The organism is Pseudoalteromonas sp. SG44-8 (genome assembly GCF_014164125.1).
GTDB lineage: Bacteria > Pseudomonadota > Gammaproteobacteria > Enterobacterales > Alteromonadaceae > Pseudoalteromonas > Pseudoalteromonas rhizosphaerae.
The window spans coordinates 3,406-234,091 of the sequence record NZ_JACJEQ010000003.1 but is presented as its reverse complement, the minus strand read 5'-3'; the positions used below and the strand labels follow the sequence as shown (position 1 = coordinate 234,091).

The 230,686-nt window shown below is 39.9% G+C and carries 180 protein-coding genes, 5 tRNA genes, 1 other RNA gene and 1 pseudogene (1 of these 187 cut by a window edge); 106 read left to right on the top strand and 81 right to left on the bottom strand.

Features of this window, described 5'->3' with window-relative positions; genetic code table 11:
• The 7 genes from H5163_RS04560 to pdxJ form a co-directional block, all read left to right on the top strand.
• Nucleotides 1-413, top strand: partial view of a SoxR reducing system RseC family protein gene (locus H5163_RS04560; RefSeq protein WP_182731875.1) — the 3' portion only. It extends 37 nt beyond the left edge of the window; the window shows 413 of its 450 coding nt (coding positions 38-450); the start codon falls outside the window, past its left edge; the stop codon is at nucleotides 411-413.
• Between the two features lie 69 nt (nucleotides 414-482).
• Nucleotides 483-2,270, top strand: coding sequence for a translation elongation factor 4 (gene lepA, locus H5163_RS04555; RefSeq protein WP_182731876.1), 1,788 nt, complete (start codon nucleotides 483-485; stop codon nucleotides 2,268-2,270).
• A gap of 39 nt (nucleotides 2,271-2,309) precedes the next feature.
• Nucleotides 2,310-3,245 carry a signal peptidase I gene (lepB, locus tag H5163_RS04550; protein WP_145237597.1) on the top strand — a complete coding sequence of 312 codons (936 nt, stop codon included), beginning with the start codon at nucleotides 2,310-2,312 and terminating at the stop codon, nucleotides 3,243-3,245.
• Nucleotides 3,246-3,247: 2 nt separating this feature from the next.
• Nucleotides 3,248-3,925, top strand: a complete 678-nt coding sequence (gene rnc / locus H5163_RS04545) for a ribonuclease III (protein ID WP_145237595.1) — start codon at nucleotides 3,248-3,250, stop codon at nucleotides 3,923-3,925.
• Nucleotides 3,915-4,847, top strand: coding sequence for a GTPase Era (gene era, locus H5163_RS04540; RefSeq protein WP_145237593.1), 933 nt, complete (start codon nucleotides 3,915-3,917; stop codon nucleotides 4,845-4,847). Before rnc ends, era begins: the two co-directional genes overlap by 11 nt.
• 17 nt (nucleotides 4,848-4,864) lie before the next feature.
• Nucleotides 4,865-5,554, top strand: a complete 690-nt coding sequence (recO, locus tag H5163_RS04535) for a DNA repair protein RecO (RefSeq protein ID WP_182731877.1) — start codon at nucleotides 4,865-4,867, stop codon at nucleotides 5,552-5,554.
• 62 nt (nucleotides 5,555-5,616) lie between these two features.
• Entirely contained in the window at nucleotides 5,617-6,348 is a 732-nt protein-coding gene (gene pdxJ, locus H5163_RS04530) for a pyridoxine 5'-phosphate synthase (protein WP_182731878.1), read from the top strand.
• Between the two features lie 69 nt (nucleotides 6,349-6,417).
• Here the strand turns inward: pdxJ and H5163_RS04525 are convergent, their stop codons facing one another.
• Complete coding sequence (locus tag H5163_RS04525) at nucleotides 6,418-6,609, bottom strand: hypothetical protein (protein WP_149980895.1); 192 nt, start codon at nucleotides 6,607-6,609, stop codon at nucleotides 6,418-6,420.
• A 54-nt stretch (nucleotides 6,610-6,663) separates the two neighbouring features.
• Complete coding sequence (locus H5163_RS04520) at nucleotides 6,664-6,837, bottom strand: DUF1328 family protein (RefSeq protein WP_145237585.1); 174 nt, start codon at nucleotides 6,835-6,837, stop codon at nucleotides 6,664-6,666.
• Between the two features lie 519 nt (nucleotides 6,838-7,356).
• On the opposite strand from H5163_RS04520, the gene H5163_RS04515 reads away from it, so the two are divergent.
• The 4 genes from H5163_RS04515 to H5163_RS04500 all read left to right on the top strand — a co-directional run bounded on the left by H5163_RS04515 (nucleotide 7,357) and on the right by H5163_RS04500 (nucleotide 10,854).
• Nucleotides 7,357-7,602, top strand: coding sequence for an OadG family protein (locus tag H5163_RS04515; RefSeq protein WP_182731879.1), 246 nt, complete (start codon nucleotides 7,357-7,359; stop codon nucleotides 7,600-7,602).
• Between the two features lie 10 nt (nucleotides 7,603-7,612).
• Entirely contained in the window at nucleotides 7,613-9,397 is a 1,785-nt protein-coding gene (gene oadA / locus H5163_RS04510; protein WP_182731880.1) for a sodium-extruding oxaloacetate decarboxylase subunit alpha, read from the top strand.
• An 11-nt stretch (nucleotides 9,398-9,408) separates the two neighbouring features.
• Nucleotides 9,409-10,539 (top strand): sodium ion-translocating decarboxylase subunit beta, encoded by a 1,131-nt coding sequence (locus H5163_RS04505; protein ID WP_145237582.1) that lies wholly within the window; start codon nucleotides 9,409-9,411, stop codon nucleotides 10,537-10,539.
• 138 nt (nucleotides 10,540-10,677) lie between these two features.
• Nucleotides 10,678-10,854 carry a hypothetical protein gene (locus H5163_RS04500; RefSeq protein WP_167542971.1) on the top strand — a complete coding sequence of 59 codons (177 nt, stop codon included), beginning with the start codon at nucleotides 10,678-10,680 and terminating at the stop codon, nucleotides 10,852-10,854.
• A 486-nt stretch (nucleotides 10,855-11,340) separates the two neighbouring features.
• Here the strand turns inward: H5163_RS04500 and H5163_RS04495 are convergent, their stop codons facing one another.
• Together H5163_RS04495 and H5163_RS04490 are read right to left on the bottom strand one after the other, a co-directional pair.
• On the bottom strand, nucleotides 11,341-11,766 hold the full coding sequence (locus H5163_RS04495) for a hypothetical protein (RefSeq protein WP_182734484.1): 426 nt from the start codon (nucleotides 11,764-11,766) through the stop codon (nucleotides 11,341-11,343).
• Nucleotides 11,767-12,139: 373 nt separating this feature from the next.
• Entirely contained in the window at nucleotides 12,140-13,453 is a 1,314-nt protein-coding gene (locus tag H5163_RS04490; protein ID WP_145237580.1) for a peptidoglycan DD-metalloendopeptidase family protein, read from the bottom strand.
• 150 nt (nucleotides 13,454-13,603) lie between these two features.
• Here H5163_RS04490 and tyrS point away from each other — a divergent pair, with 150 nt between their 5' ends.
• The gene (gene tyrS, locus H5163_RS04485) at nucleotides 13,604-14,803 is read left to right on the top strand and encodes a tyrosine--tRNA ligase (RefSeq protein WP_145237578.1); all 1,200 of its coding nucleotides are present in this window, start codon (nucleotides 13,604-13,606) and stop codon (nucleotides 14,801-14,803) included.
• Nucleotides 14,804-14,866: 63 nt separating this feature from the next.
• Here tyrS and H5163_RS04480 read toward each other — a convergent pair whose 3' ends face one another.
• The 4 genes from H5163_RS04480 to folE2 form a co-directional block, all read right to left on the bottom strand.
• On the bottom strand, nucleotides 14,867-15,814 hold the full coding sequence (locus H5163_RS04480) for a cobalamin biosynthesis protein (RefSeq protein ID WP_145237575.1): 948 nt from the start codon (nucleotides 15,812-15,814) through the stop codon (nucleotides 14,867-14,869).
• A gap of 1 nt (nucleotide 15,815) precedes the next feature.
• Nucleotides 15,816-16,523, bottom strand: coding sequence for a 5'-methylthioadenosine/S-adenosylhomocysteine nucleosidase (gene mtnN / locus H5163_RS04475; RefSeq protein WP_182734482.1), 708 nt, complete (start codon nucleotides 16,521-16,523; stop codon nucleotides 15,816-15,818).
• Between the two features lie 102 nt (nucleotides 16,524-16,625).
• Nucleotides 16,626-17,219 carry a DUF2726 domain-containing protein gene (locus tag H5163_RS04470; protein ID WP_145237569.1) on the bottom strand — a complete coding sequence of 198 codons (594 nt, stop codon included), beginning with the start codon at nucleotides 17,217-17,219 and terminating at the stop codon, nucleotides 16,626-16,628.
• A 91-nt stretch (nucleotides 17,220-17,310) separates the two neighbouring features.
• Nucleotides 17,311-18,231, bottom strand: a complete 921-nt coding sequence (gene folE2 / locus H5163_RS04465) for a GTP cyclohydrolase FolE2 (RefSeq protein WP_182734480.1) — start codon at nucleotides 18,229-18,231, stop codon at nucleotides 17,311-17,313.
• Between the two features lie 213 nt (nucleotides 18,232-18,444).
• On the opposite strand from folE2, the gene arcB reads away from it, so the two are divergent.
• Complete coding sequence (gene arcB / locus H5163_RS04460) at nucleotides 18,445-20,769, top strand: aerobic respiration two-component sensor histidine kinase ArcB (protein ID WP_145237561.1); 2,325 nt, start codon at nucleotides 18,445-18,447, stop codon at nucleotides 20,767-20,769.
• A gap of 27 nt (nucleotides 20,770-20,796) precedes the next feature.
• On the opposite strand, the gene arcA is transcribed toward arcB, so the two are convergent.
• The 5 genes from arcA to trmB form a co-directional block, all read right to left on the bottom strand.
• The gene (arcA, locus tag H5163_RS04455) at nucleotides 20,797-21,513 is read right to left on the bottom strand and encodes a two-component system response regulator ArcA (RefSeq protein ID WP_016709833.1); all 717 of its coding nucleotides are present in this window, start codon (nucleotides 21,511-21,513) and stop codon (nucleotides 20,797-20,799) included.
• 108 nt (nucleotides 21,514-21,621) lie between these two features.
• Entirely contained in the window at nucleotides 21,622-22,146 is a 525-nt protein-coding gene (locus H5163_RS04450; protein WP_145237558.1) for a YfiR family protein, read from the bottom strand.
• Nucleotides 22,143-23,768: a sensor histidine kinase gene (locus H5163_RS04445; protein WP_145237555.1), complete on the bottom strand. Its 1,626-nt coding sequence runs from the start codon at nucleotides 23,766-23,768 to the stop codon at nucleotides 22,143-22,145. Before H5163_RS04445 ends, H5163_RS04450 begins: the two co-directional genes overlap by 4 nt.
• Before the next feature lie 147 nt (nucleotides 23,769-23,915).
• Entirely contained in the window at nucleotides 23,916-24,941 is a 1,026-nt protein-coding gene (gene rsmC / locus H5163_RS04440; RefSeq protein ID WP_182734478.1) for a 16S rRNA (guanine(1207)-N(2))-methyltransferase RsmC, read from the bottom strand.
• Nucleotides 24,942-24,974: 33 nt separating this feature from the next.
• Nucleotides 24,975-25,700: a tRNA (guanosine(46)-N7)-methyltransferase TrmB gene (gene trmB, locus H5163_RS04435; RefSeq protein ID WP_145237549.1), complete on the bottom strand. Its 726-nt coding sequence runs from the start codon at nucleotides 25,698-25,700 to the stop codon at nucleotides 24,975-24,977.
• Between the two features lie 166 nt (nucleotides 25,701-25,866).
• On the opposite strand from trmB, the gene mutY reads away from it, so the two are divergent.
• Both mutY and H5163_RS04425 read left to right on the top strand, forming a co-directional pair.
• On the top strand, nucleotides 25,867-26,934 hold the full coding sequence (gene mutY, locus H5163_RS04430) for an A/G-specific adenine glycosylase (RefSeq protein ID WP_220493125.1): 1,068 nt from the start codon (nucleotides 25,867-25,869) through the stop codon (nucleotides 26,932-26,934).
• Nucleotides 26,935-26,964: 30 nt separating this feature from the next.
• The gene (locus tag H5163_RS04425; RefSeq protein WP_145237543.1) at nucleotides 26,965-27,237 is read left to right on the top strand and encodes an oxidative damage protection protein; all 273 of its coding nucleotides are present in this window, start codon (nucleotides 26,965-26,967) and stop codon (nucleotides 27,235-27,237) included.
• 49 nt (nucleotides 27,238-27,286) lie between these two features.
• On the opposite strand, the gene H5163_RS04420 is transcribed toward H5163_RS04425, so the two are convergent.
• A complete protein-coding gene (locus H5163_RS04420; protein WP_145237540.1) occupies nucleotides 27,287-30,058 on the bottom strand; it encodes a hybrid sensor histidine kinase/response regulator in 2,772 nt (923 codons plus the stop codon).
• A gap of 513 nt (nucleotides 30,059-30,571) precedes the next feature.
• On the opposite strand from H5163_RS04420, the gene H5163_RS04415 reads away from it, so the two are divergent.
• The 17 genes from H5163_RS04415 to H5163_RS04335 all read left to right on the top strand — a co-directional run bounded on the left by H5163_RS04415 (nucleotide 30,572) and on the right by H5163_RS04335 (nucleotide 50,465).
• Nucleotides 30,572-30,647 (top strand) — tRNA-Phe (locus H5163_RS04415).
• 72 nt (nucleotides 30,648-30,719) lie between these two features.
• Nucleotides 30,720-30,795: transfer RNA gene (locus H5163_RS04410), tRNA-Thr, on the top strand.
• Between the two features lie 50 nt (nucleotides 30,796-30,845).
• Nucleotides 30,846-30,921, top strand: a tRNA-Phe gene (locus tag H5163_RS04405).
• Nucleotides 30,922-30,979: 58 nt separating this feature from the next.
• Nucleotides 30,980-31,055: transfer RNA gene (locus H5163_RS04400), tRNA-Thr, on the top strand.
• A 134-nt stretch (nucleotides 31,056-31,189) separates the two neighbouring features.
• A tRNA-Phe gene (locus tag H5163_RS04395) sits at nucleotides 31,190-31,265 on the top strand.
• Nucleotides 31,266-31,549: 284 nt separating this feature from the next.
• Nucleotides 31,550-32,344, top strand: a complete 795-nt coding sequence (locus H5163_RS04390) for a hypothetical protein (RefSeq protein ID WP_182734476.1) — start codon at nucleotides 31,550-31,552, stop codon at nucleotides 32,342-32,344.
• A 349-nt stretch (nucleotides 32,345-32,693) separates the two neighbouring features.
• The gene (locus H5163_RS04385; protein ID WP_182734474.1) at nucleotides 32,694-36,200 is read left to right on the top strand and encodes an SIR2 family protein; all 3,507 of its coding nucleotides are present in this window, start codon (nucleotides 32,694-32,696) and stop codon (nucleotides 36,198-36,200) included.
• A 591-nt stretch (nucleotides 36,201-36,791) separates the two neighbouring features.
• A complete protein-coding gene (locus H5163_RS04380) occupies nucleotides 36,792-37,676 on the top strand; it encodes a phage integrase N-terminal domain-containing protein (protein ID WP_182734472.1) in 885 nt (294 codons plus the stop codon).
• Nucleotides 37,677-37,752: 76 nt separating this feature from the next.
• A complete protein-coding gene (locus H5163_RS04375) occupies nucleotides 37,753-39,192 on the top strand; it encodes a hypothetical protein (RefSeq protein ID WP_182734470.1) in 1,440 nt (479 codons plus the stop codon).
• A gap of 460 nt (nucleotides 39,193-39,652) precedes the next feature.
• Nucleotides 39,653-39,895 (top strand): DUF4224 domain-containing protein, encoded by a 243-nt coding sequence (locus H5163_RS04370; RefSeq protein WP_182734468.1) that lies wholly within the window; start codon nucleotides 39,653-39,655, stop codon nucleotides 39,893-39,895.
• A complete protein-coding gene (locus H5163_RS04365; protein ID WP_182734467.1) occupies nucleotides 39,888-41,000 on the top strand; it encodes a tyrosine-type recombinase/integrase in 1,113 nt (370 codons plus the stop codon). Before H5163_RS04370 ends, H5163_RS04365 begins: the two co-directional genes overlap by 8 nt.
• A gap of 745 nt (nucleotides 41,001-41,745) precedes the next feature.
• Entirely contained in the window at nucleotides 41,746-43,146 is a 1,401-nt protein-coding gene (locus H5163_RS04360) for an efflux transporter outer membrane subunit (RefSeq protein ID WP_182734465.1), read from the top strand.
• Between the two features lie 2 nt (nucleotides 43,147-43,148).
• Entirely contained in the window at nucleotides 43,149-44,450 is a 1,302-nt protein-coding gene (locus H5163_RS04355) for an efflux RND transporter periplasmic adaptor subunit (protein ID WP_145237533.1), read from the top strand.
• Nucleotides 44,447-47,530: an efflux RND transporter permease subunit gene (locus H5163_RS04350; protein ID WP_182734463.1), complete on the top strand. Its 3,084-nt coding sequence runs from the start codon at nucleotides 44,447-44,449 to the stop codon at nucleotides 47,528-47,530. Before H5163_RS04355 ends, H5163_RS04350 begins: the two co-directional genes overlap by 4 nt.
• Before the next feature lie 114 nt (nucleotides 47,531-47,644).
• The gene (locus tag H5163_RS04345; RefSeq protein ID WP_182732439.1) at nucleotides 47,645-48,997 is read left to right on the top strand and encodes a magnesium transporter; all 1,353 of its coding nucleotides are present in this window, start codon (nucleotides 47,645-47,647) and stop codon (nucleotides 48,995-48,997) included.
• A 173-nt stretch (nucleotides 48,998-49,170) separates the two neighbouring features.
• Complete coding sequence (locus H5163_RS04340) at nucleotides 49,171-49,308, top strand: hypothetical protein (protein WP_182732438.1); 138 nt, start codon at nucleotides 49,171-49,173, stop codon at nucleotides 49,306-49,308.
• A gap of 239 nt (nucleotides 49,309-49,547) precedes the next feature.
• Nucleotides 49,548-50,465, top strand: a complete 918-nt coding sequence (locus H5163_RS04335; protein WP_182732437.1) for a tetratricopeptide repeat protein — start codon at nucleotides 49,548-49,550, stop codon at nucleotides 50,463-50,465.
• Between the two features lie 65 nt (nucleotides 50,466-50,530).
• Here the strand turns inward: H5163_RS04335 and H5163_RS04330 are convergent, their stop codons facing one another.
• The 4 genes from H5163_RS04330 to H5163_RS04315 form a co-directional block, all read right to left on the bottom strand.
• Nucleotides 50,531-53,080 carry a TonB-dependent receptor plug domain-containing protein gene (locus tag H5163_RS04330; protein WP_404936305.1) on the bottom strand — a complete coding sequence of 850 codons (2,550 nt, stop codon included), beginning with the start codon at nucleotides 53,078-53,080 and terminating at the stop codon, nucleotides 50,531-50,533.
• A 104-nt stretch (nucleotides 53,081-53,184) separates the two neighbouring features.
• Entirely contained in the window at nucleotides 53,185-54,177 is a 993-nt protein-coding gene (locus H5163_RS04325) for a sensor domain-containing diguanylate cyclase (protein ID WP_182734459.1), read from the bottom strand.
• A gap of 179 nt (nucleotides 54,178-54,356) precedes the next feature.
• On the bottom strand, nucleotides 54,357-54,722 hold the full coding sequence (locus H5163_RS04320; RefSeq protein WP_145237518.1) for a DP-EP family protein: 366 nt from the start codon (nucleotides 54,720-54,722) through the stop codon (nucleotides 54,357-54,359).
• Between the two features lie 22 nt (nucleotides 54,723-54,744).
• Nucleotides 54,745-57,993, bottom strand: a complete 3,249-nt coding sequence (locus tag H5163_RS04315) for a winged helix-turn-helix domain-containing protein (RefSeq protein ID WP_182734458.1) — start codon at nucleotides 57,991-57,993, stop codon at nucleotides 54,745-54,747.
• Nucleotides 57,994-58,223: 230 nt separating this feature from the next.
• Here H5163_RS04315 and H5163_RS04310 point away from each other — a divergent pair, with 230 nt between their 5' ends.
• Entirely contained in the window at nucleotides 58,224-58,658 is a 435-nt protein-coding gene (locus tag H5163_RS04310; protein WP_145237512.1) for a hypothetical protein, read from the top strand.
• A complete protein-coding gene (locus tag H5163_RS04305) occupies nucleotides 58,655-58,852 on the top strand; it encodes a helix-turn-helix transcriptional regulator (RefSeq protein WP_145237509.1) in 198 nt (65 codons plus the stop codon). Before H5163_RS04310 ends, H5163_RS04305 begins: the two co-directional genes overlap by 4 nt.
• Before the next feature lie 44 nt (nucleotides 58,853-58,896).
• On the opposite strand, the gene H5163_RS04300 is transcribed toward H5163_RS04305, so the two are convergent.
• Together H5163_RS04300 and H5163_RS04295 are read right to left on the bottom strand one after the other, a co-directional pair.
• Nucleotides 58,897-60,099: an MFS transporter gene (locus H5163_RS04300; RefSeq protein ID WP_182734456.1), complete on the bottom strand. Its 1,203-nt coding sequence runs from the start codon at nucleotides 60,097-60,099 to the stop codon at nucleotides 58,897-58,899.
• A gap of 236 nt (nucleotides 60,100-60,335) precedes the next feature.
• Nucleotides 60,336-61,223 (bottom strand): LysR family transcriptional regulator, encoded by an 888-nt coding sequence (locus H5163_RS04295; protein WP_182734455.1) that lies wholly within the window; start codon nucleotides 61,221-61,223, stop codon nucleotides 60,336-60,338.
• Between the two features lie 104 nt (nucleotides 61,224-61,327).
• Between H5163_RS04295 and H5163_RS04290 the strand changes: the two genes are divergently transcribed.
• Together H5163_RS04290 and H5163_RS04285 are read left to right on the top strand one after the other, a co-directional pair.
• Complete coding sequence (locus H5163_RS04290; RefSeq protein WP_182734454.1) at nucleotides 61,328-62,194, top strand: MBL fold metallo-hydrolase; 867 nt, start codon at nucleotides 61,328-61,330, stop codon at nucleotides 62,192-62,194.
• Between the two features lie 137 nt (nucleotides 62,195-62,331).
• Nucleotides 62,332-64,482, top strand: coding sequence for a TonB-dependent receptor (locus H5163_RS04285; protein WP_182734453.1), 2,151 nt, complete (start codon nucleotides 62,332-62,334; stop codon nucleotides 64,480-64,482).
• 42 nt (nucleotides 64,483-64,524) lie between these two features.
• On the opposite strand, the gene H5163_RS04280 is transcribed toward H5163_RS04285, so the two are convergent.
• Entirely contained in the window at nucleotides 64,525-65,403 is an 879-nt protein-coding gene (locus H5163_RS04280) for a LysR family transcriptional regulator (RefSeq protein ID WP_145237498.1), read from the bottom strand.
• A gap of 112 nt (nucleotides 65,404-65,515) precedes the next feature.
• Here H5163_RS04280 and H5163_RS04275 point away from each other — a divergent pair, with 112 nt between their 5' ends.
• Nucleotides 65,516-66,484, top strand: a complete 969-nt coding sequence (locus H5163_RS04275; RefSeq protein WP_182731060.1) for a TDT family transporter — start codon at nucleotides 65,516-65,518, stop codon at nucleotides 66,482-66,484.
• Nucleotides 66,485-66,548: 64 nt separating this feature from the next.
• Here H5163_RS04275 and H5163_RS04270 read toward each other — a convergent pair whose 3' ends face one another.
• From H5163_RS04270 to H5163_RS04260, 3 genes are all read right to left on the bottom strand, one after another.
• Nucleotides 66,549-67,406: a GyrI-like domain-containing protein gene (locus tag H5163_RS04270; RefSeq protein ID WP_182734452.1), complete on the bottom strand. Its 858-nt coding sequence runs from the start codon at nucleotides 67,404-67,406 to the stop codon at nucleotides 66,549-66,551.
• Between the two features lie 128 nt (nucleotides 67,407-67,534).
• Nucleotides 67,535-68,935 (bottom strand): pre-peptidase C-terminal domain-containing protein, encoded by a 1,401-nt coding sequence (locus H5163_RS04265; RefSeq protein WP_182734451.1) that lies wholly within the window; start codon nucleotides 68,933-68,935, stop codon nucleotides 67,535-67,537.
• A gap of 297 nt (nucleotides 68,936-69,232) precedes the next feature.
• On the bottom strand, nucleotides 69,233-69,403 hold the full coding sequence (locus tag H5163_RS04260; protein WP_145237486.1) for a DUF2986 domain-containing protein: 171 nt from the start codon (nucleotides 69,401-69,403) through the stop codon (nucleotides 69,233-69,235).
• A gap of 190 nt (nucleotides 69,404-69,593) precedes the next feature.
• Here H5163_RS04260 and H5163_RS04255 point away from each other — a divergent pair, with 190 nt between their 5' ends.
• From H5163_RS04255 to H5163_RS04235, 5 genes are all read left to right on the top strand, one after another.
• Entirely contained in the window at nucleotides 69,594-71,084 is a 1,491-nt protein-coding gene (locus H5163_RS04255) for a dipeptidase (protein WP_182734450.1), read from the top strand.
• Nucleotides 71,085-71,301: 217 nt separating this feature from the next.
• Nucleotides 71,302-71,925, top strand: coding sequence for a YqiJ family protein (locus H5163_RS04250; RefSeq protein ID WP_257325469.1), 624 nt, complete (start codon nucleotides 71,302-71,304; stop codon nucleotides 71,923-71,925).
• Between the two features lie 62 nt (nucleotides 71,926-71,987).
• Nucleotides 71,988-74,090 carry a flotillin family protein gene (locus H5163_RS04245; RefSeq protein WP_182734449.1) on the top strand — a complete coding sequence of 701 codons (2,103 nt, stop codon included), beginning with the start codon at nucleotides 71,988-71,990 and terminating at the stop codon, nucleotides 74,088-74,090.
• Nucleotides 74,091-74,171: 81 nt separating this feature from the next.
• Nucleotides 74,172-79,493 carry a DNA repair ATPase gene (locus tag H5163_RS04240; RefSeq protein WP_182734448.1) on the top strand — a complete coding sequence of 1,774 codons (5,322 nt, stop codon included), beginning with the start codon at nucleotides 74,172-74,174 and terminating at the stop codon, nucleotides 79,491-79,493.
• A gap of 28 nt (nucleotides 79,494-79,521) precedes the next feature.
• Nucleotides 79,522-79,785, top strand: a complete 264-nt coding sequence (locus tag H5163_RS04235) for a biotin/lipoyl-containing protein (protein ID WP_182731064.1) — start codon at nucleotides 79,522-79,524, stop codon at nucleotides 79,783-79,785.
• A gap of 62 nt (nucleotides 79,786-79,847) precedes the next feature.
• Here H5163_RS04235 and H5163_RS04230 read toward each other — a convergent pair whose 3' ends face one another.
• From H5163_RS04230 to H5163_RS04205, 6 genes are all read right to left on the bottom strand, one after another.
• The gene (locus H5163_RS04230; RefSeq protein WP_182731065.1) at nucleotides 79,848-80,990 is read right to left on the bottom strand and encodes a N(5)-(carboxyethyl)ornithine synthase; all 1,143 of its coding nucleotides are present in this window, start codon (nucleotides 80,988-80,990) and stop codon (nucleotides 79,848-79,850) included.
• A gap of 375 nt (nucleotides 80,991-81,365) precedes the next feature.
• Nucleotides 81,366-81,920 carry a zf-TFIIB domain-containing protein gene (locus tag H5163_RS04225; protein WP_182731066.1) on the bottom strand — a complete coding sequence of 185 codons (555 nt, stop codon included), beginning with the start codon at nucleotides 81,918-81,920 and terminating at the stop codon, nucleotides 81,366-81,368.
• A gap of 141 nt (nucleotides 81,921-82,061) precedes the next feature.
• Entirely contained in the window at nucleotides 82,062-82,214 is a 153-nt protein-coding gene (locus tag H5163_RS04220; protein WP_182731067.1) for a DUF2256 domain-containing protein, read from the bottom strand.
• On the bottom strand, nucleotides 82,204-83,718 hold the full coding sequence (locus H5163_RS04215) for a cryptochrome/deoxyribodipyrimidine photo-lyase family protein (RefSeq protein ID WP_182734447.1): 1,515 nt from the start codon (nucleotides 83,716-83,718) through the stop codon (nucleotides 82,204-82,206). Before H5163_RS04215 ends, H5163_RS04220 begins: the two co-directional genes overlap by 11 nt.
• A 169-nt stretch (nucleotides 83,719-83,887) precedes the next feature.
• Nucleotides 83,888-84,853: a carbohydrate kinase gene (locus H5163_RS04210; RefSeq protein WP_182734445.1), complete on the bottom strand. Its 966-nt coding sequence runs from the start codon at nucleotides 84,851-84,853 to the stop codon at nucleotides 83,888-83,890.
• Nucleotides 84,854-85,316: 463 nt separating this feature from the next.
• On the bottom strand, nucleotides 85,317-86,474 hold the full coding sequence (locus H5163_RS04205) for an ROK family transcriptional regulator (protein ID WP_220493207.1): 1,158 nt from the start codon (nucleotides 86,472-86,474) through the stop codon (nucleotides 85,317-85,319).
• Between the two features lie 288 nt (nucleotides 86,475-86,762).
• Between H5163_RS04205 and fucP the strand changes: the two genes are divergently transcribed.
• On the top strand, nucleotides 86,763-88,070 hold the full coding sequence (gene fucP, locus H5163_RS04200; RefSeq protein ID WP_182734443.1) for an L-fucose:H+ symporter permease: 1,308 nt from the start codon (nucleotides 86,763-86,765) through the stop codon (nucleotides 88,068-88,070).
• Between the two features lie 80 nt (nucleotides 88,071-88,150).
• Here the strand turns inward: fucP and H5163_RS04195 are convergent, their stop codons facing one another.
• Nucleotides 88,151-89,464 (bottom strand): DASH family cryptochrome, encoded by a 1,314-nt coding sequence (locus H5163_RS04195; protein ID WP_145237447.1) that lies wholly within the window; start codon nucleotides 89,462-89,464, stop codon nucleotides 88,151-88,153.
• A 94-nt stretch (nucleotides 89,465-89,558) separates the two neighbouring features.
• Here H5163_RS04195 and H5163_RS04190 point away from each other — a divergent pair, with 94 nt between their 5' ends.
• Nucleotides 89,559-90,170 (top strand): flavin reductase family protein, encoded by a 612-nt coding sequence (locus H5163_RS04190; RefSeq protein ID WP_182734507.1) that lies wholly within the window; start codon nucleotides 89,559-89,561, stop codon nucleotides 90,168-90,170.
• Between the two features lie 107 nt (nucleotides 90,171-90,277).
• Here H5163_RS04190 and H5163_RS04185 read toward each other — a convergent pair whose 3' ends face one another.
• Nucleotides 90,278-90,706, bottom strand: a complete 429-nt coding sequence (locus tag H5163_RS04185; protein ID WP_145237444.1) for an OsmC family protein — start codon at nucleotides 90,704-90,706, stop codon at nucleotides 90,278-90,280.
• Between the two features lie 219 nt (nucleotides 90,707-90,925).
• Nucleotides 90,926-91,525 carry an FMN-dependent NADH-azoreductase gene (locus tag H5163_RS04180; protein WP_182734441.1) on the bottom strand — a complete coding sequence of 200 codons (600 nt, stop codon included), beginning with the start codon at nucleotides 91,523-91,525 and terminating at the stop codon, nucleotides 90,926-90,928.
• A 361-nt stretch (nucleotides 91,526-91,886) separates the two neighbouring features.
• Between H5163_RS04180 and H5163_RS04175 the strand changes: the two genes are divergently transcribed.
• Entirely contained in the window at nucleotides 91,887-92,390 is a 504-nt protein-coding gene (locus tag H5163_RS04175) for a DUF6622 family protein (RefSeq protein ID WP_182731071.1), read from the top strand.
• Between the two features lie 44 nt (nucleotides 92,391-92,434).
• Here the strand turns inward: H5163_RS04175 and yghU are convergent, their stop codons facing one another.
• The 3 genes from yghU to H5163_RS04160 all read right to left on the bottom strand — a co-directional run bounded on the left by yghU (nucleotide 92,435) and on the right by H5163_RS04160 (nucleotide 94,893).
• A complete protein-coding gene (yghU, locus tag H5163_RS04170) occupies nucleotides 92,435-93,274 on the bottom strand; it encodes a glutathione-dependent disulfide-bond oxidoreductase (protein ID WP_182731072.1) in 840 nt (279 codons plus the stop codon).
• Between the two features lie 235 nt (nucleotides 93,275-93,509).
• Nucleotides 93,510-94,106 carry a rhomboid family intramembrane serine protease gene (locus H5163_RS04165; RefSeq protein WP_145237407.1) on the bottom strand — a complete coding sequence of 199 codons (597 nt, stop codon included), beginning with the start codon at nucleotides 94,104-94,106 and terminating at the stop codon, nucleotides 93,510-93,512.
• A 103-nt stretch (nucleotides 94,107-94,209) separates the two neighbouring features.
• Nucleotides 94,210-94,893 (bottom strand): type 1 glutamine amidotransferase domain-containing protein, encoded by a 684-nt coding sequence (locus H5163_RS04160; protein ID WP_149980845.1) that lies wholly within the window; start codon nucleotides 94,891-94,893, stop codon nucleotides 94,210-94,212.
• Between the two features lie 144 nt (nucleotides 94,894-95,037).
• Between H5163_RS04160 and H5163_RS04155 the strand changes: the two genes are divergently transcribed.
• Nucleotides 95,038-95,961: a LysR family transcriptional regulator gene (locus H5163_RS04155; protein ID WP_149980844.1), complete on the top strand. Its 924-nt coding sequence runs from the start codon at nucleotides 95,038-95,040 to the stop codon at nucleotides 95,959-95,961.
• Between the two features lie 8 nt (nucleotides 95,962-95,969).
• On the opposite strand, the gene H5163_RS04150 is transcribed toward H5163_RS04155, so the two are convergent.
• From H5163_RS04150 to H5163_RS04125, 6 genes are all read right to left on the bottom strand, one after another.
• Complete coding sequence (locus tag H5163_RS04150) at nucleotides 95,970-96,704, bottom strand: dienelactone hydrolase family protein (protein ID WP_182734439.1); 735 nt, start codon at nucleotides 96,702-96,704, stop codon at nucleotides 95,970-95,972.
• Nucleotides 96,705-96,773: 69 nt separating this feature from the next.
• Nucleotides 96,774-98,099, bottom strand: a complete 1,326-nt coding sequence (locus H5163_RS04145; RefSeq protein WP_145237395.1) for a glycerophosphodiester phosphodiesterase family protein — start codon at nucleotides 98,097-98,099, stop codon at nucleotides 96,774-96,776.
• Nucleotides 98,100-98,168: 69 nt separating this feature from the next.
• A complete protein-coding gene (locus H5163_RS04140) occupies nucleotides 98,169-99,014 on the bottom strand; it encodes a DMT family transporter (protein ID WP_145237392.1) in 846 nt (281 codons plus the stop codon).
• 91 nt (nucleotides 99,015-99,105) lie between these two features.
• Nucleotides 99,106-100,533: an amidohydrolase family protein gene (locus tag H5163_RS04135; protein WP_182734438.1), complete on the bottom strand. Its 1,428-nt coding sequence runs from the start codon at nucleotides 100,531-100,533 to the stop codon at nucleotides 99,106-99,108.
• A gap of 144 nt (nucleotides 100,534-100,677) precedes the next feature.
• Nucleotides 100,678-102,810, bottom strand: coding sequence for a M3 family metallopeptidase (locus tag H5163_RS04130; protein ID WP_182734436.1), 2,133 nt, complete (start codon nucleotides 102,808-102,810; stop codon nucleotides 100,678-100,680).
• Between the two features lie 252 nt (nucleotides 102,811-103,062).
• Entirely contained in the window at nucleotides 103,063-103,272 is a 210-nt protein-coding gene (locus H5163_RS04125; protein ID WP_145237750.1) for a hypothetical protein, read from the bottom strand.
• Nucleotides 103,273-103,452: 180 nt separating this feature from the next.
• Between H5163_RS04125 and H5163_RS04120 the strand changes: the two genes are divergently transcribed.
• On the top strand, nucleotides 103,453-104,325 hold the full coding sequence (locus H5163_RS04120) for a mechanosensitive ion channel family protein (RefSeq protein ID WP_145237382.1): 873 nt from the start codon (nucleotides 103,453-103,455) through the stop codon (nucleotides 104,323-104,325).
• A gap of 77 nt (nucleotides 104,326-104,402) precedes the next feature.
• Here H5163_RS04120 and H5163_RS04115 read toward each other — a convergent pair whose 3' ends face one another.
• Nucleotides 104,403-104,951 (bottom strand): HdeD family acid-resistance protein, encoded by a 549-nt coding sequence (locus H5163_RS04115; protein WP_145237379.1) that lies wholly within the window; start codon nucleotides 104,949-104,951, stop codon nucleotides 104,403-104,405.
• A 720-nt stretch (nucleotides 104,952-105,671) separates the two neighbouring features.
• Here H5163_RS04115 and H5163_RS04110 point away from each other — a divergent pair.
• From H5163_RS04110 to yegD, 6 genes are all read left to right on the top strand, one after another.
• Nucleotides 105,672-107,357 (top strand): mechanosensitive ion channel family protein, encoded by a 1,686-nt coding sequence (locus tag H5163_RS04110; RefSeq protein WP_182731078.1) that lies wholly within the window; start codon nucleotides 105,672-105,674, stop codon nucleotides 107,355-107,357.
• Nucleotides 107,358-107,737: 380 nt separating this feature from the next.
• Nucleotides 107,738-110,029, top strand: a complete 2,292-nt coding sequence (locus H5163_RS04105; RefSeq protein ID WP_182734434.1) for a TonB-dependent receptor — start codon at nucleotides 107,738-107,740, stop codon at nucleotides 110,027-110,029.
• Between the two features lie 121 nt (nucleotides 110,030-110,150).
• Nucleotides 110,151-110,450: a hypothetical protein gene (locus tag H5163_RS04100; protein WP_145237374.1), complete on the top strand. Its 300-nt coding sequence runs from the start codon at nucleotides 110,151-110,153 to the stop codon at nucleotides 110,448-110,450.
• Nucleotides 110,451-110,511: 61 nt separating this feature from the next.
• Nucleotides 110,512-111,168 (top strand): HAD family phosphatase, encoded by a 657-nt coding sequence (locus H5163_RS04095; RefSeq protein ID WP_182734432.1) that lies wholly within the window; start codon nucleotides 110,512-110,514, stop codon nucleotides 111,166-111,168.
• Between the two features lie 34 nt (nucleotides 111,169-111,202).
• Nucleotides 111,203-112,051 carry a DNA ligase gene (locus H5163_RS04090; protein WP_182734430.1) on the top strand — a complete coding sequence of 283 codons (849 nt, stop codon included), beginning with the start codon at nucleotides 111,203-111,205 and terminating at the stop codon, nucleotides 112,049-112,051.
• A 64-nt stretch (nucleotides 112,052-112,115) separates the two neighbouring features.
• Nucleotides 112,116-113,483: a molecular chaperone gene (gene yegD, locus H5163_RS04085; RefSeq protein WP_182731081.1), complete on the top strand. Its 1,368-nt coding sequence runs from the start codon at nucleotides 112,116-112,118 to the stop codon at nucleotides 113,481-113,483.
• Nucleotides 113,484-113,490: 7 nt separating this feature from the next.
• Here yegD and H5163_RS04080 read toward each other — a convergent pair whose 3' ends face one another.
• The 3 genes from H5163_RS04080 to H5163_RS04070 are packed head-to-tail and all read right to left on the bottom strand — an operon-like array spanning nucleotide 113,491 to nucleotide 115,807.
• Nucleotides 113,491-113,955: a methylglyoxal synthase gene (locus H5163_RS04080; protein WP_145237363.1), complete on the bottom strand. Its 465-nt coding sequence runs from the start codon at nucleotides 113,953-113,955 to the stop codon at nucleotides 113,491-113,493.
• A gap of 17 nt (nucleotides 113,956-113,972) precedes the next feature.
• The gene (locus H5163_RS04075; RefSeq protein WP_182734428.1) at nucleotides 113,973-114,608 is read right to left on the bottom strand and encodes a LysE family translocator; all 636 of its coding nucleotides are present in this window, start codon (nucleotides 114,606-114,608) and stop codon (nucleotides 113,973-113,975) included.
• 5 nt (nucleotides 114,609-114,613) lie between these two features.
• Nucleotides 114,614-115,807, bottom strand: coding sequence for a multidrug effflux MFS transporter (locus tag H5163_RS04070; RefSeq protein ID WP_145237358.1), 1,194 nt, complete (start codon nucleotides 115,805-115,807; stop codon nucleotides 114,614-114,616).
• Nucleotides 115,808-115,960: 153 nt separating this feature from the next.
• Here H5163_RS04070 and H5163_RS04065 point away from each other — a divergent pair, with 153 nt between their 5' ends.
• On the top strand, nucleotides 115,961-116,434 hold the full coding sequence (locus H5163_RS04065; protein ID WP_145237355.1) for a hotdog fold domain-containing protein: 474 nt from the start codon (nucleotides 115,961-115,963) through the stop codon (nucleotides 116,432-116,434).
• 16 nt (nucleotides 116,435-116,450) lie between these two features.
• On the opposite strand, the gene H5163_RS04060 is transcribed toward H5163_RS04065, so the two are convergent.
• The 13 genes from H5163_RS04060 to H5163_RS04000 form a co-directional block, all read right to left on the bottom strand.
• Entirely contained in the window at nucleotides 116,451-116,942 is a 492-nt protein-coding gene (locus tag H5163_RS04060; protein ID WP_145237352.1) for a polymer-forming cytoskeletal protein, read from the bottom strand.
• A complete protein-coding gene (locus tag H5163_RS04055; RefSeq protein WP_182717061.1) occupies nucleotides 116,932-118,089 on the bottom strand; it encodes a M23 family metallopeptidase in 1,158 nt (385 codons plus the stop codon). The genes H5163_RS04060 and H5163_RS04055 overlap by 11 nt, the downstream gene beginning before the upstream one ends.
• Before the next feature lie 142 nt (nucleotides 118,090-118,231).
• Nucleotides 118,232-119,545 (bottom strand): fumarylacetoacetase, encoded by a 1,314-nt coding sequence (fahA, locus tag H5163_RS04050; protein ID WP_145237348.1) that lies wholly within the window; start codon nucleotides 119,543-119,545, stop codon nucleotides 118,232-118,234.
• A 153-nt stretch (nucleotides 119,546-119,698) separates the two neighbouring features.
• The gene (gene hppD, locus H5163_RS04045) at nucleotides 119,699-120,745 is read right to left on the bottom strand and encodes a 4-hydroxyphenylpyruvate dioxygenase (protein ID WP_145237345.1); all 1,047 of its coding nucleotides are present in this window, start codon (nucleotides 120,743-120,745) and stop codon (nucleotides 119,699-119,701) included.
• Between the two features lie 624 nt (nucleotides 120,746-121,369).
• The gene (locus H5163_RS04040; RefSeq protein ID WP_145237342.1) at nucleotides 121,370-122,800 is read right to left on the bottom strand and encodes a peptide MFS transporter; all 1,431 of its coding nucleotides are present in this window, start codon (nucleotides 122,798-122,800) and stop codon (nucleotides 121,370-121,372) included.
• Between the two features lie 435 nt (nucleotides 122,801-123,235).
• Nucleotides 123,236-124,450 (bottom strand): DUF642 domain-containing protein, encoded by a 1,215-nt coding sequence (locus tag H5163_RS04035; RefSeq protein WP_182734426.1) that lies wholly within the window; start codon nucleotides 124,448-124,450, stop codon nucleotides 123,236-123,238.
• Nucleotides 124,451-124,763: 313 nt separating this feature from the next.
• The gene (locus H5163_RS04030) at nucleotides 124,764-128,876 is read right to left on the bottom strand and encodes a poly-gamma-glutamate synthase PgsB (protein ID WP_182734424.1); all 4,113 of its coding nucleotides are present in this window, start codon (nucleotides 128,874-128,876) and stop codon (nucleotides 124,764-124,766) included.
• Nucleotide 128,877: 1 nt separating this feature from the next.
• Nucleotides 128,878-133,218 carry a hypothetical protein gene (locus tag H5163_RS04025; protein WP_182734422.1) on the bottom strand — a complete coding sequence of 1,447 codons (4,341 nt, stop codon included), beginning with the start codon at nucleotides 133,216-133,218 and terminating at the stop codon, nucleotides 128,878-128,880.
• Nucleotides 133,203-133,973 carry a hypothetical protein gene (locus H5163_RS04020; RefSeq protein ID WP_145237330.1) on the bottom strand — a complete coding sequence of 257 codons (771 nt, stop codon included), beginning with the start codon at nucleotides 133,971-133,973 and terminating at the stop codon, nucleotides 133,203-133,205. Before H5163_RS04020 ends, H5163_RS04025 begins: the two co-directional genes overlap by 16 nt.
• Nucleotides 133,957-136,230, bottom strand: a complete 2,274-nt coding sequence (locus tag H5163_RS04015; RefSeq protein ID WP_182734420.1) for a hypothetical protein — start codon at nucleotides 136,228-136,230, stop codon at nucleotides 133,957-133,959. The genes H5163_RS04020 and H5163_RS04015 overlap by 17 nt, the downstream gene beginning before the upstream one ends.
• Complete coding sequence (locus tag H5163_RS04010) at nucleotides 136,217-139,333, bottom strand: poly-gamma-glutamate biosynthesis protein PgsC/CapC (RefSeq protein ID WP_182731089.1); 3,117 nt, start codon at nucleotides 139,331-139,333, stop codon at nucleotides 136,217-136,219. The genes H5163_RS04015 and H5163_RS04010 overlap by 14 nt, the downstream gene beginning before the upstream one ends.
• Entirely contained in the window at nucleotides 139,326-141,317 is a 1,992-nt protein-coding gene (locus H5163_RS04005; protein WP_182734418.1) for a hypothetical protein, read from the bottom strand. Before H5163_RS04005 ends, H5163_RS04010 begins: the two co-directional genes overlap by 8 nt.
• 25 nt (nucleotides 141,318-141,342) lie before the next feature.
• On the bottom strand, nucleotides 141,343-143,568 hold the full coding sequence (locus H5163_RS04000; protein WP_220493209.1) for a CapA family protein: 2,226 nt from the start codon (nucleotides 143,566-143,568) through the stop codon (nucleotides 141,343-141,345).
• Nucleotides 143,569-143,820: 252 nt separating this feature from the next.
• Between H5163_RS04000 and tyrR the strand changes: the two genes are divergently transcribed.
• The gene (gene tyrR, locus H5163_RS03995; RefSeq protein ID WP_145237318.1) at nucleotides 143,821-145,377 is read left to right on the top strand and encodes a transcriptional regulator TyrR; all 1,557 of its coding nucleotides are present in this window, start codon (nucleotides 143,821-143,823) and stop codon (nucleotides 145,375-145,377) included.
• A 27-nt stretch (nucleotides 145,378-145,404) separates the two neighbouring features.
• Here tyrR and H5163_RS03990 read toward each other — a convergent pair whose 3' ends face one another.
• Entirely contained in the window at nucleotides 145,405-145,893 is a 489-nt protein-coding gene (locus H5163_RS03990; protein ID WP_145237744.1) for a hypothetical protein, read from the bottom strand.
• A gap of 111 nt (nucleotides 145,894-146,004) precedes the next feature.
• Here H5163_RS03990 and H5163_RS03985 point away from each other — a divergent pair, with 111 nt between their 5' ends.
• A complete protein-coding gene (locus H5163_RS03985; protein WP_182734417.1) occupies nucleotides 146,005-146,541 on the top strand; it encodes a thioesterase family protein in 537 nt (178 codons plus the stop codon).
• A gap of 46 nt (nucleotides 146,542-146,587) precedes the next feature.
• On the opposite strand, the gene H5163_RS03980 is transcribed toward H5163_RS03985, so the two are convergent.
• Nucleotides 146,588-147,241: an OmpW family protein gene (locus H5163_RS03980; protein WP_145237312.1), complete on the bottom strand. Its 654-nt coding sequence runs from the start codon at nucleotides 147,239-147,241 to the stop codon at nucleotides 146,588-146,590.
• A 237-nt stretch (nucleotides 147,242-147,478) separates the two neighbouring features.
• Here H5163_RS03980 and H5163_RS03975 point away from each other — a divergent pair, with 237 nt between their 5' ends.
• From H5163_RS03975 to H5163_RS03965, 3 genes are all read left to right on the top strand, one after another.
• Complete coding sequence (locus tag H5163_RS03975) at nucleotides 147,479-148,897, top strand: MATE family efflux transporter (protein WP_182731091.1); 1,419 nt, start codon at nucleotides 147,479-147,481, stop codon at nucleotides 148,895-148,897.
• Between the two features lie 281 nt (nucleotides 148,898-149,178).
• Complete coding sequence (gene dapE / locus H5163_RS03970) at nucleotides 149,179-150,366, top strand: succinyl-diaminopimelate desuccinylase (RefSeq protein ID WP_182731092.1); 1,188 nt, start codon at nucleotides 149,179-149,181, stop codon at nucleotides 150,364-150,366.
• Nucleotides 150,367-150,593: 227 nt separating this feature from the next.
• Nucleotides 150,594-151,265, top strand: a complete 672-nt coding sequence (locus tag H5163_RS03965; protein WP_182717073.1) for a hypothetical protein — start codon at nucleotides 150,594-150,596, stop codon at nucleotides 151,263-151,265.
• Between the two features lie 123 nt (nucleotides 151,266-151,388).
• Here H5163_RS03965 and H5163_RS03960 read toward each other — a convergent pair whose 3' ends face one another.
• The 3 genes from H5163_RS03960 to H5163_RS03950 all read right to left on the bottom strand — a co-directional run bounded on the left by H5163_RS03960 (nucleotide 151,389) and on the right by H5163_RS03950 (nucleotide 155,857).
• Nucleotides 151,389-152,096, bottom strand: a complete 708-nt coding sequence (locus H5163_RS03960) for a response regulator transcription factor (protein WP_182717074.1) — start codon at nucleotides 152,094-152,096, stop codon at nucleotides 151,389-151,391.
• A gap of 19 nt (nucleotides 152,097-152,115) precedes the next feature.
• On the bottom strand, nucleotides 152,116-153,540 hold the full coding sequence (locus H5163_RS03955; RefSeq protein ID WP_259399781.1) for an ATP-binding protein: 1,425 nt from the start codon (nucleotides 153,538-153,540) through the stop codon (nucleotides 152,116-152,118).
• A 604-nt stretch (nucleotides 153,541-154,144) separates the two neighbouring features.
• Nucleotides 154,145-155,857 carry a lysophospholipid acyltransferase family protein gene (locus H5163_RS03950; protein ID WP_145237294.1) on the bottom strand — a complete coding sequence of 571 codons (1,713 nt, stop codon included), beginning with the start codon at nucleotides 155,855-155,857 and terminating at the stop codon, nucleotides 154,145-154,147.
• A gap of 169 nt (nucleotides 155,858-156,026) precedes the next feature.
• Here H5163_RS03950 and H5163_RS03945 point away from each other — a divergent pair, with 169 nt between their 5' ends.
• Nucleotides 156,027-156,947, top strand: a complete 921-nt coding sequence (locus tag H5163_RS03945; RefSeq protein WP_182734413.1) for a glyoxylate/hydroxypyruvate reductase A — start codon at nucleotides 156,027-156,029, stop codon at nucleotides 156,945-156,947.
• Between the two features lie 98 nt (nucleotides 156,948-157,045).
• Nucleotides 157,046-157,177, top strand: a complete 132-nt coding sequence (locus tag H5163_RS21240; protein WP_257325490.1) for a hypothetical protein — start codon at nucleotides 157,046-157,048, stop codon at nucleotides 157,175-157,177.
• A gap of 30 nt (nucleotides 157,178-157,207) precedes the next feature.
• Here the strand turns inward: H5163_RS21240 and smrA are convergent, their stop codons facing one another.
• The 3 genes from smrA to H5163_RS03935 form a co-directional block, all read right to left on the bottom strand.
• Complete coding sequence (smrA, locus tag H5163_RS03940; protein ID WP_182734410.1) at nucleotides 157,208-157,786, bottom strand: DNA endonuclease SmrA; 579 nt, start codon at nucleotides 157,784-157,786, stop codon at nucleotides 157,208-157,210.
• Between the two features lie 134 nt (nucleotides 157,787-157,920).
• The gene (locus tag H5163_RS21235; protein ID WP_145237284.1) at nucleotides 157,921-158,166 is read right to left on the bottom strand and encodes a hypothetical protein; all 246 of its coding nucleotides are present in this window, start codon (nucleotides 158,164-158,166) and stop codon (nucleotides 157,921-157,923) included.
• A gap of 99 nt (nucleotides 158,167-158,265) precedes the next feature.
• Entirely contained in the window at nucleotides 158,266-158,715 is a 450-nt protein-coding gene (locus H5163_RS03935; protein WP_145237281.1) for a hypothetical protein, read from the bottom strand.
• Between the two features lie 109 nt (nucleotides 158,716-158,824).
• Between H5163_RS03935 and H5163_RS03930 the strand changes: the two genes are divergently transcribed.
• Nucleotides 158,825-159,208 (top strand): response regulator, encoded by a 384-nt coding sequence (locus tag H5163_RS03930; RefSeq protein WP_145237278.1) that lies wholly within the window; start codon nucleotides 158,825-158,827, stop codon nucleotides 159,206-159,208.
• A gap of 92 nt (nucleotides 159,209-159,300) precedes the next feature.
• Here the strand turns inward: H5163_RS03930 and rpsT are convergent, their stop codons facing one another.
• The gene (rpsT, locus tag H5163_RS03925; RefSeq protein WP_145237275.1) at nucleotides 159,301-159,561 is read right to left on the bottom strand and encodes a 30S ribosomal protein S20; all 261 of its coding nucleotides are present in this window, start codon (nucleotides 159,559-159,561) and stop codon (nucleotides 159,301-159,303) included.
• Nucleotides 159,562-159,858: 297 nt separating this feature from the next.
• Here rpsT and murJ point away from each other — a divergent pair, with 297 nt between their 5' ends.
• The 13 genes from murJ to H5163_RS03860 all read left to right on the top strand — a co-directional run bounded on the left by murJ (nucleotide 159,859) and on the right by H5163_RS03860 (nucleotide 174,736).
• Complete coding sequence (gene murJ / locus H5163_RS03920) at nucleotides 159,859-161,397, top strand: murein biosynthesis integral membrane protein MurJ (RefSeq protein WP_392352530.1); 1,539 nt, start codon at nucleotides 159,859-159,861, stop codon at nucleotides 161,395-161,397.
• A 109-nt stretch (nucleotides 161,398-161,506) separates the two neighbouring features.
• The gene (ribF, locus tag H5163_RS03915; RefSeq protein ID WP_145237272.1) at nucleotides 161,507-162,433 is read left to right on the top strand and encodes a bifunctional riboflavin kinase/FAD synthetase; all 927 of its coding nucleotides are present in this window, start codon (nucleotides 161,507-161,509) and stop codon (nucleotides 162,431-162,433) included.
• Between the two features lie 25 nt (nucleotides 162,434-162,458).
• Complete coding sequence (gene ileS, locus H5163_RS03910) at nucleotides 162,459-165,287, top strand: isoleucine--tRNA ligase (protein WP_145237269.1); 2,829 nt, start codon at nucleotides 162,459-162,461, stop codon at nucleotides 165,285-165,287.
• Nucleotides 165,288-165,296: 9 nt separating this feature from the next.
• Nucleotides 165,297-165,797, top strand: a complete 501-nt coding sequence (lspA, locus tag H5163_RS03905) for a signal peptidase II (RefSeq protein ID WP_145237265.1) — start codon at nucleotides 165,297-165,299, stop codon at nucleotides 165,795-165,797.
• On the top strand, nucleotides 165,794-166,234 hold the full coding sequence (gene fkpB, locus H5163_RS03900; RefSeq protein ID WP_145237262.1) for an FKBP-type peptidyl-prolyl cis-trans isomerase: 441 nt from the start codon (nucleotides 165,794-165,796) through the stop codon (nucleotides 166,232-166,234). The genes lspA and fkpB overlap by 4 nt, the downstream gene beginning before the upstream one ends.
• Nucleotides 166,234-167,163, top strand: coding sequence for a 4-hydroxy-3-methylbut-2-enyl diphosphate reductase (ispH, locus tag H5163_RS03895; RefSeq protein ID WP_182734408.1), 930 nt, complete (start codon nucleotides 166,234-166,236; stop codon nucleotides 167,161-167,163). The genes fkpB and ispH overlap by 1 nt, the downstream gene beginning before the upstream one ends.
• Before the next feature lie 38 nt (nucleotides 167,164-167,201).
• On the top strand, nucleotides 167,202-168,242 hold the full coding sequence (locus tag H5163_RS03890; protein WP_182734406.1) for a sensor histidine kinase: 1,041 nt from the start codon (nucleotides 167,202-167,204) through the stop codon (nucleotides 168,240-168,242).
• Nucleotides 168,239-168,940, top strand: a complete 702-nt coding sequence (locus H5163_RS03885) for a LytTR family DNA-binding domain-containing protein (protein WP_145237253.1) — start codon at nucleotides 168,239-168,241, stop codon at nucleotides 168,938-168,940. Before H5163_RS03890 ends, H5163_RS03885 begins: the two co-directional genes overlap by 4 nt.
• Before the next feature lie 133 nt (nucleotides 168,941-169,073).
• Nucleotides 169,074-169,634, top strand: a complete 561-nt coding sequence (gene pilV / locus H5163_RS03880; protein ID WP_145237250.1) for a type IV pilus modification protein PilV — start codon at nucleotides 169,074-169,076, stop codon at nucleotides 169,632-169,634.
• Between the two features lies 1 nt (nucleotide 169,635).
• Entirely contained in the window at nucleotides 169,636-170,625 is a 990-nt protein-coding gene (locus H5163_RS03875; RefSeq protein WP_145237247.1) for a PilW family protein, read from the top strand.
• The gene (locus tag H5163_RS03870) at nucleotides 170,613-171,095 is read left to right on the top strand and encodes a pilus assembly protein PilX (RefSeq protein WP_145237244.1); all 483 of its coding nucleotides are present in this window, start codon (nucleotides 170,613-170,615) and stop codon (nucleotides 171,093-171,095) included. The genes H5163_RS03875 and H5163_RS03870 overlap by 13 nt, the downstream gene beginning before the upstream one ends.
• Before the next feature lie 10 nt (nucleotides 171,096-171,105).
• A complete protein-coding gene (locus H5163_RS03865) occupies nucleotides 171,106-174,330 on the top strand; it encodes a PilC/PilY family type IV pilus protein (RefSeq protein ID WP_182734405.1) in 3,225 nt (1,074 codons plus the stop codon).
• Complete coding sequence (locus H5163_RS03860) at nucleotides 174,314-174,736, top strand: type IV pilin protein (protein WP_259399780.1); 423 nt, start codon at nucleotides 174,314-174,316, stop codon at nucleotides 174,734-174,736. The genes H5163_RS03865 and H5163_RS03860 overlap by 17 nt, the downstream gene beginning before the upstream one ends.
• 22 nt (nucleotides 174,737-174,758) lie before the next feature.
• Here H5163_RS03860 and H5163_RS03855 read toward each other — a convergent pair whose 3' ends face one another.
• Complete coding sequence (locus tag H5163_RS03855) at nucleotides 174,759-175,250, bottom strand: GspH/FimT family pseudopilin (protein WP_182731097.1); 492 nt, start codon at nucleotides 175,248-175,250, stop codon at nucleotides 174,759-174,761.
• Nucleotides 175,251-175,366: 116 nt separating this feature from the next.
• The gene (locus H5163_RS03850) at nucleotides 175,367-175,912 is read right to left on the bottom strand and encodes a GspH/FimT family pseudopilin (RefSeq protein ID WP_149980933.1); all 546 of its coding nucleotides are present in this window, start codon (nucleotides 175,910-175,912) and stop codon (nucleotides 175,367-175,369) included.
• A gap of 195 nt (nucleotides 175,913-176,107) precedes the next feature.
• On the opposite strand from H5163_RS03850, the gene glnB reads away from it, so the two are divergent.
• Nucleotides 176,108-176,446: a nitrogen regulatory protein P-II gene (glnB, locus tag H5163_RS03845; protein WP_145237227.1), complete on the top strand. Its 339-nt coding sequence runs from the start codon at nucleotides 176,108-176,110 to the stop codon at nucleotides 176,444-176,446.
• An 82-nt stretch (nucleotides 176,447-176,528) separates the two neighbouring features.
• Here the strand turns inward: glnB and H5163_RS03840 are convergent, their stop codons facing one another.
• Nucleotides 176,529-177,290 carry an outer membrane protein assembly factor BamD gene (locus H5163_RS03840; RefSeq protein WP_145237224.1) on the bottom strand — a complete coding sequence of 254 codons (762 nt, stop codon included), beginning with the start codon at nucleotides 177,288-177,290 and terminating at the stop codon, nucleotides 176,529-176,531.
• Nucleotides 177,291-177,431: 141 nt separating this feature from the next.
• Here H5163_RS03840 and rluD point away from each other — a divergent pair, with 141 nt between their 5' ends.
• The 3 genes from rluD to clpB all read left to right on the top strand — a co-directional run bounded on the left by rluD (nucleotide 177,432) and on the right by clpB (nucleotide 181,818).
• On the top strand, nucleotides 177,432-178,409 hold the full coding sequence (gene rluD, locus H5163_RS03835; protein ID WP_182734401.1) for a 23S rRNA pseudouridine(1911/1915/1917) synthase RluD: 978 nt from the start codon (nucleotides 177,432-177,434) through the stop codon (nucleotides 178,407-178,409).
• A gap of 9 nt (nucleotides 178,410-178,418) precedes the next feature.
• On the top strand, nucleotides 178,419-179,144 hold the full coding sequence (pgeF, locus tag H5163_RS03830; protein ID WP_182734399.1) for a peptidoglycan editing factor PgeF: 726 nt from the start codon (nucleotides 178,419-178,421) through the stop codon (nucleotides 179,142-179,144).
• Nucleotides 179,145-179,241: 97 nt separating this feature from the next.
• Entirely contained in the window at nucleotides 179,242-181,818 is a 2,577-nt protein-coding gene (gene clpB, locus H5163_RS03825; protein ID WP_149980795.1) for an ATP-dependent chaperone ClpB, read from the top strand.
• A gap of 111 nt (nucleotides 181,819-181,929) precedes the next feature.
• On the opposite strand, the gene H5163_RS03820 is transcribed toward clpB, so the two are convergent.
• Nucleotides 181,930-183,477, bottom strand: coding sequence for a PAS domain-containing methyl-accepting chemotaxis protein (locus tag H5163_RS03820; RefSeq protein ID WP_182731099.1), 1,548 nt, complete (start codon nucleotides 183,475-183,477; stop codon nucleotides 181,930-181,932).
• Nucleotides 183,478-183,964: 487 nt separating this feature from the next.
• Here H5163_RS03820 and gshA point away from each other — a divergent pair, with 487 nt between their 5' ends.
• Complete coding sequence (gshA, locus tag H5163_RS03815) at nucleotides 183,965-185,542, top strand: glutamate--cysteine ligase (RefSeq protein WP_145237209.1); 1,578 nt, start codon at nucleotides 183,965-183,967, stop codon at nucleotides 185,540-185,542.
• Nucleotides 185,543-185,682: 140 nt separating this feature from the next.
• A complete protein-coding gene (locus H5163_RS03810; RefSeq protein ID WP_145237206.1) occupies nucleotides 185,683-186,291 on the top strand; it encodes a hypothetical protein in 609 nt (202 codons plus the stop codon).
• A 55-nt stretch (nucleotides 186,292-186,346) separates the two neighbouring features.
• On the opposite strand, the gene H5163_RS03805 is transcribed toward H5163_RS03810, so the two are convergent.
• The 3 genes from H5163_RS03805 to H5163_RS03795 all read right to left on the bottom strand — a co-directional run bounded on the left by H5163_RS03805 (nucleotide 186,347) and on the right by H5163_RS03795 (nucleotide 189,456).
• Complete coding sequence (locus tag H5163_RS03805) at nucleotides 186,347-187,183, bottom strand: mechanosensitive ion channel family protein (protein ID WP_145237203.1); 837 nt, start codon at nucleotides 187,181-187,183, stop codon at nucleotides 186,347-186,349.
• Nucleotides 187,184-187,319: 136 nt separating this feature from the next.
• The gene (locus tag H5163_RS03800) at nucleotides 187,320-188,588 is read right to left on the bottom strand and encodes an HlyC/CorC family transporter (RefSeq protein ID WP_145237200.1); all 1,269 of its coding nucleotides are present in this window, start codon (nucleotides 188,586-188,588) and stop codon (nucleotides 187,320-187,322) included.
• Nucleotides 188,589-188,649: 61 nt separating this feature from the next.
• Nucleotides 188,650-189,456, bottom strand: a complete 807-nt coding sequence (locus H5163_RS03795; RefSeq protein WP_182734397.1) for an inner membrane protein YpjD — start codon at nucleotides 189,454-189,456, stop codon at nucleotides 188,650-188,652.
• A gap of 273 nt (nucleotides 189,457-189,729) precedes the next feature.
• On the opposite strand from H5163_RS03795, the gene ffh reads away from it, so the two are divergent.
• From ffh to tyrA, 6 genes are all read left to right on the top strand, one after another.
• Entirely contained in the window at nucleotides 189,730-191,109 is a 1,380-nt protein-coding gene (ffh, locus tag H5163_RS03790; RefSeq protein ID WP_145237194.1) for a signal recognition particle protein, read from the top strand.
• 261 nt (nucleotides 191,110-191,370) lie between these two features.
• On the top strand, nucleotides 191,371-191,619 hold the full coding sequence (gene rpsP / locus H5163_RS03785; protein ID WP_145237191.1) for a 30S ribosomal protein S16: 249 nt from the start codon (nucleotides 191,371-191,373) through the stop codon (nucleotides 191,617-191,619).
• A gap of 17 nt (nucleotides 191,620-191,636) precedes the next feature.
• On the top strand, nucleotides 191,637-192,173 hold the full coding sequence (rimM, locus tag H5163_RS03780; RefSeq protein WP_145237188.1) for a ribosome maturation factor RimM: 537 nt from the start codon (nucleotides 191,637-191,639) through the stop codon (nucleotides 192,171-192,173).
• Complete coding sequence (trmD, locus tag H5163_RS03775) at nucleotides 192,173-192,940, top strand: tRNA (guanosine(37)-N1)-methyltransferase TrmD (protein ID WP_145237185.1); 768 nt, start codon at nucleotides 192,173-192,175, stop codon at nucleotides 192,938-192,940. The genes rimM and trmD overlap by 1 nt, the downstream gene beginning before the upstream one ends.
• 33 nt (nucleotides 192,941-192,973) lie before the next feature.
• A complete protein-coding gene (gene rplS, locus H5163_RS03770) occupies nucleotides 192,974-193,333 on the top strand; it encodes a 50S ribosomal protein L19 (RefSeq protein ID WP_002962189.1) in 360 nt (119 codons plus the stop codon).
• Nucleotides 193,334-193,743: 410 nt separating this feature from the next.
• The gene (tyrA, locus tag H5163_RS03765; RefSeq protein WP_182734395.1) at nucleotides 193,744-194,877 is read left to right on the top strand and encodes a bifunctional chorismate mutase/prephenate dehydrogenase; all 1,134 of its coding nucleotides are present in this window, start codon (nucleotides 193,744-193,746) and stop codon (nucleotides 194,875-194,877) included.
• Nucleotides 194,878-194,947: 70 nt separating this feature from the next.
• Here tyrA and H5163_RS03760 read toward each other — a convergent pair whose 3' ends face one another.
• Nucleotides 194,948-196,105 carry a chorismate mutase gene (locus H5163_RS03760; RefSeq protein ID WP_145237178.1) on the bottom strand — a complete coding sequence of 386 codons (1,158 nt, stop codon included), beginning with the start codon at nucleotides 196,103-196,105 and terminating at the stop codon, nucleotides 194,948-194,950.
• Between the two features lie 360 nt (nucleotides 196,106-196,465).
• On the opposite strand from H5163_RS03760, the gene H5163_RS03755 reads away from it, so the two are divergent.
• On the top strand, nucleotides 196,466-199,456 hold the full coding sequence (locus H5163_RS03755; protein ID WP_145237174.1) for an EAL domain-containing protein: 2,991 nt from the start codon (nucleotides 196,466-196,468) through the stop codon (nucleotides 199,454-199,456).
• Nucleotides 199,457-199,527: 71 nt separating this feature from the next.
• On the opposite strand, the gene H5163_RS03750 is transcribed toward H5163_RS03755, so the two are convergent.
• The gene (locus H5163_RS03750) at nucleotides 199,528-200,727 is read right to left on the bottom strand and encodes an aromatic amino acid transport family protein (RefSeq protein ID WP_182734393.1); all 1,200 of its coding nucleotides are present in this window, start codon (nucleotides 200,725-200,727) and stop codon (nucleotides 199,528-199,530) included.
• A 387-nt stretch (nucleotides 200,728-201,114) separates the two neighbouring features.
• Between H5163_RS03750 and H5163_RS03745 the strand changes: the two genes are divergently transcribed.
• Complete coding sequence (locus H5163_RS03745; RefSeq protein ID WP_182734391.1) at nucleotides 201,115-202,017, top strand: DMT family transporter; 903 nt, start codon at nucleotides 201,115-201,117, stop codon at nucleotides 202,015-202,017.
• A 40-nt stretch (nucleotides 202,018-202,057) separates the two neighbouring features.
• Here H5163_RS03745 and H5163_RS03740 read toward each other — a convergent pair whose 3' ends face one another.
• Nucleotides 202,058-202,936, bottom strand: a complete 879-nt coding sequence (locus H5163_RS03740) for an OmpA family protein (RefSeq protein ID WP_145237165.1) — start codon at nucleotides 202,934-202,936, stop codon at nucleotides 202,058-202,060.
• A 217-nt stretch (nucleotides 202,937-203,153) separates the two neighbouring features.
• Between H5163_RS03740 and rnt the strand changes: the two genes are divergently transcribed.
• Nucleotides 203,154-203,849, top strand: a complete 696-nt coding sequence (gene rnt / locus H5163_RS03735; RefSeq protein ID WP_145237162.1) for a ribonuclease T — start codon at nucleotides 203,154-203,156, stop codon at nucleotides 203,847-203,849.
• On the opposite strand, the gene H5163_RS03730 is transcribed toward rnt, so the two are convergent.
• On the bottom strand, nucleotides 203,833-205,458 hold the full coding sequence (locus tag H5163_RS03730) for a DUF342 domain-containing protein (protein ID WP_182734389.1): 1,626 nt from the start codon (nucleotides 205,456-205,458) through the stop codon (nucleotides 203,833-203,835). The genes rnt and H5163_RS03730 overlap by 17 nt on opposite strands.
• Before the next feature lie 300 nt (nucleotides 205,459-205,758).
• Here H5163_RS03730 and ssrA point away from each other — a divergent pair.
• From ssrA to H5163_RS03680, 10 genes and pseudogenes are all read left to right on the top strand, one after another.
• Nucleotides 205,759-206,115: a transfer-messenger RNA gene (gene ssrA / locus H5163_RS03725) on the top strand.
• A 186-nt stretch (nucleotides 206,116-206,301) separates the two neighbouring features.
• The gene (locus H5163_RS03720) at nucleotides 206,302-207,294 is read left to right on the top strand and encodes a Fic family protein (protein WP_182734387.1); all 993 of its coding nucleotides are present in this window, start codon (nucleotides 206,302-206,304) and stop codon (nucleotides 207,292-207,294) included.
• A 27-nt stretch (nucleotides 207,295-207,321) separates the two neighbouring features.
• A pseudogene (locus tag H5163_RS03715) lies at nucleotides 207,322-207,519 on the top strand (tyrosine-type recombinase/integrase); the annotation flags it as partial.
• A 552-nt stretch (nucleotides 207,520-208,071) separates the two neighbouring features.
• Complete coding sequence (locus H5163_RS03710; protein WP_182734385.1) at nucleotides 208,072-209,607, top strand: DUF2235 domain-containing protein; 1,536 nt, start codon at nucleotides 208,072-208,074, stop codon at nucleotides 209,605-209,607.
• A gap of 10 nt (nucleotides 209,608-209,617) precedes the next feature.
• On the top strand, nucleotides 209,618-210,016 hold the full coding sequence (locus H5163_RS03705) for a hypothetical protein (RefSeq protein WP_182734383.1): 399 nt from the start codon (nucleotides 209,618-209,620) through the stop codon (nucleotides 210,014-210,016).
• A gap of 567 nt (nucleotides 210,017-210,583) precedes the next feature.
• Entirely contained in the window at nucleotides 210,584-211,168 is a 585-nt protein-coding gene (locus H5163_RS03700) for a hypothetical protein (protein ID WP_182734381.1), read from the top strand.
• 5 nt (nucleotides 211,169-211,173) lie between these two features.
• A complete protein-coding gene (locus H5163_RS03695; protein WP_182734379.1) occupies nucleotides 211,174-213,951 on the top strand; it encodes a hypothetical protein in 2,778 nt (925 codons plus the stop codon).
• Nucleotides 213,944-216,457 carry an antiviral RADAR system adenosine deaminase RdrB gene (gene rdrB, locus H5163_RS03690; protein ID WP_182734377.1) on the top strand — a complete coding sequence of 838 codons (2,514 nt, stop codon included), beginning with the start codon at nucleotides 213,944-213,946 and terminating at the stop codon, nucleotides 216,455-216,457. The genes H5163_RS03695 and rdrB overlap by 8 nt, the downstream gene beginning before the upstream one ends.
• 21 nt (nucleotides 216,458-216,478) lie before the next feature.
• A complete protein-coding gene (locus H5163_RS03685) occupies nucleotides 216,479-217,297 on the top strand; it encodes a hypothetical protein (protein WP_182734376.1) in 819 nt (272 codons plus the stop codon).
• Nucleotides 217,298-217,654: 357 nt separating this feature from the next.
• Nucleotides 217,655-218,407: a sulfite exporter TauE/SafE family protein gene (locus H5163_RS03680; protein ID WP_182734375.1), complete on the top strand. Its 753-nt coding sequence runs from the start codon at nucleotides 217,655-217,657 to the stop codon at nucleotides 218,405-218,407.
• A 127-nt stretch (nucleotides 218,408-218,534) separates the two neighbouring features.
• Here H5163_RS03680 and H5163_RS03675 read toward each other — a convergent pair whose 3' ends face one another.
• The gene (locus H5163_RS03675; RefSeq protein WP_145242932.1) at nucleotides 218,535-219,332 is read right to left on the bottom strand and encodes a hypothetical protein; all 798 of its coding nucleotides are present in this window, start codon (nucleotides 219,330-219,332) and stop codon (nucleotides 218,535-218,537) included.
• 18 nt (nucleotides 219,333-219,350) lie between these two features.
• Nucleotides 219,351-219,863, bottom strand: a complete 513-nt coding sequence (locus H5163_RS03670; RefSeq protein ID WP_182734373.1) for a hypothetical protein — start codon at nucleotides 219,861-219,863, stop codon at nucleotides 219,351-219,353.
• Between the two features lie 137 nt (nucleotides 219,864-220,000).
• Between H5163_RS03670 and H5163_RS03665 the strand changes: the two genes are divergently transcribed.
• The 6 genes from H5163_RS03665 to H5163_RS03640 form a co-directional block, all read left to right on the top strand.
• Nucleotides 220,001-221,056, top strand: coding sequence for a phytanoyl-CoA dioxygenase family protein (locus H5163_RS03665; RefSeq protein WP_182734371.1), 1,056 nt, complete (start codon nucleotides 220,001-220,003; stop codon nucleotides 221,054-221,056).
• A gap of 309 nt (nucleotides 221,057-221,365) precedes the next feature.
• A complete protein-coding gene (locus H5163_RS03660) occupies nucleotides 221,366-222,604 on the top strand; it encodes a hypothetical protein (RefSeq protein WP_182734369.1) in 1,239 nt (412 codons plus the stop codon).
• 12 nt (nucleotides 222,605-222,616) lie between these two features.
• Nucleotides 222,617-223,567, top strand: a complete 951-nt coding sequence (locus tag H5163_RS03655; protein ID WP_182734368.1) for a methionyl-tRNA formyltransferase — start codon at nucleotides 222,617-222,619, stop codon at nucleotides 223,565-223,567.
• Between the two features lie 99 nt (nucleotides 223,568-223,666).
• Nucleotides 223,667-224,137 (top strand): hypothetical protein, encoded by a 471-nt coding sequence (locus tag H5163_RS03650; protein ID WP_182734366.1) that lies wholly within the window; start codon nucleotides 223,667-223,669, stop codon nucleotides 224,135-224,137.
• Nucleotides 224,138-224,226: 89 nt separating this feature from the next.
• Nucleotides 224,227-224,841 carry a phage tail protein gene (locus H5163_RS03645; protein ID WP_182734365.1) on the top strand — a complete coding sequence of 205 codons (615 nt, stop codon included), beginning with the start codon at nucleotides 224,227-224,229 and terminating at the stop codon, nucleotides 224,839-224,841.
• 404 nt (nucleotides 224,842-225,245) lie between these two features.
• Nucleotides 225,246-230,686: Ig-like domain-containing protein (locus tag H5163_RS03640; RefSeq protein WP_259399779.1), on the top strand; the 5,441-nt coding region annotated here is incomplete at its 3' end.

Sequence of the window (230,686 nt, the reverse complement as noted above, 5' to 3'; positions counted from 1 at the left end):
GCGCCACTGCGCATTTAGAAGCCCAACAAAAGCAAGCCTGTGAAGGGTGCAACGGCCGTTGTGGTTCTCAAATATTTAGTAAGTTATTTGGCACTGCTAAAAAAACCTTCCCCTATCGCTTTGAAATCCCTGTTGTGGTTGGGCAAAAAGTAACCCTAGCACTGGATGATAGCCACATGGTAAAGCATGCTTTTGCAGTGTATATGTTGCCTTTGGTATTAAGTCTGGTATTTGCGTTAGTGGCTGCTGAGGTTTTTTCTGTGCCTGAATGGTTGCAAATCATTGCCGCTATAGGTGGTGGTTTTACTGGCTTTGGCATTGCTAAAAGCCGAGTGAAAAGCCTAAAGCATGATGTTAAAGTAATAAAAATTCACCCAATTAGCCTCCCTTTAACTCAAATAGATGGTGATTGAAGCCAATTAAATGTAAAATTGCGGCTTTATACACTCAGTCCATTAAAATAGAAGTTTAGAATCCAGTTTATGAAGCATATCCGTAATTTTTCGATCATCGCCCATATTGACCACGGTAAATCGACCCTTTCAGATCGTTTGATCCAAGTTTGTGGTGGTTTAACAGACCGCGAAATGCAAAAGCAAGTATTGGATTCAATGGATATTGAGCGCGAGCGTGGTATCACCATTAAAGCGCAAAGTGTAACTCTAAATTATAAAGCCAACGACGGTGAAACTTACCAACTTAACTTTATCGACACCCCGGGACACGTTGACTTTACTTATGAAGTATCGCGCTCGCTGGCAGCGTGTGAAGGTGCATTATTAGTTGTTGATGCCGGTCAAGGTGTTGAAGCGCAAACTCTAGCGAATTGTTACACTGCCATCGAAATGAATTTAGAAGTAATTCCGGTATTAAACAAAATCGATTTACCACAAGCTGATCCACTTCGTGTAGCCGAAGAAATTGAAGATATTATTGGTATCGATGCCCTAGATGCCGTGCAATGTAGCGCTAAAACAGGTGTGGGTATTGCCGAAGTTCTTGAAATGATTGTTAAGGACGTACCGCCACCAGTGGGTGATAAAGACAAACCGCTACAGGCGCTTATCATTGACTCATGGTTTGACCCGTATCAAGGTGTTGTATCGCTGGTGCGTATTAAGCACGGTGAATTAAGAACGGGCGACAAGATAAAAATTATGTCGAACGAGCATATACACACTGCAGATCAGGTTGGTGTTTTTACACCAAAGCAAACCAACACCGGTATTTTAAGAACTGGTGAGGTAGGTTTTGTTATTGCGGGTATTAAAGAAATACATGGTGCGCCAGTAGGTGACACTATTACCCATCAAAAAAATGCAGCACCTGAGCGCTTACCGGGCTTTCAAAAAATTAAACCACAAGTTTATGCCGGTATGTTTCCAATTGCCTCGGATGAGTATGAATCTTTCCGTGATGCGCTTAATAAACTTAGCTTAAATGATGCGTCGTTATTCTTCGAACCAGAAAATTCAACAGCACTTGGCTTTGGCTTTCGCTGTGGTTTCTTGGGCATGTTGCACATGGAAATCATTCAAGAGCGTTTAGAGCGTGAATATGATATTGACTTAATTACCACCGCACCAACGGTAATTTATGAAGTTGTAACTAAAGAGGGTACGATTCAGATTGATAACCCATCTGATTTACCTGCTGTAAACGATATTTTAGAAATTCGTGAGCCCGTTGTTGAAGCTAATATTCTTGTACCACAAGAGTACTTAGGTAGCGTTATTACGCTTTGTATTGAAAAGCGTGGTATGCAAACTAAGATGAACTATCACGGTAAGCAAGTCGCTGTTACTTATGAACTGCCAATGGCAGAAGTGGTGATGGACTTTTTCGATAAGTTAAAGTCAACCAGTCGTGGTTTTGCCTCGCTGGATTATAACTTTAAGCACTTTCAAACATCAGACATGGTGCGCGTTGATATATTAATCAATGGTGAGCGCGTTGATGCGCTTGCGATTATTGTTCACAGAGACAGCGCGCAATCGCGTGGTCGTCAATTAGCTGATGCGTTGAAAGAACTTATCCCTCGTCAAATGTTTGATATAGCAATTCAAGCGGCAATTGGCGCGCATGTTATTGCTCGTACCACTGTTAAGCAATTACGTAAAAACGTAATTGCGAAGTGTTATGGTGGCGACGTGAGTCGTAAGAAAAAGCTACTTCAAAAGCAAAAAGATGGTAAAAAACGTATGAAGCAACTAGGCAATGTTGAAGTGCCTCAAGAAGCATTTTTAGCGATTCTTAAAGTTGGTAAGTAAGTTTCTTAACCAAATTACGTAAGATAAAGGATTTAATGCATGGCAGGTTATTTTTCAATATTTTTAGTTTTGTTAACTCTAGGCTCAGGCTTAATTTGGTTAATTGACCATTTTATGTTTGCACCAAAAAGGCAGCAACGCTTAGCTCTTGCGCAAAGCTCTGCTGGCGGCGAGCTTGATGAAGAAACTGCAGCATTAATTGCGCCAGAACCGACGATTACTGAAACGGCAAAATCAATTTTTCCGATGATTGCGGCTATTACGATTTTTAGATCGTTTATATTCGAGCCGTTTCAAATACCATCAGGTTCAATGATGCCGACACTATTAGTTGGCGATTTTATCTTAGTACAGAAATATTCGTATGGCGTGAAAGACCCTGTTTGGCGCACTCAATTAGTTGATGTTGCAGAGCCTGAACGTGGTGATATTGTGGTATTTAAATACCCATTAGACGAACGTATTGATTATATTAAACGTGCGATTGGTTTACCGGGTGATAAAATCGTTTACCGCGATAAGCGTTTATACATTCAGCCAAATTGCGAGCAAGGACAAACACAACAAGGTGACTTATTGTGTAATGAATTTAATAAAATTGATATGGAGATCATTAATCGCGATGAATTTAAGCAAGGCTCTATGGATTTAGTCCGGTTAGATGAAAATTTGACTACGCTAAAACATAATATTTTAATTAACCCTGAAGCGCTGGAAATGAAAGGGCGTTACTATCAACAACCGGGTACACGTTCTGATGAATGGGTAGTGCCGGCTGATCATTATTTTATGATGGGTGATAACCGCGATAACAGCCAAGATAGTCGCGTATGGGGCTTTGTGCCAAAAGAAAACTTGGTGGGTAAAGCTGTCTTTATATGGATGAGTTTTGAATTTGAGAATGGCCCAGATGACATTTTACCAGGCTGGGTTCCAACTGGTGTTCGTTTTGAACGCCTAGGTAATATTCAGTAACAATGAAAAAAAATGTAACAGAGTTATATAGCAAAATAGGGTATACCTTTATTGATCAAGTATTGCTTGAGCAGGCGATGACCCATCGCAGCCATAAAGGACAACACAATGAACGCTTAGAGTTTTTGGGCGATTCCATTTTAAGCTTTGTCATTGCCAATGCTTTATATAGTAAGTTCCCCAAAGCGCGTGAAGGCGATCTTAGCCGCATGCGTTCAACGCTTGTGCGTGGACAAACCTTAGCTGAATTTGGTTTAGAGTTTGGCCTAGGTGATTACTTACGCTTAGGGCCGGGTGAACTTAAAAGTGGTGGTTTTAGACGTGAATCAACTTTAGCTGATGCGGTTGAAGCAATTATTGGTGCGGTATTTTTAGATGCTGGCATTGATGTTTGTGGAGACTTGATTTTGGCGTGGTACGAATCTCGCCTTGATGCCATTTCGCCAGGTTTAAACCAAAAAGATCCTAAAACATTACTACAAGAATACTTACAAGCCCGCAAATTACCTTTGCCAGGCTATACTGTAGTAGATACTAAAGGTCAGGCACACAATCAAACGTTCACGGTTGAATGTATTGTTGAAGGTATGGATAGCATCATCTCAGTTGGCAGTTCTCGTCGTAAAGCTGAACAAAAAGCCGCTGAAAAAGCGTTGAAGATACTTAAAAATGAATCTTGATACATTGATCCAACCGCACACGCGTGATTTAGATACTTTTTGTGGCATGGTCGCTATTGTTGGCCGCCCAAACGTTGGTAAATCTACCTTGCTTAATGAAATTATTGAGCAGAAAGTAAGTATTACCTCGCGTAAACCGCAAACCACACGCCACCGTATTATGGGTATTCATACTGTAGGTAAGCACCAAGCCGTGTATGTTGATACACCAGGCCTGCATGTTGAAGAAAAGCGTGCCATTAACCGTTTAATGAACCGTGCTGCTTCAAGTTCATTAGGTGATGTTGAGCTAGTTATTTTTGTTGTTGAAGGTACTCATTGGAATGCTGACGATGAAATGGTGCTTAACAAAGTAAAGCAAAATGGCAAACCAGTATTACTTGTGATGAACAAAATTGATCAAGTAAAAGACCGTGACCTTGTGCTACCGCATATGAAGTGGTTAGGCGAAAAGTTTGATTTTGTTGGCATTATGCCAGTATCTGCGACTCAAGGTAAAAATATCAACCTGATCAAAGATGAAGTAACTAAGCGTTTACCACCGTGTGAATTTTACTTCCCTGAAGATTACGTAACAGATCGTTCAATGCGCTTTATGGCAGCCGAAGTGATCCGTGAAAAGTTGATGCGCTTTATGGGTGAGGAGCTTCCTTACTCAGTTACCGTTGAAATTGAGCAGTTTAAATGGCAAGAAAATGGCATTTGGCATATCAATGGCTTGATTTTAGTTGAGCGTGAAACGCAAAAACGTATGGTTATTGGTAATAAAGGCGAAAAGCTTAAAGTGATTGGCCGCGAAGCCCGTAAAGATCTCGAAGAAATGCTTGATAATAAAGTGTTTTTAGAACTTTGGGTGAAGGTTAAATCAGGTTGGGCTGACGACGAGAGAGCACTTCGCAGTTTAGGCTATGGTGAAGATTAATAGCCTAAGCGATATTTATGGATAGCGACTTCTACACGGCATATTTATTACACCGACGTCCTTTTAGTGACTCACAAGTAATGCTTGATATGTTAGTAGAAGGCGTTGGCCAGTTGCGCATGCTGGCGCGAATTAGCGGTCGCCAAGCAACAAAATACAAAGCTCAGTTACAACCCTTCCAAGCTTTACTGGTAAATTATACCGGTAAACACGACCTGAAATATATCCAACGATTTGAACTACATGGCACGCAATCCACACTAGTTGGGGATCAGCTTTATTGTGGGTTTTACCTCAATGAACTAACCAACCGCATTGTACCAATTAATGAACCAATTGATCATGCCTATCAATTGTATAAAACTCACCTACAACAGCTTAACCAGCACCCTAACTTACAAGCTGTATTACGTTCTTATGAATTTCAATTATTAGAATTATTAGGCTATGGCGTTGACTTTAGTTTTGATGCCGCAGGCGATCCAATTTCGGCAGAGCAAACGTATAGTTACTTTGCTGAATACGGCTTTGTTGCCCAAGAAAATCAAGGCAGTGGCTTTTCTGGCGCGCAGTTAAATGCAATTGCAGATCATGACTTTAGTGCGCCGGATGTGTTATATATGGCGAAACAATTAAGTCGTCATTTAATGAAGCCTTTATTAGGCAAAAAACCATTAAAAAGTCGCGAGCTGTTTATATCCAAATAGTTTGGGTATTCACCAACAATCTTAATACGGTATTTTTAACCGTTATTTTTACAGGTAAAAAAATGAAAGATATTCTTTTGGGTATAAACGTTGATCATATTGCTACCTTACGCCAAGCTCGGGGTACAAGTTACCCAGATCCAGCACATGCTGCGAGTGTTGCTGAGCATGCTGGCGCTGATGGGATCACTATTCATTTACGTGAAGACCGTCGTCACATTCAAGATCGTGACGTGTATGTGATGGCTAAAACAATCCAAACACGAATGAACCTTGAAATAGCGGTTACAGATGAAATGATTGATATTGCTTTAGATGTTAAGCCAGCTTATGTTTGCTTAGTACCAGAAAAACGTGAAGAGTTGACCACCGAAGGCGGTTTAGACGTTGTTGGTAATCTAGATAAGATTAAAGCCGCGACAGCAAAATTAACTGACGCCGGTATAAAAGTGTCGTTATTTATCGATGCAGACAAAGCACAACTAGATGCAGCTACAGCCTGTAATGCCCCATATGTTGAAATTCATACTGGCGCTTATGCGGATGCGCAAACTGATGCTGAGATACAAAAACAACTTGAGCATATTCATCAAGGTGTAAAGTATGCAGCAAGTTTGGGTTTGATAGTAAACGCCGGCCACGGACTTCATTATCATAACGTGAAACCGATTGCTGCTATGAAAGAGATTTACGAACTAAACATTGGTCACGCAATTATAGCGCGTGCAGCCATAGATGGATTAGATAAAGCAGTACGTGACATGAAGCGACTAATGCTAGAAGCGAGAGCTTAATTTTAACTTCTCTTAAAATGCAAAAAACGACTCAAAAGAGTCGTTTTTTATTATTTGTATCTAACTGGATTAACAGTTAGTTTCTTTAGCGTTAACGCCTTCTTTTACTTCTTCACAGGCGTCTTCTACTTTGTTTTGTACGTCGGTTACAGCTTCATCGATGCGTTCACCGGCCTCTTCTGCATGATTGTCTTCACAACCCATGATAAAAAAACTAGCGAATAAAGCGATCACAGCAGTTTTAATAGTTGTCGATTTCATAATGTAATTCCTTGTAAAATTAATAAATGTGTTGTTATTTAAAATAAATTGTTATCACTTAGGGACATTGCCGCGCAACGCACCTGAAACGAGTGAAATAACTAACAATACAATAAAGATAAAAAAGATAATCTTAGCAATTCCTGCTGCGGCACCTGCGATACCACCAAAACCTAACACTGCAGCAATAAGCGCAATAACTAAAAATGTAATTGTCCAGCGTAACATTGTCGTCTCCTTGGTTTGTTAATTTGTTCAGAGTAAATAATGCCAGTTACATGCCATGTGTTTAAATCCTTTATTATCAATTGGATAGTGTTTATTTTATTTATTTTCATGAATTAGGTGGGAATTATTTACAGCTTTATCTGTAACTTATACTCGGCGTCCTGGAAAATAAATATTTCAGCATGATTTTTTGGTAAGACCAATTTCATGTTGAGTGCTTTTTCATTAATTTAACAGTTGTTGAGTAGTTCGGTTGGTAAGTTATTAAGGTGCAGATTAGATTTCACTTATAAGTTATAGCTATATTCAGTATTTTTATCATCTATATCCTATTAAATTATAGTAAAAAGCAGTGTGTTAACTTTGCTGAAGATATGTTAGCTTTATATTAATTGGTTTTACCAATTTACAAAGTGTTGGACTTGGTCTGTTTCTTTGATATGATTATTGCATAAATATTTAAATAAAGTGATTTTTTACCTATCTTTCGGGTGGGTAAGAATACTCAGGGGGGGCAGAATGGATATAGGTCAATTACTTGCTACTGCAGCAAACTTAATGCTCACTGGGATGGTGGGAGTTTTCGTTTTTCTTTCGTTGTTGATTGCAGCAATTACCGCTATGTCTAAATTAGCGAGCCGCTTTGAACAGCCGGTTGTAATGCCAACGCGGACACCATCGATCAAAGCACCCGGTGTACCAAGTGAACACATCGCTGCGATAAGTGCTGCCATAGCTCAGTACAAAAATAAACAAAAACTATAAGGGATGACTTGTGGCTAAATTAAAATTAACAGAATTAGTACTTAGAGACGCGCATCAATCATTATTAGCAACGCGTATGCGTTTGGATGACATGCTACCGATTGCACAAAAATTAGATGATGCAGGTTACTGGTCGATCGAATCATGGGGTGGGGCTACTTTTGATTCATGCATTCGTTATTTGGGTGAAGATCCTTGGGAGCGTATTCGTGCTCTTAAAAAAGCTATGCCAAATACTAAACAGCAAATGTTATTACGTGGTCAAAACCTTTTAGGCTATCGTCATTATGCAGATGATGTTGTTGAAAAATTTGTAGAGCGAGCGCACAAAAATGGTGTTGATGTGTTTCGTATTTTTGATGCGATGAACGATGTTCGTAATCTTGAAACGGCTATTAAAGCTGCGATTAAAGTTGGCGCACATGCACAAGGTACAATTTCGTACACAGTAAGCCCGGTTCATACACTTGATATGTGGTTAACGCTTGCCAAGCAGCTTGAAGAGTTAGGCTGTCATTCAATTTGTATTAAAGATATGGCTGGTTTGCTTAAACCATACGATGCAGAAGAGTTAATCAAAGCGTTAAAAGAAACAGTCTCTATCCCAATTGCAATGCAGTGTCATGCCACAACAGGTTTAAGTACTGCTACTTACCAAAAAGCGATTGATGCAGGTATTGATATGCTTGATACCGCAATTTCATCAATGAGTATGACTTACGGACACAGCGCAACTGAAACGATTGTATCGATTGTTGAAGGTACTGAACGTGATACTGAGCTGGATTTAAATCAACTCGAAGAGATTGCTGCTTATTTCCGCGATGTTCGTAAAAAATATGCCGCGTTTGAAGGCAGCTTAAAAGGTGTTGATGGCCGTATTTTATTAGCGCAAGTGCCTGGTGGCATGTTAACTAATATGGAAAACCAGCTTAAAGAGCAAGGTGCTGCGGATAAATTGAATGAAGTATTACTTGAGATCCCACGTGTACGTGAAGACTTAGGTTATTTACCGTTAGTTACACCAACATCACAAATTGTTGGTACACAAGCAGTATTAAATGTATTGACGGGCGAGCGTTATAAAACTATCACCAAAGAAACTGCCGGAGTGCTAAAAGGTGAGTATGGCGTAACTCCTGCGCCGATGAATAAAGAATTACAAGAGCGCGTACTTAATGGCGCAGAAGTCATTACTTGCCGCCCAGCTGATTTATTGCAACCAGAACTAGAAATACTCCAAGCTGAGTTATTAAAAGAAGCAAAAGAGCAAGGCTTAAGCTTAGCGGATGAGCAGATTGATGACGTGTTAACGTATGCATTATTCCCACAAATTGGGTTAAAATTCATTAAAAATCGTAATAACCCAGATGCTTTCGAAGCTGTACCAAGTGCTGAATCTGCTAATAAAGAACAACCAGTTAGTAATAAAAAAAGTAACAGCAACACAGTAAAAGCAGAGCAGTACAGCGTAAAAGTAGATGGTAAAGTTTATGATGTAGTGGTTGCACAAGGCGGTGAGCTTAAAGAAGTAACACTTAAAGATAGTGAGCATATTCCACAATCGGCGTCAGTTGCTTCCGGCGAAACACTTAACGCTCCACTTGCTGGTAACATCTTTAAAATCAAGGTGAAAGCGGGTCAAACGGTAAATGAAGGCGATGTAGTGATCATCATGGAAGCGATGAAAATGGAAACTGAAATTCGTGCAACCCACACCGGTACTATTGCTGAAATTCTTGTTGCTGAAGGTGATTCAGTGGCAACGGGTGACGCTATGATAGCACTAGCTTAGGAGCGCAGAGGATGGAAGCATTATTAAACCTCTGGCAAGCAACAGGTATTGCTAATTTTACATTTCCTGCGCTTATTATGATCGCAGTAGGGTGTTTATTGTTGTATCTGGCAATTGCGCGCAACTTTGAGCCGTTATTATTATTACCAATTGGCTTTGGGGCAATATTAACAAATATCCCCGTAGCTGGCTTATCAGACCCCGGTGGTTTGCTGTATTACGTTTATCATATTGGGATTGATACCGGTGTATTCCCATTATTAATATTTATGGGTGTTGGTGCACTCACTGATTTTAGTGCCTTGATAGCTAATCCTCGTATGTTATTGCTAGGTGCTGCAGCTCAGTTTGGTATTTTTGCAACCTTGTTTGGCGCAATTTTACTAAACTATGTACCAGGTTTTGAGTTTTCTTTACAAGATGCGTCAGCAATTGCGATTATAGGTGGTGCAGATGGCCCGACGGCAATCTTCTTAGCCTCAAAACTTGCTCCTGATTTATTGGGTGCTATCGCCGTAGCTGCATACTCATATATGGCGTTGGTGCCAATTATTCAGCCGCCAATTATGCGGGCTTTAACCACACCAGAAGAACGTAAAATTCAAATGCCACAGTTACGCACCGTATCAAAAAAGGAAAAAATTATTTTTCCGTTAATGGTATTGAGTTTAACGATTTTGTTTTTACCTGCAGCAACGCCACTGGTAGGCATGTTCTGTTTAGGAAACTTGATGCGAGAGTCTGGTGTGGTTGACCGTTTAAGTAATAGTGCACAAAACGAGATCATAAATATCACCACTATTTTCCTTGGTTTAGCTGTAGGCTCTAAGCTTGCTGCAGATAAGTTTTTAACCGTAGAAACAATTGGTATTTTGGTACTCGGCGCCTTGGCTTTTGCAATTGGTACAGCTTCAGGTGTATTTATGGCAAAAGGTATGAACAAGTTCTCTAAATCACCAATCAATCCACTCATCGGCGCGGCTGGTGTATCAGCTGTGCCAATGGCTGCACGCGTAGTTAATAAAGTGGGTCTGGAGAATAATCCGCATAATTTCTTATTAATGCATGCAATGGGACCAAATGTTGCGGGAGTACTGGGTAGTGCTGTGGCTGCAGGTATCTTGTTAGCACTGGTAGGTTAAATAAATCATTAAACTATACCCAGCGAGCTGAGTATGGTGGGTAACTTTTACTTCCAACCGACTGCGCAGTATTTACTGCGCTTTTTTTTGCTTGCATATTGGGTATACTCGATAGATATTTTATTAAATAGGAATGGTATGAATATCTTCGTGATTTTAATTTCACTGTTTGTTGCATTAATCATCCTTGTGCCACTACTTGAAAAGTATCAGTCTAAAATGGGCCTAGATGGTGCGACTAAATACGCCAAATACATCTGGCCATTAGTGATGATTTCATTGGTTGTGCAATTGATTTATGTGTTGGTGAGATAGAGCGTAGCCGTCAGTTTTAAGGTTCAGGGCAGCTAGAAGCAGTAAGTTGCCCAGCGTTAAAATTGCCTGCGTAGGTTGTGGTTGAACACCCCGAAACCCAACGAAAAATATCCTGCCAGTCTGCATCAATGCACAGCATTATCGGATGTCTTAAATGCAATAACTGACGATTCATGAACCATTATGTGTGAAGTCAAACTTTTAGCTTGTACTATTTAGCCTCAACAGGTTTAAAATCATCGATAGATATTTGGATACATATTCAGCATGAGAAATAAATCGCTTCTCCGTCCTTGTTGTCCTACTTATTCAATAAATTTCATTGCTGTTGCAAGTGAGTTTGCAGATGAAGTACTTAACATGTTTTTTGACTAATAAGTCATGTAATTCTTGGTTGTCTAGTTTCATACAGAATCATTGATGGGGGCACAATGACAAAGCCAGTCAAAACTAAACGTAGCAAAAGGGTTCCGTATGACAAACTTGTTAGGCATCTGCAAGGTTATTGACACGAATAGCTCCCATGTGAAGTCCGTATACAATTGAGAGTTTACTTTTGGTGTTATGAAAAAATATCATATAGGCAGTGTTATTTGGCTCACCATACTCTTCCTTGCTGCCGTAATATTCCAAAAACCAATTAAGCTTCTCCGCCTTTTCATTCTCACTGCTATTAAACTGATCTGTGAGATAGTTTATGTATGAAACCCTATCATTCGCAAAGCCTACGTGAATACGAGTTACGTCATTTTCAACAACAAATTCAAAATCTATGTCTTTTTTACTTGAATCTTCAATCCTTTCTACTGATGAGAAAGTCGATAGCTTTCTGAATACTTTATCAGGAGTTAAATCCAACTCTATGATTGGGAATTCGGGCTCAAACTTTACCTTTTTGAAGATGTTAAACATAGGGTTGCCTAATAATTTTATCTACGACATTTGTCGTTTTATAAACCGACAAATCTCCATATTACGATGTATTTATCTTAGTCATCAAATAAACAGCTGTATATAATTAGTAACTTCGTTTCACTTTTCTAAATGCAGCAATACACCCAAATGGTAGAGAGCAGTAACATTGGACAAAATTCAAGCTGCTATTGATGTATACAGTTAGTTGCTGATTAGTTTTGTTTTACTGTAAATTAACGCGTGACTATTTTATCGGGGTCAGAACACACAATCTTATGGCTACAGATCCACAAAAAAACCGTTGCTATTGGCATAGCAACGGTTTTATATTTTCTGGCCGCTGGCCGCTGGCCGCTGGCCGCTGGCGGCTTTACTTAAGCGCTAACTGTAGCTCTCGGTTGCGCTCTAGCTGCGCTAAGAAGTTATCTGCTATTGGTTTAAACTTAGCAAGCTCGTCGCGAGGCAGAGGCTCTGACTTCGGTAACTTAACCGTTTTAGGGTTACGGTGAACGCCGTTAACTAAAAACTCGTAGTGTAAGTGCGCGCCTGTTACACGACCGGTGGAGCCGACAGTACCAATTTTTTGACCTTGCTTAACTTTTTGACCAGTTTTAACTAGTTTCTTGTTAAGGTGTAGGTATTTAGTGACGTACTGTGTGCCGTGACTAATAAATATATAGTTACCATTATACTTACTGTAACCAGCTTTAATTACTTTACCATTACCAGAGGCAACTACTGGCGTTCCAGTACGAGCTGCGTAGTCAATCCCACGGTGTGCTCTTACTTGTCCTGTTACAGGGTGTAAGCGACGCGGATTAAAGCTTGAGCTAATATATTTAAAGTTAACTGGTGCACGTAAAAATGCTTTTTTCATACTACGCCCTTCAGGCGTGTAAAAAGTACCATCGCTGTGACGAATAGCCGCATAACGTTGACCTTGGTTAATAAACTCAGCGGCAATAATTTTACCTGTGCCAATAAACTCGCCATCAACATAATGCGATTCATAGATTAAACCAAATTGATCGCCTTTACGGATATCATTGGCAAAATCCACATCCCAACCGAATATATCAGCAAAGTTCATTATTTGCCGTTCACTTAAACCAGCAGCAATACCTGAGGTCCAAAAGCTGTTAGTAATTTCTCCGCCTGTTGATTTAGTTAATGTTTCAATTTCTTTACTATCAATAGACGTATCGTAGTTACCTTCTTCATTTAATGTAACGAACAGGGTATCTGTTTTTGAAATCACATAACGTAACTGTGCCAAAGAACCATCTTCGGCGGTAGCAAAGCTTAATGTTTCACCTGGGTGAATTTTACTAAGTTTACGTGTTTCTGCATTGGTATTAAGCAGTTTATGAACGGTTTGCGCCGAGAATCCGGCGCGTTTGAAAATAAGTGCTAAATTGTCACCGTTTTTAACTTCGAAATCGATGAGATCGTATTCTGGGAGTTTTGCTGCATCTTCTTGCGAATTTAATTCAGTTAATTGCTCAACGTCATCAACTTTAATTTGTAATTCGTAGCGCTTGCCAATTTCTAACGCATCAGCGCTATTGTCTTTAGAGGCGGTGGCTTTTTCTGAAGGAATGAGTGTTAAAGCAGCAATAGCAGAAACCAAGCCTAAAATAAGCAATTTGTGTTTTTTTGGGAGAGTGTGCACAACGCGAACCATAACGTGCCTTTTCCTGCTGTCAAGATAATTAATCACTAATATTGCAGGATATACTTAATAAAGCGTTAATACCAGTGTTTTGTAGATTTAAACTGGCGCGGATTTACGCTAGAATCACCAGATTGACTGAATTTTTTGGAGTAATACATAGTGGACTTACAAACCGCTCTAGCAGAGATAAAACGCGGTGCTGAAGAAATATTAATTGAAGACGAGTTAGTCGAAAAGCTAAAGTCTGGTAAAAAGCTAAAGATCAAAGCTGGTTTTGATCCAACTGCACCTGACTTACACTTAGGTCACACTGTGCTAATTAATAAAATGAAAACCTTCCAAGACTTAGGTCATGAAGTGATTTTCTTAATTGGTGATTTCACCGGTATGATTGGTGACCCAACGGGTAAAAATGTAACTCGTAAGCCACTAACCCGTGAAGATGTATTGGCAAATGCTGAAACATATAAAGAACAAGTATTTAAAATTCTTGATCCGGCTAAAACCACGGTTGCTTTTAATTCAACTTGGATGGAGAATTTAGGCGCTGCAGGTATGATCAAGCTAGCAGCACGTCAAACGGTTGCTCGTATGCTAGAACGTGATGATTTTAAAAAGCGTTATGCTGGCGGACAATCAATTGCGATTCATGAGTTTTTGTATCCATTAGTGCAAGGTTGGGATTCAGTTGCGCTTGAAGCTGATGTTGAGCTCGGTGGTACTGATCAACGCTTTAATCTATTAATGGGTCGAGAGCTACAAAAAGACGAAGGCCAAAAGCCACAAACCGTATTAATGATGCCTTTACTTGAGGGCACCGACGGTGTGCAAAAAATGTCTAAGTCATTAGGTAACTACATTGGTATTACTGATGCCCCTAACGATATGTTTGGTAAGATCATGTCTATTAGTGATGAGCTGATGTGGCGTTATTATGATTTGCTAAGTAGCTTATCAATTGACGAAATTGCTGCGCTTAAAGAAAAGGTTGCACAAGGTACTAATCCGCGTGATATTAAAATCGATTTAGCAAAAGAAATGATTGCTCGTTTTCACAGCGATGCGGCAGCTGTTGGTGCGCATGAAGATTTTATTAAACGTTTTCAAAAAAATGCCTTACCGGATGATATCCCAGATATGACTGTAACGATTGATGAAGATACCGTATTTATTACTAACTTGCTTAAAGAAGCTGGCTTAGTTGCGAGTACATCAGAAGCTATGCGAATGATCAAACAAGGCGCAGTTAAAATCAATGGCGAAGAAAAGGTCACTGATACTAAGCTTGAAATTGCAAAAGGCAGCACAGCTATTTATCAAGTTGGTAAGCGTAAGTTTGCAAATATTACCTGTGCTTAATAGGTAAAGAATGAAAATTCAGTTTTAAAAACCAGCTTCGGCTGGTTTTTTACTCTTTGTGATCTACAACATTGTTTTAATGATTTCGATGCCAAATATAACCAGTAACCAAAAGCCACGCGCTTGATTTAGCCGATTGATCAATACAGTAATATCATCAGCCTGCGGTAAACGTTCAGTACCAATACGCATTTTATCAAATCGAGTATCTTGGTATATGGCAGGGCCACCGAGTTGCACACCAACAGAGGCCGAACAACAACTTAATAACCAGCCACTATTTATTTGATAAAAATGTCGTCCATAATGCTTGATATAATGAATGCTCAATTTACTGGCTTTACTTGCTGCAATAGTCAGCGCCAATATCCGCGTAGGTAACCACTCAAGAATATATAATAGCCAACTAAGTGATTTTAAAAATGGGCTATTAGGCATAATATCTTTGCGCCAAGCTTGGTGGATCAAAGTCAGTAAGCGATAAGCCAGTGCAGCCATAGGGCCAAATAGTAGATAAAAGAAAATAACGCTAAAGTAATGACGAGCAACTCTTAAGATCAGCGTTTCCATGATGGCTTTGCAAAGACCTGGGCCTGATAATTTATCTACCTGACGAGCAAGTAGCGGTTTTAATAACTCTCGGGCTGTAGACTTTTGATTTTGTTTAACGAGTCGTGCAATGCGCAGTGCTTTACTTTCTACACTTCGCCACTCTAGGCAGAGGTATAAAATTAACCCAGCTAATAGTTCAGGGTAATAGGCGAATTCAAGCAGTAAGACTACCAAGGTCATGATCACTAAAATGACTAAGGTGAAACATAACGAGGATGACAAATATTGGTAACTTGCAGGTTCACTCTTTCTAAAAACGCGTTTCCCAAGAGCTCTAAATACCGCAGTTAAAAATATATTTGGGTGATACCAGCTTACCAAAGGTAAAAAGCGCTCAGCAAGGAGCGCTAATATAAATACAATAAAGTCCAAATGTTGCTGAACTAAATTGAGTAACACGTTAGAGCGTTACCGTAGTCAGCTTTTCTAGTAATGCGACCACCATTTTTGATGAGTTTATTGAAGCGGTTTCTAGGTATTCTTCAAATGACTGTGGTGACTTTTTACCTGCAATATCAGACATTGAACGGATCACTACAAACGGTGTAGCTAAAGAAAAGCATACTTGTGCAATGGCAGCGCCTTCCATTTCTACAGCTAACATAGTAGGGAAGTCCGCGCGGGCTTTATCAATACGCACCGGATCACACATAAATGAATCGCCAGTACAAATTAAGCCGATCAGGGTCTTCACGTCACTGATGCTTTCAACACTTTGTTGTGCAGCCTCTATTAATTTAGGGTGAGCGGCAAAACCAGCAGGCATCTGTGGTACTTGGCCAATTTCATAACCAAAAGCGGTTACATCAACATCATGATGACGTACCTCAGATGAAATTACCACGTCGCCAACACTCAGAGATGGATCAAAACCACCGGCAGAGCCTGTGTTGATCACACAGTCTGGTTGAAAATTATCAATCAATAACGTTGTTGCAATACTAGAGGCGACTTTACCAATACCTGATTGCACTAAAGTCACAGTGTTACCAGCTAATTCACCTGTATAAAAAGTGAAACCTGCTTTAGTTAGAATTTGTGGATTTTGCATTGCTTCACGCAAAATTTTAACTTCTGGCTCCATCGCGCCAATAATACCGACATTCATAATTTTAAATTCCTCTAATTAGATGTTTAGATTATACGTGAAGTTAGCGATAAAAAACAAAAATGCGAGCTTAAAAGCTCGCATTTTATCGTTTAAGAAAACTTATATTTCAGCTAAAGCTGTGGAATGGGCTTTAGCTTGCGAAGGAGATAGTACCGCCGGCTTAGTAACACGGTTGCGTGTCGGGCGACTACTTTGTGCTGTCGGCTTGCCAAGCTTAAACATAATTGCTTCGCGTACTTCTGATGGCCGATAGCCAGATTTAACTTTCATACGGATATGTGGAATGCCAGCAGCTTCAAGTGCACCATTAACAAACCAGTCTCGTTGTGCTTTATGACCATCTTTATTGGCGTTGTTTACTAAGTCAACCGCTGCCACAATCGTCATCTTTTCTTTATCAATCAGCACATAATCCAGTTGTTTGTTTTTTGCTTTAGCGATTGCAGCACGTTTAGCTTTAGCAGATAAACCTTTTTTACAATCAATGATATCGATTAATTTTACACGGCTAACAATTTTATATTGATCGCCTACAGCACGTTCTAAAAGGTTTAAAAATGAGCTTTCAACTTGCGTAAATACACTGGTTTTACGCGTGAATGGGTAAGGGTTTCCGCCATCATCGGTAAACTTTGACGCAACAACAGATGCCCCTACGACTAATACTAAAATTGATAATAAAGCGAATTCCATACGGTAACTCCACAACAACAAATTGACACTATAAATTACTTAGCAATTTACGTGCCCAGTTGTAATGAAGTTACACTTTATAACAGCTAAGTTATGGCTGGTATCCGCCAGCAATTCCTTTTACTGCAATCGCTACAGCATCATGGGCATGCAGAGATTCATAATGGTTTATTTGTAACCAGTAATCGGCGTATTGTGCATCTTCTAACACGGCTTTGATTTTACGCGCAGCATCTTCACAAAACATCAGATTTTGACCATTTAAACGGGCGAATTCTTGCTCATCTTCACGCTTAACTGCCGCTTGTACAGGGGTTTTAAGCTCATCTTCAAGAGTATCGATCAAGCTCAAAATATCAAACTCACGGATGCTACTATCTAGTTTGACTTTTACATTGGCAATAGAGCGTTGAGAATGCGGTGTGGCGATTATGCCATCGGTACTGCCAAGCCAGTTGACCACTTCTTCATGGCTAAGAGTATGCTGCTGAAACTTTTCAACAAAGGCTTGTTGAATAAGTTGGCGAGCTAATGCCGCTGAGCATGGGCAAGTTGATGAGTAAGTTACATCAAGGCTTAATTCAAAACTAAGTACACCGCGGTCAATTTTTGCCACTATGGTCAACGGGTAGCTTTTCCAACCCGCTTTGCCGCTAAGGAGTGATTTTCTGCGCAGCGGTAGTTCAAACTTAAATTCAATTTTAGCTTGGTCGCTTAATCCAGTGTGACTAGAGATAAAGCTATCGAGCGCTTGTGCAATAGTTTGCGGGTTAACGTGTTGCTCAGTTGACAGGGTATCGAGCGCTAAAAATAACCGCGACATATGAATACCTTTTGCGTCTTCTTTGTGAAGATTAACAAAAGCACGAGCTTTAGCGGTGACATTAATAGGCGCAAGATCACGAGATTCAAATAAAAAAGGCAGTTCAATATCAGCCATACCAACCCAGTCTAATTTACCTGTTTGTAAGGCGGGAGCCGTATCTGCTATATCGGGCATGTTGCTTTGCATGGAAAATCTCGTTATTGGCAATTGTAAAGCGCAATATTTTACACGAAATAAATAAAAAATACGTGGTAGATGAAAATTTTCTGTTTTCGTCGCGGAACATGAAAATAGTTAATGCAAAAGTGCTAAAATCCTAACACTAGTCGTTTTTTTATAGCTGTGTAGTCAGCTGATTTTTTATATACTTATATGTATAGCTAAGAGACAGATTTATATATGATCGATTCCTCTTTGAGTCCATGGGCTCGAATACTTTCTAGTTTAATTACTCGATTTGGTGAATTCAAAACCGCAACTATTTGTTATGTCTTACTATTAGTACTGGCATTAATATTATCGTGTATGTTTTATTATGTTGCAGTAGGCGAGGTGATGCTTGTCGATGTGCTTGCCGTGATATTTTTTACTGCAGTAGTGTCGCCCATTATTATCAGTGTGTTAATCAATTCAATCCGCCAGTTAGATGCTTCCTATGCGTATTTAGATAGTGCCACTAAGCAAGAAAAATTATTAAATCAAACTTTAAAAGATAATATCAATCGCTTAAATGTAGAGATAGATGAACGTAAAATGGCATTTCATGCCAAGCACCGTGCAATCGAAGAACTCAGGCGAGAAATAGTTGAACGTAAAAAAACCCAGCAAGAGCTTGCTCAACAAGGCATGTTACTGCGCTCTATTGTTGATTCATCCCCTGATTTATTTTATTACCGTGATAACAATGGTGTTTTTGCCGGCTGTAATAAAATGTTTGAAGAGGTTATGGGGAAATCAAGTGACGAGTTAATAGGTAAAACTGCAGAGGAGATTTACCCAACGCAATTCTTACCGGAAGTATTACTAACTGATAACAAAGTCGAAAAAACTCACGCCGCTTTAACGCTTGATGTTGAATACCCTGTAGGCAATGAAAACCGTTGGTTTGAAATGCGCAAGCTCCCATTTATTAATGATGACGGTGATTACATTGGCTTATTAGCATTTGGGCGTGATATCACCAGCCGCAAAGAAGCAGCTCAAGCACTTGAAACCGCTTATAAAGACAAAGGGAAATTTATTGCCACCCTAAGTCATGAATTACGAACTCCACTCAATGGTATTGTGGGTTTAACCCGTATGTTACTAGACACCGACTTGGATAAGCAGCAACGTAGTTGGTGTAACACCGTATTTTCTAGTGCTGAAACATTAGGAAATATTTTTAATGATATTATAGATTTAGATAAGATAGATCGCGAACAACTCGATATTGTTACCGACTCAATAAACGTCTCTGATTTTATTAATGATGTGGTTAACTTTGCAGGATTGATCGCTGAGCAAAAAGACTTAGAGTTTGAAATTAAGCGCAAAGGTATGCTGGATATTTATGCGCAGCTAGATCCGACCCGATTACGCCAAGTGGTATGGAACTTAATAAATAATGCGGTTAAATTTACCCAAAAAGGTAAAGTTCAATTAGCGTGTGCTCGGGAAAATCGTGCGGATGGCGCGTGGTTAGTCATGAAAGTAACAGATACCGGGCAAGGTATTCCACAAGAGCAATTACATCGTATTTTTGATATGTATTATAAAGCGCCGGATTTAAATGGTACTAATGCGATAGGATCAGGTATTGGTTTAGCGGTCACCAAGGCTTTGGTTACAGCAATGAAAGGACAATTACATGTAAGCAGTACCGAAGGAGAGGGCAGCTGTTTTGTGGTTGAAATACCGCTGGCGCTTTGTATCGCTCCGGCTGAACAAAGTTATGTTGGCCGTAGTTTGAATATCTTGCTAGTTGAAGATGTGCCGCTTAATGCTGAAATCGCCACTAACTTACTTGAGCAACGTGGTCATGAAGTTATCTGGGCTGAAACCGGTGAAGATGCATTGTCGTTTGTTGAAACTGAGGATGATCTGGATTTAGTACTGCTAGATATGCAACTGCCAGATATTAATGGCGATGAAGTAGCAAGACAGATCCGTGCCGATAGCCATTTTGATAAGTTACCTATTGTCGCGCTTACGGCTAATGTGCGTAGCGCCGAAGAAGAGTTACAAGGGATCTCAATTCAAGGCGCATTAGCTAAACCTATCAATACCACGAAGCTTGATAAAATGCTGGCTGAACTATTTGATATTAAACATCTACAACAGTCTGATGAAACACGCCTGACGGTTAGCAAAGAAGCCAGTGAAAATATCAATGTAGAGTTACTTGATGTTGAAACCATTGAAGATTTTGTTAATTCGATGGGCATAGTAACATTTAAGCGCAGCAGCAGTTTATTTGAAAAGCTAAATCCACAGTATCAGCAAGAGTTAGCAACGTCATTAGCAGCTGGTGACCGTGAAGAGTATAAGTCTGTAGCACATAAGCTTAAAGGTGCTGCAGGTTCAGTTGGTTTAAATGATGTACAGTTACACGCTAAGACCATGGAACATGGTTCTATTGAAGAAAGTGATGAAGTATTAAAGACTTGGTTAGTAATATTGGCAGATAAAATAAATGAAGGGCAACATGCCCTTCATTTATTCTTACAGCAATTAGAACGTTAATGCTGTCATTACTTGGTAAAACAGATATTAACTATCAATTTTACCAATGAAACGATAACCTTCACCATGGATGGTGCTGATAAGCTCAGATGTGCTGTTATCACTTTCAAAATGCTTTCTGATACGACGGATCGTTACATCAACGGTACGGTCATTCGCACGTAACTCACGACCAGTCATATGCTTGATTAGTTGCTCACGACTGAAAATACGGCCCGGAGAGTCAAGCATTAGACGCAGTGCTCTGTATTCACCTTTAGGTAAACGTTTGGCATCACCATTTGGCGATGTTAAACAGCGACTATTTTCGTCAAGTTCCCAGCCATTGAATGTGATCACACCATTTGTTTCAAGGCTTGATTCTTCACCACCAAGGGCAGTACGAGAAAGCAAGTTACGAGCACGAATAGTTAATTCACGAGGATTGAACGGCTTAGTAATATAGTCGTCCGCGCCAATTTCTAGGCCTAAAATACGGTCTACATCATTATCACGACCGGTTAGGAAAATAAGTCCAACGTTACGCTTTTGACGTAATTCACGCGCTAGTATTAGCCCGTTTTTGCCTGGCAGGTTGATGTCCATAACTACAAGGTTCACATCATCATTATTTGTAAGCTTGTCATGCATGTCATCGCCATCAATGGCTTCAATAACTTTGTAACCTTCAGCTTCAAATAAACTAACGAGGTTTAGTCGAGTTACGTCTTCATCCTCTACAATCAGAATGACTGGCGTTTGCATTATTAATTAACCTTTTTCGGAATATTTTATTTACAATTAATTCGGTATTGTATTATAAAACCGAATACTAGTGATTATAGGAGTATATCCAATTGTTAACAAGTAAAATCAATTCGGATGAAATTTAGAAACAGCTAATAACCGAGATTGCACTTTAAAACTGCTGCGCAACAACTGCTGCTTATTGATATACAGTCGGATTTTATTCCCTTCTTGGACCAAAGAGACAACGCCTCCTTTTTCTAAAAAACTGATACTCTCACCAACTGTTAAGGTACTTAATGAAATGGTATCGATCCAAAGTGGAATTATATCATCTTCCATTGTTTCATCAATGTATGTGATATCACAAAAGCGAGAAAGTTCAGAAATTTGCTGTTTTTTATTAATTAATACGGTTTCAATCGGTATATCGTTAATTTTAAGATTCGAATTATCCTTTAATAGCTCACCAATCCCATGTTCAACGTCATAAAAACAAAAAGTCACAGCCTGTTTATTGTTAACTTTAGGGAACTCGACGAATTTTGCAATCTGAAATAGGAACGCCGATTTGACTTGTTCAGGGGATTTGGCCTGTAAAAAGGTAGGAAACAGCAGCATCAGAGCCAGTAATAAACCTGTTAATCTCATACTTTACTTGCCTCTGTTAATGGCAAGGTAATTATAAAGCGCGTACCTTCTATATTTTGATCATCAAAGTAAACACTGCCTCCTAAGGCTTGTGTGACTAAATTGTAAACTAAATGCATACCTAAACCACTGCCACCTTCGCCGCGCTTAGTGGTAACAAAGGGATCAAAAATGCGTTTTTTAACGCTTTTATCAACTCCGATACCATTATCGTAATAGTTGATGATCAAGCTACTTTCGTTACGTTCCACTGTGACTTCTATTTCGTTATTTTTATTATCTTTAAAGCCGTGGATTATCGAGTTACTTAATAATTGCTGTAATACCTGTTGTAGGGGACCCGCTTTACTTTCGATCATCAATTGTTCAGAACAATGAATAACGATTTTAGGAGCCTTGATCTCTAGTTCAGTACGCATAGAAAGCATTACGTTAGTTATAAGATCATGCATATTGATCAGCGAATTAAGCTCACCATCTTGGTTTACTGCTACTTTTTTAAAGCTGGATACCAGTTCCGCAGCACGATTTAAATTTCGATAGATAAGGTCTAAGTTTTCTATGCCATTGTCGATAAAGCGCTTCAATTGGTTTGAGGTTAAGGTTTTTTGCTCAAACCCTAGACTTATTTCTGCCAGTTTATCGCGAAGCAGGGTAGAACCAGTGATCCCTAAACCAATCGGTGTATTTACTTCATGTGCAACACCTGCAACCATCTGCCCTAAAGAGGCCATTTTTTCACTTTCAACAATTTGGTTTTGGTATTGATGCATTCGCTCAAGGGTTGTTAGCAACTCTTGATTTGCCTCTCGGAGTGCGATTGTACGTTGATTTACTTTTTCTTCTAGGCTTTGGTTTAACTGTTTAATTTCTTGCTTATCATTCTTATGACGCTCTATTTGATTTTGTGTGCGAGTTAGCATGATATTTAAACTATTCGAAAGCATATTGACTTCGGTAATATTAGTTTTCGGAGCTCGGGCGCTATAATTATGATTTTTCGAAACATCTTGCAGCAATGTACTTAATTGGTCAATGGGGTCGGCAATACGCTTTTGAATTCGTTTTGCGACAAAATAAACCAGTATTAAAACGAATAGCGTTAAAAGGATATCAATAAGAATTTTTTGGTTAATATAGGCGTTAAGGCGCTCTAAGCCACCACGAATATACACATAACCCTTAATATCACCTTCGTAAGTAATTGGTTTGATTAGCTCTATGTAGTCTTCAGTGATTCTAGGTTCTTGAAGTTGCTCAATACTATCAACTCGAAGTGGCACTGGTGGGGTTTTTCGTGCATTGAAACTGGTAAAAAATACTGCTTTATTTGATATTTCGTCGATTGCATAAATATGTATGTTTTTAATGAGTGGAATTTTTTCGAAAGATTTAAGGCGTTGCTCTTCGGTTTTCCTATCATCAAACAGTACACTTACTTGTGCATTAAAAGCGATTATTTCAGCGAGAATATTGAGCTTGTTGACGATTAATTGCTTTTGCTCTTTGACATCTAGGTAGGTTGAAATAGAAATAGATAACGATAAACACAAGGCAGTAACAAGCATGACTGCGCTTATCAGTGCTTTGCGAATACTTGTTGGCGATGTTGATTTAGACATTATTGTAATGAAGGCCAAGTTATTTAATTTTTATCTAGTTGCTGTAAGTCTAGCAAAGACCTATCAAAGTGACTAAAAAATATAATAACTTTGTTGAAAAGCTGCCATTTATATTATTTGGCAGCGTTTGTGAGGTTATAGCAGCAATTAACTGCTATACACTGAAAACTTATTGGTTTTGTGTACTACTTGATAACTACCGAACTGAGCTTCTAGAATTGGCGGGTATTTCAAGAAGCAGTTTGCAACAATGGTTAACTTGCCTTGCTTAGTCAAGTGCTGTTTAGCACCACTTAAAAACTGTTCAGCAACAGTATAATCAGTGGCAATACCGGTATGAAATGGTGGATTTGAAATAATAAGCTCAAATTTTCCAGTTACATTTGCTAACCCATCACTTAGTAAAGCGCTACCGTTAACACCGTTAAGTGCCAATGTTTGCGAGGTTGCATAAGCTGCAAGAGCACTAACATCCGTACAGGTAAAATTCAAAGCTGGATTTTTTAAACCTAAGAAGGTCGCAATAAGACCCGCGCCACAGCCAAAATCCAGTACATTGCCAGATTTAATTACAGGTGCATTCTCTAACAGTATTTTAGTACCGCCATCAAGTTCACCGTGATTAAATACACCAGGTACGCTGATGGCATTAAAACTAACGCCAGCAACATCAACATTAAATTGCTTATGGTAACGAGTAATAACAAACTCAGCTAAGGTTTTTATCTCGGTGAATAAATACAAAGCACAATGGCGGGCACTATCGATTTTATTGCTGTATTCACAGTGGCTACTAAATTGCTTTTCAATCGATTTCACACCACTTTTATTTTCACCAACCACCAGTAACTCAGCGTCTGGGTTGATAACCGCGCGAATATTGTCCAACGTCATCAATGCTTCAGGTTTTGCTTTTGGGTAATAATAAATAACGAGGTCAAAGTGTTGACCGGCTATCTCATGGCTAACACAAACATCAATACTGTTGATATTTTTAGCAAACTCACCATTAGCATGGTTGTAACTAAAAGCGCTGATCTTGCTGTTTGGATTTAACTGGCGCAGTTGTGACAAAAAGCCATCTTGCACAAAATTAACTACTAAAATAGAGTCCGCCATTAGGTTTGCACTATTGCGTAGTAAAAGTGAACTTGGATTAGTTAATGCGCTCATAAATGGCTTTGCCTTAAAGTTGTTTTGATTAATTTAGCTAATACGCTCGAACATTAAATCCCAAACGCCATGACCTAAACGATGGCCGCGTTGCTCAAATTTCGTCAAGGGACGTAAATCAGGACGTGGTACATAATCGTTAGTCTCAGATTGGTTTTTAAAATGCTCCGCTGCTTGCATTACTTCAAGCATATGTTCAGCGTAGTTTTCCCAATCTGTTGCCATATGGAATACACCACCAATTTTTAATTTGCTACGCAAGCTCTCTACAAATGCAGGTTGCACAATACGACGCTTATGGTGGCGTTTTTTATGCCATGGGTCAGGGAAGAATAGTTGCACCGTAGTAATGCTGCCCTCTGCAATACAATCAGCAAATACTTCAACAGCGTCATGCTCAAAAATACGTAAGTTTGTAATGCCTGCTTCATCAGCATCCATTAAACATGCGCCAACACCTGGGCGGTGTACTTCAATACCAATAAAGTTAAGGTGTGGTGCGCTCTTGGCCATTTCGACCAATGATTTACCCATGCCAAAACCAATTTCTAAAACAACGTCGTTGTCATTACCAAATACTTGGGCTAGATCAAGCATGCCTTGTTGATGTTCAAGCCCCATGGTTGGCCAGCATTTTTCAATTGCCGCAGCTTGTCCTTTGGTTAAACGACCTTCGCGCTTAACAAAACTGCGAATGGTACGAATATATTTACCTTCTTGCATCGCTTGCTCAAGGTTATCGTTACTTGAATCACTCATATATTTTGGCCTGATGAAAACAACATGTCTTAAAATGGTGGCGTATTATCCCTGACCACGGCGTTGATCACAAGGCCTTATCTTTTGTGTATGTTTATAACTTGATATTTTAACTCACTGCAATAGACTGAGCGCCATTAAGAGTCGGGTTTAAAAAGTAATTATTTTGAAGTTAAACAACAGTGAAGCAAGCTGGTTTTCTCAGCAAGTAGTCGATTGGTATGAATTACATGGGCGTAAAACCTTACCTTGGCAATTAAATAAAACACCTTACAAGGTGTGGGTGTCTGAGGTGATGTTGCAACAAACTCAGGTAGTCACAGTTATTCCTTACTTTGAAAAGTTTATGCAAAGTTTTCCAGATATTATCGCTTTAGCAAATGCAGATGAAGATCACGTGCTGCATCACTGGACCGGATTGGGCTATTATGCTCGAGCTCGCAATTTACATAAAACCGCAAAGATAATTCGAGATCAATACAAAGGTGAGTTTCCAACAACGTTAGACGAGGTTGTCGCTTTGCCAGGAATTGGGCGCTCGACTGCAGGAGCTGTTTTATCGCTTTCTCTTGGCCAACATCATCCTATATTAGATGGTAATGTAAAACGTGTGCTTGCCAGATTTTTTATGATTGAAGGTTGGTACGGAGTCAAAAAAGTTGAAAACCAATTATGGCAACTATCAGAGCAGTTAACTCCAGCAAAACAAGTGACTGAGTTTAACCAAGCAATGATGGATTTAGGAGCAAGCCTTTGCTCACGTAGCAAGTTTGACTGCCAACCTTGCCCGTTGCGTTCGCGTTGTGGAGCGTATAAGACTGAGCAGGTAAAACAGTTCCCTCATTCAAAACCTAAAAAAGCAGTGCCAAAGAAAGTGTGCCATCAATTAATTATTCAATGTAATGATCAAGTATTGATGGAAAAAAGGCCTAACTCAGGAATATGGGGCGGTTTATTTAGTTTTTTTGAATTTGAGCAAAAATCTCAGTTAGATACTTTTTTAGCGCAGCAAGGGCTTGCTGTTACAACTGTGCCAATTGAGCCTTTTACGCATATATTTTCGCACTTTGAATTAACTATTAATCCGCATGTACTCACTTTGCATAAAGTGCCTGATGTGGTGAATGAGCGACAACTAGTTTGGTACCCGTTGGACCAGTCAATAGAGGTTGGTTTAGCCGCCCCAACTAAAAAGCTAGTTAAACAAATTGCTACAATAGTTTACACTAACTGATATCGTTTCGAAGAGCACAAGAGAGCAATCATGGCACGTACTGTATTTTGTCAAAAGTTACAAAAAGAAGCCGAAGGGCTTGGTTTCCAACTTTACCCAGGTGAGTTGGGTGAAAGGATTTTTAATAATATTTCTAAAGAAGCATTTGCACAGTGGCAGCACAAGCAAACAATGCTGATCAATGAAAAACATTTAAATATGATGGACCCAGAGCATCGTACTTTTCTAGAAGAGCAAATGGTTGGCTTTTTGTTCGAAGATAAAGATGTAGAAATCGAAGGCTACCGTCCGCCAGAAAAATAATTTTCACATGCGAATAAAAAGGGCAATAAGCCCTTTTTTACTGCTTGAATTAAATCAGATCATCTTGCTCTTGGGCATTACTAACTTGTTCTTTTAAAAACTGCGCAACACGGGAGTACTCAATCTCTAAATTGTCACGCAGTTCAATTAGTTGATCACTGGTTAAGTCTTGTTCTTTACAGTTATCTTCAAAGTCAGCAGCTAGCTCAGCTACTTTTTCTGCGCCAATTGTTTTTGATATAGATTTAAGTTGGTGGCAAGCTGCAATTATTATTTCTTTATCACTGGTCATTACCCCTGTGTTAATGTCTTTAGCTAACGTATGGCTTTGCTCTAAGTACATTTTAAAGAATCGTAACTGCTTTGCTTCATCATTGTTTATGTATTTAGCGAGCATTTCAAAGTTAATTGGTGCTGACGGCTTATTAGGAGAAGCCGTAATCGGTCCTTGCTTGCTTTCACTCCAACTATTAAGAGTTGCCTCTAGCGTATTTAATTCAACTGGTTTAGTAATGAAATCGTTAATACCAGCATTTAAACAGCGTTCTTTTTCACCCTTTAAGGCATTTGCTGTTATTGCAATAACATAAGGCTGAGCGTTGATGTCTTCAAGTTGTGCAGCTTCGTCGCGAATTTTTTCAACCATGTCGTAACCTGACATTTTAGGCATATGTAAATCAGTTAAAATTAACGGGTAACGGCCGCTTTGCCACATTTTTAAACCTTGCTCGCCGTTATCAGCAACTTCAACGCCAAACCCAAGTAAATGTAGTTGATCGGTAAGTACTTGTTGATTCAAAACATTGTCTTCAACAAGTAGCACGAGTTTGTTTTCTTCACGTGCTTGTTCAATATTTAAATAATTATTAAGGGTTTTAACAGGTTTAACTTGTTTTGGTGTATGCAGCCCCGCAGCAACCAATAACGACATCATAAAGTTTGACTTACACAATGGCGACGCATTGAGATAGAAGATGTTTTTATGATTTATTGCGGCTTCATCTAATTTACTAAGTACGATCACCTGTTGGTTATTATCTTCAAGGGTGTACAGTAAACGGCGTAATAAGTAATTAATGCTATCCATTGAATCGATCCCATCAAGCACCCAGATAACGCCAGGGTTATCTTGAGATTGTTCAATTTCTTGCACCGTTTGCGCCGTAATTGTGTTTGCCCCCATAAATGATAAATAACGAGAAAGCGTTTGTTTTCTGCTTTGATGCTCAGTGATGAGTATTACAGAATGATCTTTCAACGCACCTTTATGGGCATACTTTATGGTGTTTTCAGTACTAAATGGCAATTCCACCACAAAGTCACTACCAATACCTATATCGCTGGTAACACTAATGGACCCTAACATTAACTCGGTTAAACTTTTACAAATAGATAAACCTAGGCCTGTGCCACCGTACTCACGGGTAATTGATCCTTCAGCTTGAATAAATGGATTGAATATTTCACGCAGTTGAGCTTGGCTCATACCTTTACCATTGTCGCTGACGCTAAAACGCAGAGTAAAATGGTCAGCAGTATTTTGTGCCACTTCTACAGCAATGCGTACCTGACCTAGACGATTTTCATCGGTGCTAGTAAATTTAATTGCATTACTACATAAGTTATAAAGTACTTGGCGAACGCGAACAGTATCACCAATTAAATTAACTGGTATATCAGGTGCTATAGCTAGCTCTAAATCAAGCTGACGTTTTTTTGCAACCGATGATAATACTCTGGCAACTTCCTCAATAGTATCCGAGACCGAAAAAGGAGTTGGGTCGATATTTAGTTTACCCGCTTCAATTTTCGAAAAATCTAAAATATCATCCAGAATCCCCAATAGTGAAAAGGCTGATTCACGAATAATTGTACTTAGGCGATGCTGAGCGCCATTGAGATCTGTTTGTCTTAGTAAATCAATGGTGCCAATAACGCCATTCATTGGGGTGCGTATTTCATGGCTCATAGTTGCTAAAAACGTGGTTTTGGCTTCGCTAGCTTGCTCAGCTCTATGGCTCGCTTTTTCAAGCGCTAAAGTGCGGTTTTGCACTTCAGTTTCCAGACTGCTTTGCAGTTTTTGCAAATCTTTTTGGGCTACGTCATTACTATTGATAGCATCTTGTACTTGCTGTAATAGTTGATTGATATTTTTAGCTACAACGCCAAGGCCGATATCTAATTGTTCGTCGATATGTGTATTGTAACTGCCAGATTTAGTGATGCTCTCTAATTCATGTGCAAGAGTGTCACTACTTTTGCGGATCCGCGTATTAAGATAAACGTTAAAAAACAGCGCTAGTAAAAATAAACTTACTCCAGCAACTCCTGCAATAGCCAATGCAAGCACGATGGAATAATTTGGCAGTAGAGGGGGGGCAGTGATTTTTTGTTTAATGATTAATTCACCAACGGGTTGATCATTTAAATTTAATTGATGATGGATAATACCTTGCTCAGCTAAATGTTGATCAAGTTTTAGCGGTGCAATTGCTGGTTTATTACTGGCAAAAACCAATTGTGTTTGAGCAGTAGGTGTATATCTATATAAGTAGTAATCAAATTGATTATTTAGCGAAGCGCTTAAATTTAGTAGTTGAGTGGCATTATCTTGTCCTGTTCGAGTCAATGCATTAACCAAAGGTGTGTCTAATTGCTCAGCTAACGTTATTAAGCTTAGTGAACTTGGTGGTGCTTTTGAGTCTTCAGTGTTACTAGGGTAAAAAGAATAAGCAACCACAGCGAGTGCTGTTACGGCTAAGTTTATTAGTATAAAAAGAGGTAACAGCCCTTTTACAGGAGAAGAAAATTTACTCTGCATTTATTATCCAACTTAATCTATTATCAACCGCAATCTAAACAGTCGCTTGTGTACTGGAAATCAATCCTACCATTTACCAGAAATAATTCACTACGTTTTTAGTGCTGTTGTTTACAAGGAGCCTAAATTAATAGACAGTTACGTTAAACTACAAACAGCTGTTGTAATAAACAGCGTTTTTTACGTTTATTAAACAGTTTGTTGAAAAACCGTGCAAACAGTTATAAAGAATAAAAAAAAAGTTGACTTGAAAGGGCAAAACCAGTTTAATACGCCGCACACGCAGATAGCTCAGTCAGTAGAGCTAAGCGGAAAGTGTATAAAAACACTTTATAATTTTTTATTAAAACTGAAATTGCCCAGATAGCTCAGTCAGTAGAGCTAAGTGGGAATTGTATTGAAAATCCTTTGTGATTTTTTATTAAAACTGAAATCGCCCAGATAGCTAAGTCAGTAGAGCTAAGTGGGAATTGCATTGAAAATCCTTTGTGATTTTTTATTAATACTGAAATTGCCCAGATAGCTCAGTCGGTAGAGCAGAGGATTGAAAATCCTCGTGTCGGTGGTTCGATTCCGCCTCTGGGCACCATTATTTAAGTAGTGGTGTTTAAATCAAATGATTAAAACATTATTACGCGTGCCTTAGCACACAGTTTAGTGTGCCGACTTAGCTCAGCTGGTAGAGCAACTGACTTGTAATCAGTAGGTCAACCGTTCGACTCGGTTAGTCGGCACCATTTATTTAGATTAAGTGTTTAATTTAACAACTAATCTGCACAGTTAATGTGCCTCGATAGCTCAGTTGGTAGAGCAGAGGATTGAAAATCCTCGTGTCCCTGGTTCGATTCCGGGTCGAGGCACCATTTATTAAAAGTTATCAATCTTTAAAATTGAAACGTGCCTTAGCACACAGTTTAGTGTGCCGACTTAGCTCAGCTGGTAGAGCAACTGACTTGTAATCAGTAGGTCAACCGTTCGACTCGGTTAGTCGGCACCATTTATTTAGATAATTTGAAAGAGCAACTGACTTGTAATCAGTAATTCGTTCAGGTTATCAGTTCGACTCGGTTAGTCGGCACCATTTATTTAGATTAAGTGTTTAATTTAACAATTAATCTGCACAGTTTATGTGCCTCGATAGCTCAGTTGGTAGAGCAGAGGATTGAAAATCCTCGTGTCCGTGGTTCGATTCCGCGTCGAGGCACCATTTATTCTAGCCTAGCGCTAATATCTGAAATGCCTTTTCCTACTAAAACATAGTTTCCCTACAAAAATACCTAGTTTTCGTCATAACAGACGGAGGCGACTTTGCGAACGCCAGAAAGCAAAAAACCGCGATAAAGAAACTCAGATTAAGTTTGGCGACTTAAGTTTCTAACGCGGCTTTCATAAACAATTGACTATGTTTATATGGCTATCTTAGCTGTAGGGTAATCCTGTGTCTAGTGGTAAGCCAAAAAATTGCTATCTAATGTTCCAGTCGAATATCAATTGACTAGAAAATTTAAAAATAATTTCTCATCAGGCCTAAATACAGTTGCAGATCAATGTGGCAAAAAGAAACAAGTATTTTTTGCGCTTGAAGTATTAGCCGTAACAAAATCCGATACTCAAACATTAGTTTTGGGACATATCGCATACCATCATGCAAAACATGGTAAATTTAATTCATCGGCATCAGCTGTGGCTAAGCATCTGGCTTATTCAATTAATGCAGTTAAAAACGCCCTTAGAAGCTTACTAGAGCCATTAAAAGATGAAAAAGAGCCACTACTGATAGAAACACCCAATAAATCGAGCTATAGCCGCACACTGCATTTAAATGTAAAGCACCCGCTTGGCTATCGTTTATTGCAAAGCTATACGCAGATGCTTAATAAACAACAATCGAGCCATACACTACGCTTATACCCAGTACAGCTGCACTTATTTGATTCAAAAAGTCGTTATGACTCACGCCATCAACATAAAATGCTTATGCTGCAAGCGTTGATCACTAGCAAAATTAAAGCAGGTAAAATCGCTAGCCGAAATAAACGCGATACTTATCAGCAAAGTATTTCACAGCTAGCCAATAAGCTAGGCTGGGCGTATATGACAGTTAAATCATTGATAGAGACTATGCTTGAGGTGGGTTTATTGTCAGTGGTTCGAGAAAAAGTACGTAAAGTAGTTAAACTTATCTTTAGTTGTATTAAACCGGTTAAAGTTAAATTATCGAGCAAGCAACAGACTCATGTATCAACCTCAGCACCGATAGAGCGTTATCGAGACCCCATAACTTAGTTCCTTTCTTTTATTATTACTGCCTTGAGTTGGTAGGATGTAAACACGTCTGCTCATCATGAAAAATTTTTTAAAGCAATTATACTTGTTTTATTTTTGTGGCTAGTACTATCAAAATAGAAGCGAAGTAAAAATCTAAAATTAAAATATAGGCTTTATCGATATTCGCTGCTTACAATTTAAATTAGTGATAGTTTTATCATTAAAAATTAAGCTAGTGAGAATTATCGTTAAATCACTTACAAATTTTTTTAATTGGTTATGCCTTTAAATAAATTATTAAATAAAAAATAAATGGTTGTTCCCTATATTTTAATTTTTACAAAATAATATCAAGGAAGTATGTAAAATGACTGAACAGAAAAAGCTTTTAGCACTCCAAGACTATACAACATTGAAAAAGTTTGCAGCCACGTTATGGCAAGAGAACGCTTCATTCCATGGAGCTGCAATTATGATTGGGGCAGGGTTTAGTCGTAGTGCTGCTGAAGCTGGCGATTTGTCGAAAAAATTACCTCTTTGGTATCATTTTACAAACGTCTTACAGGAAGAGTTAGGTGAGAGTAATACCACAGACCCACTTCGTATAGCGGAAGAATATAAAGCTTTTTTTGGGCAGCAAGCACTTACCCAATTAATACAAAAAGAAGTAAATGATTTGGCTTGGAAGCCAGGAAAATTATACCCTTCACTACTAAAGCTTCCATGGAGAGAAATTCTAACAACTAATTGGGATACATTATTAGAAAGAGCGGCTACAGATGTTCATGATATTGCTTACAATGTAGTTAATAGAGGTGAAGACTTAGCAAGAGCAAGCTCTCCGAGAATTACCAAATTGCACGGAACTATTGGAATAACGGATGAGCTAGTTTTTACTCAAGAAGAATATAGACAGTTTCCCCAGAAAAATGCTGCATTTGTAAATTTTGCGAGGCAAGTTTTTTTAGAAAATGAGCTTTGTCTTTTGGGGTTTTCTGGAGATGATCCGAACTTTCTTCAATGGGCTGGTTGGGTAAGAGATCATTTATCGACATCTGCACGTAGGATTTACCTTGTTGGAGCTTTAAATTTAAGTTCAGCGAAAAGAAAGTACTTAGAGTCCATAAATATAGCTCCAATTGACCTTTCTGTATTAGTGGATGATTATGATGATCCTGATTTAATGCATAAAGCAGCGACTAAAATATTTTTAGATGCACTTTTGAAATTAAAGCCGAAAAATAATTGGGAGTGGCGAGCATTTTACTCATTTGATGAAAAGCTAACTTTAGAAGAAAAATTAAAAGTTTTAGAAAGCGAGCGTATTTCATACCCTAATTGGATTATTTGCCCTTCAGACTTACGCAATAATATTCTAAGTAAAGTAGGTTATGAATTTTCTAGTAAAAAGTTTCTTGATGAACTCTCGCCTAATTTAAAAGCAAGAGTTGTGTATGAATTAATGTGGTGCTCTAAAATATCATTAAAAGTAGAGCCACCTTGGAAACTAGAACTTTTTTTAGCTGTGATTGAAAATGAAAGTTGTAAGTCGCTAACTAATAAACAAAAAGTTGATATTTCGATCCATGTGCTTCAGTGCTCAAAATGGTATGAAGATGAGTTTGGAGAAAGGATTGAAGAAAGGTCTTCGAGCTTTATTAAGAAAAATGTAAAGTACCATAAAGAATCTTTAGAGTTACTAAGAATACACTTCGCATACAAAGCTTTGCTTTCTTTTGATTATGAGAAGTTCTCCAATAGATTAAATGAAGTTAATGCTTACACGCCTGAATTGAAAATTAAGAAAGGAGGACTGCTTTCTCAGTTAGGTTTTTTTGAAGAAAGCAAATCTCTCCTTATTGAAGCAAAAAATAACCTCTTTGACAGTTTCAATAAAGATAACAATTCAATATACCTTCATTCGAGACTTGATTTTGTTGAAAGTTTACTCGGAGTTATTGATTTTGAGTATCAGAATAGCAATAAAGTTAGTGAGCTTTCAAAAAAGAAAAAGTGTAATTATTGGCATCAAAAAGAAATTTTTGATAGGCGTTTACAGAATAAGCTTGATGATCAGGTTGCTACTTCTAATATTAGTGTTGCATTCGATCCGGGTAGATATAAAGATAATTCAAAACAAATCAAGTTATCAAATGAAGAACACCCCTATATTTTTTTCGACTCATTAACTAGGCAGCTTGCTGTACCGATACACTGGAATGATACAAAGCATTTAGTTAGCTCGGTTAGGAAACTTGTAGAATTAAGGGATATAGATTGGACTCAGAAGTTATTTTTAGCAATTGTTTCTGTTAATACTGGTAAAGATGAGATTCTAAATAAGGTTATTTCAAGGATAACATTAGCTAGTTTATCCGATGATGAATGTAACCGATTATTGACGGCTTTTATCTCTGCATTAGAGTTCTGGCTGAAGCAAGCAGAAGTGCTGAGAAATCAAAGTTCAGGCTATAGATATTCTTTAGGTCGCTTGGATCTTTTTCTTGAAGTTATTGCTAGATTTTCAATAAGAGCTAGGCCAGATAAGGCCATAGAGCTATTTAAGTATTCAGTTGACTTGGCAGATAATAAAATTGTTCAGCATTACCAATTATTTGATTCACTAAAAAACTTAATTTATTACTCTCTTAAGAGCACTCCCAGTAGCTTTAAAAAAGAAGCTTTTAAAATATGTCTAAACTTTCCTCTAGCTGATGAGTTAAATATCACAGTCTGCCATAACGATTGGCCTAATCCAATAGTTGAACATAAGTCTTCGCGAGATGATTTTGAAGGTTTAGATCATCGAATTACAACTTTAATTAAGTTTGCAAGTAAAGAAAAGGAAAAGTCTTACCCAGCAATAATGAGGCTTATTCCATTAGCCAGAAATAAGTTTTTAAGAAACATTGAGGAAAAGCTGTTAGCTGAACTTTTATGGGATGGTTGTGATTCGAACTTCCCAGACAAAGGTTTTTTAAAATGGGCTTATCTGGTTTTACCCTGTGAAAGCTATGAATATGTCATGACTATTTTCAAACAAGATGTACTTGATTCAACAAAAGACAATTTTTATTCGCAAGACAATTTACTTGATATTTCGAACTGTATTAATGGAGGTGTAATACTCTCTGATAGTGAAGCTGTTGATTGCTTTGATGCACTAGTTAAGTGGAAGCCTTCAGAGGATGATGTCGATGAATATCGCTTACTTTTTGATGGTAATAATAATGAAATAACGGGTAAATTAATTTCAGCTGCTTTGAACACAACAGTAGTATGTTTTCTCTCTAGCAAAGACTTAAATATATCCAATTATGAAAAGTTAATTGAGTTTATTAAGTTGCCAACTTGTAAGAGAGCTTTGCAATCTTTAGCTTACTTCGCAGCCAATGAACCTGCACTAGGAGGTCGACTTGAGAGTCTAATTCGCTCTTATTTACACAGTTCCGATCATACAAATGTTAGTATTGCGGCTCATACAATTGTAAAGTGGTGCGAACTTTCAAGTTGTACAGAAAATAAAGGCTTAGTCACTGCATTGATAATGATGGTTTCGGCTAATAAAGAAGCTAGTGGTTTAAATATCTTGATTTGTTTGAATACAATAATAGAGAGAGAGCAACTTAGTAAGGAGCAGAAAACTATTTTGTCTAATATAATCCCCTCTGTATTTGGAAGTACTTTTTATCAACAAGCTTCTTTCAGAAATGAAGAGCTGGTTAATATTCCTCTAATAAGAGCTGAGCTATCAAAGCTAGCTCAGCGTCTATTAGATGAAGACGGTGGCTACAATAATGCTGAATTAAGGAAAGTAGTTTCTGAAATTCAGAATGACCCTTTACCTGAAGTGAGACTCACTCTCGATAAATAACTTGACTAATCTAAGAACCGCGTCACTCCTGCACAGCAATAGGGGAGTGACGCGGTTGGCAAACCCAACCGTACCAACAGGTCTATTACTTTTGTTGAAGTTATGGGCGGGTTATGCCATTATCAAATTACTTACTTAACGAGGCCATTGGTCATCGTATCTTTAGCACAAAGCTTTCAGCTTTGTCATTTCGAAAAGCTACAAACGTGTGTAGCTATTAGCCAATAGGCATTTAATCTTCAAAATAACTAAAAATTTATTTGGCGCTCTTTCGCCTAAAATTCGCTGTATTAGCGATTTTGTGAAGTATTAATTGCCCTTTAACGGCTTAAAAAATAGGAGACTTGTTATCACTTAACTAACCTGTGCTAAGCACATTTTGTATAGCGCTTTATCTTGTACGCCCAAGCGGGAAACAACTAAAGCGAGGCTTTTGCGGCCATTTTGAACTTTGTGCCTTTGTTCGTATTTATACGAAAATTGTACGCTCCAACGTGCAATTGGCATTTAAAACTTATCATTTGGATATCAGTTCAATTAGTTAGTTGAGTGCATAACAGATTATTTTAACTCTTCGTTAAGTAGTGACTTATGAGTAATTTAAAATACCAGTTACAAGGTTTAATCCTTCGAAACCAAGATGGCAGTTTCAGCGTTCAAGCTGGACGTAAAAAATGCTTGATTCAAATAGCCTCACAGCTAAAAGAGGGTGGCTACCGACTGCAATCGGTTAATTCGTTAAAACCTAAGCATGTAAATTACTTGGTAGAACGTTGGCAAACCGAAAAGCTTTCGCCTGGCACGATTAAAAACCGCATGGGGCATATCAGGTGGTGGGCTGAAAAAGTTGGCAAGTCTTCAATGTTACCAAAATCTAATAATGGCTCTAATCAAGCAATCACGCTCGATTTAGAAAAACGGTCATACATACCAACAGAATCGAAAGGCAAAGAGCTGGACTCGGCTAAGCTTGAAAAAATCGCTGATAACCTTGTTAAATTATCACTAAAACTTCAGCGTGAGTTTGGTTTACGCAGAGAAGAGGCTATAAAGTTTAGACCTAACTATGCAATACGTGGTGGCCAGCTAGTTTTAAAATCATCATGGACTAAAGGCGGAAGACCTAGAGCACTTGAAATAAGGACTGATGCACAAAGAGCGTTATTAGCTGAAATTCAACAAACTGTCGGCGGCGGTGCTCTGATCAGAACTGATCGAAATTACAAACAACAATTAAAAAGCTACGAATGGCAAACAAGTCGTGTTGGCCTAGATAAAAATCATGGATTACGGCACACGTACGCCCAGCAGCGTTATTTAGAATTAACAGGCTGGCAAGCCCCAATTAATGGCGGCCAAATAAGCAAAGAGCTAACACCAGAGCAAAAAATCATAGATAGAGAGGCTAGGTTAAAAATATCGAATGAGCTAGGACACAGCCGAGAGCAAATCACTGTTATTTACTTAGGTCGATAGTTTTAATTACTTTTTACTGTGGTGAATCAGCATATAATCTCCTAGTCTTATAGATTCAGATGAAATGAGTTTGATAATGAAAGATATAATTGAAAAACTAGAAATAAGTTCAACAAATAAAAAGAATATCCTTAAAGCAATTAAAGATGGTGAGATACACCATACAAAAGACATTGCTTTGGGGTTTGAACTTTTTTTAGATTATGCATTTATTACTGATAACTTTGGAATGTACTCTGATCTAGTCCTAAATGAAAATGATTTTATTAATGATATCATTCAAAGACATTTTTATTTGTCAGGTGTTATGGGTCGACTCATTAAGTTTAAAAAGCAAGGGAGTGATGTAGATAACTTAGTCGAAAAAACAGGCGCAGAGATAATTAACCTTATCAGGCCTACAAGTGAAAAGTTCGACTCTCCATTACCTAGGCATGCAGGTCTAGAGCTTTACGTAAAAGAGTTAATTGGCAAAGAAAAATATGATGACGTTAAGAGTTATTGTGATTTGGCTTTAGATTTAGGTTGGAGAGGGGAATGGCATAGCTTACGAAATAGAACAAAAGCTGATGACGCTAGAAACGCAATAATAGCAAAAGAAAGAAGAGACAGTGGTAATTTTGCAGAAGAGCTAGTTTTTAAGGACTTAAAAGGAAAAGGTTATGAGGTGTTACTTTTTGGAAAAAGTAGGGATCAAAGAAAACCAAATTTTTACTGTCATACATTGCATGATACCCAGGTTGGCTTATCTATAATCGATGTATCCAATAAGGATATCTTACAACACTATAGTAAAGAAGATGTAGAAGAATCATTTTACCCATCAAAGTTTGATTATTCGAAAAACGAACTTTTAGACTTAATAAAAATTTGTAAAAAAAAGTTTCCATGTAGATTAAGGCTTGCTGATAAGAGTAATGCACCGTGTAGATTAAAGGAGGATGTTTTTGATAAATCAAAACTAGAAAAGCTTAAACCTCAACCAATTCACAGCCCTTTTTCTGGTTGTTCTATAGTGAACCAATGTCAAAAAAGAATTGGTGAGATATCAGCTCTATATCATGGTGAAGATAGTTTTATTACTAATGGTTTCATCAAAGATAATATTAAAGTTCATTTATATATAAGGAAATTTTTATCTAAAATTCGTGTTGAAAATGACGATTTTCACGGTGTTACTAAAATGTATAAGTTAAAAGAACACCCTGGGAGATATGACTTTGCTGCCTATAAAGATGGGGAGTATTACTTAGTCGAGGTGAAGTTCGGGACTAGTAAACTTAGCTATTGGCAGAAAATCAGATTAGGCCTCATGAAAAGGCTTGGTCATAAAGTTTATATCGCGAAAGTAGTTGATTACAAAAGTGAAATACGTTACGAAACCCCTGATATTGATGTCGAGCTCCCCAGTAATGATGAGATGTTAGAAGTTCTAAGCTTTGTCCATCCAAGTGAAAAGTTAAAGAGAGGCATAAATGATGTACCTCTAACCGTTTTTTTTGATAGGAGTAAGTAAAGTGCATTTATTTTACTTTTGCCAAAGCAAAGGGTTCTTTGTTTGTTATCACTCAGAAAATGAAATAACCAATGACAATGAAATGAAAGTTTTCATGGCTTCAAGCCTCGAATTTGGTATAGGCCACACAAAAGAGAGCGCCTTAGATGATTTAAATTTCAATTTAGCAGGGACTAAGAACATAAAACTACAGGGGTAATTTAGGCTTAAAAAAGATTTGCTTTTTAAATAATGGCAAATTATAGTGAAAACAGCTGAAATATAGAGAAATCAGCTAGACCTACAATAGCGAGGCCGTTGGTCATCGTACTTTAAGTAGCCACCCATTAAGTGAGTGTGCATATCAAATAGTGAAATACCTAATCCAAACATTCGTGTGAGTTCAGTTTGGAAAATAAAATTATTTTGATTATACCAGTTGCTATAAAGCGACTGGGTTACCTTATTGTGCGAGAAACCTATGAATTTATTCCTTTCAAAAAATGAAGTTGCGGAGCTTACAGGCCGAAAACAACGCCAGAAGCAGCTTGTACAACTTACTGCCATGCGTATTACTTTCACCATCGATGCTTTTGGTTGGCCTAAAGTGTTACGTAAAGCCATTGAAGCTGAACTTGGTGCAAACCCTACATGGCAATCAACAAAAAGCCGTTCTACTCTTAAAGCCAGTGAACTGAATTTAGGAGATAAAAGCTATGGGTAGAAAGCGTTCACCTGAAAATGAAAATCTACCCAGAGGTATGATCTTCAACAAAAAAGCACAAACCTATTATTTGAGAGGTAAAGACCAAAAGGATATTCGTTTAGGTAAAAGCATTAATGAGGCTTTTAGAAATTATTACGCCTATGCTGAGATTAACTTTGAATGCCGTACAATCAGCGATTTGATTGATCGTTACTTAAAAGAAATTTCACCAACAAAAGCCGAAACCACTCATAAAAGTAATTTAAGCGCAGCTAAGCATCTGATAAAAAGATTTGGGCATATGAACCCATTAATGCTTCGCGCTCGTCATGCATACCAATACTTAGATCTCAGAGCACGTGAAGGTGCACCAATAAGAGCAAATAGAGAGTTCGCACTACTTAGCTGCATTATGACTCATGCTGTGCGTTGGGGCATAATAGATAGCGCACCATTTCACGGTATTATTCGTAACCCAGAAAAGCCGAGAGATAAGTTAGTTACAAATGAAGAGGTTGCGATTTTTTGTAAATATTGCCCACGCTGGTTGCAGCTTTATGTTGAATTAAAGCTCGCTACGGGTCTACGGCAAACAGATATGCTTAAGTTAAGTAGTAAAGATTGGAATGATAATCATGGCTTGAGAGTTCAGACATCTAAGACTAAAAATAGAATGCAGTTTGCGTATTGTGAACACCTGGCACTCATTATTGCAGAGCTTAAAGAAATTAATGGTTATCGTGGTAAAGAAAAAAGTAAAGCACCGCTTATCCACTGGTATTTTTTTGCTTCACATGCAAATGCTCGACTTGAGAAACCGTTAACGCCTGATGGACTCAGAACGGCTTGGAATAAAGCTATGTTAGAAGCAATTAGCAATGGTGAGCTAGACAAAGCGCAACGTTTTCAAGAGAGAGATTTGAGAGCAAAAGCTGCAAGTGATTGTAAAAATATAAATCAGGCGTTTGAACTGCTAGGACACTCTAATATTTCTACAACGAAAAGGATTTATAGGCGTGGGTACTCAGAAGTTGATACCTTAGCTCCGCAAACTGAAACTAAGGCTGAGGTTAAGATTAATAATGGGATTAAGGCCAAGACTAAACGTAAAACAAAGCATTGAAAAATAGCGTTAAAACGGGCATTATCGTGTTAGTACAGTTATGACCTTATTTAAATGTTTATAAGTATATAAAAGCTAAGAAGTTTTAAGTAAAGTAACGAAATAATATAAACCAGACGAAAATTATAGGAATATTTTTGTAATTTAGTTTAGGAAAAACAGTATTTTAGGTGTTTTAGCATGTGGGTTGAAAATCCTCGTGTCCCTGGTTCGATTCCGGGTCGAGGCACCATTTATATCAAAGCCCTGCATTTGCAGGGCTTTTTTGTATCTGAAATAAACTAAGCTAGCAGTTTACGAAGAAAAACAGCGTCAATTCTGACTCTTGTACAATACCATTCTTTAATTTGTAATCTTTAATCTCAAAAACTCGCGCCTTTTATAAATAACGTGCAAACTAGCGCTCTTATAATTTATACCAATCGACTTAAATATTTAACTATTCTAGCGAGCTAAACAAAGCGCTAACTGTGTTATAAATTTTTCATGCAGAACAACTAGATGTCAAAATTTATGCCTTGTTATCAAATGGTCAGTAACTTAAAACGATTGGTATTAAGGCAAGCTTGACTTTCTAAACGTAAACACCGGCTTGCATTTCCCACTAGTAAATATAAATTGGCAAACTCAACCCTCAAAAACGACTCTTTATTGTGATATTTGTAATGTTATGTAAAGTCAGTTGAGCTATCTGTGAACTGGTGCTTGAATTACACTCATAAATATAAGTAATTCAGGTTTTTATATGATTTGGCAACTTAAGCCGAGTTTAGTGGTAGTCAGTGCCTTGCTGCTCAGTGCATGCAGCAATCAGCTAAATCCAACTGAACGAGTGCAACATACAGCAAATGCTCCTGAGCAATGGCAACAAGCAAAGGCGTCAGCATTTAAGGTTGAAGATAATTGGCTTCAACAATTAGAAAACCCACAGGTATTTGCATTGGTTGAACAAGCATTAGCAAGTAACCAAGAGATTTTACAATCTGGGTATGATGTTGCAATTAAACAGCAGCAATTAATTGCGTCGGGCGCGGCTCTTTGGCCGAGTTTAGATTTATCTGCGCGAACTAATCGCAGTAAAAACAATCGTCCAGTTAGTTATAGCAATGTCAGTTCAGCAAATTTAACACTTAATTATGAAGTTGATTTATGGGGCAAGCTTTCTGATGCGCAGCGCCAGGCAAACCTTGATTTTCTAGCGCAGCAGGCAAATTTTCAACAAGCAAAACAACGCTTAGTAGGTGATGTGGTCAGTGGTTGGTTTAATGTAATAACGGCGCAAAAATTATTGGCGCTGTACCAGCAACGAGAAAAAAACGCAGAGCAGAACCTAGCAATTATTGAGTCGGGTTATCGTCAAGGTATAAATGATGCCTTAGATGTTTATTTAACGCGTAATGAGTTAAACAATGAGCGTTCACGTATTGCTGGTCAAAAAGCCACTCTTAGTCAAGCAATTCGCGCTTTAGAGCGTTTAACTGGCGACTACCCGCGCGGTGCTTTAAGTGTTGAGGCTGACTTACCTCTATTAAATAAATCTATCCCTTTAGGTTTACCGTCAGAGCTTATCACACGTAAACCAAGTTTAATGGCGAGCTGGTATCAATTATTAAGTACTGATGCTAATTTAGCTTATGCTCACAAGCAGCGTTTTCCAAGTTTAAATCTGAGCGCTACGTTAGGTGACAGTGCTGATCGTGTCAGTGATTTATTTTCACCATCAAACTTAGCATGGTCATTAGTGGGTAGTATTTCTTCGCCACTTTTTGATGCTGGTAGGCTAAGTGCTGATGAAGAAGCTGCCCGTTTAGCTGTGTTACGTCAGGAGCAAGTATATTTAGCCAGTCTATATGATGCATTTAATGAGGTGGAAACAGCTATTTCGCAAGAGCAATCTTTGCAAATTCGCTACTTAGCTACACTTAAGGCACAAGAAAATGCCATTGCAGCAGAGCAACTTTCTTTTGAGCAATATCAAAGTGGCTTAGTAACTTACACTACGGTACTCGATGCGCAAGATAGGTCCTTTGACGCACAAAGCTCTGTCATTGAAATTAAGAACCAATTAATTATTAACCGAATTAATCTCCATATTGCCCTTGGTGGCGATTTTTCACAGCCAACCAACGAGTCAACTGAGCAATAATTATGAATATTAAACAAACCAAAATTATTATCCCTGCGGCTATAATCGCAGCTACTGCCTTGTTAGTAATGTTTATTAGCTCAAACCCACCAGAAGCAAAGCGTTTTGGCTCACCACCTAAAGCGCAAATAAGTGTGGCGGTGCAAACTTTACAGCTACAGCCGTATCAAGTGATGGTTGACAGTTTTGGTACTGTAAAGCCGCGCACTCAAAGTATCTTGGTCGCTCAAGCTTCAGGACAGATCATCGCCAGCAGTGAGCAATTTAGAGAGGGGGGCTTTTTTGAAAAAGGCGATGTACTCTTACAGCTTGATGACAGAGATCACCGCGCTGAAGTGAAAGAAGCGCAAGCTAATTTACTCACTGCGCAGCAAGGCTTTCAAGAAGAACAAGCACGTAGTCGTCAGGCTATTATCGATTGGCAGCGTTTAGGTAATGGTGAGCAGGCAAGTAATTTAGTACTGCGAGAACCGCAACTAGCCGCAGCTCAAGCGCAAGTACTTTCAGCACAAGCAAAACTTGAAAAAGCGAATTTAAACTTAGAGCGCACAAAGATAACAGCCCCTTATGCAGGGCGAGTATTAAGTCGCAGTGTGGATCTTGGTCAAGTGGTGAGTAACAATACACAATTGGCAACTATTTACGCCATAGATAGTGTTGAAATACGGTTGCCAATTAAAAACAAAGACTTACCTTTTATTGATTTGCCAGAGCAATTTCGAGATGGTATGAAAAATGCCAATGGCTCAACTGTCGAATTTAGCTCTGACCTAGTTGGTATGCAAAAGTGGCAAGGACAAGTTGCCAGAACTGAAGGGGCCATCGATGAAAATGCTCAGCAGCTTTATGTTGTTGCCCAAATCAATGATCCTTACAAAGCAACTGCTCAAAACCAATACCCGATTAAGATTGGTCAATATATTAAAGCGCAGATCAGTGGCAAATTAGTCGCTGATGTCTTGGTTATTCCAAACAGTGCTATTTACCAAGGTACTTATGTATATATTGTTGATCAAGGTGTATTACAGCGTAAAAATATCCGCTTAGCGTGGCAAAATGCCACGCAAGCAATTATTGCCGATGGTTTGAACATGGGTGATAAGTTAGTGCTTACACCACTTGGTCAAGTTAGTTCAGGTACTGCTGTTAAAGTTATTGGTGAAGCTGATAAAGAGGGCAGTCAGCCTACTGGCAAAAGACCGTCACGTGAACAGTTAGCAGCGATGGCTAAAAAACAAGGGATCACTGTTGAAGAGCTGATGCAAAAGCGTAAAGCTGCTCGCTCGCAAGGAGATAAGCCATGATAGCTTGGTTTACTAAAAACCATGTTGCAGCTAATTTATTGCTGATCAGCATTGTTTTTGCGGGTTTATTTAGCCTTACCACGCAAATTCCTTTAGAAGTTTTCCCGTCTTTTGAAACCGATCGTATTAGCGTCAGTGTTTCCTTGCGAGGCTCAACTCCTGAAGATGTAGAGCAAGGGGTGACCATTCGCATTGAAGAGGCAGTACAAGATTTAGAAGGCATCAAACAAATATCGAGTCGCTCATCTGAGGGGGCAGCGTCAGTGAGTATTGAGGTCGACAGCGGTTACGATCCTCGAGAGTTATTGGCCGATATAAAAAGCCGAGTCGATGCAATTAATACCTTCCCAGCAGATGCTGAAAAGCCAGTTGTTGCCTTAGCTGAGCGTAAACGTGAGGTTATTGCGGTTACCGTTGCCAGTGACTACGGTGAAAAAGAAACCCGTGAATATGCAGAGCAAGTGCGCGACCAATTACTGCGCTTACCCAGTGTTACTCAAGTTGAACTCAGTGGTGTGCGTGATTACGAATTAGCAATTGAAGTAAGCCAAGATACATTGCGTCAATACAGTTTGAGCTTAAGTGATATTTCACGGGCGATATCAAACTCAAGTACTGATATTTCAGCGGGGAATTTAAAAACCCAAGGGGGAGATGTACTTATTCGCTCTAAAGGGCAAGCATATCGCAAAGACGAGTTTGCTCGCATTGCAGTTAAAAATCAAAGAGATGGTACTATTATTCGTCTAGGTGATATTGCTACTATCCGCGATGACTTTGAAGAAACCCCAGTGCGGACTCGGTTTAATGGTAAGCAAGCGGCCTTTATCGATGTATATCGTATTGGTCCACAAAGTGCCATAACAGTAGCCGATGAAGTAAAAGAATATATTGAAGGCCAGCAAAGTAAATTACCACAAGGGTTTGATTTAAGTTACTGGGATGATGATTCAGAGCTGGTTAAAAGTCGTATTGCCACACTCACCACCAATGCTTTACAAGGTGGTATTTTGGTACTGGCGTTATTGACGCTATTTTTACGTCCCGCCATCGCTTTTTGGGTATTTATTGGTATTCCAGTATCATTTATGGGCGCATTTTTAGCCATGCCATTGTTTGGGGTAACGCTAAATATTATGAGCTTGTTTGGCTTCATCTTAGTGCTAGGGATTGTGGTTGATGATGCAATCGTTACCGGTGAGAACGTTTATACCCATTTAAAAACCGCTGAATCTGGCGAGCAGGCAGCTATTCGTGGCACCCAAGAAGTTGCTACCCCTGTGACTTTTGGTGTTTTAACCACGGTTGCGGCATTTTTACCGTTAGCATTTATAGAAGGTAGTCGTGGCGCTCTGTTTGCACAGATCCCTGTAGTTGTGATCCCGGTATTATTATTCTCACTGATTGAATCTAAATTTGTATTACCTGCGCACCTAAAATATATAAAGTTACGCCATCAAAAAGGCGAACCATCTAAGTTTGATAAATTTCAACAGCGTTTTGCTGATGGTTTTGAGCATGCAATTTTAAAGTATTATCAACCGTTATTAAACTTGGCCTTACGCCATAAGCTAGCCACGGTAAGCTTGTTTGTGGGGATCTTTTTAATTATTTTAACTATGGTTACCAGTGGGTGGACTAAGTTTATTTTCTTCCCTCGTATTCCGAGCGAAACGGTGCGTGTTAGCTTAACATTACCGACAGGTACTCCATTTGAAGTGACTAATAAATACGTGATTGATATGTCGGATAAAGCACGTCAATTACAAGATAAGTACCGTGATGAAAATACAGGCGAAAGTGTTATTTTAAACATTTTAGCCACCACGGGTGGTCGTGGTGGTGCATCAAACTCAGGGAGTGTACGCTTTGAAATCACCCCTGCTGAAAAACGTGACTCTAATATAGGCTCGCGGGAGCTTGCCAGTGAATGGCGCGATTTAATAGGTGTGATCCCTGGCGCTGAAAGCTTAACTTTTAGGGCTGAAATCGGTCGCAGTTCAGATCCAATTGATGTCCAGCTTACAGCAACCTCGCTATCAACCTTGCAAGAAGTGGCTGAGCAGGTCAAAGCGCGTTTGGCGACTTACCCAACAGTATTTGATATTGCTGATAGCATGTCTGATGGTAAAGAAGAGCTGCAAATTGAGCTAACAGAGCAAGGCTTAGCACTGGGTTTAAATCGGGTTGATGTATCACAGCAAGTACGTAACTCGTTTTTTGGTGCTCAAGCACAGCGTATTCAACGTGGTCGTGATGACGTCAGAGTTATGGTGCGTTTACCTCTTGATGAACGTCGCTCGGTGGCTGACTTAAAAGATATCCTTATTAACACCCCAACCGGTGGCACAGTACCGTTATCACATGTAGCTAAACTAGTGCCTGGGCAAAGTCCTTCAACGATTAATCGTATCGACCGCTATCGGACTCTGAATGTTACGGCAGATATCGAAAAAGAAAACACCAATATGACAGTGCTGCAAGCCGATTTAAAAATTTACCTTGATGAGTTGGTGCAGCAATATCCTGGCGTTAGTCACTCTCTTGAAGGTGAGGCGAAAGAACAACGTGAATCGTTCGGCTCGCTTGCTTGGGCGTTGGTATTTGTATTTTTCATTATCTATGCGTTATTAGCTATTCCGTTTAAATCTTACTTACAGCCGCTGATCGTCATGAGTGTGATCCCGTTTGGTATGATAGGCGCCGTGGTAGGACACTGGATTATGGGAATGGAATTAACCATTATGAGCCTACTTGGGATGTTGGCCCTGATCGGTGTAGTGGTTAATGACTCGCTAGTATTAGTTGATTTTATAAATAAAAAACGCAGTGAAGGCGGCGAATTACTGGAAGCGGTAAAACTGGCTGGCGCGTCACGTTTTCGCCCTGTAATGTTAACCAGTTTAACCACCTTTATAGGCTTAATGCCGTTGTTGTTTGAAAAAGCTACTCAAGCGCAATTTTTAATCCCAATGGCTGTAAGTTTAGGCTTTGGGATTATTTTTGCGACCTTTATTACCTTGTTGCTAGTACCAGTTAATTACTTGCTGATGGAGCGAGCACAAAGCTGGTTTAAGTAAATAATAAATACCCGCAGCTTTTTGAGCTGTGGGTATTGTTACGAAAATTTCTCAAACTATTTTTTCAAGCTGAGGTAAACTAAACACAAAGTAGTTAAATTCAAAGGCTTCAACATGATTGAATACCCGATTGATCAACTCCCACAGCTTATTGATGAGCTTTTACAATGTGATACCACAGAGCGTAAAAATAAGCTGTTAGCTGACGCCAAAGAAATACTTTCGACAGAACATTTATCGTTATTATTTGAAGCCTTACCAAAAGATCAGCGTATAGATATTTGGCAGTTATTAGATGAAGACACCCAGCATGAAATATTCATTAATTTAGGCGCCGATAGCTGTCGTTGGTTATTACAAACACTCGATGAAGATGACGGTTTTAAATTACTTGATGAAGTAAGCGTTGCTGAGTTACTTGAACTTGAAGAAGTGATCCCTGAGCGCTTTGTTGAATACGCTCGCCGTCAACTTGATGAAGTACAAACCAAGCAATATGAATTAGCGCAGCAGTATCTGCCAGAGCAACTTGGTCACTGGCTTGATTTTGATTCACTTAAGGTTTCAGACAAACTAACGGTCGGTGGCGCACGAAAAATCCTGCAAAAAGGCTTACCGCAATATACCGAGGTTATTTATTTAGTGAGCCGCAAAGGCACGCTAATTGGTGAGGTATCGGTTAACACGTTATTTAAAGCTAAGGACTCAGACACTTTATTAAGTTTTGCTGATCACGATATAACTTCACTGCATGCCGACGATGATTTATACGAAGCAGCTGAAGTGGTGATCCACAGTGAAAAAATGGCAATGCCCGTTGTCAATGTCGATAATAAGTTACTGGGGCGATTAAAAGTTACCTCAGCTTACGAATTACGCCAAGAGGTCACCGATGAAGCAGCGGCAAAAGCGGGTGGTTTACGTGAAGACGAAGATCTATTTGCCAGCGTACGAAAAAGTGCGAAGAACCGTGGTATTTGGTTAGGCATTAATTTAGCAACCGCATTTTTAGCATCCTGGTTTATTGGCTTATTTGGCGCAACCATTGAGCAAGTGGTTGCATTGGCAGTATTAATGCCGGTAGTTGCGTCAATGGGCGGTATAGCAGGGAGCCAAACGTTAACCGTAATCGTGCGCGGTTTAGCGCTTGGTCAGGTGACTGACTCAAACCGTAAGGCGCTACTTAAAAAAGAGCTTAGGGTAGGTGCCGTAAATGGCTGTGTGTGGGCTATGGTAATTGGTGTGCTCACCTATTTTTGGTTTAGTGATGTAATGCTCAGTATTACCATTACAGTGGCTATTTTGCTTAATTTAATTGCAGCCTCTTTGTCTGGCGTGGTGATCCCTTCTATTTTAGATAAAATGAAAATCGATCCCGCACTGTCAGGTTCAGTAATCTTGACAACAGTGACCGATATCGTTGGCTTTGTCACTTTCTTAGGGTTAGGTAGTTTATTACTACTTTAGTATTTTAGTGTAGGAAGTATGATAGCTTTTACAGGCATTTGATTAATTTCAGTTTTATTTCTGTTGTATGAATTTTTAGTGAAGAACTGGTTGGCGCGTATCATCTGGTTCTTTTTTATCATAAAGTACAGCTCTCGCAATAGCGAGTTACATAATTAAAAAGGAAATACTCAATGTCAAAGAAACCAGCTAAAGCAATCAGTAAAGAAGTAAAATCGATTAAAAAAGAAATCAGCGCTCGTAAAGATAAAGTCGCAAAACAAAAATCCAAAATAGGTAAGCTTAAAAAAGCGCTTAAAAAAGCAGCTTAATTTAGCATACGAAAATATTGCTGTGTGATCAGTTATTCTGCACTATCAGTAAAGGTTATAATTATACTTTTCAAATGCTTAGGCAATTATAAAATACTTTTGTAATTGCCAAGCCAGTTTTTTACCTCCACTCCTAGCACGCCATGATCTGCTAGCGCACAATATTTGTTAATAATTTTATGCAAATATGTTTTAATCTATGTATATACTTTACAGCATTAAGCGTTTGCTTAAACTTTATGATAAAAAATCACTTAATAATCGCTATTTTTATCTGTATTTTTTCTACGCTAACTAATGCGTCTGAACACTTTAGTGATCACGAACAATTCTGCTTACAACAGCCAGAGAAAGACTGCTTAGTTTATATTAATGAACGTATAGAGCAATCAGAGCTACATTCAACTCGGTGGTATAAAGCCAAGTCTTACTTATTTGATTATTACTACGATAAAAATGATTATGAAACCTTAAAAATCATTGTTGAACCATTCGCAGAACGAGATGATTTACCTGAAGTATTTAAAGTCCAAGCTTATTTTTACTATGCCAAAGCTTTGCATTTTTATCACGATGATGAGCGTGCAAAAATCTATGCAAATAAGGCATTTACAGATATAAAGTTGATGTACGATGCGTTTGCAGATCCAATGCGAATGCTCGAGTTAGCTAATTTGCAGTATGTTTTTGGTAATAAGGAATCCGCTTTTCAGATGCTGCTCAAAACCGAACGAAAGTTTGGCAAGAGTAAAGATCCAATTTTTAATTTTGAGTTACAGTCTAATAAAGCAAATATTTATCACGCTTATGGCGATTTAGAAAATGCCAGAGAGAGCAGAAAAAAAGCGCTTGATTGGATACTACCAACCCAGCATCAAGGCAAAATTATTGTGGCACAGGGGAATTTAGCGCGCACATATCAATTGCTCGGACAGTATGACCTTGCTATTAAGTACTATGTAGATTCGTTGAGTTATATGGTAGAAGGTAGTGATGATATTGCAAAAGCTGCGCATACATTAAGGTTGGCAGAAATATGCTGGCAAGCAAAAGATAATCAGCAGGCTACTAAGTGGTTTAAAACAGTTAAAGAGAGTGATTTAAATCGTAACCATAAAATAGTCTATAAGCAATTAGCTACAGCCTTAACTTTGTAGCGATTGTAACTATACATCCCCGATAAGACGGCCCATATTTATATGGGCCGTAGTTACTTGTTTAATTAAAAGTTAAACGTTACATTCGCATAAACAAAGCGGCCATCTAAACTATATGGCGTGAACCCGCTGTAAGTGAAAATTTGGTTGAAATCACTATAACCAATATTACTTAACGTATCTTGCGGGTACTGATCAAATAGATTGTTAGCACCTAAAGCAAGTTTCCATTGCTCGGTTGGGCGATACGCCACTTCAATATCAGTGAGCCATTTCGCCTTAAGAAGCTCATCGCCCTCAGCACTACTTGAGGTATCAACTACTTCACCATAGCGAGTTGCACGAAGCGTGGCCTGTATATTTTCATAATCCCATGTTGCAGACAGGTTCCATTTATCTGCTGGTGTGCCTTTTTCGAATCGAGAAATTTCACGTCGTGCAAAGTATTGATATCCATCACCTAACGCTTCGAGTTCTGGTGGATTGTCTTTCACATGAGTAACTTCTGTATCGTTAAAGTTTACAGCGGCACTTAAGCGTAAGTCACCATAATCAGCTAAACCGAGTAAATAGGTGGCAACAATATCAACCCCTTGAGTACGCGAATCGATAGCGTTGGTAAAGTAGCGCACACTTTGGGTATTAAGCTCAGCGGCTTGTTGTAAAATAGCTTCAACAGCAGGGCCTTCTAAGTTTTCAGAAAGCACAATGCGATCATCAATATCGATACGATAAGCATCAAGCGTGAAGCTAAAATTACCTTCTGTGAAGATAAAACCAGCGGTCATATTGACAGACTCTTCAGCGTCTAAATCTTTTGCGCCAAGCGCTTTGGCAGCAGCCTCACTACTTGGAAATAATCCGACTTCTCTAGGTACGCCATTTTCAAATACAGTGCTGACTGATTTATAAGATGTTTGTGCAAGAGACGGTGCTCTAAAACCACTACTGATAGCACCACGTAACGATAATGAAGGAGTAATGCTATAGTGGCTGGCAAGTTTCGCTGTAAAAGTACTGCCAAAATCACTATAGTCTTCAAATCGACCTGCTAGCACAGCATTCCAATTTTCAGTGAGGTAGGTATCAAATTCAGCAAATAGGGCAATGTTATGGCGGCTTTTATCAGTTGCACTATCGGGTGAAAAACCTGATAAAACTTGTGCACCACCGGCGGCAACAGGTACGCCTTGTGCATCAAGTACCGTTAAATACGAAGCTTGTTCACCGGCTTTGATTTGGTAGTTTTCATGGCGATATTCAGTACCAATGGTAACAAACACGTCATCAGGCAAGCCTAAGTCAAAGCTATTGCTGGCATCCATGTTAACAAGGAATTGTTCATACACTAATGCGCCATTATCAAACTCTGTCGGACTGTTAGCACCCATAGAGGTATTGATACTATTGCTAACACCTAATGCAAAATCATTGCGACCATAATTAGTGCTGATATCCCATGTCCAATCATTACTAACCCCATTTAAACCGATAGCAAATGAATAGTCGTCAACATCAGTGTCAATGTTTGGTAAAAACCCATCAGGATAAACGCTTGGCACATTACGGTTGTCTTTGGCACGGCGATAGAAACCGCCTGAGTTACCTTTACGATTTGAATAGCTGGCAAAAGAGTAAAGTGATAAGTCATCACTAAAGTCGTAGCCAAGATTATAAAATAGCGCGATATCTTCAACATCGGCTTTACCAAAGCGGTGGTTATAACGGTCAAACGTCAGCTCTTTTGGATCAAGCGCGCCGTTTTCATTACGATTATATTGTTCTCGCTCATCAATACCTGAGCGGTTAGTTGGCTCGTTGTTACGGGTTTCAATTGAGATATTGATAAAGCCATTCTCGGTAAGTGAAAAGCCCGCATTGGCACTTGCAGTTCGGGTAATACCATCGTTAACGCGGCGGTCATCACCTTTAACAAAACCAAGCTTACCTTGCGAGTCGATGATTGTTTCTTTTAACTGTGCAGAGCCTGCCATTTGCGAATCATATTGACCATAAGTGTAGCTTACACTACCGCCTTCATCGGCATCTTTGAGTACAATATTGATCACACCGGCGATGGCATCTGAGCCATATTGCGCAGCTGCACCATCACGCAGTACTTCAACGCGTTTAATCGCAGAGGTTGGAATATTATTTAAATCAACAGCCGTAGAGCCACGGCCAACTGTGCCACCTAAATTTAATAAAGCACCAGAGTGACGGCGTTTACCATTGACAAGTACTAAGGTGTGATCAGGAGCTAGGCCTCGTAATACTGCTGGTTTTGCATGGTCTGTACCATCAGCGAGGGTTGCACTTGGGTAGTTAAAGCTGGGTAGTTGCGCAGCAAGCACTTGGCTTATTTCAAGCTGGCCTGTGGTTGCCAGATCACGACTGGTTAGCAAGTCTACAGGAACTGTACTTTCCGACAGGCTGCGTAAACTACGACGTGTGCCGGTAACCGAAATAACTTCAATATCTTGTGCTGTTGTGTCAGCTGTTTGCTCAACAGCGATTGCAGTCGCTGAGGTTGCCAATGTACTTGCAATAGCAAGTTGTAAAGGTAACTTGTTAAATAGTTTCATTGTTGATCCCGAGTTGTTGTCATACGCCATCTAGTTTATATAGCGTATTGGGAACAAACAAATAACATTAAAATATAGTATATGTGTAACTAATGCATTTCGTTAAAATAAATCAAATCTTGTTAATGTTGTGTTTATGAGCTGATGCTGATTTTATTTCTGCCGTCAGATTTTGCTCTATATAAAGCAGTATCAGCAGCACATATTAGTGCTTCGCAGGTACGGTATTGATTATCAAGTTCACAGGCTATACCTTGGCTCACACTTACTTTAACTTCTGGCGGCAGGCCTATATCAGTAAACGTCATCGCATTTATTTGTTGTTGAATATGTCTGGCAACAACAGCGGCGCTATCGCGGTTGCAGCGTGGCAGAATAACAGCAAATTCTTCACCGCCATAGCGAGCGGCTAAACAATCTCTTGATGGTATACATTGCAAAATAATCTTGGCTATTTTTTGTAAGCACTTATCGCCTTTAATATGGCCATAGGTATCGTTGAATCTCTTAAAATGATCGACATCAATTAATATACTAGTTAATGGCTGGTGGCTTTGAATACTTTCTTGCCAGTATTGTTTTAATGATTCATCGAGCGTGAAGCGATTAGCAAGCCCAGTTAAATGATCTATTGAAGCTTGTACTTTTAATTTGTTATATATTGCTTTGTGAATACTTAAATCATGTAATATGCACACATAAAGTTTTTGCGCTGACGCAATGCTCGAAGGCATATTAGAAATAGATAAGTCGGCCTCAATTATATTGCCATCCGTTTTGTTTATTTTTACTTCATTAGGACCAAAGTTAAGGCGAGTATCTTTTATATCTAACCAGTTTAGTAACGTATACATGTATTTATCGCGGTCAGTTTCATGTAAAAACTGTAGTAGGCTTTGACCAATCAATGATTGCTGGGAGTCGCCTAAAAACTGTGCCGCCATTGGGTTTGCAAACTCAAACGTACCTTGCTCATCGATGATAAAAATACCTTCACTGATGCCGTTGAATAATTCAATTAAAGAACCAAACTGTAAGTGAGAAAGACAGGCTGAAAGGGTTTTGCCAATAGTAGCTGATTGCTTATTTGCGTTAAGTGTTTGGTTATTATTTGTTTGGTTAGACACGTTTAATCCTTTACGTTTTGCTATACGTTTTTGGTGTCTATAAATTTACTTAAAAAAGTGCAAATAAACCTTCTGGTAACCTTCTGGTTTTAAGTTTTTGATTTTTAATAATAAAATTAAAATACGCAGGTGAGGTAACGCCTGCGAAGCAAGAGAAAGAAAGGGATAGGTTGCAGTAATTAAATTTCTTCTTTGTTTATAACCTGAGGGTCGCTACTGCTGTAAGAGGTGCCATTACATTCCACATTAAAAATGATTGATGCTGTACCGCTGGTTTCATCGGTATCTGTAATGGTAATAGACTTACCGTTATTATTAACTACGTAAAGGAAGTCATCAGCACAGTTGCCAGTGATTGTTGCGCTGCTAAATAAGAAGCCTTTATTAAATGTGTCTTGTTTTAAAGTGTAAATAGCAGCAGTTTTGGTTCTTACCTCACCTCCACCTGAGACTTGGTCATCTCCTATATAGTATGTAAAATTTGCTTTGTTATCTACAAGCTCGATTTCTACTGAAAAGTTAACAACTTGTTGGTTGTTATTCATGTTATTTCCTCTATCATTTTTGTTATAGGCTAAAGTCATCAATACCTAACTGTATTAGGTTTTCTTTTAATTCTTTCGCTTCATTTTTTCTATTTGAGCAGCTATATGCTTGAACCAAAGGGTACGTTGTTTTTATACTTTTATTTTCTCGGAATGAAATTATTTTAATTGCTTTTTCACAAAATAAGCTTCGGTCATCATTATTTGTTGCAAGTTTAGCTTTAATTAAATATATCCTTGCTAAAACTAAGGAGTTTGCTGTTTGCCATAGTTTTCCTATTTGTACTTTGTAATCATTGTTGTTTTCAAGTTTAATTAGTAGTTCATTTGCTTTGGAATTTATACCTATGTTGATGTAGTAATGAATAATACTGATAAATATATTAATAGTTTCAGTATCATTTAAATCCTGCTCTGTTAAAAAGTTTAATATTTCTTTTATGTTATCGTTAAGATCTTGCTCGTTCGATAACATCAATTTATAAGATAAAGAACGGTAATATATTTTCTGGAATTTATTATTATTTTGATCTTGAAGAAGAGCATTACTTATACTGTCATTTGCTAGCTTAGCTTTTTCATAAGAGCGCTGCTTATCCGAGAAATAACTTAGTAGGAAACTTTGTTGCATATAAATATAAGTAAGATTGCTTAATACGCTGGCATCATTGGGATATTGTGCCAAAATATTATTCAACTCATTAGATGCATTTTCTAACATTGTTAATGCCGTATTAAAATTACCCAAATTTTCTTCTGTACTGGCAAGCCAGCTAATTGTATCTGTTTTATCACGTAATAAGTTTTTATTGTTGGGTTTAAGCTCGAGTGCTTTGTTTTTAAGATTTAGCGACTCTGTGAAGCTTTGTTTTGCAGCAGCATAGTTAAATTGTTTTAAATATAACGAGCCGAGAGAGTTATGTGAATAAGACAACTCCATAATGGAGTTAAAATCATTGGGTGCTAGGGAGTACATTGTTTCACTATAGGCTTGGTATTTTTTAAACATTGGCTCTGTGGCAGCGTAATCACTTTTATCATAATGAAGTTGCCCTAACCAAAAGGCATTGGCACCCGCAAGCGTAAGTAACTCTAAGTTGCTAGGTTGGGTTTTTAATAATCCCTCAAGTCGGGTGCGGGCGCTCTCAAACGCGGTAAATGCTTCGTCGGTTTTACCGCGGGAATAGGCCACTTCCCCCATTGCCTCAAGGGTTTGTGCATATTGAAAGCGGTTGTTAAATTCGGTTTTTTGGTCTGTAAAGCGAAAGAGAGAGTTGTCCTCATCAGCTTGATTAGTAAAATACTCCAGCGCTTTATTGCTAATGCCATCGAGCAAATCCATACGTTTAACGCTACGCAGTTTATCGGCAAATTCACCCACCATAAAACCAAGTAGGCTTTCGGCTTCTAAGCGTTTTTGCTGCGCGACTTGCTCGGCGTGGTAGCTGCGTACGCTCATAAAGGTGGCTATAAAACTGAGTAAAATAAGTGCAACCGCGGTGGCTTGTAACACTCTTTTTTTACGTTTTGCCCTGCGGTTTGATGCTTTAATTAAACTCAGTTCAGCAGCACTGAGGCTAAACATCGGGTTATTTATAAGGCTTTGTGCTTCTTGTAACGGCTTGCCCTGCGCTAATAAAAAGTCGGCATGTTTTTGCTCGTTTAACCAACGCTCGGTGGCGATTTGTAAGCGACTTTTAATGGCTAAGCTTTGTTGGTGTTGGTTTATCCAGTCTATGGCGCGTTGCCACTGACGTAGTAGTGCTTCGTGTGCCAAACTAAAACAGGCTTGCTCGTTTTTAAGGTGCGACACAAATAAGCGGCTATCGACCATCGCTTGTGCAAGTTGTGTTTGTGCAGGGGTGGTGAGTTCATCCCAACGGGCTGCGCGGCTGGTGAGGGTTTCGCCATCAGCGTGCAGGGTAATTAGTTTTGATAATACCAAGCTCAGCTGGGCTTGTTGTTGCTTGGGCAGTTGTGTAAAAACGTGCTCAGCTTTTTGGCCAATCGCGCCTTCAATACCGCCCAATGCTTGGTATTCAGAGACTAATAGCTCATCGTTTTCGCTGCGCTGTAAGTACAGTTGTTGCAAAGTGTATTGCAGCATTGGCAGGGCGTCGGGGTTATTGGCGGTGTCGTTACAGAGCATTTCATCCAGTGGTGTTTGGTGCTCAGGGTCAAGCTGCCAACTAAGCCCTGCGGCTAAAGCTGGCAGGCGGATCATCTGTTTTAATTCAGAACGCGTTGGCGGTAGCAAGTCAAAATGCGCGCCATTGGCTTTACCAGCCATTAAACTGGGTTGATTAACCACTTGGGGGTAAAAGTCATTTCGACAGGCGCTAAATATAATAATGCAGTTACTGGTGGCCAGTAACTCTATAATTGTTAAAAACTGGCTGCGCTCTTGCTCGCTAAATACTGGCGACGACAGCAATACTTCAAGGCGGTCGATAAATAAAAATAAATACGGTTTTATATGGGTTGTTTGCCCTTGCTTTAAAGCCATTTGGCAACGCTCAATAACTTGCTCAGGCGTTGAGAGTAATAACTCACTGAGGGAGTCGGCACTGATATTTGTTAAAACTGGCGCATCGTTGATTTCTAAATCAAGTAAAGTAGAGGCTAGATCGAGAAATAGCCGACCTTTACTTACGTCTGCAAAGTCGAGCAAGCAGTATGACTCAATTCGAAAGCCATCAAAGCCTGCTTCACTCATTAGTGCTGGTAATACACCTGCATTGACCAGTGATGACTTACCTGAGCCACTTGAGCCGAGCAATAAGCAAAATGCGCGGCCATAATTAATTTGCGCAGATACCCGCTGTAATAGTGTGTTTATTTGCTTGCTGCGGCCAAAAAACACCGCGGCTTCATTGGGGGTGAACGCGCTTAACCCAACAAATGGCGAATCACCTTGCCACTTACTATGGCTGGCTTTTTGCTCATCATCAAGAGGGAGCTCTATTTTGGCGATAACGCGATAGCCGCGCTTGCGGATTGTCTCTATGTATTGCGGATCACTGGCTTTATCGTCAAATGCTTTACGCAATTGCGTGATGACTTTATGCAGGGGATTATCGCCCACTGCAACTGTGCGCCAACAGTGGTTAAGGATCTCTTCACTGCTAACTAACTCTCCTTGTTTTTCGCATAATAACAATAAAACATCCATCGCTTTGGGCTCAAGTTGTTTGATTTGCGCGCCTCGTATTAAACTATTGGTGGTAGCTGTTACTTGCCATTCGCCGACAAAGAAAACGGATTTACTCATGCAGGGCTCATCATTGTTATTGTTAAAATTGAGGTTACTTCAACAGGTTTTTTTATCCTACTGCAAGCAATAAGTTAATACAATATTCTGAGTCAAACGTTAAGAATCTTAATTAAACAGTTATAGTATAGGTTATGTCTAATCTACATTACTTTATGTAAAGCTTGCTTGACTTAAATGTATTCTTCAATAATACTTAGTCAAGTTTACTTGACTAAAAAGGTGAGAACATGAAACAACAAACAGGATTAACATTCAAACAACGTAACAAACTAAACACAGTTTATTTAGCAAAGTGGACTCTGGCGTGGGTTTTAACTTTGGCGCTTGCGTCATTCGGGCCATTGTTGCTGTGGGGCGAGCAGAACACGCTACTTAGTATAGTGGCAATTATGGTCAATGTTTTCGCAGGTATTATGATGATTATGGCGAATAAACGCCATTTAGCTGGCTTAGATGAATTGCAGCAACGGTTACATTTAAATGCGATGGCGATTACCTTAGGAGGGAGTTTAGTATTTGGTTTAGCATACTCGGTATTACAAACGAGCGGGGTAATTTCGTTTCGACAAGGGATTTCCCATTTAGTGATGTTTATGGGGATAACTTATTTAGTGTCTGTCGTAGTGATGAATAAACAACTTGGCGCTGAGGACGAAGAATGAAAAACCGCCTTAAAGTATTGCGCGCGGAGCATGACCTTACTCAGGCAAAATTAGCAGAGCTACTTGATGTATCAAGGCAAACGGTGAATGCTATCGAAAAAGGCAAGTTCGATCCTAGTTTACCATTAGCGTTTAAAGCAGCTCGTTTATTTAAATTAAAAATTGAAGATATCTTTCAAGATGAAGAGGTATAAATTCTACACTCTGCGTGCTTAAAGTACGCAGAGTGTAGTGCTGTTTATGGGGCAACTAGTTGCGGTTTTTGTTTACCCATTTGCAATGCACTCAGTAACCACATAATAAATCCACCAGCAAATAACACTGCGGCGACATAGCCGGTTTGATTAGGTTGCGCGCCTTGTGCAATTGCTAAGCCGCCAACCCAAGGACCAATTGCATTTGCAGTATTGAATGCGCATTGTACAAGTGCGCCAATCATTGCGTGCCCATGCGGAGATACATCCATCAACATAGTTTGAATAACTGTGCCAAGTCCGACACTAAAACCAATAAAAAATATAACCGCATAAAGTAACCAAATGTTATGGCTTGCCATTACATAAGTTGTAGCAAAAATGATTGCGCCAACAAGTGCTATACCGGTGGTTTTAAGGGGCGAATGATCAGCTGCCTTACCTAAAATATAGTTGCCCAGCGTACAACCAATACCGAACATAACCATCGCAATTGATATAGTGTAGGCTGGTGTGTGGGTGACCACTAAAATTGTATCGGCAATATAAGTATAAATGCAAAACACCCCGCCAAAGCCAACAATAATGATCCCTAAAATTGACCAAACCAGCTTATTTTTCAGTACGCTCAACTCGCTTAATAACGACGAAGGGGCTGAATTTTTTGTGTTTGGTATGAACTTTACAATTAGAATAAACGCAACAAGTGCCAGCACTGCGGTGCCCGCTAAACAATAACGCCAACTAAAATTTTGACCGACTAAAGTAACCATAGGCACGCCAACAATCGTTGCTATGGTAAGGCCCATAAATACTTTAGACATAAAGCTGGCGCGTTTATTGGCAGGTGCTATATCTGCGGCTAATAAAATGGCAACAGCAAAATAAGCTCCGTGGGGTAAACCACTTAAAAAGCGAAATAATATAAGCTGCTCTAACGAATTAGCAAATGCGCTTAAGCCGTTAAATATAAACATCATCGACACAAATAATAGCAAAGCATTACGCTTGCGCATATTTGCTGTGGTGATCATAAAAAACGGTGCACCGATCACTACGCCAATCGCATAGGCGCTAATGGTATAACCGCTTTGTGCTGGTGTTGAGGCAAATGTTTCGCTGAACAATGGCAGCATTGGCATCATCGAAAATTCCGATAATCCTAAAATAAAAGTACCCAGTGCAAGTACTAACAAAATAGCGGTAGTGCTTAGCGTATTGTTCACGACGCTAGGTTCAGGTGACATAGATAACCCTTGTAAAAAGACTGACGAAAAAATATGAATGATTTATTTAATAAAAAGCAGGAAACTGCAATTTTGAAGAACCAATTAAACCGCGATTGTATGATAAAAATAAGTCAGCGTATTACACGAAAAATGGCGTACTTAGATTTTTAAATATAACGTTAGATTCAAGCGTTCTTACTTTAATAGGAACGTTCCAGTTTTAATGGGTAGATTTTACATTTAAGCTGCCAGTATTACCAGTGTTCTGTTTTAAAGTACGTGCATAAATGATCGATGAGTGCCCGAATAGCTGGAGATAAATGCTTACGGGAACTATACAAAGCATAAATGTTTAGTGCATCAGGATGCCAATCAGGCAAAATGTGCACAAGCTCGTTACGTGCTATATAGTCATTAGCTAAATAGGTTGGCAACACCGCAATACCTAAGCCATTAATCGCGGCACTTAATAAGGTGGTTGCTTCATTAGCGCAAAGGCGACTGGTTACGTTAATAGAAGCAAGTTGCTGGGGCATTTTTAAATGCAAGACATGATTGGCAAAATGTTTATGTGCCAAATAGGTATGCTCAGATAAGTCACTAGGTTGAGTTATTTGCGCGTGCTTAGCAAGGTAGTCAGCTGATGCAACAATCGCAGAGTGACAAATACCAATAGGTTTGCCGATCAATGATGGGTCTGGGTTTGCAGCAATTCTAATTGCTAAGTCTATTTGTTTTTGCGCCAAATTGGTTGCTGAGTCATTTAATTCTAGTTCAATATTCACTAATGGGTGTTGTTGTAAAAATGGTTTTAATGCGGGCATTAATTGTGACTGACTAAACGACATACTCGTGGCAATGCGAATACTGCCAGTCAGCGCTGCATCAGGAGTTGCGTGTAAAACTAGTTGTTCACTTTGCTGATACCAGTTTTCAATATTTTCAAGACATGCTTTACCAGCACTAGTTAAGGCAACTTTACGGGTAGTGCGATGCAGTAGCCTTGTTTGTAGCCAGTTTTCCATTGTTTCGATGCTGCGACTTACCATTGCTCGTGACATGTTTAGGCGCTCAGCGGATGCTGTAAAACTACCTGAGTGAGCAACATCCAAAAATACTTTTGCGGCAGTGACTCTATCCATTAATTAGATCGTTTTTTGAAATAATGATGTTTATTGTTGTGCGTTTATTTGAGTTAATCAATTCTTTATTATTCACCTAACAGTATTTATTTTAGGTATCTTAAATGAAGGTTTTAGTAAAGTCGCTATCTGTTTCATTGTTAATGCTGGCTGCAAGTACGCAGGCTAAGTCGCAATTAACGGTGGATGTTTATAACGCTGATAGTAATAGTTTTACGGTTAACTCAAGTATCGTCTACGGTGATAAGCAAGCTATTGTGGTCGATAGTGGCTTTACGAATGCGGATGCACTGCGAATTGCAGCTAAAGTGTATGATTCAGGAAAAGAGTTAACCACCATTTTTATTAGCCAAGCAGATCCTGATTATTACTTTGGTGCGCAGTTGTTACAGCAACTATTCCCCAATGCAAAGTTAATAACTCCCGAGGCTGTGGCGCAAGTAATTGCAAAAAATCGTCTTAATAAAATCGCATTTTGGGGGCCTAAAATGGGCAGCAATGCGCCAGCAAACCCCATTGTTCCAACAAGTTACTCACTACAAACATTGCAGCTTGAAGGGCATGAAATTCAGATCAGAATGCAAGCTGGGGTGTTAGCGCATCGTCCTTATTTATGGATCCCTGCAAATAAAACAATTTTAGGTAATGTAGCCGTTTCAGCTGGGCACCATGTATGGATGGCTGATACGCAAAGTCAGCAAAGTATTGATGCGTGGCTAAAACAGCTCAATGAAATGAAAGCGCTTGAACCAGCAATGGTGATCCCTGGGCATATGGAAGCAGGCTCTGCATTAGATGCTAGCGCCATTGATTTTACCTTTAACTATATAACTGCGTTTGTGAAAGCAAAACAGCACAGTCACAATAGCCAAGAGTTAATCGCCAAAATGGTTACGCTTTATCCCGAATTTACTGATACCAGTAGTTTAGAATTAGGCGCTAAAGTGCATATGGGTGAAATGATCTGGTAAGGTGTTTACTTATCTAGTTACGATATTCTCAGCACTGAGTTTATAGCATTATAGGTGCGACAATTTGTCACGTGTTCAGGCAACGTCGCACACTATATACTTTGTTCATCTTAAACCTGCTGTAATTAAAGAATAAAATGAGCAACCACAATCCACTTATCAATTCACGTTATGCACTTTCTCCGTTAGCACTTTGCATAGCGAGTTTAGTTTCTCCTTACGTTCTTGCTGATGATTCAATTGAAGTGATTGAGGTACAAGGCCAAAACGTTAACAGCCATGCAAATTTAGGTTCTGCAGAACAGCTTTTAACTGAGTTGGGGGTGGATTTCTCTGCGGCAGGTGGCGTTTCTAGTTTACCTATATTAAATGGCATGATGGGCGATAGAGTTAAAGTACTGGTCGATGGCGCAGATATTACTGCGGCCTGTGGCAATCAGATGAACCCACCATTATCTTATATTTCGGCTAATCAGCTATCGTCTTATCAAGTGATTGCAGGTATTTCGCCAGTAAGCGCTGGTGGCGATAACATTGCCGGCGTTATTGTAGTAAACACCATTGCTGCGCAATATGGTGAGAGTGATACGTTAGCGTGGCATTCAGGTTATGTGTCGGCGCAGTATCGCAGTGTAAATAATGCGCAAGCGGTAGGTGTTGGCGCACGACTTGCCAGTGGCAGCTTGAGTTTAAATTATCAAGGTGCCTTTGAAGACGCTGATAGTTATGACGATGGTAATGGTGATTTAGTATTAGATACTCTATATCGTGTGCAAAATCATGTATTAACTGCAGCGCTGCGAGATGAAAAACAACAGCTAGTGGTTAAATTAACGCATCAAAAAATACCCTTTCAGGGCTTTGCTAATCAATATATGGATATGACGGATAACACCAGTTATGGCATAGTCACTCAGTATAAACGCCAGCTTGAAAGTGGTGAGTTTCGAGCGCAAATAAACTTTAATGATATAAAGCACGAAATGGGTTTTTTCAGCGCTGAAAAAACCGGCATGATGCCGATGAATACCGACGCGCAAGATATCAGTTATCAACTTAATTGGCGTTTAGACTTTGATGCTGACACTGTATTACTGCTCGGCCAAGAATACTATGGTTACCGCATTGATGATTGGTGGCCTGCGATTGAAGGCTCAATGATGATGGGGCCTAACGACTATGTAAATATTAATGACGGTGAACGCGACCGCTACACCGGTTTTGCTGAGCTGCAAAAGCAGCTAAATAACAAGTGGTGGGTCTCTGCTGGTACGCGTATTGAATATGTGCAAACGGATACCGGTGAAGTGCAGCCATATTCAGACATGGGTGATGGCATGAATGGAATGTCAGGTATGGGAAGTATGCCAGCAATGAATATGGCAGATCCAAATAAAGATGCTGCAAAAGAGTTTAATGCCATGGATCGCGCGCGCAGTGACACGCTTGTGGATGCCAGCCTATTATTACGCTACCAAATTACTAATGAAGATGAACTACAATTTGGCTTAGCACGTAAAAATCGTGCGCCTAATTTATATGAACGTTATAGCTGGGGTGTCAGCACAATGTCGACCAGTATGATTGGTTGGTTTGGTGATGGTAATGGTTATATTGGTAACCCAGACTTAGTAGCCGAAACCGCGCATACCATCAGCACCAGTTACACTAAATCGGCAAAAGATGGACAGTGGCAAATAACAGCTAACGCTTGGTATACCCAAGTAAATGATTATATTGATGTTACTGTTGTTGGCAGTACTAACCGCACAGATAAGGTATTAACTGAGCGTAATACCCTGCAATTTACCAATTTAGACGCCACACTTTATGGCACTAAGCTTGAAGGTATTATCCGTGTTGTTGATAGTAAAAATGCAGGCACATGGGATTTAACCGCCGCGCTTACTAGCACCCATGGCGAGCGTGATGACAGTGATGAGCCGTTATATCAAATAATGCCACTGCATAGCAAAATAGCCCTTGAGCAACAACTCGGTAAATGGCAAAACTCATTAAGCTGGCAGTGGGTAGATAGTAAAACGCGTGTAGATCCGCGTCGTATTGAAAATCTAACAGCCAACTATAGCTTAGTGAATTTAGCAACCAAGGCGAGATGGGATAAGCTAACAGTTAAGTTAGCAATTACTAATTTACTTGATCAGTATTATCAACAGCCGTTAGGCGGAGTCAGTATTGCTGATTTTAAAACAGATATGAGCGAAGGCTTCAGCCAATTAGCAGGACAAGGTCGCTCGGTTAATGCCGGTATCAGCTACGCATTTTAAGTAAATTACCTAAATGTAGCCATGATGTTTAGCATGGCTAAATTACAGCTGATCACAAAAATCTATAAACTGCGTTAACAACGGATTTTTGTATTTGTCTTTATGCATCACCAACCAAAACTGCCTTTGCATGGGGTGGTTTAAGTTAAGCTGCGTAACGCGGCCATCTTGTAAAGCGTACTGTGCCGCGAGTGACGATAAACACCCCAGCCCTAACCCTTCAGCAACGCTGTTGATCAGTGCCTCTGTCGTGTTGAGTTCAAAACTTTGGCTCCAATTATCGATATGCGTAGCGAGGTTTTGTAAAAAGAATGAGCGTGAACCAGAGCCAGCTTCCCTTAATACCCATTCGCTGTTTGTTAAATCATTAAAACTAAGCTGTAATTTTGCAGCTAAAGGGTGGGATAGCGGTGCAATAATACACATAGAGTCTTGGCTAAACACGGTTGAGACTAAGTCGCTTTGCTGGGCTTGGCCTTCTATTAGTGCAATGTCGAGCTCAAAATCGCGCAGTTTTTGGCAAATAAGCTCAGAATTTGAAATAAAAACTTGCTGTGAATAATGCTGCTGTTGTTGGCGAAATCCACTGAGTATAAAGGGCAACACATGATTACCAATGGTATCGCTGGCACCTATTCTTAAGGTGCCGCTGGCTTTTGCTTGGGGCGAAAAAAGCGTATTAATATCATTTGCTCTGTGCAGTAATTCATCGGCCAAGGGCAGTAATTTTTGCCCTTCTTGATTTAAAATTAAGCGATGATTTACTCGGTCAAACAGTGGGTGACCTAACTGCTTTTCAAGCTCGCTAAGCGCCATACTGACTGCCGCTTTAGATAGATAAAGCCGCTCTGAGGCTGCGGTAAGTGTTGCATGCTGAGTAATACCTACAAACACTTTAAGTTGTTTAAGAGAAATATTCATGAGTTTTATTGTTTAGTTTTTATGAACATGTGTTCTATATAATTAGATTTAACTAAACAAAATGCAAGGTTAAACTTCTGTATAAGATAAACAATGAGTGTGGAGTATAAACATGTTTAATTATATAAAAGCCAAAGTAATAACCGCACCTACCCCAATGGGTGGATTAGCATTAGGCATAGCCAGCCTTGGTTGGGCTTGGGAAAACATGTTTAATGCAAATGGCGCAGCGCAATACACTGGGGCGGCAATTGCGAGCGTATTATTATTAATACTTGGCTTAAAATTTTTACTGCACCCGCAATTACTAAAAGCCGATTTAGCGCACCCTGTTGTAGGTAGCGTTGTGCCTACTTTTGCTATGGCAACGTTGGTGGTATCTAATTCGTTAGGGCACGTTAATCCATTAGCAGGGGATGTGCTTTGGGTAGGCGCATTTTTATTGCACTTAGGATTTTTATTGAGCTTTGTTATTCATCGTGTTCGTGAATTTAAAATTGAACACATGGTGCCAAGTTGGTTTGTACCACCTGTGGGTATTATTGTTGCCGATGTAGCGTTCTCGGGTAACCCAGCACTGTTGTTTTTAGCACAAGCAGCACTTTATTTTGGCATGTTAATGTACGCAGTTATGTTGCCGTTAATGATTTACCGGATAATATTTGCTGAGCAAATTCCTGATGCTGCACAGCCCACATTAGCTATATTAGCGGCGCCGGCAAGCTTATCGTTGGCGGGGTATTTCACTGTAGTGACCCAGCCGTCGCCAGTGATAATTGGGGGGTTATTTGGTATTGCCATACTAATGACATTAATTATTTATACGGCATTTTTTAAATTACTACGCCGCAGGTTTTGCCCTGGGTTTGCTGCATTTACCTTTCCCATGGTCATTGGTGCTACGGCGTTATTTAAACTCGCGGATTGGATGCTAACTATGAATGTTGATGTACAGTTTATAAACCAAATACATCATTTAGCGGTAGTTGAATTGCTAGTAGCAAGCGCTGTGGTTGGCTATGTAGCGATCCGTTATACGCATTATTTTAGTTCCTTGGCTTTAAACGGCTTGAGGGTGTGAAATTGTAATAGTTTGAATACAGAACGAAGAGGCAATAATGAGGTTTTGCCTCTGCGGTTAATTATTATTTTAGCGGCAAGTAAATATCAGTTATTAAATCACACTCATCTACTTCATGAATGAGATTTAAGTAATGAAAGAAGCACGGAAAATCTCTAACTTCTTCAGTACTGTTTGGTAACCATTGACGATATAGATAATAAACAGTGTCGCTGATAGTGTCATGACTGCCAAAGTGCCTGACTAAAGCGCAGCGACCTGCCGGGATCTCACCATTTTTTACGCCGTATTGATTATCGCTAATTGGTTGCTTGACGCTGCCAGCGAAGTCAAAGCGAAAATCGTTGTCGTCAGTCACCGCAGGATCGCTATAAGGGATGCCATAAGTATCACTGGTTTTTACCGGTGATAAGCCTGACTCTTTTCGCCATTTAATAAACTGTGCGGCTGTTTCCATAAGCTTAGTGGCCGAACCGTTGTGGGTAAGCAACGCAACAGCTTGCGGTGCAAAGTGAACAATTTCTACTTTCATATTACTAACCTTTAATTCAGGTATTTTAAAGTCAAACTGCGCATGCCAATGTGGCCAGTTTGGTGTGCTTCTGAACTGAGTTGGGGATTGAGCAAAAACACGTTTGAAAGCACGACTAAAAGCTTCAGGACTTTCAAAACTTGCCTCTAATGCAATATCAATAATGCGTTTGTGATGCTCAAAAGCAAGCCGATAAGAGGCGCGCTTTAAGCGAGCAAATTGCGTGTACTTAGTAACGCTTACCCCCATTATTGAGATAAATAAACGATGAAAATGAAATTTAGAACAACAGGCAACGGCACTTAAACTATCTAATGTAAGTGGCTCATCAATATGGTGGTTTATATAATCACAGACATGATGGATGCGCTGTAGGTGCGTGTTTTTCATAGTTACTCGTTATACTTTTATTCAGAAGTGGCGTCAGTGTGACAAAGTAAGAGAATGCCTGCCTGATTGAAATTGCTCAAGTTGCTTTTTTAATAAAAAAGAGCCCAAAGGGCTCTTAACTGGGGGAATTAATAAGGATTGATAGGGGAGTAGAAGTTGTTGTTATTACCATTAATGCTCACGTCTAGTTGCATACCATTATGAGCGTGGCTAACCACATTGTAATTATCACCAGGTAGTAGCTTTACTCTATTAATATTTTGATAGTTTACTGGGCTCCCACATTGCAATGTCACTCTTTGCGTATTAGCCGTTTCTTTAAAGATGTAAACTTCATTGCTGCCGTCAACAACACCTGTACCAGAGGCATCGATGAACAGTGAGGTTGCCTCACTGGCTGCAATAGAAAAATACTGATTGCTGTGATGGCCTAAAGACACGATGGCACGCCCCATTCTGTCACGTTCTTGGAAGTGTGTATCGGTTAAGCTGTTGTTTAATACAGGCACATCAATAAATCGACTGCTGAAGTTAAGTGTTTCGTGGCAAAAGTCAGTGACTACTTCATCTGATACTGCGCCAGCAACGCCATCTGGGTCGTACACGCTGTTTGCCATTAATGCCATGCCTGCAGACGTTCCGCCAACGACACCGCCCTTATCAAAAACGTGTTGCACAGCGGTTTGTACTTTTGTACCTTGCCATTGATTAAGATAATCAGATTGGTCACCGCCTGCAATCCATACAAATTCGGCACTGCGGATAGCCCAGTCAACATAGTCATCATTCGCTTTGTTGCGAGTATCAATGATCAGTGTTTCTACTGAGTCGGCATTCATTAAGTTCAGTAAATAATCGTTATAAGCGTCAGTACCAGAGGTTCTAAGCACAACAACATCGGCACCGCTGCCAACATGGTTAGCAACGCGATTACTAAATGCTTGATCAACATCGCTGCCACCGCCCATAAGTAATACAGCACCTTGATCAGCTGTTAATGTGTTGCATGAATCAGCACTGCCACCTTGTAAATATGCTTGTAATGAACCTGGCTTTGCAGGGCGAGAGCTATAGCCACAATCACCGCTGCCACTTCCGCCACCGGTGTTACTACCTTCACCAAAATTGACCGTTAAATCGTACCAACCTGTACCGGAGTAACGCGTTACTTTTACATAATAAGTACCCGTTGATTGTGCACTATAACTGCCTGTTTCTGGTACATTGCTAGTTGCCCCTTCGGCAACAGCAGATCCTGTTTCTTGGTATAATGCCCAGTCAAAATCATCGTTAGTGTTGTGCTCAAGGCTGACCTCAATAGGCCCGACTTGAGTTACTTCAAAGCTAAACCAATCAGTATCATTGCGGCTCAACGAGCCTGCAACGGTGGTATTACTACAAAGTTGGGTATTTGCATTGCTTTCAGTGTCGTTTGATTCAACTTCGTTTGTTAAGCAAGCATTGCTTGCAAACGAAAAAAACATGCACGCGGCTAGTGATCCATTAAGAATTGAGAGTTTTCTTTTCATTATTGTTACCTGAATTTTAATTACATAGAAGCCTTCCTACTGCGAGGCATTATTGCTTTTAAATTATTCAGGTTTTTTTATTCGTCGAACCATTCACTTAAATGATAGTTGACAGAACATTCTTGAGGAGCACTAGGAGCGATAATAAATAATTTGTTCATTTATGCCTCCTAAGTGATTATTGGTGTGTTTCAGCATTGTTGCTGAATATTCAATATTACAGTTGGGTGTGCAATTTGCAACTATTTATTAACTTTTATTTTACTTAAATCTCAAGTTTATGTTTTTATTGGTTTATCAATTCGCTTCATCATTTACTAAAGCAACTGGTTGTTCCTCAACAAGTAAAGCCAATCTTTCACGTTCAGCTTTAGAAACGTAAGCAGGCTTATTACTTTTGTGTAATTTAGCGTTAGCGCGCTTATCTCTTTGATTAAATTTAGTAACGATCTTTTTTCTGCGGTTCATGGTTTATCTTCACGCGCTTAAAATTGGTGGCATAGTATACAGCCTTATTGCAGCCATTAGCTATTTAAATATTTTGCTCTGAATCTTGCTGTGATAGGTACAGTGCTGGCTTAATAAAGGTTAACAACGTTACAGTTGCAGAGTCGTTTGGTTTATCCAATTCTCGGTCTTTTAAAAATAGGAATTTGTTTTGAAACAGTTTATTTTAGCCAGTTTGGCACTTTTGGCCGCCAATGCACATGCTAACCTTGATACGCGCAGCGATGCTGCGGCGCAATATGCGGTCAATATATATCAAAGTGCACAAATTCATACCTTAGCTAATTTAGTATCATTCCCGACGGTTAATAAAGACGGCATCAATACTCCTGATAATCCCGACTTTATTGGCTTTAAAGCTTTGTTAAAAATGAAAGCTGCTGAACTTGGTTTTGATTACCAAGATTTAGGTTACATAGTCTTAATTGGTATGGGTCAACAAACAGATAAAGTAACCATAGTAACCCATGGCGATGTGCAACCTGCCAACGCAAGTAAGTGGAAAAAAAGCCCGTTTGAAATAGATAGTACCTCAGAGCCAGGTAAATTAATTGCGCGTGGAACAGAAGATGATAAAGGTGCTATCGCAACCGCTTTATATGCAATGAAAGCTATAAAAGATCAACAGATCACACTTAATAATCGTATTGAGTTGATGATTTACTTAGCTGAAGAATCTGATTGGGGTCCGCTTGAAGAGTTTATGAAAAGCTATCAGCAGCCTAAATATGCGGTTACTATTGATGCGTCATACCCGGTGGTTGTCGCGGAAAAAGGTTGGAGCTTAATTGCACCAACGTTTAATGCTACCTCAGCACAAACAGGAGTGTATGTAAGTGAACTTACTGGCGGCGCTTTTAAAAGCCAAATACCAGAAGATGCGAGTGTGGTGTTACATAACGCCGATACTGCGTTAGTCAGCAAACTTAAACATGCAGCGAGTGCGCTTAACGCTGTGGAATTTAACTTTAGCGAGCAAGCTGATAGTGTTGTTATCAGCGTAAAAGGGTTGTCTGCTCATTCATCAGAGCCAGAATCTGGGGTTAACGCCATTGCTTACTTAGCAGAAGTTTTTAAAGGTGTTGAGCTTGAGAATAACAGTGATGGCCAAGTAATTGCGTTTATTAATCAGCTAATTGGTCTTGATATACATGGCAAACAGTTTGGTGATATTGCTTATAAACATGACTTTATGGGACCTATGACAGTAGCACCAACGCTTATTGAACGTAATGGTAATGAACTCACACTCGCTGTGAATTTACGTCGCCCAATGGGTAAAGATGAAGCGGTATTGCGTACGCAAATTGATACCGCACTGAGTAATTGGCAAGTGAGAAATAACGTAAAGTTATCTGGTGTTGATGTGGTGATTGGCACGCCAATGTTGCTCGACAGCGCACCTCATGCACAAGCATTGTTAGATATTTTTAAACATTTTACCGGTGATCAAGAGGCTGGGTTTGTATCTATTGGTGGTGGCACCAATGCCAAGTTATTTGATAATGCGGTATCGTTTGGGCCATCAATGCCAGGCAAGCGCTACACCGGTCACTCAGAGCATGAGTTTATTACAGTTGAACAACTTAAGCTCAATCTTAAAATGTATACAGCAATGATGATAAAGCTGGGTAATATGTAACTTAGGTTGTCATACACACAAAGTAAAACGCCGCTAAATTGCGGCGTTTTTTTACTTCTAAGTCGTTAATTAAGCTAAGTTAACGTTTCAAAGTAGTCGTTCATTTACAATTTTTTATATTAGCAACGTTGATTTTCCATAAAACACTTAACATTTACGCGACTAAATGATAAAAAGTTTTATCGCCTACTGCGTTTAAAATAAATGGATAGTTGTAATGATGGAATTTTTAAACTTAGCGCTTACTTTCCCCACCGTTATTTTTTCAGCCCTGTTGTTAGTTGTGATGTTGTTTTGGCTAATAACACTTATTGGCTTTGCTGATATTGACATGTTTGAATCAGATCTAGAAATTGAAGCCGATGCGTCGCAAAGCTCAGGCTTGAGTTCATGGTTTAGCATGGGGTTTGGTGGCATCCCAATTACTGTATCTATTAGTCTCGTAGTGATGAGTAGCTGGTTGATCAGCATCTATGCCCATAAGTTTTTTGCCTACCTGTTAGGCGATGGTATGTGGTTTTATATTTTTGGCGTGCTAATGCTGGGCGTTTGTTTGCTGATTGCTATGCCAATTGCGGCCATTATTTCTCGGCCATTACAGCGCTTTTTTAGCAGCGCACAAACCTCGCAAAGTTCAGATTTACTGGGTTTAGAATGTGTTGTTGTTACTGGCAAAGTAACTAATACATTTGGCCAAGCACGGGTTAAATTTCAAGGTACTGAGCAGTTACTTGAAGTTAGAGCTGAAAATGACGAGCAATTTACATCAGGTGACACAGCGGTGTTGCTTGAACACCTCAAAGAGCAACACTGTTACATTATTACCGCCAAACCTTGGTAATACCCTAGTTTATTTAGGGGTAAGTAACACATAATAAATCGATAATCACGTTAGGACATAACATGGAATTTTTAGATAATCTCATACCTATATTGACATTTGTAGGTATAGCAATCGCTGTTATTTTTGCTATTTTGCTAATTATCGGCAAGTTTTATCGCAAGGTAGAGCAAGGCCAAGCACTGATCATTAATAAAATGAAGAACGAGCCCGATGTCACCACTACGGGCGGAATTGTTTATCCTGTGATCCATAAAATGGAAGTGATGGACATTTCAACCAAGCGCATGGTGCTTGAGCGTAAAGATAAAGGCGGTTTGATCTGTAAAGATAATATTCGCGCCGATATCGCCATTACTTTTTATATTCGTGTTAACGAAAACAAAGAAGATATTTTACGCGTTGCTAAGCAAGTCGGTTGCGCCCGTGCATCAGAGCACGCCACATTGCAAGAATTGTTTGAAGCGAAATTCTCAGAAGCACTTAAAACTGTTGGTAAGCGAATGGATTTTGTTGAGTTATTTACTCACCGAAATGAATTTCGCGATAATATTAAAGAAGTGATTGGCCAAGATTTATCGGGTTATTCACTTGAAGATGTTGCTATTGATTACCTTGAACAAACGTCAATTGATAAGCTCGATCCGCAAAATATTCTCGATGCCGAAGGTATTCGCCGCATCACTGAAATGACAGCAGTACAAAATGTATCTACCAATCAATTGAAGTGTGATGAACGCGCTAAAATTGAGATCCAAAATCAAGAAGCCACCGAAAAGTCACTGGAAATTGAGCGTCAAAAGCAAGATGCAATGTCACGTCAAGTGCGCGAAATTGAAACCGTGAAAGCCCGCGAATATGCCGAAGCTGAAAAAGTACGCCAAGAAGAGCGCTTAAAATCAGAGCAAGCCCGCATTCAAACAGAAGAAGCGATTGGCATTAGCGAGCAAAATAAGCAACGTGAGCTTGATATTGCCGAACAAAACCGATTACGCGTTTTGGGTATTGAAGAAGAGAAAGTTGCTCGTTCACGTGAAATTGAAGTGATCGAACGTGAAAGAGAAACCGAAATCCTGCGCATCAATAAAGAAAAAGCACTGGAAGTAGAACGTAAAGAAATTGCCGATGTAGTGCGTGATCGCGTGATTGTTGAAAAATCAGTGGCTGAAGAAGAAGAGCGCATTAAAGATGTGAAGGTACTCGCAGGTGCAGAGCGCGAGAAGAGTGCGATGATCATTCGTGCCAAAGCCGAAGCCGAACAGTCATTAGTAAAAGATATCGAAGCTGCAAAAGCGCAAGAGCAAGCCGCAGAATATAAAGCTCGTGAGCTTGAAACAATGGCCAATGCAGAGCTTAGAATTGCTAATCAACAAGCTGAGTCGAAAAAGATTTTGGCGCATGCGCAACAAGTTGAAACAGCTGCTAAAGGGCTTGCTGAAGCGGATGTTATTAAAGCGAAGGCCGAAGCAAATGCAATTCAAGGTGAAACTGATGCTAAAGTAATGCGTCAAAAACTTGAAGCTGAAGCACAAGGTAATCGTGAAATTGGTTTATCTCAGGCGCAAGTACAAACAGCCATGGCTGATGCGAATGAGAAACAAGGTGAAGTGGAAGCGATTAACCTAGAGCGTAAGATGTGCGCCGAAGCAAAAGGCCTTGAAGAGAAGCTACAAGCCTTGAACGCAATGGATCAAGATGCTCGCGATTACGAAAGCTTTACGCTGCAGCTTAACCAGCAAAAAGAGCTCGTATTGGCAAAAATTTCGGCCAGCAAAGACATTGCTGAGCACCAAGCACATATTATGGCGAAAGCCTTAGGTAATGCTGATATTAATATTATGGGCGGCGATGGTCAGTTCTTTAATCAATTTATGAGTGCAATTAGTTTAGGTAAATCAATTGATGGCTTAGTTGATGAAAGTAAAACCGTACAAACCGTATTTAAAGATCACTTAAATGGTGATCGTAATTTAATTGAAGACCTAAAAGGGGTGTTAGCTGGGGCGAATGGCTCAGCCGAAACACTTAAAAACTTCAACATGAGTAAGTTATTAAAGCAGTTAAGTAATACCTCTGCGGCTGAAAAAAGCCAATTACTAAGCATGTTAGGCGGTAACTTAGGTGGTGGGTTAGATGAGAAAATTAAACTAGATCCAAAAGACTAGCTTAATTTCTAAGTTCTCTCGTTGTAGCCGCAATAGTTTAACTATTGCGGCTAACTTCTATTAAATTTCAGGATAGGTTTCATGACGGACGCAACTCAACAAGCGCTAGAACAAGGCTCGTACGATTTAATTAAACGCCGCTTAAATAATTTTGGTGCTAGTTTAAAAACGCAAATAGATGATGTAAATACACAGCGTATTAACGAGTTTGGTAGCACTGATCTACAAGTAAAAGGGCGTGTTCGCGTTCGTACGGAGCAAAATTGTACCCCGCGCGATATCGTGATTATTGGCGATAAAGTTATCTTTGCTTACAACGTATTTTTGGGATTAAAAAAAGAAACCGCAATCAGTGATGTATTTAGTGTACAAAAGTTGGTGGAGCAAGACGACCATTACGAAATTGAGCCTTACCCAGAGACAACGCGTTTTTTAACCGATAGTCGTTTTATTCGTGATTTTGAAGAACTGTATACCTACTACAAACAAACCAGCCTACAGCATTTATATCAACAAAATGGCAAGCTATTTGCTCTATTCCAAATCGGTGACAAGTTATCGGATGTGCGGGTTTTTCGCTGGGAAATTCACCCAGACAACACCATTAATTATATCGATAACCGCGGTGAGCGTGATATTCAACACGCACATGACTATGATTTTGAATGGCTCAAAACTGACCGAAGTAACCACATAGAAGGGCGCCACGCTCATATCAACATCGCGGACCAAGTGTTTGTTGAAACCATTGGCGGTTCACTGACCATTAAAATAGAAAACAGCACTGACACCGGTGAAGGGATTTATCAAGAAGCTGTTGATGATAAAAACCAATCCCTTGCTGACAGCGAAGTTGAGTACGCGCTGGTAGGCGACTTAGTGCTGCTAAAAATTCTCCCATACCGTGAAAAAACATGGCGTTACTTTATTTATAACACCCGCACTCAGCAGGTCATGCGCCAAGATGCAATCGGCAGTGCATGTGTTACTTTACCTGAAGATCACGGCATTATTTTCCCTGGCGGTTACTACTTACAATCAGGGCAAGCACGCTCGTTTGAAGAGCAAATAGAAGATTTAGAATTTCACCGACATATAAAGTCACCAAACGGCGAAGATGTTTTATACGTGTTTTACGAGCCAAGTGAAGGCCGTTACGCGCTATTTGCCTATAATATTATTGATAAAAACCTGCAAAATCCAATTTATTGTCACGGTTATGCTATTTACAACGATGGTATAACGCTGACTTTTAAAGCCGATAAAGACCAAGCGGAGCGAGTACACCCGATTCAAATTTGGCAAAGCCCGTTTGTATCGGCTGAATTTGCAGCCAATGCGCCGCCACTTACTAGCTTTTTTGGTAAAATAGGTAACCCCGATTTAGTTCGCGGTATTTCTGATTTATACAGTGTCTGTAAAGCCATTAGCGAGCAAAGCCCGACTTTATTTCATTACGAAGATTTAATTGCCCTTAGCCGGAATATCTTTGACCGTTACCATTGGCTTAACGAAAGCGAATTTGCGGAAATCGCACAAAACCTACACAGCATCAATGAAACCGCTGAGCAAGTGCTTGATGAGTTTGAAAAAGTCACCGAGATTCAAAACAAAGCCAAGCAAGCCTTGGTGGATATTAATAAGCAATACACTGATGTAACCCGAGAAGTACGTCCTGATAGCTTTAAAGTCGCACCGCAATTTGTGCAAGGTATTGATGCATTAAAAATGCTCAAAGGGCAAGTAATAAGCCTTGAAGATATTAAATATATAGATATTGCTGCACTGAATAACTTACAAAGTGAAATTGATACACGGCTGGTGGAAGTAAGCCAAGCAACAGCCGCGTTTTTACAACAAGACAGCGCGCTGGCGCCGTACCACGAAAAACTTAAAGAGCTTGAAGAGCTAAGCAGTAAAAGCGAAAGCGTTAGCGAGCTGAAGACCTATATCGCACAGTTAGATGCGCAAAGTGTAGAGCTGGATTTACTTAACCACACTATGCTTGATTTAGACATCGACGACAGCCGTGTGCGCACGCAAATCCTCGAAGATATCAGTGCTGTTTATGCGTTGGTTAATCGTGCTAAAGCGAGCATTGAAATCCGTCAAAAGAGCCTTGGCAGTGTTGAAGCTAAAGCTGAATTTGCCGCACGCTTTAAGCTTTTTTCGCAAAGTATTACCAACGCACTAAATAATGCTAAAACCCCAGAGGCGTGTGACGAGCAACTTTCACGTTTGCTTATTCAGCTTGAAGAGCTGGAATCGCAATTTAGTGATTTTGACGAATACCTGACAGAGATCATTGCCAAACGTGATGACGTATACGAAAGCTTTGAAGCGCATAAACAAAGCTTAATTGATACCCGTCAGCGCCGCGCATTGAATTTAGCCAATGCCGCCGAGCGTATATTGCAAGGCGTTAACCGCCGTGCGCAAAGCTTTACTGAGCTTGATGCATTAAATACTTATTTTGCCGCTGATCCTATGATCAGCAAGCTTCGTGCATTGACTAGTGAGCTTAAAGAGTTAGGCGATGAAATTCGTGCCGATGATATCCAATCAAAGCTAAAAGCCAGTAAAGATCAGGGCATACGTTCGTTACGTGATAAACAAGATATTTTCACTGACGGCGGCAATACAGTCAGTATTGGTAAGCACGCTTTTAGTGTTAATAAGCAATTACTCGATTTAACCTTATTGCCGCGTGACGAGCAGCTGATGCTGCACTTAACGGGTACTGATTATTTTGAGCCAATAACAGATGAGAAAAGCTTACAAACGTTACAGCAAAGCCGTCATTTGTGGCAACAAACATTAGTTTCTGAAAGTGAGGTGGTTTATCGTGGTGAGTATTTAGCTGCACAAATATTACTCGCTTGTGAAAACAGTGAGCATTCGCTGACTTTTGCACAATTAGAGCAGGCACAACGAGATAAACAATTATTGCAGCTGGTGCAAAAATTTGCTGAACCGCGCTATCAAGAAGGCTATGAAAAAGGCATTCATGACCACGATGCATGGGCAATTATTGACACCTTATTGACGCAAAAAAATAGTCTGGATTTACTTATTTATCCAGCTAGTTGTCGTATTATTGCGCAGTTATTTAGTGCGCAATTGTCATCTGCACAACTGAACGAATATTTCCATCAAGCGAGCAATGCTATTTTGATGGATAAACACTTTGCTGCGACCAGTTTTATCAGCACGTTAACCGCGCAGTTAAGTGAACAGATCAATGTCTTTTTAACTCAAGTTAGCAAATTATCTGCACGTTTTGCTGATTTATCCAGTGACTTGGCCGCAGCTTATTTAGTGCAACAATTAGCGCAACAAAAAACGGCAGAGCAACAGCTATTTATCGTTTCTCAGCAAGCTAAAAGTTTAGCTGAACAGTTTAGTAGTGACGCTAAAGCCAAAGGTTATAGCAACGAGCTTGCTCAGGCCTGTGAAAACGTAAAGCAAACTGATGAGCGGGCATTATTATTTTTAAGTTGGCTTAATGCGTACTGCATGCAAAATCCTAAAGTGTCGGCGATGGTGCAGGCGGAAGCGGCTAACTACTTGCATCTCAGTGCCACCACAACATTAAAATACACTGTGTTGGACGTCACCCCAAACACCCAAGTTGAGCGTTTAATGGGGCAGCATAAACGAGTGCAAGAGCAAACTTTACATGTTGATTATGCAGAGTTTTATGCCAGAACTCGTAAATACATCACTGAGCAAGTACCGGCTTTTGAGCAGTATCATGCACTGCGCAGTGATATTTTAGCGGCGCAAAAAGAGCGCCTGCAACTTGAGGAATTTAAAGCCAGGCCACTTAGCTCGTTTGTACGTAATCAGCTGATCAATAAAGTGTACTTCCCAATTATTGGTGATAACTTAGCAAAACAAATTGGCTCAGCAGGTAAAAACAAACGCACTGATTTAATGGGCATGCTATTACTGATCTCGCCGCCAGGTTACGGTAAAACAACCTTAGTTGAATACGTTGCTAACCGTTTAGGGCTGACTTTTGTAAAAGTAAATTGCCCGTCGATAGGGCACGATCAGGTGTCACTCGATCCTGCTCAAGCCATTAATGCTACTGCTGAAAAAGAGATTGCAAAAATCAATCAGAGCTTTGAAATGGGCAATAACGTGATGCTGTATTTAGATGATATTCAGCATACTAACCCTGAGTTTTTACAAAAGTTTATTTCTTTGTGTGATGGCTCAAGACGTATTGACGGGGTGTGGAACGGTAAAAGTAAAACCTATGATTTACGCGGTAAAAAGTTTGCCGTAGTGATGGCAGGTAACCCGTATACGGAATCTGGTGAGAGCTTTAAAATTCCTGATATGTTGGCAAACCGCGCCGATATTTATAATCTTGGTGATACCTTAGCCGGGTGTGAGCAAGAGTTTGCCATGAGCTTTATAGAAAATGCGCTAACATCTAATGCAGTATTAGCGCCATTGGCTAACCGCAACATGGAAGATTTATATAAGTTAGTGCGGATGTGTCAAGGCGAAGACATTTCATTAAATGAGCTTGAACACGGCTATTCACAAGCGGAAGTTAACGAAATTAAAGCGGTACTGATGCGACTAATCACTATTCGTAATACCGTACTAAAAGTGAACGCCCAGTATATTGCCTCAGCCGCGCAAGATAATAATTACCGCACAGAGCCGCCATTTAAATTGCAAGGCAGCTACCGTAATATGAATAAAATGGCAGAAAAAGTCGTTGCTGCCATGAATGACGAAGAGCTAGAAAACTTGATTTGTGACCATTATCGTGGTGAAGCGCAAACACTCAGTAAAGGCTCTGAAGAGAACTTACTTAAACTCGGTGAACTGCGTGGCACCTTAAGCGCAGAACAGCAGCAGCGCTTTAGTCAAATTAAAGGTGACTTTGTACGTTTAAATAAACTTGATGGCGCCGGCAGTCCGGTGATGATGGCGGTTGAGCAAATGGGTTATTTGCATCAATCACTGGAAGAGATTGCCGGTAAACTTAGTAAAAACAACCTAAGCCACGATTACAGCCAGTTATTGCAAAGTGTTGGTGTGAATATTCAAGGTTTAGATAATAAACAAGCAATTAGTAGCATAGCGCAATCGCTTGATAATGGTTTTGTGCAAACGCCTTATATGGCAAGTTTAGAGCAATTAAGCCGTGCTATAGCTGGTAATAACTATCAACCACACTTGCAGGCGTTAATTGAGCAACTTGCAGCCCTTGATAATAAAGAGGCTGTGAATGCGCTAACTGCAGCGGTTACCAGTAACAATAACCAAACGTCATTTACTGAGCTTGTTAATGCAATTAACCAACAAACTCAAGGTATCAATAATAACAATGTGCAGGCTCAGTTTGAAAAATTAATTGCTGCATGGGGCGCGAAATAGCATTTAAATTAACCACAAAGGAAGCAATATGGATATCAAAGTACCTGAACTACAAGGAATGATGGGTAAGGCTACGATTTCGGCAATTTACGTTAATGAGGGGGATGCCGTAGCACGAGACCAAACTTTATTTGATGTTGATTTTGATAAAGTGGTGTTGGAAGTGGTTGCTGCCTCTGCCGGGGTTGTTCATAGCTTTAGTGCCAAGCAAGGCGATTTAGCTATATCAGAGCAAGTGGTGATGCAACTGAGAGAAAAAGTTGCTGGTGAGCAAACAACATCAGAACAATGACTCTTACAGATGAACTCGTCGAGCAGGATTAGCTGCTCGGCGTGTTTATTGATGTTTAATAACTAAAGTGCATTATAAGGCGGGTTTAATTGGCGCTTTTGAAACGCTAGAATCGCAGTATTTTTGATTATACCGTCTTCAATATTAATCGCACGACGGATAGTTTCATCTTTTTGCCATTGTGCCTTGCCTGCTAATACTGTAGGTAAGTATACAATCATGGCGGCTGAGATTGAACGTGTTGCGCTTTCCCATAAATAACTAGGTGTATGATCAACCGCGTAATAATCAACGGTTTCATAGCGAAACATCGGATTTGCAAATGTGGTGGGTTTAGCAAAAAAGAACCCCATACCTTCGTCACAGCTTACATCTATAATTAAACTGTTTGCTTTTAGGCAGTCCGCTTCAGATTCAATAACAAAATTAACTGGGTTTGCAGTTTCTTGAAAAGTGCCATTTACGATAATATCGGCTTCGCTAATGAGCTCCGTTAGTGGCCGTTGCGTCCCATCGTGTTCAACCACCATCATCCGTGCTTCATCGTGTTGGCCTTGGCGAACTTTAACGTAATGGCAGTCCAGGATCTCTTCGCGTACTTCGTGATCGGGGCGCTGGATGCAAATCGTAATATCTCTAAAACCATGGGCTTTGAGTGCATAAATTGCACCGCGACTAACAGCACCAAAACTAAAGATGATGGTTTTACGCTGATCACCATAATGTCCGTCAATGCCTTTAAGCTGCAGTGCATGTAATACCGCACAGTAGCCGGCCATTTCGTTATTTTTATAAAAAGTATGACGGCCAACATTGCCTTGTGGCGACCATACAAACATATCTTCAAACGCAATGAGAGTGAGTTTTCTATCAAGTGCAGCTTGGGTTATTTCGCGTTGCTGTACGCAATGTACGTAGCCCCAAAGGGTTCCACCTTCACGTAGCTCTTGTAAATCAGCAAGCACCGGTTTGGCGATGATCACGGTGCCTATTTGGGTTAAAATATCACTGCGACTTGCAACACCAGCGGTTAATGCGGCTATTTGCGCATCGCTCACATTAAAAGCTTCGCCGTAGCCTTGTTCAAAGATCAGTTGTTTTCTAAGTTGTTCTGGAATGCGCTTAAGGTGGTCTGGGTGGATAGGGTAACGTCGTTCATCTGTCTTGCGTGACGTACCAATTACGCCAATAGTTAATTCACTCATGCTATCGCCTTGTTTAAAGTATGCTGAGTTCATAAACGAATGATGCTACTTCGCCAACAAACTGTGGGCTGTTTTACAGGCAAGCGAAACACTTGACTGTAAACAATGGTCTCAGTAAAGGGTTTTGTTATTTACTAAATTAGTATTTTTAATATAAAGCGGTTTTAAATCAGGTGGTTAACTTGCATAGAATGACAAGTTGAAAGTAAATATGACATAGCCGCGATTGGCTTCTGCGTATTAGCATTTGAGTATAACAGTAAAACAGTGGCGCATGCGGTTAACACAGCAATAAGAAAATTAAACAAGTACAATGACTGTGGTGTATTTTGTGATGAAAGGACTCGATACAGCGAGTCCCACTTTTTTAGCAGCTTACTTTTCTGCAGAATATGGGTCTTCAGCCATTAGGTAGGCTCTCAAATCTGCTTTTTGCGGTTGTGCATTAAGCCATGTTCTGAGTTCTTTCACTTTTGTATAAGTGTCTGCGCCGAATTTATCAGCATATATGTCACTAAAGTTTTGCTTGGTACTTTGCTCTCTAATTTGGTTTTGCCATTGCTGTGTTACTACTGCATTCAAAGTACCAGCTAAGCCTTCTTCTTTTAGTAATTCCCACTCACCAGCATCTAACCAGATCCCACCTACTGGTGCGCTGTAATCAATACGATGGTCAGTTGATGAAGAAATACGAAACTTACGCATAATGACCCCCGATACTGGGCAAATTAATGCTTTTTTAGTGTCTGTAGCGTCGGCTTCGAATGAGATATTGTCAGCAAATGCAAAGTTTGGGTTACGCTCTTTCCAAGCTGCAAAGTCTTCGATTAGTATCCAGTGGCCATTACAGTGCGTGCATGTGTGCGAACGAAATTGACCTTCAATAAAACTAGGTTTAAGTAAACCTTTACCACAATTAGTACAATTCATAGTATCCCTTAATTTATTTTACTTACCCTGAAAAACCACCGTTAGGATAATTATTGCTATTTATTATTAATAATAACAATGATGTTACCGTATTTTTAGAATCAATAACAAAGCTTTGTTCTGTTTAACTGCAAATTTTAGCTAGCGCGTTGACTCTTCGTTTTTACTGCGTTTACAGCGCTGCGAGCAGTAAATTACGTTATCCCAGTCGCGCTGCCATTTTTTACGCCAAGCAAAATCACGTTTGCAAGTGGGGCAGGTTTTTTGCGGTAAAGTTAGTTTTTTATGAGCCATTGTGATGGTTTTTCTTTGTACTTTTTGATCTAGGGGCGATGCTTACATGCTTTTTTAAAATCGCAGGAATAGCGCGCTTAACCTCAATACGTTCGCGATATTGCCAAAGCCGTTCTCTCGCTTCTTTAGACGCTTTGGTTAAATCAATCATCGGTGCAGGGTAATCGTCACCTAGTTTAAAGTCGTTAAATAATGCTTCCATGGGTGTTTGCTCCCAAGGTTCATGCAAGTATTCTACAGGCAGCTTTTCAAGCTCTGGGCACCATTTTTTTATAAACGCTCCGGTTGGGTCTTGATCCTCAGATTGTTTAATCGGGTTGTAATGTCTAATAGTATTAATGCCCGTAACCGATGCTTGCATTTGTATTTGCGGGTAGTGGATCCCCGGTTCAAAGTCTAAAAAATAGTTAGCCAACGGCAGGCTTGCATGTTGCCAGCTGATGTTTAAATGATGCGTAACAAAACTAACTAACATAGCGCGCATTCTAAAATTAATATAACCGGTGGCTTTTAAACAGCGCATACAGGCATCAATAATAGGAATACCGGTTTGCCCCTGTGCCCAGCGTTCAATATCGCTAGTAACTTGTGCGTCATCACGATATGGAAATGCATGGTACCCCGGATTTAATGCTTTTAATTCCATGCTGCATTCGCTTTCAAACTTTTGCATAAAATGGCAATGCCAGTGCAGGCGAGATACAAATGCAGCAAGCGGGCGCTTCCAACCTTTTTTATCAGCATGAGTGCTATGATATGCGTCAATCGCCATTTGATACACTTGCCTCAGGCTGATATTTCCCCACGCTAAATAGGGCGATAGCCTAGAGCAATGAGTACGGCTTAAACTAGGGCTAGATATTCCTTTTTGATAACCCTTACCGCGTTCAGCAAAAAAACTTTGCATTACTTCACGGGCAAGTCGTGGGCCCCCATGCTGAAAATATTCATTATCTTGCGTATAGGCACTAGGCAGCTTGGGTGTTTTATAGTCAGTAAGGGGGAGTGGCTTTATTTGCTTCCAGTTAGGTATAGCAATAGGTGCTTGCATGGTTTGTTGCCAGCGTTCGTTCCAATTGTGGCGATTTTTTTTGCCACGTATCACAGCCCCGGTTGGCGACTCTAACCAGTTAATATGATGGTGTTGGCACCATGCTTTAATGGTTTTATCACGTTCAAAAGTGTTGTTTAGCCCTATTTCTTGATGGCTAAAAATGTTTGTGATTGCAAACTGCGAGTGAAGCGATTCAAGCAGGGTTTGCATGTCTTCATTAAATATATACACGCGGCTATTAAAGCGAGCTAGTTGGGTATTTAAATCAACAATTGATTGATAGACAAAGCGCCAATGCCGCTCGTTGTAATGCCCATCGTCAAGCAGTAAAGGTTCAAAGTTATAAATTAATAGTGTGGGCAGGCCATTACTAAACGCATTTTTTAAAGGCTGATGATCGCTTAGGCGTAAGTCACGTTTAAACCAGACTATGTTTATTTTTTCTTTCATACTGGTGATATCAAAACCGTATCGTTTATAAATAATTAGGCATAAATAGTTTTATACGTATTAAATGTAAAAGTAGTTTAAAAGCGATTTTGTTAGACGACTAAAACTAAAAATATGAGTTTTAGTCGTTAGTATAGAGGTTACAAATAGGCTGCTTGATTGTAAGTGCTCAGGCAGACAGGTCTTGCTGCGTTGGTAAAGCGTCGAATGCACCAAACTTTGCGACAGTTGAGGCGCCACACTTAGTTGCAAAGTCGATTGCTTTTAATACGTTTTCAAAATTATTGACCCAATCAGTAAATTCGTTTTTATCACTTACTAGCGAAGCTACTTGGTATAAAAAACCGCCTACAAAAGCATCACCGGCAGCTGTGGTATCTACGACATTCGCTGGTGGACAAGGATATGTACCACTAAATGAGCATGAGGAAAATGTAATTGGCTCGCCACCATCAGTCATTAAAACCAATGACACGCCATTGTCTACCCAGCTTTTTATTGCGGTTTCAATATGCTCAATGCCATACAGGGCTATCAGCTCATCTTTACTTGCTTTAATAACATCAACCGTTTTAGCTATATCATTAATAATGGATGGGGCTGTAAGTGGTTCATCCCAAAAGGCAGGTCGAAAATTAATATCAAAGCATGTAACCGAGTCTGCTTCTTTAAAGTGTTTTAGTGCATTTAACGTAGTATTTAATACGTTAGCCTTAGCTAAAGAGCCTGAGCAAAAACTCACTATTTTAGGGGCTGCAAATAAAGAGGGGGTTAAATCGGAAATCTGCAAATCATAATGCGCGGCGTCTTTATCGTAAAAATCAAATGTACGTTCACCGCTTTCATCTAATGAGACAAAGGCTAGTGCAGTTTTACCTTTTTTAGAAAAGCTAACATGTGATGTTTTAACATTATGTGTATCGAGTGCCTTTATTAAAAAACGACCAAACGGATCATCGCCTACCTTACCAAGCAATGAGCTCAAACCGCCTAACTTTGCTACGGCGACAGCTACATTTGCGGGGGCACCTCCTGCAAATTGAGTGAATCCTAGCTCGCTGCTTAATACTGTTTTATCTATACAATCATTTGAGAGTAAATCAATTAAGGCTTCACCAATTGCAACTACTTCCATTACGTTATTCCTATAAAAATTGTCAGGGTATCGTCTCGTTTTAAACGATACCTTTGGTTAAATCTAAGCCTTGACCACCAAGACAGTTATTGATTTTGGTGTCAAAAAATACGTCGCTTTATGTATCTTCTCGAATCAAGCCAGCTAACTTAGCTGGGTTAATGGCATTGATAGATTCACTCTTTTTTGACCAGATGTGCCCGTTACGATTATGTGCCCAAATCCTAAACCATTTTTTGCTTTTTGTTGCGTGTGATTACAAACTTGCTGTTTTATCAGCCCGCCTCACCAGTTTGGGCAAATTTGTAAATAGAATGTAGAGAACTAAAAGAAATAAATCAACTATTATTACTTATTTTTTTGTACAAGTTTATGGAGTTATTTAATTGAATTTATTTGCGGGTAATCCAGAATATCAAAGCGCCGGCGAATAGCGCCGGCTGCTTGATAAATTTATTGGAAGCTAGTTGTGGGAAAGGCTGACGTTATCTTGAGAAAAATTTATAATTAACGGTAGGTTAGCGCAACCTATTGATTGAGCTTTAGCACCAATAGAGCCGCTTTGTACGGCACAGCGATATATGCCACGATGATCGGCTTGGCTTAATTTTAACTTTGTTGCTAATACTATTTTTTCTCTTACATTGATAGGGATTGCACCATCAATCACAATGGCTTCAAAATCAAAAATAGCCAGTGAGCACAGTGCTGCATAGGCAAGGCCATCTGCAACTTGATCTATCCATTTATCTAAAACAGGGCCTAAATCTCCCCAATATTCTTTTGAACTCCACACTATGTCGGTATTGTAACCATCATCTTTAAGCATTTTTTCAAGTATATACAGCGAAGACTGCATGATCAGCTGTTGCGATGTTAGTTGGCCTTCACTATTGAGTACAGGCCTTGGTAATGAGCCAATAGCTCCCGCATTACCTTTTTTACCAGTAAATAAGGTTTCATTTATAACGACTCCACCACCAATAAAAGTGCCAATAAAAATGTATAAAAAATCAGTAAAGCGAGCTGGGTTGCCAAAGCTCAGCTCTGCTGAGCATGCTGCGGTATCATCATTACATACATAGACAGGAAGAGAGATGATCTGATTGATTCTTTGTTTAAAATCGAAAGACTTCCACTCATTCATTACTTTCTTTGGTGCGCCAGCTTCTTCAGTCCAATTCCAAATTTCAAAAGGAGTTGCAACACCAATACCTAGAATACGCTCGGCTAACTCGTCACTTAAGCTCATTTTAAGTACGCTGATACCTTTTTCAAGAAAAGTGAGCAGACTATTTACAGTAGGGTAGGCACAGTACTCATTTAAGGTTGCGCGTATATTTCCGACCAAGTCAATTAAGGTTAAATCATAACTTCGGCGACCAACTTTTAAGCCGATGCCAAAAGCACCATCAGGATTTAAGGCAAACGGAATAGTGGGTTGGCCAACACGGCCACGCTGTGGCTCTTTTCTTATTAATAACGACTCGGCTTCTAAGCTATTGATAATAACTGTAACGGCTTGTGCAGAAAGACCCGTTTTTTGTGCTATCTCGGCTTTTGGCGCACTCCCTTGTTGACGAATTAAAGACATAATTCGACGTTCATTGTGAGCACGCAAGCCAGATTGGCTTCGGCCTTCTTGTGAGACGAGTCGAGGGTTTTTAGCTTTGATAATGATTCCTGTCTAATCTGTTATTGTCTTGAATAACTTAACTAATTGTACACTGAGCGGACATACTTGGCGACAGCATTGGTTTTATTACTGTGCTGATCATTTAATATTAAATTAACGACAGAGTACAATTAAGTATTGTTAAATGTAATAAATAACTATAGTTGATTTATTGACGAGGTGATATTTACCTGTTTAAATGCTTTACTCAAAGTTAACAACTGAGACATGGCAATGACCACACACACACATACAAAAACACCTCTTGTCTCTAAGGAGATGGTGGTTCCCTTTATTTTGCTTGTACTTTGCTTTGCAGCATGGGGTGCTGCAGCAAATATGACTGATCCGTTAGTTAAAGTATTTAGTAAAATATTTACTATGTCTTCAGTGCAATCGGCACTTGTACAGTTTAGCTACTATGGCGCCTACTTTTGCTTAGCCATTCCTGCCGCTTATATAAATAAACGCTTTTCTTACAAAACGGGAGTATTGACAGGCTTAGGCATGGCTGCGATAGGGGCATTTATGTTTTATCCCGCAAGCCAAGCAATGACTTACGGCTTTTTTTTAGCCGCTTTATTTGTGTTAGCTGGTGGTCTATCTATTTTAGAAACTTCAGCAAACCCCTATGTGATGGGAATGGGAAATCAGCAAAGTGCAACCCGTAGATTAAATTTAGCGCAATCTTTCAATCCTGTTGGTACTAATATCGGTGTGTTTTTAGCCGCAACCCTTATTTTACCTAGCCTAAATATAGCTTCCTCAGATGAGCGTGCAGCTATGAGCGCTGAGCAACTAACTCAGGTAATAAAAGCAGAACTAGATGCGGTTATGGTGCCTTATGTGGGTATGGCTTGCGTACTTGTGCTTATTTGGCTGGCAATTGCATTTACTAAAACACCTAACTTTTGCAAGCAAAAAAAGGTATCTAAGCATGTCGATTTTCGTGCAACCTTTAAACGATTATTTAAAAATACACATTATCGCTTTGGCGTTATTGCGCAGTTTTTTAATGTTGCAGCGCAAACCTGTGTATGGACCTTTACCATTCAATACGTTATGGAAGCACTTGATACAAACGAAGTGACCGGTGGAACGTTTTTGCAATACAGTATGATCACTTTTCTGTTCTCTCGGTTTGTGATGACATGGCTTATGGGATTTATTAGACCAGCAAAACTATTAATGGCAACCTCTGTAATTGCGACGCTACTATGTTTATATATGGTGCAAATGCCAACTATAAGTGGGGTTTGGGCTTTAGTTTGTATATCGGCTTGTTTATCGTTAATGTTTCCCACTATTTACGCAATTTCATTACATGGTTTAGGCGATGATGCAAAGCTAGGTGCTGCCGGATTAGTAATGGCTATTTTAGGTGGAGCGATAGTACCCGTGGTACAGGCTGTATTTATTGATACCTTCAGTGTCGCTTTTTCTTATATTGTGCCAGCAGGCTGTTTTATTATTGTGGCTGGTTATGCAGCATTTGATTTAAAAACAAAAATTAGAACATTTAATAATGTGGCACCTTGCTAAAATGTACAAAACCGAGTCTAAAAGGCTCGGTTTTGTATGCTACAACTTTTATTCTCACCACCGCTATTCTTTAAGTATTATTAACTGCTTAACGGCCAATCTGCGGCATCTAACGAGTCTATGGCGTGTACCTCATCACCTTGCCAGTGATTAATAAATTGATTATTAGCATCGTAGGTTTGGGTTTGCTTTACTAAATTGAAATGCCTACCCGAGCGAGGATCCGCGCCAACACCTGCAAGGTATTGCCAATTTCCCCAATTAGATGCCACGTCGTAATCAATCAGTTGTTGTTCAAAATAAGCAGCGCCAAAGCGCCAATCTAGCTTGAGCTCGTTTACCAAGCAGCTTGCAACTAATTGCCGGCCACGATTTGACATATAGCCGGTTTTATTCAGCTGTTTCATACATGCATTGACAATGGGATACGGTGTTGTGCCTGTGCACCATTGCTTAAATCGCTGTGGGTAAAAACTGGTTAGTGGCTTACGCTTTGTAATTCCGGCAAAAGAAAATAACTTATTGCCATAACGCAGGCTGTATAGTTGAAAGTATTCACGCCACAGTAATTCAAAATAAATCCAGTAAGTTGAGTCGTTTGCGCCATGAATGTGCTCATAATTACGCAAAGCGTTGACTATTTGCCGAGCACTAATGCAGCCATTAGCAAGCCAAGGAGAAAACTTGGTTGAGTTTTCAATACCAGCTAAAGCGTTGCGAGTTTCTTTGTAGGTAGATGGATTAGCACTTGAAAAGTAATCAGCTAGATGATCAGTCGCACTTTGTTCACCACCTGCGAATAACGTTCGTTCTTTACTGACATTAGGCAATGTAGTTGGCCAAGGCATTGGAGCAATTAAAGGTCTGGCTATGTACACTGGAGGATCTAAAAGTGTATTTATAGTGGGCGTTGTTTGCTCAATTAGCTTTCTGAATTGGCTAAATGTTGCTGGCAGTTCATTAATAGTAAAAGGAAGTTGCTGGTTGTCATATAAGGTAAATGTATTAGCTTGTTTAATAACAAGATCACCATGATTTTTCGCTACATTGAGTAGCGTTTGCTGCTCATCGTAACCAATTTGTTCACTGCAATATAGAGTACGCACGTTGTGATGGTGATAATAATGTTCAATCACCTCATGAGCAGCTTGATGGTAGATCACTAAATGTTGCCCATAGTCTTTCAGAGTATTGTTTAACTGTTGTAAAGATTGCGCTAAAAACTGCCAGCGATGTTGTCCCATTGATTGGCAATCATGGTGATTGCTTTTAAACCATTGAGGGTCAACACAATATATAAAGCTAAGTGCTGTATCTTGCTTTGCAGCAAGAGAGATTAGTGCGTTATCGCTTAGTCGTAAATCGTTAGTAAACCAGTACAAAGAGTGTGTCATAGTAATAAAGCGTTTTTTTCATTTACTTTGTCTTTAATACGTAACAAAGTGAAAAGGCGTTTAGTTTAATGAGTTTAAATTTAATGAGGTGATGATGTATTTTGATTTAACTGATCCTGACGAGCAAAAAGGGGCATACAGTAAATTGGTTGGTGGGATCACGCCAAGGCCTATCGCATGGATAAGCACGTTAAGTAGTGATGGCGTGGTGAATATTGCGCCGTATTCATTTTTTACCGTGGCAAGTGTAAACCCGCCAGTGTTGAGTGTGACTCAGGTAAATCCAGCTGAGAATCAAAACAAGGATACCTTAAACAATTTACTGGCCACAAAAGAGTGCGTTATCAATGTGGTCAGTCATAATCTGGTGGAGCAAATGAATCAAAGTTGCGGTAATTTTTCTTCGCAAACTAGTGAATTTACGGCTGTGGGGATCGCATCATGTGCAAGTCAATCAGTAACTCCATTGGGGGTGGCAGCAGCTAAGGTTCGTTATGAATGTAGCTTACGTGACGTGGTCACTATTTCTGAACAAGCAGGTGGCGGGCAAATGATGTTATTAAATGTAGTTGGTATTTATATTGATGAAAGTGTACTTGTTAACGGCTATATTGACCCAAGAGCTTTAAATACCGTTGGTAAAATGGGCGGAGATTACTTTACGACAACGCATGATTTATTTAGCTTGGCTAGGCCAGAGATTTAGCTGAAATTTTACGTTATTTTATGTTTATACCTTTTACGTATAGTAAAAACCGTGCAGTAAAAAGCCAAGTAATAATTACTTGGCTTATATACGGTTAATTTTTTAGCTTAGTTGAGTGCCATAGTGAGAGATATCTCAGCATTCATTAATTTTGAGATAGGGCAGCCTTGTTTGGTTTGCTCGCACAGTTTTTTAAATTCTGATTCAGCAATACCGGCAATTTTTGCCTCTACACTTAAGGCTATATGACTAACCTCAAAGCCATCATCCACTTCATCTAAACTAACCACTGCACTGGTGGTGATATCATCAGCAACGTAATTTGCTTCAGTTAACGCAAGTGATAGCGCCATACTAAAGCAAGCACTGTGCGCCGCAGCTATTAGTTCTTCTGGGTTAGTGCCCGCTTTATCTTCAAAGCGCGTATTAAAACCATAGGGCTGATTATCTAAAGCGCCGCTTTCGGTGCTAATTTGACCTTTACCAGATTTAATATCGCCAGACCAATGTGATTGTGCAGATTTCTTAATCGTCATACTCATCTCCTTTGTAATAATTTCGCTAACTTTGAAAAGATTTCACCTTTGCATAGCGAAATGGGCGGTTTATAGAGAGTGTTGCAACATAAGCACCAAGTTTACAAAAGTATTGAATGTTGAGTTACACGGATCCACTGACGATAAGAATGTGTAATAAATGAAATCAGCATGGCTAACTAAAAAGCGGTCCTTACTGACCGCTTGTTTATCAAAAAATTAAAGTGCCGATACGTAATCTGAAATTTCTTTACTAGCGGCGTTTTTGCTGTCATCACCATCTGGCATATTTAGGCCTTCAGCATAAATAAAGTCCACATCGTTGATACCTAAAAATGCAAAAAAGTCTTTTAGATACTTAGTTTGCGTATCCATATCAGTACCTAAGTACATACCGCCACGAGCAGCAAGAATAACTACTTTAGTGTTTTCAACTAACCCAACTGGGCCTGTTTCAGTGTATTTAAACGTAATGCCAGCGCGAGCAACACGATCGATCCACGCTTTTAATGTAGATGGAATACCAAAGTTATACATAGGGACGCCCATCACGATGAGCTTATTATTTTGCAGCTCAGTGACCAACTCATCAGAAATAGCAGCCAGTTTGTTTTGCTCATCGCTGCGTTGTGAAGGCTCTGTCATCCATGCGCCCATTTCAGCTTGAGTTAGGTGTGGTAATGAGTTTTCGGCAACATCACGACGAGTCACTGTAATGTCAGTTTTTTGTGTAAGCTCAGCAATGAACTGCTCACTAAGTTGATGTGAATTACCGTTTTCACCGTTGAGTGATGAGTTGATTAATAATACGTTCTTCATAGCCGTTCCTTTAATTGTAAATTACTAATAAGAGCATATCCTTTTATATTACAAATTAACAATGCAATTTAATGGCTTAACCATTCGATTTAAGAGAATGTTTTAGTTTGCTGCTGAGTGGTTTTTGGTTATCAAATTGCGCTGTTGTTTTGCTACGACTGAAATGATGGCGATTACACTCTGCGATATTTGTTTGTCGTCGCCTTTTACTATTCTCTAAGTTAGCATCGAGATGGCCCATTAAGCTTGCTACGTATATAAAGGTTAAAAAAATGTAATTGTAACTTTATTAATTATTTAAATAAGATTAAGCTCAAGGCACTAATACAATAAGCAATAACAACAATAAAAAGGAAGTTTAGTGATTGATATAATTAAACATACACCGCTGTGGGTGTTCGCGTTATTTGCCGGCCTGATTGTGCTTGGTGTCAAACAAACCCGAGCAAGAGAGGTCACGTTACGCAGTGTTTGTGTGTTACCTGTCGCAATGGCTGGCCTGTCAGTTTTTGGGGTGTACTCCGCATTTTCTGGTGTAATTGCATTAGCAGTTTGGTTTGTGTGTTTAGTACTTGGTTGGGGAGTCGCTCGTCAATTCGGTTTGCCAAAGGGAGTGCGCTACATAAGTGAGCAGCATGTGTTTCATATACCTGGTAGCAAAGTACCATTTATACTAATAATGGCCATTTTCTTTACTAAATATTGTGTTGGAGTGATGTTGGCAATACAACTAGCAGTTACGCAAAGTACAGAATTTATGGTTATTGTCAGCGCGATTTACGGTATTTTAAGTGGCATATTCTTAGCTCGCGGCTTACAGATCCTGCAGGCGCGAAATAACCAAATAGATTTACAGCCAGCATAAGTAACAGCGCGGTTAGTCATACTAATCGCGCTGTTAGGTTTTCGTTAAAAGTCGCTTTTACTGTGGCGCTCGGCTAGTTGCTCATCTTCTGGGCCCCAAGTCCGGTTAACTCTGCGACCACGCTTTACTGCAGGGCGGCGTTCAATCTGTTTTGCCCAGCGCATCACGTGGGTATATGATTCAACATCTAAAAACTCGGCGGCGTCGTATAAATATCCCAATACCAGCGAGCCATACCATGGCCAAATAGCAATATCTGCGATTGAATAGTCACTACCAGCCATGTAATCATGATCACTTAAATGGCGGTTTAATACATCTAGCTGGCGTTTAACTTCCATCGTAAATCGGTCAATAGGATATTGCATTTTGTGTGGTGCATAGGCATAGAAATGACCAAAACCACCGCCTAAATAAGGTGCTGATCCCATTTGCCAAAATAACCAGTTACGGCATTCGGTTTTACTGGTGTGGTCGCTTGGCACTAGCGCATCAAACTTCTCTGCTAAGTATTGTAAAATAGCACCTGATTCAAACACCCGCGTTATAGGGGTCGTACTGTGATCCATCAGCGCTGGAATTTTTGAATTAGGGTTAACACCCACAAAGCCTGAGCCAAATTGATCGCCATCGCCGATTTTAATTAAAAACGCATCATATTCGGCTTCAGTGATACCAAGCTCTAATAGTTCTTCAAGCATGATGGTGACTTTTTGGCCATTAGGGGTTGCCAGTGAGTAAAGCTGAAGAGGGTGCTCACCAACGGGTAAATCTTGCTGGTGCGTAGCGCCTGCAATTGGTCGATTTATTTTTGCCCAGTCACCGCCACTTTCCGCGTCCCACAGCCATACTTTAGGCGGGGTATAGTTTTCGCTGTTACTCATCAAAACTCCTTAAACGTTGGTTACTTTAATTAAGGTTACGAACAACCCATCCTAGTTGATCATTTAGAGCAAGGGAAGCAAAGATAACTTTCATTGGTAATATGAAGATCATTTAGATGAGGTCATGGATGGCCTTATCCACGAGGGTATAAAGCGCTAACCGAAATAGAGAAAGCGCAAATTTATTTAATCCGAGATAATGACGGTTAATATTTTATCTTTAACCTTGCTAACTTTAAAGCTTATAACTTGCGCTTTTCTTATCTTGTTTTGCTAAATAATAGCCAATAAGAATACCAGCGAGTGCGCCAAACAGGTGGCTTTCAAATGACACATGGGGACGCTGTGGCAAAACACCCCAAATTAAACCACTATATAAAAATACCACCGCGACACTAATAGCAATGGCCTTAAATGACCGATGCATAATGCCGTAGCAAATTAAAAAGCCCCACAAGCCATAAAGTACACCGCTCAGGCCAACGTGAATATTTGCGCGACCAAATAGCCAAACCAGTAATCCTCCAACCACAGCAGTAAAGATAAATACAGCCCAAAACCGTTTGACGCTATATTGGCAGACTAGCCAGCCAAGCACTGCAAATGGGATTAAGTTACTAAGCAAATGTGCCCAGCCGCCATGTAAAAAAGGCGCGAAAAAAATACCCGTTAAGCCACTTAGACTGCGAGGGTAAATACCTAATCCATTTAAGTTAACGCCTGGTAAGCTATTAATAATTTGCAGTAAAACACACAATAAAATAATACCAATAAGCGTAAAGCGTTTACTGACTAGAGGAGGAATGCTCAAAGAGCTTTTTGGGTTTGCCATACATCACTTAATTTTAAATATGTTTGACTGAGTATACCTATCCTGATGCTTAATTGAAAAGCCTTGCTGGGTTAAGCAAGGCTTTAGATACAATATTAAAGAATTAGCCTAATTGGGTTAGCAGTTTTTGCGCTGCAAGCTCAGAACTGGCAGGATTTTGACCGGTGATCAATAAGCCATCGACTAATGCGAGCACACCCCAATCATCCGTTTTTTGGTAATCACCGCCTTTTTTGATTAGCTCATCTTCTACCAACAATGGAACAATGTCAGTAAGTTGCACTGCGGCTTCTTCACTATTGCTAAAGCCAGTTACTTTCTTACCTGCAACCAATGCACTGCCATCTGAATTTTTAGCATTTAAAAACACGGCACTTGCGTGGCAAACAGCTGCAACAGGTTTTTCTGTTTTGATAAAGTCTTCAATCAATGAAATTGAGTCTGTATTGTCAACTAAGTCCCATAATGGGCCATGACCGCCTGGGTAAAATACGGCGTCAAAGTCGCTGGCATTTACATCACCAAGCGCTTTTGTATTGGCCATCAATGTTTGTGCTGCACTGTCGTTATCAAAACGTTTTGTAGCATCTGTTGCGGCATCAGGTGCGGCGCTATTTGGATCAATCGGTGGTTGCCCGCCTTTTACTGATGCGAGTGTAACCTCAGCACCGGCATCAATAAATGCATAATAAGGAGCCGCAAATTCTTCGACCCAAAAGCCCGTTTTATGACCGGTATTGCCAAGCTCTGCATGAGAGGTAAGAACCATAAGTATTTTTTTAGCCATAACCATATTCCTTCTGATGATTTAAATTTTTAATTTATCTTACTAACTACTATATGCATTAAGGTCACTTTAAACAACGATGATAAATTCAACTTTATTGGTTTAATAATTGATACAATAAAGTAAGTCAGTATAGGAGATCTTATGAAGGTATCGTTTGAGCAACTCAAAAGTATGGTGGTATTTGCACAAATTGTAGAGCAGGGCAGTTTAACGGCGGCCGCCAAACAATTGGGATTTACTCGTGCAGTGGCAAGTTATCACTTAAAAAAATTAGAAACCCAACTGGAAGTGACGCTGCTTAATCGTTCAACTCGAACTATGGCACTGACCGAAGCGGGGATTGCTTATTATGAGCGCTGCAGAATTATTACTGAGCAAGCTAATGCGGCTAAACAGCAAATAGAAAATATAAAAAGCGAACCACAAGGCTTACTTAAAATTAGCTGCCCGGTGAATGTCGGTATGCAGTTAGTTGTGCCTGCAATCAATGATTTTAAACGTCAGTATCCCAAAATCGATATTGATTTACAGTTAAGTGACGAAGTGATTGATATTATTAAAAATGGCTTTGATTTTGCAATTCGCGGTGTGGCTCTTAGTGACTCCAATTTACAAGCGACTAAACTCACTACGATGAGTACCTGTATTTGTGGCTCGCCAGATTATTTTGCCCATTACGGTAAACCTAAAACTCCAGCGCAATTAAGCGAACATCAATGGGTGGTGTATCAGCTCGGCAGTAAAACATTAACGCTACAAAAAGATGGTAAAAAGCATAACTTAACTATGCAAGGTGGTTTAAGGACTAATAACGCTGCGGCGCGAACTGCTTTTGTTGAAGCAGGCCATGGTATCGGGCGTATTCCACTTTACGATGCATGGCCAAAAGTTCAAGCTGGGCTATTGGAAATTGTACTCGATGACTATAAAAGTAAAGATATAGAACTTTACGGCGTATTTCCACCCGGCGGCGCCGATTCTAAGAAGCTGCGCTTATTTATCGATTATTTAAAAGATTATTTTATAAAAAGGCATACCGCATTGGGTATGCTTAAAAATGTCTAATTTATGGCTTACAAAGTACGGTTAAATAATGCAACGGCTTGCTGGTACATGGTGATTGCTAGTGCGCCGTCGTATCGCTCACCCTCATCACGCATAAAGGCATGTTGGGCGTTAACTTCTTGCCATTGGTAATTAATACCCGTATTAACAGCTTGTTGATAAATTTTATCGCGACCTTGTTGTGGCACATGGGGGTCTTGCTTTCCCCAAATAAAGTGAATCTCACCTTGTATATCAGCCATGCGTTCAAACGAGTTATTACCGGCTTGTGCGGGGAGTGTATCGCTATGAATGTCGGTGGCATATAAGCAAAATGCGGCTTTTATGTGTGTGTTTAATGCGGCTCTATAAGCTAAGTGACCGCCAATACAGACACCCATAGTACCTACAGAGCCGGTGCAATAATCTTGTGTTTGTACAAAGTCGAGCAACGCTTGGGTATCGCTATCGTGGGATTCAAGTGATTTTGCCCACTTATCGTTATTACCTTTATCTTTACCCGCATCATCATAAGCAAGCACTGTCCCGATAGGGTTTAGCTCATGAAACACTTCTGGCACAAGTACTACAAAACCATGGCTTGCTAAAAGTGCAGCGCTGCGAGCAATAGGCGCGGTTTGCTGAAATATTTCAGAATAAAAAATAATCGCGGGAAATTGCCCTGACATTTCGGGGCGGTAAACCGTGGTGCGCATTAAACCTGTTAGGGTAGGCAAGTCTGCATGGTGGTGTTGGATGATCATAAAAGCGCTCAGTTAAATAATATAAAATATATGGTAACTGAGCGCGATAAAATAAACACGCCTTAAAGTTTAAATACTTGCAGGCATTTTATTACAGCTAGCATAGTAACTTACGGTTGCTGGCCAATCGGAAAATATCCCCATGACCCCCACTTCTTGTGCTAAAACATCAACCACAGTTAACATGTCGCCATCGTTATCTATAACATCACTAATAGATTGATAATAATAACCGCCGCCTTCATTTAGAGGGCCAGAGCGTTCAAGGCTCCATGCAATAATATTAAGCCCTGCGGCCTTAGCATCTATAGCGTACTGTGAGGGTACAATATTACTGTCGTTATCTATGGTTAGCAGCATCCAAATAGGGGGCGCTATAATTTTAACGCCATCAGTAGCTAGCTCTGCCATGCTTGGCTGCCATGTTGCTGCGTTATTAGGATCAAACCCTGCATTGCTGTCGCGACCATCCAAATACACACTTTGCGCTGCAAATTCAGGATTAGTGCTAATCCAATATTCTACGTCGGCTAGGTTAAATGATTGCGGATAAACATGGTTTGCGGGTACGTCCATTTGCGTGTATTCATCCAGCATTTTTTGTGCATATTGCGCTTGAGTCATACCATTAAAAGGCATGCTCACTTGAGGCGATTTCAGCTCCGGGGTCATTTTTACACCCAGCTCTTTAAATAGCGCAATACTTTGTTTATGGGTCATGAGTGTACCTGAGGTGGCGTATAAATCAGTGCGCCAACTCGGTGTTCCATTCATATAATCGTTAACATTGGTGGCATTGGTGTTCGCGCCATCCATTTTACCCTCAAGGGTTAAAAATTCCGCCAGGCTAATATCGCTGGTGCAACATTTAGCTGCAGCGGGTGTACCACTGTTAGGATCCGCTGGCGTAAATGGCACGCTGCATTTAGCGGCAAGTTCTGGGATCGCTAAAATATTAGTGGTGGTATGTAAATCGCATTGTGAATGGCGGCATACCAGCTCTTTATCATTTGTAAACGTCACATCGCACTCGACAATGCCAGCGCCCATACGAGCTGCTGCAATGTAAGATTCTTTAGTGTGCTCTGGGTATTGCATAGGTGCACCGCGGTGACCAATTGAAAAATCAGTACGATAAAAAGGGCCGTCTTTGCACGATTCTAATTTTGTTTTTAGTGCGCTGGTGGCCATATCGTCAATTAAGTAGTCGGGGCGAGCACCGAGTTGAATATTCGTACCTTGCGCTACTTCAACAATAACCGGGGTAGGAACTTTAACAATTTCAACCTCAGTGTTGGTAACAACCACTTCTTTTTCGACTATTTCTACATCGTCATCGCAGCCAGCGAGTGTAATTAATAATAAACAACTAGTCAGTAAAGGTATGCGCTTCATTATTTGTCCTTAAAAATCAAAGTGGACGCTACCTTACTAATTATTAGTGACAGTTTAACTACAGAGTAATTAATTTACTCTTTTAGCCATTATTTGGTTTACCACTAAGGCAAATAGCATAACCCCCGCGCCAATACTTAATCTGAGTATGTCCGCGTCTCTATTCCAAATAAGTACATTAACAACAATGCCTGCAGGAATAAGCAAGTTGTTCATCACCGCCAGTGCGCCAACATTGACAAGCGTGGCGCCTTTATTCCACATAAAATAGCCAACACCAGATGCCACAACTCCTAAATAAATCAATATGCCCCATTGTGTTGAGGTGCTTGGTAATTTGTTTGAGTTACCAAATAAGACATAACAGCTACTTGCAACAATCAGTGCACCAATAAAAAACCAGCCAAATACAGTTTTATCATCAAGCTGCTTACCCAGCATTAAACGTTTGTAGGTTACTTGTCCTACAGCAAAACTAATATTAGCGCCTTGTACCAGTAATAATCCGACTAAGAAGTTACTGTCTAAGTTTTCATAGCGAATAGTAATTGCACCCAGCACGGCAATAAAAGCGACTATAAAAAACTGTGGGTTAAAATACTTGTTGCACGCATCGTTTAATAACGTGATGTAAAGCGGGGTCATTACGGTAAATAGCAGTACTTCAGGCACACTTAAGAACAAAAATGAGTGGTAATAAAAGCTATACATAATACCGAGTTGTACTGCGCCTATCAGCATGAGTTTGCAAGCAAGTGGGGGAGGTGTTCGTTTTAAAAACGGTAAAAATAGCAGTGTGGCTAGGGCTACGCGAATTAATACACTAAACCAAGCATCAACTTGACCTGCTAAATATACGCCAATTAAACTAAATGAAAACGCCCATAATAGAGTGACGGCAAATAAGTAGCCCATAGTGCTTACTCCAAACTAAAAGCGCGAGTGTATACTACAACGAGTATTAAAGGGAGTGGCTCAGTGAAGTAACCTGAGCCCGGTGATTAATTTACTGTTGTGAACTAACGAATTGCTTGGCATCTACTTTTAGCTGTTCAAGTGCTGCTTGATTGTAATAACTACTATGAGAAATAACCCCAGTGAGCTTTTGCGTGTTACGTACATCAATTAATGGGTTATCAGTTAAGAAAATGATATCGGCGGTTTTGCCTTCTGTAAGTTCTCCAAACTGCGCCGTTTTACCTAAAAACTGTGGTCCAGCAAGTGTTGCTGATTGCAATGTTTGTAATGGCGTTAAGCCATAATCACTAAAAATAGCCAGCTCTTGATGAAGAGATAAACCTGGGTAAATATACGAATTTAAAAATCCAGCATCGGTCCCAGCAATAATTGATACGCCAGCCTGTTGTGCTAAAGGTAGTAATTGAGCTGTTTTAACAAAGCGTTCTTTACGTTGTTTGATTTGATCTTGGGTATCTTTATTGGCTCTGTCTACACGCCATTGGTAAGTGGCTTTAAGACCTTTACCTAAATAATTTAAAAACTCATCATCTTGATGGTTATCTTCATCAATATAAGCGGTGATTTGACCACCAATTAAAGTAGGTACTACGGCCGTGTTATTTTGAGCTAACACGGCGTATTTATTTAAAGCTGCTTGGTTATCAATATTTGCTGTAATAATTGGCAAAGCACTGCGGTAACTCAGTTCACCTGAAGCCACTTTTGCTGATATTTCAGGTTCATTAATTGCTGCGGCTTTTAACAAGTAGGTCATATGCTCAATGGCATCTAACCCTGCATTTGATACATCTGTAACTGATAGCGAAAACGGAATATGACCAGATATTTGGTAGCCACGCTTTTTCACTTCTTTAACTGCTTTTAAATAAAGTTCAGGTGTTAATGCACTATCGGTGATTTTCACAAAATCCACATTCATAGCATCAAGCGTATCAATAGCAGCATTCATTTCCTCGACAGTTTCAACTTCTAAGTCGCCAGGCCAAATAGAGTCTTTACCTTCGAGCTTGGGCCCTGATGTATAAATGGTCGGGCCAACTAATTGGTTATTATTAATTTGCTCTCGCCAGCTTAAAACTGACTCACTTAAATCAGCAGCAGCATCACGTACTGTAGTAATGCCATACGCTAGGTAAAGTGGTAACAGGGCTTTGTTTTCGGCTATAAGCGCTTCACCGCCGCCAAAATGGACATGCATATCCCAAAGGCCTGGCATTAAAAATTGATCATTAGCATCAATGTAATTATCAGTAATGTAGTTATTTTTTAGTGAGTTGTTAGCGCGCTTTATGATCACACCATCGCGAATAGCAAGGGATTGTTCAACGCTGAGTTGTCCGGTTGTTACGTCGATGATCGTCGCATTAGCGATCACTATATCGGCGTGCTCAGTTGGTTCTGTGGCACATGCAGTCAGTAGTAAGCAAGTTGAAAATAAAAGTATATTTTGCATTGTGTAACTCTAAATTTTTTATTTAGATTAGCATATATATCTTCTGTAAGGTGTTGATTTGAGTTAGAAGGTAACAAAGTTAGGATGAATAATGGCGATAAAAAATGAGAGTCCATTACGGACTCCCATTATAATCATTTTGGTTTACTTAACTAAACCACGGCGCTTAAGTAGGGCTTCGGTAGTTGGCTTTTGACCACGGAACTCAATATAGCTTTGCATTAAGTCGCGGCTGTTACCTTTTGATAAAATCTCTTTGCGGAAGCTATCACCGTTGTCACGAGTTAAGCCGCCTTGCTTTGTCATATGTGCAAAGGCATCAGCTGCAAATACTTCAGTCCAAAGGTATGCATAGTAACCTGCTGAATAGCCACCAGCAAAGGTGTGGCTAAAGTAACAAGACTTATAACGCGGTGGTACTGGGTAGTAAGCAATGCCGTGTTTCTCTAACGCATCATGCTCAAATTTTTGTACATCAGTTATTTTCTTATCAACACCAAATGAATGCCATTCCATATCAAGTAATGCTGCAGCTAAATACTCAGTGGTGCCAAAACCTTGATTGAAGTTTTGTGACTCAAGTACTTTGTCGAGTAATTCTTTAGGAATTGGTTCACCTGTTTTGTAATGCTTCGCGTAGTTAGCAAGTACAGTTGGTTCGATGTTCCAATCTTCGTTCGCTTGTGACGGGAATTCAACAAAGTCACGAGCTGTTGCAGTGCCTGCAAGGCTTGGGTATTTTACGTCTGAGAACAAACCGTGTGCCGCATGACCAAATTCATGGAACATAGTCGTAACTTCAGAGAAGGTCATCAGTGTTGGCTGACCGTCTGCAGGTTTAGGGATGTTTTGTGCGTTATAAATTACAGGTTTTGTGCCCTTTAAGCCACTTTGGCTAACATATGCACTCATCCAAGCACCACCACGTTTACCTTCACGAGCATAAGGGTCCATGTAGAATAAACCAATAGCACTACCATCGGCGTTGAACACTTCAAACGCCATTACATCTTCGTGATAAAGTGGTAAATCTTTACGCTCTTTGAAAGTAATGCCGTACAGTTTTTCCATCGCAAAAAATAAACCGTTATGGATCACTGATTGCATTTCAAAGTATGGCTTAACTAAAGCAGGATCTAGGTCGTACTTAGCTTGGCGCACTTTTTCAGAATAGAATGCCCAGTCCCATGGTTGTACGGCAAACGTTTCGCCTGATGCATCAATTACTTTTTGAATTTCAGCAGCTTCAGCTTTTGCTTTATTTACAGCTTTAGGTGCCAAGTCATCTAATATGCCATAAACGTTTTCAGTGGTTTTAGCCATACGTGTGGTCATTACATATGAAGCCCAATCTTTATAGCCAAGTAGTGCTGCTTTTTGAGCGCGCAAATTGGTTTCTTTGATAATGATAGGGCCATTGGTATTTTGCGCACGAGTCGCTGATGCTTTAAAAATACGTTCACGTAACTTACGGTTTTCTAGGCTGCTGAGAATCGGCTGTTGCGTGGTGTTCACTAACGTGATCATGTAGCCTTCTTTACCTGCTTTTTTAGCGGCAGCGGCAAGGCTTGCTATTTCAGCGTCAGAAAGGCCAGCAAGTTCGCTTTTATCGGTTACTAATACTACGTCCTCTTTAAACGATTTTAATACGTTTTGCGAGAAGGCTGTTGATAACTTAGCAAGCTCAGCGTTGATTTCACGCATTTTGGCTTTTTGTGCTTCATCTAATTTTGCACCAGCGTTAACAAACTTAGTGTAGTAAAACTCAACTAAACGCTGATCTTCGGCATTTAACTTCGCTTTATTGCCATTAATGGTTTCAACACGTGAAAATAATGCTTTGTTAAGATAAATATCATCAGAATGCGCAGATAACACTGGGGCCATTTTTGCTGCAATACGTTGATACTCATCATTAGAGATCAAACCAGATAAGTTATAGAAAGCGGTTGAAACGCGATCAAGCAATTCGCCCGATAGTTCTAATTCAACTAAGGTGTTTTTAAATGTAGCTGGAGCTGGGTTGTTTGCGATAGCCGTGATTTGCGCTTTTTGCTGGGCAATACCTGCATCAAATGCCGGTTCATAATCACTGGTACCAAATTTATCAAATTCTGGTGCCATATATTGTAATGGGCTTGGTTTCATCAATACGTTGTCTACATTGACTGTTTGTACTTGAGTCGTTTGCTCTTTTGTATCAGCATCGTTTTGCGAACTACAAGCAGATAATAATAATGCACTAGCAATTGTAGTTGCTATAAGGGTCTTACGCATGAGAACTCCATAAAATAGGTGAGCCTTGAAAAACAGGCGAGACATAAAACACCCATAACTTAGCAAATTTTCATGTATATACAACTAAGTTTATCGGTTTAAGGTGGGGATTAAGCGCAAAAAACGTGTTTTTAGGTAAAAATAGTGCAAATCGAGAAATAGTAGCCTTAAACAGTAGGACGTATTAAAGCTACTACAGGTTGGTACTTAATTGGGAGTTTTGGTTTATGTTGCATGCGCGAAGTAGCAAAATTAGTTGTAACCTAAAACAAACTTTTTTTCGCTACCAAAACTAGCCGGTTGTTGGTGACCAAACTCTTTATTAATGCAATTAAGAGTATGTTCTTGCTCTGCAAGCACAGACAAAATTTTATTGCGGTATTCAATACTTGATTCAAACAGTTGCAAATCAACTAAAGGTTGTAACGTGGCTAATTTTTGATTTAAGGTCAGTTGTGACATCATTCGTTCCTCGTGCTTTATTTAAGCTTACAGTACTTATATAGCATTACCTGTAAGAAAATGTTAATGATTTGTTCATAAAAAACATATTGAACTTTAACTTCTCCGTAAATGCCATTATGGCGTGCTAAACTTACTTAACCCTGAATAGCTATTTGTTTTATTAATTTTGGAAAAAGTATGACGTTAGAGTCAATCTCTCATTATTTATCGTATGTAATTTTTAGTTATAACAATATCGAAATTACTGTAGCTAAAGTTATTCAAGTGCCTTTGATACTCTTTGCCATGTGGTTTGTGGTTACATGGATTGGTCGATTAATACGAAAAACTCTGCTCGCACGTAAAATGAACCCTGATGCGGTGCATTTATTTACCCGTATTTATTTAGTGTTAAGTATCGCAATTTTAATATTTACCTCCCTTGAAGTGTTAAATATTCCGTTAACAGCATTTGCCTTTGTTTCTGGCGCTATAGCTATTGGTGTAGGATTCGGGGCACAAAATATCATTAATAACTTTATTAGTGGCTGGATTTTAATGTGGGAGCGGCCAATTCGTATTGGAGATTTCTTAGAAGTGGGCAACGCTAAAGGGGTGGTTGAAACGATTAATACCCGCTCCACGCGCATTCGTCGTAACGATGGTGTGCACATGCTTATACCAAACAGTCAACTACTCGAAAACACAGTGACGAATTGGACCTTGATTGACCGCAATGCTCGTTCGTCTGTCAGTGTTGGTGTGGCATATGGATCAGATGTATTGTTAGTTGAAAAACTGATCAAACAAGTGTTGAGCGAACATCCTGCAATACTCCCGACGCCGGCATCTTCAGTGTTATTTGATGATTTTGCTGAAAGCTCTTTAGTGTTCAATGCTATTTTTTGGGTTTGTGCTGAATCAGAAACCATGTTGCGCCAAGTCCGCAGTGATATTCGTTTTAGCGTATATAAAATATTTGCTGAGCATAATGTCGTTATTTCTTTCCCACAACGCGATATACATATTGATGGTGAAATTGCATTAAGGCGGGGACGAGCAACGAAATAAATCCAGCGGTACCGGTATAGTCTTGCAGAAGTAATTTGCTGCAACGAGTAGCAAATTACTTCGTTTTTATTGATGAGTTATTGCTGTTGCACCATCTTTTTTAGCTTTAATGAAAATAATACAATTAAAGCACCAAATAGTACGGCGTAAGTGGCGACTAACCAAAGTAAAGTATGGATCCCTGCGCTAGGATTAAAGATTAAATATAAACCAAATAATACTGATATTGCCCCAGTAATAATTAATATCCACTCATTAGATATTTCCGCTCTTAATTTAAGCGCAATTAAAATTTCAACAGCGCCAATCGCTATGGCCCACGCAGCGACATAATAAAGTAATAGTATCGCGGTAACGTTTGGTGCAAATAGGGTAACTAGTCCTGCGATGATTGATAACACCCCACCGGCCAATAACCAGCGCCAATAGGGATTGTGTTGCTTAGAGTTCCAAGCAACCCATGTTCTTAGCATGCCATCAAATAAAAAATAGCCCGCAAAAAATAACAACATAATACTCAGAGATGCATTGGGTGCTAACCAAGTAATAACGCCAAAAATAATTGCAATGAGGCCGCGTACTAACAGTACTGACCAGTTTTTTGAAAGTGTGGTGGTTAGATCCATTCTATTCCTTAATGACAGCGCTAAAATTATATTTAACAGCATAAATACTGCATATACGTTAGCTTGTGTAGGTACTTAGGTCAAACTCCACGTTATGTGTATAGCGTTGGGGCATTTTGACCTTTGGGAGCTAAAATTCATTCCATTTTAGGGGCGAGTAGATCATGACGCTAGATTTGTAACCTACGTGGGCTAAGTGAAAATAGAGCAAAGTTTGTGCATCTTCCCATGTTTCTAATCTACATCTATGCGGGCAACAAAAAATTAAACGTCCTAGGCAAAACCGTTCGAGCTGATAGACCCTGATTTTACCTAATGAGCGCTTTTATTCATTCAAAATAAAGTTTTTGAGACTTTTCCACGTCGTTTTGTAATACGTTTCTTAAATAGCTTAATGATGTGTTTGGCTAAGGTTAAAAATGAGAGAAACCGACGTCTCTTGATGCTATTAGCTTTAAATTTGATATGCCACTTTCTTTTTGTTTTACGTCCTAATCACATGCAGCGTTATTGCTTACTTATGGGAAATAACCACACTATATAGCTTTGTCTTACCTAAAAACCAAATATATTGCTGTAATAGTAACCTAGAAAGATAAATACGCCCTAGAGCGAAGTTTCTAGTGAAGTATACTGTTTTTAACTTTTAAATAAGTGTTAACGCTTTTATAGTTAATAACAGGTAAGGTGCTAAATTAAAACAGCTCAAGGAATTGATTTATGGATAAGTACTTCATAACATTATTAAAACTAATTGGCTTGTCCATATTATTTTCTTTGAGTTTCAGTTTATTCGCACAGCCAGAGATAACGGTAAAATCTCTGTTTGATAATGAGAACAAAGAAGATAGTCAAAGTAACCCTAATTCAGAGGTCGAACAGTCATTACAAGCAACGGTAATTACTTCCGCGGAAACCGGCAAAGAAATTGATATTGATTCTTTGCCCTATGATGAATTCCACCGTATTACTCCTAGTACTACAATGCGGGCTTATTTACGTGCTGTAAACCAACGCGATTATGCCCTAGCAACAAATTATTTAGATTATCGAAATTTACCACCTGAAGTTAAAGCAATTGCACCAGAGTTACTGGCTGAGCAACTGTCACTGGTTTTTGATCGCACGCTATGGATTGATATCGATACATTAAGTAACAAACCTGAAGGAAAGAAAAATGAACCAGTACCTAGTTATCGAGATTTAGTTGCTGAGATAACGACGTCGCGAGGGCCTGTACAAATATTATTACAACGTGTTCCTGATGAAAAAGGAAATAATAAAGTTTGGAAAATATCGAATGCAACAGTTAGTAATATCCCATTTTTAATTGATGAATTTGGTTATAACGTGCTTGGCGAGTGGCTTTATAATAATTTACCCAAAACACAGTTGTTGGGAGTAATGGTATGGCAGTGGGTTTATTTTATCGGGTCGTTTTTTGCGTTCTTTTTGCTTGCGATATTAATTACACGAATTTTTGCAGCGATCTTACATCGTTTTATAGTGCAAACACCTGACGATGTACTCGCGCTTATTAAAGGGCCTATCTGCTTATTGTTGGCTGTACTTTTATCGCGTTCACTTTATGATATTTCCAATGTTACTATTACAGTCGTTGCGCTTGCTCAAGGCGCAACAGTATTATTAGTTGCATGGACTTGGGTGTTTTTACGTTGCGTTGATATTATTAAACATCGCCTATCAGATCGCTTTATTGAGCAAAAAAAACCACAAGCTGTATTTTTGTTGCGTCCAGCAAGTAATGTGCTAAAAACTCTGGTCGTGATTGTGGCCGTATTATTGTGGTTTGAAAATTTAGGTTTTAATGCCACCACCTTACTTGCAGGCTTAGGTATTGGTGGATTAGCCATTGCATTGGCAGCGCAAAAAACGGTAGAAAATATAATAGGGGCAATTACTTTATATATCTCTTCGCCAGTGAAAATAGGTAACTTATGTAAATTTGGTTCAAGTATGGGAACCATCGAAGAAATAGGCTTACGTGCTACCCGAATACGTACTTTAGATCGATCTGTTATATACGTCGCAAATGCAAAATTTGTTGATATGCAGTTAGAGAACATTTCAGAGCGAGAAAGAATTTCCTATCGCCCTAACTTAATGCTCAGTGCCAAAACTAAACAACATGATCTATTAGCTTTTATGGCCGCATGTAAAAACTTACTTGATAAGCACGAAAAGATTGATGACACGCCATGTCGAGTTCGTTTTAAAGGCTTTACGCCATGGGCATTACAAATTGATTTATTGAGTTATGTAGTAACAACTGATTTTTCCGAGTATATGGAAATAATCGAAGAGTTAAATTTAGCTATTCTAGGCTTACTCAATGAGCATAATTGTCAATTAGCGAATCCTGAATTTGCTCGAGTTAGCGGGTGAAATTGTTAGTTTGTGTAGTTGGTTTATAAAGACATATCTATAGATGATTACATACAGCCAATACAGTTTCACCATTGAAATTAACAGGACAAATGTCCGCATGAAATAAATATATTTGCATAATTTTTCTAAAATTATTCTATCATGTCGCCATATGTTGTAAAAAGTTTATATTTTTGTACATATTAATGCAGTAAAAGTGTCACACAGTGCTATAATCTTCAGCGTTCGTTCAGCCTCTTTACTTCGTTTTGCACTCTCGACAAAGAGGTCCGCGCAGCTTAACTTAAGGCGCGAAAAATTGGCCGAACCCGCCGAGTGAATTTGGCGCAACACATCAACCGTTGAATAAGAGTGCACTAAAAAGGTTAAACCCCGACATGAAAGCAATGAAAAGATCTACGTTAGCAACCCTAATCAATGCAACGTTGTTCTCTGCCGTAGCAGGTACTTCATTTACAACTCTTGCTGCTGATGAACAAGCTCCAACTGCGCAAAGCAAGCAATTAGAAGTTATTCAAATCACTGCGCGCAAGCGTGTAGAAAATGCACAGGAAGTACCTGTCGCAGTATCTGCATTGCAAGGCGATAATTTAGATGCTTACAGCTCTGCTGGCATGGATATTCGCTTTATGAATGCGAAAATCCCAAGCTTATCGATTGAGTCTTCATTTGGCCGTTCTTTCCCACGCTTTTATGTTCGTGGCTTAGGTAATACTGATTTTGATTTAAATGCCTCGCAACCAGTATCATTGGTAGTTGATGAAGTAGTACAAGAAAATGCTATTTTAAAGGGCTTCCCTGTATTTGATGTGGCACGTGTTGAAGTATTACGTGGCCCACAAGGCACCTTGTTTGGTCGTAATACGCCGGCAGGTTTAGTTAAATTTGATACAGTTAAACCAAGCCAAGATTTTGATGGCTATGGCTCTGTATCTTACGGCAGCCGAGGTGCAGTAGACTTTGAAGGTGCAGTTGGTGGTGCATTAACAGACCGTTTATCAACACGTGTATCAGTACTTTGGCAGGATAAAGACGATTATATTGATAATCGTGCGCCAGGCTTTGAACAAAAAGATGCTCTGGGTGGCTACACTGACCAAGCCGCACGTATCCAATTCTTGTATGAAGGCAATGATTTTACCGGTTTATTTAACTACCATGTGCGTGATATGGACGGTTCACCAATTGCTTTTCGTGCCAATGTTATTAAAAAAGGCAGTAATGATTTAGTTGATGGCTATGATCATGATGTAGTTTTTCATGATGCAGCTTCTCGTGCGACACAGCAGGTTGAATCTCAAGGTGCCAATCTAAAACTTGAGTGGGATTTGGCTAACCATACTATTACCTCTATCTCAGCATGGGAAAGCGCAGAAATTTATTCTCGCGCAGACATCGATGGTGGTTACGGTGGTTATTCAATTAATGACGTAGCTGTTGCAATGGGACCTGGGTTTATTCCATTTTCTTCAGAAAGTGCTGATGGTATTCCTGAGCACGACCAGTATACGCAAGAACTTCGTTTATCAAGTAACTTCACTGGTGACTTAAATTATCAAGTAGGTGTATTTTACTTTGATGAAGCGTTAACCATTGAGAACTACAGCTATGATACTGCTGCTAATGGAGCACTAAATGGTTATGTTATTCAACAGCAAGACACTAAAGCGTGGGCAGTCTTTGGTTCGGTTGACTACACACTAACAGATGACTTTAAAGTGACTGCTGGCCTTCGTTATTCTGATGATGATAAAGAATTCTCTGCAAATCGTACATTAAGTCCTGCTGGCGGTGGTGCACTGTTTTTAACTGAAAACCCTAGTGATGATCACATCAGCTGGGATATTTCATCAAGCTATAAAATTAACGACGATGTTAACTGGTATGCACGTATTGCGAATAGCTTCCGAGCGCCAAGCATTCAGGGCCGTATTTTATTTGGCGATGAAGTAACGATTGCTAAGTCAGAGACTGTTACATCATACGAAACAGGTATCAAATCAGATGTGTTAGATGGCCGCGGCCGTGTAAATGCGACTGTTTTTTACTATCAAATGGATGACCAGCAGTTAACGGCTGTAGGTGGTGGCGCTAATTTTAACCGTTTAGTAAATGCTGATAAAACGACCGGTTATGGTTTTGAGCTAGACACTGAGTGGGTATTAACTGATGAGTTGAATGCTACATTTAACTTAAGCTACAACAAAACTAAGCTTAAAGATAATGACCTTGCTGTTGCTGTATGTGCGCAGTGCACCGTGAAAGATCCTACATTCCAAGTTCCTGGCGCATTTGGCCCTGAAGATCGCGCTATTTTGGATGGCAATAGCCTTCCGCATGCGCCGGAATGGATCTCTAATTTAACGCTTCGTTATACTAAAGAAGTAGCTGGTGGTGACTTCTTCGCCTATACCGATATTTCATACCGCAGCGAAATTGACTTCTTCTTGTATGAGTCAGTTGAATTCGAAGGTAAATCACTATTAGAAACTGGCCTACGTGCTGGTTATAACTGGGCTGAAGGTGATTATGAGTATGAAGTATCTGCGTTTGTACGTAACTTATTTGACGAGCAACAAGTAATCGGTGCAATCGACTTCAATAATAACACTGGTATGGTAAATGAAGAACGCTATATCGGTGCAGAATTTAAAGTGAAGTTTTACTAAACTCCATTTTAGTTAAGTAGATTTAAGCCCGCATTATTTGCGGGCTTTTTTTTTTACGCTAGTGAAAAGCCTTATTAGAGCTGCTAAAGTAGCGACAATTAAATTTAACAAGAGAAGAACAATGGCTGGATTTTGGAACTACCGAGTGATTTTTTGTGAAGCAACTAAAGATGAAGCGGCGCAATATCAAATACATGAGGTTGAATATAACCTAAATGGTAAAGTAACGAATTGGTCAGAAACGGGCGCAGCGCCTTTTGGCAACACCTTAGATGCGTTACGAGATGACGCAGAGCGTTTAAAAACAGCATTTGAAAAACCTGTACTAAAAGTTGTTAGAAAAGAACGTGGCTACGAGTTGGTAGATGTTGAAACGGGTGAAGAAGCATTTGCAGAGCCGCCAGCAGGTTTAACAGCATAAGTATTAAACCAAAAAGGTGCTATGAGCGCCTTTTTTGTTGCTGAAAAATAAAGGAATGAGGATGACATTAAAAGCAGTATTATTTGATATGGATGGCACTTTAGTTGATTCAGAAAGTGTCCATTTTAACTGTTGGAATGATGTTTTAGCACCGTTTGGCGTGCGCTATGAAGAAGATGATTTTTGCCAACGTTTTTCAGGTCGACCGACCTTAGATGCGGCAATTGAAGTGGTTGAGCAATATAACTTATCGGTTTCACCGCAGTGGTTAGCGCAGGCTAAATATGATGCATTCGAGCAATTTGTTACCACTAATTTACCTCCTTTAATGCCTTTTGCCGAAGAGGTATTAGAGGCAGTGAAGCAAAGCGATCTTAAAATGGCATTAGTGACGGGTAGTTCACGCCATGAGGCCTTACCTATCTTAAAAGGCTATGGCTTTTATGAATGGTTTGACTGCGTAGTGACTAAAGACGACGTGCAAAATCCAAAACCTGCGGGAGACCCTTATTTACTTGCACTGACAACATTAGGGATTTCAGCAGAGCAAGCAATTGCTGTTGAAGATACACACACCGGCGTTACAGCAGCAACTAATGCAAACGTAGCTGTGGTTGCAATACCGAATAAACACACCCTAGGCCACGATTTAAGTTTAGCTGTTTCTCGCATGGATAATTTACAGCAGCTATGGCAATGGGTACAAACTAAGCTATAGTTTAGTCTGCTTGGTGATAAACAAGGAGACCGATATGCTTAAAGGACTAACAGTATTATGGTTGCTGATCAGTACTTTTACTTGCTTAGCAACTGATACACAGATCACCGCTGATGCCCAACTTGCCAAGGTTTACCCACAAGATCAAGCGCTTGCCATTGAAAACTATCTCGTTAGTGAGAAGTTTGATGGGGTCCGTGCGATTTGGACGGGAACACAGTTGATAACCCGTAATGGCAATGCCATTAATGCGCCAGGCTGGTTTATTGCTGATTTACCTAATTTGAGGTTAGACGGTGAGTTGTGGACCAAGCGCGGTGATTTTGCAGACCTCAGTGGTATTGTGCGCACTTTACAGCCGTTGGATAGTGACTGGCAAAAAGTCACCTATCAGATATTTGACATGCCAGATCAACATAATCCCTTTGCAGTACGCTATGAAAATTATCTACGTTTAGTAAAAACATTAAATAAGCCTCACATCCAAGCAGTACAGCAGTATCAATTTACCACAGAGCAGGCATTATCTGCGTACTTTGATAAAGTAACTCAGCAAGGTGGTGAAGGTGTAATGCTGCATTTAGCCTCGGCAATGCATAAAAGTGGCCGTTCTGATGCGCTGTTAAAGTTAAAACCTTATTTTGATAGTGAAGCGGTCGTCATTGCTCATCTTCCAGGAAAAGGCAAATTTACTGGCATGCTAGGGGCGTTAAAAGTAGTTACACCACAAGGAAAAGAGTTTTCAATTGGTACTGGCTTTAGTAACGCACAGCGCCAAAATCCACCCGCAATAGGAGCGACGGTGACATACCGATACCATGGTTTTACTAAAAACGGTTTACCACGGTTTGCCAGTTTTTTACGTCAACGCGATCCTGATTAACATTTAAAAAAAGCCGTAAGTATGCTAAATTGCGCGGCCTTTTGATGTTAGTTGTGGTGAAGTAATGGTAGTTGGTTTTGATTATGGTAGTTCTAATTGCGCAATGGGTGTAATGAATGCTCAAAATACTGTTGAGCTGGTGCCCCTAGAGCAAGGTAAGTTTTACCTCCCTTCAACCTTATACACACATCACAGTGCTTTAGTTGTCGATTTTGTTGCTCAGCATCTAACAGGTACAAGTTATGAAACTGATTTTAAAACCCAGCGCCAAGCCCTGCTCAATAGTATGGTGCGGATCAAGTCTGACTTAGATCTAGCCCCCGGTGATGAAAGTCTTTTTATTGGCCGTGAAGCAATTAACGAATATGTGCAATTTCCTGAAGAAGGCTATTTTGTTAAATCCCCTAAATCGTTTTTTGGGGCAATAGGCTTAAAGCAAGGGCAAATCAACTTCTTTGAAGATATTGCCACCGCAATGATTTTAAAAATCAAACAGCGTGCTGAAACATCACTACAAAAAGAGTTAACACAAACGGTTATTGGCCGCCCGGTAAATTTCCAAGCCGTGGGTGGAGAGCAATCAAACCAACAAGCAATTGGTATTTTAGAGCGTGCAGCAAAACGAGCTGGCTTTAAAGATGTGGCTTTTTTATATGAACCACTCGCAGCAGGAATTGATTATGAAAGTGACTTAAATCACGATCAAAAAGTATTGGTTATTGATATTGGTGGTGGTACCAGTGACTGCTCATTTGTGCAAATGGGACCTAGCTTTCGTGATAGTAGTGACCGTGATCATGACTTTTTAGCGCATACAGGTAAACGTGTTGGCGGTAATGATTTAGACATTGCTTTAAGCTATCACGCATTAATGCCATTGCTTGGTTTAGGCAGTCAGTTTAAATCAGGTTTACCACTGCCTAATCAAGCATTTTGGCAAGCATGTAAAATTAACGATGTGAACTTACAAAGCCAGTTTTATAGTCAAAGCCATCACCGAGAATTACTTACGCAGTTACGTGAAGTACAAGCACCTGAGTTATTTCAACGACTGATCGATTTGCAGCAAAATAAGCAAGGTCATCAGCTGGTACAGCAAGGGGAGGCGGCAAAAATTGCGCTTTCGTCAGTGACTGAGTATGACTGTGAATTAGGGTTTTTAGCGCCGCAATTACATAAAGTGCTATCACGAGCTGATTTAGCTGTGGCGGTTGATGATTCGATTATGCAAATAGTAAGTTTAGCAAAACAAGCGATTAAAGATGCAGGGACCGTTCCTGATGTGATTTACCTTACCGGTGGCAGCGCGCAATCGCCACTAATAAAAGCTGCATTAGTTGAGCACTTAGGTGATATTAAAATGGTAAACGGCGATCACTTTGGTAGTGTAACCGCCGGACTCACTAAATGGGCAAGTATGCTTTATCGTTAAAGGGGGCTTATAGAATGACTTGTCGGGTTGCGAGGTATTTCTCGTAATCTGGCAATGACCGTTCAAGCTCGTTATGCATCAAAGGCGAGCTTAAAATCATATCTGCGCTGACTTCATTACACGCCACTGGAATATTCCATACCGCAGCTAAGCGTAATAACGCTTTAACATCAGGATCATGAGGCTGAGATGCAAGTGGATCCCAAAAGAAAATCAATACATGAATTTCATGCTCCGCAATTTTAGCGCCTAACTGCTGATCGCCTCCCATAGGGCCACTAAGTAGTTTGATAACTTCAAGTCCAGTATTTCGCTCAATTAAATGACCTGTGGTGCCTGTGCCATACAATGTGTGCTTACTGAGGTTATCGCGATGTTTATTACACCAGGCTAGCAAGGCTGCTTTTTTACCATCGTGTGCAACTAAAGCAATATTTTTTTGCGCTGGAAGGGTTTGCTGTTTTTGTTCCATGTTGACTCTTTTTCTTTTTAGATGAGTAGATTAACCGCAAGAACTACAAATACTACACCTGTTATACGATCAATCCAAATTTGGCTTTGCGGGTGCTCTCGAAAGTAGCCTGCAATTTTATCGCCAAAGTAAATATACGTGCAGTCAATCGGAAACGCAAAAAGTGGATACAGTAAGCCAAAGAAAGCTAATTGAAATGTAGTTGATGATGACAGGGTTGGATCAACAAACTGCGGAATAAACGCAATAAAAAATAACGCTACTTTAGGGTTGAGCACTTCAGTCATCATAGCCTGAAACATAATATTAGTTTTTTTCTTGGTGCTTACATGGGGTTTATCTTCGCTACTGCACTCTGACTGGATAAATGTGCTTTTAAACATCATAAAACCTAAATAACATAAGTAGGCAGCACCAGCGTATTGTACGCTGGTATAAGCCACTTCTGAGGCTTTTAGGATAGCCGTAAGACCGACAACGGCAAATAAAGTATGCGCCACTCCGCCTAAAGCAAAACCAAATGCGCTTTGTAAGCCTGCTGCGCGGCCATTGGCAAAAGTTTGCGCCATTAAAAAAGCATTGGAAGGACCTGGTGCAACAGCGATGAAAAAACTCGCGGCTAAAAATGACAGTAAAAATTCAAAATTGATCATTGTTTTTATGTGTTTTTAGGGTGATAAGCGTGTGCTTTATTACTGAGCAGTATAACCCACAGTGGCAGCAATAATAATAAGTGAAAAGCAATAAACTCGGGCGCATTGAAAGGGAGCACTTGGGTGAGCATAACCAATGCTCCAGCGCCGCTCATTTGCATTAAACCGATTAACGCAGATGCAGTACCTGCTTGTTTAGCAAAATGTGACAATGCCATTCCAGCCGCTGAGCCTAAGCTAAGTGCAAAGCCTAGCGCAGCAATCAACACTGGCAGCATAAAAGCAAAGGCACTTTTAAACTGGCCGAGAATTAAAATCAGTACACCAGAGAAAATTAATAAACTCATACCTATGCGTAACGCTTTTTGACTATGGCGTTTGATATACAATGGTGCAATAAAGCTAGCTACAATGCTAACAATGGCATTGAGAGTAAACCAAAAAGTAAAATCGCTGACCGATCCACCTAACTCGGTCATGATCCATCCCGGTGCTAATGTTACAAAAGCTAAAATAGCCGACATTGCCACCATACAAATTAGGCTATTAAAAAGAAAAATAGGCGTGCTAATGATTGGTATAAAACGACGTAAATCGAGTATGTGGCCCTCATAGTGGCTATCCGCAGGGCGTGTTTCTTTAAAATATATGGCAGTGATCATTAGTCCAACACAAGCAAACCCCGCCAAAAATAAAAAGTTCATCCGCCAGCCAAATTGCACAGTCAGCCAAGCGCCTAAAATAGGCGCTAACGCGGGAATAAAACACACAATACCATTTAGGTAAGTGATCATTTGGCCGCTTTTAGCACTGCCGTAGGTATCACGAACAATCGCAAATGCAACCACAAAAGTGGCACAAGCCCCAAAACCTTGCAGTGCACGTGCAAGCATCAGAATGCTAAAGCTAGGTGCTAAAAAAGCCAACATCCCAGCAAATCCATACAGTGTGATGCCAAATAGTGCGACTGGACGGCGGCCAAACTTGTCGGCTAAAGGACCTGCTATAAGCTGACCTAAGCCAACCGTCAGCATAAAAATAGCGACGGTAAGTTGCACTTGCTGCTCATCAATAGCCAATGCTTGCGCAATATCAGGAAATGCGGGTAAGTAAATATCAATCGCTAATGGGCAGAATATAACCAGAAGAGCGAGAATTAAAATAACACTAAGATGATTGCGGCGATCGGTTGTTGGCATGAGTGCTCCTTTTGCCGCGTATTTTAGGTCTGCAAAGATAAAAAAGAAAGGGCATATGACCCATCTATCAATAAGATTATAAGTATAAATGCACTTTTGCTAACTGGTCTGATGTGCTAATTTTGCAATAGCGACATTCAATGGAAAATAATAATGAGTAATAAATCTGCAGTTTTAACAGCATGGCATAGTTTTAAGCGTCTACCATTTGGCAATTGGTTATTTACTAAAGTAGTGTGTTTTAAAGCCCCTTATTTTGGCTCCATGAAACCCACTGTTTTAGATTTACGTGACGGACATTGCAGCGCAATGGTTAAAAACCGACGGAGTGTGCACAATCATATTGGGACTATCCATGCTATTGCGCAGTGTAATTTAGCTGAGTTATGTGCCGGTGTGATGGTTGATGCTACCGTGCCGTATAAAACTCATCGCTGGATCCCTAAAGGAATGACGGTGCAGTACTTAGCGAAGGTTGATACTGATGTGACAGCTGTGGCAGAAATTGCAATGCCAAGACAATGGCTAGATAAAGAGGATTTAGTGGTACCAGTGAAGCTTTACAATACTCGCAGTGAATTGGTCTTCACTGCTGATATTACAATGTACGTTACTAAGAAAAAGTAAAAGAATAATAAAGCGATTACTTTTTCTCAGCGGCTTGTTTGTTGAAAAACGACAAGTCATTATCACCTTCACTGAGCGCAGATGTAAGCTCTGGCTTTGATTCTGCGTTATTGGTAATTAATTCAACCGTTTCAGCTTCATGGCGTTGTTTTAAGTTACCTTCAATAATTGCACCAGCATCAATACTTAAAGTATCTTGATAAACATCCCCGTGCACTTGCGCTGAACGTTCAATAACTACTTTGCTGGCGTTGAGTGAGCCGATTACTTTACCTTTTACAATCACGCTTTCAGCGACCACTGAGCCTTCAACACAACCGGTATTACCAATAACTAAATGGTTAACACGAACATCACCATCTATGCGACCATCAAGCTGTACTTCACCTTGACTCACTAGGCTGCCCGTTAAGCGAACATCTTCAGAAATTATCGAAGGAGTGTGGCTAGTTCTTTTTAGTTGAGAATTTGCAGAACTACTTACTGTTGATTTTTTTTTACCGAACACGAGAAAGCGCCTTTGTTATTTTGACTGGATTGACATGTTTGTCGTTAAGTAATACTTCATAGTGTAGGTGAGTGCCAGTACTTCTGCCAGTGCTGCCCATTAATCCGATAACATCATTTTTGGTTACCGTTTGGCCTTTTTTAACGTTGATTTTATTTAAGTGACCAAACCGAGTTACAAAGCCGTTTTTATGTTGCAGTTCGATAAAATTACCATAACCACCGTTGCGTCCTGCGCGTAATACAGTGCCATCAGCGGGGGCGAATATTTCGGTTTTATGCCAACCTGCTAAATCAACACCTTTATGATAAGCATGACGGTTATTCACTGGATCTTTACGCAGGCCAAAACTACTCGAAATATAGTAATTTGCTGCAGGCAGAGTTTGCGGTAACTCACTGAGTAAATTTTCAAGCTTATTCAACGCCAATAGTTTATCTGCGATGACTAAAAATTCAGCTGGGATCTTTGATTCATCAAATAAATCCAGCGGACCACCTTGCGCGGTTTCTGTCATATCACCATCTAGACGACGCGCCAAGGCGGTATCAAGTCCTGCACCTTTGAGCATCGCTAAAATATCGTGCTGGCGGCGTTCTATTTGTTGCTCTATTTGTAAAAAGCTGTGTTGGTATTGGCTATCGAGTAGTGCAAAACGTTGCTCGATATTAACAGAGTCAGAGAGTGAAAGAGTGTGTGCGCTGTTAGGGTTTTCATCAACTAATGGTTCGTGGAACTCTTCTTGTTGTTCGCCGAGTTCACCTTCTGGCGGCGCTGCTGGCAGTGTGGGATTACTCATCGACTCAGGTAAAGAATCGATCATGCTCTGCAATAAAGCATGCTTTTGCTCTAGCACCGCAAGCTGGGCTAACTGTTTATCGTATTGTGCTTGTTGTTCTTTACTTTGTTGCTGCCACTGTTGTTGTTTTGATAATTGGCTTTGTTCGATATCGGAAATCTTGTTGGTTTGAGAGTATATTCGCAGGGTCGAAACAGCCAACCAAATTAAAGCAATTAAAATAATAGCTACGGCTGATATTTGTAACCAAGGTGCTAATATCACATGTTTAACCTCACCATTTTGGCGGATCAACAGCTGTCTAGCTGGGAATAATTTGTGATAAAAAGACTTAATAAATGCTGACATGGCTTATAAACACTGGCTATTAACCGAATTAAGATAGCAATCTGAGCTGAAAAAGCCAGTAAAAAATTGTAATTAATCTTAAAAAAGGAGGCGTTGGTCGCCTCCTTATAATAAATACATTTAATAAATGTTTACAACTTAGTTACTTAGCAGGAAGAACCGTTCCTTCTACGCAGCCAAAACCGATACGAGCAAAACCGGCTTTTTCACACCAACCACGCATAATAACGTTGTCGCCATCTTCTAAAAAGCTGCGCTGCTCACCATTATTAAGGGTTATTTTTTCTTTACCACCACGAGACAGTTCAAGTAATGAACCGGCTTCTTCATGAGTCGGACCTGATTGCGTACCTGAGCCCAGCATATCACCTGGCATAAAGTTACAACCATTTACTGTGTGATGAGTCACCATTTGTGCCACTGTCCAGTATGAATGTTTGAAACTTGATTTAGATACTAATGAAGGTGCAGCACCTTGTTCACGCATTTTAGCGGTCTCAATTTGCACGTCCATTTTTATATCAAAGGCGCCAAGCTCACGGTTTTGGCTTGATTCTAAATAATCTAATGGTTGTGGGTCATTTTCATCACGAGTCCATGATGTTTTATAAGGTGCTAATGCTTCGGTGGTTACAATCCACGGTGATACAGTTGAAGCAAAGTTTTTCGCAAGGAATGGACCTAATGGTTGGTATTCCCATGCCTGTAAGTCACGTGCTGACCAGTCATTGAATACACAAAAACCAAATACATGGTTTTCAGCGTTTTCGATAGCAATGGCATCACCTAATTCATTACCTTTACCTAAATAAATGCCTAGCTCTAACTCATAATCTAAACGTTTACACGGACCAAGCGATGGTACTTCAGCGTCTGGCGCCTTAGTTTGACCATTTGGGCGATGAAAGGTTTGACCTGACACATCAATTGATGAAGAACGGCCATGGTAACCAATGGGTACCCATTTATAGTTAGGCAGTAACGGGTTGTCAGGACGGAATAAGCTACCGACTGCTGTTGCATGATAGATAGATGTGTAAAAGTCAGTGTAATCGCCAATACGACATGGCAATGCAAACTCAATGTCTGCTTGGGCAATTAATGCGTCGCTTAACTTAGCTTGTTCAGCGGCGCCTTCGCGTAATGCTTTAGATAATGCTAAACGTAGCGCTGACCAATATTGCTGACCAAGACCCATAAATTCATTTAATGTTGCTTGGCTTGCTGCTGCTATGGCTGTTTGTGCATCGCCTGAGAAAATAGCTAACTCGTTTACTTTGGCAAGGTCGATAACTTGGTCGCCAATGGCAACGGCACCACGAAAAGCTTCGTCAGAGTTCTTACGACGTACTTCTGCAAATGGTAGGTTTTGAATTGGGAAGTCACAATTTGCAACGTTCGCTGAGGCAACCCAGCTAGTTAAATTTATATCATGGGTTTCGTTAATTAAACTCATTACATTTCCTTTGGTTTAGTCAGTCGCGCTTTACAGTGGATATGGTGATGAATAGCGCGATTTAAACAGTGAAATTCAGATTGTCATTTATAATATTGATGAAACGACAAAAAGCAGCGAAGTACGCTGCTTTTTAAATTTACAATACGGTGCTTATAAAACGCCGCGGCGCTCTTGGTCGCGCTCGATTGATTCAAACAGTGCTTGGAAGTTACCTTCACCAAAACCGCCGTCATCAACACGTTGGATCATCTCGATAAAGATTGGGCCAAATAAGTTTTTCGAGAAAATTTGCAATAAGTAGCAATTTTCACTTTGGCTATCGACTAAGATCTGATGTTCACGGATCTTTTCTTTATCTTCTGCAACCCAAGGTACACGATCGAAAATTGTATCGTAGTATTCAGGGATAATATCAAGCGTGGCAATGGTTGATTTATCAAGCTTATCTAGTGAGCTTACTAGGTCATCTGTTAAGAATGCTAAATGCTGCACGCCTGGGCCATTGTATTCACCAAGGTATTCATCGATTTGGTTGTTATCGTTGCCTTTACCTTCATTGATTGGAATCGAGAAGGTGCCGCACGGTGATTTAAGAGCATAAGAGATCAAGGCTGTTTTTTGGCCTTTGATATCAAAGTAACGAACCTCAGTAAAACCAAAGACGTCTTTATAAAAGTTAGCCCATGTTTCCATAGTGCCTTTATAAACGTTATTAGTTAAATGGTCGATGCGAATAAAGCCTTTATCATCAACAATGTTTTGTTCGCTTAAGTCTTCAAAGTCTTGCTCATAGATTGAACCTTTGTCACCAAATTGCTCAATAAAATAAATTAAGCTGTCACCAATACCGTAAATTGCCGGGTATGGTAGGTCTTTATGAGTTGAATCAGTCGCGGGTTTTGCACCACGCGCTACTGCCGTGTCAAATGCCTGTTGAGCATTCTCTACACGCCAACCCATAGAACAAATTGCAGGACCATGACTTTTTGCAAACTCTGCAGAGAAACCATCACGTTCATTATTTAGTAAAAAGTGAATATCGTTTTGGTTGTAATAAACAATGTCTTTACCTTTAAATGTTTTGAGCTTTGAAAAACCAAAATCGGTAAATACTTTATCCATATAATCTGCATCAGGTGTAGCGTATTCAGTAAACTCGATACCTACCAAACCTAAAGGGTTAGTTACTTCACTCATTATAATTCTCCCGCAATAAACACTGCGTCTTGTTGTGTCTGATGCGCAGATAATTAACCATAATTGGCAGCAGGGGAAGAGCCGATAGCTATTTAGGCAAACGGCTCTTTGTAAATTAAATGGGACGATCATTTTAAAATGCATAAGCATTAATGCTTGGTTTTGAGATTTGTATTGAAAGGCCTTGTATTAAGTAACTTAAAATTTTGTTAACTTATTGATAAATAGAATTAATTTATTCTTATTTAAGGGGGTAAATAATTAAATAAAGGAACTATTCCCCCCTTATTAAATATACGTGGTGTAATAAATTGTTTACGCTAGAGCCGTATTTGTTAAAAAACTAACTCTTCTGCGCTAAGCTAAGGTTACTAGTAATGGCTGGGGCATTTTGCTAGCAGTGCTACAGCGTTTCGTTGAACGTGCGTGGTGGCCTATCAGATGTGTTTAATGAAGCTGTTGAAAAGTAATTTATAATCTTTTGTTACGCGCTTTGAAGTCAGCCTTATTAATATCGTAACTTAAATCGACGTTTGGTTGGCAGGAATTAATCATGGCGATATAAATAGAGCAACTAAAATCCCCACAAGCGGCATAGCTTGTGGGGAGATAATAAACACAACGTTACGGTTTTTCAGCAACTACTTCAAGCTCTTCAGCTAAAATGTGCTCTTGTGTTTGTGGCTCGTGTTGACCTTCAGCACCGTGCATCCATTTAACAAGCTTGTCGCTTAGTAAGTACATGATCACAGCAGAGAGAACAGCAGTAGCGCCTAAACCAATAAAAATGCCCAATGCGTTATCAAGCGCTTCTTCGCCTTCACCTAAGAATGAACCTACGAAACCAGCAATCTTATTCGCAACAGCAGTACATAGGAACCAAATTCCCATTAGCATTGATGCTAAACGCAGTGGTGCTAGTTTACTCACCATTGATAAGCCGATCGGCGATAAACATAATTCACCCAAGGTATGGAATAAGTAAAATAATACTAACCACATCATGCTGATCTGTAGTGGCTCACCTTGACCTTGGGTCATAAGTGCTAAAATCATAGTGATAAAGCCAAGCGCTAAGAATATCAACGCAATGGCAAATTTAACTGGAGAATTAGGCTCTCGTTTATCAAGTTTCAACCATACTATGGCAACCATAGGCGCAAAAATAATGATGAAGATTGAGTTTAATGATTGGAACCAAGACGCTGGAATTTCAAAGTTGAACAACATACGATCAGTGTAATCATTAGCGAATAAATTCATCAAGCCACCGGCTTGCTCAAAACCCATCCAAAATATGATACTAAATACACTCATAGTGAAAATAACTTTTATACGGTCAGTTTCCACTTTTGTGAGCGGCTCTTTGGTATTTGAAGTTGATTGTGATTGCGCTAATTTAGCGGCAGGAACAACACCAATATCACCTAAGTACTTATTACTAAGTACTACTTGCATCGCTACCGAAATTAGCATACCAATACCAGCAACAACGAAGCCATATTGCCAACCCATAGATGCAGCTGCGAAACCCGCAACAAGTGGACCAAGCGCACCACCTAAGTTGATACCCATATAGAAGATTGTGAAGGCGCCATCACGACGTTGATCACCCTCTTTATACAAGTCGCCAACCATAGTTGAGATGTTAGGTTTAAATAAACCGTTACCCATACATAATAAAGCAAGACCGATATAAAATACGTTTTCCTGTTGGCCGGCTAACATATCGTGGGGGATACCCATAGTAAAATGGCCAGCAGCCATTAGTAGACCGCCGATGATAATAGCTTTTCGTTGACCAAGTACGTTATCAGCTAACCAACCACCAAATAATGGAGTGATATAAACCGCCATTGTGAACGTACCATAAAGGCTTAGTGCGTCTGCATTACTCCAACCAAAACCACCGTCTTGGACAATAGCAACAAGATAAAGTACTAAAATGGCACGCATGCCGTAATAACCAAATCGTTCCCACATTTCTGTGCCGAACAACAGAAATAATCCTTTAGGATGCCCTAAAAAATCACCTGCTTTAGGTAATGAACTCATATTTACTTCCTAACTCAACGTTAATTATTGCGGCCTTATATTTTTTGCTTTGGTCGTTCATGTGCTTTCAACACAAACAGAACGGGTGGCCATGAATATTATTTTTAATGCAGCTAAGGTAATGGTTTGCTCACTAAGATTGCTTAGTGGGTAAGAGTCACACCCTTATCCTAGCTACAATTGCGCCTAAGTATACATACACGGGCAGTGCAGGGGAAGTGCTTGCGATAGTTAGATTACTGATGGCTTTAAAGCGTCAGCGTAAGGCACGAAGGGGCTTTGCGGTAATAAGCGTAATGAAATGACACTTGCTCATTTTTTGTATAGCGGGTAAATAAGGTGGCATTGAGGAGCTGTTACACAATGCGTAACAAATACTAAAGGCCGAGTAATAAATTACTCGGCCTTTAAATAAAGACTTATTAACAGTGTAAATTAGTTACAGTAGTTACTATCAACAAACGTTAAATCATTAACATGTGAAGGGCCATCCATAATGAATGTTGCCGCCGCAGTATTTTGATCTAATCGGTAAATTTTAGCGTTCTCGCCTTTTACACGTCCTGACACATAAATTGTGCCATCTGCAGCAATTGCGATACCTGATGCTTGATCAACACCATGCTCACCAATTAAAGACAACTCCATTGAACCTTGGTCAATAGTATAAAGTGCTTTACCGGTAAGAACGTAAAGAACATTATTATCAGCTGAATAAGCAATATCACCATCAGCGAACGAATCACCAGGGAAAGTTAATTTACCAAGTACTGTTTTATCACCTGTAGCTAGGTCAAAATCGTACATGTATGTTTTGCTTGTGGTACGTAATGTTGTGCCATCAGCGTTCATTGCAGAGCGGTAAATCGGGTACGAAGTTGCAGATGTAACCAATGCCTGCTCATTCGTAGCAAGGTCAAGTGATAAAATTTGCGAGACTTTAGTCGAGCTATCTAATTGCTCCATGAAATATAAAACACCATTATGTGATGCAATATTTGATGCCGTGTTACTTAAACCCGTTACTTTAGAGTATGTGTTTGTGTCAGTATTGAAAAAGTAAACAAATCCTTCTTCATTCGTACCGAAGTTATTAATACCGTATAAGCCAGATGCACATTGGCTAGTTACTTTAACATCATCAATAAACGCACCTAATGAATCAGATTTACCTGCTCCGATAAATTTAAGTTCGGTTGCTGCTGAACTTGCTTTTACAGTGTACGTAAACTTTTGCCAGCCTTTGGTGGTTGAATTTAACGTATCGAGTAACTCACCATCCCAATATACTTCTGCTTTATTAGTATTTGCATCGCCACTTACACGTGCTGAATAATAAAAGCTTACTTCATAGTTATGATCAACATCAGTATTCAATGTTTGCGAAACGCTATAATTAGCTGTCGAATCTAACTCTAAATACTGGCTGCCATCTTGAGCTTTGATAAGGCCAAGCTTATTGGTTTGGATTTCAAACTTAGCATTGTTTGAACGTTGCCAACCTGAGACTTGATTTAATAATCCCCATGTTCCAGAAATTGTTGCAGTGTTTTCAAAAGAACCATTTGCTACTAGGCTCGTTGATGCTGATGCAAAGCCTGAAGCGATCAATAAAGGTAATGTTGCAAGCTTAAACAATGAGTTTTTCATAGTACTTTTCCTACCAAGTAATTCATTTTGTTTTTGTTAACATTTTTATTAACAATTTATGGTACTATTTTGCTATAAATATTGGGTTCGGTCAAATGTTGAACATGAGCGTTTTCGCAATAATTCACTGCTTTATTTGTCTTTTTTAAATAATTCATTTGCAAACAGTGACTTGCTGAATGTAATTACTTTGAAAATATTTTACTTATTTTATAACTAAAATTTTAGCTGAAAATTAAGTTAATACATTTGTTTAGGTCGGTATGCCTTAATTAGTAATTAAGGCTTTGTAGGTTTTTACGGTATGATTAACTTAGCTATTATCTTTATTTGAAAATGTTAACCAGCCGGGCTTTTGATTGCGATTTAGCTTTCCTAAGACCGTAATAGCTTTTTCAAGAGTAATACGCTGGGTTGCGATATCTTTATAAACTTGGTTGGCAATTTTTTTGCGTTTAACAGCAGCCCCAGCATCTAAAAATGATTCAGCCACTTGTATGGCAAATCTTTTTAATGGGCCTTGTTGCTGGCTGTCGGTTTTATTGTCTAGCTGTTGCTGATGTTTATTCAAACGTTCATTAATATGCACAAGCTCTGCTTGGCTGTATTCATTTTGCGCATGATGCATTTTTTTTATCTCTAATAACGCACTGCTTAAATAAGCATGCTCAAGCTGACTAAATGTACTGATCAGTGATAAGCGCGTTAAGGTTTTTTTAAACTGTTCAGCTGAGCAATTGTTATCTAAAAGCATACTTATGCTATCGTAAATCTTTTGCCATTGTTGCCAGCCATAAACATAGCCTAAGCCAGCTCCTTTAATGTTTTGCATACCAATGATGACTTGGTGACAGTGAGGCCTCGCAAGTGCAGTTAGCATGATCGTTAATTGATCGGGGGTGACCTTGGAGTTAGTAATTAATATGCATTTACTTTTGACTAATTCCAATAATATTGTTTGTAAATTATGTTGATTCTTTTTTAAATCACTCAACAAAGGCCGCATCTGTTGATAGCTTAAATAGTGATTAAAAACATCTTGCAAACTTATTCGCTGCTGTTCACTTAATGTTTGTGCCTGTCCATTGAGCCAATCAGTAAATTGCTCTGCATTATTCAAGGCGGTAAATTCTTTTGCCTGGTAGCTACCTTCAAGTGCTTTATTCATTATTTCGGCAACTGTATCTGCTTCTTTAATGCAGTGTAGCTGAGAGCACAACAATTCTAATTCCTGTAAATCATTATTACTAATTATTCGTTCAAAGCGCTCAGCAAAAGCGTGCAAGTAATAGCTATAAAAGCCATCAACATTGGTACCAATGACAACCATTTTATCAAACGGTAAATCTTCGACGAGCATCTGGGCAAACACTTTTGAACGTGCTACACGGTCATTTCGGTTGTTAATCAAGGCGATGGTTTGTTTACTTGGATCCTTGCTTAGGCCAAATAAATCTAAGCGTCGCCAGTTCTCTATGGTCGCTAAGCGTTCATTGGCTGACATACTATTAACGAATGACATGCTAAAATGTGTAAAAGGTACAGGGCTAAAGTGTTGTAAAACACCAATGTCAGGTACTATACGCTGTGCTGTTTCTTTAAATACAAAGTCTTTTTCCAGGCCAATGTAGGCTGCCATCTTACATACTAAAGCAATATTATCCGGGTGCTCTTCATATGGGTAAAGTGCTCTAATGTCGGGTGTGATTTGATAACCATCGCCCCAATGTGCCTGAATTAAGGTACTGCTTTTTTGTGTAGCGTCTTTATCTAAAATAGGGAACATGGTTTGTTCGCTAGTAAAAACCTGACTTTTGGGGGCGATAAAGTTTGCCATTTCTTTAGCCACATCAATACCTGTTGGTCCTAATATATCTTCATGATCAGGATAGGCATTGGTAATAGTTGAAAAGTTATCTTGCATCCACTGCCTGAGTATTTTGACGTAGCGAGGTGTTAAGCCCATGCACTCCCATAAAAAGACATCTGCTTTGACATTTTTAGCAAAATGTAAAACATCACTTTGCTCCCAAATACTGGCTTTATCAAATGGGCGGAATAAAGGCACTTCAAATTGTTCACCATTGGAGCGAGCATAAATAAGGGTTGCTTCGCAGCCCGTTGTTTTCGTTATTACTTTTAACGCAAGACTGCTGAACAGCGCGGCTTTTAAGCGTTCAGTGCCAGATTTACCTCGGGTGCCCCAACCACCAATACTGACTGGAATTGCTTGACGGTCGGTTTTTATACGTCGGCTTATGCGAATATGACGTCCCCAAAAATAAACCATAAAACCAACTACAAAAAAGATAAGCTGACCAATACTGTTTTGATAGATTGAGTAAAGATACTCTTTAAAATTCAGCCAAATATTTACCAGTAGTGGAGAAAAACTTAGCTTGTTATAAAGCTTACTAATATTTGGCTCTACATCAAACGTACAACCGAGTTGTTCACCATAGGCTTTAAATTCAAAACTAAAACCGTGCTTATTGAGTGCTTTCAGGTAATTGTTTTGCTCTATTTCGTTACCTTTACGTTGCGTATCTAAACTATCAATATTAATACTTAGCCAAATATAACTGCTAATTCGCTGAAATAATGACTTTGGCGGGGTAACTAATAAAATACCATCTGGCGTATAGGTTTTTGCTGGCTGTTTTAAATTGTCTTGGCTCAGTACCGAGAGTAAGAAATCAGGTAACGGTAAATGTGGCCGCGCTGAGTATTCATCAGTATCAAATAACGGTTCGCCAGGAACATTGGTAGTGCTTATCTCCGCTACAGAGCAACTAGGAACATGCATAAAGGCAGATGGTTTTCGGGCTTTGCTATGATTAAAGCTTTGGCGTTTGTCTGTGCTTGGGTTGCGCCATTCATGTATAAAACGCCACAACCTAAACGCATAACGATAACCACTGCGGATCTGCCATGTTAATTTATTTTTACTAACATTGTAGCCTTCGCTTTGCTGAGCTTTACGACTGAGTAAGCGACCAAGTAACTCTTCATCTAATTCTTTATCGAGCTGAGATAGGGTTGCAGAGTTTGGTAATACTTGCTCTAACTCAGCCATTAAATTTTGATGCTCAAATGCAACTAATTGCTCTCTGGTACGGCTGATAAAACGGCGAATAGCCAGCACCGGCTCGCTCTGCAATCGTTCATTTAAACAATTGATATAAGTTGTGAAAACGCTATTTGGTTGGTTTGTCTCTAATTGTTGATTGAGCATCATACGAGCTGTGAGCTCTAACGTTAAACGTTTAATGGCAAAGCTTTCATTACCACTTAATAGTTGCCACCAGAGTTTGAATGCAAAGTTGTCGGTATCTATACGCGGGCTACTTAGTTGTTTAACTAACGTAAAGCGCACGGCATCAACGGTTTCTATTTTTAATCGTTCGGTTAATAAATTTTGTAAAAAACTGACAGAAAAATTACCAGCTTGCTCTATAACACTTTGCCTTACTCGTGGATAACTGTGTTCGGCTAACTGCATTAACAGGTTTTCACATAAGTGGCTCAATGTGTTCTGGCTGGTTAAAATTTTTGGTAACGCAGCTAAAATAAATAACCGTTCTTCAGCATTAAGTTGGCACTGATCAGTTTGTTGGATCAGCTGCTGCATAAATGCACGAATGTAGGTTGGCCGTTGATGGATCAAAATTTCTAATATATCCAAACGGGCTAAATGCGGTGTATTCACCTCTTCTAATGCTAATACTAAGGTTTCAATTAAATTTGCACTTAGCTCTGGATCGCCATCATGGTTATGCATCAGTTGTACTTGATTCGCTAAGGCACGGTATAGCGCATTTCTTACATGTTCATTATCGGTCTTGGTTAATAATTGTAAAAAGAAGCTCTCTAAGTCCAGAGTTTGCCACGCTTTTGCTATATCGTTTGAAGATTTTTTTAAATAGCGATTACTTAAGTCGCCAAGCTTTCCAATTAAAAATTTAAGAGTTTGTTCAATATCAGCGACTATATCTTGGTAACGGTTGATCACAGCACCTTCGTCAAACCAACGATTAAAGGCAAGTTTATCTTGGCGTAATTGTTCAGACGTGGCGCCTAGTTGCTGAGCGTAATCTAAAATATGGAATTCACGTTCGGCGCTGATTTCTGCATGACTGAGTCTTTCAATAAAAAGCAGATAACCGGCATCCAACTTTTGTAAACTTTGCTGTTTATGTTCTACGCGATGACGTAGAAAAGCAATTGCTTGGCGCAATAGCCAAATATCCTGATCTTCGCCATCGGGCATATTTTGCAGCAATTCCCACTGCGCTAGTTCATCAACAAGTTGACGGTATTTTTGGCGATAAAGGTCCAGCCAAAAATTAGCAATATCAGCAAACAATAGATGTTCTAAGCGATCTTTTAATTCGCTAGAGGGAGTAACTTTCTTGGTGTTTGCCATATTAATTCTGCTCTAAAAAGTGATTGAGTTGCAGTGACTCAAAAATAATTTCGTCGTGAGAGAAAACACCAAAACCGGTGTCAGCTATATTGCCAGTCGAAAACTCGAGACTGATGTTATGGTCATTTCTAAACCAATCTTGGTCCCAACGTACTTTGATCCACCCTTGTGAAAAGTTACCTAATGGCAGCTGTTTTCGCCAACCTACACTGGTGATGTATTGCCATGTGCTATTAGGGCGATGTTTATCAGCAAACTTATAGTAACTGGTTAATCCGGCTTGGAAGATTTGCCCTTGATAATATTGATGCCAAGATGCGCCAAAACGCAAAATATCTAGGCTTGTCCAATCGGCATTGGACGTGCTGCCGGCGAGAAAATTAAAGTAACTATCAACCCACGGTTGATAGCGATATTGATATTCGCCTCGCCAACCATGCGGGTGATCTTCGCGATAAAAATTATAAATGTCTGAATTGAGTTTAGGATCAAATAAAAAGTCTTCAATATTAGCACTGCTGTAGCTGTAGAATGGACTTATTTGCCATTGATGACGATGACTTTCATCAATGCGCCAGATCTGACCAATCTGCACATAGCTATTAAATGCATATTGGCTGTCAGTGTCTGCTTGACTTGGTTGCCATGTGGTTTGCAAGGCGCTGTCGACGTACCAAGGACTGTCATGATCTTGCCAAGAATGATAGCCATCAATCGAAAATAGTTCGCTATCTTGTTCGCTCAAAGAGTAAGTAAGATCAAGACGATACCAATTCTCATCGTCACTTAATCGAAACCTAGCGCCAACATCCATACTATGACGAATAGGGACGTTTTCGCTAGATTCAAAAATACCTCGGCGGTCATAATTAATAAATGCTTGCCAGCTTAAGTCGTCTGGATGAAACTGTGCGACCTCAGTTTGCAGGGCACGCTGAGCAACGGGCAGTTGGTAAATTACGGTGTTTGCGAAGCTGTTTTGCTCGGCTTCAAAATTAGATATTTTATGATTGCTTTCACTCAATTGCCAAGTATATAAGCGAACGTGCTTGATGCTGTCGGTGCTGACTTCTATTTTACCTGCTGGGTGGAAAAAGCTGCGTTCAAGGCGTTGTTCAAATTCACCAACAATACTGCTTGGGAGCATTTGCTCGAGCTTAACTAAGCGATCGGCTGGTAATTGTGCGATTAAATGCCGCTCTGGCAGAACAGTGTAAAATAACAAGTTATTGCTAAGCGGTAAGTCATACCAGCGACCATTACGGTACTCTTGTGCGCTGATTGTCATCATTTGTGATAAATAAGGATTAAGCCATTGCAACGAGAGCACATTATCGGTTAGCTCAGTTTTATTAAAACCAAATGCAGTTGGTTTATCAGGTTGTATTGACCAAACTTTTTCCGATGTGGCTAATTTTATTGCAACGTTCGCGACATTCCCTTGGGATAAGTCAGCTGCTGCAGATAACTCTGCGACCGAAAAATGAAAGTTTAAACGAATTTGTTCTGAGCGGGTTTGGCTCAAGTCAATATGTAAATCATGATGTGGGCGTAAGACTAATCCTTGCGTAAAACCGCCTTGGCTACTGGTACGCAGTAATTGGTCGCTATAGCTACTCTCATCTTGAGAATCCACAGCAATGAGTTGCGTGCCAGCAAAGTCAGTATAGTTTTGTAGAGGAACCCACTGGCCATAACTTTGTATACGTGAAAATAACTGCGCGAGTTGTGGAGGTAAGCTCAGGGCATTTACTTTCGCTAAAACTTGCGTGTACTCATTGGTGGTTAGCGTTTTATCCGCTAACTTAAATAAGGTATTATTCAATAACGTCTGCATGTTGATATCGGTGTCATATAGCAACGCCATAAATGGTGTTTGCCAAAAATAGCGGGTTGCCATATTTTGATAATTATACGTCGTCGTCAATGGCTGCGAGAGTATTTTATAGGAAATAAATGTTTGTTGATCACTATATAAGCGAACTGACTCACCAGCTTGTAATGTGATCAACGCGTCACTGGAGATCGACAGCGGTTGAGCATCATTGCGTAATAGGGTTTGCGAGTTAATATCAGAAAAAATTGGCAGTACAGTGTGTTGCGCTGATTTTGATGATTGCGATGTCTGTTGTGCAAACAACCAGCTCATTTTATATTGACCATTTTGAACACTGGTACTGCGCGCTCTTAGGGCAATTGTGAGTGGTTGGCTTTGCGCTTTGAATGTTACCGCTTGGCTTTTATTAACCACTAGTGCTTGTATTAACCCCGTTGGGCTGGCAAGCGTTTGCGTGCCTGGGTAATCAAGTTCGTAGCTGGGCTGTTGAATATCTGCTTCGCTGTAATCGCGCCAATTTAATTTTGCAAAGCTTGTTTGCAATGCCGCTTGATTAGGTAAGTCATGACTTAACCACAATGCGAGTAAGTTTTTTTGTTGTTTGATTGCAAGCGCAATCAAAATGTTCCTACATGGCGCTAATAAATCTAAAGCATTGGCACATAAACCTTGCAGTTTATAGTCTTGCTCTAATGCTTGATATTGTTGTATCAACTGATTGCCAGCATAGGATTTGATAGCCACTTCTTGGCTGCTTTTGTAGAGCCCTTCAAGGTAGCTTTTGGCTAAAGCGTCGCGCCCTTGCGCCATCAAAATAGTGAGACGCAATTGCCACGCTTTAATTGCAATATCTGTATTGGGCACGTTGACTAATTTTTTAATTAATTGCAGTGCCTGAAGTGGATGCTCTGCCATTAAATACTGAGCTTCACCGAGTTGATGTTGCCAATGCATAGTATCAGTGGAAGTTATTGCCGCAGTTTTTGTTTTCAGTGGTTTATAAGGGAGCAGTGCGGCAGTAAACTCATCACCGATTTGGCTAATTTGCTGGGCCAATAAGTTATGAATAAGATTACTTTTTTCTTTTAGCGTACCTGCTTGTGCATAGAGCAATTCATTATTTGGTAAATCTAGTAATTGATCACTTTGCATTACGTATTCAATTGGTTGGCGCTGTTGCTGAAGATTCTGAATGCTTAATTGAGTTGTTGTTAAAGGCACGTTTAACTCAAAAGCGGCAAAATTTTCGCTTTTTAGCAAGGTTAAATGCCATTTTAAGTTACCACTGCGAACTAACAATTGGCTATCGACACTGCTGCGCGCATGCAGTGTTATCGTCGTTCTCACGCGCTGTTTATTGTTTAGAGAAAATTGATGCTGTTGCTGGCCTAATTGATGTATTTGCGCATAGTGCTCTGATAGTACAGGGTAGCCAGTATCATCAACCATCCGCAGTCCGCTAAAGCTATCAAACTGCTTAAATTGACTATTAAAGTACGCTTTATCCTGCGACTTCGGAACAAGAAAATCGCGAGATGAAATTGTGCTAAGTAAATCTTGATAACGACGTTGCGAAAGTAATTCACCACTTTGATAAGGTGAATTGTTTAGCTGTGATAAGTCGTGTTGAGAGTAGATAGCACGCAGCGTGTTGTCTAAATTATTAACCCAATATGGTTGAAACAAACGTTCTTGTTGCTTATCCATTGCTTGATCATCAAAAATTGCTCTGTGATTTTGCTCAAGTTTAATATAAGCGTCTGTTTCACTACGTATAGTTAGGTATTCACCTTTATCTATTGCTAAGTAATCGGTATTGGCCAAACCAATGTGTTGGTCACTATACTCGCTGGCGCGACTGGCAATAACACCGAGCACACTGATCGGTTGCTCATTTACATAGGTATAGACTTTGCCGTTAATATCTTTATTTAGTAAATCTTTGCGCACAGTTAGTTTTAATTTTTTAGCGTGTTGAAAGTACAGTTTTACTTTTTCGCCCGCTTTAAAGTGATAATAATGCTCAATATTTTGACCATATTGTAAACGAGTTACTGCTCGTGGTAGCTTTACGGCGCGACGGAAGCTATCACGGTGACGGTTTGTTTCACCGACCATTGCCGTTAAGGTTACACCTTCATCAAGGTGATTGGTGATTTTTAAAATGCGGTTATATGATGCAATCGGTAACTGACACTTGGCTTGTTCACAGATAAAATCGCGACTCACATTGAGTCTCTGCTGGGCAAGGTGACTGGTCCCCGAGCTGTAAATAAACGAATTAAATGTTGTACTATCCAGCTCCAGCCATTGACCTTTTGCCAGCCAAAGATAACGACTTTGTTTAGCTTCAAAATACATCGCTTGCTGAGATTTATCTAAATGCACGTTAGGTGTCACATTTAGCCACATAGGCGAACTCAAAATATTGTCATTACTGGCTAAGCCGTGTGGGCTCAAAGTAAGCAATAGGCTGAAAATAATAGCAGTTATAGCGTAATGCATATTTTAAATTGACTCATCAAAGTAGGCTGTTGAACAAGTTGCGCGCGTAATATATCACTTAATTCAATATGGAAAAATTCGCCATTGCTTGGCAGAATTTTATTTAAAATATTTTTTGTGCCGCCAAGCTCTGTAACTTCTAACGGATATACATAACTGGCAAGTTGTAATTTGTCAGTTAAACACTGGCTTATTTGCTGTAATTTAGCTGTAGCTGGCTTGGCACCATGACTGATTATTACATCACTATTGCGTGCTTTTTTAGTGTGTCGTTTTTTTGGATCAAAGCCGTGTATCTGATAAATAACGAACTGATCGACTGTGTTGGCGTAGCTTTGAATAAACGCATTGGTAACACTGTAGTGGTATTTACCTAGATCACTTTTTTGTCCATCAGCTGCAAGTGTATTGCGATGTATGGTATTGGCTAAGAAAACCTGGCATTCAGTAAATAGAGCCATCGCAATAGGGTAGCTGTGTTTGTCAAAATAGCGGTGCGGAGCATAGGCAATACACTGACTGCCACTCGACTGGTATTTTATTTCTCCTGCTATAACGTGTTCATCTTTCGTTACTAAAGTTAACGCTGATGTTAGTTCGTTGCCTTGCGCCAAGTTTGTTTGCGTGCTCAGCCATTGCGCTAGTTGGGCTTTTGTAACCGCATAGGCACCATTTTGTGATGACGAACTAGCGTAACTTGCGCTAGTTAATAACAGTAATATTATCGCAAGTAAGCGTTTAGCTTGCATCATCATTCCACCACCTTATTTTTACTTCTTCGTTAGCGTACTCTTCTAATACTGCGATCCAGACGGTTTTATTGCTTGTAATGGTTAAACTGTTGAGCGCACGAACATCAGCATTGAGCTGTTGAGTAATTGCCGGGTAAGCAAATAGTTGACTGTCTTTTGGATGGATCAAAAAGGCATCACTTAAGCGGCTCGGCTGAAGTCCATAGCGCTTGTTTGCAATACTATAATCATGGGTTAAGCCACTTTGGTATTTAGCACGTTGAGCAATATCGAGGATAATGCTCTGCTCAGCATAATGGCTGTACGCTTTTAATACCACACTGTAAGGGCGTTGCGTTGGATATGCTAATTTTAGTGGCGTATTTGCCGTAAGTTTATACAACCGTTGTTTGAGCCACGGGCGTTGCCCTTGCCAGTTTTGATAAATGTGTTGGGCATTTTTTTCAATACTTGCCAGTTGTTCAAAGTCAGTGTCTACTAAATTTACTTCTCTGGCTGTTTTGTTGTTTAGTTGATAAACCACACTGCCTGGATCTGTACTTGGCGCATTAGTCGCCGCTTGCAGCAGATGCTTATTTTGCAATGGTGCAAAGTTATAAGGGCTGGGCTCAGTAACTGGAGTAAAATATTTTGTTGGGCTATTGACCAATGCGACATTAGAGATCGGTAATTGTTTAAACAGCTCTCTTGATTGATAGAAACTGTCTTTAATTAGGATCTCTGGTGGCTCTTGGAAAACTCGGATATTGACGTAACTATCTTGTTCAGTAAAGTCGTAATGGTTATCAGCTTGTTGCTCATACCAAGCGGCAATATCATGAAAGTTTGGATCTTCAATACATTTCGTATGGCATACCGTACGTTGATAGTTAAACTGGCTATTACGTGATTTGACACGTACAAGAGTCGGTTGCTCAGTTGTAATTACCAATGCCGCTGCACGTTCGTTAAGACGTAAATAAAAGCTATTTGCTTTAGGGATTTTTTCTCGTTGTGTGGAATCTAGAATAACTCGATCAAATTCAGATAATTCATCGTCATAAGAAATAGTAAAGGTATCAATTGGCTGATTATTTTGATCATAAACAATCACAGTAGCATGACCTCGACTAGATGATCTGAGATCGATGTTAATATCGCTACTTCCTTCAAGTGTGAAGCGAGCATTTAATAAGTTACTTATTTGATAGTAACCATCTTGTGCGGTCGTTAACGGTTGTAGTGAGCTAAAAGACCAATTACTTAACAGTGGCTCGGTGCTGCATATAGTTACTAAACCAATATCTAATGGCTCGGTAATAAAGCTCAGTGGCTGCGCTGTATTTGCGCGATAAAGCACAGTATGTGGTGCAATAAACTGACTTAAATCATACCAAGTTAAATTGATTTCAGCTGATTTGTCCAGACTGAAAATAAGCGAATCTGGCTGTTTTAGTTCAATGCTCGCACACAGTGTCGCATCGGTGTAATAGTCATTTAAATTAAGTTGTTGCTGCGCAAAGTCATAAGTAACAACATTGTAGGGCAGCGTTTCATATAAAATGTCGGCTTTAAAGTCGATCCCAGGAATACCTTGTGGAGCAAGTTTTAGCCATGAATAGGTAACTGCATTGTTTATTTCTGTGGTTGATAACGCATTAACCCCAATACTGTGATATGCGCTGCTTCGCTCTCTTCGCTCTAATGGTAACTTGAGCCACGCGCTGTATTTATCATCATTATCGTTATGTGTTTTAGCATGGACTCGCACTACAACTCCCATAACTTGGCTATCTTCGCTAATTAACTTTAATGATACGCTGGTAACGTTCTTTAATTGTTCTGGGCTGATATAAAAAGATTGCCCAGATGAGACCTGTAAAGCTTGCCGATTTTCAATAATTTGCTTTATTTGTTGCTCATTGTCGGGAGGTGTTAGTTTTGACGCATGGTGATAGACATGACTACTAATTACTTGTTTTTTTTCATTTAAGAATGCGTATTCAATGGCATAGTTTATCGGTTTATCTAAATCCTGTGGTTCAGAAAATATCGCATTTGATAATACTCGGATCGAGTGTGTTCTAGTGCTAGAAAACGAAAAAATCAATGGTTTTTCAGTGCTTAGCCATTGAACGTTAGAGCGTGTCTCTTCATCCGAACGGCTAGTTATAGGTTCAGCTGACTGTATCCACAGATAAAAACTAAACAGCGCAAAACTAAGCCCAGTAAGTATTAGGAGCAATATGAGTATTTTTAAGAGTCGTTTAATAAATTGCATACGATCCCTCAATCATCATAGTGTTAAAACGGTTTTGGTCAGTGAGACGGTTTGTTATCGGATTAAAAATTGCCAACAGCTTACCTTTTTGTCTGATCGCGAGGGCATACTCTTGGCGGCCTTCAAATTCAATTGTTTGTAATTCACAGTTAGCGAATGGTTTACATAGTTGTGCCAGTGCCGTCAAGCGTTGCGTGCTGGCATAATGCTCAATCGTTTTTAAAAAATGACTTTGCTGCTGTGAACTTACAGCTTGCCAATTGGCAGGCGATAATGTGGTTATATTCATTACTTTAATTGTTGGTTGCGCTGAAATCGCGAGCAAGCGTTGTAAAAGACTTTGCTGGTTAACAGAAAATTGCTGTTTAAAATCAGATGCAAGCCACAGGGTTGCTAGTTCGCTGTGGGGAGCAAATATTTGATAGCCAGATTGCGGCGACGTACCAAGCTCTAAACCTCTTGTCGCGGTTTGGCCTTGCACAACTTGGTAATCAACAGCCAAATCTTGCAAACTGTGATTAAGTGTTTGTAAAAGATGCTGGTGGGCGTTATTTGATTGCGTATATTCAAAAGCTAGGGCGGTGGGTCTGATCCATGATGGTGCACTGTGACTACGAATTTGCAAGTTTAAAATGGCATTATTTTGTGCAAACCGTAAATAGCTTTGATGAACCACATTAAATAATGAATCAACGTTATTGGGTAATAATACATTCGCTTGTGGATGCGCATAAGGATGGGCACCGGCGATCAGTAAATGCTCTGCCCGGCTATTTACAAATAGTTCAGTGGCAAACTTTAAGGTATTACTTTCAAATAATGGTCGCGGTACTTCAATATTAAGTTGGGTACTTGATGTCAGATTGATGACATAGAAACCTTGACCATAGGCTATTGCAGCCCCATCAACGAAAGGGGCGATAAGTAAAAAGCGACCTTGCGCGTTATTGAGTAATGTTAGCTGATAGCCCATTAGTCTGGCTGTGGCATTAATTTGATTTAGTTGATTGATTATATTCTCATCTACATCTTGATCCGTCAGCTTAGTTTTTAAACGGTATAGAGGGTGTAATATTTCAAATTCCCACAAGGCGGCTTGATTTGCCGTTAATGGTTTATAAGCGCCACTGCCTTTAGCGGTAATGTTGTCAGCAAATAGCTCAATCACTTCATTCAGGCTCTGCGTTGCATAGCTAATTGCGTTGTCCTCGTTATTACTTTCATCACGAGATATATTAGCTAATAACGTAGTGTAGTTATCACTATTTAAAAACACTTCAAACAGCTGGCCATTAAAATTTGCTGCAGGTAAAGAGCTATTGGTTGCTTGACCAAAAAAAGTCTCTTGATGTCCTAATAGCTGTTGGATCAAACGTTGGCTGAGTGAGCTTGGTAACTGATTGTAAATCCAATACTGACTTGTTGCGCCGACAGGGGTTTTGATTAACAAACGATTTGTGCGATTGTTAACTTCCCGTACTTGAAATAGTTGCTCAAGCCCCAGCGCTTCAATAAATGCTAAATAATAAGGACTTTGTTTATTATTATGAGTTAATTCCGTCGTTGGTGTAGCACTGGTACCAAATACTAAGGCACGACTGTCAAAGTGTGAAAATATAAGCCCCGCAGAGTCGCTCGCTAAACTTTCTGAAGTGGGAAATGGTACCGTGACTATGAAATCTGCGCTTGGTTTTCGAGAAATAACAAATAACCCGCGTTGCGAGGTTTTTCTAGCATCGCGAATGTAAATATAACTATCATCAAATTGCAATTGAAAATCAAGTTTAGCTAAGCGCTGTTTATTCAGCAGTAAGTTTTCTATTGAATTAGGGGCTTTATTAATTTCATAAATCGCTTGTTTAAAGTTATTTTTGTCCTGACTAGCTTGATAACTGCTGATGTCTAGTTGTCCTTTATTGCTCGTATAAAGGTAGCTTTTATATTCACTGATCTGTTGACCAAGAGCGCTGACTTTGTTTGTGCTTTGCAATTCTTTAATGTCAGTTGTAACAAATAAAGAAGGGATAAACATGATAATAAAGCCGATCACAATGGCTAACGCACCGCCTAGGATTGAAGTTTGAAAGGTGGCTCGGATCACTAAGCCTAGTGCGCTTTTTTGATATATTTTTAATGCTAAAAGCGTAGACAGCATATAACCAAAAGCAAAGGTATCGGTAACTTTTATTTCAGGGTAGTAGTGCACCACAAAATAATTTAAAAATAACTTATAGATAAAACCGATATTGAAGAAAAATAGCAATAATCTTGCACCTTCAATATTGGCATTACGTAACCGCGTAAAGTTTAATAGCGAAGCACCAATGATCAGTATAATGGCTGTTTCTGCAAAGGATGTGAGCAATTTAGTTGGCTGCATAAGCTGCAGCGCCAATAATGCGGGTAGCATAATGCCATTAAATTCCCAGCCATATTTAATATTGGCACGCGACGCAATAAACGCAGTGATCACCAAAATAATATAGGCTTTTGGTGCCGCTATAATTGATGCGGCAACCGCTTCATACATAATTGCTAAATTGGCGATGCTAAAGTTAGTCATTGGCATGAGTGCAAAACGAACTAATAAGAAAGTAATTAGTAGCTGAACAATGGTAACTTTCATGCCGTACTTAAAGCCACCATTCCACATCACGTTGGCAGTGAGGGCGATAATAACTAACCCCAGGGAATAAAGCTGTGATGAATAATCAAAGGTTATATCCCAACCGCTGAGCACGTTAGCAATCAATGGCCAAAACAAAGTATCCATGACTACACGCACTAAAATACTGATCAAGATAATGGCAAAAAAGCGGTCACGACCAAACATCTCGGCGTAGCCAAATCTTTGCATTACGTACTTAGCGCTAAAGAGCATTAAGCCATACACTACTACCGCTTCAATTAAGATAACGGCGGCTGAGGTTGGGCTAACAATAAGTAGTGGCACTAAATAACCAGGCACAACAAGCCCAGTAAGCGGAAAACCAAATCGTAAATTTAACAAACAAACAACAGTAATGCCTATCCATACAGTGGTGATCACCGATTGACCTAAGCCACCACCTGCTGGAAACAATTGTAAAATAAAATCACCCACTAGTTGATGGCTCCATCAAGTTTTGAGCGTAAAATTGCTGTTGTTTGCATAATGAATCACACAGTTGTTTGCTGTTGGGCATTTGCTCAATAAAAAACGCAATATCAATAAACTCAAATAAAATACCTGAAACCTGAAATGGCTCGCCAGATGCATTTTGTAGATGACTTGCATCCATTGCTCGAACATTGAGTATATAGGTATTTTCATCAAGCTTAGCTTGAAGATAAATATCGCCTTTTTGTAAGGTGATAAAGCGTAATTTACCTTTCGCGGTTTCAGTATCTAAATCAGTAACTAAGCAGAGCAAATCCAATGCTGTCATATCAAAAATAGAGAATTGATGCTGCGCAGCTAGTTTTTCTAACGATTTGTTTATTTGCACCACTTGACCAAATAAATTAAATAATACAGTCGCAGAGCGAACATTATTAAACACATGCTCTAAGGTCGTTAGCTTTTGTTCCATTTCCGCTATCGACGTTTTCACTTGCTGGCTGAGCGGTTCTTGTAATTTCAAAGTGAGTAGTTGAGATAGGGCGCTATCATTAGCATTATTTTGTGATTCAATAATTCGATAATGGAACAGTAATTCACCCACTTGTCCGGCAAAGGCATTTACATTGCGCTCAAATGCTTGTTTGTTAAATTGTGCATCAGGCATTACTGTCATTGCCCAAAAACCACGAACATCACCGGCATAGATCAATGGCACTATATATTGCAGCTCACCGTCACTTAGCTCATTAAAAAATGGGCGCAAAATTGGCACAACACCAAATTCTTTTAAAGCATCTGAATATGGCGCGCGCTTATAATCGCGGCGCATTTCTTTAATATCACTAAGGTGGCAATTGACGGCTCTTATTTCGGTTAGTCGGTGATCGCCTTCTTTACGCGCTAAAAATATCGATTTATTCAAAGCAAGTTGTTGAGTTACCAGGCGAATAATCGCATCCCAAGGCGAGCTTTGAGAAGTAAATGACTTTGGTAAATAGCGCCCAGCCATTTTCTGTTGAATATTCCCAATTAGGCTAGTGAGCTCCCTGTCTTCGTTGAGTTTTCTAACCAATATTACCCACACTAGTGTAATAAAGGTAAAAATGGTCATCTGGCCAACGGGTAAAAATAAATGCTGAAACACTAAAATAAAATACCCTAAGCCAAACCAACATATACTTGTTAGCACTGCAATTACGATACTGTAACTAATTGATAATTTTTGAAAAGCGAACAGCAGTAGTAAAGAAATACTAAGCAGCAGTAGGGTGCTTTGCCATAGTGTCAGTAGCGATATGCTGCTTTGCTTATCAAGTGTATCGGCAATATAAGCAGTAAGTAATAAATAGTTTGATGTCTGGGTTAATTTAGGCGCATTAAGTTTTACCCCTAAACCAGCATTATGTTGACCGAGAATAATGATTTTGTTTTGTAACTGGCTGGCCATAATGTCCATTGTCATCAGCCGTTCAGCTGAAAACTTTGGCAGTGCAGAAGGGGCTAAAGCGAAGTTAAGCAATACACTTTTGCTACTATCAAGGTCGTTAAACAGTGCCGGCCAAATTGCCAGACATGAGCTGTCAGCCATAGCGGCTAATTCAACATTGTAGCCAGACCAATCGTTTATATGTGGTAGGCAGTAGTCATTTTTAGGGTGTGGGTAAAAAACAGTGTTTTGTGCCATGTCCGTCAAGGTTTTATTTACTGTTAGTTGTTCATTAGCAAAAACCAATACTGCTTTTGGTTGATAGCTTAATAGTTGTTGTACTAGTTCATTATGTTCGCGACTTAAATGCTCACTTTCAATGATCACAACATTGCTTTGCTGGCTTTGTGTAAGATTTGCTAAACGGCTATAGAAAAAGGCATTTGATGAATTAAACAGTGATAATGAATTTGAGATCACCACAATGATAAACAGGCAAATAGTAAGCCAAAAAGAACGCTGGCGTTTAAGTAAAAAAAACTGTTGTTTAAAAGCCACGATTAGCTCCAAAATAGAATAGAGATTAATTAAAGGTGCTATACGTTAGTTTAAACGTAACAGAAGACGTTGCATTTAAACGTAAAAAGTCAAATCCATGGATTTTATCCGTGCGCCACATCGTATCAGTGAAGTTTACTTTTTGTTGCCATGAAATCATTGCCATATCATCCAACGCCAAGCTTGCTTCGCCACTATTTGGCGCAAAGTGACGCAAGGTAACTTTAATACCGCGCGGTGGTAACTGTTCTGGGCCAAGTGTTAAGTCGTCAGAAGGCAGTGAAAAGTCATAGTTTAAGGCTTGCCAGTCATGGTTACCAGCCGGTTCAATATCGACCAATTGAGTAGAAAATTCAAGGCCATCCTCAGCGGTGGTATAAACTATTTTTGCGTCTAGTTTTCCGGCGTTTTCAGCTTTACTGTAACCAAACAAACTAAACTCCTTGAAGACATCAATTGAGCCATCATCATTAGGTAATTCCATTGCACGAATGGTTTGTCTAAATGGGAGCAGCGATGGCGTGTTATCAAACTGGGTGCGAGCAGAGCATAAGCCTTGCGCGCCTGAACGAGCACCACTTAAGCAAGGCGTTACGCTGTCGCCGGTGTGATCCCAACGAGCAACTTCTAGTTGTTCATCATCGTTATCCCAATCTTCAAAGTCACCGAAAATCATTAAATCGCGCCCTAAAGTGACATCACTTGGCGATCCGTCAATGATTTCAAGTTTAGATAAAAATGCTTTTGTTGATGGAGCAAAGTTGCGTAAATCTAGAATGCTTTGATTTGGGGTAACTGTAACTGTTTCCGTGTGCTGAGAAACAGTCGCTTGATCTGCGGTGAAAAATACATCGGCATAACCATCTCGTGGGATCAAGGTAATGTTATTATCAGAAAACTCAGCCAGACGTCGTAATAAATAATCACTCAAAAAACCATTGGTAAATTTAGGCTGATACCCTTCAACATAAATAGGGTAAGCAAAAGCGCGCTTCGTCATAGGAGATGCATCTTTGTCTACATTTACTAACACCGCAACGCCAAGCAGCGTTTCTAAGCGGTCTTGGTCAAACACAAAATTGCCTAAGCCTAAAATGGCAGGTACGCCATTAAAAACTGCAAAGCCTTGGGCAATATGCGGATGATGAGCAACTAATAAATTGGTTTGTTGTTTGGATAAAGAATTAAACCTGCCTTTAATGTAACCGCTGGGTTGATAAGTGTATTCATCACCACCATGCATTTGGGCAATTACATAATCACTATTTTGCACTGCATCATTAAGATAGTTGGAGACTAATTCTGTTTCTGTTAAATCTGCGGCACCGCCTTTTGTGGCATCGGTAACATAGGTAATTGCATGTTCTTTACCTGTAATGGAGGTCGCTGAAAAAAGTCCTAACGTGAGTGTTCCCACATCCATGAACTTTGCTTGGTAAGCACTGGCTATGTTTTTCCCTGCGCCACTGTGAGCAAGGCCAGCGCTATCTACTTCAAGCAAAGTATCATTGAGGCCATCTTCTAAAAAGTCATACACATGATTATTTCCTAGTGCGACGTAATCAATACCAATGGCTTTGATCCCATCTAGCGTCTCAGGTAATGAAAAAAAGCTAAACTCTTTTGTTGGATGTGCTGCTTCAGGACTACTTGTTATCGGTGTCTCTAAGTTTACTGATGAAAAATCAGCAGCTTGAAAAAATGGTGCGACAAAATGTGTTAATGCTTGAGCATTTTCACTGGCTGTTGCTGGACGAATAAGTGCCCCTGCGACATCAGGGATCGCAGCCGTCATAGTTGCCAAAGAGGGATCTAAAAAGCGTCGTGCAAACATAGTATCGCCAGCAAATAGCAGGCTAACCGAGTTACTACTCTTAGCTGTTAGGGTCAGCTGTTGCTGAGCGTTATCAGCAGTAATTTTGACTGTAGCGACAGCAGGGAAGTAACTTTCATCAGCGATCATTAACCGATGGTTACCTGTTGTAATACCTGAGTAATTAATTTGCCCACTGGCATTTGTTTGATACTGCTGTCCTGCAAACTCAACCATGATGCCAGCCACACTATTAGCTTGCTGATCGGTTATTGTGATTACACCATTAAACGTTTTTTTTAAATAATCATCGCGCAGTTGTGCATCGCTCTTTTGGGCTTGTGTTTCGCCTGTATCATAGGGGTCTTCAACCTTACAGCCAGCGATAATTAGGGCTAAGCAGAGAATAGAAAAGAGTTTATATTTTTTAATTTTCAAACAAGCCTCGTTATCACTGTAGTTACATTTTTTAATACGTTTTTATTATACGGATTTTTTGTGGAAATGATATTAGCCAAGTATTTGAATTTTTCTAATATCATTCATACTAAATTATAGTCAGTTGCCATAAAAAGTCTTTGCAATAATGGTTAGTATCATTTGTCCAAAAATCTTTACAATAGACTACCCAGCGATGGGTAGTTAGCGTATTATTTGCGACATAGTAGGTTTTCTCTTTTTGAGGGTGAAATGCGTTTAGATATCCATTGTGCAGACCGCATCGGTATTGCTCAAGAAATACTCAATATTTTAGTCAACTATCGCGTTGATTTAAAAGGTATTGAAGTTGATTCAATTAACTGTCGTATGTATGTGAGTTTTCCACCGATTGAATTTGAGCAGTTTCAAAAAATCATGCCCTCAATTCGATTAATTGATGGTGTACAGGATGTACGTACCACCGCTTTTTTACCTTCTGAGCGTGAGCATAATGAGCTCAACACATTGTTGCGTGCGCTACCAGATGGTGTGATCTCAATTGATGCCAAAGGTTGGGTAAGGCTTTGCAACGATGCTGCATGTAAAGATTTACAGTTAACTGAAAAAGAAGTTATTGGTTCAAATATTAATAATCTATTGAAAGGCTTTAACTTTACCCGTTGGTTAGAAGGCAAAGAAGTACTGGGACAAACAACCCGGGTTGAGGTGGCTGGTGAAGATTTTATCGCGGATATCTTGCCAATCGCAGTACCACAAGGCAATGAAGGTGATGTATTAGCCGGTGCGGTGATCAACATTAAATCACAAAGCCGTTTAGGTCAGCAGGTAAGTGCGTTTCGTCGTTATGGTCAAGAAAGCTTTGCAACTATTCACAACTTTAGCACTGCGATGCGTCGTGTGGTTCGTGAAGCGCGTAAAATGGCACAACTTGAAGCTCCGATACTTATCACTGGTGAAACCGGTACCGGCAAAGAGTTACTGGCACGCGCTTGTCACTATGCATCTAATCGTTCTGTAAAACCTTTTATCGCTTTATCGTGCGCTTCACTGCCTGATGATGTTGCTGAGTCTGAATTATTTGGTTATGCCGGTTATGAAGAAAATGCAGCGCCAAAACGCGGCGTATTAGAGCAAGCGGATGGTGGCACGGTATTTTTAGATGAAGTGGGTGAAATGTCTACCCAACTTCAAACTAAGTTACTGCGCTTTTTACAAGATGGTACATTTCGCAAAGTTGGCGATGAGAACGAAGTAAAAGTAAATGTACGCATTATCGCCGCCACGCAAAAAGATTTACCCGCGATGGTACAAGAGGGTACGTTTAGAGAAGATTTATACTATCGGATCAATGTACTGACTTTAGAAATTGCTCCACTACGTGATCGTAAAGCTGATGTAGGGCCACTTGCAGAACATTTTATTCAAAAATATGCGCAGCAAAATGGTCATGCAATTCCGGAACTATCTGCAGAGTGTTTGTCGTTTTTACAAGATTATCCTTGGCCGGGCAATGTCCGCCAATTAGAAAATGCGATATACCGTGCGGTCTCGTTATTAGATGATAACGAGCTGCGTGTTGAGCATTTACAATTACCAGCATTTACACATGATTTAGGGTACTTGGAGTCTGATTTTGAGGGCTCGCTCGACCAAGCTGTAAAGCGTTTTGAGGCTACATTATTACGTAAGTTGTACCCTGCTTACCCAAGTTCGAGACAATTGGCTAAGCGTTTAGGGTTAAGTCATACCGCAGTTGCAAATAAGCTACGTGATTACGGCATTAATCGTAAAACTGTAAAAGTGTAAACTGACTCAAATCAACAGTATTGGGTACTATTGCTTAGTACCCATATCTTTGGTTACACCGTCAATAGCGACAGTATCGATACCCTCAGCGGTGAACTTAATTAAGATACTGATGTTATTACGGGCAAAAAAGTAATCTTTGTTATCTAAACTGATAACATAATCCCCTTTTACCGCGCCTTTATATTGACGTTTTTCAAGTTTGATTGTGTGTTCGCCAATTTCCCAGCTGAATCCTTCAATAAAGCCATTATTAAATTCTTGCACCCACACTTGTTGGTCGTCTTTTGCTAAAGTAATAGCAATGGAATAGGATTCAGGTAATTGCATATCATAGCTTTTTTTACCTATAGTAAACTTGCTATTTTGTTGCTGCCAAGCAAACCCAAATTGAAACGGCTTTTCAACCCCAGTTGGATAACGTACGTCTCCTTCGCCAGGATAGTTAAAGTCGGCCATCGCGCTGGTACTCATCAATGCAAATACCATACTCAAATAAGAAACTGATTTTTTCATCATTTTTCTACTATTATTTATAATCAGAGAATTTCAGAGTAGAGCAGAATATTCTCCAATGCAATACGCTATGCTACACTCACAAAACTGTTAACTGGTAAGACCTTTATTGTGAACTTATATTTTCGTCTTTTATTATTATTTTTTAAAATCAAACGTAACCGTGATTATCAATCATTGTTAGACACTGTGGATATAGATTACAAAGCGCTGCCAAGTGATTGTGATATTAATTTACATCTTACTAACTCTCGTTATTTAGCAATGATGGATTTAGCTCGCACTTGGATGACTGAGCGAGTTGGCTTGCTTGAAACGATTATGAAAAAACGTTGGTTTCCTATCGTTAACGCCACGGCCATCACTTATATTCGTGATATTAAGCCAATGCAACGATATACCATTAGCACGCGCTTAGTTGGTTGGGATCATAAGTATTTTTATATTGAGCAAAAATTTCATTCCGAGCGTGGCTTGCATGCGATCGCCTATGTAAGAGGTGTGTTTAAGCGCAAGCGAGGTGTCGTCAGCTTAGAAGAAATGCTAGAGGCGGTAAACTTTGATGGTATTGTGCCTATATTACCTGCGGAAATTATGCACTGGAAAGAAATGTTAGAGCAGAAAAAAATAACAAATCTTCCCAGTTGAATTTACATACACTGATAAAAGGTCGTTAGGCCTTTTTAGAGTATGTTTAAAAAGCGTATTTAACCCCTAACATGGCAACTACAGGATCAATTTTTACTGTTGAAGTAAGAGCTTGTTTACCATCGGCATAAACAGTTGCATCGGTTTCAATATCCATGATTGATACCATCGCATGTACGCCCCAGTTTTGATCTAGCATATAGTTAAAGCCTGCTTGAGCTACAAAACCAAATGAGTTATCAAGCTTTACTTCAACGTCGTTGGTGCCCAGTACTGTTTTTAGCGCTGTAGAAGGTTGCTCATCAAAAAACACTGTGTAGTTAATACCTACACCAACGAATGGGCGAAATGCTGAAGTACTTTCTAAAAAGTGGTACTGAGCGATTAGTGACGGCGGTAATTGCTTAATATCAGCTATTTTATTGCCAGCTAAACCACCGGTGCCATTAACTTCATGAGAAAAGGGTGTTGCAGCAACCAATTCTAGAACCCACTGATCGTTAAATGCATAGTCAACTGTAATACCCAGTTGTGTATCCGAGCTACCTTTTAAGCCTAAACTTGGATCTTCATTGATCGCTGAGCTGCTATTGTCAGGGTTAACATTAATAGCACCGACATTAACGCTTAAGTTTGCACTGGCGAAAGGAGATGCGATTAAAAGTGAGGTGAGTAACGCTGCGCTAAGTTGTTTTTTCATGCTGTTCTCCGAGAACTACTTTTTGAATTGGCGTTATTATCAGCTAAAAAAAAAATAAAAAACTGTTCTAGATCAAGCTTTATAACAGGGTATAAAACGGCGCAGCGTTTGTTTGATTTAGATTAAGGTTTACTTAATTGACGTTTAAAATCGATTGACAGTGCACTCTTTTTTATTGCTATTCATCAATAGGTCAGGAAAATAAGTTATAATTGCTGCTTAAAGCAAGGGTATACAATGAACGAAACCAACCATCTTTTTCTGTCTGGCTCTATTAGCAAAGCACTGTTAAAACTTGCAGTTCCTATTATTCTTATCAATATTTTACAATCTGCCTATCAATTAACCGATGCGTTCTGGGTTGGTCGTCTAGGGGCGGCACAAGTTGCAGCGGTGTCAGTAAGTATGCCAGTGACTTTTTTAGTGATTGCGATTGGCTCTGGACTTGCGATGGCGGGGGCTATTTTGTCAGCGCAATATATGGGGGCTGGCCAGCAAGATAAAGTAAACCATGTGGCCGCACAAACAGTGTTAATGGTGACTGTGACGGCCATTTGTTTAGGAATTATCGGTTATTTGCTATCTCCTTACTTTTTACATTTACTGGGTGTTGAAGATGCCGTTTATAACGATGCTTTAAAATTTATGCATGTGTCATTTGTGGGTGTGGTATTTGTATTTATTTATGCCATGTTTCAAGCCTTAATGCGGGGTATTGGCCAAACCAAGGTGCCACTGATCATTGTTTCCGTAACCGTGTTGCTAAACTTTGTACTCGATCCATTATTTATTTTTGGTTATGGCAGCTTTACAGGTCTTGGGGTGATGGGGGCAGCGCTGGCTACATTGGTGACACAAAGTTTGGCAGCCATTGCTGGCATTGTTATTTTTATGCGTGGTCGCCATGGTATTAAGCTAAAATTATCAAGTTTCATTCCTGATTACAGTTATATCAAACAAGCGTTTTATTTAGGTGCACCAGGCTCTGTGGAGTTGTCAGCGCGTGCATTTGGTTTGATTATCATGTCTTTTTTAGTGGCTAGTTTTGGCACTCAAACCATTGCTTCTTATGGTGTTGGTTCAAATATATTACAGATGGTGATGATCCCGGCTATGGGACTCTCGATGGCTGTGTCGACCTTAGTTGGACAGAATATGGGCGCAGGTAACCCGCAACGAGCATCGCAAATTACTAAGTTGGCGGTACTTTGGGGATTATGTGGTTTGTCTTTTATTGGGGCGATTGCATTTATATTTGCACCTTACTTAGTGGCATTTTTTATCCCCGATGATCAAGGTGTGATAGCCAAAGGCGCACAGTTTATTCGTGTTATGTGCTTAACTTGGGGCGGAATAGGCGTGCAATTATGTGTGGTGGCTGCATTTAGAGCATCAGGGAACATGCTTAATGCGATGTTGTTGGCGCTGTTTTCTCAATGCGTAGTACAGTTTCCGGTGGCGTATATTTTGTCAAAACACACACATCTGGGCGATCACGGCATTTGGTACTCGTTTGCTGTCACCAATGTGATCGTCGCATCGCTATCGTATTTGTGGTTTTGTCGTGGTCGTTGGCAACAAACAAAATTGACCAAAGATGATAAAGATATCGCTAAAGTCAGCCAAGAAGCATTCATCGAAGAAGGTGCACACTAATACCAATCGACTTAAATATTTAACCATTCTAGCGCGCTAAATAAAGCGCTAACTGCGTTAGTAATTTTTCATGTACGACTGCATGGATGCAAGAGGTAGAGCAATGCAGGAGCAATTGCCGAGAACAACTACATGTCAAAATCTATGCCTTGTTATCACTGTATTTTTCTGTCGCTATAAATGGTCAGTAACTTAAAACGATTAGTATAATCCGTGTTTCATAAAGCGGTCATAAATTCAGGTTGTAATGAATACACTCTCTCTTAATAAGGGTGTTAATTATGACTTTAGCTATCCAATCTCACACCACGAATGATGCAATCCACACTGATACTGTGGTCAGTTACCTTCAAAAGCTGATCCAATTTAAATCTGTTACGCCACAGCAAGCCGGGGCAATAGACTGGTTAGCAAAGCAGTTAACAGACCTTGGCTTTAACTGTGAACAGTTTACCTTTAATAATGTTACTAACTTAATAGCTAAAGTAAGCTTTGGTGATGGGCCACGCTATGCTTTTTCGGGGCATATTGATGTGGTCCCCGCATCTGGAGGAGCGTGGCGAGCAGAACCATTTTCAGGTGATATTATTGATGGCGCGATTTATGGCCGAGGCGCTGCTGATATGAAAGGGGGCGTTGCCGCCATGTTATGTGCCAGTCGTGCATTACTGGCTAACGTAGCTGCAAAAAAAGGTACTTTTTACTGGTTGATCACCTCTGATGAAGAAGGGGAAGCGGAATATGGTTCACTACTGATTGCCGAGCGTTTAGCGCAACAGGGCATCCAACTTGACGGCTGCATTGTCGGCGAGCCAACCAGTCATTTGCATGTTGGTGATACAATCAAAAATGGCCGTCGAGGTGCACTGTCTGCGCGGTTAGTGATCAACGGCAAAGCAGGGCATGTTGCTTATCCAGAAAACACCATCAATGCAGCTCATCTTAGTGCAGAAGTAATCAAGCGCTTGACTAGCATAACTTGGCAGCGTGACGAGCCAAGTTCACATACGAGCTTGCAAATAACCGGGATTAATATTGCTAATGTTGTCGATAACATGGTGCCAGCACGATGTGAAATGACATTTAATATTCGTTATAGCCATGGTTATAAAAGCAGTGATATAAAAAATGAGATTCAATTCGCGTTAGACGATTTACAAGCTTTGCTGAGTGTGGAATGGGAGCGTCCGTGTGAGCCTTTTTATACGAGTCATCAAACGCGTCGCTGTTTATTGACTCAAGTTGAACAAGCTATTTTTAATGTGACAGGCAGTTATCCTTTATTAAGTACCAGTGGCGGAACTTCTGATGGGCGGTTTTTTGCCAATGATTACACCCAAGTGATTGAATGCGGGGTACGAAATAATACCATCCACCAAGTTAACGAGCATGTGCCTATTAATGACTTACTAAAAATTGAGAAAATATATACACAGCTTTTAGAGCAGGTATTTAGCCGTATCAGCTGACTATAACGCAAGGCCATCATTAAACTGTTCATTATAAACAGACAATTTCTGACAATGTCCGACAAGCGCTGAGAGATGTCTCGTAAAGGATATGCTAACATTTTTTCAGTAAATTTCGCTATTCGAAATAAAATACTTAGTAATTGATTAATAAAAAATTATTAAAGTAATAACAGCGTTTAGTGCGGTTTTTAGCGTTGATAAAATTAAACATTATGGAGATTGTTATGAGCACCAGTAATAAAGGATTTAGTATTGCACTGTTGTTTGGTGTGGCAGCTGCTTTAAGTGGATGTGGTGAAAGCACGGATGAATTAGATGATAAATTAACCCATCAAGCAAATATGTCTTTCATAAATTCATTGGATTATATGGCTGACTTTCATGTCAAAAAAAGGAGTATTAGCACCGGCTACAGTGGTTTATTCGATAGTGATAATATCGCTGCGGGCGATGTAGAGGCCAATGCTGTGGGTAGTCGCTATAACTACAGTTATAAAGTAATCAATAACATGATTAACTTGGGAGTTAAAGATAGTATCAATGCGAATAAAGAGGAACGCATAAATACAACCTTGAGTAATAACGACGATTTATGGGTAATTGCTTGGCAATCTTCAGGTAAGCGGGCTTTGTCTGTCATTGATAAAAAACAAAACAATACTGCAGATGTATTTAATGTGCGTTTATTTGCCAACGGCGAGTATGATGTGTCAATTGATGATAAAAAAGTATTAACTACAAAAAAGGGCAGTGTCACAGCGTTCTTAGCGGTGAGTAATTGTGCTAATGGCCTAAAAGTTGCCAATCAGGCTATCGATTTATGTGCGGGTAATTTTGGCGCTTCATATTTATTAGTTGTCGATAGTAATGGTAAACGAGTAATGGCTGAAGAATAACTTTAGATTAAAACTCCTCTGGTTAGTGTGAAATAGTTGCTGAGATAGATGTATTATCCACAGTTCAAGTCTTTAAAAGGCGCTACTCCCATGTTGGAGATATAGCGCCATATCCACCTAGAACTACCACGCACTAACTACAAATAAGTAGCCTTTGGAACGGATAGTCTTAATTTTTATTGGGTTACGCGCATTATCACCGAGCTTCTTGCGTAACTGGCTAATATGATTATCAACACCACGTTCAATTCCATCATAGTGATAACCTTTTATTTTTTCAACAATGTCACTACGTGACAGAATAACTCCTGCATTTTTAGCAAGCAGTAGCAGTAGGTCATATTCGCCGTCTGTGAGCTGGATATGTTGCGTTGCTAAAGAGACAGTTCGGTTGTGCGTATTAATGATTAATTGCCCAAACGTTATAGACTCTTTCGTTTGTGGCTTTATGGCGAGTGGATCTGTGGGATGTCCACGTCTTAAAAAAGCTTTAATTTTTGCCAGTAGTAAGCGAGGTTTCACCGGCTTTAGTAAATAATCGTCGGCACCAATTTCAAGCCCTACAACCTGATCAATTTCTTCTTCTCGTGCAGTAAACATCAAAATATAGCCGCTGTATGACTGCCTTACTTCGCGGCATACCGTTAAGCCATCCTTGTTCGGTAACATAACGTCAAGCAGCACCAGAGCTGGCTGCCACTGAAGAATACGGGAGACCGCATGCTCGCCATTTGATTCTATTTCAACCTGATAGCCTTCAATCGTTAAATACTCTTGAATTGACTCAGCAAGCGGTAAATCATCTTCTACCACTAAAATCTTTGTTTTCATTTCTTGTTCTCTATGTGGATTATCGATGTGTGCGTTTGGCTGGCCAATTTAGTATGAAACATGCACCACCTAAACTGGATGGCTCAACACTCGCGGTTCCTTCATGCCAGCCTAAAATTTGTTTAACGATTGCAAGGCCTAGTCCGGTTCCACCGACTTGCAAATTACGACTTTGATCTTCTCGATAGAATGGTTCAAATACCTTCTCAGCACAGGGTAAAGGAATACCATCACCGTTATCAGCAACACAAATCAGCCAGCCTTTTGCGGTTTGTTCATAGCTTACTTGAATATGGTTTCTTCCATACACTATGGCATTGCGCATTAAATTACTTAATGCACGGCTCATATAAAACTTATCAATCATTGCATGGCAAACGCCTTGTTCAAGTAAAACAATCTCAGTATCAGGGTTGGCTTCTTGCCAACAGATTAACTCTTGTTTTATCCAATGATTAAGTTCAACGGTTGCAAATGTAAGAGTGGGTATTTCGCGCTCAAATCGAGCATGTGTAAGCATTTCTGACACTAATGAATTTAGTTCATTCAAAGATAATTCAATCCGCTCTAGTTGCCCTAGTTGATAGTCATTGGTTGTACTATTTCTAAGTAATTCAACATTGAATTCAATGCGTGCGATGGGAGTTCGCAATTCATGTGATACAGCATTGATCAGAGTTTTATGAGAAGAGATAAGGCGTTGTATTTTTTCGGCCATGGTATTAAACGTTTTGGACAAGTGGTTTAGATGGCTAAAACGAATTAGCTTAGCGCGAGCATCAAATTTACCTTGTCCAAGTAATATCGCCACTTTATTGAGCGATAACATAGAGCGCCAGCCAGGAATTAACCATATTATAATTGGTATAAGCAGAAAAAAGCCGAATATAAAATAAAAGATACTTAACATGTACACCACTTTGCCCTTTAGTTGAGGGCTAAAAGGGCCAAGTACAATTACTTTATCGCTATTTTTGATGCGCTGTACGGCAATGTCGGCGGGATAGCCAATAAAATCAGAATCCGCAGTTGATATGGTCACAATAGCTCCTGTTTTTAATTGGGCTATTTGTTGCTCTGTGTAAGTTAACTCACTCAATGTCATCAGTGCAACGGGATATGTAAAATCATCACTGAGCGAATCAATTATCGACGGCCAGCTCTGCTGTGGGTGTTGCATCAGCATATTATTCAGTAGGTAAAAAGAGCCCATCATCCAACGTTGCGCTTCGTTGATCAGATGCTTAGGAACCGTATTGGGTTTTACAATTACTAATAGCTGTTCGTCATCTATTTTCCGATATGCTAAATCTGTTTGCGGATCACCCCAAATTTTATCCTCTGCGAGCCAAGATTGTTGCTCACTTGAAAAATCACTTTGTTGATAGTCTTGTAAAGTAAGTTCAAAGCCAAAATTAGCTTGTATGGTTTGTAAGTAGGCCATTCTCTGGTGTTTAGGTATGGATTGTAATTGTTGTGCAAGAAGATCCGTAGAGCCTGATGTTAAAAACTCTAAAGCCCATTTTTCAGTAGGGTACCTGACGTTACTTTCAAAATGAGGTATCACCAATAATTGAATGCTAACTACCGAAAAAATAATGATAAAAGATAAAAATAGCAGGGACCTTTTCATAGCTGTTCTGTCAACAATTTGTGTACAACCACTTTATCATATCTGCACATAAAAACTACTTTTGATAGCATACAGCGAACGCAAATTCACGTTACGGATATATACCCAAACCACATCAAGATGCGAGTTTCAGTTGGAATTAAAAGCGATTTAGGCAAGGCATTGATTGCAAGTAATAGTGGTTCTATTGTTAAAATCAATAACGCAGTATAAATCGCTTTTAAACCAACCCGTTGGGCGTTTCACAGGAACTTACTCTCATCGTTGTTACTTCTTAAAAGGGATTGCCATTCTTGCAAAGTAACGCCTTGATATTAAGCCCCTGTGAAACGCTGAATCCTGCATCTTGAGGTGGCTTGGGTATAGTAAATAAGCTAGATGGCTGGTCGCTGTTATTTTATACACCTTTGCGTTCTTAGTTCTTTCCTAAATATCTTTTTGCTTTGCCTTCTTTTACTTTTTCAAGATCAACAAGCACTAAGCCATCAATACAATTATTGAAATCAGGGTCAACACTAAAACTTAAAAACTGTACGCCGCCAGGCTCACATAGTTCGGTGTATTGTTTAAATAAAGTGGGGACTTGGGCACCCATGTTTGCGAGCACATGTTTGAGCTCAACAAAGTCTTCTTTGACATCATCACCGCTAAATAGATTTGCGCACTGTATGAGTTGCTGCTCTGTGAGTTTGAACTCATTATTAGGTGTAGCTATAACCTGCTTAGCGCCGTAATAATGCTGATAATAATGAACTAACATGGCTTTGGCTGGTTCTGGCAACGCGTTAGAGACACTGACTGCGCCATAGAGGTAGCGATACTGAGGATAATTTTTCACAAACGCGCCAATCCCATACCATAAATAATCAAGACTTTTACGGCCCCAGTATTTAGGTTGTACAAAGCTGCGACCCAGTTCAATACCTGCAGCAAAGTAAGGAGTCATTGCATCACTGTAAGAAAATAAGCTATCAGTATATAAACCTTTGCGGCCGTGTTTATCAATAATAGCTTGAGCACAAGCAAGTCGGTATGCGCCAACCAATTCAAGTTGTGAGCCGTCCCATAAAACCAAGTGCTGATAATCCATATCGTACTTATCAATATCACGACGCTTACCACTGCCTTCACCAACAGTGCGAAACGAAATCTCTCGTAACCGGCCAAGCTCTCTGAAAATCGCTGAGCTGCCTTGATATTGATAAAGGTATATCTGCATGCCGTCTTGAGTTGTGCCTAATAGCTCACACTGTTCGATGGCTTTTTTTAGTTCCTTGCGGCATTCTGAGGAGGCGATGGGTGCTTGTGTTTTAAGCGGTAAGGTTTTCTTTGAGGTAAGTGCATAAAGCTGCTTACGGATCAGATTGACTACTTCTTTGTCTTTAAGGTTTTCAATTAAATAAGACTCTGGAGGTATCGATGCGCCAATTTCAAACTCTAATGATTTTTGTCGTTGTTTAAACATTTCTTTAACCAGTAATAAACTCGCTAAAGGCTTGTAAATCATCGATGTGCCATAAAAAAGTGGGCTATTTTTGGCTTTAATAAAAATCGGTAAAATTGGCGCATTGGCTTTTTTTGCGATCCGTAAAAAACCACTATTCCACTTGCAATCTTTAATTCCGGTAGGGCTTAAACGCGACACTTCACCTGCTGGGAAAATGAGAATGGCCCCAGCTTCTTTAAGGTGCTGGTGGATATTATTGAGTTCTTGCTTTTTACTGTCACCCGATAAATTATCGACCGGCAGTAATAATGAGTGCATTGGCGTAACTGACATTAACATGCGATTGGCAACGACCTTTAAATCCTTACGAACACTTGATAATACTTTAATTAATGCCAGTGCATCTAAAGAGCCAATAGGGTGGTTAGCAACAATAACTAACTTACCCTCACTAGGAATATTCTCAATCTGCTTTGGCTTGTAGCGAGTATCAAAATCTAGTTCATCCAACACTTGCTCAACAAACTCAATGCCTTGTAAGTGCGGGTAGGCATCACCAAATGCAACAAATTCTTGTTCGTGAAGCAAATAACCTAACCCTTTTTTAACTAAACTTTTTACTTTAGGTGAGTTTTCTAATTGTGGTAGATTTGCTGCGATTACTTTATCAACACTGATCATAATTACCTCGTTTGCATATGGTGATCAATATATCGCCAGAGTAAAAGCTTGCCATGACAATTAAGTTGCAGTTGTGTGACTTTTTAAAGAGCCGAGCAGTAATTCGATTAGATTAAATGTTTTAACAAAGGTTATACTCTTTGCAAATCAACAACTCTATAGGCATAACATGAGCGTACTCGTTGCGATTAGTGGACGTGATTGCAGTAAAATTATTACTGCGTTAGCGACTAAATTACCAGGTGTAAAAATTTCACAGTGGCCAGATTGTGATAACTTAGAGGATGTTGAATTTGTGCTTGCTTGGCTGGCACCTGCAGATATGTGGGCACAACTACCAAATTTAAAAGTAGTTTCTTCATTTGGCGCAGGGGTCGATAGCATTGATTTAAACTTACTCCCTGACAATGTCGTTGTGACACGCATCGTTGATGAAAATTTAGCTCATGATATGGCAGAGTATGTGCTTACCCATATCTTAGCGCATAAGTTAAGGCTTAAAGACTATGTGATTAAGCAACAACAACGACAATGGCTGCCAAAACGCGCTTATAGTCATAATCATGTTGTGATTTTAGGTTTTGGTGAGTTAGGACAAAGCTGCGCTAAACGTTTACTGGCTAATAATTTTACCGTAAGTGCATTTTCACAAAGCCCTAAAAATATACCCGAAGTAAATTGTATTCATCAAGTAAGTGAGTTACCAAGTTTGTTAGCACAGGCTGATTATCTCGTGTGTTTATTACCACTAACCACGCAAACGAAGGGCTTTATTAATCGCAACTTATTAATGCAGCTACCAAGTCATGCCGTGCTCATCAATGTAGCGCGAGGCCAGCACGTCGTTGCAGACGATTTACTTTGGGCATTAGATAATCAAATTATAAGAGGAGCAACATTGGATGTTTTTGCACAAGAGCCATTAGCTGCAGAGCATCCTTTTTGGCATCATTCAGCGGTTACAATGACTCCCCATTGCGCGGCATTGTCTGATCTGGAAACTGTAACGCAGCAGATTGCTAATAATGTACAACGTATGAAAACAGGCCTTAAATTAAATAATCAGGTTGATAGAACAAAAGGTTATTAAAAGTTCAGCGACAATAGCGTAGTACATCTTGTTAACATCTGTAATTTTAGTTAGTCTAGTTAACTCAAAAAACACTAACAATAATAATAAGGTGTACAATGAAACAGCATCAAACAGGCGTTAAATTTAGTATTATCGTTATTTCAGTGGTCTTAATGGGTGTGTCTGCATGGTTTAATCAAGCTAATGCAAGCGAACAAGCCCCCGTTTTACAAAGCCAAACAGAATAAATAGAACCAACAATTGATAACGAAGCCGGGTTAGCGTTTACTATGACGCTCCCGGTTCTCACTCTTCTTCTCATCACTTTTTTTAATTAACACATAGCTTGCACCACTGCCACCATGATGCCTAAGTGCACTATGAAAGGCTAATACGCAGTCAATTTCTTGTAGCCATTTATTGGTATAACTTTTTAACACCCCAGGGGTCTTTTTGTTTTTGATACCAGTGCCGTGGCGGATCACTACCACACGAATATTACTTTTTTGGCAATCAGTTATAAATTCAAATAAGGCTTGGCGTGCGTTTTTTAGTGTTTGGCCATGTAAGTCAAGTGTCGCATCAAGCTGATACTTAGCTAATCGAAGATTTTTAAATACAGCATCTTGCACTCCCGCATTTTTATAACTCAATAGTGCATTAGGCTCTAATAGCTCGACTAATTCACTACGTAGATAATTTTCATCGATGTTTAAATTTAATTCTGCGGCTTTGCGTTTTTGTTGCTGGGCTAAAGAGGGGCCAGTTAAGTGTTGTGATGGTTCGATCGTATCGTGATCTAGGCGAGCAACGTCTTCCATAGACGTTAAAAATAAATCAGAGTCAGTTAAAGGCATAGTGATACCCAAAGTAGCATAATACGCCGATGATTTTAACTTAGTTCATTTTGCTGCCCAAGTTCTATTCGCGCAAAAAAATACCCTACCGAGCAAAGCCCGGTAGGGTACATAAAATTATCTAGGGAGAGATATTAATTTTGCGGCACATTTAATTGCCCAAAGGTATAAACCTTGAACAAGTAAAACGTGTTTATCAACACTAAACTCATGTTTGAAATAACACTCGACGACATTAAATCCAAGCTAAATGACAAAAACAGTAAAGCACAGGCGCTGATCGCCGCTACACGCAGTATTGTTAATTGATTGATAAAAAACGCCCCTAATCCTAGGGCTAACAGGATAATATTTAAAAGCCAATCTAGCTCGTTTAGCATGGTTGTATCGTTGTTCAAGTGTTGAAAAAAGGAGCGCCATTATGTTGATATTTTGCGCACCTTTCAACCAAGTAATTTTATATTTTCAGATTAGTTTTTTTAATCCAAAATTAATTTTTGTAATGCAGAAAAAAAGCCGGCTTGTTCGGTTACTCGATATTTTTGACAAGTATCTGGTTGCTTATTGTTTTGACATAAATAAAGGCTATTACGCGCTAAATCGGCATTTGGCTGCAAATTTGAGTCAAATAACATGGCGCCATAACCAAACAGTCCCGGCCAATATACACTTTGCGTTACTAATCCTAATTTTTCATAGGTTAATAACTGTGGTTTGGGGATAACTAAAATAGCAAACACAATAACACCCGCTACAATAATGCCTGTGCGGCTTTTTTTTGTTTCAGTTAATTCACTACTAGCAGTTTGTGTTTGTGCTTGCGTGACGTTTGCCTGAGCAGGCGCTTTTCGCTTGTTAGTTGGTGCCGTTGGTTTTTTTCGTTGAGGCGTTTTTCCTAGCAAGGATTGTTTTTTTATATTATTTGACATAAAGCAAATCTGGCCTTTTAAGCAGAGCTCTCTATAATGAGATTATTAAATTAGAAAAGTTATTAAGCATAATAACTTAAACCTAGTTCATAACCTACGGGGATCAACAATGAATACGCAGCTTTCAATTTTAATAGTGGATGATGTGGGAACAGTGCGCAGCTTTCTCCATCAAACATTAATGCACTTAGGTATTGAAAATGTTAGAGAAGCGTCGACAGCTGCGCAATGTATAAGTGCTTGCCAAGCGGCCGATTATAATATTATTTTTTTAGATATTGAGTTGCCAGACGGTGATGGTAAAGAGATTATCGCGCAGATCAATGAAATAAACCCACAAACTAATGTCGTTATGGTATCGGCTCACTCAACGGTTGAGAATGTTAAAGATGCAATCGATAAAGGGGCTAAAGGATTTGTGGTAAAACCATTTACACCGAAGAAAATAGCGGCAATGTTGAAAAAGTTTTATCCAGAATTAGACGTTGTTTAACGCAACAACAGTGTTTAAATAATTTTAAGCGTTAAATGATAGATATAAAAAAACCGGTCAAGACCGGTTTTTTATATTCTAGCAAAAACAAATTATAGCGCTTTGATCTTAGCTGCTATGCGGCTCTTATGACGAGCTGCTTTGTTTTTGTGAATTAGACCTTTAGTTGCATAACGGTCTAAAATAGGTGTAGCAACTGCGAAAGCTTGCTGTGCAGCTTCCTTGTCGCCCGCTTCAATAGCAACAACTACTTTTTTGAAGTATGTACGCATCATTGAACGACGGCTTGCGTTATGCTGACGGTTTTTTTCGCTAGTGATAGCGCGTTTTTTTGCAGACTTGATGTTAGCCAAGGTTTGCTCCTAACAATCTTAAAATAAGCTTAATTTAAAGGCCGTGGAATATGCCTTTTTTAATCGTGAATGTCAATAAAAATTTGACATACCAAGAAAAACTGCTCCTATATAACGAACATCAATTTGCCGCTCTAGCACAGTTAATACCGCTATTGTAACAAAGGCGGTGAGTTCAGCCTAGTGCTTTAGAGCGATTTATAAAAAAGACTGTGGCATAATTGGTTTTATCGTTGGTTTTAAAGCAGGTTTAGTGTGGCAAAAGGATTATTTCGTTCCGGTATGATTGTAAGTGCAATGACAATGATATCGCGTGTTTTAGGATTAGTGCGAGATGCTGTTGTCGCAAATTTACTTGGCGCAGGTGCTGCCGCCGACGTTTTTTTATTCGCTAATCGTATTCCCAACTTTTTGCGCCGCTTATTTGCTGAAGGGGCATTTGCGCAAGCATTTGTGCCAGTTTTGTCGGAAATCAAACAGCAACAAGGAGACGACAAAGTCAGGCTGTTTGTTGCTCAAGCCGCTGGCACACTTGGTACTATTTTACTGGTTGTAACTATTATCGGTGTAATTGCATCGCCAATTATTGCAGCACTATTTGGTACTGGGTGGTTTATTGAGTGGTGGCAAGGTGGCCCAGACGGTGAAAAATTTGTATTAGCCAGTAGCTTACTTAAGCTAACGTTCCCCTATTTATTTTTTGTAAGTCTTGTTGCACTAAGTGGCGCGGTGATGAATGTTTATAATCGTTTTGCTGTTGCGGCCTTTACGCCAGTGCTGTTGAATATTTCGATTATTGCCTGTGCAATCTTATTACACGATAAATTCTCGGTTGGTGCTTATTCGCTAGCTATTGGTGTGTTTGTCGGTGGAGTGGTGCAGTTATTGTTTCAATTGCCGTTTCTGTACCGAGCGAAAATGCTCAGTAAACCACGTTGGGCCTGGCAGGACGAAAATGTAAAAAAAGTCCGTAAGTTAATGTTACCGGCGTTGTTTGGGGTATCTATTAGTCAAATTAATCTACTGCTTGATACCATGATAGCGTCATTGCTAATGACAGGGTCAATTGCTTGGTTATATTATTCTGACCGCCTAATCGAATTTCCACTGGGGTTATTTGGCATTGGCATCGCGACGGTTATTTTACCTGCGCTATCTAAATTACATAGCAGCGAAAAAAGCAGCGATTTTCAGCACACCTTAGACTGGGGAGTGCGGTTTGTGATCTTTTTAGGCTTACCTGCGATGATTGGTTTGATGATCATTAGCCCGTTAATCATCTCTGTATTATTTGATCATGGCGCGTTTAGTCAAGGTGATGTCGATCATGTTCAGGCCGTGAGTTTAGGGGTGATGGCTTACTCTGTTGGGCTTGTCAGTTTTATGTTGATCAAAGTTTTAGCGCCGGGATTTTATGCACGTCAAGACACTAAAACTCCGGTGCGTATTGGCATTATTACGCTGGTGTTGAACATGGTCTTTAATATTATGTTAGCACCGTTTATAGGTTACTTAGGATTGGCGCTTGCGACTTCAATGTCGGCCAGTTGTAATGCGTACCTGCTTTATCGTCAATTAAGCAAAGAGCAGGTTTATCAGTTTTCGCGTTTTAGTTTATTGTTTACCTGCAAATGTTTGCTCGCCGCCTTATTGATGGGGGCTGTAGTTTGGTACGCTGCGACACAGTTTTTATGGCGTCAGTGGCATTTTAGTGAGCAAGTTGTTTTATTGATAGGTTTACTCGCTCTGGCAGGGGGGGTGTACTTTTTAGTGTTGTTTTTACTCGGGGTAAGACTAAATACCATAAAAAACGTTGTTAGTGCTCAATCAGACTAAAAAAATCAACTGAAACTCGCATCTTGAGGTGGTTTGGGTATAATCGGTGATTCTGTAACCCAAGTGAAATTTTACTCGGTACATAACGCTTACAAAGGCATTAGGTGGCATGGAGTTAATTAGAGGTATCCACAATATTCGCACACAGCATTATGGTTGTGTGTTGACCATTGGTAATTTTGATGGTGTGCACTTAGGTCATGGTGAAGTACTCAATGGATTACTCAATGACGCTAAAAAATATAACTTACCGAGTACGGTAATGTTATTTGAGCCTCAGCCACAAGAGTTTTTTGCCAGAGATAATGCGCCAGCTCGATTAACGCGGTTACGCGATAAGCTAGGTCTGTTAGCAAAGTTAGGCGTTGAACGGGTAATTTGTATTAGTTTTAATCAGCAATTTGCCAATATGCAAGCTGAGCAATTTGTGACAGAAATACTGATCAACAAGTTGGGTGTCAAAGCGCTAACCGTAGGTGATGATTTTCGCTTTGGTAAAAGACGCCAAGGTGACTTTAATTTACTAAAAAAAATGGGCCTCGCGGCTCATATGGATGTAAAAAGCACCGCGAGTTTTCGGCAATTAAATGCTAGAGTAAGCAGCACCTTGATCCGCCAAGCATTAGCTGAAGGTCAGTTAGCGCAAGCCAAAGCGATGCTAGGTCATGATTACGCAATATCAGGGCGAGTGATCCATGGCTGGAAACGCGGTCGTGAATTAGGTTTTAGAACTGCAAATATTGCGTTAAAGCGGCAAGTATGCCCTGTAAATGGGGTGTTTGCGGTACAAGTAACGTTAAACGATAAAACAGTGTATGGGGTTGCAAATATTGGCAACAAACCCACATTTAATGGAACACGCGCATTATTAGAAGTTCATCTGTTCGACTTTGCGCAAGATATTTATGGACAGTTTATGCACGTGGAGTTAATTAAAAAGCTTCGCGATGAGAAAAAATTCGAGACATTAACACAATTGACGGCACAAATAGCAACTGATGTTGCTGCCGCTAAACAGTGTTTTGGTTTAAATTAGGTAGCCGATACGGAAACTAGGATTAATGAGCGACTACAAGCATACTTTGAATTTACCGGAAACGACGTTTCCAATGCGCGGCAATTTGGCACAACGTGAGCCAAAAATGCTTAAGACATGGTATGAAGACGACCTGTACGGTCAAATTCGCAACGCTAAGAAAGGTAAAAAAACCTTTATTTTGCATGACGGCCCTCCGTATGCGAACGGCGATATCCATTTAGGTCATTCAGTAAATAAAATTCTAAAAGATATTATTGTTAAATCAAAAACCTTATCTGATTTTGATGCGCCTTACGTACCTGGTTGGGATTGCCATGGTCTACCGATTGAATTAATGGTAGAGAAAAAAGTGGGTAAGCCAGGCGTGAAAGTCACGGCTGCAGAATTCCGTGAGAAATGTCGTGAATACGCTAAAAAACAAGTTGAAGGCCAAAAAGTTGATTTTAAACGTTTAGGCGTATTTGCTGATTGGGATAAGCCTTACTTAACCATGAATTTTGACTTCGAAGCAAACGCAATTCGTGTGCTTGGACGTATCATCGAAAAAGGCCATTTACACAAAGGCGCAAAGCCTGTGCATTGGTGTACTGATTGTGGTTCTGCTTTGGCCGAGGCTGAGGTTGAATATCAAGATAAGCAATCACCAGCGATTGATGTGCGTTTTGAGTTTGTTGATCAAGCGGCCGTTGTTAGTGCCTTTGATTTAAAAGCCGATCATGAAGGTAAAGGTACAGTCAGTACAGTGATCTGGACAACTACACCATGGACACTGCCAGCTAACCGTGCGGTTGCCGTACATGCTGAACTAGAATATGCCTTAGTGCAAGTTGATGATGAAGGCGCGCAGCAGCGTTTGATTATAGGGTCAGAGCTAGTTAAAGATGCAATGGATCGCTACGGCTTTAAGCACTTTCACGTATTAGGTTATGTAACGGGTTCAGCACTTGAAAATTTACAAGTGGCGCATCCATTTTATGATTTTAATGTACCAGTGATTGTGGCCGATCATGTTACTACTGATTCTGGTACGGGTATCGTGCATACAGCACCTGGCCACGGTCAAGAAGATTTCGTGGCAGGTCTACAATACGGCTTAGAGGTGGCTAACCCGGTTGGTGCAAATGGTGTTTATTTACCTGACACTGAGCTTTTTGCAGGTCAACATGTATTCAAAGCCAATGCGAGTGTAGTTGATGTGCTGACTGAGCGTAATGCGCTTATGCATCACCATGCCTTAACGCACAGTTACCCGCATTGCTGGCGTCATAAAACGCCAATTATTTTCCGTGCAACGCCGCAGTGGTTCATTAGTATGGATCAAGCTAATTTGCGCCAAGATTCATTAAAAGAGATTAAAAACACTCAGTGGTTGCCAGAATGGGGCGAAAGCCGCATAGCAAACATGGTTGAAGGTCGCCCGGATTGGTGTATTTCGCGTCAACGTACCTGGGGTGTTCCAATTGCACTGTTTGTTGATAAAGACACCGGTGCTCTTCATCCTGATACTCAAGCTTTGATTGAAAAAGCAGCCCTGCTGGTTGAAAAATCCGGTATTCAAGCATGGTATGACTTAGAGCCTGCAACTTTACTTGGTGAAGCTGATGCTCAGCAATACATGAAAGTGCAAGATACATTAGATGTATGGTTTGATTCTGGTGTAACGCACGCCTGTGTGGTTGATGCTCGCGAAGATTTAGTTGGTCCAGCTGATTTATACTTAGAAGGCTCAGATCAACACCGCGGTTGGTTTATGTCATCAATGATGACGTCAGTGGCAATTAATGGTCATGCACCATATCGTCAAGTGCTAACTCACGGTTTCACTGTTGATGAAAACGGCCGTAAGATGTCAAAATCGCTAGGTAACGTTATTTCACCACAGAATGTGATGAATAAACTCGGTGCAGATATTTTACGCTTGTGGGTTGCTTCAACTGATTACACTGCAGAAATGACCGTATCAGATGAAATCTTCAACCGTTCTGCGGATCGCTACCGTCGTATTCGTAACACTAGCCGTTACTTACTCGCTAACTTAAGTGGTTTTGATCCTAAAACTGACCAAGTAGCTATTGATGACATGGTTGAACTTGATCGTTGGATTGTTGGCCGTGCGGCGCAATTACAAGATGAAATTTTGGCGGCTTACGAAAGTTACCAAATGCTCCAAGTAACGCAAAAGCTAATGAATTTCTGTACTGGTGAGCTTGGTTCATTCTATTTAGATGTGATCAAAGACCGTCAATACACAGCGAAAAGTGATAGTCATGCCCGTCGTTCATGTCAAACAGCTCTATATCATATTGCCGAAGCTATGACTCGCTGGATGGCGCCAATCATGAGCTTTACCGCACAAGAGATTTGGCAAGCACTGCCAGGTGAACGTGACCAATATGTGTTTACTTCAGTTTGGTATGATGGCTTAAAAGCGGTTGGCGAAGGCCAGTTTAGTAATGACGATTGGTTAACGATTCTTACTGTGCGTGATGAAGTAAACCGTGTGTTAGAAGGTGCACGTAAAGAAGACGTGATCGGTGCGACACTCCAAGCTAATGTGAATATTTTTGCCAATGCAGAGCTTGCAGCTAAATTAGCAGCTTTGGGTGATGAGCTTCGCTTTGTATTCTTAACATCTAACGTTACTGTTACAGCTGTTGATACACAACCAGATGCAACTCAAACAACTGAAATTGAAGGCTTATACATCAGCGTATCAGCTACTGATGCACAAAAGTGCGAACGTTGTTGGCATTACTGTGATGATGTAGGTGCAAATCCTGCGCATCCAGAAATTTGTGGTCGTTGTGTTAGCAATGTAGATGGCGAAGGCGAAACACGCCAATTCGCATAGGAGTAGGAAGTGAGCAAACTAGCCCAAAAAAGTGGTTTAGTGTGGCTTTGGTTAAGTTTGCTACTTTTAGTAGCAGACTTTGCCAGTAAAACACTGGTTGTTAAAACCATGAATTTACGCGAATCAATTGATATATTGCCATTTTTCAATTTAACCTATGTGCATAACTATGGCGCAGCTTTTAGTTTTTTAAGTGAAGCGGGTGGTTGGCAACGTTGGTTTTTAAGCGTTATCGCTATTTCAATCAGCGTATTATTGATCTGGTGGCTAAAACGTTTACCTGCCACTAATAAAATTTTATGCAGTGCTTATTCGTTAGTATTAGCGGGCGCAATTGGCAACTTATATGACCGTATCAGCCATGGTTATGTGATTGACTTTCTACACTTTTATTATGAAAGCTGGAATTTCCCTGCGTTCAATATTGCCGACAGTGCGATTTGTATTGGTGCCGCATTATTATTATTTGATGCCTTTACTGGCGAAAGTCCTAAGGAGCAAAAAGCATGAGCCAAGCAGTTATAGGTGAAAAATCAGAGGTTATTTTTCATTTCTCAATTAAGCTATCGGATGGCTCTGCGGCAGATTCAACCAAAGTGCATAATAAGCCTGCAAAATTAACGATGGGTGATGGTAGTCTAACGGCTAACTTTGAAAAATGCTTATTTGGTTTAGCGTCTGGTGACAGCAAGTCATTTGAACTTGAGCCTGAAGATGCTTTTGGTCAACCAAACCCAGATAATATTTACTATGTAGACCGTAGTAAGTTTGGCCCAGAAACGCCGGCAAAAATTGGTTCTATTATTGCGTTTACTCAACCTGATGGTACCGAATTACCAGGAGTTGTTCGTGAAGTGCAGGGTGAGTCTGTGACCATCGATTTTAATCATCCGCTTGCAGGTCAACGTTTAACTTTTGAAGTTGATATTTTAGAGGTGAACGGGTAATGGAAATTTTATTGGCAAATCCGCGCGGTTTTTGTGCGGGAGTCGACCGCGCGATTAGTATCGTTGAACGTGCGTTAGATATCTTTGAAAAACCGATCTATGTGCGCCATGAAGTTGTCCATAACCGCTACGTGGTAGATGGTTTAAAAAAACGTGGTGCGGTGTTTGTTGAAGAATTGGACCAAGTGCCAGACGACAGCATTGTTATTTTTAGTGCCCATGGCGTGTCACAAGCTGTACGCAGTGAAGCTAAGCGTCGAGATTTAAAAGTATTTGATGCAACATGTCCATTGGTCACTAAAGTGCATATGGAAGTGACCCGCGCTAGTCGTAAAGGTATCGAGTGTATTTTAATTGGTCATCATGGTCACCCTGAAGTTGAAGGCACCATGGGACAATACGATAACGCTAAAGGTGGTATTTATTTAGTTGAAACGCCTGAAGATGTTGCCAAACTAAACGTGAAAAATCCAAATAACTTATTTTATTGTAGCCAAACTACATTATCGGTAGATGATACCGCAGATGTTATAGATGGCTTAAGAAGTAAGTTTCCAGCGATTGATGGCCCACGTAAAGACGATATTTGTTACGCCACACAAAATCGCCAAGATGCGGTACGTGACTTAGCTGATAAAGTAGATGTGTTATTAGTTGTTGGTGCTAAAAATAGCTCAAATTCAAATCGGTTACGTGAACTTGCTGATAAAATGGGTACTGTTGCTTACTTAATTGATGACGCCAGTAATGTTGAAGATCAATGGTTTGCTAATGTCAATGCGGTTGGTGTTACCGCGGGTGCATCAGCGCCTGAAGTGCTTGTACAACAAGTGATTAACCGCCTTAAAGAACTAGGCGGTAAACAGGTTATTGAAAACCCAGGCGAAGTAGAGAATATCGTATTTGCTGTACCCGTTGAGCTACGCTAACCTTAGCGTACTGACAGGACATTTTTAAGGAGCGCGCAATGAGCAAGTCGGTGCAAACCAATACTTTGCTTTTTGCGGCGCTGTTTAAAGAACGCGGCGTACTTGCTACTTTAGTCGTTGCGCAAGTTATCGCCACTATACTAGCGTTCGCTCCTGCAACTGCGGATGATATTTGGATCCGCCTCGGCGGGATCAGCCTGTTTTTACATCTCACATTTTTGTCTAGTCTAACTTGGCTTTACTTACTGCGTAAACCACTTGCACACTTGAGTCAGCCTTGGCAATTAAGTGCTTTAATGGCTTCATTACTACTTACAACGGCGGTTTTCAGCGGATTGTTAGTGACCTATGGAGGCGACTTTATTGCACAACAACATACTTATCAGTTTATTTTAAGAAACTTATTAGTCGCTTTTTTAGTCACCGCATTATTTATTCAATTTTTAACTATTCATTTTGAAAAAGACCAGCAAACTAATGCGTTGGCTCGCGCAGAGCTAGATGCCTTACAGGCACGTATTCGTCCGCATTTTTTATACAATAGCCTCAATACCGCAGCGGAGCTTACACATTATGATCCTCAAGCTGCAGAGCAAGCGATTTTAGCGCTCGCGGCATTATCTCAAGCGGCAATGCGAGTGGGGAAAGAGACTGCACTAAGTGATGAAATCGCACTGACTCAGCAATATATTGCGCTTGAAAGTTGGCGGTTTGCTGATCGTTTACAAGTTAACTGGCAATTACCGGAGCAATTGCCAGAGATAACTATTCCGTGCTTAACATTACAACCACTGCTAGAGAATGCTGTTTGTCACGGTGTTGAGCCTTCATTGACTGGCGCTATAATTTATGTCGAGTTACATATTAGTAAACGCTCGTTAGTCATTTTAGTTGAAAACCCAATCTCGTCGCAGCAGCAAAAACGCTCAGGAAATGGCATGGCACTGAATAATATTCGCCAGCGGTTAGATCTTTATTATCAAGGTCATGCAAAGCTGACAATGACAACACGAGGTGATATTTTTCGGGTAAAGTTAGTACTGCCTCTGGCTATTAATAATGCCAAGGAGCAAGCATGAAGGTACTCATAGTTGATGATGAGCCACTAGCACGTGCTCGCTTACAGCGATTACTTGCTCATTACCCAGACTATAACCATGCAGCACAAGCAAGTAATGGCAACGAGGCTTTGCAACAAGTGAAGCTGCAGGCTCCTGATATTGTATTTCTGGATGTTGATATGCCTGCTATGAGCGGTTTAGAAGTTGCAACACAATTGAACAAGTTGTCTGTCCCTCCGGCTATTATTTTCGTCACCGCTCATCCTGAGCATGCCTTAGAAGCTTTGCAACTCAGTGCCGCGGGTTATTTAGTAAAACCTGTGACGGAGCAAAATCTAGCAAAAACAATAGATCAACTAGGTCGTTTAACACGCGCCCATCTACAAAAGCAACGTCCAGCGGCAATCAGTTATCAGCTTGCGGGGGTGACACGCAGTGTGGCATTAGAGGATGTTTGTTATATTATAGCTGAAGAGAAATACACGCGTTTAGTTTTTACTAACGGTGAGGCATTGCTTGATCAAAGCTTAAAACAACTCGAGCAGGATTATCCTACACAGTTATTACGAATTCACCGCAAGATAGTGATTAATCTGTCCCGGCTAATCGCTCTAAAAAAAGCTGAAGATGGCAGTCATGTGGTTTTATTAGAAGGTTGCAGTTGTTTATTACCAGTAAGTAGACGCGCTTATAAAACAGTAAAAGAGCATCTTTAAGCACATTAAATTTTGCAGCAAAAATGCATAGTTAACCATTCATCAACAAATATAACCGTTCATCCTAACCCATCTTGTATCTACATATTATTAGCATATCCTTATAATCAGGTAGTTTTATATTGGGTGTAATATGAGGTCCATCAAGCATACATCGCAACATGGTTTTACGTTAATAGAGGTTTTAATTGCGTTTGTGATTTTAAGCTTTGGCCTACTCGGTGCGGTCGCATTACAAGCAAAAGCAAAACAAGCCAGCTTCGACTCTATGCAACGAGCAGCAGCAGTTGCTTTAGGTAATGACATTATTCAACGGATACGAGCAAATGACCGAGTTGCGTCAATCACTCAGTATAATGGCACATTCACCAGTAACACAGCACTAGAACAGTCTCGAACATGTTACACCGATACATGTAGCTCAGCTCAAATAGCTGCTCTAGATCGTCAACAATGGATCCGTGCCATACAAGCCCGTGAAAATACTGGCGCGCTCGATGACGCCACTGTGTGTATAGAAAATACTGTAGCGGCAGGTAATGGTGGCAGAGGGTTTAATATTCAAGTCGTGGTAAGTTGGCGGGGACGTCAAGAGATCACTGCTAATGCTGAGACAAAAAAAATAACATGTGGCGAAGAAAGTAATACCCGCCGCGTTATGGTACTAAAAAGCTATGTTTATTCAAGGAGCTAGCATGAAGCAGCGAGGTTTCACTTTAGTCGAAATGATGATCGCACTTTTTATTGGTGGTTTAGTGCTCGGCGGAGTTATGTTTACTTACATAAGTATGAAAGTAACGACCAGAGATACTATGGTAATTGGTGAATTACAAGAAACGGGTCGTTTAGCATTAAATATTATGCAGCGCGATATAGAGCAAATCGGTTTTTGGGGGACATTCTACGAAGATTCATTTTCGAAAGAAAATACCACAACTCTAACCAACCCTACTGGTGATTGTTTTTCTGGACTTAATAACGGTAGTTTCCCCGTTAATAATGCAAATAGTAATTTTCGTTCGGTATTTGCACTTGAATCAACTGGAGGCGCGCAGTTGAACTGTATTACAGATTCAAACGATACAACAGATATCTTACAGGTGAAATTTCTAGAGGGTCTGCAAATTGATCCTGCTGATACCAGTTCAAGTAATTATTACTTTATAGCTGAGCAAGAGCGAGCTGAATTTCGCAAAGGCCCAATAGCTGCTGGGACTATAAACGGCAATGCAACGATTTGGCGTTATCGTCACCACGTTTATTACATTGATGAACAAACTTATCAAGTCAATGGACAAAATATCAATGTGCCGGTACTAATGCGACGCCGACTTAGCGCCAGAAAAGACCAAATGATTACTGAGACTATTATGGAAGGTGTTGAAAACATGCGTTTTTTATTTGGGCTAGATACAAATAATGACGGCCGTGTGGATGCTTATCGAAGCGTAGGAATGATGACAGCAACAGATTGGGAAAACCGCCGAGGAATATTAACCGTACAAGTTTTTATACTGGTGCGGTCATTACAAGAATATGCAGACTTAAATCAGCTCAATCAAACGTATACTTTAGGTGAGGATGCAGGTCAACGAGTGCTTAGGTTTAATGACAGGTTTCGTCGAGCTTTATTTACAACAACTATTCGCTTAAATAATGTGGGGGCTAACTTATGGCGTATTTAAAACCAGCTGCCAAACAGCAAGGAATTGTGTTGGTCGTTGCTTTGATTATGGTGGTCGCTGTCACTGGCATTGCGGTGACACTTATGAGCAGTAGTAGTGTAGATATAAAAATTACTAATGCTGCATTTGAGCGAGAAGAAGCTGAAAATTTATTAATGGGTAACGTACAACAATTGATTGCAGGTGAGGCTAACAAGGGCGGCACAAGTCATTTTCTATATACTCGAGCTCAAATACCAAATGGCACGCTTGAACTGCCTCAGATAGATGATACAACAAGTACGATGAGTAATTTAAATAATGGTGCACTAGACTTACCATGTCCTCGAAAGTTTAATTTTACAGCGGGCATTTCGTGCAATATGGTGCAGGTAAACAGTACCATTACGTTTGGCTCAAAAAGCAGACATACTATAACAGTAACATCAGGCATTGCTCAGGAAATGGCAAGCTTAAATACTGGCGGTTAAGTGAGTAAATATGATCAAGTTTAAAAAGTTAGTTATGAATATTTCACTTAGTATCGCGGTACTTTTAAGTATGCAATGCTATGCGGAAGATATTGAATTATATGTAAACCATAATGTAGAAATAGACGAAAGAGCGCGAGTTTTATTGATTTTTGATACCTCTGGCAGTATGGCGTTTTCATCCAAAACAGGTAAAGATTGTGGTCAATATAATAATGGTGGCTGGAAGGTATGTAATGACAGTCGACTTGGAGTGGCTAAAGATGCTATGACTGAGTTGATCACCGGTAACCCTGACATCGATTTTGGGCTTATGCGCTATAACAGTACTGATGGCGGTTATATATTGAATGGTATTGGTAGCTCACATAATGCTATAAAAGCATCAATAGATAACCTACCCGCCGATGGTGGTACTCCATTAGCTGAAACTCTTTGGGAAGCATATTTGTATATAACAGGGAAAGGTTTGCACTATGGCGAGCAAGTTAGTGAGTCAAATCGGGATACTAGTGTTGAAAATAAGGTTAATGATAGAAAACAAGTAGAAGAGTGTGACTGGGAGCGTAAAGGTCGGCATTGGGTTTGGGTTTGTAAAAATGTATGGGTAGATAATTTTAGTTACACGTATATTTCACCTTTTGCAGATAGTGTAGAGGAAGCTAAGCGCTGTGATAACTCAGTAAATATAATTTATATGACGGACGGTGATCCATCTGCTGGAAGTGATAATAATAGTGACGGTGCGATAAGTGAAGCATATAAGTCATATTTCGGTCGTTATTTAAATAATAATGATTACATCTACAGTAACTACTTACATCAGTTAGCGAAAGTAATTCATGGTGTAGACGCGAATAAAAAGGCTAACATCGAAGAGGTCGTTGTTGATTTGTATCCTCAAACTCCCGATATTCACGAAACCGGCCGTGTATATACCGTGGGCTTTGGATCGGGGATGAGTAGCTCTGGTAAAAAACTACTAGAGGAAACCGCTACACTCGGTGGTGGTCAATACGAATATGCAGATACTGCAGAGCAATTAGCTGATGCATTTAAAAAATTCATTACCAATATCCGTGAAGTAAACGATACTTTTACTTCACCTTCCATAGCTAGTAATAATGTTGATCAAACTCGTAGTCGAGAATCTATATATTACGCTATGTTTTACCCTGAAACCGGCGCTCGCTGGCGTGGTAATTTGAAAAAATTAAAAGTGTCAGGAACTGAAATAGTTGATGCCAATTCGACCCCTGCACTGAACGACGATGGGTTGATTAAGTCAACCGCATCGACATTTTGGTTACCCGAGAACACTCCACCTGATGGTAATTCGGTAGAAAGTGGTGGTGTCAATTTACACCTTACCAATTTAGCAGAGCGAACTGTTTATACAGATTCCCCTAAAGGAGGATTGATTGAGTTTCAAAGCTCAACGTTGCAAACCGCATTCGGTAGTCTTGCTAAGGTTGCTACTAGCTTTGGCACAGATATCAATAGTGTTGGTTCAACTATTGAATGGGCTAGAGGGGTAGATGTTGATGATGAAGATAAAGATAGCTCTCGGCGTGATCAACGAAAAGATATATTTGGTGATCCATTACACTCAAAGCCAGTTACGATTGATTATGGTAGTGGTGACATTCGCATATTGATTGGTACTAATGCTGGTTTTCTGCATATGTTCCACGATAAAGGTAAGGATGTTAGCGAAACATGGTCATTTATTCCAAGTAGTTTATATAAAATTTTAACTCCATTACGTAATAATCAAGCAGACACCAAAGTGTACGGTGTTGACGGCCCAATTACTGTATTTTTTGATGATGCTGATCGTGATGGTGTTGTTGAAGCTGGTGATCGCGTGTGGGCATTCTTCGGTATGCGACGTGGTGGTAACCAATATTATGCATTAGATATTACTAATCCAGATGTACCAAAATTAATGTGGACAATTCAAGGTGGCAGTGGAGTTTATAAAGAGTTAGCACAAACTTGGTCTGCTCCAACTGTGTCATATATTAAGGGAAAGAAAGAGCCAGTGTTAATTTTTGGTGCTGGTTTTGATACTAATAAAGACAATGTATCACTCAGTAATGATACGAAAGGGCGCGGTATATATATCGTCAATGCATCAGACGGTAGCTTGGTTTGGGAATTAACGCCTAAAACAGGCTTTAAAGGAAAACATAGTATTGCAGCAACAGTTTCGATACTTGATTCAGATTATGACGGTTTTATAGATCGCTTATATGCAACAGATACTGCGGGTAGTATTTGGCGTGTAGATATGCCAAGTGCAAACCCGACCGACAGTAAAAACCCTTGGACCCATTTCGAACTTGCTAAATTGGGGGGAGCAATTTCTAGTCAAGATAGGCGCTTTTTTTATAAGGCGACCGTAGCACGTACAATGTTTAGCAAGGTAACCAGTACCACAAGCAATAATCAAACAAGTATAATCCGCGAGGATACCCCATTTGACGCAATATTAATTGGTAGTGGTAATAGACCAAAGCCAACACTAACAACGGTACAAGATCAATTGTATATGATCCGTGATATTAATACTGTGACCATGTCATTTATAGGAGATGACATTCCTGAGACTATTACGCCTAGTGATTTAATGAATGTAAATAGTGATCCTTTTGCAAATGCGCTAGATGATATTGAGCAGTTTACAGAAGAGGAAGTGAAGCTTAGTAAAAAAAGCGGTTGGTATTATGATCTTCCTCGCAGTGGTGAAAAGTCGCTCGCAGCTGCAACTGTAGTTGGAGGAGTTGCTTATTTTACAAGTTTCACACCAGCTTCAGCAGATGCCACGATTAACCAATGTTCTTTAAGTGGAGGAAGTGGCGGTTTATATGCATTTCACTTGCACTACGGAAGCAAGGTATATAACCAATTGCGTTATGTCACGAGCAATGATGTACCAGATACACCACAACTTTATTTTGGCACCTCAGAAGTTTGCGACAGTGATGGTAAAGCATGTAATGAACAAAGCCAGTTTTTATTACTAGGACCAGGAGTAAAGCAAACTAAAGCGACTGAAGATGAATTTAGTGCGAAAAACCCATTTATACCAAAAGAGATCCTAGGGCCAGGCATTACGTTTGATGAAGATGGCAAAATTAAGCTTGTGAGTGATGCGGTGCCCATTGGCTTTGGTTTTAAAACTCAACAAACCTTTATCTATAAGCGAGAGAATAATGACAACCAAAAATAACATGCAGCAAGGGTTTACATTAATTGAGCTCATGATCACTGTAGCAATATTAGGCATTATTGCATCAATTGCTCTACCAAGCTATTTTGAACATGTTAAACGGACTGCTCGCACAGAAGCAATCACGTCATTACTTGATGCGGCTAATCGGCAAGAGCAGTTCTTTGTTGATAATCGAGAATATACAAATGATTTAGCAAATATTGGTGTAACGACACCAACTGAGCATGGTTTTTATACTATTGAGGTTGAAGTCGATAACGATGCAGGGACATTTAGCTTTACAGCAACTCCAGTTGCTGGTCCTCCATTAAAAGATGATGACTGTAAGACCTTTGTTATTGATGATGCAGGACTAAAAACCGCAACACCGAAAGCGAATTCTGCAATGTGCTGGGGTAAATAGTTTGTAATGGCTTTATTTTTGGTTACTCTTGGCATTTTGAGGTATTTTTAATCTTCGTTCTGCCAGTATAGCTTATAGATATAGCAAGCCCTTTGTGGCTTGCTTGTTTATACTTAGGACAATATATAAATGTACCGTTATGAAAGCCCATGGGTGTGCCGTTATATCGAAAAGTAATAAATGGCCTAGGGTAGGTGAGCATATCTTCAGAGTGTGTTGGTTCAATGTAAAATAGAACCTTATCTTTACCATCAAATTTACCCACCTTGTTAGTATCAGTAAACACAGTAAGTTCTTTGTGCCAATTATCGCTATGGCATTGATTATTTTTAAGGGCGCAAAATGTTACGTTTGCGCCATAAGATACTGCGCTTAAACGGGATAAGCCAATAGCTCGATTTACTTTTGCGATATGGTTGTCAAGGCGGATATTTATGAGTAATGGCTGATAATTAAATAAAACTAAGTGGCACATTATTGACATAATGCTTAACACTACCATAGTTTCAATCAACGTGGTTCCTAGTCGCTTTGCTCCGTTGTTTATATCCTTCATCCTTGAAGTTCTCAATTATGACAAGTAGATTAAGCTTAGTTGACCCTAAATCAGATGCAAATATAGAGCGAAATTTAATCACAGGTGCCGCTCGTATCTCCGTTATAAAATGCCGTACCAGATTGGCTGATTGTCAGTGCTTTATTGTTTTTGTTATCTTTATTTGGACAGTAGATGAATGTGCCTGGGTTAGAGGTAATACGACCACTTGCATCAAATATCAATGAATTATCACCTGAAAATGTTAATTGATTATTGTCAGGGACTTCTTCCATAACTCTGAGAATTCGGTCTCCTCTGCGTGGGTTATGATCGCCATTACTATTACTATCATAAAAGACGATTATAGAGCCGTCATTCCAACTATCTAAGCAGGTCACTTTTTTGTCATTTTCTATTCTGGTTGTATTACCACTGCACACAACGATCAATGAATCGGTACTCGTGGCTTTTGCGCGAGCAAAGTTGATGTTACGTTTTAACTCCAGCAAATAATTTTCAGCTCGGTTATTTTCAAGCATGTCGCTACTATTCCAAAAAGCGATTGAGGCTAAAATTCCGACTATCGCAAGGGTGACCATCACCTCAAGTAATGTAAAGCCATGTTGTTGTTTGTTCATGTTCACCTCTGGTACTGGAGTGCGCTGAGTAAATCAGCGCACTTTGAAGAACTTATTTTAAACATAATTGTTCCAATTGATATAATCATACCATTGCTGACGATTAAATCACCGTAATTCAATTGCTTTGTTTGCTATGAAGTGCAGGATTGTCTAAAATCGATTCAATTGGCAATATAAGAGTAGCGACTAATAATGAAGAAAATTGAAGCAATAATTAAACCATTTAAACTTGATGATGTTCGTGAAGCGTTGTCTGATGTCGGTATTACTGGCATGACCGTCAGTGAAGTGAAAGGTTTTGGCCGTCAAAAAGGACATACTGAGCTTTATCGTGGCGCTGAATACATGGTTGATTTTTTACCAAAAGTAAAGCTTGATATTGTCCTTGGTGATGACGATGTTGACCGTGCTATTGAAGTGATCGTTAAAACAGCACAAACAGGTAAAATTGGCGATGGTAAGATTTTCGTCACTGACGTTGAGCGTGTAGTTCGTATTCGTACTGCTGAAGAAGATGAAGACGCGATCTAATTTATTATCTGAGATTAAAAGTCAGACATAAAAAAGGCGCTACTTATAAACAATCAGTAGCGCCTTTTTTGTATATGTTAATTTATTTCTTTTTATTTAACTCTCGGGTCATTTTGGCGTGTTTACTTAATTCTGGTAAACCAAGCTTGTTGTAGCTTTTTTCCATCATTTCCAGTGCTTCATTTAAATAACTACTTTGAGAATAATGCTCTACGACGTATTTACCGCGATTTGCTGCTGCTAAGTAAGCTTCACGTTCATAGTAGTAATCAGCAACTTTCAACTCGTAACGTGCCATTTTGTTGAGTAACCAAACTAAACGTCTTTTTGCTTCAGGGGCATAGCTACTATCAGGGAAGCGATTGACTAAGGTTGATAAATCAGTAAAGGCAACACGGGTTCGATTAGCATCACGGTCGGCTCTATCAACACCAAAATACTCTTGGAATGCGTTTTTATCGGCTTTAATATTTACTAAACCACGCATGTAGTACATATAGTCTAAATCTTTGTGGTTTGGATTTAGGCGAATAAAACGGTCAATTGTTGCAAGCGCTTGTTCAGTATTACCCGCTTGATAATGGGCGTAGACTAAATCCATTTGCACTTGTTTTGACATGGGCCCAAATGGATAGCGTGAATCAATCGCACTCAAAAGCTCAATTGCACGCGCGTACAAGCCTGAATCAAGTGTTTGTTTGGCATCATCATACAACGCTTGCGCTGATTTATTAGGAACGCGTTGGATATCTTCTGCATCAGGTGCTGACGAACAGGCACCTAAACCAAGTAATGAAACTGTAAAAACAATGGCGAATGCACGTTTCCCTATTCTATTTATCATTTTATTTGTTACCTTCGATGTCTTCGGCTAGGCCAAGTGGGTAAAACCGAGTAAACTATGCTTATTATATAATGCTTTTATTAAAAGCGATTCTAACCCAGTCGAGCACAGCTTGCACTGGTAAATTGGGTAAAGTTACTAATGTCAGAGCAAATTTCTCTTCAAGCCGAGGTGCCAACTGAGTTAGGCGGTAAACGTCTAGACCAAGTATTGGCACAATTGTTCCCTGATTATTCACGTTCACGTATAAAAACGTGGATTTTGGATGATAAAATCACCGTGAATGGTGAAATTTTAAACACCCCGAGAGAGAAACTCTTTGGTGGTGAAACAGTCAATGTTGAAACTAGCATTGAAGCCCCACGTGAATACTTAGCGCAAGATATCAAATTAAACATCGTTTATGAAGATGATGATATTTTGGTTATCAACAAACCTATGGGTTTAGTTGTGCACCCTGGTGCAGGTAATCCTGATGGCACAGTGCTCAATGCATTGTTGCATCATTATCCAGATATCATTAATGTTCCGCGCGCAGGTATTGTGCATCGTCTAGATAAAGATACTACCGGTTTGATGGTGGTAGCTAAAACAATTCAGGCGCAAACACATTTAGTTAAAGCATTACAGAAGCGTGAAAACTTCACGCGTGAATATGAAGCAATTTGTAATGGCACCATGACCGCAGGTGGTATGGTTGAAAAACCAATTGGTCGCCATCCTACGCAGCGTACACACATGGCTGTGCATGAGCAGGGTAAACCAGCAATTACGCATTTTCGTGTTGCTGAAAAATTCCGTGCGCATACGCGATTACGTCTTCGTTTAGAAACTGGCCGAACTCACCAAATTCGTGTGCATATGGCATTTATTAATCATCCATTGATTGGTGATAAAGCCTATGGCGGTCGTCCACGTCCACCAAAAGGCGCAACACCTGAATTGTTCCAAATGTTACGTGAATTTAATCGTCAAGCATTGCACGCGGTAAAGCTAAGTATCGCACACCCAATTACGGGTGAAATGATGACTTGGCAGGCGCCAATTCCTGATGACATGGTTGCCATGACGCACGTACTTCGTGAAGACACCAAAGCTAATCCAAATATCGATTTTTAAGCTGCTTTAATGCTTTATCCTAATTGGACAGCGCCAACCAATGTAGGGGCTCTCAGTACAACTCGTCAGGGCGGTGTATCGCATGCGCCTTTTATGAGTTTAAACTTAGGCCTACATGTGGGCGATGATCAGCAAGCGGTATTAACGAATCGCGCACTTTTAGCTGCTCAGCTTCCTAAAGCACCTGTGTGGCTTAATCAGATCCATAGCAGTGAAGTCGTTGTTGTGGATGAGTATTTTGACCCACAGGCTAATTATGATGCGGATGCGCTGTATACCCGATTAAAAAATCAACCACTGGCAATTATGACAGCAGATTGCTTGCCGGTTTTACTTACCAGTGAAAGTGGTGATGAGGTGGCTGCTATTCATGGTGGCTGGCGCGGTTTGCATGCGGGTATTATCGCTAATACTTTGCGTCACTTTAGCAGCCCTGCAGAACAAATTATAGCGTGGTTAGGTCCTGCCATAGGTGCTGCAAAGTTTGAGGTTGGCAGTGAAGTAAAAGCGCTTTTCTGTAAACAATCAGCATCTCATCACACTGCATTTGTGGCGCAGGCGGATGGTAAATATTTAGCGGATATTTATCTGCTCGCAACCACACAGCTTATTAATCTAGGCATAAGAAATATTAGTGGTGGTGAGTACTGTACAGTTAGCAATAGCGAACAATTCTTCTCATACCGTCGAGATGGTCAAACAGGCCGTATGGCTTCTTTGATCTGGCGCAAGTAATAGTCTATTCAGTGAGTATATTTTCTCCTAAGCCTTGATCAAAGTGCCGAGCATACCCATTAATTAAGTAATTAGTTTTTTTAATAGGTAACCCCTTATGCGTTTAGATCGATTTACCAGTAAATTTCAATCTGCGCTCTCTGACGCTCAGTCATTAGCGCTTGGTCGTGATCATCAATTTATTGAACCAGTACATTTAATGTATTCACTCTTGCAGCAAAGTGGCTCAAGTGTGCGTGCGTTATTAGCCCAAGCCAGTGTGAGTGCCGATGAACTTAATACCAAGTTATCACAAGAGATAGAAAAGCTATTTAAAGTGGAAGGTGTTGGCGGCGACGTGCAGTTGTCAAATAACATGGTTTCACTGATCAACTTATGCGATAAGTACGCGCAAAAGCGTAAAGATAAATACATCTCCAGTGAGTTATTTGTATTAGCAGCGTGTGATGATAAAGGGCCATTGGGTGATATCTTCCGCGCTTTAAATATGACCAGCACTAAAATAGAAGCAGCAATACAAGCTATTCGCGGTGGTCAAAAAGTTGATGATCCGAATGCCGAAGATACCCGTCAAGCGCTGAAAAAGTTTACTATCGATTTAACTGAGCGTGCAGAGCAGGGTAAACTTGATCCTGTTATTGGCCGCGATGATGAAATTCGCCGCACGATCCAAGTATTACAACGGCGTACTAAAAATAACCCCGTGTTGATTGGCGAACCCGGTGTCGGTAAAACCGCTATAGCTGAAGGGCTCGCGCAGCGTATTATTAATGGCGAAGTGCCTGAAGGCTTGAAAAACAAACGTGTGTTATCGCTTGATTTAGGAGCCTTGGTGGCCGGTGCAAAATACCGTGGTGAGTTTGAAGAACGTTTAAAGTCAGTGCTTAATGAATTGGCTAAAGAAGAAGGCCAAGTGATTTTGTTTATTGACGAAATTCATACTATGGTGGGCGCCGGTAAATCTGATGGTGCAATGGATGCGGGTAATATGCTCAAACCTGCATTGGCTCGAGGTGAACTGCATTGTGTCGGTGCTACAACCCTTGATGAGTATCGTAAATATATTGAAAAAGATGCCGCTTTAGAACGTCGTTTTCAAAAGGTGCTTGTTGAAGAACCATCAGTAGAAGATACCATAGCGATTCTTCGAGGCTTGAAAGAGCGTTACGAGTTACATCACTGTGTTGAAATTACCGATCCAGCCATTGTTGCCGCAGCGCATTTATCGCACCGCTACATTAGCGATCGCCAGCTACCGGATAAAGCCATTGATTTAATTGATGAAGCGGGTTCGTCTATTCGCCTACAAATCGATTCAAAACCAGAATCATTAGATAAATTAGAGCGCCGTATCATCCAGCTAAAACTCGAAGATAATGCACTTGCTAAAGAGAAAGATGACGCCAGCCAAAAGCGTCGTTCTGAGATGCAGGAGCTGATCACCGATCTTGAAGCCCAGTACCGTGAACTTGATGAAGTATGGACAGCTGAGAAAGCCTCTTTGCAAGGTACTCAAGTAATTAAGGCTGAACTTGAACAAGCGCGATTAGACTTAGATGTTGCCCGCCGTGCCACTGATCTACAACGTATGTCAGAGCTGCAATACGGCCGCATTCCAGAATTGGAACGTAAACTCGACTTAGCTTCACAAGCTGAAATGCAAGAAATGAGCTTACTTAAAAACCAAGTGGGTGAAGATGAAATTGCTGAGATACTTTCACGTTGGACTGGTATTCCTGTATCGCGCATGCTTCAAGGTGAGCGTGAAAAACTGCTGCAAATGGAAGAACATTTACACCATAAAGTGATCGGTCAAGACGAAGCGGTAGTGGCAGTGGCGAATGCGATTCGTCGTTCACGGGCAGGGCTTGCAGATCCAAATAGGCCAATCGGTTCGTTTTTATTTTTAGGCCCAACCGGGGTCGGTAAAACTGAGCTGACTAAAGCGTTAGCTGGATATATGTTTGATACTGAAAGCGCGATGGTGCGAATTGATATGTCTGAGTTTATGGAAAAGCACTCAGTTGCTCGCTTAGTTGGCGCGCCTCCGGGCTATGTTGGTTATGAAGAAGGTGGCTACTTAACAGAAGCTGTTCGTCGTCGTCCATATTCTGTAATTTTGCTTGATGAAATCGAAAAGGCACATCCTGATGTATTTAATATTCTGCTGCAAGTGTTAGATGATGGTCGTTTAACGGATGGCCAAGGTCGTACTGTTGATTTTAAAAATACGGTGATCATCATGACCTCAAATTTAGGCTCAGATATTATTCAAGAGCAAACCGGTAACAACGATTATGCAGCGTTAAAAGAAAAAGTGATGGGGGTTTTGGTTAATGAGTTTAGACCTGAATTTATTAACCGTATTGATGAAACCGTAGTATTCCACCCACTTGCTAATGAACATATCAAAGAGATTGCAGATATTCAGTTAAGCAAGTTACGTGAGCGCCTAACAGGAATGGGTTACTTGTTACAAATAAGTGATGCAGCTCTTGATCGAATTGCAGCCAGTGGTTTTGACCCGGTTTATGGTGCACGACCACTCAAACGGGCTATTCAACATACCATTGAAAACCCATTATCGCAGAAGTTACTCGCAGGTGAATATCAAAGTGGTGACATGATAGTAATTGATGCTGACGAAAATGGTTTAGTGTTCTCATCACGCTAACTGATTAACTGAGTTTTAAGGCCAGTGAATATGCTGGCCTTAAACTCGCTGCGAATAAAAAGTTATAAAGTAAATATTAAAGATAAACCCCTATCATTTAGCCGCGCTTAATTAAACCTTAAAAGTCAGTAAAATATCGTTAACTTTACGTGAGCCTTCGACAAGCTGTGCAGCACCTTTAGCGACATTAAAGCTCAACGTTAAGTTCTCGTCACTGTAACCTTTTATTTGTGTAATGTTGTCGCTAATATCGAGGCTGACAGTTTGTTGTTGCTCGGCGGCAGCAGATATTTGTGTCGCTAGTTGCGATATTTCACTTATTTGCGCGAAGATGCTATCCAGTTCAACTTGGGTATGTCCGGTGGTATTTACACATTCATCGGCTTGCGCCTTGGTGTTTTTCATGACCGTGGACCAGCTAAACAGGGTATCTTGAATTTCTTTAATAGAGCTATGAATTTGTGCAGTAGCACGTTGAGTACGAGAAGATAATGCACGCACTTCATCGGCAACTACCGCAAAGCCTCGGCCATGTTCACCAGCACGCGCGGCTTCAATTGCAGCATTTAATGCCAGCAAATTGGTTTGCTCTGCAATGCCTTCGATTTCAGTCATTACTTGACCTATTTTATCCGCCTCGGTTGCAAGGGAATTTGCGGTACTTGCCGCTTGTTCAACTTGTAAAGCAAGATCAGACACCATGGCACTATTGTCTGCAATGTGTAGTTTTATATCAGTGCAGCTTTGGTAAGTAATATTTACTTTTTCAGCGGTATGATGAGTGTTGCCCGATATTTCACCTATGGTTGCGCTCATTTGTGACATTGCGGTGGCCATTTGGCCAAGGCGTTGTCCTTGTGCGGCAATGCCTTTTTCAGTTAATGCTGATTGTTGGTCTAGATTAGCCGCAATACCGGTAAACGTGACAGTCGTATCTTTTACTCGTCCTAATACGGTACGTAATTTAGCATTAAGCATTTGCTGGTTATATTCACTAATACTAAATGGATAATGGCCGACATAGACATAGCGGGATACAGAATCATTATCTACCTTGAGCTGTTTCAGTGCTGCTGGTGTGAAAACTAATTCATCATAATTTAATAGCATAATTAGTAAACTAAATAGCGCGGTTATCAGTGCAACAGAAATAGATACAAAAGCTGCTAATAGTACTAAACCAATTAAGCCAATAAGTAGGGCTGCACTTTGGCGAACACCGACCCATTCACGCCAAGAAGACAACGATTTACCGGCATTTATTTTAGTGTATAGGCTTTGTGCTCGTCGTTTTAGTTGTTCGCTCGGTTTTGTTCGTACTGATTGATAGCCAACGAGTTGACCATGTTCAAAAATAGGAGTAACAAATGCATCAACCCAATAATAGCGGCCATCCTTGCAGCGATTCTTTACCATCCCGCGCCATGAATGGCCTTGTTTAAGTTTTTCCCACATTTCTTTAAATGCCGCTTTGGGCATATCTGGGTGGCGAACAATATTATGATTTTTGCCAATGAGTTCTTCAAGGTTGAAGCCAGCGATATTGCAAAATTCTTTATTCGCATAGGTTATCACTCCACGTACATCTGTAGTAGAGACGAGCTGCTGGTGATCTGAAAAGGTGACTTCTTCGTTTATTAACTGCTGACCCCGACGCATAGGTAGTCCTTAAACATGCTTTATTATTAGTGATGATTATAAAGTTCATACAAACGTAATGATAGCAGGTTCAGTGTTCACAGGTGCAAAATTGATCTTAAATAACTTTTTAGTGATCTAGAACAAAGAAACTTGTAAAAGCTGTATTCGTAATCGTGTAATTGCTGAATATATACATAGATATTATGGTTCTAGTTTGATAAGTCGGTAAGTCTCAGAGATGGATTGCAGATAGTAAACAATTAATTAGTCAGCATCTCGCATAACAGTGGTGTCATTAAAGCAATTGTATATTAGCTCTTACAATGGCAAGATTAGTAAAAATTTGGGTGTTAGCTTAACGGCCCGCAGCAAGTTTGCTTTACAAACATACGGTGACCTTCTTGGTAAATAGTGGAAATTAGAGTTATGCCATTATTAAACCTTGAGTATTATCAATTTGCCCCCATTGACTTAGGATTAGGCCACGTGGCTCGAGGAAGCATTTTTGACTACACATGATTTAACTAAAGCGTTAGCAGCGCTAGCCCCAGAACAGCATAAATACGCAATTAAAGGCATTCAACGCGGTATTGAAAGAGAAGCGTTGCGGATCAAGCCAAATGGTGTAATTTCACAGCAAGGTCATCCAAAAGGGGTTGGTTGTGCGTTAACTAACGGGCATATCACCACTGATTTTTCTGAGTCTTTATTGGAGTTTATAACACCCGTTAGTGAATCTGCTGAAGAAACGTTAAATCAGCTACAAGACTTACAAAAGTTTACCCTATCGCAGATGGGCGATGAATTATTATGGCCTATCAGTATGCCGTGTTTTATAGAACACCAAGATGACATTGTATTAGCTCAATTTGGTGATTCTAATATTGGACGCATGAAAACCTTGTACCGCGAAGGTCTTAAAAATCGTTATGGCAGCATGATGCAAGCGATTGCCGGTGTGCACTTTAATATATCGTTTCCAGAGTCATTTTGGCTGAGCTTACAAACGATTAAAGGCGATACTGGCTCATTACAAGAGTTTATTTCGGCCGGTTATTTAGGACTGATCCGTAACTTCAAGCGAGAACTATGGCTGATCAGTTATTTATTTGGAGCATCGCCAGCGCTGTGTAATTCATTTTTACAAGGGCGCAGTACGGATCTTCCTTTTAAAAAATTAGGTAAAGGTACGCTTTATCTTGAAGTGGGTACAGCTTTGCGCTTAGGTAATTTGGGTTATACCAACAGTGCTCAGTCATCACTAAAAGTACTGTATAACTCACTAGATGAATATGTAGCAGGATTAAAAAGTGCGATTCATTCACCGTCAGATATTTATGGTCAGCTTGCTGATTATAAAGATGCCCAGCCTAAACAATTGAATAAAAATGTATTGCAGATTGAAAACGAATTTTATTCGCCAATTCGTCCTAAGCGCAATGCTAAAAGTGGCGAAACACCGACCGACGCACTGTTACGTGGCGGTATTGAGTATATTGAAATCCGAGCTCTAGATGTAAATCCATTTGCAGCAACGGGAATTGATATTGAGCAAATTCATTTCCTAGATGTTTTTCTGACTTATTGCTTATTGAAAGATTCTCCAACAATGGATTGGGATTCGCAACAGCGGAGCACCGAAAATTTAGATACGGTTGTAAGCCAAGGTCGCGCTTTAGAAGTGATGTTAAACCGCTCTGGTAATTCATGCAGTCTAGCAACGTGGGGAGCAGAGATCTTCGCACAGTTACAACAAGTTGCAGCCTACATGGATAATGCTTACGGCGTTAGCTATTACAGCGAAACGATTACTCGATTAAGCCAATGGATAGCAGATCCTGAATTAACATACTCAGGGCGCTACGTTAGTCAACTGAAAGGGTCTGGTATTGATAATGGTTATTTTGCCTTATCGTTGGCAAAAAGTTACCAGCAACAACATCAAGATACGCCATATAAAGTGTATTCAGACAGCTATTTAAAACAACAAGCAGATCAGTCAGTTATTGCTGAACGCGAGTTGAAAGCCGCTGATAATCAAACATTTAATGCATTTTTAGATGATTATTTTGCCACTAAGTAAGTTTGTAGCTAAGTAAGCAGGCAAAAAAACGCAGCCCAAGTTGGCTGCGTAAAGATTCTTCAGGGATAAACAATGCTAAACTGCGCATTCATAAAATATGACTTATATTTTTATAAAAAGTTCAGCGAGCAACAAAAAAAATGAAAAATAGTTTAATTATTTTATCGCTGGGGGCTCTGTTAACTGGTTGCGCAACAGCCCCTCCAAAGCAACCTAATGATATATGTAAAATTTTTGAAGAAAAAAGCGATTGGTACTATGACGCAAAAGATGCCCAAGAAAAATGGGGCTCACCTAAACATGTACTAATGAGCATGATGTATCAAGAAAGCTCCTTTAAACACGATGCTGCACCGCCAATGGAATACTTTTTGTGGGTCATTCCCACAGGGCGAGCAAGTTCAGCTTACGGCTACTCACAAGCAAAAACTCCCACCTGGTCTGATTATATTCGTGAAACGGGTAATAGCGGCGCCGATCGCGATGATTTTGATGACGCTATCGACTTTATGGGCTGGTTTGTTTATAAAACTCATAAAGTTAATGGCATTTCGAAATGGGATGCCTACGCGCAATACCTAAATTACCACGAAGGCTGGGGCGGTTATAAACGCGGCACCTATAAAAATAAAAAGTGGTTAATGGCAGTGGCTAATAAAGTAAAAAATCGTGCAAGTCGCTATGCGGCTCAGCTTAAACGTTGTGAAGACGATTTAGATAAAGGGTGGTTAGAAAGGTTATTTAGCTGATCTGACAAGATTCAAGATTTTAAAAAGCCCGCACAGCGGGCTTTTTAGTATTAGTTTATTTCCCTGGGAATTGATGAATATGTACATCGCGCTGTGGGAATGGAATGGTAATATTTTCTTTATCGAAGGCAATTTTAACGCGTTCGTATAAACCAAAATACACTGGCCAGTAATTTTCAGAATCAACCCATGCCCAGACCAACATGCCGATATGGCTATCGCCATGCTGACTTACATGCACAACCGGTTGTTTTGCTTCATCTTTGAGTACTAACTCGTAGCTATTTAACACGCCCATTAGTACTTCTCGCGCTTTAAGCACATCATCACTGTAGCTAATACCAAACTCAATATCGACGCGGCGAGTTGGTTCTGCAAACTTGTTTTTTACACAGCCATTAGAAAGTGCACCATTTGGGATAATAATTTTTTCATTATCATAAGTGAGTAGTACGGTAACAAATATTTGAATTTCAACCACTTTACCCATATAGCCTTGGGCTTCAATGACATCACCAATTTTAAATGGTTTAAAAAATAAGATCAGCACACCACCGGCGAAATTCGCTAGGCTGCCTTGTAATGCCATACCGACCGCTAAGCCTGCAGCACCGAGCATAGCAATGAACGAGGTTGTTTCTATACCAATCATTGATGCGACTGAGATCAGTAATAGCAACTTTAAAATAACCGATAAGAAGGAGACCAAAAAATGACTTAATCCGGCTTCAAATTTTACCTTTGCCATTGATTTTTCAGCCATACTGGCAATACGGCCAACAAACCACCAACCAACAATTAAAACAAAGATTGCCAATAAAAATCGAGGGCCATAGGTCATTAGCATTTCAATCGCTTTGGTGTACAGGGTCTCGATAGAGATATCTTCCATTGCATTTTCCACATCTATAAAGTTACAAATATAATAGCCTAATAATTAACACTTTATAGAGAATAATGAACAAAAAATTTGTTGCGGGGATGAGCTGAGGGAGTAGAGTAACCATAGGTTACTCTACAGATATTGCTTATATTTTGCGCTTGTTCGCTTGAATGCGCACCAGTTTGATCATGTTCTCTTTTACTTCAACAACTTCAATCGGATAGCCTGCAATACGCAAACTCAAGTTGGCATCAGGAATGTCTTCTAAGTATTCGACAATTAAGCCACTTAATGTTTTCGGGCCATCAAGAGGGAACTCCCAATCCATTTCTTTGTTTAGATCGCGTACGTTAGCACCGCCATCAACTAAAAATGAGCCATCATCTTGTGACACAACTTCTTCACTTGGAGTACGTGTTTGCGTAGTGGTAAAGTCACCGACCACTTCTTCAAGAATATCTTCGAGGGTAACTAATCCTTGAATATCACCATATTCATCAACTACTAAACCGATACGCTCTTTTGATTGCTGAAATTTAAATAGCTGAGTATTGAGCGACGTACCTTCAGGAATAAAATAAATCTCACGAACTGCGCGAAGCAATGATGGTTTATCAAATTGCTCTTTCGTTAATAACCGCAGTGCATCCCGTGAGTGAATAAAGCCTACCGCATCATCAATTTGGTCACGATATAAAAGTACTCGCGTGTGTTGTGCATGGGTAAGCTGTTTACTAATTAGTTTCCAGTCATCATTGATATCAATGGCAACAATTTCGTTGCGCGGGATCATAATATCTTCGACAGTGACTTGCTCTAAATCTAAAATGGAGGTCAACATACTTTGGTGACGCGCGGGGATCAGCGCACCCGATTCATTCAGCACCGTTTTTAATTCTTCTTTACTCATGCTGTGCTCATCTATTTGTGCAGCACTAATACCAAATAGGCGTAATATGCCATTGGTCATCCAGTTAACGACGACGACAAATGGAAAGAGAATTTTTAGTAACCCTTTGAGTATCACCGAACTAGGAAAGGCAACTTTTTCAGGGTAAAGCGCAGCTAGCGTTTTAGGCGTTACTTCTGCAAATATAAGCACTACTAAAGTTAGTGCGCCAGTGGCAATAGCGATACCTAAATCACCATATAAACGAATACCGATAATGGTTGCAACCTGCGCGGCAGCAATATTCACCAAGTTATTACCGATGAGGATAAGGCCAATAAGTCTATCAGGACGGCTCAAAAGTTTGTTGACACGCTTTGCTGCGCGGTGATTTTCTTTAGCAAGGTGGCGTAAGCGGATTCTGTTAATTGACATAATGCCCGTTTCAGAACCAGAAAAATATGCAGAACAAAGTATGAGTATTCCAAGTATTATAAACAAAACACTTGTAGAGATGTCGTCCAAAGAAGGATCCTTTTTTATTTAACCAATGCGTATTAAGCGGGAGTGAGCTGCCTGAGTCAAGTTAAAACTTATTCAGGATCACCTCTTGCACAAAACGACTGCCAAAATAAGCCAGCGTTAAAACAAAAGCAGCAGCCATGATAGCTAGTACGACCGGTTTCCCACGCCAGCCTTGCTTTAAGTGACCAATTGTCACCGTTGCAAACATAGCCCAAGCAATTAATGATAAAACAGTTTTATGAATAAATTCACTAGCAAACATGCCATCAAGAAAAATAAAACCAGATAATAACGCTAAGGTTAACAAAACCGTGCCTAGCGTTAATAAGTGATATAGCTGGCGTTCAACCACCATTAATGGCGGTAAATGGCTATGCACAATCGCTAAGTCTTTTCGTTTTAAACGTTTATCAATAAAGTAAAACTGTACGCCATATAAAGTGGCAATAATTAACACACAGTATGCAAGCAGGGAAAGCGAAATATGAGTGACTAAACCTATTTCAACATCAATACTTTGCAATAAAATATGATGCGGGATAAATAAGCTGGCAATTGTTAGCAAAGCAGCAAAGCCATAGACAACAGGCAGTAATAATGTGGCAGGGAATTTTAATGACACCGTAGTGACAGAGACCACAATCACCCAGCAGGTTAATAGTGATACATTAACAATACTTAAATCTTGGCCATCGACGCGAAACACTGAATTCACCAGTAATAACATGTGCGCTAAAATTGCCACCGTGCTGAGGATAACCGTCAGCTTTTGGCTCGGACCTTGTTGGTGAAATAACCGAGACAGCACGTGAGACGTCGCGAAGATATAAAATAAACTGGCAATAATAGTTAAACTAATAATCAGCATAGTGCTTGGGCCACTCAATTTGAGTCAAATATTCCTTGTTAGAGTAAGGGCATTGTATTTTATAGTGAGGCAAATGCATAGAGTTTGTAAAAAGAAACTCAAACAGCTCACTTGAACACTGTATTGTGCGCCACCATTTACGGTATACTGTTTTTAATTAAAATTTTATTAATACTGATTATATGAAATCAGCGCTATTAATAGTAAGTGCTAAACTTGCGGCAATAACGTTGTTTGGGAAATTGGTATATCACGTTTGATCGGAACCTTTACATGTTTGAGAACCTCCAAGAACGATTAGGTAAAACCTTAAAGAATATCAGCGGCCGTGGACGCCTTACTGAAGACAATATAAAAGATACACTACGCGAAGTGCGTATGGCTTTTTTAGAAGCCGACGTCGCTTTACCCGTTGTTCGTGAGTTTGTTAAACAAGTTAAAGAGCGCGCGGTAGGTATTGAAGTAACTAAGAGCCTAAGTCCTGGGCAAGTGTTCATTAAAATCGTTCGCGAAGAGCTTGAAAAAGCCATGGGTGAAGCAAACGAAGAGTTGAGCCTAAACGCACAACCGCCAGCCGTTGTAATGATGGCGGGTCTGCAAGGTGCGGGTAAAACGACCAGTGTTGCTAAGCTTGCCAAATTTTTAAAAGAACGTAAAAAGAAATCAGTATTAGTAGTCAGTGCCGACGTTTATCGTCCTGCGGCTATTAAACAGTTGGAAACACTGGCCGATGAAGTAGGTGTTGAGTTTTTCCCAAGTGATATTTCACAACAGCCGGTTGATATTGCAAAGGCTGCTATTTCTCATGCGAAAAAGAAATTTATCGATGTTGTATTAGTTGATACCGCAGGTCGTTTGCATGTTGATAATGACATGATGGACGAGATTAAAAATCTTCATCATGCTATTAACCCAATCGAAACCTTGTTTGTGGTTGATGCCATGACAGGTCAAGATGCTGCCAATACTGCCAAAGCGTTTGATGAAGCATTACCTCTGACCGGTGTGATACTAACCAAGACTGATGGTGATGCGCGCGGTGGTGCTGCACTATCAATCCGTCATATTACCGGCAAACCTATTAAGTTTATGGGTGTTGGTGAGCGCACTGATGCGCTTGAGCCTTTCCATCCAGATCGTATCGCATCGCGTATACTTGGTATGGGGGATGTACTTTCATTGATCGAAGAAGTCGAAATGAAAGTCGATAAAGAGCAAGCTGCAAAAGTTGCTGAAAAAGTATTTAAAGGTGATGGATTTACTCTTGATGATTTTGCTGATCAATTAAAGCAAATGAAAAGCATGGGCGGCATGATGTCAATGCTTGATAAATTACCTGGTATGCAAAACCTGCCTGATGCAGTGAAAGGTCAGATGGGTGATAAAACCTTTATTCAGATGGAAGCGATCATCAGCTCAATGACGAAAAAAGAGCGTGCACGTCCAGAGATCATTAAAGGCTCTCGTAAAAAGCGTATTGCAGCGGGCTCTGGTACGCAAGTACAAGAGATCAATAAGCTGTTAAAACAGTTTACGCAGATGCAAAAAATGATGAAAAAAATGAAAGGTAAAGGCGGCATGATGAAAATGATGCGCGGCATGAAAGGCATGTTACCACCAGGAATGATGGGTGGCGGTGGCCCTAAATTTTAATGTTTTAACTGACGCCATGCTGATGTAGCGAGTCAGTTAACTAAAAAGAGAGGCAAATAGCCTCTTTTTTTGTAGATAAATTATGCGTTGAAAGTTCTATATAGCCTGATTTAACGCGTAGATCATAGTTTAATCAACTTAACAGTCATTTCGAGTCACTTCTTACTTGCATTGTTGCTAAAAACTCGTACAATTCCCCAGCTCCCCATACTGGGGAGTAAATCTTATTAATGAAAACAGTCAATCTATTTAGAGGACGGTATGGTAACTATTCGTTTGCAACGTGGTGGCGCTAAAAAACGCCCTTTCTATCAAATTGTGGTTGCGGATAGCCGTTTCTCGCGTGACGGTCGCTTCATCGAGAAAGTAGGCTTTTTTAACCCAATTGCTAGTGGTCAAGAAGAAAAAGTACGTTTAGATTTATCTCGTGTAGAACACTGGGTAGGTCAGGGCGCATCTCTTTCAGATCGCGTAAATAAGTTAGTTAAAGACGCTCGTAAAGCGGCTTAATAGGCGTAAGTGTAACCATGAGTCAAGAGAACACCTCATCAATAATTGTCGTAGGAAAGCTCGGTGCCCCATATGGTATAAAGGGCTGGCTTAAGGTACATTCATTTACTGATGATCCCATAGGGATCTTCGATTTCAGCCCGTGGTTGATAGGGCAGCAAGGTAAATGGCAGACCTTAGAAGTGGTCGACTGGCGTCGCCACAACAAAGGCTTTATCGCTAAATTTGCGCAAGTAAACGATCGAGACGAAGCAATGGCTTATACCCATGCAGAAATCTCAATGGATGCAGCGCAATTACCAGAACTCCCGCAAGGTGAGTTCTATTGGCGAGATCTCATTGGCATGTCTGTTGTAACCGATAAAGGTTATGACTTAGGCATAGTTGATGACCTGATGGAGACAGGCTCAAATGACGTATTGGTTGTGAAAGCAAACAATAAAGATGCATTTGGCCAAGCAGAGCGTTTAATTCCGTTTTTAACTGATTCAGTTATCAAAGAGATTAAGCACGATGTAAAAGAAATTACAGTAGACTGGGATCCTGGCTTTTAATGAGTCAAACGAGTTCGTTGTGGGTAGGGGTTATCAGCCTTTTCCCGGACATGTTTGATGCCATTACAACGCAAGGTGTAACTGGTCGAGCAGTAAAAAATGGTCTGATCGACTTTAACTGCTGGAACCCACGAGATTATGCTATTGATAAGCATAGGACCGTGGATGATCGTCCTTACGGGGGCGGTCCAGGTATGTTAATGATGGTTGAACCACTAAAGCAAGCCATTCTTGACGCCAAACAGGCGGCAGGCGATGGTGCAAAAGTAATTTATATGTCCCCGCAAGGGCGCAAATTAGATCAGCAAGGGGCAAGCGAACTCGCAAGCTCTAAAAAACTGATTTTAATTGCCGGTCGCTATGAAGGTATAGACGAGAGAATAATAGAATCATACGTTGACGAAGAATGGTCAATTGGTGATTTTATTTTGAGTGGTGGTGAACTACCAGCCATGACATTAATTGACGCAGTAGCGCGATTAGTGCCGGGCGTATTAGGACACAATCAGTCAGCAGAGCAAGACTCATTTTCGGATGGCTTGCTGGATTGTCCTCACTATACACGGCCAGAAACATTGGACGACAAACAGGTGCCTGCTGTATTACTCAGCGGAAACCACCAAGAGATAGCAAAATGGCGGCTGATGCAGTCATTAGGCAGAACTTGGTTACGCCGTCCTGACTTGTTGCATAACCTAGCTCTGACTGAGGAGCAAGCGGTATTACTCGCGAAATTTCAGCAAGAGTACCAAAAAGCTTGTGGCTAGAAGACAGTTACACCTAGGAAAGTGAGAAACATAATGGCAAAAGTAAACCAAAATATTATTAAAGCGCTTGAAGATGAGCAGCTTAAAACAGACGTACCTGCATTTGGCCCTGGTGATACAGTGGTTGTACAGGTAAAAGTAAAAGAAGGTGCTAAAGAGCGTCTACAGGCCTTTGAAGGTGTTGTAATCGCTAAGCGTAACCGTGGTCTTCACTCAGCATTCACAGTTCGTAAAATTTCGAACGGTGAAGGTGTTGAGCGTGTATTCCAAACGCACAGCCCTCTTATCGATAGCGTAGCAGTTAAGCGTCGCGGTGCAGTTCGCCGTGCGAAACTTTACTATCTACGTGAGCGTTCTGGTAAATCTGCACGTATTAGAGAAAAACTTAACTAATACGCGCTGTTTATCAACGCAAAAAAACGGGTTGCAACCTTCGGGCTGCAACCCGTTTTGGTTTTTAGAGATAGTAAGTTAGTTAGGGTAAAGTTATCGAATTAGAAGGCTAGTGAGGTTAAAGGGTAAAGTTAAAAGATTAAGATTGCTCAACGTTAAAGTGATCACCATAACTTGATTAGAGCACAGAGAGGTCCAGTAAAAAAATACCCATCCAAGAATTACTCATAAATCAAATACAACTCGGCCAACTTATAACTTATGGCTTAGTGCTTAAAACTCAAATCCCATTCTTTTGCTTATTTAGCCTTTTAACAACTAAGCGATCCTGTTAGTATTTATCGTATTGATTAGTTTACTTTTATGTAAATTTAAATGTACGAAATTGCAGTTTCTAAGGTGGTAGTCGCGTGGCGGATATAAAAGAGTTAGATAAGTTAAGAGAGGGGATCGATGAATGTGATGCCCAGTTGGTTGCACTGCTGGCTAGACGTAATAGTATTACCGAGCAGATCGGCGCAATCAAACAACAAACGGGTGCGTCACTGCATGCGCCTGATCGTGAAGCTACTTTATTAGCTGCTCGTCGCCAAGAAGCGATTAACCAAGGTGTTAATCCTGAATTGGTGGAAGATATCCTACGCCGTATGATGCGCGAAGCTTACCAAAATCAACAGGCTAAATTAGCATGTAGCGCGCCACAGTTATCACCTATTGTGATTGTTGGTGGTCAAGGCGCTATGGGGCAATTGTTTGCTCAGCAATTTATCCGCTCAGGGTATGAAGTTAGAATACTCGACAAAGAACAGCAAAGTAACGCGCAAGAAATATTAGCGGGTGCAAAACTGGTGATGATCAGTGTGCCAATTAATGCCTTAGAAACAGTGGTCACTGCCTTACCTAAGCTCGATGATGATTGTTTATTAGTTGATATTACTTCAGTTAAGCAAGCACCGTTAAAAGTATTAAAAGCAGTGCATAGCGGTCCTGTAGTCGGTTTACATCCAATGTTTGGTCCTGATATTTCTCATTGGGTAAAGCAAACAGTGGTGGTTTGCGAAGGCCGTAACCATGAGATTGCCCAAGGTTTATTATCGCAACTGCAAGTGTGGGGCTGTCAACTTGTTGAACTCGATGCGCAAAAGCACGATGAAGCTATGCAAATTATTCAGGTTATGCGCCATTTAACCACTTTTGTATACGGCCAGTTTTTAGCAAAACAAGGTCATACCCTCGAAGAGCTCCGCAGTTGTTCGTCACCGATTTACCAATTAGAGTTGATGATGGTAGGGCGCTTATTCGCACAATCACCAGAGCTTTATTCTGACATCATGCTAGCGCAATTTGATAACGTAGAGCCATTACTTGCACAATACCAAGACACGTTTGCAAGTACCTTGGCCAAATTAAAAGCGGGTGATAAGGCCGCTTTAATTGATTCATTTGCGGATGCAAAAGCATATTTTTCAGATGCTACTGCGCATTTCTTAACGCAAAGTCGCAGCCTGTTAAACAAAGCCAATGATGCGAAAGTACTTGATTGATAACCGCTGTGTGAAAAGTAGATAATGAAAAAGGGCTAATTTTAGCCCTTTTTTATATTTTACTTAGCGCTTAACTTTCTATATTCACAGCTTGCAGCGATTCACTTTGGTAACAGCCCAGTACGCGTACATATTGGGTGTGCTCTTTTAGCTCTTCTAAGGCTTGTTTAACATGGTTATCAACCAGGTTTGCTTCTAAATCCACATAAAATACTTCTTCCCACGGGTTGCCTGGGACTGGGCGTGATTCTAGTTTTACTAAGTTGATATTGTGTTCTTTGAAAATCATCAATGCATCAGCCAAAGAACCTGCTTGTTGCTTGGTTGCCATAATTAAACTGGTTTTAGTCGGGATCTGTTTTGATACATAAAGAGGCTTACGGGCAACCACAATAAAACGGCTATGATTTTCACGTTGATTCGCAAGGCCTGATTTAATTACTTCTAAACCCACATTTTTACCCGCTTGAGCTGAACCAATTGCTGCGCTATTAGGGGTATCTAATGCTAATTGCAGAGCGCTTGAGGTTGAATCGCAGGTTTCATGTTGAATATCACCTAAGCCTTGTAAAAAGCGACTACATTGAGCGAATGGTTGCGGGTGAGCAAAAATCTTACTGATCTGACTAAGCTCAGTACCCGGTGTGACCAGTAAACAATGTTCAACACTGTGGGTTACTTCACCAACGATGGAGACTTGTGCGTGTTGCAGTAAATCAAACACTTCGTTAATACTGCCTGAGCTGGTGTTTTCAATGGGTAATAAGCCAAAATCTGCTTGACCATTTTCAACTTTACCAGTGATCTGCTCAAAGCTAGAGCAGCCCATTTCAACAAGTTTACCTGGGCGACGGCTAAAATATTTATGACAAGCAAGTTGGCTGTATGAACCCTGACCACCTAAATAAGCAACACGGTGTGTTTCACTCATAGCATCTGGGTTTAAGTTCTTCTGTAACATGGCTTGTTGATTAAGTACTGAATCTTCTAAAATTGTTTGGAAAACGTTATTCACATAATAAGCGTCCAAACCAAGAGACTTACCATAACCGATGAGTTTCTCTAACAAGGCAAGTTCACGGGCCTCATCACGTATCGGTTTATTATTAGCAATCTTATATTCTACAACGCCGTGGCTAATACGGCGACGTTTTGCTAATAGCACTAATAGGTCAGAATCAATTTCATTGATATCGTGTCTAAGTGAATTAAGTACATCATTAGTCATTTTTGGGTTCCTCATTCCAAAAAATTACCTTTTGGGTAATAAAAACAAAAAAGCCTCCCAATTGGGAGGCTTTGCTATTCGGTTGATTTAATCTCGCAAACAGGTAAGCCTCTTCTATCTAAAGAAGCTAAAAAACGAAAAATGTAATTGCGAAAATATTATATTCATACTCTTAATGTATGGAGAGTGGGCTATAAAGTCAACACTCTAGCGGGTTTTATCGCCGCCAAAGGATAGTTTATTTTTGATATGGGATTTTTTCAGTAATTTCAACGAAAAATTTATAAATCTAAATAGGGATCTGGTATATTTATTTAGGTGAATTTAAATAAAAATAATTATTAAAAATAAGGTTGTCCTGTGGTGTATAGACGCCCACCATCACGCTTTGGTGTAAATTCGTTGAGTATGAAGCTTTCGCTGTTAATTTCGGCAATTTGTTTAATTGCTGGGATCTGTGCGGCGGTGTTGATGCTAAAGTCAGAAGAAAAACAATTGGTATTTGAAGAACATGAAGTTCTCAAGCATTCCAGCGAACGTCTGATCCGTCAGTTTAATACTCTGGTGAAAACCAAAATTAATATTGCGGAGCAAGCGAATAACGTCGTCTCTAGCCAATTATTCTATAATTCCTCGCAATTGCTCAGTAGCCAAAGTGCGCAGCTCAGCTTTGACCCCGATGGCAGTATTCGCAGCGCCTCTGATGATGGTTTATCTGCGGCTTTTATGCCACAAGATAAGTACTCACCTTTTTATAAAAAACTCATTAATGATTCTGAATCGTTATGGAAAATCGTAGCGCCTACCTTGATCCAAGATTTCTTTAACTTTTATTTAATCACCAAAGATAATTTTATCCGTATTGCGCCACCTAATTGGGCTCTGAATGTTCCAGGCTCTCATCAGTTTATTGATAATCAAAGTTTTAATTACGCTAAAGAAGCGCTTAATCCAACCCGTTCGGCTGTGTGGTCTAAAGTTTACTACGATAAAATTTGGCATAAATGGGTGGTGAGTTTACTGGTGCCAGTTTATCTTGAAAATGAATTTTTAGGTGTTACTGGCAGCGATTTAGCACTCGATACGCTTATTTCGCAATTACCGATCGGTGACAAGGAGCAGCACTTATTTGTTTTTGATAGCCAAGGGCAATTACTTGCTCATCCTGATCTGAATAAAAACCTTTACGAAACCTACGGTAAAGCAGGCAAACCATTACGTACTCATGATTTTGTTAATGGCGATCTACAAGAGCTGATCAATCAGACTATCAAAATGCATTTACCAGAATACGCAGACTCTTTTGTACAAGATGGTGAAACGCACATCATTAATATTCGTAAAGTTGATAATTTAGACTGGTATATTGGTATTTACAAAAAACGTTCATCAGCACTTTCAGCGCTTGAAGAGCTAAAGGTGAAGTTTTTTGGATTGTTTATTTTATATGCCATTTTAGTCGCACTGTTATTACATCAAGCACTTTACCAACTCGTTTTACGCCGTATTCATTCTTTAGTTTATGCGGTAACCAGTTTTGGCAAAGGGCACTTACAAATTGAATTTCCAAAAGAAAACAAAGATGAAATTGGTACTTTAAATGGTTCTTTTCGCGATATGGCGATTGAAATTCGTAAGCTTATTGATGGTCTGAATCAGCGTATTACAGAAAAAGAAATTGCCGAAAAAGCCGCTAACCGATTATCTAAAGCGGTTGCTTTCTCAGGCACGGGCGTAGTGATCACCGATCAAAACTTCGTGATTGAATACGTCAATCCAAAAATGTTAGAAATGACTGGGTTTGAAGAAAACCATTTTATGCAGTCACCGCTATTAAGCATTATCGCCAAAGAAATGGCTATTTTGGTTGATGACATTGATATCGATTTACGCAGCCGAAATTATTGGCGTGGCGATACTTTGATCCAAGGTTTAGATAAAAAGCCAATCTGGGTATCGCTCAGTATCTCACCAATTCGCGAAGACGGTGGCAGCATCACCAGTTATGTTGCCTCAGCACAGGATATTTCGTTTGTTAAAGAAAGCCAGCGAAAAATGGAGCAATTGGCTTATTTCGACACCTTAACAGGGCTGGCTAACCGTACTTTCTTTAGAATGCAATTACGTAAGTCAATGGCGCTTGCAGAGCGTGGCCATTATGCGTTTGCTTTATTCTATTTTGATTTAGATGAGTTTAAGCGTATTAACGACACACTTGGTCATGATGCCGGTGATCAGCTATTAGTTGAAGTTGCTAACCGTTTGAAAAAACGACTGCGTGCGGAAGATACAATTGCCCGTTTAGGTGGCGATGAGTTTGCAGTTTTACTTAGTGGTATTGAGCGTCAAGAGCATGCAATGGATGTCGCTAACACTATTCAAAAAACATTGAATGTGCCAATTATGCTTGGCAATAACGAGGTCATTATTAGTGCTAGTATTGGCATCACAATGGCACCATATGATAGCCAAGAAGAAGACCAGTTATTAAAACACGCTGATTTAGCTATGTATGAGGCCAAAGCTAAAGGGCGCAATACTTATCACTTTTATAGTCAAGAACTTGATGCCGCTGCGAATGAGCGGCTGTTTATTGAAAATGAACTGCGCTTAGCAATCAAAGCTCGGCAATTTGTGATTTTTTATCAACCACAAGTTGATAGTCGCACGCAGCATGTGGTCGGTTATGAAGCCTTGATCCGCTGGTTCCACCCAACTGAAGGGATGATCCCGCCTACCAAGTTTATCCCAATAGCTGAGGCAACAGGTTTAATAGTTGAGTTAGGTGCTTGGGTGCTACAAGAAGCGTGTGAATTTGCAGCAAGATTAGCAGCGCAAGGGCGAGAAAATAATATTTCGATTAACCTCTCTGCTCGTCAGTTTAAAGATGCTAAGTTAGTGCCGTTGTTGGCATCGATTATTAAGAAAACCAAGGTGCCGGCTAAGCAGTTACACCTGGAATTAACCGAAAGCATGCTAATGGGGAATGTGGAAGCGGCAATTTCGCAATTACATCAGTTAAAAGCGCTTGGGGTGTCAATATCGATAGATGACTTTGGCACGGGTTATTCGTCATTGAGCTACTTAAAACGTTTTCCGGTTGATATTTTAAAAGTTGATCGCTCGTTTGTTAAAGATATACCGGATGATCCAAATGACATGGAGATCACTGCGGCAATTATAGCGATGGCACAAAAGCTAAAATTGAATGTGGTAGCCGAAGGCGTTGAGACTATAGAGCAAGTGGAGTTTTTACAAAACAATAACTGCTTTATAGTGCAAGGTTATTACTACAGCCCGCCTATAGCAGAGCAAGATTTGCCAAAGCTATTTGCAAAGCTTGATGATTGAGTTAAACACATGTTTAATCTAACTCAAGTTAGTTAAAATACCAAAAGGCACCATTTAGGTGCCTTTTTGCATTAACCTATCGCGGGGATTAAACCTGCCATCTGCAGCCCTTGGGCGCTGATAATAAGCACGCCGCAAAGCGCCGCTACTGCCAGACCAAAATTACCACCACGCACTGTATAGCCGCCTTTATCGCTGCTACGCTGCTTATAAACCATTGCTACGGGTAAAAACACTGCTAGTACGACTAAAGCGATAGCTGCATAGCCAAGCGCCATAATAAAACCTTGTGGGTAAAACAATGCAAATCCTAATGGCGGGATAAAAGTAATGAGGGCTGTTTTTATCCGATCTTTATTACCATCTCCTTTTTTAAAGGCATCAGCAAAGAAATCAAATAATCCTAGGCTCACCCCTAAAAATGAGGTTGCCAGTGCTAAGTCTGCAAATAGGTTAACTGCAGTGGCAACAGCTGCGTTATTAGCGATACTGGCAATACTTGCCACAAAGCCTGGTAAGCCAGAGCTTTTTAGTAATTCAGCTTGACTCATCATACCTTGGCTGATCAACTGCCAAAAAATGTAAATAACCAGCGGTAAAGCTGCTCCGGCAATCATGACACGGCGTAAGGTTTTAATATCTAAACCAACATATTTAACGATCGATGGGATCGAACCATGAAAACCAAAAGAGGTAAATACCACCGGAATAGCTGATAAAATAAGGCCTTGTTCAATGGGCATTTCGAGTAAATGTTGGCCATGAACATACGGGGTTAACATATAAAATAAGCTCGCCAGTACCACAATTTTGATGCTAAATAACACTCGGTTTAGCTTATCGACCTTACTGGTGCCTAAGGTAACAACTGTGCCTATTACGACAGCTAAAATGACTGAGCCGACTTGCGGCGCAATATCGAGGCTAAAGCCGTTATTTATTTTTTCTTGTAGTTGCGCACCACCACCTGCAATGTAAGCTGAGCAAAGCGCATAGAATAAAAACATCACCGAAAAATTAGCCAGATATTGGCCGCGTTTACCTAACCATGATTTTGCTAACGTATTTAGCGTGGCATCGCGATCAGCATGTTGATGTAATTCGAGCATTAATAATGCGGTATAAGTCATTAACGCCCATATTGAAATAATTAATGCTAATGCGGTTGTAAAGCCAAGTCCCGCAGAAGCGATTGGTAGCGCCAACATCCCTGCGCCGATAGTGGTACCTGCAACAATTAACATGCTGCCTATTGTTTTATTTTTAAGCACTTTTTGCCCCTAAAACATCGTGAGAGGCAGGCAAGATATAACTAGTTGGCACAAACTTAAATAGTTTTGTTACAAATCAAAGAAATTAAATGTAACTTATGATTTACAAGCCATCATTGTGAAGTCAGTTTTTGGTATAAAAACCACTCTAGCAGTTGACTTATTAACCAGTTCTGCTATTCCTATAAATTCAATTTATTATTAAGAATACTATTTACATGCAACAAGTTAACCGAGCCCTAACCATGCGCCCATGGCTGAATCTATCAGTTGTCCGCCCATTGCTGCGCTGCGGTTAAGTTGTTTTTTACTAACCGCGATTTCGAAGCGGTTAGTGCTGTATCTCCTTCCTCTTTGTTATCGCCACTTTGCTAAAAGGATTCGCTTGTGAGCGTTAAAGCATCATATTTTTTAATGGTCTTAATTTGGTCAACAACGCCTTTGGGAATTGTTTGGAGCAGTGAGTCTGTTACACCAACGCTCGCGGTATTGTTACGGATGTCGATAGGATTAGTGCTGGCTGCATTAGTTGTGGCGATTGCTAATATTCGTGTCCCTTGGCACCGTCGTGCGTGTTTTTTGTATGGTTATTCGAGTATCGGTATATATGGTGGCATGCTGTTGAGTTATATGGCAGCTAAAACAGTTCCATCAGGGCTGATATCATTAATGTTTGGTCTGGCACCAATTTTATCTGGTTTATTAGCACAGCGATTACTCAACGAGCCAAAATTCAGCGTTGTTAAACTAATTGCGTTAGCATTTGCGCTATTGGGGTTATTTTTGGTAAGTGAAAAACACATGCAAGGCTCATTGATGCAAATGCAGGGTTTAGCTTACGTATTTATGGCTGTGTACTTTTTTAGTTTAAGTGGGGTGATGATCAAGCGAATAAAAATTGCTATTCATCCAATGGCGACCACATTTGGTGCATTAGTATTTGTTACGCCCTTATTTTTTATTACTTGGTGGTTGTTCGATGGTGAGCTCAATACGAGTACGTGGACAGTAAAATCACTGTGGTCAATTGTGTATTTGGGCGTGTTTGGCTCATTGGTTGGTTCGCTTGCTTATTTTCATGTGTTACAAAAATTACCAGCTAGTACCGTGGCGCTAACCACCTTGATCACACCAAGCTTTGCGATTGGCTTAGGGGGCTGGTTAAATAATGAAGCAATTGATCAACAATTACTTATTGGCGCTGCCATCATATTACTGAGCTTAGCGGTGTTTCAGTTTGGTGATGGTTGGTTGAAAAAAAGAGCCACGTTTAAAAAGCTTAACCCTTAACAACAGTCGTCATGTAGCTAAAAGGCATTACTTCTTTTAGCTACATTTTCTCAATTTGTATCACTAAGCGGCGGTTTTTATCGCGGCCCAAAATATTATCGTTAGTCGCTACGTGACGTTTTTCACCAAAGCCTTGCGTTTCAACTTTAGTTTCATCAATTCCTAGGCTCACCATATATTCTTTGATCGCTTGAGCTCGTTTTTTAGACAGCTCTAAGTTGTTCCAACGACCACCGTAGCTATCTGTGTATGAGTCAATCGAAATAGCCGCAATCGTCGTATCGTACTTTAAATACTCAGCAATTTTATCTAAACGTTGTTTTGATGATTTAGTAAGTTTACTGGTATTTGGTTGATAATTCATAATCGTGAAGGAAATATCTTCAAAGCTGTATGGCAGTAATTCATCGCGGCATTGTAAAAATGCCCAATAGGCTTGTTTAAAATTAATGTTCGATAAGCCAACGGCAATTTTATCGGCACTATTTTGCCAGTCTTGGTAATAAAAAGTAGGTTGGTAGCCTTTTTCAAGCTCGGTCAACATTTCCCATGCCGTTTTGTTACCCAGTTCGCCGTCAAATTTTCGTAGTAATTTCATGTCAGCAATATCACGTGCTGGTAAACCTGCTCGCCAGATTGGCGGGACTGCTTTTAAACCAGCAATACTGTAATTGTCAGGACGGACAACCATATCCAAGTTAAATAGCAGGTCTTTATTTTTGCTCGCGGTAGCGCTGAAAATAGCTTCGCCATAATATGGAACTTCATGATTTAATTGGCATTGTAAGCGAGTTGTTTTTACAACTTCCCATTGTGAGTTATCTGCCGTGGCTGTGTACTGGCGCATTGCAGCGCTGGCCGTATCTGAAAGGCATGCAGTTGCAATGCTTAGACTGATAAACAGCATTGAAAGCTTCATTACGGGATCTCCAACAATTTATTACGCCAATATCTTGGCAAAAGCTGCATTTACAGAGGCTAACAGTCATCAAGGTGTCGTTAGCTAGCTCTAGTTCTAGTTAAGTAAAGCAAGTTATATGCCTAAATGTAAGTGTTAATTTAATCTGTAAAGCGCTAGCCTAGCCACTATGATTTTTGACATAATAGCCAGCTTACTCTGGCAAACCAAGAATACTATGGCAAATACTGAACAAACTCTTTTCGCAAAACGCTTTCGTGGCTTTTTCCCGGTGGTTATTGATGTTGAAACTGCAGGCTTTAATAAAGTAACCGATGCACTGTTAGAAATTGCGGTGTCAGTATTAAAAATGGATGATGAAGGCCTACTCAGTATTGATCATACTGTGCATTTTCATGTTGAGCCATTTGAAGGCGCAAACATTGAACAAGCCGCTATTGATTTTAATGGTATTGATCCTTTCTCGCCATTACGTGGCGCAGTATCTGAAGAGGAAGCGATCAAAGAAATTTGTAAAGTGGTACGTAAAGCTCAAAAAGCTGCGGGTTGTCAACGTTCAGTCATAGTGGCTCATAATGCGGCGTTCGACCATGGTTTTTTAAATGCAGCAATAGAACGTAATAATATTAAGCGTACGCCATTTCATCCGTTTGTTAGTTTTGACACAACCTCATTAGCGGGTTTGGCACTTGGTCAAACGGTACTTGCTAAAGCATGTCGTGCAGCTGGCATTGAATTTGACAACAAACAGGCTCATTCAGCATTATATGACACCGAACGTACGGCAGAGCTATATTGTTTGATAGTTAATCGTTGGCAACAGCTGGGTGGCTGGCCTTTAGCTGCAGAAGTGCCGGAAGATGCAGAGCAAGCTGGTGACAACGAAGACTCAGCCGTTAAAACGACTGAGTAATTTTACCTTCGCTCATTTTAACTAAGTGGGGCGGATAAATACGCGAAAAGTGTTTTGAATCTTTTGCGATTTTTAGCTCCACACCGGGATGCATTAACTCATTAATTTTTAAACGGCTAGTAGCTAAAAGCTGTGCTATTTTTTGTTTTACTAGGTGTTTTTTACGTTTGGTGTTGGCAATACGAATATTAATTTGTTGCTCGCTAGCACTAATTTTGTCTAAAAATAATTGTCGTTTTGCTGGTGCTGGAATTTTAACTGCTTTTTTACGTGCTTGCTTTAATGCTGCGGATTTAGTGGCTAACAGTTTTTCAAAATCGGCAATTTGCAATTGTTTTTGTCTCAAGTCATGCCAATACTGCGCGATGAAAACTCGGGTTTTTGTGCCCGATGGGGCACCTAGCTCTCCGGTTTCAATTCGCATGGCATCTAAAATATTGCCGCCAATAATTTTACCGCGCGGATTATTTGCTTTACCAACGCGGATCAACCGCCGAGCACTCAAGTCACAATGTAATGCTTGTCGTTCAATAAAGAGATCTTGTTCGCTATGAATATGGCAATACTGGGCATAGCCAATTGAAATAGTCCGAGCGGCTTTAATTTTGCAAGTAAACGCTTCGTCATTTTCACGCTTACGACCAATTGCACCGAGCATAATTGTGACCGCACTGGCACTTTCGATCTGGCCTGATTCAACAAATCCCAATACCGTGATATCACCACTGGCACGCACGTGCATACCATCTTTTATATCGCCACTGATAATTACGCTGCCGTCAAAATCAACATGACCGGTGCCAATATCAACATTATCAAAACACAACACGTCATCAACGCGCATGCCACGAGGGAGGGCGACAGGCACACCTTTACAATCTGCAATCAGTACATTGGGATTAGTTGGATCGAGTTTAGTGCCTTCAAATGGTTGTAATGGTAGATCTTTACCTGGTATGGCGGGCAGCACATCACCAAATACCGTATAACCATCTTCCCCAGGAGTTGCAGCAACACGCTGCATTAGAGGTGTGCCCGGTTTTACAGTGATGATCGCGCCTAAATTGCGCATATCGACCTTACCACCTTCTTTTGCTTGTGGACTCAATACACGATCTTGTGCTGTAGCGCACAAACGTACAAATTTAGCGTCGCTGCCTTCTTTTGGTCTACGACCATGAGCAACAATCGCTTTATAGGAAACATCCGCAGGCTTGTCAAATTGCTGACCTAAAAAATTGTCCAGTGCACGAGTGCTAATGCCATGTAATACGCCAGCATCAACGAGTGCTTCGCGAGCCTTGTCAATCGACATTAAGGCCCCACCTTTAGCTGTGGTTAATGTTGCTTCAGCGACCATATTTTTTTCATCAACCTGAATGAATATCGACGCATCGAGTGCACGAGCAACAATTAAAGAATCATCCTGATAGTTTTTGCTCGGTGAGAATAACTTACCAATATTTGCACTGACTATATCGAAGTCAGCGAACGGGGACTGTTCGATTAGCTCAATAAGTTGCGCGCTAGTCACTGGGAAACCACTATTTTTAGGGTGCTCAAGCAGTGACACAAAACCCGTTACAGGGTTATGTATAAACAACGACATTTATCGATTTCCTATGTAATATGCCTGTTTTTATTATTTTTATTTAGATGCTTTAATTTACATGCTGCTCGACTAAACCGTTTTTGGGTATTTTCAAACTAACACGCTGCTGAGCATAACCCCTAAGCAATGTTAAGTAAATGTTATTTTATTGTTTGGTGCAATGAAGAGGATTAACATATATTTGCATATTTAATCAGCAACGCCATAGCAATATAAAATAAAGCATAAAAGGGCCTTGAGTATCAGCGCGTTACTCGGTTATACTGGCTGCACGCTCTGAATGAGTTTACTAATTCAGGGGCTGATTAGGATTCGACGGAATTCAAGAAGCCCAAGGTGCATGTCGAGGTGCGGTTTGCCTCGTTAAAAAGCCGCAATTTAAAGTAATCGCAAACGACGATAACTACTCTCTAGCAGCTTAGGCTGGCTAGCGCTCCTTCCATGTATTCTTGTGGACTGGATTTTGGAGTGTCACCCTAACACCTGATCGCGACGGAAACCCTGGCCGGGGTTGAAGCGCTAAAACTAAGCGGCCTCGCCTTTACTTACCGTGTTTGTCCGGGACTTAAAGGTTAATTAAATGACAATACTAAACATGTAGTACCGACGGTCGAGGCTTTTCGGACGGGGGTTCAAATCCCCCCAGCTCCACCAATATCGGTTTTTAAATTCGTTGATTTAAAAACCCTAAAAAACCCACCAATTTGAGCAATCAGGTTGGTGGGTTTTTTTATGGATTTCATTTATATAAAACAGCGGGTTTTCTGTACAAATAAAGTTTTAAAGTGCTATTTTAATAACCGCAAGTCAATTTAACTACCTAAGTAATGAATATAAATAATGCCTAAATACACACCGCCTTTTACCCTCAGCAACAAAATACTGACCCTAGTTGCGCAGATTAGTGAGCAAATAGGAAGGTTAACCATACAGCAAGAGCAAGAGAAACTGCTGCGGTTGCGTAAAGTTAATCGTATGCGCACTGTACAGGGGTCACTGGCAATTGAAGGCAGCACCTTAACACAACAGCAAATTACCGCGATACTCGATGGCAAACGAATAATTGCACCACCTAAAGAAGTACAAGAAGCACATAATGCAATCAGTACCTACGATGCACTTGCACAATGGCAACCAGCAAATAGTAAACACCTACTAGCAGCACACCTGTTGATGATGAAAGGTTTAGTTAAAGACGCTGGCATGTATCGCCATGAAGGTGTTGGGGTGATGTCCGGTGAGCAAGTTGTACACATGGCACCCCAAGCTGATCGCGTAGCAAAGTTAATGGCAGAGTTACTTGATTGGTTAGCCAATTGCGATGTTCATCCTCTTATTGCCAGTTGTGTATTCCATTATGAATTTGAATTTATTCACCCGTTTTCCGATGGCAATGGCCGAATGGGGCGTTTATGGCAAACACTAATTTTGTCTAAGTGGCATGAGGTGTTTGTGAATATTCCTGTAGAAAGCATGGTGCATCAACATCAAGACGACTACTACCTCGCCATTCGCCAAAGCACCCAGCAAACCGATAGCGCTCCATTTATTGAGTTTATGTTACAAATGATTTTTGATGCAATAACGGAGGCTAAAACGTCAGAAATTGAGGGATTAAATGCGGGTTTAAATGCGGGTTTAAAACTATCTGACGTTGATAAAGACATTTTGGCGTTTATTGAGCAAGACTGCTGTATCACCAATGCCCAGCTTGCTGAAAAATGTGGCAAGTCACAAAGTACCATTGAAAGGCGAATTAAGCTGTTAAAAGATGGAGGATTGATAACACGCGTTGGCGCTAAGAAAACAGGGTATTGGGAGGCTAACAGCTAGTAAATAGTTATAGTAAATAATACCGATATTAATTTTCCTAAAGGGCAGTGTAGCCATGTTTTAAGGCATACTTTTGCGAGTCATTTTATGATGAACGGAGGTAATATTTTAGTGTTGCAGCAGATACTTGGTCATGCAAAGATTGAGCAAACTATGGTTTACGCTCATTTTGCAGCAAGTCATTTGGAAGATGCTATAAAGTTTGAGCCAGTTTTAGAGCCATAGCCTTACTTAAAATCAATGAACATTTCACCAACCACTGTTTCAGGCAATTCATCGATACTGTAAAAATCAAATATTTTTAACCACTTCGTTCCAACATTACATAAAAACATCATTAAAAGTTGTTCTCTACCATCAGATAATTCGATTGTTAAAGTGTTTCTATCATGGTGAGATTCTAATATTTCACCTTTAAAATTAATGGCCTGAAATTTTGCGATATCTTTAGATACTTGTTGAACCGTAGAGCCTGAACCAGAGCGAAGTCCAAAATGTTTTGAAGAGTTCGCTATGCTCTACAATGTTCTAGATAAATAGATTCGCTACAGTAAGCCATTGTTTTAAATAACTACCTGTAACAGTCGAGGCTTTTCGGACAGGTAACTCTTCAGCTCCACCAAATATGAAATGGGTTCTCATAGCACTACTTTTTTGTAGATTAAATACAAAAATAATAGTTCCCATGAATCACAGTTCGTCATTTAAATTTTTGACAAATTAACAATCGTAACCTAAAGATAGATTATATTAACTTTTAAAGACAAGGATGTACTAATGGCTAATTTAATTATTTGCTGTGATGGAACTTGGAATAACCCTCGCCAGGAAGATAATGGCATACCCGCACCCACAAATGTTGTAAAGCTTTACCATGCTTTAGCAAAAGAAGATGGCATGGGAGAATCACAGAAGGCATATTACCACCCAGGGCTTGGCGGAGAAGAAACCGGTTTAAAAAACTCTATTATTGATGGAGCTTTAGGGAAAAGCATTAAGCGCCATATTTGTAGTGCTTATTATTGGTTGGCAAATAACTATTGCGATGGTGATAATGTTTATATTTTTGGCTTTAGCCGTGGGGCGTTCACAGCTAGAAGCTTAGGCGGGTTACTTCAATTAGGGCTGCTTGATTTTAGTTTGCTCGAAGGCAATGAACAGTGGGAATATGTTCATAAGCATTTTGATAACTATAAATCAGGTGTTGAAACTATTAAACCCAGCAAGTTTTTAAATCAGAAAGCTGCTCTGCCAATTCATTTCATTGGTGTATGGGATACCGTAGGGGCGTTAGGTATTCCAAATGATATGGAGCTTTTTAACTTACTAGATAACCCCGCTTCATGGCGCTTCCACGATACCAATCTTGGCGAACATATAAATATTGCTAGGCATGCAATGGCTATGGATGAAAAAAGGAGTAGCTTTTGTGTAACTCGTTGGTCTAAGTATTCAGATGATCGTAACGTTAAAGAAAAATGGTTCTCTGGTGTGCACTCTGATGTGGGCGGCGGATATAGCGATACTGATTTATCAGATATAGCGCTTGAATGGATGTTATATGAAGCAACAGATGCTGGGCTAGTTTTTAGAGACGGGGTTTTTGAACAATTAAAACCAAACCCTGCTGGGGTATTACACAACTCTTATAAAGGTATGTTTGCTAAGTTCAGATCAAGACCTCGAAATGTAGACTGTGTTGTTGCTGATAACCAAGAGAACTTCCATGAAAGTGTGTTTCAACGGCAAGCAGTCTCGCCGATAGAACATCCGGAATATTGGCCAACAATAAAGTTAGCAATTGATGAATCAACGCCAGTAAATATTTTTGCAAAACAACATTGGACTCCAACCTATATTTATATGAAAAAAGGTGAGCGATATATATTTGAAGCTGATGGAAGTTGGCAAGATAGCAAAGATGTATGCAACTGGTTAGGAACAGAAGACGGAAAGTTAACAGCTGGCGATATTATTAGGTTTGCATCTTCTATTTGGGGGATGACAGAGCGCAAATTTAAGCAAGCGACAGAAAATAGGTCTACAGACTTTTGGGGAACCAAGCGTGTAGAGCATATGCCTTGGTTCATAGCTGTGGGTTGCATTGCAAATGACTCGAACCAAGAAAAAGCTGTAACAAATGATGGTAGTCCTCATCCGCATCAATATGTTGCACTACCTAGATATCAAGAAAAATCTAATGCCTTGAAAATCGAGTCTTCAGGATATTTTTATGCTTTCCCAAATGATGTTTGGTCTCTGTACCGTAATAATCAAGGAAGTATTCAACTTAAAGTAAAACGCGTTTCATAGGTGTTTAGAAATGGATAATTCGGTTAATATTGTAGACGTTTTTCAAATGTTTCAGGTTCAATACTCCCAAGTTGATAAATTATGGAACTACTTTGGGATCATTAGCTTAGCCGTTGCAGGGTTTACCATTGGTAATGAAAAAGCAACCCGAACAATCAGAGAACCTATAGCCATTGTTATTGGCTATTTAACTTTTTGTGTAGGCAACTATATTGCTTTGATTGATGGTCACAAATTCCTAGTCGTTCTAGCTGATAAATATAATGAAATGGCGAGTTCTTATGCTCTTAACTATTTAGAAGTAAGTCCAGCCCTAGATATTACTCTGTTTTACATTTTTGTTGTCATTACGTTTACGATAGCTATTTTAGTTGTCTCATATTCGAGGCTCAAACTTAGGCACCATTAGAAAGGCTAAATTTTACTTTGGCCTACTCAATACATTAGATATGGATAAAAACCAACTAACAGCATCGATGATGGGTTTATTCTCAGTATCAATGGTGTCGATAATGTGTTTATGCAGCCGTTTTTTATGCCCGACGAAGATTGCGCGCTTTTTATAAAATTGGCTGGCAAATTCTAGGGCCGTATTAAATAGGATTTCACTGTCGGGCGGGCTTGCTCGATAATATGCTCAGTGGCAAGTTCGTTGATATTGGCGCTAAGAAAACGGGGTGTTGGCAGGTTAATTCAACTTTTTAATATTAAATAAGTGCGTTATTCAATATAGAACATTTCAATCATCTCACAGCCTTTTTTGCCTTAACAGCTAAATTTATATAGTATCAATTGTTAAATAACGGATTAGCTGAGTCTTATAAAAAATGGAATTATATGTCACTCTCTAACAGGCCAAAATTCCTCCATAATTTAGACTTAAGAATCAAATACGTATTTGAAGTAAAAGTAGTAATTCAATTGCGATTGCTTTTACTTCAAAGGTTAAACCCACTTACTTTTTAGGATGAAATGTATGGCGTCAAGAGATGCTGTTATTAACAAAAATGATAAGCGACATAATAACGGCCCTATAGATAAAGATGTTGCTATAGATGAAATTGACTTTTATCTTGCTAAATACACTAAAAGGGTGACTAATTTCGAAGCTAAAAAAAAGATTAATGAAAGGTTCACGTTTGTATCGCTTGTAATTGTCTTGCTATCAGCTGGTTTAATCTACTCACCATTCTTATTTGGTGTTGATGTTTTAGAGTATGGCTACTCAAGGTTGATTTTCAGTCTGTTTCTCAGTACTGCAGGTATGATTTTATTTGTTAGCTACTTGGTTAATAGACTTAAAGGCTACACTAGAGCATGGAGCAGAAATCGTTTGATGAAAGAGCAGCTTGGAATCTTAGCACGAGAATATCGTTTAAGTATTCGAGGCAAAAAACTTCCCACAGATCGTGAATATATAAACATTGAGCAAGAAAATATATTATCTAAGTTATTCGAACTTGAATCAAAAAATAGAGTAGAGACACACGCAGATATAGTTGGTGATTACATAGCAGCACATGAAGGTGTGTTTGGCTGGGTTAAGGGACTAAGGAAATAATAAAAATGACAACTAATTATATTTTAGACATAAGCAAAGAAGAATACAGGGATGATTATGCTGATGGTGAAAATGGTGAGTTATGGCAAATATACGCTAAGCAACAGCTAATTAGTGATTTAGAATCAATCTTAAGTGACGCTAAAAAATATAAACAGTTTAGAAGAAGTAATGCAAATCCTAATCACAAAAAAACTTGGCTATCTCATAATGCGATTTTAGTTAGTAGCCCTAGAGGAACAGGCAAGACTGTTTTTTTACGAAATAGTAAGAGTATGTGGGAGGCTGGAAGCACCAAAAAAGATGAACTTTATTTTTTAGATGTAATAGACCCTACTATGTTGATGGCAAATGACTCTTTTTCAAATGTGATAGTTGCACAAATTTATCAAGTAGTTAGTGACAAGCTAAGTCAAAATAATTGCTGTGATGAGGGAAATAGAAAATTACGAGAAACTTTCCACAAGAGCTTGAAGCAACTCGCAGAATCTATGGGTAAAAACGTCGAATTTAATGGCTTAACGGGTATTGATAAGGTTCTTAAGTATAGCTCAGGGATACAACTGGAGAATAACTTCCACCTCTTCGTAGAGTCTGCAATAGCAATTTTAGGATGCAATGCGATTGTTGTAACTATTGATGATGTAGATATGGCATTAGATAGAGCGTTTGAAGTTGTTGATGATGTAAGGCGCTTCTTAGGGTGTCCGTATTTAATACCTATAGTTAGCGGTGATATTAAGTTATATGAACATATGACTCAAACACATTTCGATGAAAAAGCTTATGATAATTCAACAAAAGATGAACAACTAAAAGATAACGGTCAAGAGTTAAGTAAAGAGCTTACAACAGCATATTTGACGAAGGTATTTCCTGCTTCTATGCGTATAGGGTTGTTTTCAATTGAAAGGATATTACCTAAGCTCAATATTTTTGATGGAGAAGAGCAAGTAACATATAAAAATTATCGAGAAGAGCTTCTAAATCGTTTTTATTTTTTATGTCATAACCGTGATGCCAGAAGATATTGGTCTGATCCAGAATCAGCACGCGAGTTATCTCAATTAGTGCGAGTTATAAAACCTAAAGTGCTTCGAGAAAATAACAATGATATAAAAGAAATTGGATTACATAATAGCTTTAAAAATTGGGCAGCTTTAAAAAAGAGTGGTGAACTATTTGCGTATTCTGAATCTGCTATAGCATGGTTACATGAGGGGGAAACTAACGAAAATTTTGATATTCGAAAATTACTTGCTTTTAATATTAAGAGACAGACTGATAAAGTGGCTTTCCCATGGTCTAAGTACGATGTCTTGGCTGCGCAAATAGAAGCTTTGGACTCTTTGCCCGAACAAGGCGGAAAAGGTTATAAAAATTTAGAACTACTGAAAAGTAGTTTCAAAAAAGATTTGACATGTCTTAAAGCAATGCCGCCAATGGAGTTTCTGGTTAATGATTTTTGGATAACTATCCCAACAATCAAAAATAGCAAACAAATAAAAATAAATAACATTGAAGATAATGAACTCCTTTTAGAAGCAAAAAAATTAGGTGAGAATTGGCAGGGTGAGAATATTTTTCAACACACTGCAGAGCAGCTATTACTAGATGTATATACAGACTCAAGCCTTTACAGTACTTTAAATAATAGTTTTAATTTCTTGTTTTTTAGTCGAGCTTTTGAGTTAATTTTTTATTCATTAAAACGCGAGGAAAACTTAGGGTCTTTACTACTCAATATCTACCAAATTTTAAGGAGAAAGCCATTTTATAGTGTTGTTTCAATGGCTGACACAAAAATAGCTTTTGATGGTGAAGAAGAAGAGCTTTCATTTTCTGAAGATAGCACCTTAATCAGTTCAACATTGGTTTTGAGTGCAAAAATTCGAGAGTGGAGAGAAGTTCATAAAGGCCTGTTTAAAGAAGTTAATGCCATTAAGTTGATACCTATTTTTTCATATTGTTTTAATAGTGTACTAACCGCTATGAATGTGATTAAAGGTAATTATAGTAGGGCAAAAAATAAGAAAGATACCTCAGAAGCCTTTAGAGATGAGTATTTAACGGATATGGTCATTCGTTTTAAGTATAATTTTTTGAACTCAATTTTAAGAGCAGGGATTTTTGGTGAAGCAGTTTATGCGAATGTTTTAATTGGCGCTAAATCATCAACTGTAAGAGATGAAGGTAACCTAAAAAGCTTTGAAAGAACTTATCAACGAAATTTAAAATTGGTAGAGGAAGAATTGAGTGGTTTTGAAGGTAGTAAAAATAAAAAAACTCAGCTTCTACATGTTATTCAATTGCATAATGCTATATCGGAGCATCCCATATTTAATTTTTTAGATACTGAAAGTATTCAAAAATTATTGAAAATTGGTAATAAGGATAGTGATTCAGTAACAGACAGTAGTGATAAAAAAACAAGTAAAAACTTTAACTTCAAAAGTTTAAGTTCAAATCTTGATATTCTAGAACAGTGTGAATTTGAACTAAGTCACCTTATTGGAGATGCTTACCAAAATATTGCGATCATTATAAGTAACTTTATTAATGGAAGGATTACTAGAGAAGAAACTATCCGCACCAAGTTACAAAAACTAAGAGATAGTGAAGATGGAAGATTACCAGTGGGTGAAGTCTTACTTCCAATCCAGCAGGCTATAAATGAGTTTGATGGTAATTTATTTATGAGTGAGGATTTTCTTTCTATCGATGATATAAGGTTAAAAAATACTTTACTTGCAGTCTCAAAAATGGAACTGAATAATGATTAAGGCTAGTGATGGATCTATTGTTGCAGCTGCATTTCTTTCATCGGATCGTTTCATATCTACTGAAAGCACTGATAGCAAAGAAGAGTTAGCTAGAGCTATTTTAGACTATCAACCTTATATAAAAAGAAGATTACGAACTGATGATGTGAAAGCTATTGTTGAGCAAATGTATGATAATCATAGCTTTTGCTTTAACTCATTTTTAACGAACCTTAATCTTGAATATTTACAATGGAATGGTGATCGCTTTATTGTCAAACCGGAAAAGTTATCAGAGTGGTTAGAATTGTTATCATTAATAGATGGTACTTGGATAATTGCTCAAGGGTATGCAGATTTGTGTAAACAACATCAATTTGGCGCTCAAGAACTATCCAATTGCATTGAGAAGAATCAATGTCCTTTTGCGTTACCACAAGATCAAATAGGTAACCAGTTTGCTGACAACCATGTGCATTTAGGCGGGCATGGTTATTTAGGGCCAAGTTTGTTAAGTTTTTGCTTATACGGTAACACTATAAATCAAGAATTCATGTGGCCAACTAGATCAGAATACTCTTTATATGAAAGTGGTTACTTATCCAAAGCTAGTTTGGTAAACGAGGTGGGTATTTTGGCCGATGATACCGCCTCACGTTTATTTTATTCCGACAGAAGCATGGAAAGTGTGAATGGTGTCTGCATCTTTCAAGGTAAAACGCTGGATGCGATAGATCAGTTTCCTAATGTTAGTGAAGCCCAGAAGTTTATAAGTAGAAGTAGTTGTTTGAGTCAATCTTCTGTTAAGCGCTGGTTGTTATACACCACAGGACTACTTACTGATAATTCACAAAATAGTTCACTTATTAAGTTAATTCGTTTATGTAACATTTTACGAAATTACATGATTGTGTCCGGTGTTGGTTTGAGTCAGTTTGTCGAAGTTTCACGCTTTGGTATGAGAAGATCTAGAAGCGAACAGCAGAATAAAGAGCAAATCGATAATTTTGAAGCTGACATTGATAATCGAACTTTTCGTGAATTTCGAGTGATTCCAAAATTTGTTTTAGGGAATAAAAAAAATAAACCAGTAAACCCTAAATATTTTGAAAAGGCATTGAAGTATATATTTGAGCGCACTTTAGCAGAGAATACTCATTTTGTAATACATTTTACTCGTAGTGGTAATCGTCAAGACAAGTTGCAAGAGGACTTTCGGACGCAAATTAAAAATCAAGTTGAGTATCTGCAAGACTTTTCAAGCTCGGTAACTTTTTCAGAAAAAGAGTTAGCCAGCTCTCAGCTATTAAATGAAGTAATAAACACATCGTTAGATCTTAGAAAAGCAATTCGGGGCTATGATGTTGCTGGGAATGAAAATGAACTTCCCATAGAGGTATTTGCCCCTGCTTTGAGGCGTTTAAGGGATTGTAAAATACCCACAAAAGGTTTAATGAGCAATCGTTTATCCAAACCATTTATTACAGTGCATGCAGGAGAGGACTTCAGCCATTTACTTTCGGGTATGAGATCTATTGATGAGTCAGTTGTGTTTTGTGATTTTCAAGTTGGGGATAGAGTCGGGCACGCTTTGGCTTTAGGTGTCTGCCCAACAAGTTGGGCAAAACGTCAGCAGACGGCTTATTTAACTGTGGGTGAGCATTTAGATAATTTAGTATGGAGTCACCAGAAAGCGCTTACAGTCATACAGTCAGTCCCTAACTTGGTTGGGGTTCTACATTTACTACAGGAAAAAATACACTATTGGAGTGAGTTTCTTTATGGTGAAGCTCAACCTCCAAAGCGCTTATATGATGCTTGGTTATTAAGACGTAACTGCCCAGTAGTTTTAAACATAAGCCAAAGAGATGCTTTTAATGCACCTGTGATAAATCCGAACGATCCGTTATATAGTGGCTGGGTACTCGATTTTTATAATAAGACTGATGCTTGCGTGCAAGCTAAGCATATCGATTTATGGCAAACATACTTATTTGCTGAATTAGATAAAAATTATACAAAACGACGCGAAAAAATTGTAAAAATTGACTGTCTTGGTAAGAGTAGTCCTAAAACTTTCGGCTACGAGCATGGCAGCTACTTTGACTCAGTATCTCTTTCAGAGCTTGATTTATATGAAGCCATTCAAGACTGGTCTATGGAATATTATGCAGCTAAAGGCGTAATCATTGAGGCTTGCCCGACCTCTAATATCTATATTGGCCGATTTGAACACTATCACGAACACCCTATTTTTAGGTGGGACCCACCAGAGCAAGAGTGGCTTAAGCAAGGTGAAAAGTACAATCGCTTTGGCTTGAGAAAAGGGTCTGTCACTGTATGTATTAATACTGATGATGCTGCGCTAATGCCAACCACAATACAAAATGAGCACCGAGTACTCCAAAAAGCGGCTGTTGAGCATTTTAACGTTGGCGTTAATAAAGCGGAAGATTGGATAGAACGAGTCCGAAGGAAAGGTGTAGAGATTTTTAAGGCTAATCACTTAGATTGGGTGAATAAGTAATTATTTATTAAAGGGACTTTGATGGATCAGTTTTATGTTTTTGCTAATCAATATTATATAGAGTTTTACAGTTTGAAGGGGCGTGTGAAGCGAGTTTTACCAATAGCGCTGCTTATTTTAATGCACGCAGCACTGGGAGGTTATTTATCTTATTATTTTAGTAACAGCTTTGAGACCTTTGATAAATTCAAGTCGGTTAGTGGCATTTTACTTTCTGCGGTATACATAAGCTCCTTTGTTATTTTTATATTTTGGTTTGTTATGAAAACAAAGGCGGCGGTAGTTAAAGATTTTAGCGAAAAGTATGGTCATCAAGGCACTAAAAATTTAAACCAACTAAAAATCATCTGGCTTAAAAAATATTTTCCCGTTGATAGGAAAGGCTACATTAAATATGTTGATGACGTGAAACCATATTTGAATAAAATGTCAGGACATCACTGGCTTTGGACTTATAGAACATTCGACTTCTTTCAAATGATTTATAACGAAACGGCAAAACCTCGTATTTTAGCCCTTACACTCGCATTATGCTCTTTGTGTACGATCTTTTCGCTTCACCCCAGTGCTTCAGCAAATTTCTTTAAATTGGTATATGACATTAACCAACATGGCTGGGCGAAAGTTGCATTTATGTTGTTAATTGCAGCTATGTTTTTTGCTGAGATATGGATTGCGATAAGGTTAGTAACTGAAGTGTTGATTTTTACTCTTCTGAGGTCACGATACGTAGCAAACAAATACAATGAAAAAGAAAGCTATTTTGCTATTTATCTTATTGATGATTTAGTGAGGTATCATAAGCTACCAGTCAAAAGGTTGGTTTATCGGCAAGATTAGACCTTTTATTTACTGCCTTTAAAACTAATATATTTCTTTTAGTACCATAGGCATTACCGTGTCGGCTGTTGGTCAATGTAAAGTTGTTTAAAGTAGTGGTTTAAGACTCCCCCAGCTCCACCAATATCGGTTTTTAAATTCGTTGATTTAAAAACCCTAATAAACCCACCAATTTGAGCAATCAGGTTGGTGGGTTTTTTTATGTTTAAGGCGAAGTGTTTTATTGTTTTAATAGCTCATCGCTTATTTTTATTTTATTGAAATAAGCGCTTCATTTTACTGGTGCTTTAGGTACTCGCATCTTATTTTTACTCATGCTAACGTCGTTATTCTGTTTTACCTGCCAAGTGGTCTTAGATGGAATTTTTAGCTGGCGATTTATTAACGCCGCTCAGCGTGATTGGGCTTATTATATTATCGGCTGTAACGTCGATGATTTCGGCGGCTTTTGGTGCTGGTGGCGGGTTGATGTTGTTGGTGGTGATGGCGTCGTTATTGCCTATGAGTATTGTTATTCCGGTGCATGGGTTAGTGCAGCTGGGCTCAAATGCCAATAGGTTTATGCTGACTTTTAAACACCTTGATAAAAGTATGTTTGCGTACTTTTCACTCGGTGGGCTTATTGGTGCGTTTGCTGCGTCGTCTATTGTGACCCGTATTCCACTTGAATTGATGAAAATTGTCGTGGCAGGGTTTGTACTTTATTTATTATGGGGAGTGACGCCAAAGTTGCGTGAAACCTCAGCTTTATGGCGCAGTACAGCTGGTGCTGTGACAACATTTTTATCGATGTTTGTTGGCGCAAGTGGCCCGTTAGTGGGCAGTTGTTTGTATGTTAATAATTATGAAAAGCTAAGATATACCGCTACTTTTTCCGCTTGTATGAGTGTGCAACATACTTTTAAAGCTATTTTGTATGGCTTTGTAGGTTTTTCGTTTTGGCAGTGGTTGCCTTTAGTTGCGGCAATGATCATCAGTGGTGCGCTTGGCACGTGGCTTGGTTTACAGTTATTACAGCGGATTTCTGCGGCTAAGTTTAAACGTATTTTTCGGGTTGTTTTAACCTTACTTGCGCTGCAATTGGCATGGCAGGGGTTACAAGCGTTTTAGCTAACAATTTGTTAAAGCGCTATAAGTCTAGGTGTCATAGCGCTTTATAAATTCTCAGGAGTACAGGGACAAGGGCAGGCTTTTCTATTACACATCATTACAATGAGTGTTGCACTGATATTCTAAATCACACTGACTTTGGTAACGATGAATAGGCAATCACAGCGGCATCCCTGTGTGCTAGATCGGGGTGCTGTAACTTTTTACTGTATTCATCACAAAAGATGATTGCATCTCCTTTTGTTATCAATAAAGGGTCGTGAGTGAAGTTTAATAACAGCGATTGCCAGCGCTGTATTATTTCTTTTGGTGGGCTTGGCAGAACTTTTAATATTGCTTTTGATTGGGTAAATTGGCTGTTTATTGCGATGTTTAGCATGTCGTCGTTTGCAGCTCCTAGCCAGCTAGTACCGTTATCGCCAACGCATAAAAGTGGCATATAAGGCGCAAGTGCTGGGCATACATCATTTCTATACACCTCAACTTTCCAATAGTTACGGGCTATTTTTACAAACTGAGTAAAATCTTTAATTGGGGTAAAGTTTGATGTCGCTAAAGGCAAAATCTCTACTCTGGGTTTATTGGCATTCACGGTGTCGTTAGAAACATCAATATACCAAGGACCAATAATAAATGCGTTTTGAAAATACTCATCCCGCAGTGAACCCCATGCTTTTTGTAAAGGATTGCCCTGTGCAATAAGACCTTTTAATAAGCTAAGCCCAGGTTTGTTTGTGTGCGGCAGTTGTGCTTGTAGTAATGTAAATACCTCGTCTCTTATTTCTCTACAGCGGCCAATTGGATAAGGTTTTTCAGCAAAGTAAGGCATAGTAGGCGCAAGTGTTAAATCGGCTATTAATCTTAGTTGAGCTAAGTCAGCACATAGTAAAGTAAGCTGCTCTGAGGAAAAGTTATTATCAAGCACGTATGTTCCTTATCGTATTTATTGTAATTTTTTTAGTTGAGCTTGTGTGTAGGCGTCATCTCTAAGCCACCTTAACATGTTTGGATAACCGTTGGGGTGATCAGGTTGTTCGCACATAAACCATGAATACAACAGCGGATAGCCAAAGCCAGTATTATTGCTAAAAGCGGTTATTAAGCTAGCTGAACTGCCTTTATAACCGTGTTGATGAAATAAAACATCGGGTGCAATATTTAAGTAACAGGCTGCGGCCCATGACCATGCAATCGCGGTCATTTCTTCAGCGGCTTGGTGATCATGGTTTTTCATATCGCCGGTTAAACAGGTTCTGTTTGTCTCTGAGGTTACTGCAATATGCCCTGCTTCATGAAGGATGTCACCAGGGTAGAGGCATTTTTCTAAATCAAGTAGTAAAGTTCCCTGGGCTACTTTAATTCCCGGCAAAAAAGTCTTTTCGTTTAACGTTTGATACCTGTGCTTTATACCAATATTAGTAACAAAGGCGAGAATTTTTTCAATCTCAATGTTCATACCACTCCCTGTATTTAGCAATTACAATTGTTGCTTACAGTAATATAGCACTCTATTCTAACTAAGTTTAGTTAGCGTTAATAAATCAATTTAAGGTGTTTTGCTTGCCTAAAATCAGGCGCGAAAAGGGAGTTATTATGCAAAATGAATTGAGAGTAAAAGTACCTCATCTGAAAAAAACAGCGCAGAGCATACTACCTTGTTATAAAGAAACTGGGCGTTTAGGTTTATTTCAATTAAAACGAATGTGGCACAAAGCGCAATTACAAAAACAAGGCTGTGCGGATAAAAAAATAATAGAAGGCGAATGGTCGCTTGATGTCATGATCATGGATACTTTAGGCTTAGGGCTCACACCGACGATAGAATTCATTTTTTCATCGGATAGTTTTTTAACGTTCGAAAACTGGGTAGAACAGCGTTATGGCATAGCTATTTCAAATACAGTTAAAAGTAAGTTAAATGAAAAGGTAGCAGCATTTTTTCAGCAAAAAGACCCAAAACAACAAAAAATACTACTAAATCAGCCTCGTCATTATGTTTTAACGTCACAGCAGTGGCAAAGCTGGGATGATAATGGTTACGTTATTATTCCTGAGTTGGTAGAAAAAACGCTATGTGAAAACGTTTGTAATATGATTTATGAACGTTTGAATATGGATAAAAACAATCCTGCTTCATGGTACCGAAATCATGATCTTAAACAAGGAGTTATGGTACAAATTTTTAATGATATAACAATGCAAGCTATTCGGAAGCAGCCTCAGGTGCGGGATGTTTTTGAGCAACTGTGGGGTAAAAGTAATTTAACTGTAAGTACTGATAGGGTTGGTTTTAACCCGCCAGAGACATTGAGTTGGCAGTTTCCCGGGCCAAATCTGCACTGGGATATTAATTTTAATAAACCGCTCATCTTTGCAACGCAAGGGTTACTGTACCTTACTGACGTTACCGCTGATCAAGGTGCGTTTAGTTGTGTTCCTGGTTTTCATAAAAAAATAGACGGCTGGCTTGCTAGCTTACCTAAAAATACCAATCCACATCATTTTAATTGCCAACAATGGCACAGTACGCCTTTGCCTGCAAAAGCGGGCAGTTTAATTGTTTGGCAACATACACTGCCGCATGGTAGTTGTCCAAATAGGACGAATAGTCCTCGAATTGTGCAATATATAAATATGAGCTCATTATAAAGCTAAGCAAAATCAAGCCTGCAGTTATTTATAAGAATAAAAATGATGCCATGTAATAACGTGTAATGTTTTTTATAACACTCCTGTGCCATGCTCAAAATAATTTAAATTAAGCTGCATTTACTAAGCCTTTTATTTTCTATGGTTTTTTATGATGTTTGATATAAATCAAATAAATTAAAGCTATATAAAATAAATGAAAATTAAAGTTGTACCCTATAGCTTTTAAACTAAGCTCTTAACTGAATGTAGTATTAATTCCCTAATAGAATTTAGCACGATAATTGGATATCAAAGGAATATTTCAGTATGGAAGCACATAGCTCACAGTCTATAGCGAGTTTGCAATACGCGGATCCCCAAGTTGATGAGTTATTAAAGCATTCAATACGTACTCAGCTTGAGTCTCTTTTGAAAGCAAAATTAACAACAGAGCAGCGCCAGTTACTTTTGCAAAAAAGCTTTGTTGATGCGATGACTTTGGTGTTGAGCTACGCAAAAGTTGAACATCTTCAACTAGTTAAAGTATTTGATAACATGTATGAGCAAGCTGTACAGTCGATGGCATTTGCGCAGCTCAGCCAAGAGCAGTTAACGCGTCAATATGTGTCAGCATCTGGTTTAATTATGTCTCCTCATAATTGTAAACACACCATTAAAGATGTTTATCGCATTAAGGGATATGCGCGTGGGATTGATCTAGCGATACAAAGTAAACTAAAACACGCATCATCAATTACTATTTTATATCCTGCATGTGGCCCATTTGCGCCGCTGTTACTGCCTTTGTTGAGCTACTACAAAGACAGCCAAATATTCACATCAAAGCAGATCAACGTCATTTTGGTGGATGTACATCCTGGCGCAATATTGTCTTTACAGCAGTTAGTTAAAGACTTGCAGCTTGATGACTTTATATTGCGAATTGAAGCGGCTGATGCAACCGAATATGAGCCCGCAGAATCGATAGATTTATTAGTATTAGAGGCCATGCAGCATGGTTTTACCAAAGAAGGGCAGCTCAGTATTGCTAAGCACTTAGTGCAATTTTTAACACTAGATGGCTGGATGATCCCACAAAATATATCAGTAAGAGGGGAGATGGTCATTGGTGAAACAGAGTTTAATCAACAGTGGAAAGGTATGGATTACAGCCATTCACTCAATACGAATGAAAGCGCACAGAATAATAGAGTGGAACTTGGTGAAATATTGAGCATTAATAAATCAACCTTATTAAATATGCAAGAGCTTGAACTACAAGACGGTGTAAAGGTTATTCCTGCAAATCAAATAATGTTGCCCAACGATATTCAAGATATGAACAAGCGTATTTTAGTCATTTATGCGCATATAAATACGTTTGCTGATGAGGAGGTTGGGCAATATGACTGCGGGGTTACTCATCCAAGACCCGACATGACGTTTTATATTGATACCAAGCCAAGAGATATTGAACATACTCATTTTGTGGCTAATGGTGGTGATACTGTGCAATTTTATTATCAATTAACTGGTTTACCTGGGTTTATTCCCGCAAAAGTTTAAAAAGGAATATTTATGCGAGGTAAAATAGCTCTCTTTACTGGCAGTACATTCTCAATCCCCGCTATACAATCTCTTATTCAATTAAATAAGTTAGCGTGTGTTGTGCTGGTGGAGCCGCAAGGTAACCCTGACCTTTTACAGCTTACAGTGCTCTTAGAGCAAGCCAACGTGCCTATGGTACAGTATTCATCATTTGATGAATTTAAAGTCATTTCAGAGTTAGATAGATATCAAGCGGACATAGGTATCGTTTATTTATTTAGGCATAAGTTGAGCGAGCGTATTATTAGCTTTTTTAGTGGAGACATTTTTAATTTACATCCCAGTGAATTGCCCTGCTACCGAGGCCCACTGCCATTGTATTGGCAAATAAGGCATGGAAAAACACAATGTGTATTAACACTTCACCAGCTCACCAAAGATATTGATTCAGGGCCTGTTGTAACTAGTCAAACAGTAGATATTCATCCATTTGATACATTACAGAGTTTATCTCATCAAGTATCTCAAGTCGTACCAGCTGTAATTAACACGTTATTAATTCAGCTACAGAATAACGCTATTGCCACTACGGAACAATCTACTATTGAGAATATGCCATCAGCGCCCTTTTTTAGTGAACAAGATTTACTCATTGATTGGCGAACTCATACCTCAGAAAACATAGTGTGTATGGCTCGAGCTGGTAACGTTGATTTCGGTGGTGCCAGAATACGGCTAGAAAATAACTTGTTTCAATTGTTGCAAGCAACGCAGTTGAAAACTGAATATTCTGGTATTAATACAGGGACTGTTATAGAGGTCAGTATGACGGCTGGCTTAATCATAAAAAGTATTGATGGTGCAGTACGTCTAGATATCATTGCAACTCCTTATGGGGTTTTTGACGGATATAAATTTGCAACATTATTTAATTTAGATGCGGGTACAAGTTTTCATCAAACGACACAAAGAACATTATAAAGTTTTGGTACTGCTTAGTTGAGAGGGGCTTTATGAATTCGAACTGGTGTTTTCTCCCTGTTTTCTAACTATGCATTGTTTAATGTAGAGGATAAGAAAATGAACGTTAAGATATCGATTTTGAATAATTACGCCTATGACTTAGCTTTAGTCCCATATTGCAATGGTACATTGCCGTCATTGGTTCCGACTGATTTGGTGACGGTGATTTCGCGAAAAGAGGCGCGCGAGGTAGTCAATGTAAATAGCGGTGAATGTGCCATTTTAGAAATCCCGGGTTTAAACAGTGTTTTGATCCAACATCTAGGCACTGACAAACTGATTGATTGTCATGACCGTTTTTGTGAGTCACCCGACGAGTTCGATTTGTACGAGCAGTCCGTATTATTAAGATGTGCTAACAAAGAAGTTTACTGGCGTTTTGCTAATGAAGTTGAAACTGCAGAACTTGAAATAAGTGTAAATTCATTGGGCACAGTATGCATCGACAATGTAATAGACGGAGCTGTTAGGGCTATCTCTTTACCTGAGCTTTATATTTCCGCATCCGATATATCAGTAGTTAACTAGCATAAATGGGTAATTAAATTGAGAATTGAGTTAACCGTCAAGTATCAGTATTTTTTTGCAATATAACTAAGTAAATGAAGGAATTAATTATGTCTACTGAATCATTTTTAGGGTCTATGGTGCCTTTTGCAGGTACTTTTACTATTCGAGATTTTACACCATGTCAGGGCCAACTTTTATCAATTGGGCAATATACTGCTTTATATTCATTATTAGGAACTAATTTTGGTGGTGACGGGCGGACGAGCTTTGGTGTACCTGATCTAAGAGGGCGCTCACCAATTGGACATGGAAACCGTCCAGGAGGATTAAGCTATAGCATTGGTCAAATGGCAGGAAATGAAAAGGCGTCGTTGAGTGCTGATAATTTAGCTCAACACAGTCATGCCGCAACTTTCACACCTACTGGTGGGGGAAGTGTCGGTGGTAACTTTCAAGTGGCGACAAACGGAGCGAATAATACGACTCCTGATGCCGATAGCTATTTAGCTGTTGCAGCAAGTTCGATTTACTTTAAACCGTCGGGCTTTGCTCCAGCTACATTGACTGATATTAAGGGATTAACTATTGATGGCGGGACTAGCTCAGGAGGGGCCGTTACGGTGGAGAATACTGGCGGTGGGGTGCCGTTTAGTATTTTGAATCCCGTCGTTACGATAAATTGGTTAATGTCTACTGCAGGAATTTACCCTTCACGTAGTTAATAAATAAAGGATAGTTAGCATATTTTACACAACGTATGTTTTTTATGGATAATAATTTTAGTTTAGTAAGGAATATCATGAAGTTGGATTCAATTATCCCTGCACTTGAAATCATCAATATACCTTTAATTAATAAAGGTGTATTGGGATTTACATTAATAGGTTCAATAATTCGTGACGTATCGCGAAGCGAAAACGTACACGCGCACAAAACAAGTCAGAGGTTATTAAATTTAGCTTCATTTATCCAAACCAACTTTTATACAGCTTTCTGCGTTGAAAATTTACTCAGAGGCATTCGAAAGCACTCACTGTTTAACAAGAATATAATTAAGCGCTTTATAGAAATTATATTGTCCCCTGTGTGCAAATCATCACGCCTAACTTACTTATAGGGAATAATCATGAAGTTAAATAAAATAGCTTCGGCATGTGCAGTAGCAGGTTTATCCGCACTTACCTTATCTTCTCATACGTTACTGGCAGCACAGAAGACGATTGATTACACCGCAGGCACAGGCTCAGGTCTGACTGATGTTAGAGATGGTTCAAATGGAGTCGGTAATGTTACATTAGACACCGCAGGGGATCTAACTTTTATATTAGATGCAGGTGAGACGAATGCGTTTACGGGATTTAATGATTGGTCAATTTATTCAGGTCTCGGTACTATTTCTAGCACCATGGTAAATGGTATATTTACCAATGAACCAAGCAGAGGCGTTAAGTTTTATACCAGTGGTGGGGAAAATTTTAGCTTTGATGCGATAAAGTTTAATCAGCTAACATCCACGTCGGGCAATCACTTTATTAAGTTAACGGGTTATTCCGATGGTGCCTCAACGGTTACTGTCACTATTACTCCGGCTAATTCAGGTTCTAACAATATATTCATATTGAGTCGCTCAGGTGACTTTAATAATGCACTTTGGCAAGATGTTGATGCCGTAACGATAGAGTTTCCATTTGAGCTGTCTGGTAATCCAACTAAGTATGACGGCCGCTTTGCGATTGTTGATATTGTGGTTGATGATGCTGTCGCATCAAACTCAGCCCCTGTTGTTGATTTAAATGGCGTGCTGGCAGGCACAGGTAGTTCAGTGTCGTTTTCTGAAGGCAGTGGTGCTGTAAGTATTGCGCCCGATGCTAGTTCCGCTGATAGTGATGGCGATACAATAACAACAATAACCGTTGCATTAACCAACGATCAAAATGGCGCCTCTGAAGGGCTTAGTGTTTCAGCAGCTGCACAAAATGCACTTGGTGGTATATCAGGTGCCTCAGATATTACTCTGCAAGATACAATTTCGATAACGGGTGCATCTGCAACCGTTGCACAAGTGACGACCTTTTTACAAGCAATAACGTATAACAATACCAGTGCAACACCTAATACGACAGCGCGTACAGTGTCAGTTGTTATTAATGATGGCACTGCAAATAGCGTGAGTCGTACAGCGACAATTTCGGTTGCAAATATTACTTCAGCGAGTTCTGCCGCTGCTGGATTTAGTACCTTAAACGGCATAAATTTAAGCCCAGCTATTACATTTAGTAGCGACAATGAAACATTAAATATTAGCAATGCAGCGCATATTACAGGGTCAACGGCTGATGGCGGCGGCGGTACCGATACAATCAGTGTTGTTACCGGGAGCGACTTAACTGGGTTCACAAGCTTAATGGGTTTTGAAACCTTAACGCCATATAACAATGGTTCATTGACATTAAGTGAAACGCAGCATGACAGTTTCACTACTATAAATGGTACAGGTACAAATCAATTTACTATCGCTAGTGCCAATGGCGATCAAGCGCTCACTGGCGACACTGATATTGAAACCTATGTGCTTGGCGCCGCAATGACCTTTACGCTTGGTAGCGTAGCGCAAAATGTAACTGGCAGCAGCGCAGATGATACCGTTAATATTAATGCCTTCACGGTAACAGGTACATTGAACGGCGCTGCGGGTACCGATATATTGCAGGCTGGCACTGGTGCTGATCTTAGTGGTGCAACAATATCTGCCTTTGAATCATTAACACTTGGCAGTGGTGCGAGTGTATTGATGACCGAGGCGCAGCACGATAGTTTTACAACGTTTACAGCACCAGGCACAGAAACGATAACCATCAGCTCAGCAACGGATGGACTAACAGGCAACAGTGCGATTGAAACGTATGTTTTATCTGCACCAAATACATTCACCCTTGGCGCTGCAGGGCAAAATTTTACTGGTAGCACCGGCGACGATACTCTCAATATTGGCTCAGTTAGCGCAACCGGTATTTTAGCGGGCAACACCGGCACTGATACGTTATCTATTGGTAGTGGTGGCAGTATTTCTGGCGCCACGATTAGCGGCTTTGAAAACTTGACGGTAGCAAGTGGCGGTTCAGCAAGTATTGCTGCATCACAGCTAGCATTGTTCTCAGGTACTGTCTCAGGCAGTGGTAATGAGACGCTAGATATTTTAGGTGATGGTAATTTCGCTACAGTATCAGCAATTGAAAGCTACACATTAAATGACGATAGCACGAACGCGCGTACAGTATCTATTAGCGCCGCGGGGCACTCAGTAACAGCTAGCTCCGTAACTGATGCCATTACGTTTGATATTGGCACACTAGCTTATACGGGAACAATTACCGGCGAAAATAGTGTTGCTGATACATTGTCTATGAGTAGCGGCGCAAACATTAGTAATGCCACGATTAGTAATGTGACTAATTTAACACTCGCTTCGGGTGCGTCAGTATCGATGACGGCCAGCCAGCATAGTAGTTTTACGGGCACCATAACAGCGCCAGGTTCAGAAACGATTACTATCACCGGTGATGGTGATTTCACAACCTTAACTGGTATTGAAAGCTACGATGTAGCTGATGACAGTACAAATACCAGAACAATCACCGTATCAACAGGGACCACTAATGTTACGGCTGGTTCGTCAACCGACGCCATAATTTTTGCAATTGGTAACAGTGCATACACGGGCACGTTAATTGGCGAAAATAGTGTTGCCGACCAAGTACAAGTAACTGATGGTGCAGACATTAGCGGCGGTGGATTTTTAAATATAGGCACTCTTTCGTTAGCTAGTGGCGCAACAGTGGCTATTGATGCCGCTAATATTGGTAATTTTAGCACTGCTATAACGGGTAGTGCGGGTACTGAAACACTGAAACTTATGGATGGTGGGGCGTTTGATTTTACCAGTACCTCAGTGTCTGCTGTTGAAGGCGTGGCAATAGGAACTGACAATAATGCCACAGTAACCTTAACTGACAACTTTAATGCCAATGGTCAAGCAGTATCAGTGTCAAATGCGAGTGGCGGTGAAATTACAGCAGCCCTATCAATAAATGCTTCAGCCTTTGCCAGTGACATATTGACAATTACAGCCAGCAATTTTAATGGCGATGATACTATTGTTGGCGGTAGCGGCGCAGATACCATCCGCCCTGGCGGTGGTACTGATTCGATGACGGGCAATGCAGGTAACGATAATTTTGTTGGCAGTGCATCACAATTATCAGGGGATACCATCACCGATCTAGCCGCAGGCGATACCTTAACGATTACTGGTGTGACAGGGCTTTCAAGTGCAAATGTGCGATTTAATGGCGCTAGCACATTAGAAGTTGATACAGATGCCACCGATTTTAATATTTCTGAGCTTACGCTCTCATTAAGTAATTCACCAGGCTCAAGTTTAGCTTTTAGCGTTGCTGAAAGTGGTAGCGATACAATAATAACTTTTGTTGAGCCAAATAGCGCCCCCGTATTTAGTAGTTTGAATGGCGGTGCAACCTTCATTGAAAATGGCTCTGCAATTGTTATCGACTCTGATGTGACTATCGCTGATACTGAGCTCGATGCCCTTAATGGCGCAATTGGTAATTATAATAATGCCAGTTTAACTATTAGTCGAAACGGTGGGGCAAGTACTGAAGATGTTTTTGCGAACAATAACTTATTGGGCGCGCTAATTGAGGGCAATACGTTTACTTATAATTCGACCACAGTCGGAGCGGTAACCACTAATTCCTCCGGTACCTTGGTACTGACCTTTAATGCTAATGCTACATCTGCAATTGTTGACTCAGTTTTACAAAGCATTACCTATCAAAATAGTTCCGAATCTCCATCATCATCAGTGACTTTGGATTATGTCTTTAATGATGGGATAGCAAACAGCGCGGGTACAAATCAAGCGATAGTGACTATTTCTGGGCAAAATGATGCCCCAACGGATATTTCACTTTCATCGGCAAGTATAAATCAATCATCAACTGGACCTGGTGCTAATATAGGGGCACTTACTACCTCAGATGTAGATACCAGCGACAGTCATAGTTATACGTTTGTAAGCTCAGGCGCAAGTGTAAACGGTACATGTAGTGCTGACACAAACAATAGCAGTTTTCAGATCAGTGGCACCTTAATTCAGACGCAAGCTGCACTTAGTGCAGGAAATTATATTGTGTGCGTACAAAGTAACGATGCAACAACAACTTTCCAAAAAGCGTTTACTATAACGGTAAATGATAATGTTGCGCCAAGTGCGCCATCTACCCCTGATTTAAATGCGGCTGCTGATTCAGGGTTATCTACTACGGATAATATTACCAACGATACCACGCCAACATTTAGTGGCACTGCTGAGAGCGGTTCAACAGTTAGTCTTTACAGCGACCAAGTTGGTGCTGGAGCAACTGTAATCGGGTCTGGCATAGCGACCGATGGCAATTGGCAAATTACCACTAGCACTTTAACTGCCGGTTTAGACCATGCTATTTCAGCAAAAGCAACAGACTCAGCAAGTAATGTAAGTAGTAGCTCAAGCGCACTTACAGTGACAATTGACACAACCGCGCCGAGCGCACCAAGTGCAGCCGATCTAACTGCAGCCAGTGATAGTGGCTCTTCGAGTACAGATAATATAACCAATAATACAACACCTACTTTTACAGGTACAGGCACCACAGGCGACACTATTACTCTTATTTCAAGTGTTGATGGCTCAATAGGCAGTACTGTTGTTAGTGGTGGGGTGTGGAGTATCACCGTGGGCTCAGCAATGACGAGTGGCTCGCATACTATTGTGGCACGCGCGACGGACTCTGCTGGTAATATTACCAATGGAACGAGTACTACAATAACCATTGATACTAACGTGAGTGCACCGAGTATTACCACCCCGATTGAAGTAGATGGTCGGATCAATGCTGTGGAAGATGCGCATGTGCTTATACAAGGTAGCGGCGCTGACTCTGGCGCTACGGTTAATGTGACCATCAGCGATGGTTCGAATAACTTATCACGGACTGTGACGGCCGATGGCTCTGGGGCATGGACTATCAGTGGTAGTGAGTTTGATGTCAGCAGCTTTAATGATGGCACGCTCACCGTCAGCGCCACACAAAGTGATTCGGCGGGTAATACTTCAAGCGCAGCCAGCACCGCGGTGATTTTAGATAACGCAGCACCAAGTGCCTTGACGATCGCCACCCCGATTGAGGTTGATGGTCGGATCAATGCCGTAGAAGATGACAGTGTATTGCTCACCGGCTCTGGGGCAGAAGCCAATGCCAGTGTCAGTGTGACTATCAGCGATGGTTCGAATAACCAATCGCGTACTGTGACGGCTGATGGCTCTGGGGCATGGACTATCAGTGGTAGTGAGTTTGATGTCAGCAGTTTTAACGATGGCACGCTCACCGTCAGCGCCACACAAAGTGATGCGGCGGGTAACACCTCCAGTGCAGCCAGCACCTCAGTGATTTTAGATAACGCAGCACCGAATGCCTTGACCATAAGCACCCCGATTGAGGTTGATGG

Excerpts from the sequence above, each read along its gene's own strand:
- lepA (WP_182731876.1), top strand. The coding sequence starts at position 483 with ATGAAGCATATCCGTAATTTTTCGATCATCGCCCATATTGACCACGGT.
- lepB (WP_145237597.1), top strand. The coding sequence starts at position 2,310 with ATGGCAGGTTATTTTTCAATATTTTTAGTTTTGTTAACTCTAGGCTCA.
- rnc (WP_145237595.1), top strand. The coding sequence starts at position 3,248 with ATGAAAAAAAATGTAACAGAGTTATATAGCAAAATAGGGTATACCTTT.
- era (WP_145237593.1), top strand. The coding sequence starts at position 3,915 with ATGAATCTTGATACATTGATCCAACCGCACACGCGTGATTTAGATACT.
- recO (WP_182731877.1), top strand. The coding sequence starts at position 4,865 with ATGGATAGCGACTTCTACACGGCATATTTATTACACCGACGTCCTTTT.
- pdxJ (WP_182731878.1), top strand. The coding sequence starts at position 5,617 with ATGAAAGATATTCTTTTGGGTATAAACGTTGATCATATTGCTACCTTA.
- H5163_RS04525 (WP_149980895.1), bottom strand. The coding sequence starts at position 6,609 with ATGAAATCGACAACTATTAAAACTGCTGTGATCGCTTTATTCGCTAGT.
- H5163_RS04520 (WP_145237585.1), bottom strand. The coding sequence starts at position 6,837 with ATGTTACGCTGGACAATTACATTTTTAGTTATTGCGCTTATTGCTGCA.
- H5163_RS04515 (WP_182731879.1), top strand. The coding sequence starts at position 7,357 with ATGGATATAGGTCAATTACTTGCTACTGCAGCAAACTTAATGCTCACT.
- H5163_RS04505 (WP_145237582.1), top strand. The coding sequence starts at position 9,409 with ATGGAAGCATTATTAAACCTCTGGCAAGCAACAGGTATTGCTAATTTT.
- H5163_RS04500 (WP_167542971.1), top strand. The coding sequence starts at position 10,678 with ATGAATATCTTCGTGATTTTAATTTCACTGTTTGTTGCATTAATCATC.
- H5163_RS04495 (WP_182734484.1), bottom strand. The coding sequence starts at position 11,766 with ATGTTTAACATCTTCAAAAAGGTAAAGTTTGAGCCCGAATTCCCAATC.
- H5163_RS04490 (WP_145237580.1), bottom strand. The coding sequence starts at position 13,453 with ATGGTTCGCGTTGTGCACACTCTCCCAAAAAAACACAAATTGCTTATT.
- mtnN (WP_182734482.1), bottom strand. The coding sequence starts at position 16,523 with ATGAATGTCGGTATTATTGGCGCGATGGAGCCAGAAGTTAAAATTTTG.
- H5163_RS04470 (WP_145237569.1), bottom strand. The coding sequence starts at position 17,219 with ATGGAATTCGCTTTATTATCAATTTTAGTATTAGTCGTAGGGGCATCT.
- folE2 (WP_182734480.1), bottom strand. The coding sequence starts at position 18,231 with ATGCAAAGCAACATGCCCGATATAGCAGATACGGCTCCCGCCTTACAA.
- arcB (WP_145237561.1), top strand. The coding sequence starts at position 18,445 with ATGATCGATTCCTCTTTGAGTCCATGGGCTCGAATACTTTCTAGTTTA.
- arcA (WP_016709833.1), bottom strand. The coding sequence starts at position 21,513 with ATGCAAACGCCAGTCATTCTGATTGTAGAGGATGAAGACGTAACTCGA.
- H5163_RS04450 (WP_145237558.1), bottom strand. The coding sequence starts at position 22,146 with ATGAGATTAACAGGTTTATTACTGGCTCTGATGCTGCTGTTTCCTACC.
- H5163_RS04445 (WP_145237555.1), bottom strand. The coding sequence starts at position 23,768 with ATGTCTAAATCAACATCGCCAACAAGTATTCGCAAAGCACTGATAAGC.
- rsmC (WP_182734478.1), bottom strand. The coding sequence starts at position 24,941 with ATGAGCGCATTAACTAATCCAAGTTCACTTTTACTACGCAATAGTGCA.
- trmB (WP_145237549.1), bottom strand. The coding sequence starts at position 25,700 with ATGAGTGATTCAAGTAACGATAACCTTGAGCAAGCGATGCAAGAAGGT.
- H5163_RS04425 (WP_145237543.1), top strand. The coding sequence starts at position 26,965 with ATGGCACGTACTGTATTTTGTCAAAAGTTACAAAAAGAAGCCGAAGGG.
- H5163_RS04420 (WP_145237540.1), bottom strand. The coding sequence starts at position 30,058 with ATGCAGAGTAAATTTTCTTCTCCTGTAAAAGGGCTGTTACCTCTTTTT.
- H5163_RS04385 (WP_182734474.1), top strand. The coding sequence starts at position 32,694 with ATGACTGAACAGAAAAAGCTTTTAGCACTCCAAGACTATACAACATTG.
- H5163_RS04380 (WP_182734472.1), top strand. The coding sequence starts at position 36,792 with ATGAGTAATTTAAAATACCAGTTACAAGGTTTAATCCTTCGAAACCAA.
- H5163_RS04375 (WP_182734470.1), top strand. The coding sequence starts at position 37,753 with ATGAAAGATATAATTGAAAAACTAGAAATAAGTTCAACAAATAAAAAG.
- H5163_RS04370 (WP_182734468.1), top strand. The coding sequence starts at position 39,653 with ATGAATTTATTCCTTTCAAAAAATGAAGTTGCGGAGCTTACAGGCCGA.
- H5163_RS04365 (WP_182734467.1), top strand. The coding sequence starts at position 39,888 with ATGGGTAGAAAGCGTTCACCTGAAAATGAAAATCTACCCAGAGGTATG.
- H5163_RS04360 (WP_182734465.1), top strand. The coding sequence starts at position 41,746 with ATGATTTGGCAACTTAAGCCGAGTTTAGTGGTAGTCAGTGCCTTGCTG.
- H5163_RS04355 (WP_145237533.1), top strand. The coding sequence starts at position 43,149 with ATGAATATTAAACAAACCAAAATTATTATCCCTGCGGCTATAATCGCA.
- H5163_RS04350 (WP_182734463.1), top strand. The coding sequence starts at position 44,447 with ATGATAGCTTGGTTTACTAAAAACCATGTTGCAGCTAATTTATTGCTG.
- H5163_RS04345 (WP_182732439.1), top strand. The coding sequence starts at position 47,645 with ATGATTGAATACCCGATTGATCAACTCCCACAGCTTATTGATGAGCTT.
- H5163_RS04340 (WP_182732438.1), top strand. The coding sequence starts at position 49,171 with ATGTCAAAGAAACCAGCTAAAGCAATCAGTAAAGAAGTAAAATCGATT.
- H5163_RS04335 (WP_182732437.1), top strand. The coding sequence starts at position 49,548 with ATGATAAAAAATCACTTAATAATCGCTATTTTTATCTGTATTTTTTCT.
- H5163_RS04330 (WP_404936305.1), bottom strand. The coding sequence starts at position 53,080 with ATGGCGTATGACAACAACTCGGGATCAACAATGAAACTATTTAACAAG.
- H5163_RS04320 (WP_145237518.1), bottom strand. The coding sequence starts at position 54,722 with ATGAATAACAACCAACAAGTTGTTAACTTTTCAGTAGAAATCGAGCTT.
- H5163_RS04315 (WP_182734458.1), bottom strand. The coding sequence starts at position 57,993 with ATGAGTAAATCCGTTTTCTTTGTCGGCGAATGGCAAGTAACAGCTACC.
- H5163_RS04310 (WP_145237512.1), top strand. The coding sequence starts at position 58,224 with ATGAAACAACAAACAGGATTAACATTCAAACAACGTAACAAACTAAAC.
- H5163_RS04305 (WP_145237509.1), top strand. The coding sequence starts at position 58,655 with ATGAAAAACCGCCTTAAAGTATTGCGCGCGGAGCATGACCTTACTCAG.
- H5163_RS04300 (WP_182734456.1), bottom strand. The coding sequence starts at position 60,099 with ATGTCACCTGAACCTAGCGTCGTGAACAATACGCTAAGCACTACCGCT.
- H5163_RS04295 (WP_182734455.1), bottom strand. The coding sequence starts at position 61,223 with ATGGATAGAGTCACTGCCGCAAAAGTATTTTTGGATGTTGCTCACTCA.
- H5163_RS04290 (WP_182734454.1), top strand. The coding sequence starts at position 61,328 with ATGAAGGTTTTAGTAAAGTCGCTATCTGTTTCATTGTTAATGCTGGCT.
- H5163_RS04285 (WP_182734453.1), top strand. The coding sequence starts at position 62,332 with ATGAGCAACCACAATCCACTTATCAATTCACGTTATGCACTTTCTCCG.
- H5163_RS04280 (WP_145237498.1), bottom strand. The coding sequence starts at position 65,403 with ATGAATATTTCTCTTAAACAACTTAAAGTGTTTGTAGGTATTACTCAG.
- H5163_RS04275 (WP_182731060.1), top strand. The coding sequence starts at position 65,516 with ATGTTTAATTATATAAAAGCCAAAGTAATAACCGCACCTACCCCAATG.
- H5163_RS04270 (WP_182734452.1), bottom strand. The coding sequence starts at position 67,406 with ATGAAAAACACGCACCTACAGCGCATCCATCATGTCTGTGATTATATA.
- H5163_RS04265 (WP_182734451.1), bottom strand. The coding sequence starts at position 68,935 with ATGAAAAGAAAACTCTCAATTCTTAATGGATCACTAGCCGCGTGCATG.
- H5163_RS04260 (WP_145237486.1), bottom strand. The coding sequence starts at position 69,403 with ATGAACCGCAGAAAAAAGATCGTTACTAAATTTAATCAAAGAGATAAG.
- H5163_RS04250 (WP_257325469.1), top strand. The coding sequence starts at position 71,302 with ATGATGGAATTTTTAAACTTAGCGCTTACTTTCCCCACCGTTATTTTT.
- H5163_RS04245 (WP_182734449.1), top strand. The coding sequence starts at position 71,988 with ATGGAATTTTTAGATAATCTCATACCTATATTGACATTTGTAGGTATA.
- H5163_RS04240 (WP_182734448.1), top strand. The coding sequence starts at position 74,172 with ATGACGGACGCAACTCAACAAGCGCTAGAACAAGGCTCGTACGATTTA.
- H5163_RS04235 (WP_182731064.1), top strand. The coding sequence starts at position 79,522 with ATGGATATCAAAGTACCTGAACTACAAGGAATGATGGGTAAGGCTACG.
- H5163_RS04230 (WP_182731065.1), bottom strand. The coding sequence starts at position 80,990 with ATGAGTGAATTAACTATTGGCGTAATTGGTACGTCACGCAAGACAGAT.
- H5163_RS04225 (WP_182731066.1), bottom strand. The coding sequence starts at position 81,920 with ATGAATTGTACTAATTGTGGTAAAGGTTTACTTAAACCTAGTTTTATT.
- H5163_RS04220 (WP_182731067.1), bottom strand. The coding sequence starts at position 82,214 with ATGGCTCATAAAAAACTAACTTTACCGCAAAAAACCTGCCCCACTTGC.
- H5163_RS04215 (WP_182734447.1), bottom strand. The coding sequence starts at position 83,718 with ATGAAAGAAAAAATAAACATAGTCTGGTTTAAACGTGACTTACGCCTA.
- H5163_RS04210 (WP_182734445.1), bottom strand. The coding sequence starts at position 84,853 with ATGGAAGTAGTTGCAATTGGTGAAGCCTTAATTGATTTACTCTCAAAT.
- fucP (WP_182734443.1), top strand. The coding sequence starts at position 86,763 with ATGACCACACACACACATACAAAAACACCTCTTGTCTCTAAGGAGATG.
- H5163_RS04195 (WP_145237447.1), bottom strand. The coding sequence starts at position 89,464 with ATGACACACTCTTTGTACTGGTTTACTAACGATTTACGACTAAGCGAT.
- H5163_RS04190 (WP_182734507.1), top strand. The coding sequence starts at position 89,559 with ATGTATTTTGATTTAACTGATCCTGACGAGCAAAAAGGGGCATACAGT.
- H5163_RS04185 (WP_145237444.1), bottom strand. The coding sequence starts at position 90,706 with ATGACGATTAAGAAATCTGCACAATCACATTGGTCTGGCGATATTAAA.
- H5163_RS04180 (WP_182734441.1), bottom strand. The coding sequence starts at position 91,525 with ATGAAGAACGTATTATTAATCAACTCATCACTCAACGGTGAAAACGGT.
- yghU (WP_182731072.1), bottom strand. The coding sequence starts at position 93,274 with ATGAGTAACAGCGAAAACTATACCCCGCCTAAAGTATGGCTGTGGGAC.
- H5163_RS04165 (WP_145237407.1), bottom strand. The coding sequence starts at position 94,106 with ATGGCAAACCCAAAAAGCTCTTTGAGCATTCCTCCTCTAGTCAGTAAA.
- H5163_RS04160 (WP_149980845.1), bottom strand. The coding sequence starts at position 94,893 with ATGGCTAAAAAAATACTTATGGTTCTTACCTCTCATGCAGAGCTTGGC.
- H5163_RS04155 (WP_149980844.1), top strand. The coding sequence starts at position 95,038 with ATGAAGGTATCGTTTGAGCAACTCAAAAGTATGGTGGTATTTGCACAA.
- H5163_RS04150 (WP_182734439.1), bottom strand. The coding sequence starts at position 96,704 with ATGATCATCCAACACCACCATGCAGACTTGCCTACCCTAACAGGTTTA.
- H5163_RS04145 (WP_145237395.1), bottom strand. The coding sequence starts at position 98,099 with ATGAAGCGCATACCTTTACTGACTAGTTGTTTATTATTAATTACACTC.
- H5163_RS04140 (WP_145237392.1), bottom strand. The coding sequence starts at position 99,014 with ATGGGCTACTTATTTGCCGTCACTCTATTATGGGCGTTTTCATTTAGT.
- H5163_RS04135 (WP_182734438.1), bottom strand. The coding sequence starts at position 100,533 with ATGCAAAATATACTTTTATTTTCAACTTGCTTACTACTGACTGCATGT.
- H5163_RS04130 (WP_182734436.1), bottom strand. The coding sequence starts at position 102,810 with ATGCGTAAGACCCTTATAGCAACTACAATTGCTAGTGCATTATTATTA.
- H5163_RS04125 (WP_145237750.1), bottom strand. The coding sequence starts at position 103,272 with ATGTCACAACTGACCTTAAATCAAAAATTAGCCACGTTACAACCTTTA.
- H5163_RS04120 (WP_145237382.1), top strand. The coding sequence starts at position 103,453 with ATGACGTTAGAGTCAATCTCTCATTATTTATCGTATGTAATTTTTAGT.
- H5163_RS04115 (WP_145237379.1), bottom strand. The coding sequence starts at position 104,951 with ATGGATCTAACCACCACACTTTCAAAAAACTGGTCAGTACTGTTAGTA.
- H5163_RS04110 (WP_182731078.1), top strand. The coding sequence starts at position 105,672 with ATGGATAAGTACTTCATAACATTATTAAAACTAATTGGCTTGTCCATA.
- H5163_RS04105 (WP_182734434.1), top strand. The coding sequence starts at position 107,738 with ATGAAAGCAATGAAAAGATCTACGTTAGCAACCCTAATCAATGCAACG.
- H5163_RS04100 (WP_145237374.1), top strand. The coding sequence starts at position 110,151 with ATGGCTGGATTTTGGAACTACCGAGTGATTTTTTGTGAAGCAACTAAA.
- H5163_RS04095 (WP_182734432.1), top strand. The coding sequence starts at position 110,512 with ATGACATTAAAAGCAGTATTATTTGATATGGATGGCACTTTAGTTGAT.
- H5163_RS04090 (WP_182734430.1), top strand. The coding sequence starts at position 111,203 with ATGCTTAAAGGACTAACAGTATTATGGTTGCTGATCAGTACTTTTACT.
- yegD (WP_182731081.1), top strand. The coding sequence starts at position 112,116 with ATGGTAGTTGGTTTTGATTATGGTAGTTCTAATTGCGCAATGGGTGTA.
- H5163_RS04080 (WP_145237363.1), bottom strand. The coding sequence starts at position 113,955 with ATGGAACAAAAACAGCAAACCCTTCCAGCGCAAAAAAATATTGCTTTA.
- H5163_RS04075 (WP_182734428.1), bottom strand. The coding sequence starts at position 114,608 with ATGATCAATTTTGAATTTTTACTGTCATTTTTAGCCGCGAGTTTTTTC.
- H5163_RS04070 (WP_145237358.1), bottom strand. The coding sequence starts at position 115,807 with ATGCCAACAACCGATCGCCGCAATCATCTTAGTGTTATTTTAATTCTC.
- H5163_RS04065 (WP_145237355.1), top strand. The coding sequence starts at position 115,961 with ATGAGTAATAAATCTGCAGTTTTAACAGCATGGCATAGTTTTAAGCGT.
- H5163_RS04055 (WP_182717061.1), bottom strand. The coding sequence starts at position 118,089 with ATGTCAGCATTTATTAAGTCTTTTTATCACAAATTATTCCCAGCTAGA.
- fahA (WP_145237348.1), bottom strand. The coding sequence starts at position 119,545 with ATGAGTTTAATTAACGAAACCCATGATATAAATTTAACTAGCTGGGTT.
- hppD (WP_145237345.1), bottom strand. The coding sequence starts at position 120,745 with ATGAGTGAAGTAACTAACCCTTTAGGTTTGGTAGGTATCGAGTTTACT.
- H5163_RS04040 (WP_145237342.1), bottom strand. The coding sequence starts at position 122,800 with ATGAGTTCATTACCTAAAGCAGGTGATTTTTTAGGGCATCCTAAAGGA.
- H5163_RS04035 (WP_182734426.1), bottom strand. The coding sequence starts at position 124,450 with ATGAAAAACTCATTGTTTAAGCTTGCAACATTACCTTTATTGATCGCT.
- H5163_RS04030 (WP_182734424.1), bottom strand. The coding sequence starts at position 128,876 with ATGGCAAACACCAAGAAAGTTACTCCCTCTAGCGAATTAAAAGATCGC.
- H5163_RS04025 (WP_182734422.1), bottom strand. The coding sequence starts at position 133,218 with ATGCATTACGCTATAACTGCTATTATTTTCAGCCTATTGCTTACTTTG.
- H5163_RS04020 (WP_145237330.1), bottom strand. The coding sequence starts at position 133,973 with ATGATGATGCAAGCTAAACGCTTACTTGCGATAATATTACTGTTATTA.
- H5163_RS04015 (WP_182734420.1), bottom strand. The coding sequence starts at position 136,230 with ATGCAATTTATTAAACGACTCTTAAAAATACTCATATTGCTCCTAATA.
- tyrR (WP_145237318.1), top strand. The coding sequence starts at position 143,821 with ATGCGTTTAGATATCCATTGTGCAGACCGCATCGGTATTGCTCAAGAA.
- H5163_RS03990 (WP_145237744.1), bottom strand. The coding sequence starts at position 145,893 with ATGAAAAAATCAGTTTCTTATTTGAGTATGGTATTTGCATTGATGAGT.
- H5163_RS03980 (WP_145237312.1), bottom strand. The coding sequence starts at position 147,241 with ATGAAAAAACAACTTAGCGCAGCGTTACTCACCTCACTTTTAATCGCA.
- H5163_RS03975 (WP_182731091.1), top strand. The coding sequence starts at position 147,479 with ATGAACGAAACCAACCATCTTTTTCTGTCTGGCTCTATTAGCAAAGCA.
- dapE (WP_182731092.1), top strand. The coding sequence starts at position 149,179 with ATGACTTTAGCTATCCAATCTCACACCACGAATGATGCAATCCACACT.
- H5163_RS03965 (WP_182717073.1), top strand. The coding sequence starts at position 150,594 with ATGAGCACCAGTAATAAAGGATTTAGTATTGCACTGTTGTTTGGTGTG.
- H5163_RS03960 (WP_182717074.1), bottom strand. The coding sequence starts at position 152,096 with ATGAAAACAAAGATTTTAGTGGTAGAAGATGATTTACCGCTTGCTGAG.
- H5163_RS03955 (WP_259399781.1), bottom strand. The coding sequence starts at position 153,540 with ATGGCCTACTTACAAACCATACAAGCTAATTTTGGCTTTGAACTTACT.
- H5163_RS03950 (WP_145237294.1), bottom strand. The coding sequence starts at position 155,857 with ATGATCAGTGTTGATAAAGTAATCGCAGCAAATCTACCACAATTAGAA.
- H5163_RS03945 (WP_182734413.1), top strand. The coding sequence starts at position 156,027 with ATGAGCGTACTCGTTGCGATTAGTGGACGTGATTGCAGTAAAATTATT.
- H5163_RS21240 (WP_257325490.1), top strand. The coding sequence starts at position 157,046 with ATGAAACAGCATCAAACAGGCGTTAAATTTAGTATTATCGTTATTTCA.
- smrA (WP_182734410.1), bottom strand. The coding sequence starts at position 157,786 with ATGCCTTTAACTGACTCTGATTTATTTTTAACGTCTATGGAAGACGTT.
- H5163_RS21235 (WP_145237284.1), bottom strand. The coding sequence starts at position 158,166 with ATGCTAAACGAGCTAGATTGGCTTTTAAATATTATCCTGTTAGCCCTA.
- H5163_RS03935 (WP_145237281.1), bottom strand. The coding sequence starts at position 158,715 with ATGTCAAATAATATAAAAAAACAATCCTTGCTAGGAAAAACGCCTCAA.
- H5163_RS03930 (WP_145237278.1), top strand. The coding sequence starts at position 158,825 with ATGAATACGCAGCTTTCAATTTTAATAGTGGATGATGTGGGAACAGTG.
- murJ (WP_392352530.1), top strand. The coding sequence starts at position 159,859 with ATGACAATGATATCGCGTGTTTTAGGATTAGTGCGAGATGCTGTTGTC.
- ribF (WP_145237272.1), top strand. The coding sequence starts at position 161,507 with ATGGAGTTAATTAGAGGTATCCACAATATTCGCACACAGCATTATGGT.
- ileS (WP_145237269.1), top strand. The coding sequence starts at position 162,459 with ATGAGCGACTACAAGCATACTTTGAATTTACCGGAAACGACGTTTCCA.
- fkpB (WP_145237262.1), top strand. The coding sequence starts at position 165,794 with ATGAGCCAAGCAGTTATAGGTGAAAAATCAGAGGTTATTTTTCATTTC.
- ispH (WP_182734408.1), top strand. The coding sequence starts at position 166,234 with ATGGAAATTTTATTGGCAAATCCGCGCGGTTTTTGTGCGGGAGTCGAC.
- H5163_RS03890 (WP_182734406.1), top strand. The coding sequence starts at position 167,202 with ATGAGCAAGTCGGTGCAAACCAATACTTTGCTTTTTGCGGCGCTGTTT.
- H5163_RS03885 (WP_145237253.1), top strand. The coding sequence starts at position 168,239 with ATGAAGGTACTCATAGTTGATGATGAGCCACTAGCACGTGCTCGCTTA.
- pilV (WP_145237250.1), top strand. The coding sequence starts at position 169,074 with ATGAGGTCCATCAAGCATACATCGCAACATGGTTTTACGTTAATAGAG.
- H5163_RS03875 (WP_145237247.1), top strand. The coding sequence starts at position 169,636 with ATGAAGCAGCGAGGTTTCACTTTAGTCGAAATGATGATCGCACTTTTT.
- H5163_RS03870 (WP_145237244.1), top strand. The coding sequence starts at position 170,613 with ATGGCGTATTTAAAACCAGCTGCCAAACAGCAAGGAATTGTGTTGGTC.
- H5163_RS03865 (WP_182734405.1), top strand. The coding sequence starts at position 171,106 with ATGATCAAGTTTAAAAAGTTAGTTATGAATATTTCACTTAGTATCGCG.
- H5163_RS03860 (WP_259399780.1), top strand. The coding sequence starts at position 174,314 with ATGACAACCAAAAATAACATGCAGCAAGGGTTTACATTAATTGAGCTC.
- H5163_RS03850 (WP_149980933.1), bottom strand. The coding sequence starts at position 175,912 with ATGAACAAACAACAACATGGCTTTACATTACTTGAGGTGATGGTCACC.
- glnB (WP_145237227.1), top strand. The coding sequence starts at position 176,108 with ATGAAGAAAATTGAAGCAATAATTAAACCATTTAAACTTGATGATGTT.
- H5163_RS03840 (WP_145237224.1), bottom strand. The coding sequence starts at position 177,290 with ATGATAAATAGAATAGGGAAACGTGCATTCGCCATTGTTTTTACAGTT.
- rluD (WP_182734401.1), top strand. The coding sequence starts at position 177,432 with ATGTCAGAGCAAATTTCTCTTCAAGCCGAGGTGCCAACTGAGTTAGGC.
- pgeF (WP_182734399.1), top strand. The coding sequence starts at position 178,419 with ATGCTTTATCCTAATTGGACAGCGCCAACCAATGTAGGGGCTCTCAGT.
- clpB (WP_149980795.1), top strand. The coding sequence starts at position 179,242 with ATGCGTTTAGATCGATTTACCAGTAAATTTCAATCTGCGCTCTCTGAC.
- H5163_RS03820 (WP_182731099.1), bottom strand. The coding sequence starts at position 183,477 with ATGCGTCGGGGTCAGCAGTTAATAAACGAAGAAGTCACCTTTTCAGAT.
- H5163_RS03810 (WP_145237206.1), top strand. The coding sequence starts at position 185,683 with ATGAAAAATAGTTTAATTATTTTATCGCTGGGGGCTCTGTTAACTGGT.
- H5163_RS03805 (WP_145237203.1), bottom strand. The coding sequence starts at position 187,183 with ATGGAAGATATCTCTATCGAGACCCTGTACACCAAAGCGATTGAAATG.
- H5163_RS03795 (WP_182734397.1), bottom strand. The coding sequence starts at position 189,456 with ATGCTGATTATTAGTTTAACTATTATTGCCAGTTTATTTTATATCTTC.
- ffh (WP_145237194.1), top strand. The coding sequence starts at position 189,730 with ATGTTTGAGAACCTCCAAGAACGATTAGGTAAAACCTTAAAGAATATC.
- rpsP (WP_145237191.1), top strand. The coding sequence starts at position 191,371 with ATGGTAACTATTCGTTTGCAACGTGGTGGCGCTAAAAAACGCCCTTTC.
- rimM (WP_145237188.1), top strand. The coding sequence starts at position 191,637 with ATGAGTCAAGAGAACACCTCATCAATAATTGTCGTAGGAAAGCTCGGT.
- trmD (WP_145237185.1), top strand. The coding sequence starts at position 192,173 with ATGAGTCAAACGAGTTCGTTGTGGGTAGGGGTTATCAGCCTTTTCCCG.
- rplS (WP_002962189.1), top strand. The coding sequence starts at position 192,974 with ATGGCAAAAGTAAACCAAAATATTATTAAAGCGCTTGAAGATGAGCAG.
- H5163_RS03760 (WP_145237178.1), bottom strand. The coding sequence starts at position 196,105 with ATGACTAATGATGTACTTAATTCACTTAGACACGATATCAATGAAATT.
- H5163_RS03740 (WP_145237165.1), bottom strand. The coding sequence starts at position 202,936 with ATGAAGCTTTCAATGCTGTTTATCAGTCTAAGCATTGCAACTGCATGC.
- rnt (WP_145237162.1), top strand. The coding sequence starts at position 203,154 with ATGGCAAATACTGAACAAACTCTTTTCGCAAAACGCTTTCGTGGCTTT.
- H5163_RS03730 (WP_182734389.1), bottom strand. The coding sequence starts at position 205,458 with ATGTCGTTGTTTATACATAACCCTGTAACGGGTTTTGTGTCACTGCTT.
- H5163_RS03720 (WP_182734387.1), top strand. The coding sequence starts at position 206,302 with ATGCCTAAATACACACCGCCTTTTACCCTCAGCAACAAAATACTGACC.
- H5163_RS03710 (WP_182734385.1), top strand. The coding sequence starts at position 208,072 with ATGGCTAATTTAATTATTTGCTGTGATGGAACTTGGAATAACCCTCGC.
- H5163_RS03705 (WP_182734383.1), top strand. The coding sequence starts at position 209,618 with ATGGATAATTCGGTTAATATTGTAGACGTTTTTCAAATGTTTCAGGTT.
- H5163_RS03700 (WP_182734381.1), top strand. The coding sequence starts at position 210,584 with ATGGCGTCAAGAGATGCTGTTATTAACAAAAATGATAAGCGACATAAT.
- H5163_RS03695 (WP_182734379.1), top strand. The coding sequence starts at position 211,174 with ATGACAACTAATTATATTTTAGACATAAGCAAAGAAGAATACAGGGAT.
- rdrB (WP_182734377.1), top strand. The coding sequence starts at position 213,944 with ATGATTAAGGCTAGTGATGGATCTATTGTTGCAGCTGCATTTCTTTCA.
- H5163_RS03685 (WP_182734376.1), top strand. The coding sequence starts at position 216,479 with ATGGATCAGTTTTATGTTTTTGCTAATCAATATTATATAGAGTTTTAC.
- H5163_RS03680 (WP_182734375.1), top strand. The coding sequence starts at position 217,655 with ATGGAATTTTTAGCTGGCGATTTATTAACGCCGCTCAGCGTGATTGGG.
- H5163_RS03670 (WP_182734373.1), bottom strand. The coding sequence starts at position 219,863 with ATGAACATTGAGATTGAAAAAATTCTCGCCTTTGTTACTAATATTGGT.
- H5163_RS03665 (WP_182734371.1), top strand. The coding sequence starts at position 220,001 with ATGCAAAATGAATTGAGAGTAAAAGTACCTCATCTGAAAAAAACAGCG.
- H5163_RS03660 (WP_182734369.1), top strand. The coding sequence starts at position 221,366 with ATGGAAGCACATAGCTCACAGTCTATAGCGAGTTTGCAATACGCGGAT.
- H5163_RS03655 (WP_182734368.1), top strand. The coding sequence starts at position 222,617 with ATGCGAGGTAAAATAGCTCTCTTTACTGGCAGTACATTCTCAATCCCC.
- H5163_RS03650 (WP_182734366.1), top strand. The coding sequence starts at position 223,667 with ATGAACGTTAAGATATCGATTTTGAATAATTACGCCTATGACTTAGCT.
- H5163_RS03645 (WP_182734365.1), top strand. The coding sequence starts at position 224,227 with ATGTCTACTGAATCATTTTTAGGGTCTATGGTGCCTTTTGCAGGTACT.